The following is a 215,942-nucleotide window of genomic DNA, read 5'->3' as shown; positions in this document are numbered from 1 at the left end:
GCCCAAATCATTGCATCCATGGGTAATTTACGCCGTCTTAGCGTCGCAACGCCCTGAGAGTCTAAACAGGATTGAATTAACTCGGGTTCTAACACATCAGCTAAGCAGGTGAATTCGGTTAGGCGGGTAATATGAGTGCGCGCGAGAGCTTCTGAGAGTTGCATAAAAAAATCCGATGACATGAGGTCATCGGATTTTGATCTTTTCAGCGAGATCGTCAAGCAATCTGTCTTAACTGATCGGCATTAGGCCCTTAGGCCGCTTAATGTTCATTCAAACTGAATCAGAACTACTTAGTGTCAGGCTTAGGTGGATAATTTGCCATTACACTGCCCACTGCTTGATTGATGATCTGTACTCTTTCTTCTGGGGTATTTTTGTCGCGAATGGTATCGGCAACAGAACCACGCCAGATCAGTTTAGTGGTTTTATTATCAACCAAATCAATAATCAGGGTGCCAACTTCATATTCTCTTACTGTGGTTTGGGTCTGCATATTGCCGCCCCAACCCCATCCTGGACCATAGTATGGGTTGTAGCCAAAATTACTATTGAAGGTATCAACATTAATCTTCTTATCAACTTTGGTCAGATAATTAACAAGTACATCAGCATCTTTTGCATCAACTAATGTCATCCCCTTACTCGCTAACTGGCTATTCACCGCTTCTCTGACCCGTTGGTCCATCAAGCCATCCAAATGATATCCAGCAGAATCCGTTTTCTGAGCAACCCAAGCATAGGTTTTATATTGAGTAAAATTGGCGCTAGGATCAAAATCCCAACCTGACTTCATCGAACTACAGGCACTGAGTGCCAACACAGCTAATGCTACAAAAATATTTTTCATCTTAATTTCCTCAGATGTTCAAACTGAACAAAGACAAGTATCAGAGATATGAATTTAGCTTACAGAGCAATCATCTGATCTACAACTCAATTGATTAAAAAGCAGCAACTCATTCAGCTTGACTTCAGCAAAACCAAAGATGATAATGATTATCAATTGAGATTTTAAAGGGTGATGAAATGTACTGGTTTATTAGCGCGTTTTTGGTAGCAACAGCTATTTTTTTCCTTGCGCCAGAAAAAATCTCACTCGAGGCCAATAACGCCAAGATAAAACGTCACTTGCCTACCAGTTTACTGATATTACCCCTCCTAGTGCTTGGCTGGTTGGTTATTGATACCATTGCTAATGGCACTAACTATGCCACAGTCGCCGCATTCGGCTTTGTGACCACCGCTTGCTTGATTGCGTTACCTAAACTGCATAAATTTATTATGCCAAGCGCCTTAGTGACCGCAGTAGCACTGGTCGTCATGGTCTTGATGCGTATAAATTAAAACGGCTGATAACGCTCCCTTTTTCAAAAATATGCTTACTTCCCTGCAAAGAGTTAGCATTTTGTATTGGCCACTTAAGGAGAATCCTCAAGTGGTCTTTTTTTACCTCCCAGAACCTCTGCAAATTTGATAAACTGAGTCGGTATAAGTCACCTTCTAATATCAATGAATGAAACCGATGAAAGCAGATCCTAATGTATCCTTAGTGTACAGTACCGACAAAGGTCGTATAAATGCAGAGCCCGTCACTAAAGCGATTCCTGAATCCGACGGTATAGTCAGGATCCATAGAGACAGTAAGGGCCGCAAAGGCAAAGGCGTTTCGATTATCTCAGGCCTAGGTCTCGATGAAACCGCGTTAAAAGCAATGGCTCAAACCCTTAAAAAACAATGTGGTTGTGGTGGCACGGTTAAAGATTTCACTATTGAGGTCCAAACCGATAACCGCGAGCAATTAAAGCTATTGCTTGAGAAGCAGAACTACAAAGTTAAATTAGCTGGCGGTTAATCTCGCCCGACTTAGCAATATAGCAGCAAGCTAGATCAACTTAGCCACATCAAACGGAGTAGTTTAATGGAGAGTTTGCAGAACCATTTCTTAATTGCGATGCCCTCACTACACGGTACGTTTTTTGAACGCTCAGTCATTTATATCTGTGAACATGATGCCAAAGGCGCCATGGGGCTGGTGATCAATAAACCGCTCGATATCGAAGTTAATTCGCTATTAGAACAAATGGATTTGCCGGCAGAGCAAGTCTCCGCGGATTTAGTACTCAATGACAATGTCATGATGGGCGGTCCCGTCTCCCAAGATCGCGGCTTTGTGCTGCATACCTCTCAGCCCTATTGGGCCAATAGCACAGATCTGGGTTGTGGTTTAATGCTAACCACTTCACGTGATGTGTTAACCGCGATTGGAAGCAACAGATCGCCCGAGAAGTTTCTCGTCGCATTAGGTTATGCAGGGTGGAGTAAAGATCAGCTCGAACAAGAGCTTGCCGATAATTCTTGGCTCACTATTCCAGCAACGAATGCGCTCTTGTTTGACATTAAACACGAAGACCGTTGGCCACAGGCCAGCCGTGCTCTCGGATTTGATGCTTGGCAAGTTTCAGCTCAAGCGGGTCACGCTTAAGCCTATTTATTAATATAAGTCAGCACACTATGAATTCGAAAACCGTATTAGGCTTTGATTTTGGCACTAAGAGCATTGGTGTCGCTATAGGCCAAGAAATCACCGCTAGCGCCACGCCATTGTTGTCAATTAAAGCCGTCGATGGGATCCCAAATTGGGATCAGATAGGCGACTTAATCAAAGAGTGGCAACCTGACTTAGTCGTCGTTGGTCTGCCTTTAAATATGGATGGCACAGAGCAAGATATGACCCACAGGGCGCGTAAATTTGCTAATCGCATCAATGCTAAGTTCAAAGTCAAAATAGCCACTCAAGATGAGCGATTAACTACCACTGATGCTAAGGCCAGATTATTTGAATTGGGCGGGTTTAAGGCACTGACCAAAGGTCAAGTCGATGCGGTGTCTGCAGTCCTTATCATCGAAAGCTACTTCGAAAATAACTTCAGCAAGTAATGCCACAATAAATAAAACCACAACAAAAATAAAAGGATAAGTTACCTTATCCTTTTAGTTGATGTTTAACCCGATAAATTACCGGATCAAAAATGTGGCTTCACTAAGTTGGCCATCATAGTAATGTGTGCATCATCATCGTTTAGTGCAGCAATGTAGCGGAACTTCTCACCACCCGCCTCGGCAAAGAGATGACCATTCTCACCAACAATTTCTTCCAGCGTTTCTAAACAATCGGCGCTAAAAGCAGGACAAACGATAGCAATATCACGCACGCCTTGTTGCGGCAACGCTTTCAAAGTCGCATCGGTATAAGGTTGTAGCCATTTGGCTTTACCGAAACGCGATTGAAATGTCATCACAAACTCATCTTTACCTAACCCAAGCTTTTCGGTAACCAGTCGAGTCGTTTTCATGCAGAAGCAGTAATACGGATCGCCTAAATGCAAATTACGCTCAGGCATACCATGGTAAGACAACACCAATTTTTGCGGTTTACCATGGGCTTCAAAATCAGCCGTGATCGAATTAGCTAACGCGTTAATAAAGTCAGCATTGTCATGATAAGTATTAATAAAATGCAGTGCTGGAATATAGCGCCACTTGGACAACTCAGCAGCAATCGCATCAAATGCAGAACCTGTGGTTGGGGCCGCATATTGGGGATATAAAGGTAACACGACGATTTTATCTATGCCATTTTGATGCATATTCTGCAAGGTGCTAGCAACCGACGGACAGCCATAACGCATTGCTAAATGGACAGAGACATCGTAGTTATCAGCTTTAAGCTTATCCGCTAACTTTGCGGTTTGACGCAAACTAATGTCCATCAACGGAGAACCTGCCGCAGTCCATACCTTTTGGTATAACGCTGCCGATTTTGCAGGCCGTACCCTCAAAATAATCCCGTGTAAAATCAACATCCATACTAGCTTAGGGATCTCGACGACTCGGGGATCCGCTAAAAACTCTGCAAGATAACGTCTAACAGCAGATGCTGTGGGTTCATCTGGAGTGCCTAAATTCAACAACAACACGCCTACTTTGCCGCGCTGCCCGTGTCCAACTTCTTTGGATAAGCCTGAAAATTTAGCCAAAACAGCCTCTTAATTAATAAATATTCGTAATATTAAAGTACAGATTCTATCGCTTGCTTAAGCTCTTCACTATCTGGCTTCACTTTAGAATTGAACTGTTGCACAACCGCACCATCACCGCTGACGACATACTTATAAAAATTCCACTTAGGCGCACCGGTTTTTTCGGCTAAGTATTTGAAGACACTATTAGCGTCACTACCACGTACTGGCGATGTCGACAGCATAGTAAAGGTGACACCGTAATTGATGTAACACACCTTAGCCGTATCTTTCTCATCATTTTCTTCTTGGAAAAAATCATCCGATGGGAAACCAATGACCACTAAGCCTTTATCTTTGTAGTTTTCATGCAATGTTTCGAGCGCTTTAAACTGCGGGGTGTAACCACAGTTACTGGCCGTGTTAACAATCAACACTGGTTTTCCCTGAGTCAATTCGCACAGATTAACCGTCTCTTCAGAATGTAATTTTCGTACTTCGAGGTTCAGATACTCCGGACAAGTGACCGCCATAGCGCCAACACTCATCAAGCTCGCTGTCATAGCGAATATCATGGGTAATTTTTTCATTGCTTTCTCCTTTACCAGTACATTACGCAAACGCACTAGGTAAAGATCATATTGAATTAAAAAATAAAAGCTATGGATAATGGCAACATAGCGATGAAGTAGAACCGATTGAGCTGAACGAAAATCTAATACACAAACAAAAAGCAGCCCATAAAGAGCTGCTTAATCCAGAATCTGACTATCGCGTTAGTCCATGTCTAAGGTGACACCTTCCATAAAACCTGAGCCCGTGGATTCTTTATTCTGCAATTTAATCATCAAACGTAAATCGTTTGGTGAATCAGCATGGTGCAGCGCATCGGCGTAACTAATCTCGCCATCGACATAAAGTTTCAGCAAGGCCTGATCAAACGTCTGCATGCCCTGCTCGTTGGATTTTGCCATGGTTTCTTTTAGCAAATGCAGCTCGTTCTTAGCAATTAAACTCGCCACCCTTGGGGTGTTAATCAAGACTTCAATCGCGGCGCGACGCCCTGTGCCATCGACTTTCGGTATCAATTGTTGAGCTACAATACCGCGTAAATTCAATGATAAATCGAACAATAACTGTTGATGCTTACTCTCAGGCACGAGATGCATAATCCGGTCTAACGCTTGGTTGGCGTTGTTGGCATGCAAGGTTGCCATACAAAGGTGACCCGTTTCAGCAAATGACAGCGCAAACTCCATCGTCTCTTGGGTACGTATTTCACCAATCAAGATCACATCGGGAGCTTGGCGAAGGGAGCTTTTTAGCGCCGCATCGAAAGATTCAGTATCTATGCCCACTTCACGCTGGGTGATAATGCTTTTTCTGTGGTCATGAACGAATTCAACCGGGTCTTCAATAGTCAAAATATGCCCACGGGCATGACCATTGCGATAACCCACCAAGGCCGCCAAGGACGTTGACTTACCCGTTCCCGTTCCGCCTACCATAATGATGAGGCCACGTTTGCTCATCACCAGATCTTTTAGAATAGGCGGCAATTTTAAATCATCGACATCAGGGATTTTAGTCTCAATACGGCGCATCACACAGCCAGGCGATTCACGCTGCCAAAAAGCGCTCACCCGAAAACGACCTAAATCCTTTGCCGCAAAAGCGAAATTACACTCACGAGTGGAATGAAACTCTTGCTTCTGAGCCTCAGTCATTAACGACTCAACAAAATCCAGTGATTGTGCTGGTGTAAACGCACTTTCTGCCAATGGACGCAATTCACCGTCAATCTTGGCACTCGGCGGAAAACCCGCTGTGATGAACAAGTCGGAGGCTTTACGCTCAACGATCACTTTTAAAAACGGAAGAACATCCATCATAAATCCTTAAAATGTCGCTTGTTTATTCGAACTTTTCGCCATTGCATCTTCACGAGTGATAAGACCGCGATTGACTAAGTTCTGTAAACATTGCTCTAAGGTCTGCATTCCATGGGCCATACCTGTTTGAATTGCCGAATACATTTGCGCCACTTTGTCTTCACGAATTAAGTTGCGGATAGCGGGCGTGCCCATCATGATTTCATGGGCGGCGACACGGCCTCCTCCCACCTTTTTAATCAGGGTTTGCGAAATAACCGCTTGCAGCGATTCAGACAACATAGTGCGCACCATGTCTTTTTCACCAGCGGGGAATACGTCGACCACACGGTCAATCGTTTTCGCGGCAGAGGTGGTATGCAAGGTACCAAACACTAAGTGGCCTGTTTCAGCGGCGGTCATCGCCAAACGAATGGTCTCAAGGTCACGCATCTCACCGACTAAAATCACGTCTGGGTCTTCACGCAGTGCGCTTCTAAGCGCCGCATTAAAGCTGTGGGTATGGCGATGAACTTCACGTTGGTTAATCAAACATTGCTTATTTTGGTGAACGAATTCGATAGGATCTTCAATGGTTAAGATATGATCATGTCGATTTTCATTCACGTAATCCACCATGGCGGCAAGTGTGGTACTCTTACCCGACCCCGTAGGTCCAGTCACTAGGACTAATCCGCGAGGGAAACTGGCAATTTTTTTAAAAATTTCCGGCGCACCTAATTGCTCAAGTGACAAAATGTCACTTGGAATGGTACGAAACACAGCCGCTGCACCACGGGATTGATTGAATGCGTTAACACGAAAGCGTGCAAGATTAGGGACTTCGAACGAGAAATCGATTTCTAAATGTTCTTCGTAGTCCTTGCGCTGCTTATCATTCATTATGTCGTACACTAAGCTGTGTACACCTTGATGATCGAGCGCGGGCAGGTTAATTTTTCTCACTTCACCGTCAACACGGATCATGGGAGATATCCCTGCAGAAAGGTGTAGATCCGAGGCTTTGTGTTTTACACTAAATGCCAATAACTCAGTGATTTCCATCGTTTGGGATATCCTTGCAACTAGATAATTACATCATGACAACAATAGCAGACAGACTCGCAATCGCCCAGCGCAGGATCACACAAGCAGCGCAAAAATGTGCCCGCCACCCCAGCAGTATTCGCTTACTTGCCGTCAGCAAGACTAAACCTATTGAAGACATTATAGCAGCCTACCAAGCGGGTCAGCGTTGCTTTGGCGAAAACTATGTCCAAGAAGGCGCTGAAAAAATTACTGCGCTCAAGGGGGATTTCCCGGACATAGAATGGCATTTTATCGGCCCACTCCAATCCAATAAAACCAGCATAGTCGCCCAGCATTTCGATTGGATGCATACCCTCTCACGCGACAAAATTGCCCTACGTCTCAATGAGCAACGTCCGGCCGAATTGGCGCCATTAAACGTCTGTATTCAAATTAATATCAGTGCTGAAGACACAAAATCTGGCATAGATGCGGCTCAAATGCTGCCACAGGCCGAACTGATAGCTCAGCTACCTAACTTAGCACTGAGGGGCCTAATGGCAATTCCAACGGCTACCGCAGATACAGAGTTACAGCTTAAAGAGTTTTCCATATTAAACATTCTATTTCAAGAACTTAAATCGCATTATCCCGCTGTAGATACGCTTTCAATGGGGATGAGTAATGACCTAGATACAGCGATTAGCAGCGGTTCAACTATGGTGCGTATTGGCAGTGCCATTTTTGGTGAGCGCAATTACACTGCGTAAAATCCACTTTAGGCATTTAGTTAGAGGTCAGTTTAACCTTGTTTTTAGCACTTTATGCCCAAATACTGTATTTAAGAACACCGAACATTAACGATTTAAGAGCAATTAGCGAGAGTCGATAATCAGGCTCTGTCATTCAAATGACTAACCGTTTTATCATCTTAATTTAAGGTGAATATGTTACAAGTCAACGGTTAACACACTGAAGAGAATCAAATGGATCAACAGAAAATCTGCTTTATCGGTGCCGGCAATATGACGCGCAGCATCATCAGTGGCTTAGTCAATAGCGGCTATCCAGCTCAACTCATCCAAGCGACTAATCCCAGCCAAGGTAAACTCGATGCACTAAAAGACGATTTTGGGATTTTGGTTTCTCAGGATAATTTAGCCGCGGCGCAAGCTGCCGATGTCATAGTACTTTCGGTAAAGCCACAATTGATGCAACAAGTTTGTGAAGCATTACAGACAGTCGAGCTGTCGAATAAGTTAGTCATCACTATCGCTGCGGGCATTAAAGCAAAGCGATATATCGACTATCTGGCACAAGACATCAAGCTTATCCGCGCTATGCCAAATACGCCGATGCAAATTAGTGTTGGTATGACTGGCCTCTATGCGCCTCAAAGCATTACCACCGAGCAGAAAGCCATTTGCGATCGTTTGATGTCAAGCGGCGGCGAAATTGTGTGGGTAAATGAAGAGTCAGATTTAGATCAAGTGATTGCATTATCGGGCAGTTCACCGGCTTATTTCTTTTTGCTAATGGAGTCTATGATAGATGCAGGCAAAGAAATGGGAATGGATGAAACAAAAGCCAGAAGTTTAGTGCAGCAAGCTGCGCTTGGCGCTGCTATGATGGCAAAGCAAAACCCACAACTGACCTTAGGTAATTTAAGGGAGAATGTTACTTCAAAGGGCGGCACCACCGCACAGGCGCTGGCGACATTTGAAGCTGCGGATATGCGCGGCTTAGTAAAAAAAGCCATGGAAAACTGTATTAATCGTGCGGAAGAAATGGCTAAAACATTTTGATCCACTAACACGTTTTTATATCGAACTTTAATAGGTAGAAATCTCGATGAATGCATTTACCTTTTTAATCACCACTCTATTCGATCTCTATTTGATGGTGGTGATTTTGCGGATTTGGTTACAACTGGCAAGGGCTGATTTTTACAATCCTTTTAGCCAATTTATTGTTAAAGCAACTCACCCGCTCATCGCACCAATGCGCCGTATTTTGCCTTCCTTAGGGCGATTTGATACCGCATCTTTCGTCCTCGCATTATTGGTTGTGATAGCCAAGCTGCTACTAATTAGCCTCATTGCGGGCGGTGGCATAGACATACTGTTATTTTTGCTGTTTGCCGTTGTATCTGTGGTCAAAAAAGCAGGGGTACTTCTATTTTGGATGCTATTAATACGCGCAATCTTAAGCTGGTTTAACCAAGGCTATAATCCAATTGTAATGATTATGGGTCAGTTAACTGAACCCGTATTAGCACCAATACGTCGTATCATACCGCCAATTGGTGGTTTAGATTTATCCGTAATGCTGGTCATTATTGGTATGAATTTCCTCAATATGTTACTTGCTCAATATATCCCTTATTGGGCAGTGATCTAATGAGTGCAGTGACTTTGCAGCAAGGTGACTTGCTGCTCAATCTCTACATTCAGCCTAAGGCCAGCCGAGATCAAATTGTAGGATTGCACGGTGATGAGCTAAAAGTAGCCATCACTGCGCCCCCGATAGATGGCAAAGCGAATGCCCATTTAAGCAAGTACTTAGCAAAAGCTTTTAAAGTGCCAAAGAGCGACATTCACATAATAAAAGGTGAACTTGGCCGACATAAACAAATCCGCATTATTGACCCTAAGATCATCCCAAGTGTCATTACTGAACCGATGGGGCAAGATAGTGAAAAGTAATTCAGTTGAAAGATCAATCAGTTAAAGAATCGTACAACTGAAAACGAATTAATCCTTTGAATGCTATTAATTTATTAGAAAAAATAGTCACAGCGGCCCTATAATCCAACATTCCCTAATATGAGGTATCCCATCATGTTCCGTAATCTTCTCGCTGTATTAGCCCTCACGGCCAGCCTTTGCGGTGTTGCAAATGCCGAGCAAAAAGAAACTGTCGGCAATTTTGATATTCATTACATGGCACTTGGCAGTACATTTTTAACGCCTAGCATAGCCAAATCCTATGGCATTAAGCGCAGTAACTACACTGGCATCATCAATATTGCCGTATTAGATATTAGCGAAGCGAATAAGCCCGCAGTACCCGTTGAAATTACTGGAGTTGCTAATAATTTGTTAGATGCGCGAATCAATCTAACGTTTAAAGAGATCCGCGAAGGTGATGCGATTTATTACATTGCCGAAGTGCCCTACCGCGATGATCAGGAAATCAACTTCAATATCGCAATTAAATATGGTAATCAACTGAACACGAACTTACAGTTCAAGCAAAAATTCTACGTTGAATAAACCTATTTTATACCTTTGTTGGCGTTGCTTTCCTGTAGCGCCAACCCCTTTCCCTGTCCTTTACTATTGAGCTTGGGTATCATAGTGCCAACGCACGTCGCCCCATTTATGATAGGTATTCCATGCAACAAATCGTCCTCGCCAGCGGTAATAAAGGCAAACTCGCCGAATTCGATCAAATGCTCGCAAGCTACGGTGTCACTGTACTGCCGCAGAGCCAGTTTAATGTCAGCGAAGTAGCAGAAACGGGTACCACTTTTGTAGAGAATGCCATTATCAAAGCAAGGCATGCCGCCGAAATCACCGGACTTGCGGCCATTGCCGATGATTCGGGTTTAGAAGTGGATTTACTCCAAGGCGCTCCAGGCATTTATTCAGCACGTTACGCGGGCGAAAATGCCAAAGATCAAGACAACGTATTGAAACTACTTGAGACATTAAAAGACCAGCCTGCACCTCGCAGTGCGCGATTCCAATGCGTACTGGTGTATATGCGCCACGCGAAAGATCCAACCCCAATTATTTGCCAAGCCGCATGGGAAGGCCAAATCGACTTTAACCAACGTGGCACCAATGGCCATGGTTACGATCCGATTTTTATCCCTGAAAATTATCAATGTAGCGCGGCACAGCTGAGCAGCAACGAGAAAAATGCCTTAAGCCATCGTGGTAAAGCCCTAGTGCAACTCATCGCCGCCATGCAAGCCCAAGGCGTGTTAACTGGCGGGAATGCACAATAATGTCGTCAACTGCCGTGACTACTGCAATGAAGCTCGAACTGCCACCACTCAGTCTGTATATCCATATTCCCTGGTGCGTACAAAAGTGTCCCTATTGTGACTTTAATTCCCATGGCCAAAATGGCGAACTGCCACAAGAGGCTTATGTTGATGCGCTATTGGAAGACTTGCGCCAAGATTTACATCTCGTCCAAGGGCGGCAGATCCATACCATCTTTATCGGTGGCGGCACGCCATCCTTATTCGATGCTTTGCAAATCAAACGCATACTCGATGGTGCCAATGCGCTAATCCCCTTTAGTGACAATATCGAAATCACTATGGAAGCCAATCCTGGTACTTTAGAGCACGATGACTTTAGTGCCTATCGTGCAGCGGGCGTCACTCGTTTATCTATTGGTGTGCAGAGCTTTTCTAAGGATAAACTCAACTTACTCGGACGTATTCACGATCAAAACGAGGCACAAGTCGCCGCTCAAAAAGCCAGCCAAGCGGGATACTTGAGTTTTAACCTCGATTTAATGCATGGATTACCCAACCAAAGTTTTGCTGAAGCTATGGCCGATATCGACACGGCAGCGGCGCTTAACCCGCCACACCTATCTTGGTATCAGTTAACAATTGAGCCCAACACCCTATTCCACTCAAAACCGCCGCAGCTGCCCGATGACGAAGCGCTCTGGCATATCTATGAGCAAGGTCAACAAAAGCTGGCCGCATTAGGGTATGAGCAATACGAAATATCTGCCTACGCAAAACCTGGTTACCAATGTAGGCACAATCTCAACTACTGGCAGTTTGGTGATTATCTAGGCATAGGCTGTGGCGCCCACGGCAAAGTGACGCTGCCAGAAGAAAACCGCATCATACGCACGGTAAAAATTAAACATCCTAAGGGATATCTGAGTGCCCACAACTACACCTTCGAATCGATTGAAGTTGCAGAGGAAGACCGCGCGCTCGAATATTTAATGAATCGCCTGCGTCTGATGATACCTATTCCTAAGCAAGAATTTGAACTGCGCACAGGACAACACAGAGACACATTGACCGAAGGAATGGAAAAGGCCAAACAACGCGGTTTACTCACAGAATCCGCTGAACATTGGCAATTAACCAGTAAAGGTCATATGTTTGTTAATGATTTACTGACACAATTTTGCTGAGTTAGCCGTTAAAATATCTATATAAATAATGTGTTAGTAACTAACAGTACAGTTTAACACTATTACTGCTAACACATTTTCTAACACTAATATCCATACATTCTTGTTCCGCTTCTTTAGTATTGATGCAAATCAATCTAGGAAGCCTGATCATGCCAATAAAAACTAAAATCAGCTTAGTCGCACTGACCCTTTCAGCTCTACTGACCATTCCCGCGTATGCAGCATCAACTGCGCCAGCCTTACACAGTGCAAGCGAACCTGTGAATGCAATAGCACAAACCGAGTCAGAAAAAGCCAATGCTCTGTTCGAAACCATCTTCATGGAAAACATCATGGCGAGCCCCATTTCGCAGACCTATATGGGGATCAAGCAAGACTATGATAAATGGGATGAACTGGGTGATGCCGCTGATGATAAAACCCTAGTTCGCACAAAAAAACAACTGGAGCGGGTCAATCAGATTGATGCGGCCAAACTCGATCCACAAACAAACCTTAGCCTTACGTTACTGCAGCAAAATCTGCAAAATGACATCGAAGATGACCAATGGCGCTATCATAATTATCCTGTAAATCAAATGTATGGCGGCCACTCTATGATCGCCTCCTTCTTGATTAACCAACATCAAATCACAGATGTCAGCGATGCCAAGGCCTATATCAGCCGCTTGAATGGCGTGCCAAAACGCTTAAATCAACTACAGACAGTATTAGCCGTTCGCGCAGACAAAGGCATTATCGCGCCTAAGTTTGTATTCGCTTATGTGATTTCAGACAGCCAAAACATCATCAAAGGTGCGCCTTTTGATAAGGGCGACGACAGCGCGCTACTCGCAGATTTTCGCCGTAAAGTGAACGCACTAGCGATTCAAGAAACGGAAAAGCAAGCACTGATTCAACAGGCTGAGCAAGCACTAGTGACCCAAGTCGAGCCCGCCTATAACAAGCTCATCAGTTACATCAAAACCTTAGCAACCAGAGCTGACGACCGCGATGGTGCGTGGAAACTCCCTAATGGCGCGGCCTTTTACAATAATGCTTTGGCCCGCACTACCACCACAAATATGACCGCCGATCAAATCCATGACTTAGGCCTTTCTGAGGTGGAACGTATCCATAATGAAATGCGCGCCATTATGAAGAAGGTCAATTTTAAAGGCGATTTACAGCAATTCTTTAGCTTCATGCGTGACGATCCCCAGTTCTACTACCCCAATACCGCCGAAGGTAAAGCCGCCTATTTAGCTGAGGCGACTAAGTTCATCGACAATATGAAGTCGCGCTTGGATGAAGTGTTCAAAGTAAAACCTAAGGCCACCATGATAGTGAAACAGGTTGAAGCCTTTAGGGAAAAATCCGCGGGTAAAGCCTTCTATGAACAACCGGCACCGGATGGTTCGCGTCCAGGTAGCTACTATGCAAACCTATATGACATGAAAGCCATGCCAAAATACCAAATGGAGGCGCTGGCCTACCACGAAGGTATTCCGGGTCACCATATGCAGATAGCCATTTCCCAAGAACTGCAAAATATTCCTAAGTTCCGTAAGTTTGGGGGCTATACCGCGTATATTGAGGGCTGGGGTTTATATAGCGAATCTTTCCCAAAAGAAATGGGACTCTACGCCGATCCTTACTCTGACTTTGGTCGCCTAGCAATGGAGTTGTGGCGTGCCTGTCGCTTAGTCGTTGATACTGGTATCCACGCTAAAAAGTGGACCCGCGAGCAAGGCATTGCCTATTACGTGGACAATACGCCAAATGCTAAATCAGATGCGGTGAAAATGGTTGAACGCCATATCGTTATGCCATCGCAAGCGACAGCTTATAAAGTAGGTATGATTAAACTACTAGAGCTAAGACATAAAGCAGAGCAACAGCTTGGCAGTCAATTTGATATCCGCGACTTCCATACGCTAGTACTTGCTAACGGCGCATTGCCACTGGATGTGTTAGAACAACAAGTCGATCTCTGGATCGCCAGTAAGAAGAAGGCCTAATACCCTAATGTTTTAATGCCTTAATGCTGAGTCGTGAAGCATTGTTAACCTGCTTCACGTATAGCTACGCCCAATAAAAAAGCCACTCGAAAGTGGCTTTTTTATTGGTACCATTATCCCGTTAGATAACAGAACCCTTCTCACTGTGGGTCACTATATTTGTTGTATTAATTTATGCTTTAGCACTCGCCTTCACACACTTAACACACAGTTGCGACTTTAGGGTACAGAGAAACAAAACGCTTGCCCAAGGCTGCACAAACCATCAATAAAAAATTACCTCAGCGATAAGGCTGAGGTAAACCAAAAACTAGGATGATGGTTTAAAGAGCCAACATTGTTTTAGTTCTCAAACTTCTGTTGGCTGTGATCCAAAACTGCATTAATGCCGACCTGTACACAAAAATTGAAAGGGGTCATTTCCAATAAACGTATAGGACTCAGATCATTCCGAATCAACTGTCACCATTGTATTCAATTAAGAACAGAGTTCAAGGATGTTATAAAAAAGTGCTTTAGTAACCCCTAAAAAACCATCAACAAATGTACTCATTAACTCAACCTAAAGCATTGATTTTAAATGACCAGAAAAGTACCTGCCCAATTTAAAACCACATAAGACTGCTTTTGAGAACAATGTTTCCTATTTTACTGACGTTTACTGAATAATTCGACATAGGGAGCATCCCAATACGGTGGCGTCCCTATGTGATCTTTGATGAATTCGATAAAAGAACTAACCTTAGGTGCTAAGTGCTTACGACGGGGATAAACCGCCTGCAATGGCAGATGGTGGGTCAATTGCCAATCCTTCAGTAAAGGCACTAATGTCCCTTTGGCAATTTCATCTTCCATCAGATAACTCGCAAGATACACAACTCCAAGACCACTTATTGCAGCAGATTTTAATGCAGGCGCATTATCCACCCTGAAATTACCCGATACGCCAATTTCACAGTAGTCATCACCCTTCTTAAATTGCCACATGCTGTGCTCGTGCCACTCTCCTTGATAGACCAAACAGTTGTGGTCAACTAGCTGCTCAGGTCGAGTTGGCTCGCCATGTTGAGCAATATAGCCAGGCGAAGCAACTAACAGGAATTGGCACTTCATCAGCGGTCTAGCAACCATGCCAAGCGGTAATTGCTCAGACATAGTTAACAGTAAGTCTAAGCCTTCGCTCACGACATCCACTTTATGGTCCAGTAAGCTCACTTGTAGCTCAAGCTCAGGATGTTTTGCCATAAAAGATGGCAACGCAGGAATGATATGCATCACTCCAAAGGATTGGGAAATCCCCACCTTAAGCACGCCGCGGGTCGCATCATTTAAGTTATGCACGCTGGCTATCGCTTGTTCAGCGTCACGCAGCAGTTCTTCACCTTGCAGATACAGCAAATGCCCTGCTTCAGTCAGACTTAAGCTGCGGGTGGTACGTTGAATTAATTGAACACCAAGTCTATGTTCAAGATCGGCGACTTGTGTACTGACCTTAGACTTAGAGATCCCAAGCCTTCTTGCGGCGGCACTAAAACTACCTGCTCTGGCCACATGAGTAAAAATCGCAATAGGTTCTAACAGTTCTAACATGGAAGTCGCCTTAAGCTGTTTACGACAATGATATTAACTTTCGGTGAGCAGCTATGGTTAGCGTAATCATCGCTTAAAAATAACCATAGCATTGATATCTCGCATCAAAATGATATAACGCAGAGATTTAGACCGAAAAAGTCCACTAAAGTAGGGGGTTATATCTGACTGATATGCCAGCTTTTAATTATATTTTAAGAGTATACCAAATATTCGTCTCTAGACTGTAACATTCCGAACTAAATCGCTGCAAGCCTAGCCTATAAGCCACATCAACTTAGCCATAAGGGTTGTCACCACGATTAAACCGTAGCCAATAAAAAAGCCCCTAGTCGATAAATTGACTAGGGGCGTAGCATTCAAGTTTGACTCATGCACAAGGAGATAGAAGTTATTGCAGTTAAAACTAAGGGCGATTCGCAAGAACTATTTACAAGTACTATTCACGCAGTTCCTTGGTTGAGTTTTGTGTCAACACATAAGGTGCTAGTTCTGGCACTTCTTGGCGCAATTGATTTTCAAGCACTAACAAATTTTCAAATCGGTCGCACAAACGGTCAGCCTTAGCTTCTAATCCCTTAGATTGGCTCTCAATTTGTTGCTCAATATCTTGGCCTAACTTGTCCATTTTTTGGGAGAAGGTATCCATCTTAGCTTCAAAATTTTCACCGCCACCAGACATGATTTGGCCACCTAAGTTCATCATAATTGCGCCAATTGAATTCTGGACAATTTGTTCCATTTCCTGCTCGAATTCATCGTTAAATGTACTTTGCATCGAGTCTTCAGTCGCCCCTAAATAGAAGCTATCACCATTCTTGTAAGCCACTGAATCAACCCGTTTTTGAACGCCAGCCATCATTTCATTAAATTTTGCACCAGCGGCATCACCCATTAAAGGTGTTAAGGCCATACCAACCGCTTTGGAAGCAAGAGATACTGCCTCATTCACCAGTTCAATCACTTCTGGCACTTGAGTCGAAACTTCATCGGCATATTGAGTAACCAATTTTTTCTGCTTGTCGGTTAAGTTAACTTGCTTACCTTCCACAAATAACTTGTCAACTTCGATACGATACTTTTCTGTGCCCTTCTCGCTCATGACTAATTTTTTAGGCTCGACCATAACGTCATAATTTAAGGAGACCTCACAGCGCTCATCTATTTTTGGTTCTATTTGTGCTTGCGCCAGCTGTACGCTAGATGCCCCTAAAATCACGCCAGATAATGCAAATCCAGTTAATAACTTATTTAATTTCATTTTTGTTCGTCCTTTAATCTGAATAATTCGATAAACCTAAACTACTGAATAGCTTATACCATGTGAATAGCTTATAGCAGGAGACGTGCCAACTTTATAACAATTTGATTATGTTGAATTTTGAAAGTTAGCACTAAAAGGTCATTAGCGAAATTCGCTAACATTTAGTCTGATAGTGCTAATAAAAAACGAGAGATAAGACTAGAAAATAGAACGACCGAGACGCTGACTTAGATGCTCAAGCATCGCTGTGCCCGCAAGTGAGTTGCCATTATTATCGAGTTCTGGCGACCATACACAAATCGACAGTTCTCCAGGGATCACGGCAATAATACCGCCGCCGACGCCACTTTTACCTGGCATACCAACACGATAAGCAAACTCACCCGCACCATCGTATAAGCCCGAGGTTGCCAACAGAGCGTTAAGTTGCCGAGTTTGCACTTGAGAAATAAGCTCAGTCCCTGTGATACTTTTGCCGCGATTAGCTAAATACAACATGGCCTTAGACAAGTCAGCACAATTCATCTTCAAGGCGCAATAATGAAAATAGGTGCGCAGCACAGTATCAACATCACCTTGAAAATTACCAAAGGACTTCATCAAATAAGCGATAGCCGCATTGCGCGCACTATGCTGATATTCTGAATCTGCTACTTGTTTATCGAAACACACTTTATCGTTTTGGCTAAGTTGCCTGACTAACTCAAGCATTCTGTGTTTAGGTGCACCTAAACGACTCTGCAATAAGTCAGCAATCACTAACGCGCCAGCATTGATAAATGGGTTGCGTGGCTTGCCACGTTCTAACTCGACTTGTACTAAAGAGTTGAATGAATGGCCCGAAGGTTCTTTGCCAACACGGCTCCAGATTTCGGCTTCTTCATATAAAGTTAACGCTAAGGTTAAGCTGAAAACTTTGGAGATACTTTGAATCGAAAACGGCTCAAGGTAATCGCCCGCACCTAAAGTTTCACCGTCAACAGTCGTGACGGCAATACCTAATTTGCCAGCATCAACGCTGGCCAGTGCGGGGATATAATTTGCAACCTTTCCTTGGCCGAGCAAGGGTCGAACTTTCTCGACCACTTCCTCAAGTAATGCCAACTCGGGCATTAACCCCACCAAATGTCGTACAGTTCGCTAACTTCAACCTGAGATACTTTTTGGGTCGCCCAGAATGCCTTAACTGCAGCAATATCTTCTTCGGTACATTTACCAATCGTTTGGGTGGCGATAATGCCTTCCCATTCGATGTGGCCGCCGCCATGGAAACCTAATTTACGGGTTTCGATCACTTCATCGATGAATTTATCTACAGTTGCATCGATATCGGCTTCAGATACTGATGCATCAAAAGTCCAAGCCATATCGAAACCTAACTCTTGGAATTCATCAACGCGCATTTTCTTACGTAAACGACGGCTACGATTAGTTGCCATAGTGATTTTCCCTTTTGTGTTTAAAATTAGCTAAAATTGAGTTCGTGATTAAGCGATACGCTCAAACATCAGATCCCATACACCGTGACCCAGTCTATGGCCGCGGGCTTCAAACTTTGTCAATGGACGATGATCAGGACGCGGCACCACACTGCCGTCGGCCGACTGGTTTTGATAACCCGGTGCGGCTTGCATCACCTCTAACATATGCTCGCTGTACTCTTCCCAGTCAGTTGCCATATGGAAAACACCGCCAATTTTTAGCTTGCGACGAATAAGTTCGGCAAATTCAGCTTGTACGATGCGGCGTTTATGGTGACGTTTTTTATGCCAAGGATCTGGGAAGAACAATTGCACTCGGGCTAATGAACCGTCAGCAATCGCATGTTCTAATACTTCCATGGCATCGTGATGATACACACGTAAATTAGTCACACCAGCAATGGCTGCATCACTGAGGCAAGAGCCTACACCCGGTTTATGTACTTCAATACCAATGAAATTTTGCTCTGGTGCATCTTTAGCCATTTGTACTAAAGAGGCGCCCATGCCAAAGCCAATTTCCAGCACAGTATCGGCTTCACGACCAAAAACGTCGCTCAGTACTAATGGCACTGGGCTGTAATCTAAACCCATTGTTGGCCACTGGCTTTCAATAGCGTGTGCTTGGCCTTTGGTTAGGCGACCTTCTCTCAGGACAAAGCTTCTGATCTTGCGCAGATACTTGCCTTCTTCATTAAATTCAGCGGTAGTGACTTCGCTCATTTTTGCCTCGTCTAGTGGACAACACCATCATAAAAGAAGGGCATTATCCAAAGTTCAACATACAGTGCAAGCACTAATGGGGCGAAAGTATACCAAGATTATTTAAGAGTGCGAATTTAGCAGCGATTTTTAGCTTTAGATCCCTTGCCAACTTATCTTTGACGCTTGTCTAAGAAGATAACTGCCGCTACACTGCGCCGATGAAATCTACAGCCTCCTTCGCTACACGTATCGTCTCTTGGTACGACAATCACGGTCGTAAAACCCTCCCTTGGCAGCAAGATAAAACCCCATATCGCGTATGGGTTTCTGAAATTATGCTGCAACAAACTCAGGTTGCGACTGTTATTCCCTATTATCTTAAATTTATGGCGCGTTTCCCCGATGTGTTAGCACTTGCTAACGCGCCAGACGATGAGGTATTACATCATTGGACCGGTCTTGGCTATTACGCTAGGGCGCGTAATCTGCATAAAGCAGCCAAAATAATCCGCGATGATTATCAGGGATTATTTCCAACACATTTTGAACAAGTGCTCGCCCTACCCGGCATCGGCCGCTCGACGGCAGGCGCAGTATTGTCATTGTCACTTGGGCAACATCACCCCATTCTCGATGGCAACGTAAAACGTGTATTAGCAAGACATGGGGCAATCGCAGGTTGGCCAGGGCAAAAGACGGTTGAAGAGCAACTTTGGCAACTGACGGATGCCTTCACACCGCAGCAAGATATTCAGAAATATAATCAAGCCATGATGGATATCGGCGCCAGTATTTGCACTCGTAGCAAACCTAACTGTGCCGCTTGCCCTGTAGCGATTGATTGCAAAGCTCAACTGATTGGCAGACAAACCGATTTCCCAGGCAAAAAGCCTAAAAAAACCATACCAACCAAAGCGGCGTGGATGTTAGTGATGATGCAAGACAACCAAGTCTTTCTAGCTAAACGTCCGCCAGCGGGAATTTGGGGCGGGCTCTGGTGTTTCCCTGAATTCGCTACCCAAGCCACCCTTGAAACTCATCTTGAAGAGCAAGGGTTTGATGCGCAGCAACTCGAATGGTTAACTGGCTTTAGGCACACATTTAGCCACTTTCATTTAGATATTCAGCCCATGATGCTTAACTTAGATAAAACTCACGGCGATAAAACCCTCGGCAATAAACAGAGCGTGGGCGCTGTCATGGAACAAAACCAGTCTCTCTGGTATAACATAAGTCATCCTTCCAAAGTGGGACTCGCCGCAGCCACCGAGCGCGTGCTAGCCAATTTGGGATCACTCGTTCAATCCGCAGTCAGTAAGGAATAATCATGGCGCGTACAGTCAATTGCGTATATTTAAATAAAGAAGCCGACGGCCTAGACTTTCAACTGTATCCAGGTGATTTAGGTAAGCGCATTTTTGATAACATCAGCAAAGAAGCATGGGGCCTATGGCAAAAAAAGCAAACCATGCTGATCAACGAGAAAAAACTCAACATGATGAATGTTGATGATCGTAAATTTCTTGAAGAACAAATGACCTCTTTCCTATTTGAAGGTAAAGATGTTGAAATTGAAGGTTTTGTACCAGAAAAAGACCAAGATTAATTCTGGTCGTTAGTCGGCTCTAAGTATAAAGCTTACAAAAAAGCGCCTTTCGGCGCTTTTTGTTTATCTAAATGGCAGAATAAAGAGTTACTTACGCACGCCTTCAACCACTAGATCTAACTCAACATGGCTAGATGCTGGACCTAAATCCATCTTGATACCGAAATCTTTCATCGCAAAGGTAGTTGTGCCCGTAAAACCGGCACGGTAGCCACCCCAAGGATCCTGACCTTCACCCACAGCATGGGCCTTGATCGCTAAGGGTTTAGTCACACCATTTAAAGTTAAGTTACCGTTAATCACTAAATCGCCATTTCCTTTATCTTCCACCGAAGTAGATGCAAAGGTCGCTTTAGCGAATTTGCCAGTATTAAGGAAATCTTCACCGCGAATATGTTTGTCACGCTCAGCATGGTTTGAATCGACACTTAATGTATTCACAGTGACATTCACTTTCATCGCAGTAGGTTTAGCCGCATCGTAGCTAAAATCGCCGCTAAAATCATTAAAACGCCCCACCACATAGCTATAACCTAAGTGATTCACTTTAAATGTAATAGAAGCGTGAGCGCCTTCATGATCAATCACATAGTCAGCAGCTGAAGCCGCCACAGGAGCCAATAGAGATACACCGATCAGTGCGCTTAACAGTTGCTTTTTCATTGTATTATCCTCGTTTAAATTTAATCATTCTAAGTAGGGTGGCGTCTTTATCGATAAAGTGATGTTTTAATGCGCCCACGGCGTGAATAACGACCAGCGCGATCAAGCTGTAAGCCGCATATTGGTGAATATCACCCGCGATATCAGCTTGGTTTTCAAACAAAAGTCCCAATCCTGGTAGTTCAAACCAATCAAACACCCAGATACCACGGCCATCTGCGGTTGAGATCAAAATGCCAGCAGTCATGATGACAAAGAGCAAGATATAAATAATAAAATGCGCCAAATGTGCGGCCGTCTTTTCCCACGGTTTATGACTCGCCTCAGGTACTGGCTTGGGATTAACTAAGCGCCATACCAAACGAAATATTGTCGCAGCCAATAACAGAATCCCAATACTTTTATGTAGATGCGGCGCAGTCTTGTACCAAGTACTGTAGTAGGTTAACTCCACCATCCACACACCGACTGCAAATAACCCAATCACGACGAACGCACTCAACCAATGGGTCACAATGGCGGTAATTCCATAAGCAAACTGACTATTTCGAAACATACTGCGACTCCGTACTCGCGTTTTCTTCATGCTATCCATGAAATAATATTCATTATCATAAATCTAAATTTAAAAACTAAAATCAGTAAAAATCGCTTATATCTTTCTAAATTTTAGAAAGTAAGCCAAAAATCATGATCTGTGAGCACAAAGCTATAGTAAACATCAGTATCCCTCTGACTTGAAAAATACAGCCAACGAATGAAATTGAGCTGAATTCGCAAAATAAGAGATAAAAAACACTCAAGATGTGCATTAAACAGCCGAACGAGTGATTTATCGGGAAAAAGCACTTGCAGAGGTCAAACACCCTAGCTAATATAGCCGCACTTTGAACGATACGGCTTAGCCAACGAGTTCAAAGTAGTTAACTAACGCTTAGTTTAGTTGCCCGAATAGCTCAGTCGGTAGAGCAGAGGATTGAAAATCCTCGTGTCCCTGGTTCGATTCCGGGTTCGGGCACCATTATTCTGTACTAAAAATTGCAGTAAAGATTTAAGCCGGCATAGCTCAGTTGGTAGAGCAACTGACTTGTAATCAGTAGGTCCCGAGTTCGACTCTTGGTGCCGGCACCATATAAAACAATGAAACCACTCAATGAGTGGTTTTTTTGTATCTGAAATTTGAATAATAACTCACAAAGTCTGTGGTCAATCGCAACTGACTTACTCTTGATAATACCAGTAGGTTCCGAGTTCGACTCTTGGTGCTGGCACCATATAAAACAATGAAGCCACTCAATGAGTGGCTTTTTTGTATCTGAAATTTGAATAATAACTCACAAAGTCTGTGGTCAATCGCAACTGACTTACTCTTGATAATACCAGTAGGTTCCGAGTTCGACTCTTGGTGCTGGCACCATATAAAACAATGAAGCCACTCAATGAGTGGCTTTTTTGTATCTGAAATTTGAATAATAACCAACAAAGTCTGTGGTCAATCACAACTGACTTACTCTTAATAATACCAATAAGTCCCGAGTTCGACTCTTGGTGCCGCCGGCACTATATAAAACAATGAAGCCACTCGCTTACTCTTAGTTGCTCCGCTTAGTTACATCCCATAAATATCAGCCATCAATCAAAGCTCGACAATACCCAAAGTGTGCCACTGCCCTTTGCTTGCAATAGATGAGCTTAAACCTTAATTTTTATCTCCCCAATAGCAGATAAATGAATGAGGAAGTTAGGATAAACAGCCATAAGGAACACCCATAGGCGTTAAAGTGCTGAAACTTTCAGCGACTCAATATGAGAAAAGTGGAAGAATCAAATAAATGTTCGATTTTTGTTTAATAGTTAATCAGTCATTTAAAAAGGGCTTGCACAGCCAAAGCGAGCACTATATTATACGCGCACTTCGAACGAACAAGGTCTTTACGACTTAGTTTGAAGTAGTTAACTAACGCTTAGTTAGTTGCCCGAATAGCTCAGTCGGTAGAGCAGAGGATTGAAAATCCTCGTGTCCCTGGTTCGATTCCGGGTTCGGGCACCACAATTTAGCCGGCATAGCTCAGTTGGTAGAGCAACTGACTTGTAATCAGTAGGTCCCGAGTTCGACTCTTGGTGCCGGCACCATATAAACAATGAAGCCACTCAATGAGTGGCTTTTTTGTATCTGTTTTTTGTATATGAAATTTGAATCGTTTCAAAGCAAAACACAACTGACTTTCCTCAATAATAACGATAGCGCCCTCAATACTGGCACAATAAGCGCTCAAATTGAGCGTATAAGATAATTTATTGACTTCACGCAACAGACAATCACTTAATCCTTTCCCCCTATAAATGATAGTTTTATATTCGCCACATAAAAAAGCCACTCATTATTGAGTGGCTTTGCGTTCTTATACAAACTATCTAGTTCCAAATGACTCAATCGTGCTTATTTGATGAGCTCGAGTGGCATAGGCCTATCACCTGCTTGAACTTGATGTTGAACATGGCGCCACCCTTGAGTGAGCTCACTTAGATGTGCTTTTCTCTCGGGGAAATGTGTAGCGAGTTTTTCGATAACATCGATTTGCTTCTTACACAATAATGACCAACGATCTGCATTTGATAAGTACATGGCGTTTTCCTTAACTGAGGGGTTACTTTTCCTTAGCCAGTTAAGTCTAGGCTGGAATGATTTTATTGCCAATTCAAAATTGCGTGTTAGCGCACTGTTAAAACAAGTCGCTCAGGAGTATCTTTGTCCTATAAACATAAGATAGGGGGCGTTATGACAGCCGATATTTTCAAACTCATTTTTGTCGCTATTGGTATATTTCTCGTTTACAAACTCATATTTGGTGGCAAGAAAGGTCTAACTATTTTTGAAATGCATTTTAAAGATGGCCGAATGACTCAGCATAAAGGCAAAATCCCAGAGCGCTTCGAGCGGGAATGCCGCCACATTGCTAAAGCTGAAAAACTGACCTGTACTGTTAGGGCTGAAAAATCAGGAGATGTACGCTTACATATTTCTGCCAACGTGAGTGACAATGTGAAGCAAAGGATCCGTAATGTGTTTCCGTTTGAATATTATGACAAAAAATCGATAGATAACAGTCGTCAAGCAGGCTAGCTCTTCGCCCTTTTCCCTAGCAACCTCAATACTTAACCCACAATACTTTTTGAAGGTTAAGTATTGAGGTTGCAGCGAGTCCCTAACCCACTCTTCTTATTTAAACTTAACCGGGTACCTAGGTTTTAAAAAATCGGATTCTAAACGACCATCTGCCCTCGCATCTCGAATACGGCGTTCATTATCTTGCACCATAGGATCGCTGGCAGGTTGATGAGGGTCAGCTTTTGTCTCAGCTTGTTCCTCAAACACAACGTCAAAGGATGAACAAGCAGTTAACGACAAACTCAACAAAGCACACCATAGAACTAAGTGTTTTTTAATCATTTATCTACACCAACTTAAACTTGGAATAATTAAAATAATAAACAATGAGTTACATATAATTAACTATCATATTTATTACTTTATGCCGCTAGCAAAAATGCCTAGCTGCCACTTTGGTTTGAGTTAGATACTTTAGTGCAGACAAAAGGTGATTATTAGCCAAGCTATACTGTTTAAGCCAACTTAAGCCTTAATCAACAGAGTGAATCCATGACAAGCAAGCACAAACATAGTTAAGCTAACTTAACTAAAAATTGCTGAGACTATTTTTGAATAACTAAAGTGACTTTAGCAACTGTGATGCCAAACTTAATAATATCGCTCTGATTTATAATGGTATTATCATTCACTAAGAACATCCAATCGTCGAAATGAACTTGATATTCCTCACCATCCACAGGCAATAACATATCGTATTTCCAACGTAGCGCACTGCCGCTAGATTGGCTATCGGCAGTCCCGATAATGTCACCTGCAGTTCCTGAGTATCGCCCTTCCCCTAGTGCCTTAATGCGCCATACACGCGTTTGAGTTTCGCCATCATCATAAACAAACCATTCATGAATGACGCCCTCGTTTCCCTGCCAACTGGCTTCCATAATGACATTGAATTTGCGGATTACTTTGCCACTAAAATCTTGTACGACCCCAGAGGCTTTTAATGGTCCATTAAAAAATGACTCCAAAACCAATGTCGGATGAGTGTCTTTATAATCAGTCACTTCCACCGATGAACAACTCGACAACAGCCCTATCATTATTAAACCTAAAAATAACTTTCGGCCGACAAGCCGTTTCAACAATCGCATGGTTTTTCTCCAAGTAATTGCGCCCGCAAACTCGGACGGCTAGTGGCTTTCGATAACCAAATCGCTAAAAATGCCTCAGCAAAATTAGCATCATGGATAATGTCGAGTGGTTGATGATTAAAGAAAAACTGACTCGTTTGTCCATCTATCACCTTAAAACTTAAATGATCGCCCTGCTTCACATCGGGCCAAGTCGCATTTAATAAACCCAACCAACGTTGGATATCATTTTCGGCAAACGCTAGATGCTTCCATTGATCTTTTGTCGCTTCGAGCAAATCCTCTGACTCAATATCTCGATAATATTCAATATCTAACAGCAGAGGATATTGCCCCTGTTGATAACGGCCATTTACCGTCATCAGTCTCGCCTTATACAAACTAAACCACAGCCAATCCATTTCTCCGCGGCCCACTTCCTGAAAAGTCTGCGTCACATCGGCGGCATCATTCAGTTCGATAGTAATGTTTTCAAAATCAGGCGTTTTCGCCTCTAACGCTTTTAAAGGTGCGGCCAATAAACCGAGGGCCAATAGACTTAAGCAGCTTGAATTCAAAAATGAAAAACCAAGATTTGGGCTACGATTACGAACTGACGACATGGGATCCCCCTTTTACTGCATGATGTCTTACAACAGGTACTTAACTAAAAACGGCATAATGACTTAACCGCGATCAATTCCTACAACTCAATAATTAACGCCCAAACACAGTAAAAGAACGCGCTTTAGTGCTTCGATTAAATCCATAGGGATTAGCAAGTTGGATTAAAAATGGCAGCAAGACTAGCCAAACCAAAAATAACACCACAGCAGAAATAACATTGCAATAGGGCAAACTCACGGCATTAAATTGTGCGCCAGCCAAATAGCTTAACCCACCAAATACGCCCCCGAGTAACGCCTGAAATATCAGCGGTAAAGGTCGTATAAAGGCCAAACTATGATTCAGAGTCAAAGCAAAATGCAGCCACAGGCAACCAAGCCACCAAGGGAAAAGAGCAAACTCAAACACCTCTAAAACAGAGAGTACTGTATCTACGCCTATTCCTAAGACTGCAACCTTTAGCATCAATAGCAAATCCACTTTGCGATACTCGGGCTTACCTAAGGAAGCTAGCAGGATAAAGTGAAATAATAACAAAGGGATAGTTAACAACAGTGAGGTGTTAAGCCAAAGTACGCTAGACCACCACACAGCCTGAAAACTCAAGGCGTTATAGAGAATAAAGCCCTGATGTTTAAAAGGAACCCGAGAGTTAGCTAACATGAACTTCATCTTTGCCTCACTTTTATCTTGCTGCAAACAAAGCGGCTCATTCCAACGAAAATGGTTATTTCCACTAAAGTGACTGCTTAATCAAAACAAATTACATCGCATTAGGACTATGGCTTGGGAGATTATGGCTAGCAATGCGATAGTCCGGACGCACAGCCACTAAATGCACAGTGCTTGTGGTACGTTCTAAAAATCCACCTTCACAATAACTTAGGTAAAATTTCCACATCCGAATAAAATCATCGCCATAACCTAAAGCTTGAATTTCGCCTATCGCATGATCAAAATTCTCATGCCAATGTTTTAAGGTTTTAGCGTAATCGAGCCCCATATCATTGAGCGACCAGACCACCATGTCCGTCTGTTTGGCAATGTGACCGACCATTTGGCTCACTGAGGGTAAGCAGCCACCGGGGAAAATATAACGCTGAATAAAATCCACACTTTTGCGATAGCTGTCATAACGTTGATCGGCAATCGTTATCGCCTGTAGCAGCATGCGCCCATTGGGTTTTAACAATGTTTCCAGCTTTTTAAAGAAGCCTGGCAAATACTCATGCCCTACCGCTTCAATCATCTCGATAGAAACAACCCTGTCGTATTCCCCAGTGAGATTGCGATAGTCCTCAGTCAGCAGCGTCACTTTATCGCTTAGCCCTTCGCGTTCGACACGGGCTTTGGTATAGGCGTATTGCGCATCTGAAATCGTTGTTGTTGTCACGTGTACGCCATAATGCTTAGCCGCATAAATAGCCAGTGCGCCCCAGCCTGTACCAATCTCAAGCAAGGTTTGACCTGGCTGTAAATCGAGTCGTTCACAAATAGTCATCAGCTTAAACAACTGCGCTTCCTGCAAACTGGCTTCCTCATGGGGATAAAGCGCGCTCGAATACAACATTTCACGGTCGAGGAATTGCTCATACATAGCATTACCCAAATCATAGTGGGCAAGAATATTCCGCTTTGAGCCCTCTTGAGAATTGCGATTCAGCACATGCTTCATACGGTTTATCGTGCCAGTTAACCAAGAGAATTTGGCTTCAATCTTATCGAGTAAGGCTAAATTACGGGCAAACAGTTGTACGACTTTAGTGAGATCAGGACTCGTCCAATGGCCTTGAATATAACCTTCACCCGCACCAATGGAGCCTGAAAGCATTATTTGACGATAAAAACTCGGGTGTTTAACCACAAGCGTGGCGTGCAAGTCGGTATGACTCTCACCAAAACGATAACTCTTGTCGCCCTCAACCAAGGTCAAGCAGCCATGTGGGAGGCTTTCCAGCGCCTTAAGCAAGACTTTACGCGCAATACTGTCGGGCAGTTTCCCTGTGGTGACTGAGGTTTGCGAAGCCGTATTTTCCATGTTATTTCTCCATCTGAGCTGGATGCGGCACAAAGGGCACACGTTTAAAAAAGAGTTTTAGCGCTTGCCAATAAATCCCGAAGAAGATCTTGAGAGTCATAAAAGGGAAGCGAAACAAAAGCGTCCGTAAATTGGCCGCCGTTATCGGTTGGCGTTTCATCACTAAATTGGCATTAAACAGTTTTTTGCCATTCTCTTGCATCGACTTGTTTTCAATACCGATGTTTAAGTCTTCACTCGGCGCAGACACATGCCAGAGATAACGCATATCGAGAGTCATAAAGGGAGACACGTGAAACACTTTGTCAGAAGGTTTGGGCGCGGCTAAATCGACTAAATAGCAATGGCGCTGATCCCAAGGCGTGTTACTCACCTCGGCCAACATGTATAAAGGCGTTTGATCTTGATAACAAAAGTAGAAATTTACTGGGCTAAAATACACGCCAAAATGGCGGATCTGACCCACAAACAAAACTCGATCGCACAGTTTATCTGCGCCTAACGCTGCCACTTGAGTCAATACGCGACTCTTAAGTGCAGCTGCGCTCGGATCGACAACAGCCACTTCGCTGTTATCATTGGATTTAGTCGTAAAAGACGTTAAATAGTCTTTAGGATTAAATCTCAGTAAAGCGCGGCGCTGACTGGCAAAAATTCGCCCCATGGCACTGATCCTATCGACTTCATCTAAGTCAATCGCCAGCAGCGCCATGGCATAACTAAAGCTGTGTTTAATCGGCGTAAAACGGCTGTGGGATACAGTGCCGTAATAAATGCCGCTATTGAGTTCTGCCATATTTAAGCTTGTCACATTTAAATCGGTCATAAGCTGACACCAAAATGGGCACACACATCAAGTGCACTGCGAACACCATCTTCATGGAAACCATTGTGCCAATAGGCTCCAGCAAAATGAGTATGATTTTGCCCGGATATTTCCTCACGGCGGCCCTGAGCCTTAAGACTGGCTTCGTTAAACACTGGGTGGGCATAATTGAAGCGGCGTATCACTTTCGACTCATCAATCAACTCTGACTGATTCAAGGTGACACAAAAGGTCGGCGCATTGGCTGGCAACTGTTGCAGTATGTTCATGTTGTAGGTCACTGACGCTGGACGTTTTAGGTTACCATCTAATCGATAGTTCCAACTCGCCCAAGCGGCTTTTCGCTTCGGTAAAATACGCGTATCCATGTGCAGCACCACATCGTTATTCTGGTAGCTGAGGTCGCCTAAAATGGCGCGTTCTGTTGGCGTGGGATCGTTTAACATCCGCAGTGCTTGGTCGCTATGACAGGCTAAAATCACCTCATCAAATTCCAACCATTCACCGTGAACTTGTAACTTCACCCCATTGCCATGGCGTTCAATACCTGTCACAGGTGAGTTAAGGCGGATATTGTCTTTAAAGGGCGCAATAAGATCAGGAATATAGCTACGCGAGCCACCCTTTAGCACATACCACTGGGGTCTATCACTGACATTTAATAAACCATGGTGCTGGAAGAAACGAATAAAAAACTTCAACGAAAACGCGCGCATATCTTCTATGCTCGAAGACCAAATCGCCGCACCCATGGGCAAAATGTAATGTTCAGCGAAAAATGGTGAGAAGTGTTCATTGTCTAAATAATCACCTAAGTTACCTTCGGGATAAATATCCTGTTGATAGAGTGCCTTACAGCCTTTATTGAAGCGCAATATTTCTTTTAAAAAGGCCCAAAAGCGTGGATTCAGGAGGTTACGCTTTTGGGCAAACAAACTGCCTAAATTGTGGCCGTTGTATTCAAGCCCAGTCAGAGCATTGTGCACGCTAAAACTCATCTCAGTCGGTAATATGGTGACATTAAGGCGAGCCAATAAACGTTCAAATCGTGGATATGTTCTGTCATTAAACACGATGAAACCTGTGTCTATAGCGTAGGTTTGCCCTTGATGCTCCACATCGACTGTCGCCGTGTGGCCGCCGATATAGTCATTGGCCTCAAACACTGTAACCCTGTGCGACTCACTTAATAGATGGCCACAGGTTAATCCAGAAATGCCAGTGCCGATGATGGCGATATTTTTCATAAACTCTTGTCCTTTAGCGGCTTGGCTTGAGTATCGTTTGCAATCATTTTTTGCCACACAAAGGCAGGTAAAAACGACATCAACTTCAATAGATAAGTAAAGCGTCGCGGAAAATGGATCTCGCGCTTGCCACCTTTCAGCCCATTACGTATCGCCTTAGAAGCGGTTTGTACACCCACTTGCATTGGCATAGAAAAATCATTTTTTGCGGTCAGTGGTGTCGCCACAAAACCCGGGCAAATCAAGCTCACGCCTATGTCGTTCTTGGCAAGATCGAGCGCGAGACTCGAGGCTAAATACTGCACGCCAGCTTTAGAGGCACCGTAAGCTTCAGCGCGAGGGAAAGGTAAATAAATAGCGCTAGAACTCATTAAGCCAATACGTGACCCCCTAGGCATTAAAGGTAAAAATGCCCCGAGGCAATATCCCATTGCAATTAGATTGGTATGGATAACACGCTCGAACAACACATCATCGAAGGCCTTAGCATCATCAATATATTCACAACTGCCCGCATTCAAAATGACCAAATCGAGCTGATAATCGGTTTTCACCAATAGCTCAGCTACATTTTGGCCAGCTTGTTGAACTTGGTCGCGCTGGGATATATCAAAAATTAACAGCGTGACACCTAAGAGTTCATTCAAGGCTAACGCCTCTAACCTTTCTTGGGAGCGGCCACAGGCAATGACATGCCAACCTAAGGACAAATAATCCTGCGCCAGTTGCAACCCAATGCCTGAGCTTGCGCCTGTGATCAGCACTGTATTTACTTTCATCGGCTTAACAGCGTCCATTACTTTGCCGCCCTGTCTTTGAGCAAGCGGATAAGGCCGCCCATGCAAGGCAAATGCTCATACAACATTTGCCCTAAGTCGAAGTAATCCCTGTGAAAATAAATCTTGTCGTTGAATTTAAGTTGGCTCATGCCATCAACACGGATAAGTCCGCCTTTATTCAACTTAGGGTGGCTATATTCCATCTGCCAAAACAGCGCGGCTTGGTTCGCATCCTGCTGCACTTCTTTAATCTCAAACTGAATATGCTTAACATTCTTATATAACTTCGCGAAGTACTGAGTTAACGCCTCTAGCCCTGTGATTTGATGCATAGGATCGGTAAAACTAATATTGTCGTCGTAAACCTGAGCTAACAGATGCAAGTTATCTTTATTTAAAGCTTGATAAAGCTGAATAAAATGCTCAACAAGCGTATTAGTCTCTGTCGTCGCTTGGTTTGTCATCTTGCTATTGCTCCTGATCCTATTTATTGGGCCGTGGCCTTTTTCAATACGCCTAATACGGTTAATGCCCTTGCTCTTGCTGCACTGTGCTCGACAATCGCACTTGGATAAGCCGTTTTAGTGTTGAATAACGGCTGTTCAAACAAAGACGGTGTCTGCGCTGTACTGGGTTGATGTAATTGCTTAATTCCCCAAGATGCGAGCTCTGGTAAATACTTACGGATAAAGCTGCCATCTGGATCAAATTTTTCACTCTGGCTTATAGGATTAAAAATACGGAAATAAGGCTGAGCATCGCAGCCACAACCCGCAGACCACTGCCAACCGCCATTATTCGCGGCTAAGTCACCATCAATCAGTTTTTGGCGGAAATAGCGCTCGCCCCAGCGCCAGTCAATCAGCAGATGTTTAGTCAGGAAACTCGCCACCACCATACGCAGCCGATTGTGCATCCAACCCGTTTGATTGAGCTGGCGCATAGCCGCATCGACAATCGGATAGCCAGTACGACCTTCACACCAAGCAGCAAACTCTTGGGGGTTATTGCGCCACTGCACATGGTCGGCTTGACGATTGAAATTGTGATTCTTAGATAAATCGGGAAATGCCACCAGCAAATGACGGTAAAACTCACGCCAAGTAAGCTCATTTAACCAAGTACGAGCAGGGCTAGTGTCGTCGACAATCACCTCAGGGAATTGATGCAGCAGCGCGGCAACGCATTGTCTTGGGCTAACCACACCAATGGCCAGATAGGGTGAAATTGAACTAGTGCCATCAATGGCGGGGAAATCCCTATCTTGCTTATAATCCTGCACTTTCTGCTGAATAAATGCCGAGAGCAAACGCTTTGCCTGCCCTTCTCCCGCAGCCCAAAGTTCACTCGACACTTTAGTGACATTGTTAAACAAAAGCGGCTTTGGCTCGGCCAACACAGGTCCAAGTGGCGCCGGAACAGGAAGCGGCAAAATGGCATGGCGGGCGGCAATTTCTCGCCACTTACGGCTAAAAGGAGTGAAAACCTTGTACATGTCGCCGGACAAATTCAGCACAGTACCCGGCTTAAGCAAACAGTGTTCTTCGGTTAATACTAGAGGAATACCCGCCTGAATACAGGCCTGGTCGCGCAGTTGCTCGTTAATCTCAGGCTCGCGACCAGCAAACACTCTACCAATCCCCTGTTGCTGACAATAGTGACCGATAAACTCAGGTACATCAGCAAAGGTATCTAACTGAATTAACTCGAATCCAATACCAAGACTCGCCAGTCCTTGGGCAAGTAAATTGATATGACGTTCGATAAAATCCAACTGAATTGGCGCAACGTCATGGCGCTGCCACTGGGTTGGTGTAGCGATATAAATCGCCTTAAGTGCCACGCCATTCTCCCGCGCCCAATCACAGGCTGCGGTTAACGCCTGATTATCGGCAAGGCGTAAATCTTGGCGAAACCACATCAGTGCATTATTGCCCTGCACTTTTATTGGGATTGAATCTATTTGCATTGAATCGTTAGCTAATGTCATTGTTTTTCTCGCTATTTATCTGCTCGCTTTGATTCACGGTATTCATCTTTCCACTGTGCTTACGACTTCTATTCACCTTCCCCGCTAAACGAGATGGCATTTTTCCAATCAAGTCTGTCATCGAAGACGCCAAAAAAGCAGATAAAGGGCTTAACGTTGGCGCAAAAGGACCCATAAACCAGCATGGGAAAGTCATTTGCTCCAATACAGTCAGCATTTCAGTCTGTTCAGAACCAGAATGATTTGAGTCGGGAATAAGCAAAAGTGCATCGACGTTAAGCCTGCCTCGCAGCAAAGGTAAACTGCCCATGGCTTGCTCGCCAAGATCAATAACCGATACCCGCAGCGACGCTAACTCGAGCGATAGAAGTAGAGAAAACAGAATGTTAGTGCGGGTGGAATTAAGCGAGGTATGTACCCCACGGGATAGACTCACCACAGCGATTCTCGCCGTCACGGCCTGCCCAGTAAAGGCATGACGTCCACCCACTCGGTTAAGTAGCTCGCTCTTTAACCAAGCAATAATCAACTCGGCATCAAGTCGCTCATTCACTAAGTCCTCGAGTTGATTAAGCCAAGGTTGTAGCAACTTTTCTTTCACCAATTGGAAAGGATATAAGCCAAATGCATCATCTAATATCTGCTGTAATTTGTGCTGATTGAAATCGAATAATGCCGTATTGAGCGCAGTGACTTGCTCGCACCATAAATCAATGGCTTGGGTTTGAACTATTTCTGTAAACGAAGATTTAGCAGCACTCATCAGCAAAGGTTTAACCTTACTGATCGCAACACCTTTAGCTAGCCATGCATTAATCTCATGGATTTCTTGGATATTTTCGCTCGTATATAATCTGTGTCCCTTGGGTGTACGTGCAGGGATCACTAAGCCAAAACGGCGCTGCCATGCCCTTAAGGTCACGGCATTCACGCCCGTTAAGGCCGACACTTCACCGATGGGGAGTAATATCTCACCATTGGGTTCTATGTGGGCCTTGTTCTCTATAGTTTGTTTCATATTTCAGTAATAACTCACTAAATCAAAAGCTAAAATCAACTGAATGCGATTAGATAAACGTTAATAGGCATAGCGCAGCTTTAACGCCTCAGGATGAGGGTTTAAGTACACTTGCTCTTCAATATAAGGTGTTGGAAATTCGCGTAAATAATGGTTAATGAGCGTGATAGGTACTAATAACGGCAATAGACCTTGGCGATATTTCATAATCGTTTCAGACAGTTCTATCTTTTGCTCTTTGCTCAAATGCTTTTTAAAGTAACCCTGAATATGCTGCAGCGTACTGGTATGATTTTTACGGGTCGCATTAATTTTCAGCGCCGTCATAAAGCCTTCAAAGTAGCGGGTCGCGCTTTGCTCAAGATCCTCAATATTGGCCACTATCGGCCCAAGCTCGCGATACCATGTCGGGCTGTGTGCCATTAATAGGTATTTATAGCGGGAATGAAACTTCCCTAACTTATGTTTAGTCAGCCCTTCATGTTTCATCAGGTGCCAATCGTGATAGGCATAAACGCGGGTGAAAAAGTTCTCCCGCAGCACCATGTCATGCAAGCGGCCTTCTTCTTCCACGGGCAATAGTGGATATCGTTCCATCAACTTGCGAGCAAATACACCAATGCCAGACTTAGAACCATTGTTAGTGCCAATTTTATACTCTGTTACCCGCTCCATGCCGCAGGTTGGCGACTTAGCGCAAAGTAAGTATCCTCCGAGGAAATCGAGCTCTTCAACCTTGTTTTCGCTGTATTCATTAAGCTTATCGGTCACATCTAAGCTACCGTCACCGCTCTGAACTAAGATGGTTTCCCCATCACGGACTAGTCGGATACTTTTCCGGGGGGCACCTAAGCCAATCGCCATTTCAGGACAGATGGGCACATAATCGAAAAATTGCTTAATTTCTCGATTACAATAGGTCGAATTTTTATGTCCGCCATCAAAACGAACCTTCTCCCCTAATAAGCAAGCGCTGATCCCAATCTGAATTCGCTGCGGGTTAAACTTGTACATAAGTCGACTCCTTGTATCACTATGTCTTTAATTACGTACCATAGTTGTACAAGGATCAAGTTTTTGTATAAATATTTTTTAAAAGTATCGTTTAACAGTGACTCCTGATAAATCAACCACAAATAAACCTAACTTGGCCTATAACTTGCTAATTCAAATTGCAAAGTTGTCATCAGATAATATTGAAACGTCCAGCAACACCCATTAGTTAACCGCTCAACATTTTAAACCGCAGGTGGCCAAGGGACAGATTCATACATAAAGGAGTCGAATATGAGCACAATTAACCCCAATAGTTATACCAATACCTTTGCGAAAAGTTATGCCAATGTGCCACTCAAGCAAGTCGAGCCGAGCACAAATTGCCTAGGAAATCGTGCAAATTCAATGACGGCGGCGAATCTAACTTCATCAATAAGCCAAGATACTGTAACGCTCTCCTCTGCAGCATCGGTAACGACTGCCGATACCTATAGCCATCTGGCCCCTAACGCCAAACAAGGCTACACGGGTAATGTGCAAGCCATTGCAGGCACGCCTGAAACAGACAAAAGCATCAACAGGTTGGACAAAGCCATGCAGGCTATTTTAGATAACCGTACAGGAGTCGATAGGGATAAAATTAATAAGATAGATGAAGAAATGGCGAAGGTTGCAGCCGATGAAAATCTATCTGAAGAACAAAAAGCCAAGCAACTAGAATTACTGCAAGCGCAAAAATTGGATCTGATTAAGGAATCATCGGAGAAAAATGAAGAGCGGCAACGTCGTATTGAGCCCGAGGTGTATTACAGCTAACGAAGAAATGACCCGCAAAGGAAAAAATAGGCAGTGAAGGAAGTAACAGGTGGGATACAGAGTGTATTTTCTCGGTGAAATATCAGTCTAATCATTTAAAACTTGACTGATATTTTATAATGTTGCTCAATCCGTTACTAAAGACACCAACGCTTAGGATTGTTTTTCTACCTTATTAATACTGCCCTTATACCCAGTTTCGTCGACGGCCTTAAGCAAACTATCTAGATTAAAATCCTCTGGCACTGTCACTAAGGCTTGCTCAGTTTTTAACGAAGCCTTGGCCTTAATCACCCCATCGGTTTTACGCAGCGCTTTATTCACGACAGTGACACACAGCGGACAAGTCATGCCCTTAACATCTAAGGTGACCAGCACGTTTGCCGCCCAGCTCGACGCTGAACACAGACTTAAGGCGAGAAATAACACTAACTTCATTCAAGCACCTCTAATAACCAAGGTAATACAAAAGGATATGACTGAAATGCCAGCACAACAGGTACAGTTAACCAGTACAGCCACAGCATATGAGTACGACTCAACGTCGCGGTACACAGTGGTTTTTTAGCAAAATAGAGCCGCCAAAATCCCATCAGAATCAGCCCAGTCGACAGTATCAACATGGGCACTTGCAGCCAGCTCAGTTGCTCAATCCCCGACAGACTTGCGGCCGACACCCCGAACACCAGATAAATAAGCGGTGCAATACAGCATAGGCTTGAAGCAACCGCAGCAACCACTGCGGCGGCCATAGTCGCTAAGAGGCCCTTAGCGTTGTTCGGTTGACTGGTAGTCATAGGCAAACACTTTAGGCTCATAATAGTTCACGGGATCGCCATCAACTTCGGCATACGGGTAACCAAAGTTATTCAGTGGTGTCTGTTCGGCTGTAGGGAATAAATCAAAGTCGCGGCCATAGTTAAAGCCAACCCAGTTCATTTCCCAATTGCCAAAGAGGTAATCATTCACGGCCTGAACTGCGGGATCGCTGTGTTCTTTTTTCTCCGTCAAACGCATTTTTGTCACATCGGCGGGATCGGCTGGCAACCAACCATAACCCGCTAAATAGAACATAGCGCGACAATGTTGACCACCACTGACATCGGCAACCCCTTTGTCATCGGCACTACCAAAGGCCTTTTTAGAGTATTCGCCCATCTTGATCGCCTGACCTAAGCGAATCCCAAACATCTCACGGGCAGGGATCCCCACTGCGCGCATTAGCGCCACAAATACTGAGTTAATATCAGTACACTTACCGCCTAACTTGCCACTTTCGAGGATACTTGCTACATCACCCGTACCACAGCCAATCACGCTATTATCGCGAAACATATTAGCGCTAACCCAAAGATAAATCAGTCGTGCTTGCTTCAGTGGTTCAGTCTCGCTGCCAACGATCTTATCTGCTGTTTGCTTCACAATACCATTAATCGGCATGTGTTTAGTCGGCAGCAAATAACGTTCAACATCTGCAGGATAATGTATCTGCTCTGGGGTGCGGTAATGGGTTAAGGCGCCGCTTTTAACGGGTTCCCAATCTATCGTTTCAATATCAAGATCAACCGTTATTGTCATGTTCGCTTTGGCATCGGGCCAAGTCGCAAACAGGGTTTTGGCGCCATAACTGTTGTTTGAGCTGATATAGGCGTCTTTAAAACTACCCGTAAAATTCAGCTGACTCACCAATTGGAATTGCGTGTCTTCGGGCAAAGGGATCCACAACTTAACCACACCCTCAGACCCTTCTGGGGCAATAAGATGGTAAGTATTGATTAAGGTAAAACGGCGGCGTCCATCGCTTGAGCCATGTTCAACGACACTCGATTTAGAGGAAGATGCTAGTACTGGCGTGATAAAACCCGCAGTCGACAAAATAGCCGCACTTTTTAAAAAATTGCGTCTTTGCATTATGACATTCCTTTTATTGGATCATATTTAGGAAGAAGAGAAACTCAACATAAGAGAGCAAGATTATAGGTGCTACAGCACTGTGCAGCAATCAAGCCGCTAACCATACAGTATAAAACCACGACATCGGAGAAAAAGACTCAGTAAAATATGCTACAGCGCTGGCATACACATGAAAATGGAATAAATATCGACGTTGACTTAACAAGCATAATCAATGATAGATTTAGAGCATTTTTATGTAAAAAAAATTTTAGTTTAATAAAAAAGTATCAATTACGTTATTTTTATAATCTAAAGGCTAAATAACAACCATATTTAGCTTTGGCTAATATTGTTAATAAAGATAATTATCTCACCACTTTTCACTCAAGCTTTGAGTCTCTCATTTAGCAAAATCAGTAATATTCTTTGGCAAATTTTCGAAACAGTTTTCAGGGAGATCACAGTCTCACCTGAACAGTTTAATGGTATGGCTGAGTAATCATTCCAAATTTAGAATATTGAACTTACAGTTTTGACTTAAGTTAGCTCGAATTACCTAACGCTTTTTACTCATAAAATATCAAACTTATCTTTCAAAATGGGAGCCAGACCACCATGTTGCAAAAATGTTTAATAAAAGTTTGCGTATGTTTGTGCCTGTTCTAGGCTTAAAAACGAATATACTCACTTAAAGGGCTTTTTTATGAGACATAAGCTTTCATTAGGTCTTTGCTCACTTTTGCTCAGTTCTACCGCTTATGCAGAAGTCAACATTTCAGGTTTTGCCTCAGTTGTTGCTGGTCAAGTTCTCGAAGGTTCGGGCGTTGCAGAGTTTGATTTAGGCCCCACCTTTCTCGCCGATTATCCACTCGTTGGCGCCTATGATGAAGATATTAGTTTCAAACCCGATACCTTATTTGGTATTCAATTCTCAGCGGATTTACTCGAAGGTTTATCTGCCACTGCACAGGTTGTTTCCCGCGGGGCTGACGACTTTTCGGCAAGTTTTGAATGGGCTTATCTGTCCTATGAGATCAATGATCATTGGACAGTACAAGGAGGTAAAAAACGCTTACCGCTCTACTATTACAGTGACTTTTTTGATGTTGGATATGCTTATCCTTGGATACGTCCACCCGCAGATAATTACACATGGCAAATATTTAACTACACAGGTGTCAGCGCCTTATATAACTATTTAATTGGCGACTGGACTATGTCTGGACAAGTTTATTACGGTAGCGAAGATAGCGAACCTAATAAGCTTTTATCTGATTTTTTCTTCCTCGAAAATACCCGAGAAGTATGGAAGGATATAGGCGGTATTGTTGTTCAATTCAATAAAGATTGGTTAGATATTCGCCTCACGCATATGCAATACACTAACGAACGTTACATTGGTGGTATTCAGCAGGAATGGAATGGTAGCAACCAACGTACGGGTAAGTTTTATGGCCTATCCGTTAATATAGATTATGAGAATTTCCTTTTTTTATCTGAGCTTAACCGCTTAGATCTCGATGGGAGTAATCTAGATACTTATCTTCTCTCGTTCGGCTATCGTATCGATTCAGTGATGCCTTACATTTCCTATTCAGACTTCAATGATGGTGAAGGCGGTGAAGTTCACCATACAAGTTCTGCAGGTATACGTTGGGATTTCCATCCTTCGGCGGCCTTTAAAATTCAGTATGATGACGTTAAAGATGACGGTGGCCCAGGCATGAAAGTCGCAGGGAATTCGAAATCCATCAGTCTTGGCATTGACTTAGTATTTTAGGAGAGAGAAATGAATAAGTTACTTTGCTTAATCCTACTCAGCTTAGTCTCAATGCCACTATTTGCTGGTGTGGTTGTCATCGTTCATCCCAGTAATGCAGACACTGTCGACCAAAAGGTTATTGAAAATATTTTTCTAGGGAAAACAAAGACCTTTCCTGGTGGAGCGCAGGCCGTGCCAGTCAATCTTGACAGTGCTATGCCCTTAAGGGAAACCTTTGATACTAAAGTGCTGGGCAAGTCATCCAGCCAACTTAAGTCATATTGGTCACAAAAAGTATTTACAGGTAAAGGAACGCCACCCAAGGAAGTCACTAGTGGGGCGGAGATGATAAAATTAGTTGCATCGAACCCCAATATTATTGGCTATATTGATAGTAGTGAGGCCAATGATTCGGTAAAAATTATTGCCGAGTTTTAGATTGGAGTGCCGAGCTCAAGCTCGGCACAACTTGGGGGCAAGGGATGAATTTCTTTAATGATATTTCTATTTTTAAAAAAGTTATCGCGATATTTATTTTAGCTGTCATCATTTTCGCTTTAAACTTAAGCATTAGTGTCATCTCCATAAATAAAAATCGCACCACACTTAATTATATGGAGCAGCAAGTTTACCAAAGAGTTGAACTCGCCAATCAAAACGTGTTTTTTATCCAACGACTCGATGAACTTTACACTCAATCGGTTTCTTTTGCCGACGAAGACCTGTTAACAAATGCAGGTACTATGTATGAATCTCTACGTAAAAACCTACAACAATTAGATAATGTCGATCCCTCGCAAGCCAATAAACTCAGTAATCTATCCGCTAAATTAACCCGCTATAACGACATGACGATTAAGCTGGCTAAAGGCATGTTGGCGGGTACGATTGATATGGCAAACATTGGCCAGATCAGCCAAGAAAAATCCCAAGCCTATGAAGCTGTACTTAATGAAATACAAGATTACAAACAAAGCAAAGTACTCGAATTTAAACAATCGATAAAAGAAGCTAGCGACAGATCTGCGCAAAGTTTGTGGCTCACCCTCTCCATCGGCATCGCTTTGCTGATCGTGATGTTGATTGTCACTATTGCCATTGCACGTGCTATCAGCTCATCTGCGCGTAATGTCGCCCAGTCACTGAGTGAGCTGGCCGATGGCAAAGGCGATCTTAGTCATCAGCTCAAAGTGTCTGGTAGCGATGAACTCGGCCAAGTATCAAGTAACTTCAATCGATTTCTTCGCTTGCTCGGAGATTCTATTCGAAGGGTGGTGAATGTTACCGATCCCTTACTTGATAGCTCGCGCTCACTCAAACAGCGCATGGAAGATGCGACGCATGCCACCCAGCGGCAAAGCCATGATGCCAGCGCAGTACAAGTCTCAATGGAAGACATGCGTCACTCTGTCATCGAAATCTCGCAAAATGCCCGCCAAGCCGCCAGTGCAGCACAGGTCGCGGAGAAAGAAGCGATGCAAGGTATGACAGTCGTTCAGCGTACCATCGATATTTCACAGCAATTAAATACAGGAATTCAGGCGGCTTCTAACTCGATCAACGAGCTCGCTAGAGATACTGAAAATGTCACTTCTATCTTAAATGTGATTACCTCTATTGCCGAGCAAACCAACCTGTTGGCACTTAATGCCGCCATCGAAGCCGCCCGCGCGGGTGAGCAAGGACGAGGCTTTGCCGTAGTCGCTGATGAGGTCCGCGCCCTCGCCTCTAAAACAGCCGATGCAACCACTGAAATTCGCCATGTGTTACAAAACCTTAAAACGGCGGCCATTTCCTCGGTCAATACCATGAATGTGGCGATGTCGAAGTCATCGGAAAATGAAACCAATGCTCAAAATACAGGGAGTGCACTGAAATCAATTCAACAGCAGATTGTCAGTATCAATAGTATGAATACTCACATCGCCTCGGCAACGGAGGAGCAAGCCTCGGTCGCTTCTCAAGTGGTCGATAACGTCGTCAATATGAACGCTTCATTTGAACAAACATTGCAAATTCTGTCGCAGGTTCGTAATGTTTCTGAGGGATTAGTCGATTTTGCCGATGAACTAAAAAACGCCACATCTCAATTCAAACTTTGACCATAGAGCATTATCGAGATAATTGCTCAAGATAGAGAACCGGTATTGAGTTTACACTTAATACCGGTTTTTTAATTCCTTAAAGCTTATCTTTTTGTACCACTTTATCCCTGTTAACTAAACGCTAAGAAGGGGGATACGCACAGCAATAAGCCTGTGATAATAATGATATACAGCGACACGCCCTTGTACTTATGTAATGCAGGTACTTGGTACACTAAATAAGCGGGTATCAAACAACCCACTAAACCAAAAATTGGACTACAAATCGACGTAAAGCTCAGCACTGGCGCATTCAACACAATCGCGCCCCAAGATAATAGAATGGTAAAAATCATGATGCCGTAACCAACAAGCTTTTTGTTGATACGATCTTCAGGCATATAACGGCGCAGCATGTTCATGGTCAATCCTTGGCAAGCTTCCCTAAAACCAAGATATACGCCAAAGTAAGCCGTCATCACCGCAAAAATATTCAAGGTTAAACTCAGCAATTTCAGTGTTTGTCCCTGCATACCTTGGGCAACCATAGCAAGAGCCGAGATATTTTCTTCCGATGCACGCACGGCCTGATCATGTCCCATTGCTAGGGTGAATGACACGGCATAAAAGAACACCACGACAAACAAGACGCCAAAGGCAATGTTCATGGCGCGCATCGCTTTAAAGCGCGCTACCGCAAGGGATTTTTCCCGCGAACGGTATGAAATCACCATAGGGCTTAAACTTTGAATAAACAGAATCGATGTTAGCGTAAAGGGCAGCATAACGACCGCATCTTTTAACCAATCTCCCGTTGCTGGGATAGCGCCGATATTATTGATATCCCATTTATCCACCATCAATAACCCTAGCACGGCGACAACGCCCAACTTGGTCAGTACCATAAAAGTAGAGATCTTAAACAAAAGATTCTCACCGCGGGAGGCTAAAGCAACAAGACCGCAGATCAAGGCTAAACCATAGAAAGGATTTTCTGACAATAACGCTTTAGTGACCCCAAAACTTTGCAAAAATGAAGCACTGTCGTTTGTAATGGCCGTTGAATAAACGAACACCCAAATGACCAGCATGATGAAATACAAACCACCCAACAACATACCCCAGTTTTTACCTAAGTAACCCGAAATCACACTCGGGTAATCCTTACATTCTGGAGATTCTGCTAAGGTATTGATAAACAACCGTTGGAACATATACATGGCAGGATAGCCAATAATGCCAGACAGTAAGAAAACCCATAACCCCATCAAACCGACCTGCACAGGCAAGAATACGATCCCCGCGCCAATCGCCATTCCTATACTCATGATAATCCAGCCCCAATCCGTACTATCGAAGCGGGTATCTGCTTTCCACTGTGCAGCAGTAATTGTTGCATCCATCATTTCACCTTTACCTAGTTGGTATTATTTTGTGCAAATATATTTGAACAAAACAAACTCAGCAATCAAAATACTCAACTTTTGTTGAACAAAGAGTTAAAGCTCACAACTTGACTGAAAACGAGATAAATAGCGCACAAACCGCAGTGACAAATGAAATTCATTAAAAAATAATTGCAATAAAGCATAAAAATACAAATAATGTTGCACATACGCCGACCTAGGCATTCAATTTTATTTGCAAGTTGGAGAGACTATGAAAACTATTATTCACGCAGAAAGCGCACCCGCGGCCATTGGCCCTTATTCCCATGGCACAGTCTATGGCAACCTCATTTTTACCTCTGGCCAACTCCCTGTTTGTAAAAAGAAAGGCAGCGTAGTTGACGGTGGGATTACTGAGCAATCGATTCAATCATTAGAGAATCTCAAATACGTGCTCGAAGCGGGTGGTGGCAGCTTAGAAACGATTCTTAAAACCACTTGTTATCTTGCAGAGATCAGTGACTTTGCCGCCTTTAACGAAGTGTATAAAACCTATTTTAAAACCGACTGCCCAGCTCGTAGCTGTTTTGCAGTGAAGGACCTTCCACTGGGCGTTAAAGTAGAAGTTGAAGCGATAGCACACGTTAAAATTTAAGCATTAACATAAGGTTGTAAGCTCATGAAACCCCAATGGCAGCAGTATATTCAAATCATTAAACAAGTGGTTAAGCCCGCATTAGGCTGCACAGAGCCCATCGCCGCCGCTTACGCCGCCGCCGTCGCCCGCGCCTTGCTGGGTGTTGAACCCGATTCAATTGCAGTACAAGTGTCTGACAATCTTTATAAAAACTCTATGGGCGTGTTTGTGCCTGGCACAGGCAAAATCGGTCTGGCAATTGCCGCTGCAGCAGGCGCCATTGCGGGTAATCCGGATGCGGGCTTAGAAGTATTGGCCGTGATCACGCCAGAACAAGTCGCTAGAGCACAGGCCCTTATCGATGCGGGCAAAGTGACGGTCGAGCGCACCGAAACAGCAGAATTTATCTATTGTTGTGTCATCGCGAAAAAAGGCGACCGCGAAGCCTTAGTGAAAATCTGCGGCGGCCATACACTGATCGCCGAGAAGCGCCTCAACGGCGAATCCGTCTTCAGTGTCGATAGTGCGAAAGCCACCGCAACAGGTTCTATTTGTGAAGGGGTAGATATCACTATCGAGTCCATTTATCGCTTCGCCGAAGACGTCCCCTTTGAAGAAATCAAATTCATTCTCGAAGCCTCTGAGTTAAATGGCAAATTATCCGATGAAGGCATGGCGAATCCCTATGGGCTTGAAGTCGGCCGCACCATGAAAAGCGGCATAGCCGCCGGCATTATCGGTGAAGACTTACTGAACAAAATCGTCATGTTAACTGCTGCAGCATCCGATGCTCGCATGGGCGGGGCAAACTTGCCCGCCATGAGCAATCTTGGTAGTGGTAATCAAGGCATAGCGGCAACTATCCCTGTGGTATTGACGGCACAATGCTATAAGGTTTCGGAAGAAAAACTCGCCCGCGCCTTGATTATGAGTCATCTAGGGGCGATTTATATCAAGTCCCATTATCCACCACTGTCAGCATTTTGTGGTAATACCGTCACCAGCGCAGCCGCTTCTATGGCCATGGTGTATTTAGCCGGTGGCTCGTTCGAACAATCCTGTTTCGCGATTCAAAACGTGATCAGTGACAGCTCTGGCATGGTGTGTGACGGCGCTAAAGCGTCCTGCGCCATGAAGGTTAGTACTTCATCCAGTGCGGCCGTGCGCTCATTTTTGATGGCGCTCAGTAGTCACAATGTCTCAGGCCAAGGTATTATTGCTACCGATGTAGAGAAAACCATTAAAAACATTGGCAAAATGATCCTCAATGGCATGTCATCCACAGATGTCACTATTATCGATATTATGTCGGCATGATGATTTTAACCCGCTGAATATTTGCGGGTTAATAACTAAAGGTTGAAATTGTGAAACTGCAAGATTTAACGCAAAGTGATCTGGATATTCTGAAATCCATCGAAAATATCGTCGATGGCATCGCTGCCATGTATGGCCAACACACAGAAGTGGTATTGCACAGCCTAGATGCGAAACATCCGTCTGTGGTCAAAATTGCCAATGGCCATGTCACAGGCCGTGAAGTGGGTGCTCCAATAACCAACCTTGCCTTGCTCAAGCTCAAAACCGGTCAGGATATTTCCAACTCTTACCTGACTAAATGTGCCAATGGTAAGACGCTAAGATCAATTACGACGGTGATCCGTAACAGTAAAAATCAACCCATAGGGTTACTGTGTATTAACAGCGACATGGATGCACCACTGCAATCAGTTCTGCGCACTATGATGCCAGAGCAACTCCTTGGCAGCGAACTGACCAGCTCGCCCGAAGTGTTTGCCCGCAATATCGATGAAGCGCTCCATAGCACTATCGACAGTGTGAACCATGAGGTTCGCGCGAATCCCGCGATTTCACCTTCACAAAAGAGTCGCGAAATCGTCAATCAACTCCACGAGTTAGGGATTTTCGAACTCAAGGACAGTGCCCAAGTCGCGGCCACTCGATTGGGGATTTCAGTGCATTCGATTTATCGCTATCTGCGGGAAATCAAAGCCAATCAAGCTTAAAGCGAGAAAAAACTCGCCTAAATAGAAAGGGCTAAGGTGTAAATAACCTTAGCCCTTTCGTTTTATTATTTTTGCACTTGTGATTGCGCTTGTTATTGCGCAGCTTGTCCGCTAAAGCCCATCATATTCCATGCCTGCACTGTGCCATCGGCCATTAAGGCAATGGCATCGAGCAAATTGCTGCGAATGTCGCGCATTTGGCTCAAATCAACGGCTTGTTTATCTAATGTTAACGCAGCCTCACCTCCCATCCACACCGCAATCGAACCATCTTGGCGTTTAACCGTAAACCCTAAGCCTGTCGGGAAAATATCCGTTGCTTGGGTAATTTCAGTTTTGGGTCCAGAGTGGCCATCAACCACAGTGCCATCCTGTTTTAAAAAGGCAAACTCCCGCTCATAGGTCACCACTTTACTCACCTGAGTGACTTCTTGATAACGTGGTTGCTTGTCTACCAAGTCCCAACCTTCCCAAGCAATGGCCGTATTATCCCTGCGTAACGCGACAAAACCCTCCTCAAAGGGATAAACCTTGTGCACTTTTTGCAACTTATCCTGTAGGACTGATGTATCGGCACCATTGAATTTACTGCCCCATACGTGCAGTTGACGACTGATGGTTAGGGCGGCAAATGCGCCACGATTTGCATAAATATCAATCACTTTATTGGCGCGTTTTGTAGTAGATAAACGCGCTGGAAACGCGACGTGATACTCAGTCAATTCGCCCTCACCCCAGGTATATACGCTGCCATCCGCCAGCAGCGCCGCAAACCCATGATCCGTGTTGACAACTTTCACGGCAGGCGCTAATTGGCTGAGTTTTGCCAGTTGTTCGCGGCCTTTTTGATCATCGTTGACCCCGCCCCAAGACACTAATTTCCCTGTCGCAGTCCTCGCGGTAAAAGCATTATTGTTGGCATAGAGCAGATCGACATGGTTAAGCTCAGAGGCCACGTGGCGACTATCGCCACCATAAGCGGCATCGCCCCAAGTCACTACTGCTCCCCCCAGCTTTAAGGCAGCAAAGGCACCTTTATTAATCAACACAAAATCAATATTGGTCATCGCAGGCGCAGCATATTGACCCGAGAGCAGTTCGGCTGGTGTTGAATCCAGATTAGACCAACTGACTACACTACCATCTTGTTTGATGGCCGCATAAAGCCCTTCTGCCAACACAAAAGAACGAACGCCTGTCAGCACTTGCTTCATCCCCATCCCCCAAGGAATAAGTTTGTCATCACGGGTTAAGGCCGCAAAACCACAGGTATTCTCCGCCGCGTATAACTCTTTTACATTGACCAGAGGCTCTGCGGCATTATTGATATCGCCACCACATTCAGCATCGCCCCATGCCACCACAGTACCGTCTTGCTTGAGTGCCGCAAATGCACTGAGATTACTGTAGATTTGACTCACTTGGGCTAACTGGGCAGGCATAGGGATTTTGGTAGAATCGTCGGCCACCTCAAGATTGCTCGGAATGGACGTTAATGAATTATTCGCGGCGGATGGTGATCTGTGAGCCAATATCGTGTCAGAAATTTGCTGTTTTAATTCGGGCGATATATCAGAATCCTGTTTATCTATGAGTAAGTTAACCACATGACCCAAAGCAAAAATCGCCAGCGCTACACCGCCCCACGAGACCTGTTTTTTATCCACAAGTATATCCTTATCGTAACTGCAAACTCTCACTGAGTTTAAACTGGAACATAACGTCGACTGAGTACGCTAAATGTGAACTGTGATTGTAACCAAAACAGGGCTAAAATGACATTGCCCTAAAGTCGAAAGCTGGCCTGATTCAAGTAAGATGAGCATATGAGCAAAAAAATAAAAGCAGCGTATCTCGCTGCTTTTATTGAATATGATGTTGAGGTAACAAAGGGTTAATCTCTTTTGCCCACTTTCTCTAACCCCCAAACCAGTGCAATCGCCGCTAACATACACACAATGGCGAACAGCAGTTGTGAAGGCTGACCCGTTACTTGCTCAAAATTAAGCGGGGAAATATTTTGCTCCAGTAAAGGTACTTGTTCGCCGTGGGAGTTGGTCCGCCAAGTTAAGATTTCTTTCCATGGCCAAATTTTACCTAAGGTACCTAACATTAATCCGGTTAGAAACACGATAGTGGCATCATGGTATTTACGCAGCAGCGCCGACAATAAATGGCTGAACGTCAGTAATCCCATCACGGCACCAGCAGCAAAACAGGCCAAAATATCCAGCTGAATATTTTTAGCAGCAGCGAGGACCACAGGATATAACCCTAACAATAATAAGATGAAACTGCCTGAAATTCCCGGCAATACCATAGCGCAAATCGCAATCGCGCCGCCGAAAAAGATATTCATGTAACTGGCTTCTACCGCGACCGAATTCAGCACTGTAATCGCCCATGCAGCCAGCACACCAAGCGCAAATAACCCTAAACGTGCCACAGTGAAACCACTCACTTGCTTAAGCATATGCACGACAGAGATAAGAATAAGCCCAAAAAAGAACGACCAGATCGGGATGGGATGTACCGCCAACAACCAAGAAATCAGCTTAGCAAAGGTAAAAATACTGGTCAGGATCCCCGCCAGCAGACTCACTAAAAAGCCACCATTAATATGGGCAAATGCCCCTTTTATGCCCTGCGACTTGATTACGCCCCAAAGGGAAGGATTAATGCGTTTTACACTATCGAGCAAAGTATCGAGAATACCCGTAATAAACGCGATGGTGCCGCCCGAAACGCCAGGCACAACATCAGCAGCGCCCATGGCCATTCCCTTAAAATACGTCAGCAAATATTTCACTGTGAGTCCTTGTAGTTAAATCAACATGCCATTGCCGCTACACGACAAATTGGCCGCAATTATACGGTGTTACACTTAAAACCGCGAAATGAAGTTTACTTAATTAAGCCGACTGGTATTTGTTGTTATCCTAATGTTACACTCATCCGACCAGAGCAACCCAAGCTCAACTTGGAACAGGCTCAAGATAACAACACCCCTTTGCACCATTATTAAGGATGACCATGAGCCAGACAGACTCTTCTAGCACTGCAGAACAAAAACCTAATAAAGTGCTCGCGCTCTACCACAAAACTCGCCGTTATCCCTTCGGCCAAAAACTGTTTTCAATCATGGTTTCACGCATGGCGCCCTATTTCGGCACCATCAAACCACTGATCACTGAATTACGCCTTAATCATTGCGCCTGTTTAATTAAAAAACGCCATGCCGTTCATAATCATATAAAAACTGTGCATGTGATTGCGATTTGTAATGGTCTAGAAATGGCCATGGGCGTGATGGCCGAAGCCTCTATTCCAAAACATTTACGTTGGATACCTAAGGGCATGAGTTTGGATTATACGGCTAAAGCAGGCAGCGATATTTTATGTGTCGCCGAAGTGACCCCAGAGCAATGGACTCCCGGCGATATGCTGGTCCCCGTCACCGCCTACGACACCCAAGGAGTGGTTGTGGTGAAAGGACATATCAAATTGTGGATTTCAGAAAAACCGCAAAAATAAACGCTTTGAATCAAGACTTACACTTAATGTCAGCATTTAAAAAGGGAGCTTTGCTCCCTTTACTTTTTAACCTTCAGCCGTATTTCGCAAAAACATTCGGTGAACTGAATTGCGCGGCGCCTTGCTCGCTCACGTTTAAGTACGAACTGTTAGATACGAGCTTTTAAAATCCCAGCCCTATCGCAATATAGCTGCACCGTTATGCAAAATATTAAGCAAAATGGCTTGCAGTAAAACGCTCAATTAAACGGATAAAGTCGGCTTCAGCAAGCTTGGCACACTTTAAGGTTTGTTCATGGGATAACTGCACGTCCCCCAATCCTTCTGCCATATTGGTAATAGCGCACACAGCCAACACGGGCAAACCACAATGCGCCGCCGAAATCACCTCTGGCACCACGGACATTCCCACTACATCGCCACCGATGATTTGCATCATGCGGATTTCAGCCGCGGTTTCAAAACACGGGCCAGAGTAAGACACAAAGACCCCTTGATTCACTTCAATGCCTGCGGTTTTTGCGACACTTAAGGCTTCTGATCTCAGGTTTTTATCATAAGCATTGGCTAGGCTAAAAAAGCGTGGACCGTAGTTATCATCATTTGCGCCCGTCATGGGCGTACCCGGCATAGTATTAATGTGATCGCTGAAAATCACTAATGATCCCACGCCGATCCGCTCTGGCCGTAATGACCCCGCAGCGTTAGTCACGAGTAACAATTCACACCCTAAACGTTTGAAAGTACGCACAGGCGTCGTCATCACCTTCATGCTTTGGTGCTCGTAAAAATGCCCGCGGCCTTTCATGCACACTATATCGATGCCATGTAAGCTGCCGAGCACGAGCTCTCCCGAATGACCGACGACGGTACTCACAGGAAAGCCGTCTAACTCTTCATAGGGGATCACTACTTTGTTATCTAAATTATCGGCAAACGCGCCAAGCCCTGAGCCCAAAATCATAGCAGCACGGGGAGAGAAATTCGGTTTACGGGCTCGAATCGTCGCAAGGGCATTAATAACGGGATCATGGCTCATACAAGGTACCTCATAGCAAAGGAATGAAAGAGTAAACGACCCTCAGTATAAGCGGGCTTAGGGTTGCAAATAATCGCGATTAATCGCACTATTGTGCTGATAAAAATGACAATAACTGAAAATAATGAGCCTAAGATGAGCAAGATAAACGCACCTGAACTCGTCACCTTGAAGATGCTACGGTATTTCCATCGAGTGGCTGAAGTGAAAAACTTTACCGCTGCCGCCGAGCAACTGCATTTATCGAAATCTCCGCTGAGCGCACAAATCAAAGAGTTAGAATCGCTCCTTGGCGTTGACCTGTTAACCCGCAGCACTCGTCAGGTCGAACTCACGCCCTATGGCCAATTGTTAAGAGAGAAGTGCGAGCAAATATTCGAGCTGGTGAATACCTCATTGGAACAAGTGGCTCAGCTTGGGCGACTCGATAGAAACCATATTCGGATTGGCATCATGAGCTCGCTGTTTTGGATGGGATTTGGTGACATACTGAAAAGCTTTCGTAAGCAATGCCCTAATAATGAGCTGATATTTCAAGAGTTATCACCCGAAACTCAAAAAGTCGCCTTAGCACATCAAGAAATCGATTTTGGCCTAGTGCGCTACGCCGATACCTTAAATTTGCCGCACCTTCTCGCCGAAACCATCACCAGCGAACCTATGGTGTTAGCACTGGCAAGTAAGCATCCCTTAGCCAGACGCAAAAGCATCGACTTGAGTGAACTCAAAGATGAGCCTTTTACCTTACTCAGCCGTGCCAATTCTGCCTCTAGCGATTTAATTATCGCCAGCTGTCAGGCCGCAGAATTTATGCCGCAAGTAGTACAGGAAATGGTCGAGCCCAATAGCTTGATGGCCATCATCGCTGCCGATAACAGGGTATCCATAGTGCCGCAAAGCTATGCTTCACAACCTTGGCCTAGGGTAAAGTTTATTAAGTTAAAACAAACCATCTCCGCCGATATCTGCCTGATTTATCGGCCAGAAATGGCTTCGCTGCCAATTCTCGATAGCCTGAGGGACTTATTGAAGCAACAAATCAAAACCATTTAGATTGTCTCCCAAACGAGTGCTATGCTGAGTTCAATACTCAGGGTTCATATTTTAAGGATATCAAGATGGATGAATTTTTAGCTGCAGCCATTGAAGAAGCTAAGCAAGGACTCGCCGAGGGCGGCATCCCCATTGGTTCGGTATTAGTGATCGATGGCAAAATCGTCGGGCGCGGCCACAATAAACGGGTACAAAAAGGCAGTTCAGTACTGCATGCCGAAATGGATTGTCTCGAAAATGCCGGCCGATTTAGCGCCGCCGAGTACCAAAGGGCGACCTTGTATTCCACCCTATCGCCCTGCGATATGTGCAGCGGCGCAGTATTACTTTATGGCATACCAAAAGTCATCGTCGGTGAAAACGCTACCTTCCAAGGGCCAGAAGCCTATGTAAAATCCCGCGGCGTGGATGTTACTGTGGTCGATAATGCCGAGTGCAAACAATTGATGCAGGACTTTATCGCCAGTAATCCCACACTCTGGAACGAAGATATCGGCGAGTAATGGTTCGACAGTCTTCTCAATCCGTTTTTGCTTTTTTGTATTTCACTTTTTACGTTGGCGCTATTTCACTTTCTACCTTTCCTGTATTTTACTTTTTGTGTTGGCTGTATTTCATTGGGGGCTAGCGCCTGCTAGGCTAGCCCTCCCAAATTCCAGTGAAAAGTGAAACATGTCTACTAGCGAAAGGAACTCAGCTAACGTGTCAGCAAACTTACCTAAAGACCCTTGGTCAAGATCAGACTCCACGCAGCCTGTTGTAATGACGATACCCGCACAGCGTAATGCCAACCTAGATGCTATTCGCGGCTTAGCCGTGTTGGGGATATTTTTTATGAATATCTATTTTATGGGCATTACTTTTTTTGGCTATGCGCCCCATGAAACACAGCCGCTGTCGGATCACATTATCAAAGTGTTCAGTAACTTTTTCATCGAGGCACGCTTTATCAGTCTGTTTTCCATCTTGTTTGGTGTTGGGCTTTTTATTCAATATCAGCGATTTAGCGCCAAAGGCCTAGAAGCTTACCCACTACTGCGATCACGTTTAAAATGGTTAATTGTATTTGGCCTACTCCACGGCATTTTTATTTGGTCAGGTGATATTTTATTCACCTATGGCATCAGCGGATTTTTAGCTTTGTGTTACAAAGATTTAAGTGTTGAAGCCCTTAAGCGCAAAGCGAATATTTTTATTTTAAGCGCCTTAGTTATCATCACGCTGGTTAGCCTTACTGGAAGCGATGAACCTTTCACTCGAGAATCGAGTCTATTTGCAGAGCAATACAGTGCATGGACCTCTGGCTATGCCGACCAACTATTACTGCAATTGATGCAAGTTGGCTATATGGCACTGGTGATCCCTTTTACCATAATGTGGTTTACAGCTGGCTTGATGTTGCTCGGCATGGCCTTGTATCAACAGGGGACTTTTGAGCGGGGTTTTAGCAAATCGGTACTGGTAAAGTTAGTGCTGGCAAGCGTAACGCTATCACTGCTTGATACCATCTTAGGTTTAACGAAAAATACTATTCTCGTTGCGTTTTCAGATGTGTTAATCATGCTAAGTGCTATTCCTATAGCGCTGATTTACATCCACATTATAGTTAAGGTTTGCCAGAATAATCCTAATATACTGACTCCGCTGCAAAATGTTGGCAAACTCGCGTTTAGTCTCTATATTCTGCAATCCATCGTTGGCGTGTTAGTGTTTAGACACTTAGCTCCCGAATTGCTATTGAGCTTAGATAGATGGGGATACATGGCCATGGCGCTGGTTTATTCAGTAGTACAATTACTGTTAGCCAGCCTGTACTTACGCTATTTCAAGCAAGGGCCGCTGGAGAAACTGTGGCGCCACCTCACATTTAAAAAATACACGGCATCACAAGAACACAAGCAAGCTTAAAAACACTGACACGAGATTGATACCAGATAATGACGAACAAAAAAACTACCAAAACGGGCAACAGCGTTTCACCTCAAACCAATCGTTCTCAAAAGAGTCGAGCACAAAGCGGCCGCGCTCAAAAATCCAATACAGCCGCTTCAGGCTCAAGCCTTATGCCGCTGTTATTGGTGGTGATTTTTCTTGCTGGCTTAATCGGCGCAGCGCAGCAACATATGCTGCCAGTCGGGATTGCGGGCATGTACCTCACACTAAGCCTGCTCACCTTTATCGCCTATGCCATCGATAAATCCGCCGCTAAACGTAATAAATGGCGCACTAAAGAAAGCACATTACATCTGCTCGCCCTCATGGGCGGTTGGCCCGGCGCTCTATTTGCCCAAAACCTGTTAAGACACAAGTCCGTTAAAGCCTCATTTAGAAACGTCTTTTGGATCACCGTTGTCGCTAACTTAGCCGTGCTGGGTTATGGCATAAAAACCAGCGCCGTAGATATGTTTATCTAATGCTCTTATGTAAGGGCTTTTATATGAGGCGCCTTATCTAAGAATCGCTATCTAAGGGTGGTACTCTAAGCAGCATGAGTCGCGGCATCGATCAACTGCTCAACCACAGACAACGCCAACAGTGCTGACTGAGTGTCACCTTTTAATTGTGCCGACACTATCGCACCCTCTTTGAGTAAACCTATTGCTGCAACGAGAAATTGGGTCTTGGCTTCTGGCAAGCCCAATGCCGATACTTGCTGTTCAATTAAACTCGCCACTCGCAGTTTATGCAGGGCGCAGAGTTGGTGCACTGGATGACTCGGCTCAGTAAATTCGGCGCTGACATTGATAAAAAAACAGCCGCGAAACTCACACAGTTGCGGCACTCTTTGATTAAACCAATCATCGAGCGCGATAAATAACCCACCAATGCCCTCCCGTCCCGCTGGCAATGCGTTCACTCGCTCGCTAAGCCATTGATAAAATACCTCATCACGATAGCGAACCACGGCTTCAACTAACTCATCTTTACTGGCAAAGTGGTGGTACAGGGTCTTTTTGGCGATCGCCGATTCCTGCAAAATCTGGTTAATCCCCACCCCATGCACACTTTGAAAATAAAACAGTTTAAATGCGGTAGTGACCAATTGCTGCCGTTTATCCGATGGCGTACCTGTCTGAATCTCAGTGCCCTGCATCAACTCATTCCTCTTCTTTGGTAAACATTCGTTAGCAAATTTTAGCTAACAAATATGAGTACTATCTTCTCACGAGTAGACAAGTCAGTCTACCCGTGAGAACATTCACATAGGCAGACAAATCTGTCTACTTAGGTAACTAAATTAAGTTAATAGTGAAATCAAGAATGAACACGGAACACCACAGCATGTTAGCAGCGATGGTTTTCTGAGCATTCAAGTCCACAATTCATTATCAAAATAAGGGCTTAACACAAGCCATTAATAGGAGAGAAGATGCAAAGAATCAATCCACAGAATCTAAAGATGGCCTTGCTCGCAGGGTGTGGAGCCACGTTGTGTATCAGTAGTTTAGCGACGCTTGAACAGCTAACACCGCAAACCATTTGGTTGATGGCCCCCTTTGGTGCCACTATGGTGTTGTTGTTTGCCTTGCCAGAAAGTCCACTCGCTCAACCGAGAAACATTCTCTGCGGCCACTTACTCACGAGTTTGGTTGGACTGATCATTCTAAATACTTTAGGAGTCTCCCCGCTAGCCTTAGGGCTTGCGGTCGGATTAGGCATAGCGGTGATGATGCTAACCCATACTGTGCATCCACCAGCGGGAGCGAATCCTCTGGTCGTTATGCTCACGGCGCAGCACTGGGATTTTCTGTATATGCCCGTCGCCAGTGGTGTTGCGCTCATTCTGGCTTTTGGTTGGCTGTATCACAACTTAGTTTGTCGCCGGCAATACCCACAAAAGTGGTTTTAATCATTCATCGCCAATAAAAAAGGGCAATTTTAAATTGCCCTACACTTTCTCTAAAATACAAAATTGGCTGTCACTTTGCCTTTAGAACCAACTCAACGCGATACTGATAATCACGCCTGTGATCATCAATTGCATTAAACAAAAGCCCATAATATCCCGCGCTTTTAAGCCTGCAATCGCCAGCACGGGCAGTGCCCAGAAAGGTTGAATCAAGTTAGTCCACGCATCTCCCCAAGCAACGGCCATTGCGACCCGAGCGACATCAGCACCTAAAGCTTGTGCGGCGGGTAACATAATCGGCGCCTGCACGGCCCATTGGCCACCTCCCGATGGTACAAAAATATTCACAATTCCTGCACTGATAAAGCTCCAAAATGGCAGGCTCTCGGCGCTAGCGATGGCCACAAAACCTTCCGAAATACTTTGGGCTAAACCCGACTGCACCATCACAGCCATAATGCCCGCATAAAAGGGAAATTGGATAACAATACCTGCGCCGCCCTTAATGGCCTCATTCAAGCTGGTTAATAAACTGCGTGGTGTTTGATGTAAAAGGATGGCGAGGAACAGGAATAAGAAGTTCACTAAATTGAGGTTTAAGCTGCCGCCCTGCACCCAAAAGTAATAACCTAAGTATACAAGCCCAGCGCCACCGACGCTCCAGCCGAGTAAACAGCTATTTTCTAACTTATCCGCAGGACGGCTTTCAGGCTGACGCTCGCTCATATTTGCAGAGTTAAGCTCTAACGCCGAAGAATCAAGTTCAGCGTCTTTGTCATCAAGGGCGCTTGGGTCAACATAAACACTGTCCTTATCTTCAGGCAACATAAAGCGATTCACTAAGGGCATGACCACAAACAGAATTGCCACTAACAATAAATTATAACTCGCGAAAATGGTGTCACTGGTGGGGATGATACCGATTTGCGATTCAGAGAAATGCCCCGCCGTCGCTATGGTTAATGGGATCGAACCCGCAAGCCCACCATGCCAAACCACAAAGCCGGAATAGGCGCTGGCTACCAACAATCGATAATCCACTTTCACTTTACGAGCTAAGGCTTTGGCAAATAACGCGCCCACCACTAGCCCAAAACCCCAGTTAATCCAACTGGCGGCCAGTGACACCAAAGTCACTAAAATAATGGCTTGTGGTGCCGACTTAGCCAATCCAGCAATGGCATCGAGCAGCTTTTTAATCGGCGGCGAGCTTGCCAACATAAATCCTGCCACCAGCACTAACAGCATCTGCATCGAAAAACTTAACAGAGTCCAAAAGCCATCACCCCAATAATTGATGACTTCCAGCGGGGTTTTATGTTCGGCAACCACAGCAGCAATTAATACAACTAAGGTAAGTAAAAGCACGAAAATATAAGGATCGGGTAAATATCGGTCAACGAGTTTGACCAGAGGTTTTGCCGCTTTGTTTAACATAGACTTTCCTTGTTTATTATCTGAACTAAAACGTCAACACGCCCTAGTTCTTATTTGTTTTTATTGAATTTTTATTGAGCCTTAAGCCCACAGATTAAGCGATCTCTAAAACAGGATAAAGTCTTGAGGGAGTTTTTAACGGTTTGAACTGGTAGCACCAGATATCCCGCTCAACGCACACGCGAGTGCCGATAGCATCTGATGCTAAAAAACTGATAATATGGCAAAAATTAACTAAGGTGCTCTTTATATGAAAATGTTACTTGCCGTTGTGGTGATTGCTGGGGTGATTTTTTACTTCTTTACCTCGATGAACGGCCAAAAAGCCGCCCAAGAAAATATCCGTTTAGGCAATGAGTTTTTAACACAAAACAAAACCAAAGAAGGTGTGATCACCACAGCTTCAGGTTTGCAATATCAAGTATTAACTCAGGGCGATGGCACTGTTCATCCTAAAGCCAGCGATACAGTGACAGTCCATTACCATGGCACGAAAATTGACGGAATTGTGTTCGATAGTTCAATAGAGCGCGGCGAACCCATAGCGTTTCCACTTAATCGCGTAATTAAGGGGTGGACTGAAGGCTTACAGCTAATGACTGTAGGTGACAAATTCCGTTTTTATATTCCGAGTGAGCTTGCCTACGGGAACCGCAGCGCAGGTAAAATTAGTGGCGGGTCATTGCTAATATTTGATGTGGAACTGCTTAAGATAAACTAAATGTTTGTTCTATAGATGAAAGCCTCCAATCTCCACGGAGGCTTTTCCATTTTACTTAATAAGTTAATCCGAACGGATAATTTATCAATTTACCCTGTGCTATAAGTCACTTAGCTCTTATTCACTTCAAACAATTGTTGACACCTCTCGCCAATAGTTTAAACATAACCCTAATCCCCTCGATATTTTTAGACTTCAGCGGTAAAGGATTGCACATTGGCCATTCCCAGAGTATTCATCAGCTCCACCTGTTACGACTTAAAACACATCAGAGAAAATCTGAAATACTTTGTTAAAACTATAGGTTATGAGCCTGTTCTATCTGACGATGGCGATGTTTACTACAGTGTAGATGCGCATACACATGATGCTTGTCTTAGTGAAGTAGCCACTTGCCAATTGTTTATCTTGATCATTGGCGGCCGCTACGGTGGTGAACATAAAGACAAAGAAGGCTCTATCACCAACAATGAATATCGAGAAGCAGTCAAAAATAAGATCCCAATTTTCGCTTTAGTCGAGAGTGCAGTCTACTCAGACCATCACACCTATCTTTCAAACAAAAAAAGTAACCCTGATTTTTACGAAAAAATCGCATACACAAGTATCGATAACATCAAAATTTTTGGTTTCATCGATGAAGTAAGAAAAAACAGTCTTAACAATGCCTTAGTTGCATTCAATAATTTTTCTGATATGGAAAGTTACCTAAAAAAACAATGGGCTGGAATGATGTATGACTTGCTTGCAGAAAGAACAAGAAATGACCATGCCAAAACAACTAATAAGTTAATAGATGACCTTACTATTGCATCAAAAAAATCTGAAGAGTTAATCAAGATACTGCTTCGTTCAACCGATGCAGAGCATGCTGAGGAAATAATTAGTGAAGTTGAATTAAAAGCTTTAGCAGAAAGCTTTTTAGGGTGGATGTATGAGTATTTTGAGTCATGTCAGTTCATCATTACAAATGTTACTGAACTTCCAAATATCCAAGATTACGATAAATGGTATGAATATTTAGCGGCCACTGATGAATTTCACATTGAGGTCTTCAAAAAAGAAAATGGGATCTCTGCTTACCTACACTCTCACTCGTCGGCAAAAGCTAGGCGTATATACGAAGTTGTTGATGACACGCGCACACGCGTGATTGATCACAATATTCAAGAAGCATTCGAAGCTCTGAAAAAAGTGGATGAAACTACTAGGAAAAGCATTCTTGAACAACTTTTTATAATACTGTGAAAGCCAATTAATTAGTCGAAAAAGTATCATTCACCAAACTGTAGTTGCATTACAAACAGCACTTTGATTGACGGTACTGTGTTTGACAGTTCGGTTGATCGCGGCGAACCCATCGCATTTCCGCTTAATCGGGTGATTAAAGGTTGGACCGAGGGCGTACAACTTATGGTTGTTGGCGATAAAATGCGGTTTTTTATTCCCAGTGAACTCGCCTACGGTAACCGTAGCACGGGCAAGATTGGTGGTGGTTCTGTGTTAATTTTTGATGTGGAACTGCTTAAGATTGATTAAATCAGTCTTCAATGAGTCTGTCTTAACGCATTCGGCTGTATTCATAAAAAACCTAACGCTTAATAAAGAAAAAAGCCCTGAATCTTCGCAGGGCTTTATTTTTTAACCAATAATATCAAAATGTTGGATGATTACTGGCAGGTTGCCGCGCCAATATCAACCCATACTGCTGCAACACCCGGTACATCACCTTTAGTCCAGTAACTCGCCTTCCAAACACGACCGTTATAGCGAGTAGTTTGACCGCCGTTATACACCACACCCGCATCCCAACCGAGATCAACTTGGCTGAGTAGCTGCCATTGGTCTGCGGTGCGAGATGGCGTATTGCCCTGAGTCCAATACTTTGCTTTCCATACCAACTGACTATGACTCACAGTATTACCCGTGTTGTATACCACACTGGTTTGCCAAGCAGGATAGTTACCGGCATTGGGATCGGTTGCATCGCAACCACCACCGACCACTTTTGGCGTCACAGTCAGATTCGTCGATGCACTTGCATCTAAGGCACCATCGGAAACCAGCACGCTCAAACCATAGCGAGTCGCTTCGGTAACATTGGGGCCAGTAACGACTAACGTGGCACTATTTTGCCCGGTTGCCGACACGCCTGCGGGCACAGTCCAAGCGTAGGTTAAGGCATCACCATCTGCATCGGAGGCACTCGCTACTATACTGACGGTTTTACCCGCTTCCACTGTTGCAGTGGCAGCCACACTCACCACAGGTGCTTGATTAGGCGTATCAGCCTTGTTCCTCACCAGCACAGTATCGCTGGCAAATAGCCCTTCAGGATCGGTGACTTTAAGGCTAAAACCATAGGCGACATCGGTTTGGGTTGCTCCCAGTTGAATAGTCGCATTCGCCATATCTGCATTCGCGATGGCAACACTTGGCCCAGAGACTTGAGTCCAGAGATAGCTTAAGGCAGCGTTTTCAGGATCGCGCGAACCGCTACCATTGAGCGTCACATCGGCGGGACCTGTGACATTCACATCCACGCCAGCATTGGCAATGGGCGCTTTATTCACTGGCGGAGTGGTGCCTTCACCATGACCTAAACCTTCGTGCATGGCATTCAGAATGTCACCATTATCGGCATCAAGTTCCCACGCAAAAAGCCCACCAAGTTGATTAGAAAGCACATATTGCCCCTTGGCTTTAACTGAACGAGCATCATCGAAAGTGATTAAATCGCCAGTAGATGCCTTGAACAAAGATGGCGCCTCGGCCGTTTCGTCATAGCTGTAAGTCCAACCACTTCCCATGTAATCGTTCGCTATCTGACGATAATCCACCACACCAGCTTCCCAAGTACCTTTTACTTTGCCCGTTGCCGTCCCCGTGAAAGGATTATTACCACTGTAGCCATTCACACCTGTCCAGCCGCGGCCATACATAGCGGCACCGACCACAATTTTCCCTGGGGTCACACCTTGGCCTAACAGCGCATTAACGCCATTAGCTGTGGTGTAACGAGTATTAGGATCCCAACTCGCTTCATACAGATTGGTTTGATGGCCGAGTTCAGTATTAGTCCAACCACCATTAAAGTCGTAACTCATCAAGAAGATGTAATCCATGTACTGCTGAGCAGCCTGATAATCGACTTTTTGAATTTTATCGTCACCTGCGCTAATAGCAGAGGTCAGCTCATAGGTACGACCCGTTTCGGCGCTTAGTTCATCAAGCATTGCCCGCAGTTCACGCATCAGAGTCACATAGGTTTCACCGTCATTGGCATTACCTAAATTTGGGTTAGCGCCATTCCCCCCTGGAAATTCCCAGTCGATATCTACGCCATCGAAGAATTTCCATGTCTGTAGAAACTCTTTCACCGAAGCGACAAAGATATCGCGCTTGGTTTTATCACCGAAGAAAAAGAAGGGGTCCGAGAGGGTCCAACCACCGACCGAAGGTAAAATCTTCAAATCTGGATGTGCTTGCTTAAGTGCCATCAATTGACCGAAGTTACCTTTGTAAGGATCTGAATGCTCACTCACTCCCGCCTGCGGTATTTGAATCGCTGCCCAAGGATCGTGAATCGCAACTTTAAAATCACCACGACCACTACAGGCACGTTGCAACGCTTCGAAACTGCCTTCGATTTCTTTCAAGCTATCATTGATTCCATCACCACCACAAATTGGGGTAAAGCCATATAAAATATGGGTTAAGTTTTGCGCAGGTATCTTATCGACCGGGAATTTACGACCGTATACGCCCCATTCGACAAAGTAACCGCCCACCACTTTGCCTGATTTATTAGCATAGGGACGGTTGTTTTCTTTTAGGGGAGCATTGAGTGGCACTAAATGGCTGCCGTCGGTATCAGCCACGAGGATTTGTTTAGCATCACTCGCCGTACAGCCATCGCTGTTACACAGTTGTACTTGCATCTGATAACGGCCGCCCTTGTTCACCTTAAAGTTAGCGGTTCCCGACGCGCCAGATGGGCCTTCCCAAACTACATTGCCGTTGAGTAACACTTGGGCTCTATTGCCCACATCGCCACTCCAAAGGTTCCAACTAACGGAGACATCGGCGGCATCTTTCACCGTAACTAATTGATTGTAAGCGGTAGCCGCTTGATTCACTTCAATAATAGCGAACTTAGTTTCGCCCCAACCTAAAGTCGGTTTACCGGGCGTCGCTGCAAAAACGCTGGCACTGATGGTAGATGCCAGCGCTGATGCCACTAGCAAGGCTGATGTTGAAATTTGAGTCTTGAACATGAGATATCCCTATTGAATTTTTATATGAATCAATAAGGCAAACAAAGCGTAGACAGGAAACAGCACTCTCTTAAAACCATGCAAAACGACTGACAACTGCACGAAGAAAAACCTGTGGTATCCCCGCTATCATAGGTACAGACGAACCCTTAGACCGGTGGCTTTGCGTCCCAGTTTTTCAACTGGTTTGCCTTTTACACACAATGACAACGTTGTCATTGCAAATATCAGCATAAGCGTAAGCGCAATAAAATTGCAACAAAATATTATCAACTGTGTTATTGGCTAAAATCGTAAATAGAACTAGGCATCTGATAAGAAAGGAATTATGAAAATTAAACTATCGCTAATATTTACTTTGGGTAATGAGGATCATCTGAATACTTTAAGAATAAAAAAACAGGACTCGATATGCCAAAGGCATCATAAGTCCTGCTTTATATTTCACAATTTACGTCGCTTATGCAGCTAAACCTCAATCACTAAACATTCATGGCGCAAACCATTGTCGAGCAACATGATGATCCTTATGCGCGGGGCATTTATTATTCTTATGCACGGGGATAGTCCCTTGCGAGCATCACAGATAAACCGCGGCAAACCAAGGTTTCCATATCATCGACACGATTGATTTTCATCTCAGCTAAGGGCGCGCTCAATGCCATTTGCTTTAAGCTTTCGAGACAGCCTTTGTAGTAAGGAGCGCTATTCATCATACCGCCAGCGAGCCAAATTCGATTGGGATTAAATAAATTAACCGCCCACGCTAATCCCATGCCGAGATAACTGCCCGCGCGATATAAATCATCCTGAGTGGAGATTCTGCGGCTGCGCACTGAATCGCCACTGGCCAGTTGCTCTAAACTAAACTCGCCAGATTCGGTCATCACGCGACAAGGCCCCAACTCCCCCGCCACGCCCGTCGCTCCCGTAAAGACTTGTCCATTAAAGGCAATAGACATACCGATCCCAGTGCCGCACATGACCAATAACTCACAGGCATATTTAGCATCACAAGTCGCTTGCATACCCGCATCGATATCGTTGCAGATAAACTTAAGCTCACCTTGGGTTTTGACTGTATCGAAGCTCAATCCATTGAGTCCAGGTAAAGATTTACAAGAAACCAAACGATTATTTTGTACCAGTCCAGGTACGGCAATCGCTAGTTGGTAATGCTGTAAATCATAATCACGTTCAAACGCCGCAATTTGATTATTTAACTCTTCAATTTTAAAACCTTCACCTGTGGGGATTTTATATTGTTCTGTATGTCCCGCGAGCTGAAGTTCGAACAGGGCTTTGGTACCGCCCACATCTATTGTTAGTATTTGCATCGCTTACTCCACTGATACATGTGCCCCACTCTGACCCCGAGTGGAGATGGCAAATGTTAGCATAGGGTCCAAATGTTAGCGATTGAATAAAACTTAAGTTGCTAATTTGTAAGGAACAAGTCCTAATTAAAACATGACCAACCTTTTATTTAATTCACTTTTCATGCTCAAAATCACATAAATAAATTAACAACAAACCCCATAACCTCAAGCGTCTTACCTGCACAAATTCACGATTGTATACAAAATCCTTTATTCGCTACCCTTGCATCTAGCGCGCTAGACTTGCGATAATCCGAGCCGGTTAAAACTCAAATCAACATAAACCTACTCATCCTTAGTCGATCTTCGCCTACCGACTCGCATAGCATGCCAGTCTCTATTGGAGCCCATATGTCACAATCAATCGCTAACCGTCTCGGTGCTATTCGTAACGAATTAACATCTGCTAATCTCGATGCTTTTATTATTCCCCGTGCCGACGAATATCTGGGCGAATATGTGCCAGCACATAACGAACGTTTGTACTGGGCAACCAACTTTACCGGTTCGGCGGGTATGGCTATCGTATTGAAAGATAAAGCCGCAATATTTACCGATGGCCGCTATACGGTTCAAGTTCGTTTGCAAGTCGATGCCACACTTTTCAGTTATGAAAGCCTAACCGATACACCACAAATTGAGTGGTTATGTGACACGCTACCAGCGGGGTCTCGCGTTGGCTTCGATGCGCGCTTACACACCTTAGCTTGGTATGAAAATGCCAAAGCAACTTTAAATAAATCCCAAATCGAATTAGTTGCAGTTGAGCAAAACCCTATCGATTTGCATTGGCAGAATCGCCCAGCACAGTCGAACGCGCCTATCACTTTGTTTAGCAACGAGAGTGCAGGTAAAACCAGCCTGCAAAAACGCATTGAAATTGGTGCATTAGTAAAAAAAGCCGGTGGTGATGTCGCCTTAATCGCCGCCTTAGATTCTTTCTGCTGGCTACTCAATATTCGCGGCAATGATGTACCGCGCCTGCCCGTTGTACTCGGCAGTGCCCTGCTCCACGCCAATGGTGATATGCAGCTTTTCACCGATTTAAGCAAACTCCCAGAGGGCATTGAGGAGCATGTTGGCGCTGGCGTCAGCTTTAAAAGCGAGGCATCTCTTGCCGATACACTCGCCAGCATGCAGGATGTAAAACTACTGGCCGATCCGAATTCTGCAAACGCTTGGGCACAAAACATTGCCCGTGAGGCAGGAGCAAAATTGATAGCTGGAATCGATCCTGTCGCTTTACCTAAAGCGCAGAAAAACGCCGCAGAACTGGCCGGCATGCGTGCCTGTCATGTCCGCGATGGCGTCGCAGTGAGTCGATTCCTTGCATGGCTCGATGCCGAAGTGGCAGCCAATCGTATGCACAATGAAGGCACCCTTGCGGATAAATTGGAAAGCTTTCGCCTAGAAGATGAGCGTTACCGCGAGCCAAGTTTCGACACGATTTCAGCTGCCGGTCCTAATGCCGCTATGTGCCATTACAATCACAACAATGGCACACCAGCCATAATGACAATGGACAGCATCTACTTAGTGGATTCTGGCGCTCAGTATATTGACGGCACGACAGATGTGACCCGTACTATTGCAATTGGCAAAGTGACCGATGAGCATAAAAAAATGGTTACGCTGGTGCTAAAAGGTCATATCGCGCTAGACCAAGCTCGCTTCCCAAAAGGTACTTCAGGCCAGCAGCTCGATGCATTCGCCCGCCAATATTTATGGCAACATGGTTTTGATTACGATCACGGTACAGGCCATGGTGTGGGTCATTTTTTAAGTGTGCACGAAGGTCCGCAGCGCATAGGCAAGAATGTTAACGCTATTGCCCTGATGCCAGGCATGGTGCTTTCCAACGAACCGGGTTACTACCGCGCCGACGATTTCGGTATTCGCCTAGAAAACCTCGTCGTAGTGCAACACTGTGAAGCACTGAAAGGGGCTGAGCGTGAAATGTATGAATTCGATACGTTGACTATGATCCCTATGGATGCGCGCCTTATTGATAAGAGCCTGTTAACTCAAGGGGAAATAGACTGGTTTAATGCTTATCATCAGCAAGTATTCAATACACTTTCTCCGTTGATGTCAGGGGATGAATTGGCTTGGTTAACTCAAGTGACTAAAGCAATTTAGCACTCCACTGATAAATAACGATTTAAGTCGTTATTTTAGTCACTTACGCGCTATAAAATAGAACGCCCAAGGCAATTAGCATTGGGCGTTTTTTTAGCGCTATCAGAGTGTTTTAAAACCCACGCCTTATTTCAAAACCATGATTTCAAAACACGATTTAAAAACATGAGTCGCTAAACCATAGTAGGTTGTGCCATCGGCTGATAAGCATCATCCAGCGATGCTTTAGACAACACTTCAAAGTCCTGATGAATTGCCATAAAACAATCGACTAATTCAGGGTCGAAATGCTGACCTTTGCCTTCAATAATTAAGTCGATAGCCTCTTGGTGGCTAAAGGGCCGCTTATAACATCGGGGAGACGTCAGCGCGTCATAAACATCAACTAGGGCCACTATCCTCGCCGAAAGCGGAATATCTTCACCTTTCAAACCAAGGGGATAACCACTACCATCCCACTTTTCATGGTGACCCGAAGCAATATCGCGGCCCATCTGAATAAAAGTACATTGGGGCGCATATTCCAACAAACTGCGTAGCACTTGTCCCCCGATCACAGGATGAGCTTTAATTTGCTCAAACTCCTGCGGCGTTAATTTACCCGGTTTAAGCAGAATCGCATCGGCGATACCGACTTTACCTATATCGTGCAAAATGGCCGACAAACTAATGTCTTGAATATAATCTTCGTTCAATTCTGCAGGAGGATTGGCGGCCAGTAGTCGCTGCGACGCGAGCATTTTCGAATACTGCCGCATACGTAGCAAATGCGCGCCCGTTTCGTTATCTCTGTATTCGGCGAGTTTAGCTAAGCCTAATACGGTAGCTTGGCGTGATGCTAAGGTTGAATCGAGTGCGTCAGCCAACTTACCTAATAAATAAGTGATGGTTAACGTCAACATGGCATTGGTCACGATAAAATTGACCACGACAACCGCCCAAATACCGACGCTATAACCTTGGGTTTCAGGCCAATTGAGCCAATTAAAATGATAGACAAAACCAATCAATACCAAACTTAGCCCATTCAAACACTGGGCATATAAGCTGGCTCGATTTCCTAAAAAAATACCGACTAACGGCGGGAAAATAAATAACCAGAAAAAACCAGCTCCCGAAGGGCCAATCGCAATTAAAAAACCGATGCCGATAGCAAAACCCAGCAAGCAGCCACAGCCAAAACGCGTACTATCAGCAAGCTTAGGAAAATACAGTAAAAGCAGTAAAAACAGATAAGCCAGCGTATCAAATACCACCATAAACCAGAGATCGGCGATGACGCATAAATACACACTAGTGATATATACAGGCACGCAGAGAATCGCTAGAAAGCCAAATAAACGTTCAAAGATCAAACGTCGCCAATGTGGCAGTGCCGCCGCTGTTCCCAAGGACGCTGTGGCTAATTTAGTTACACCACGCCTAAGTGATATCGCCATGGGAAGTTCCTCTTATGTAGCATTCCCGCTGTGAGCTAATAAACTAGAAGAGCAAAATCAAGATACACCACTGAAGCAAGGAAAAATAAGCCATCTTTTGTTGCCCATTAAAGAATAGACTAAGGCCAATAAAGCGCTCCATGAATACTGCGATATCAAGCCGAATCAAGGACATTAGCCCAATATCATCGAACATAATTTATATTTAAGATGAAAGACAAATACCCACTCAAGACATAAAAGAATAACCCTATACAAAATACTAGAATTAACGATTTAACAGGATAAACGCTCGTTTAACACCATATTCTCACTACTTAAAAACTTTATATATTGCAATAGCTTATAAATACGACGAACGATTGATTTTCACCTGTCAGCCATGAGAAACCGCTCTCCTATACCCACACAAAAATGATACTCTTATCACATAACAAGCTTACTCCGATGAGAGTCAGCACAATAAAATTCGCGCCTAATACCGCGCCCTGAACCCTAATGAACCACATCGGCCCTGAATGGACACACTAAATGAGCCAGAGTAACGCCTCAGCGAATAAAATAGTTAATACACAGAGATCAGATCAAGAAATCCGCTTAACACCACAGGATGAACTCATTTCCACCACTGATACTCGCGGTATCATCACTTACGTCAATGCCCGCTTTGCCGAAGTATCAGGCTATAGCGATCAAGAATTAATTGGCAGTGCCCATAATATGGTGCGCCATCCGGATATGCCGAGCGCCGCCTTTAAAGAAATGTGGGAAAAACTTAAGTCAGGCCAATCTTGGCGCGGCATAGTCAAGAACCGCTGTAAGAATGGTGGCTTCTATTGGGTTGATGCCTTTGTTTCGCCCTTGTTTGAAAACGGCACTATTATCGGTTACCAATCGGTACGCATTCAGCCTCAAGCCACCTACGTCACGAAAGCTAATGAGATTTACCAAAGACTCAAATTAGACAAATCCATTCCTAAACCCTTAAGTTTAATGCAAAAACGTATCGTATCTGCGGTTGTAGCCTCCACAGGTTTACTGATCGCTGGCTACTTTTGGGGCTGGGGCGTAATTATCGCAGGGGCAATTCTGATGAGTTTAAACCTCGCCATTTTCTACGATGAGGCTTTTCGTATTCCCGCTAAACTGATTGAAATGCAAAACAAATATGACTCTATCAGTCGTTACATTTACTCGGGTGCAGATACCTCTTCTATCCTCGATTTCCAGCTCATCATGCTACAGGCCAAAATGAATGGCGTACTGGGGCGCACCCAAGATCAAGCCAATCAATTACATGCAATTGCCGATCAATTAGTGGTCGCGACCGAGCAAACCTATGTCAGCCTAGATCAAGAGAAAAATCAGCTAGAACAGCTCTCTGGCGCGATGGAAGAAATGAGTTCAACCATCACAGAAGTGGCGCAGAATACACATCTCACGTCCACCAGCATCAATACCGCCTATGATCTCTGCCTTAAAAGCAGTGCCAACATGAAGGCCAACACTCAAAAAATGGAGCAACTGGCAAAGTCTGTTGCCGATGCCACCAACAATGCCCATCAATTAAATAAAGAAGCCGAGCAAGTCGCTAATGCGATGGGCGAAATTGACTCGATTGCCGAGCAAACGAATCTCCTCGCCCTCAATGCCGCGATTGAAGCTGCCCGTGCGGGTGAGCAAGGCCGTGGGTTTGCCGTGGTCGCCGATGAGGTTCGCGCCCTATCGAGCAGAACCCAGCTATCGACCAACAGTATTTCTAAGAGTGTCGATAAGATGTTCACTATGCTCAACGCATGGGCCAAAGAAATGGAACAAAGCCGTCAACATGCGGAGCGTTGTGCCAGCGATATTCAATTGTCCGCCGACAATGTAAACACCATTTACCAAGAAGTGAGTGATATCCACACCTTTGCCCAACAAAATGCAGTGGCAGCCGATCAACAGCGTCAAGTGGTCAATGAGATCGCCAGTAATATTCACTCCATCACCCATGCCAGCGCCGAGAACTTAGCCGCAACCCATCTGATTGGTGATGCAGCCCATCTTCTTAAACACAATGCCGAAAAAGCCCTCGGCCTGAGGCGCACCTTCGGTTAAACATAAGTACAAGATCCAAAATACCGCAGCCTAGGTTGCGGTATTTTCTAATATAGCGAGCTTTAATCCGTATTGTTGAGTCAATATTTTACTCAACCCTTGTATAGATCAATAAGACCTAGCCCACCTGAACCAGTGCCAAGCCTTTTATCCCCTCCTGATGAAATGGTGCAGATAAAATGCCAAAACACTAAAAAGTACAGGTTTTAACCGAAATTTTTGCTATACTCCGCGCCCGCCATTTTTCTTATAAAATCTGTGTGGAAGAATGAGCCAGCCGGTACACCTCTCTCCTTTAGACGAGTGATAAAGAGGCTAGTGGCGCTTGAATGTTTGAATAAGTGAACGATAGGAATCCAAAATGAGATTTGAATCTTTTAGTTTTTCCCCCGAGATTTTGCGCGCTATCTCAGATTGCGGTTATCAACAAATGACGCCTATTCAGCAGCAAGCGATACCTGCTATCCGCCGCGGCCAAGATGTCTTAGCCAGTGCCCAAACCGGTACGGGTAAAACCGCCGCTTTCGCGCTGCCGATCCTGCAAAAGATGGTTGAAAAGCCAAGCGAAACGCTAAAGTCGAATGCCCGCGTATTGATCCTTACGCCGACCCGTGAGCTTGCAGCTCAAGTGGCTGACAACGTTACGGCTTACTGCAAATACTTAAACTTCAGTGTCTTAACCATTTACGGCGGCGTAAAAATTGAGACTCAAGCGCAAAAGCTGAAACGCGGCGCCGATGTGATTGTTGCCACCCCAGGTCGCTTACTTGAGCACCTTACCGCCTGTAACTTAAGCCTGTCGAACGTCGACTTTTTAGTGCTAGACGAAGCCGATCGAATGCTCGACATGGGCTTTAGCGCCGATATCCAAAAAATTCTTCAAGCGGTAAATAAGAAACGTCAAAACTTGTTATTCTCGGCCACTTTCTCAAGTGCAGTGAAAAAACTCGCCAACGACATGATGGTTAAACCGCAAGTGATCAGCGTTGATAAACAAAACACTACAGCCGACACCGTTAGCCAAGTAGTTTATCCGGTTGAACAACGCCGTAAACGCGAACTGCTTTCTGAGCTTATCGGCAAGAAAAACTGGCAACAGGTATTGGTATTTACTGCGACCCGTGAAGCCGCCGATACACTAGTCAAAGAATTAAACTTAGATGGTATCCCATCTGAAGTGGTCCACGGTGAAAAAGGCCAAGGCAGTCGTCGCCGCGCCCTGCGTGAGTTTGTGGCGGGTGATGTTCGGGTGCTGGTTGCCACCGAAGTCGCCGCCCGAGGTCTGGATATCCCAAGCCTTGAATACGTAGTCAACTATGACTTACCTTTCCTCGCAGAAGATTATGTACACCGTATCGGTCGTACAGGCCGTGCAGGAAAAACAGGCGTAGCCATTTCATTTGTGAGCCGCGAAGAAGAGCGCACGTTAGCCGATATCGAAAAATTGATTGGCCAACAGATTCGCCGCGTCACTGTGCCAGGTTATGAAGTTGGCAGCCGCGAATTGCTATTAAAGCAATTACAAACCCGCCGCAGTTTTGCCAAAAAGCAACAAAGAACCGACAACGTCGGCGCTCAAGTTGCTGCTGAGAAAAACATGCAGGGCCGCCGCGTAAAAATGAAAGTTGGTCAAGCACCGAGCAAGGCCAAAAAACTTAAGTAATTATCCGTTGATTGATATTATCAGTGTTTGTCAATATTGATAAAACAGCGATTTTTAAGCGTCCATAACCGGACGCTTTTTTATACTTACTCAATAATAACCTTGGTAACCTTTATCTCACCGTATTATGTTACCCAATAACGCTTGAAGCCTTGTTTCATTTATACTATTTTCGCCTCGCCACCCAGCGAGAGGAAGCATAATATCCGATCGAGTACTTCCAGGGTACTTCACACTACAGATATCGGTAAAATGGGTGAATCCATCATATAAAGGTTTTACATAAGGATTTGGCATAATCCCCAATTCAGCCAATACCATTAATTGTCCGCGAAAACTATATTTCTCATAGTTAGAAATAATTTTAGCTTTCTTGATGCGCTGTTCTAATTTTCCGGGTGTTTCATCTTGAGGAGCTTGACGGATCATATCGATTAACGATGTCAATATACTGATATCCTCTGGTGTAGGAGTACACGGGGGAATGGCAGTAAACTCCTCTAATTCAACAAGATTACCACACCACCTTTCATTCCATACACTCCCGGCATAGCAACTGAATATTTTATGTCCTTTTTCTATCCAAACATTTCTTCTTATAGAGCAAACGGGACAAACATCCCCTTCGCTGACTATTTTATGTTCGGGAACCGCTTGAGCGAACAAATAACTTAATATGGGTTGTCTTCCTCTTGGAAAACTTGAAAAGCCACATATATATGCCGAAATCAAATTCTCAATCGATAAGTGAGGATGCTCAAGCAACATTTTATAAGCATTAATACATTCATCATGACTATATTTGATTATCTGATTGACAGGATAACCACTTTGTTCAAGTGTTAGTATTTCTGCATTAGATAAACCGTCATTAGAATAGTGTGTAGTCCCAGACTCACAATCAAACTGGTCCCCATTATCTATTCTTTGCATATATCCATTTTCGTCTTTGATATAAGACTTTTTAAAATAGATTTTCTTTAATATTTTAAATAATCCCTTATCCATTTTACAGCTCCCGTGATTGAATATTGAAGTGCAATACAATTTATCGATGACCACGTTGAACGCCACCATAGCGCTCCAAATACTTCACCATTTTTTGACTCGTGGCGGTATAACTACCCATATGAAACTCGCCATGCCAATGGGCCAGCTCAACAGGAAGGTGACCTAAGTTATTGGCATGATGGACATCGGCCCCAGCTTCAACCAGTAACATGAGAATATCGAGTAATTGCAGTTGGCAGCAATGCAATAAAGCCGTCATATTTTGTGAGTCGATATATTCGACATCAACACCCTGTTTGATCAACTGTTTTACGGTAATGATATCGTGTTTTACCACTGCATCAATTAAGGCTTGCCCCATCAGCTTGTCGTTCACTCGTTTTAACCACTCCAACACTACGCTGTAATCGCGATAAAATCCAAATGGTTACCGTTATAAATACCTCACCAACCAACCCCATCAGTATCACATTGGTGCAATCATCTGCATTGGCTTGTAAGAATGTTCGGCAATTGCCGCTCTTTTAATGCTCGTACCCGTTTAGTGCTAACTCGAACCACTCTTAAGCAAGTTAGATATAACAAATATAGATTTACGCAATATCTCTTTTTCTAAAACGAGGGAAATATTAACAACAACGACTTAAAAAACGAAGAAAACAAAACCAAATTAAGGACTTTATATGCAAACCGCTTCGATGTTACACAGGTTTTACTGCACAACCATCTTACTACTAACAAGTCTAACGGCTATTGCGCAACCCATTGCTAAGGATGAGTTTTCCATCAGTCCGCTACTTAATGGTCAGCAAATCCCTAAGGTAAACTTGCAAGATATCAATGACAAAACGGTCGATTTAGCAGAATTAACCCAGAAAAAACCAACCATTTTCTTCTTTTACCGTGGTGGCTGGTGCCCATTTTGTAACAATCAAATGGGGCAACTAAAAGCGATTGAGCCTGAGTTATTAAAAATGGGCTTTCAGTTAGTGGGAATTTCACCCGATACGCCAGCTCAACTTAAGGCTTCGGCGGCAAAAAATGAACTTAAATATCTGCTGCTTTCCGATGAAAAAATGCTGGCATCCCAAGCCTTTGGTTTAGCTTTTTACACTAGCGAAAAGGTGACTGAAACCTATACCGCACGCCTTAAGCTCGAGAATCCTTTATGGATCACCCCTGAAGGTGCCAAACGTTTAGTCTTACCTGTACCCGCCATTTATATCAGCGACGACAAGGGATTAATTCATTTTCAATATATCAACCCTAACTACAAAGTGAGGCCCGCGCCAAAGCTGATTTTAACCGCCGCGAGTTTGGTGGGATCGCAAGAATAAATATCGGTTTAACGACCGCTTTGCTAAACTAGCTCCGCCGCAATCAATATCGTCCAAGTTCAAATAGATAACATCACTTCAGCCCGCGGCGGAGTCATAATGAATTCTCAAACCTATAACCAAGCTGTGCTCGAACTCGCCCTTGCGGGTCTTGCCGATTTAACCGCTTCAGCACAGACCAAGAAAGCCCAGCGCACCTCTGCGCAGGAAAGTCATTTTTTGTGTAATTGGATGGTCGAGTCCTTAAAGGAAAAACGCTTTTCTAAACTGGTAGCCGACGATCTCACGGCTTGGATACGTTTGGCTCGCAGCCAAGGTGCGGGCGCCGAACTCAAGCGTTTGCTAGAAAGGATAGTGTATCAATATCAATCAGTTGAGACATCAGAGCCCGCTTTAGGCACGGCATTAAATGCCATGATAGCAACCTTAAAGCAAGCCGAATGGTTAGTCTTTACTGACACTGAAATCAGTGCCAAGCTGAAACTCGATGGTGATGGTCAATCTAGCTTAGTGATTGATGCCAAAGAATTTAATCAACATATTAAAGACAATCAGCTGATCAAGCCAATCAACTTATATGTCCGCGCCGATGAACAGACACTAACGCGTATCGCCCTGTCCCATGGGTTATTACTCAGCCAAGGCAACAAGAAAACCAGTTTGATTAAGCACCATAAAACCTATCAAATTTTCCCTAATAATCAGCAACCAGCTTTGTGTCAGCTATTGGCTTAAGGTAATACCAATCGTATTAAATATCTGTTCATTCAGCGGGAGTTCAACGCGCTTTAGATAAGGCGAAGGCTTGAAGGCATAGTGGTGCTCTGCCGAAAGCCTTAAACGCAGTATAAAGCGCGTTGCCATGTAGTGAACATCAGCCGCCCTTCGGGAGCCACACAGGCATCCCACTCCGGTGTTGCATTGACTTAAAAGGGAATAACCATTTCTGCGTCAATGCGCCTTGGATTGAGATGCCTGTGAGGCTCTGAACTGATTAGATATTTAATGTGATTGGTATAACAGCGAAAAGCAGAAAATAGCTTGAATATGGCGGATGTGACTGATTGTGATCCAATAAACAATTCATTCACACAGTTTAGATAGAATGACCATCGGATAGGTCTTGGCTAAAGCAGAGATAACAAGGATAAAAGCAATATGGTTAAGCGATGTTTGCAGTATAAACACTTAATTCGATTTGCCTTGTTCACCCTTTGCTTGACTCAACAGCACGCCTTTGCGGAACAGCTCAAATACAATATCACTGGCTCCTATTCTTGGTATCCGTATTTTATCGGTGATCAAGCCGAGGCGCCGGGGATGATCACTGAGCTTATTCCGATGATTTTATCTATGGCTAAAATCAAAGGTGAAATCCTCGCCCTGCCGCCCAAGCGCACCAATAATGCGCTAGAAACCGGTCAACTCGACTTTGATATCGTCAGCCCTAGTTGGTTTGAAAAGCAGGATTTAGGGCCGCTGTTTGTCAAATCGGCCCCCATAATGCAAATCACTGAATATGTGGTCACATTGCCAGAGAATGTCAGTAAATATAAAGATATCAGCCAGATAAAAGGCCAAGAAATAGGTACAGTGCGCGGTTATTTATATCACGACGATAAAGATTTTATCCGTGCAGACTTTACCTCAGAGCAGGAGCTGATCAAAGCCTTAGATAAACACAGAGTCAACGCTGTTATTGCTGGTAATTACCCGGCGTTGTATTGGTCGACTCAGTTGCGGATCCCTGTCGCACTGGCGGCAGTGCATTCTGATGGTGACTTAGTGTTTAGGTTGCGAAAAGAACATGCCGATTTGCTTCCTGCCATCAATCAAGCCATAGCGACACTGAAGGCCAATGGTAAAATTGACGAAATCATCAAAAAGTACACTCAAACGCTGGCAAGCTAATCTCACGCTAGCTATATGAGATATTTGCGATAAAAAGCGCCCGAAGGCGCTTAATCAATATCAATGAGGTCGCAGAATCTCAGTTTGACCATTCACAAGGATCATAATTAGCGAGGACGGCCGCATAGCTGTGACTCAATCCCAGAGTAGAGTAGTAATAACCTTTCCCCTGATTGTCCACTGCATAATGGATATCCTCGGCCCCAAGCTGTTGTGGTAATTGCTCACGCACATTGGCTAATGTAGGCTCATCATAAAGATAGGGGGCAAACGTCAGTACACTCTCCAGATAGACCTCAGTATGGCGGCAACTATTGCGACGGATCTGGGCAATAATCGCCTCAAACGCTTCACCCCGCTCCAACGCTAACCATTGCTCAGCGTAACGTTCAACTATGCTTCTGTCGGAATAGAAGAAATACCGCTTATCCGACAAACGCATCTGCACATCCTTGTAAGCCTCATTGAGGATCAGGCGAATATAACTGTTAACCGTTTGCTCACTATCCCACTCGAGCCCTGCCACGGCGGCGATTTGCTCCGCCGTGACTAAGCGTCCGTGTTGGCTAAATACCCTGATATAACCGACAAGTTCAATCATAGTGTCCAACTATAGTGTTCAACTGGGTAACAGGCCTCGCGCCGCCAATCTATCGGCAACAAAACCTAGGCTAAACTTGTCGAGAGTGGCCCGAGTTGGCGCACCGGTTTGAATATCCCAACCAAAGGCTTCATAGAACATGTCCAGCGCCGTTTGCATGTCAGCGCGGTCCATCTTGATGGTGCCCTCTTGACCGAAGTTTTTATCTGGATTCAAATCATAAACCCAGTCACTGAGTACATCATGCTCTTCGCGCATATTGCTTTCATTCATTTGCAATACGGTTAAGGCACGGTGTAAATGCAGCACTCTTTCCGCCTTAAAGTCCAATTCCGTTTCTGTGGTTTCAATCCCTGTCACTAAACTGAACATCTGCGATTCAATGGTGCTATCGCCTTCATAGTTGCGATTTTTATCCGGTGATGCCAGCAGTGGGAACATCCAATTACACAGTGTCAGAGAGTCATGTAATACGTTTTTCACCAGCGACCATTTTGCAAAACGGATCTTAGCCACATTGATTGGGGTATACCAATTCACCTTATCGAATGCACCTTCACCCCATTTTTTCTCGGCAATCGCCACTGTCATATCGTGTGGCAAACCACTGTTAACTATGTTGATGTGGGAATGGCACTGAGCATCACGGTTAAAGACGACGTTGATTAACGTACCCACCTGACCCGCGGTTTCACTAGCATGGTGCACGGCAGCATTAGTTTTCTTGTTGAATACCTTAGTGGCACTTTCTTTGTGAATATCCCAATTACCTAACTTGGGATTGGTTCCATCTAAACCCCAGCGCTTGATCAAATCATATAAGCCGTCGGCCATATGGGAAATTTCACCTTCTTTAAACGCCACTCGGCGATAAAAATCAAGTAAGAAAGCGGGATCTTGGTTATCCCAGAGCGCCCAAGGAATACTATTAAATTCATCTTCAGGTAATAAATGCTTAAACATATCCTTTGTTTTTAGGAATTTAAATAGATGAGAAATGGAGCCATAGTTACACCAAATACCATAGTCATCGAGAATATGAGCCCCTAAAGCGCCCGCCATCGCATGTGCTTCTGTACCATTTTTGGTGCCCATTAAATACTGTGGTACGAGGAATCCCATACAGACGTTAGATATATGTTCGGTTTTACGACCGTATTTGCTTTTCAATTCAGGGACTTTTAGCTCGCAGAAGCAACGTATTGGGCATGAATGACAGCCTCCCGTACGCTTCATCCACTTATTGGCATATTCCACACCTATGTAGCTTTCTGCCATCGAAGTTCGAAACCCAATACGATTGCGTTCATTCCATGGCACTTCGCCTAAATCGATTTCTTGATCGGCAGCGCCCCACTTCAAACCGGGCCGAGATTTCCAGCGGCTGATGGGTGCTGAGTACTCAGCCCAAGATTGCGGCGTTGAAGGAACGACACCATTATTGTTGGCACCGATAATACCTAAAATATGGTCATCTAAGGCACGCATCTTTTCATTATTGGCGGCGATTTTAACGGCACCAGTGCCGATAATGCCGATCCCTTTACAATTTTTGGACCCCATTACCGAGCCATGACCACCTGCTGAATGCCCGCCCTGAGTCATAATGACAGAAAGAGGCACTTGGTTTTCACCCGCTTGGCCAATCGCAGCGACTTGTGCATTGGGTCCCATCATTTGCGCGATCATAGCGTGGGTATCAAATATACCTTTACCCCATAGGGCATCGGCAGGTTCAATCGTGACCTTATCATCCACAATTTTAAGCCACACAGGACTGCTCGCTTTCCCCTCTATTGCTATCGCATCGAAACCCGCAAATTTCATTGCGGGTGAAAAATGCCCACCAAAGTGACCATCGGCAATCAGATGTTTTTCAATTACAGGACTACGGGAAGTAATGGTTGTTCGTCCAGTACAAATAACGCCTGAACCCGTTAATGGCCCGGCAGAAAAGACAATAATATTATCTGGGTCGATTGCTGTAATATTATCCTTATGATCATCCCACAATATTTTATAACCAATACCCATACCACCGATATAGTCATAATATTTATTGATTGGCTCATACCATATATGATTAGTTGTTAAATTAACTCTGAGGACTTTACCCGCCCAACCACCTATTTTATCACTCATATTATTTCTCCTGAATTTAAGAAACTAAGCCGGTATATTTTTCGTATTGTTCTAATGCAGCTTCAGCCTCTTCCCAGTTATAAAATTTAATTGCACCTGTAGGACAAACTTGCGCGCAGGCAGGTTTACCGTTACATAAATCACATTTGACGGCTTTCATTTTACTGCGAACAACTTTAATGACTTGCTGAGGACACTTATCTGCACAATAACCACATCCGACACAACGTTCTTCATCAATCACTTTGGCGCCAGTTTGTTCGTTCGTTGAAATAGCTTGCTGTGGACAAACTTCAGTGCAAACTTCGCAGTGGCGACAAGTGGAAGGAACAACGGTTTTATCGCCGCACTCTCCTCGTTGTATTTCATAGTCAAATTGCACACCATGTGGGCCATAGTTCATATTTCTTTCTACTTTGACGCGGGCAAGTGTCGGACTGCTATCCCCTTCATGGTTCCAACCACAGGCAATTTCACAGCGTCTGCAACTAACACAAACCGTAGGGTTCACCACCATGAGTCCACCAGGCATGACTTCTACTATCTCTTGGCTATTACTGTCACTGCCACAACCGGTCAGAAAACTTATTAATGTTCCGCTATAAACTGTACCGACAGCAACGCCCATACCGCCTTTAAGCATTCCTCTTCTGGTAATCATATTTGATCCTTTATTAGTCAAAGCAATATAATTAAAATATGCATACACTTTGATTCCCGACAATTTATGCTAAAGTAATTATGTCTTTGATTTTTAACCTGCGTCACAATTACCCATATTGGGGCATTATTAGATCAAGTTACACGACATGCATCAGAGTAACGTTTTCAAGAATTAACAATTCAACATCTAGCAAATTTAAATAATGCCTCACTTCAAATTACCTTAATATAATTAACAAATAACTTTTAAATTTGGTTAATTAAGTGCAACTCGACTCATAACTAAGCTAATATCTATACCGCATACATTCCGATTAGAGTCCCGACAGAATCTAATTAAAAAGGAATGGAAAATGATGAAAACGAATACCCGTTCTCAATGGAAAATCTTTACGCCAATGGCAGTCGCAGTCTGTCTGATGACAGCCTGTTCCGATGGTGACGATGGGAAAGAAGGACCACCAGGGATTGTGAGTATCAGCATTGAACAAGCGGATACACTCAAAGCGACAATAGAAAATGTGGTTATCGATGCACAAACTCATGTGCAGGTCGATTTCTTCCTCAGCAATGCCAATGGTATTGCGGTCACAGGACTAGAAAACCTGAAGGAGCTAGATACCTTAGGTGTCGGTATTGCCAAATTAGCACCGCCGCAGAAGCACTATCAAATCACCCAAGCCGCGGCTAATGCTATGGCAACAACTGGCACAGAAGTCATTAACTCTGCAGCAAGCGCGACAGATGCTGCGTTGCAATGGACCAGTTACATCAATAATCAAGTAGAACCTGCCACAAATGCCCAAGCGAATGCACAGACTCAGTGGCAAGCAGGCATTGAAAGCAACTGTAAAACGGCGTGTCTAACCTCCTTAGGCGCGGGCCAATACCGTTACACTTTGAGTAAACCACTCACGGGTTACTCCCAATTTACGGGGATAGATACCCAGTACTCGCCTGAGCTCACCCACAGAATTTACCTAGAGTTAAAACCGTTCGCAAATAGCCCAATCGACACTCAGTTGATCAACAGCGTGTACGATTTTGTGCCCGCCACAGGACAGACAGTCGCGGCGGATATGGGCCGTAAAGTGATCGCGCCGGAACAAGCTTGTTTTCGATGCCACAACCCAGACTTAGCCAATACCGATACTCGCCTTTTGATGCACGGCAATAAACGTTTTGCCTTTGAGGGCTGCGTTGTCTGTCACACGACTTACTCTGGCGATCCTGAAACGGGTAATAGCCTTGATATGGCGACATTGACACACCAGATCCACCAAGCTAAATATCAAATTGTAGGTTACAAGGGACAGCTATATGACTACGCCAATGTGACCTTTCCCGGTGATATGACCCAATGTCAGCAATGCCATATTCCCGGCGCAACGGCGCAAAGTGGCAATAGTAATATCCCCAGTAAAACCGCGTGTCTTGACTGTCACAAAGCGCAAATTCCCGCAGATTGGAATGGCACTGTAGCGGGGTTATTCCACAACAGGGAAATTTTTGCCAACCCATGGGCACTGGGCTGTAGCGGCTGCCACCCTGATAGCACTAATCCTGAAGGTGTTGGGCTTTTCCACAATGCCGCCGTGAAAACAGCCACTAGGCTGGTGAGCGATTACCAAGTTAAGTTACTGAGTTCGCAGCTAAGCGTTGAAACTAAGACCCTTGCGGTGACATTGCAAGTGCAGCAAATGGAGCAACTGCCCGCCAGTCAACCTATGATAAAATCCTTCTGGTTGATTGCCACAGGTGAAACAAATAGCGCGAATATGCCAATCAATAACGGCCAGCGTAAAGTGTGGGATTTATTAGCAAACACGAGCGACGTCGCCTTAAAAATTACCGCACCCAATCAGCTAACAGTCACTATATCTAACCTGTCGGCTGCCGATTTTGGCGATCTGAGTCAGTCAAAACTCTACAGTAAACTGGTGCTCTGTGCCGATAAAAATACCGGCTTTGCCGTTAACTGTAATATCGCAAATCAAGAGGTGAGTCTCAGTGCCATTAATTCGCTAAGCCTGCAAGGTCAAGCTGTTACGGCAAAAGCTAAGGTCGATGAACAGGCCTGCCGCCAATGTCATGATCAAGGATTAGAAGATAGAGTTCTGTCAGCGCATCAAATGAAAGGAATTTTTGAACCCAATAGCAGCTGTGGCACCTGTCATGCACCGCAAACGGCAACCGCACTGACCGATGGGCAATGTCAAAGTTGCCACAGTAATGATGCGATTATGTATCTCAATGCCAATGTGATGCATACTCCTGGGGCCAGCCAAATCAAGCCCTATCGCACCATCAACAATACTTTGAGCTACAGGGAAATGGTGCATTCACTGCATGCGGGAACCCGCACTGTAGTGGGTTTTGACAACCCACGTCCCGAACTCACTTACCCTAATGCAAAAAATAACTGTAGTGTTTGTCATAGCACAGGACAGCTCAGTCTCGAGGGGCTAAATGCACAGCAATCCCTGTTAGTTGCGACACCCGATGCAGCCAACATAGGGCAAATTGCCGAGTACTCACCAACCTTAGCAACCTGCACGGCATGTCACACGCTTATCGATAGTTTAGTCGTCCATGCACGTAGCTTTGGCGGGGTTTACCAAAGCGATGCCAGCGGTGGTCGAATTTACCAATCAGGACAGGAGTCATGCGCAACCTGTCATGCCGAAGGTCGCTCATCGGGGGTCGACAAGGTACACAAATAAGCCGTTAGATTTGATTTAATGCCAAAAAAAAACCGCTCACCATAATGGTGAGCGGTTTTATTTCATTCGTCCTATTTATCAATCTTTTGTCCGCACAAGGCTCAAAAGAGCAACGGCGAGCGCTTTACTTGATTTGACTTAGTTTAATGTCGTTGAGATTAAGGCTTGAGCACACTTTGGCTCTCTACTACCTGCGTTTGGCTATAGTCCTTAGGTCTAGAGTTCGACAAGGTCACACCACTTAAGGCTTCGGCGGTTAAGGTGTTATTGCCGTTCAATAAATCATTCAAAGTTCCAGAGTCGCCATTCACTAACCCTAACTCCCTGAGCATGGCATCGATAACAGGCGCATTGGCGCGATAGTTTAACGCTGCACTGGTCACTTGCTCTGCGATGCCACCTTGATGGTGAGCACCTTCGCCACCCGCAGCAAATTGATGACCTGAACCATAACCTTGAAGAATCTTAATACCTTCGATGTTTTCTAACGGCTTAACGGCTTGGGCCACAATTTCAGGCAAGGCCTTCAAAATGGCGAGGGATTTTTGCAGGGCAATCTGCTCATCACTCAAGACGTTTTCAGCTTCGTAAAGCGCTTGTTTACCTGCTGCTTCAACGGCATACACTTTTTCATCCGCTTCGGCCTGCAGTTTTTTCGCATCGGCACTGGCGCGCGCTTCAATCAGAATCGCACTCGATCTGTCTTCAGCGGCACGTTTCTCAGCTTCGGCCTGCACTGTTACGCCGACTGCATCACGCTCAGCTTCCTTACGAGCATCAATCACTTCAATCTCTTTGCGACGATTAGCTTCTGCCACTTGGCGCGCTGTGATTACCGCTTCTTCTTTTTCAACTTTCAGTTTTTCGGCTTCAGCTGCACGAGCACGGGCAGCTGATTCTTCTTCAGATTTGGCCGCAACCGCAATGCGTTTTTCCTGCTCAGAAACTTCGATATCCCTTTGCTGTTGAATGCGCGATTGCTCAATCGACTTATACTTTTCAATCTCACGGGTTTCGATATCTTTGGTCTTTTCGATTTCAGCGGTTTCAATGGCGCGCTCTTTAGCAATCTCGGCTTCGCGTTCTTCACGGGCCTTGTTTTCTTTCTGCTTAATAATCTCTGCTTTTTGATCGGCGCGTTTAAATTCGAGTGACTGTTGCTGGATCAAGCGCGCTTCTTCTTCCGACTTTTCAATCTCTAGGGATTCCTTTTCAGCTTCGAGGTTACGCTGCTCGATCTTAATGCGGTTTTCCTGCTGAATATCGTTGGTTTCCTTGCGTTTCTCTTCGATAATCTTCGCCAGACGCGCACGACCTTCGGCGTCAAATGCGTTGTTTTCATTAAAAAACTGCAAATCAGTTTGATCGAAACCCGTTAATGAAACCGATTCGAGTTCGAGACCGTTTTTCTCGAGATCGTTGGCGACGTTATTTTGCACCCGCTGCACAAAATCGGCACGCTGCTCATGCATTTCTGTCATGGTCATTTCGGCGGCCACGGCACGCAGCACGTCGACAAACTTGGACTCCATCAGCTTTTTAAGCTCTTCAACACGGTTTGTACGCGTGCCTAAGGTTTGCGCTGCCATTGAAATACCATCGGAATGTGGGGCTACACGCAAGTAGAAATCGGCCTTCACATCGACACGCATTCTGTCCTTAGTGATCAGCGCATCTTTCTGGGTTTTCTCCACTTCGATACGCAGAGTGTTCATGTTTACCGAGATGGTTTCATGTAATACAGGCAATACAATAGCGCCGCCATCTTTAATGATTTTCTCACCACCAAAGCCGGTACGCACAAAGGCCATTTCTTTGGTTGCACGTTTATATAGCTTGGCGAAAATTAACCCGATCACAATGAGGCCGAGTAGCACCATACCCGCAACGAGCAAAATAAAACTACCGGATGAACCTACGTTTGTTAACACATCCATTTGATTTCCTTTCAATTGATTTATGGCTTGGGAAGATTAATTATCAAAACGCGTAGCAGACCAGACTCGGCCTTCTCGCTTAAGCAGCACGACTTGAGTGCCTGAGGCAAACTCGATATCCGAAGTTTCGGGCTCGACTAAAACGTAATGTTTTTGTTGATGTTTATCGCGAACGACAGCTTCAGAGGGCATGCCTTTAATTGCGCAACCTAAGGTGATAGTGCCGACATAGCCGCTAAGATCATCTAGCGAGATCGCACTCGATTCATTTTTAGGTAAATGATCTGCAAGCACTCGACCAAAATAACGGCAAGAAAATGCACTAGCGACAATAGCAATGGGTAAAGTGAACAGTTGCGGCAGTAAAAAACCGGCAACACTAACACTGATAAAATTGACGATATAACCCGCAATCGCAAAACTGGTCAGCGCAAGCACAAACCAAATAAGTAATGGGAGTCTATTTAGACACAGCCAACCGGCAATGCCCGTGAGTCCACCGGGGCTGACATCGGCGTCATAATCCGCATCGATAGGCACCCATTGGTCTAGCGCACTCATCATGCTTAGGCCAATAACTAACGCGAAGGCTTCAAACACACCGAGGGCCAGAACACAGGCAAAAGCTATGGTGTAAGGTAAATTAGGCTGCTCAACTAAAAACGCCCACATAATCATCTCCTTGAACAATACAGCATTCCATTTATTTCACTGTAATTATCGACTTATGCGCCACAGAATAGCAAGCCAAGCCTTATTTCCAAACTAAAAATTTACCCTAAAATGGATTTTCACTGTAACCCTGCTGCGCCAAAATAGCGTGGGCTGTCATCGCCGATAATGCCATATCAACACCAGGTAATAATGAGGTATTGGTTAAATCAAAATAAGCGGCGCTCTGTCCGCAGATATAAAACTTCACGCCGTGATCAACTAGAGCCTTAACCAAAGCGCGATTAGCGTTTACGGCACCTGAATGCTGCTTGGCATAAAAAACATCATCAGCTAAATCGCTGATGCCGCCACCGTGCACCACCATAGCCAGTTCGATATCTGTTTCTTTAACGCCTGCCGCCACATGCATGTTGATAAAACGCGCTAAACTTTCGAGCTGACGATTCGTCTTGCCCACATCGGCCGCCTTACTCATATCAAAAGCCACTTTAAACTTCATGCCCTTAGGAATGGGCATCATGCTATCGACTTTAGCAATCTGACCAAACTCAGGAATAGCAGGCCCAGCCACAAATTTATCGACACCCGCCTGCGCCGTCGAAGCGATAGCGGCGAGGGTCAGGCACAGCGCAGCCTTAAGCGTTTTAGTGCTATATGATTTTGACTTCATTGTATTATCATCCTGTTATTGTTATTTATTCGCGCAGGTTTTATGCGCCAGAAGGGAAATCCCATGGGCACACCTAAGACTAAAGTACCAACGCCAAGTTACGACAAACTGACGGCACATTTCCAGAAAATTTCTCACTTTGAACATTTCAGCGCTTTGGGTGACTGGGATCAAGCGGCCATGATGCCGATGGGCGGTGGTCAAGATCGCGGTGATGCTATGGCAGAACTGGCGCTGCATATCCACGGTCTCAAAACCTCAGCCGCCTTAGCCGAGCACTTACACGGCGCGGCGGACGAATCTCTCTCAACAGAGCAAGAAGCCAATCTGCGGGAAATACTGTACCAGTATCAACAGGCCAACTTAGTGCCCGGCGACCTAGTACAAGCCAAAACCAAGATGGCTTATCAATGCGAGAATGCGTGGCGCGAGCAGCGTAAAAATAATGATTGGCAGGGCTTTAAGCCCAATCTAAAAGCGGTCATCGACCTTGCCAAGGAAGAAGCGCAGATCCGCGGCGAAGCGCAAAATATCACGCCCTATGATGCCCTGCTCAATAAATTTGAACCGGGAATGACCACGGCAAAGCTAGAACAAACCTTTGGCGGCCTGAAAGATTGGCTACCGACACTCATCCAAGAAGTGCTGGCTAAGCAGGCAAACGAGCCTAAGCTTGTGCTCAATGGCCCCTTCGATATCAGCGCGCAGCAAGCCCTTGGCCGTGACGTCATGGCGTTTTTGGGGTTTGACTTTAATCACGGCAGGCTGGATATGAGTAGCCATCCATTTTGTGGCGGCGTGCCAAGCGATGTGCGGATAACAACTCGCTACAATGAGGCCGATTTTAGCAGTGCTATCATGGGCATAGTTCATGAAACAGGCCATGCCAGATACGAGCAAGGTTTACCTCAAGCGTGGCGCGGTCAACCCGCTGGGCTTGCACGTTCTATGGGCATCCACGAAAGCCAAAGTCTATTTTGCGAAATGCAGCTTGGAGCAAATCCGGCATTTTTGCGTCAGTTGCAGCCCAAAATCGCGCAGCATCTTAACTGTCATTTCAGAGCCCAAGAATTAGCACAACATTATACCCGCGTAAATCCCGGACTTATTCGCGTCGACGCCGATGAAGTCACCTATCCTTGCCACATTTTGCTGCGGTTTGAGGCGGAAAAAGCCTTTGTCGACGGCAGCTTAACCGTCGATGATTTACCTGATTTTTGGTCGACGCAGATGCAACAATTACTGGGGATCAATACTGATGGCAATTACCGCGACGGTTGCATGCAGGACATCCATTGGGCTGTCGGTGAGCTAGGGTATTTCCCAAGTTACACCTTAGGTGCCATGTATGCCGCTCAATGTCGTTTTGCGATGGAAAAAGCCTTAGGACCGATTGAAGCCCTAATCGATGCAGGCAAGTTGGACTCGGTATTCCAATGGCTGCGCGAGCACATTTGGTCAAAGGGATCCTTGCTCACGACCGATGAACTGATCCGCCAAGCAACGGGCGAAACCTTAAATGGTCAATATCTTGAGCGTCACCTGCGTCAACGATATCTGGGCATTTAACCGCTGCGAACGCTTATACCCAAGCTACCTGAAGAGTCGAGTTTCAGAGCGCCTAGGGTGCATCAATTCAAGGCGCATCAATGACAGAATGTCGGCCACCTTTTGAATTGATGCAACACGGAAGTGAAGTGCCCTAGGCGCTCCGTCCCGGCGGGTTTTAACGCACTTTATGCTGCGTTGGTTATTTTTAACTTAGCCCGCTAGGTCTGCAAATAACCGCCTTGCCTAAAGTGCGTTAAACTCCCGCTGAATCCTGCATCTTCAGGTTGTTTGGGTATACAAGCGCTGAAAGCTCAGTTTATACGGGTTTTAAAGCGCTTTATATTGCCGCTGAAGCCTGCATTTTGAAGCCGCTTGAGGTTATAATGCCGAGCTTATTTGAATCAGGACTCTTTCAACGGAGTTCCTTCAACAGGACTTTTGAAACAGGATAATTGTCGGCCATGTTACTGCGAGCAATCACCCCACAGGATTGGGACGCCATTTTAGCAATCCAAGATGAGTGTTACTCACAACTGGACCCTGAGCCATTGCACGTGCTGCAAAGTAAATGGCAGGTATCGCCACAGTCCTGTTTTGTGTTCGAAGTGAATGGCTCAGTTGTCGGTTATTGCTTGGCTCACCCTTGGACCACCAATATGCCGCCAGCGCTCTATCAGCCCATTACCCATTTACCTAAGGCTAATACTTTATATCTGCACGATATTGCGCTTTCAGCCAAAGCCCAAGGTTTAGGCGCAGGTGCTAAGGCGCTCACTCGCTTAACACTGCTGGCGGATCGTTATAATCTCAATTCCTTGTCCCTTGTTGCCGTTCAAGGCGCCGACAGTTATTGGCTAAAAATGGGCTTTAAACCTCAGGCCATAGACAAGTGCCTTGGCAGCTATACTAACGATGCTATGTATATGATTTATAAATTTAATCATAGAGATGAAAAATGAATCCAACCCTAACCACTATCGGTTTACTTTGCTTAAGTAATATTTTTATGACCTTTGCTTGGTACGGGCATTTGAAAACGCTAGGCTCAAAACCTTGGATTATTGCGGCCTTAGTGAGCTGGGGTATCGCCCTATTTGAATACTTGCTGCAAGTGCCTGCTAACCGTATCGGCTACACAGTAATGAATGTCGGCCAGTTAAAAATTTTACAAGAAGTCATCACCTTAAGTTTGTTTGTCCCCTTTGCCTATTTCTATATGAAAGAACCATTGAAGCTCGATTATCTGTGGGCAGGACTGTGCATCTTAGGTGCTGTGTATTTTATTTTTAGAAGTGAATTTAATTAATTTCAGACTTATTTCAGGAGAGCTCCCCCATGGCCCGTCAAGTCACTTATACCTTCAAAGGTAAGACGAAAACTATCGCCTTTAGCTACGACAAACACCATGATTTATATGAAGCTGTGGCCGAAGCCGAAGGCATAGATCTGACCAAATTTTTGGCTATGGAACAACAAGTCGCCATGACATCTCGTAAAGGTGCCAAGGCTGAAAAGGAATTCAGGAAAGTAGAGTTTGCCCGCTTTGGTTTTAGCAATATCCACTTTGTCAGAGATGAAGAACCTGAAGCCTAGGCTAATGTATTAATTGTTTTTTTGTATTAGCTTTAAGCAATTCAATAACAGGACACTGTAATGCTCAATACCGAACATGCTAACTTCCCCCGCGCAGGATTCTTCCGCCGCCTAGGCGCTGCAATTTACGATTCGATGTTAGCCGTGGCCGTCTATATGGTTGCGGGCGCAATCGGCTTTGGGATTTTCTACGGCCTCACCGCTTCAGGACTGGCTGGCATGAATGGCTTTGAGCATGTCTCAGATGCACTCAATGGCACGCCGGTTTATCAGGGAATTTATCAACTCTGGCTTGCCTTGTGTGTCGGCACTTTCTACGCATTATTCTGGAGTAAGGGCGGTCAAACCTTAGGGATGCGCGCTTGGCGGCTTAAAATTCAACATCCTAATGGCCAAAACTTAAGCCTGATCACTGCCTACGCTCGCATCATTTGGTCACTGCTCGGCATTGGCAATTTATGGATTTTAATCAATGATGATAAACGCGCACTGCAGGATATGATGACTCGCTCAGAAGTGGTCGTGCTGTCTAAAGAAGCCAATCAAATGCGTAACTGGCATGGGGCATAAGTTTATTCTTAAGTAAATCCGAAATACAAAAAACGACGCAAAAGCGTCGTTTTTTATGGACTATTTTTATGGACTATTCTTAATTGACGGAATCCGGAGTAAGGAGTAATAAGCTGCGTATCATCGCCGGATAAAGTAGAAGGCAACGCCAGTAAACAACAAGCTTGGCGCAACAGCCCCCACATAAGCGGGTAGCTCATACACTATACTCATGGGGCCAAAAATCTCATTACTGATATAAAAGCTAAAACCTGCTACGACCCCAAGTAATACGCGCGCACCCATAGTCACAGTCCGCAGCGGACCAAATACAAACGACAGTGCCACTAACATCATCACTGCGACCGTCACGGGTTGCATCACCTTGCGCCATAAAGCAAGCTCATAACGGCTGGGATCTTGACTGTTAGTTTTAAGGTAATCAAGATAACCGACCAGACCCCGTATAGATAACGCCTCGGGTTTAATCGAAACCACACTGAGCTTATCTGGCGTTAAACTTGATTGCCATTGATCTTCTTCCAGATACTCAAGCACGACTTTCTCATAGCTTAAATCGGTACGTTTAACGTCAAATAAACGCCAGCGGTCTTGGGAAAACACCGCTCGGTCTGCGTGAACTACGTTGGTGAGCTTAAGTTCGCTATTGAATTTATAAAGCGTGATATTGCTGAGTTTATTGATGTTTTCAACTTCACCAATATTAACGAACAAATCACCATCCTTTGCCCAAATTCCACGGTGGGACTTAATTAAACTCCCACCAGAGAGTTTAACAGCTTGTAACTCATTCGCTTTTTGCTCAGCAATCGGTGCGCCCCACTCCCCTAAAACCATCACCAATAACATCAAAGGCACAGCAGTTTTCATCGCCGACATAGTGATCTGCAAACGTGACATGCCAGAAGCTTGCATCACCACAAGTTCGGAATTCGATGCCAACATTCCCATACCAATCAAAGCGCCAAGCAAGACGGCCATAGGGAAAAACATTTCAATATCCCGTGGCACTAAAAATAAAACATAGATGCCAGCATCCATCATGCTGTAGGTGCCACGGCCAACTAAACGCAGCTGATCAACCCATTTGATGATGCCCGACAAACCAGTCAACACCAGCAAACAAAGCGCTGAAGTGCTTAACAATATTCTGGCGATATAAAGGTCTAATATCTTCATGCTGCCACCTTCTTATTGGCAAACAAGGACGATATACGACTGAAAATAGGCCTATCTTTACCGAGCAAGAATAACCCCATCAAGAGCGCAGAAACATGGATCCACCACATACCTAAATACAATGGAATAATCCCATCTTGCAATGCCTTACGTCCCGCGACCATTAGCCCAAAATAGCCAAGGTACAAAAGTACTGCTGGGAACATCTTAGCGAACTTACCTTGGCGCACATTCACCCGCGCCAACGGCACAGCAATCAGGGTCATAATTGGAATCGCGAGCGGGATAGCAAGACGCCAGTGGAATTCAGCAGCGGCTTCAGCACCTTCAATTTTAACGAGTTCATCAACGGGCAGTGCAGATAACTTTCGGCGACGCTCATCAACTTGCTGCTCTTTAATTTGCATTTTATAACCACCAAATTCGATCATTTGGTAGTCCTTCGCCTTCGGGCTGCCTTGATAACGCACACCGTCATTCAAGTTCAATTGTTGAGCACCTGAACTATCTTCCTGTACTCGTCCACCTTTAGCCACCACGACATTGGTCACGCCAGTTTCATCATCAGGATCAGGTAACTGGGCTACAAACACTTTATCTAACTCGTTATCTTTACCAATACGCTCAACAAATAATACCGCGCGACCATTGGGACTCGCCTGAAAACGCCCTTGGATTAAGGCGGCAAGACCCGCTTCGGACTGGGCTTTTTCGAGCACTTGGTTTTGCTGTTCTTCTGCCCAAGGGGCTACATAAAGGGATAAATAGCCAGTAAACAGCATATTGATCACGGCGAGGATCAGCGTTACGCGGGTGACATACCACTCACTGACCCCAACACCGTGGAGAATGACCATTTCATTTTCGGAATACATACGGCCGTGGGCCAGTAAAATACCCAAGAACAAACTTAACGGCAGCACTAAGATCACCAGATAAGGCAAGTTAAGCCCAATCAGAGTCATGATTAAAGAGGCGGGAAAATCGCCGTCGGAGGCATCGGCCAGTATACGCACGAAATGCTGGCTAATAAAAATAGTTAACAGCACTAAAAGTACCGCAATTTGTGCCTTTAAAACTTCTCGAATAAGGTATTTAAATACAATCACAGGCAGGATCCGGTCTCTAAACTTATCTTTTTGCTGGTAACAGACTAACTTTCATGTAAACTGTTTACTTTTGATAGTTTTCTGACCAGCTTCAGGGGTTCTAGGTAAACTTAACGTCACGAAATGCGTGACTCAAGCGCCGAGAATAAATCACCTTTGGAGTAATAACTTAGGCCCTTTTCGGGACAAGCAGACATTATCCAATAAATATAAAAATTTGTCTTTAAGAATCTAGGAGTGCTCATGGAGTTTAGCGTAAAGAGCGGTAGCCCCGAAAAACAACGCTCAGCCTGTATCGTGGTCGGTGTTTATGAACCCCGTCGTCTGTCGGGTATCGCGGAGCAATTAGATAAAATTAGCGAAGGTTATATCAGTAACCTACTGCGTCGCGGCGATCTGGAAGGTAAACCTGGCCAGATGTTATTGCTGCACCATGTTCCTAACGTATTGAGTGAACGTGTATTATTAGTGGGTTGTGGCAAAGAACGAGAATTAGACGAACGCCAATACAAACAAATCATCACTAAAACAATCAACACCCTTAACGAAACGGGTTCAATGGAAGCGGTTTGCTTCTTAACTGAACTGCACGTGAAAGGACGCGATACGTATTGGAAAGTACGTCAAGCGGTTGAAACCACTAATAGCAGTCTTTATAGCTTTGATGCCTTGAAGACCCGCAAAGGTGAAACTCGCCGTCCATTGCGTAAATTAGTGTTCAATGTCCCGACTCGCCGTGAATTAACCTTAGGTGAGCGCGCCATCGAGCATGGTATGGCAGTATCTGCTGGTATGCATTTATGTCGCGATGTAGCCAACATGCCACCGAACATCTGTAATCCAGCCTATTTAGCTTCACAAGCTCGCCAAATGGCTGAAATACACGACACTCTGCATGTCACCACTATTGGTGAAGAGCAAATGGCCAAACTGGGCATGAACTCATACCTTGCAGTCGGTCGCGCCAGTGCCAATGAATCCATCATGACTGTGATGGAATACAAGGGCGCTGTCGATAGCACAGAAAAACCAATCGTATTAGTCGGTAAAGGGTTAACCTTCGACTCGGGTGGTATTTCATTGAAGCCTGGCGAAGCCATGGACGAAATGAAGTATGACATGGGTGGCGCAGCGGGTGTTATCGGCACAATGAAAGCCATCTGTGATATGAAGTTACCTATCAACGTTGTGGGTATTCTGGCTGGCTGTGAAAACATGCCATCGGGTAATGCTTACCGTCCAGGTGACATTCTGACCACTATGTCAGGTCAAACCGTTGAAGTGTTAAATACCGATGCGGAAGGCCGTCTAGTCCTATGTGACGTATTAACCTATGTTGAGCGTTTCGATCCTGAATTAGTTATCGATACTGCAACCCTGACTGGCGCGTGTGTGATTGCCCTTGGTAAACACGCATCGGGTCTGTTCTCATCCCATAACCCTCTGGCACACGAGCTATTAAGTGCCGGTGAGCAAAGTGGTGACCGCGCATGGCGCATGCCATTGTGGGATGAGTATCAAGATATGCTCGACAGCCCGTTTGCTGACATGACCAACTTAGGTGGCCGTCCTGCAGGAGCTATCACAGCAGCATGTTTCCTTTCGCGCTTTGCTAAAAAGTACAACTGGGCTCACTTAGACGTTGCAGGCACAGCTTGGAATAGCGGTGCTAACAAAGGTTCTACGGGTCGTCCAGTGCCACTATTGACTCAGTTCCTGATCAATCGTGCTGGCGTTGAACTCGGCGAATAACCGACTATCCGGCCTTAGTGTGTTAAAGGCTCGATAAATGAAAGGCGAAGATTTTTATCTTCGCCTTTTTTATTTTCTTAATTTAATCAGAAAATCGATTTCCTGAATAAGAACTTGAGTAAAACACTGAACAACTAATGATTTTAGAATAATTTTTCAAAGAGTTATAGCTCTACCCTCTTCATCTCCAACGGTTTGAAAGTATCCCATTAAGTCCCGCCAGACAGTGATAGATAAAACCTCACCGTAAGGTTTGCCCTAAGCATTAACCCATACTGACTTTTAGTGTAAACTGCTGCTTTCGTTCGCCACTAAAACAAGTGAAGCAAGGCATTGAAATCATGACTCAAGTGCTGTTTTATCTTATGCCGCCAGTGGCATCGCCTGCCAAAGCCAAGGCTGATTCACCTGTTGAAACCGCGAATGCGAACCCTGCACTTTGCGAGATGCATCTTCTGGCATGCCAACTGGCGCAACAGGCTTTTGTGAAGCAACAATGGGTCTATATCCATTGCCAAGATAAACAGCAAGCCCATGCAATTGATGAACTTTTATGGCAGTTTGAGCCAAGTGCTTTTGTGCCCCATAACCTCAAAGGTGAGGGCCCGATGACGGGATCGCCGGTAGAAATTGGTTTTGATCGCCTCGGCGCCAACAAAAGTCGCCAAGTTCTGATTAATCTTGCAGACCAAGCGCCCCCATTTGCGGTAAACTTTGGCCACATTATCGATTTTGTTGCCAATGACGATCAGCATAAAGCGGTCGCTCGCGAACGTTATCGACAGTATCGCGGCTTAGGGGTCAATTTACAGACCCAAGACTTAGCAACACATCCACTTAATTAGTTTGAGACAGACACGTTCCCATGGAAAAAACATACGATCCGCAGTCCATCGAGCAAACGCTTTACCAAAACTGGGAAGAGCAAGGTTACTTCAAGCCACACGGCGATGAATCCAAAGGCAATTATTGCATTATGATCCCGCCACCTAACGTGACGGGCAGCTTGCACATGGGCCACGCCTTCCAAGACACCATTATGGATACCTTAACCCGTTACCAACGGATGAAAGGCAAAAATACCCTATGGCAAGTCGGTACTGACCATGCGGGTATCGCCACCCAAATGTTGGTTGAGCGTAAGCTTGAAGCCGAAGAAGGCAAAAATCGCCATGACCTAGGTCGCGATGCCTTTATGGATAAAGTGTGGGAATGGAAAGCGCAATCGGGCGGCACTATCACTAAGCAGCTACGTCGTATGGGCGCTTCTGTTGATTGGGACCGCGAGCGTTTCACTATGGACGAAGGCTTGTCCAAGGCCGTGCAAGAAGTGTTTGTACGTCTGTACGAAGACGAGTTGATTTATCGCGGTAAGCGTTTGGTCAACTGGGATCCAAAGCTGCACACGGCTATCTCTGATTTAGAAGTGGAAAGCAAAGAAAAACAGGGCCACATGTGGCATCTGCGTTATCCACTGGCCGACGGTGAACTGACAGCCGATGGTAAAGACTATTTAGAAGTCGCTACCACGCGCCCAGAAACCATGCTCGGCGACAGTGCGGTTGCAGTGCATCCCGATGATGAACGCTATCAAGCGCTGGTCGGTAAGTTTATTCTGTTGCCGATTGTTAACCGCCGCATTCCTATCGTGGCCGACGATTACGTCGACATGGCCTTTGGTACTGGCTGCGTGAAGATCACCCCAGCCCATGACTTTAACGACTATGAAGTCGGTAAACGTCACAACCTACCCATGTTCAACGTGCTGACCTTAGATGCCGCCATTCGCGTGAGCGCCGAAGTGGTAAACTCTGACGGCACCTTTAACAACACCCTCAATGGCAGCTTACCAGAACGCTTTGCCGGACTTGATCGTTTTAAAGCGCGCGATGCTATCGTCGCTGAATTTGAAACCTTAGGCCTGCTCGAAAAAATCGCGCCACACGCCTTAAAAGTTCCTTATGGCGATCGCTCAGGTGTGGTTATCGAACCGATGCTAACCGACCAATGGTATGTGGCTGTTGCGCCAATGGCGAAAACCGCTATCGAAGCCGTTGAAAATGGCAGCATCAAATTTGTGCCACAGCAGTATGAAAACATGTACTTCTCGTGGATGCGTGACATTCAAGACTGGTGTATTTCGCGTCAATTGTGGTGGGGTCACCGCATCCCTGCATGGTACGACAAAAATGGCAAAGTCTATGTCGGCCGCAACGAAGCCGAAGTGCGTGCTAAGCACAATATCAGCGACTCAATGACATTACGCCAAGACGAAGACGTACTGGACACTTGGTTCAGCTCTGCCCTGTGGACTTTCTCGACTTTAGGTTGGCCTGATAATTTAGAAGATTTAAAAACCTTCCACCCAACCGACGTGTTGGTGACAGGTTTTGACATCATTTTCTTCTGGGTTGCCCGTATGATCATGATGACCATGCACTTCATCAAAGATGAAGACGGCAAGCCACAAGTCCCGTTCAAAACCGTCTACGTAACCGGTCTTATCCGCGATGAAGCGGGTAACAAGATGTCAAAATCTAAGGGCAACGTACTCGATCCATTAGACATGATCGACGGTATCGGCCTTGAAGATTTAGTTGAAAAACGTACCGGTAATATGATGCAGCCACAACTGGCCGCCAAGATTGAAAAGAGCACTCGCAAAGAGTTTGCCGACGGTATCGAAGCCCACGGCACAGATGCACTGCGCTTTACGCTTGCGGCAATGGCATCAACGGGTCGTGACATCAACTGGGATATGAAGCGCTTAGACGGTTACCGTAGCTTCTGTAACAAGTTATGGAACGCCTCACGCTACGTGCTGATGAACACAGAAGATCAAGATTGCGGCCCTGGCTCACCAGAGCACAAAGGTGGCGAGATGGAGCTGTCGTTAGCCGATCGCTGGATTATTGGCTTGTTCAATCAAACCGTTAAGACCTTTGACGATCACATGACGAACTATCGTTTCGACTTAGCGGCCAATACCCTGTATGAGTTCACTTGGAACCAGTTCTGTGACTGGTACTTAGAGTTAACTAAACCGGTATTGCAAAACGGCAGCGAAGCGCAAATGCGCGGCACCCGTCACACCTTAGTGACAGTGCTCGAAGCGATGCAACGCCTGATGCACCCTATGATGCCGTATATCACTGAAACCATTTGGCAGCGCGTTAAACCGTTAGCCGGTGTCACAGGTGATACCATCATGCTGGCACCGTTCCCAACATTTGATGCCGCTAAAGTCGATAGCGCAGCAATGGCCGATTTAGAATGGGTTAAGCAAGTAATCGTCGCGGTGCGTAACATTCGCGCCGAACTGAACATTGCCCCATCTAAGCCGCTAAATGCCCTACTTCGTGGTGTTAGCGCGCAGGATAAAGCCCGTGTAGAAGCAAACCAAACCTTCTTCACTACGCTTGCCCGCTTAGAAAGCATGACCATTTTAGCCGATGGCGAAACTGCGCCTATGTCGACCACAGGTTTGATTGGCGAAATGGAGCTGCTGATCCCTATGGCAGGCTTAATCGATGTCGCCGCCGAAATGGCCCGTATCGACAAACAGCTTGAAAAACTCGGCCAAGAGATCGCTCGTATCGAAGGCAAATTGTCGAACCAAGGTTTTGTGGCAAAAGCTCCAGCCGACGTTATCGACAAAGAGCGCGCTAAGATGACCGATCTCAAGCGTGACATGGACAAGCTCAACGAACAAAAATCAGAATTCGCTAAGTTAGAAGCTTAAGCTTCTCATTTACTCTGATTCACTTGTTATGATTGGTTCTAACTGAATGAAGGGCAGCCACTAGGCGCCCTTCTTGTATCTATGTTAAATACAAAAATTAGTCGCTTACTGTTAAATTCATATATAGCCAAATCTTTCTTAGACAATGACTGGCTTAACACTAAAACCATCTAGATTAGTGTTGTTGTTAAACCGACATCAATTTTCATACAAATAACTTGTTACGTTTAGTCATCTTATCCAGACAAAAACTGACAAAAATGCTTCTAGTACATCAAGTTAATTTGTGTACAATAGAAGCGCAATGTCACACTTCGACGCTAATTTGTGAGAATACGATGAAAAAATTACTACTTACTCTCGTTGCCAGTACTCTATTGGCTTCAGCTGCACAGGCACACAATTTCGAAGATTCTAAAGATGCGATTGAATACCGCCAATCTGCATTTGGTCTTATTGCTTATAACTTCGGCGATATGGCTGCCATGATGAAAGGCAAAAAACCTTTCGAAGCGGAAACCTTCGCAATGCGCGCAACGAATGTTGCTGCATTATCAAAAATTCCTTTCGAAGGTTTTATTGATGGCTCAGACAAAGGCGACACTGAAGCCTTAGCCAAAGTTTGGCAGGACAGAGCTGATTTCGATGCAAAAATGAAAACTTTCCAAGAGAATGCCGCCATTCTTGCTACTGTTGCTCAAAAAGGTGATCAAGCTGAAATCAAGCAAGCCTTTATGAATACAGGAAAAAGCTGTAAAGGTTGTCACGACGTTTATAAGAAAGACTAGTCTATTTAGTTTTTCGTCCATCAAAAAGCCTGCTAATTAGCAGGCTTTTTGTTACTCAAACACTCAACGTAAAACTATAGCACTTGCACTATCGGCCACATTAAATACACAAAGACCACTGCCGCTAATACAGCCAGCAGCACTAAGGCAAGCCACTCTGACTTGAATGTAAGATCACGATTCACGCTTGATGACAGTGTCACCTTAGAGACCTTCTTGTAGCCACTGAGCATAGCACCAACTAACTTATCGCCCTTGATGGCATGGATAACCACTGCCAGTACATGAATGGCACTCAGCGCTAGGATAAGGTTAAAGTTCATCTTATGTAGCCAAGTCAAAAATCCACTGGTATCTGAACTGACATAGCTATAGAGCGGACCTTCGGTAAAAATATCATCGGTCGCAAAAAGGCCTGTGACTAATTGCAAGCTAATGATCCCAATCAGTGCGACAACCATGTAGCCACCAATAGGATTGTGCCCCAGCACAACGGACATTCCCTTAGTTTTGATTGCTTTCAAGTAGTCGAGCACAACCTTAGGGTGATGAACAAAATGGCTAAACCTTGCCGTATCGCTACCAATGATCCCCCAAAGGATCCTAAATCCAATGAGGATCAGCAAACTATAAGCAAAAATTTGATGCCACTGCATTTCGCCAGCGTCAGCACTCCACCATAGAAGCGCCAACAGACACAGCATGCCCCAATGGAAAATTCGCGTGGGTAAATCCCAGACCTTAATCTTAACGTGTTCAGTATTCATAAAATGGGCAAACTCAAAGTGAACGAATGAAATAAGTTGAGGTATTTTATCGGGATTTGAGATGAAACTTAAAGTAAATATAAGTAAATAAGGGCAAAGACTGCGGAGTTATCCCATCGAATATGACCGGATTTAGCAGGCAATACAAGGCTTTTTGGCCAGGAATTATTGATATTTGTCTAAGTGATCAAATATCCAACGAACAGTAACTAACCGGCACAGAAATGTGATCTATATCTCGTTTTATAGTACAGACCTTGGTAATCTGAAATCCAAGGAAACAACAGAAGGTTCGAAATATGCTAAAGATTACTAGCAAGCAACTTGAAGTCACATCTCCTATTCGCGAACGTATTGAAAGCCGTTTCGAAAAACTTTCAAGGCATGATGTGCAAATGATAAATCCCCATGTAATCATTACGGAGGAGAAACCTGGTTTCAAAATTGAAGCATCGGTTGGCATCCCAAATGGAGAACTCTTCGCTCAAGCAAAACATGAAAATTTATATACTGCGATTAACGCTATGGGCCAAAAATTAGAGAAGCAGCTCAATCGCATAACACACAAACCTGAAGCTCAACGCTCCACATCACTAACACCGACTAATAATGTTGTTGAAATTGACGACGAGTACGAGGAGGAAGATGCGGCATAATTTAAATCTAGTGAGTGCGAGAAACGCATCACTTTGAGAGCAATAAAGTAGAAATATTTAATCAGATCACAGTTTTTACAAAAGCTTAGTGCAATCATTTTAATGATGAAAAAAACAGTTCTTTTGACTAAATACCTACTACACTTTACAAAGTGACAGCAAGAATCGAAGTGGTGCGGATTTAAATCGTTTCAAATGTTGATTTACTTTAAATTTTGATTTACAAATATTGATTAACAGATCTTAAGTTCTAAGTAACGTTACTGGATATAACTAAGGAGCACTACTAATCTAAGCTATATAGTTTTAAGTACTAAGGTTTACTGTTAATGATTAATTTTACTTATAATTTCTACGTTTAAAAGTTCAATTTTTATTTTCAGCTAGGTTCCACTTTCAATAGCAAGTTTGGAAAGGAGGCAACACAAGAGCGAACAATTTGATTTTAGAAACAATCAAGTATGTTGGCATTCACTAAAAGCAGTACTCAATTTTGACCCAATATCAGGATGACCACCAGAAACAGGCGGCATTGCTGAATACCAGAGTTAACATAAGGAGCCGAATACAGCGCAACGAGTACATTAGCAAAACCTTTAACTATCAAATTTTTTATATCCACAATGGAGGCCTAGGTAAACATAAACAAAAGTCACATTAACAAAAGCTACATGAATAAAAGCGTTTATTGTAAAACGGGTCAGCACCAATACGTGCTAAACACTGAGATAAATGAGGTAACAACTGTCACGTTTAGTTAGATGTAGATTAGTTTGAAGAGAGTAATATTTACACAGATATGTTAGTTAGCGTTTTTAGCGTGTGATTTAATGTAAGTGCAATACGTTGGTTTGATTAAAAGTCATTAGTTTACTTAGTGTTATTTGTATAGTAAAAACTGTAAATCGTATAAATGTTTATTTATGTAATGTGTTAACGTTTACCATTAGTTGAGTTTTGATATTTATAGACACCTTAAATAATGTTTACTTATCAATTAAAAAGGAGGGAATCTAGACTTGACGAAAATTGTAATAACAGTAAATGAGAGCTTTTTATACGTTCCATGTATTAACATGTTAGGTTTTAAAGTAAAAAGTAATAATGTAAGTAGCAAGACCTAAACGCGTGACAAGGCTAAGCTGTTCTTACAGCAAAATGTACCTAGTACAACCAATGAGCCGTAAATCGTTTATTTTTAAATGTTCGTTTTGTTAGTGTTAGTTTTTAATGTTATAGCTCCATGCAAGTGTTAATTGTTAAAATATAAGTGCAAGACATGTCAACGTAAGTTCGCTGGTACTGCAAACTGCATAGTTTCAAGGTTATACGCTATGCCGCATAAAGTACTTGTTAATGTTCATTGTAAATGCAAGTCGTTATCTAGTGAGTTGTCAACGTTTTACTGTTACACGTAAATGTAAGATAAACGAATGTGTTACCTTGTCCCACACTGACCATAAGGAGGATAAACTCGCTTGACCATATACATACTTGAACCAAACCAGCGCACCCTCGGGTGCGCTTTCTTTTTAGATTACCTTTAAGAAAGTTTTGATTGACAGCTAAGTCCTAGCCCTTTAGTTTTAAGACTATGAAAATGATAACAGCAGCTTTTTTTACTTTCTTTTTTACACCCCCACTCTAGGAGGCGGATTTACTGTGTAAAAACGAAAGTAAAAATCCAAAGCCTCCCAACTGGGAGGCTTTTTTGTCTTAAACGATTGATAAAATACATGGCGGCAATTGAGGTCAGAATGCATACACCACAGCCTTTAAATCAAACCCGAGAGCAGATCACCCATCTGGATAATGAACTGCTGGCATTACTCGCAGAGCGCCGTCGCTTAAGTTTAGAAGTAGCCCGTAGCAAAGAAGTGGATGTCAGACCCATCAGAGATACTCAAAGGGAAAAAGAACTGCTCGCTCGACTTGTGAAAGAAGGCAGAGAGAAAGGATTAGATGCCCACTATGTTATCTCCCTTTACCAGAGCATCATTGAAGATTCAGTATTGAATCAACAAGCTTACCTTCACGGCCGCGCCAATCCAGAGACACAAAAACAACAGTATTGTATCGCTTACCTCGGTGCTAGAGGTTCATACTCTTATCTCGCAGCTACACGCTATTGCCAACGTCGCCAAGTTGAAATGCTGGACTTAGGTTGCCAAAGTTTCGATGAAATAGTGCAAGCCGTTGAGTCTGGACATGCTGATTATGGTTTCCTGCCGATTGAGAACACATCTTCAGGTTCAATCAACGAAGTCTACGACGTGCTACAGCATACCAGTCTGTCGATTGTTGGCGAAACGACGATTGAAGTCAGCCATTGCCTACTAGGAAAAGCTGGCAGTAAATTAGCTGATATCAAAACTGTCTATGCCCACCCTCAGCCTATTAGCCAATGCAGCAGATATTTAACTCAACACAAAGACTTGAGACTGGAATACTGCTCAAGCAGCGCAGAAGCAATGGAAAAGGTAAACCAAAGTCCAGATAACAGTGCAGCAGCGATTGGCAGCGCCGAAGGTGGTGCACTCTATCAACTTGAGTCCATAGAAGCAGGTTTAGCGAATCAGAAGATCAACCAAAGTCGCTTTATCGTTGTTGCGCGCAAAGCCGTTGCCGTACCAGAGCAGTTACCCGCTAAGACTACATTGATCATGGCGACGGGCCAAAAAGCCGGTGCTTTAGTGGAAGCCTTACTTGTTCTAAAAGCGCATCAGTTAAACATGAGTAAATTAGAGTCACGCCCGATTCCAGGAACTCCTTGGGAAGAGATGTTCTATTTGGATATCGACGCGAATATCTCCAGTGAATCTATGCAGGCAGGTTTAAAGCAACTAGAGCGGATCACCCGTTTTATCAAAGTATTAGGCTGTTATCCTTGTGAAACAGTCAAGCCCACACAGCTGAGCAACAGCCAGCTACTGATTGAGCCCAGCACCTCTAAGGATCAAGTCATCAGCGAAAATGGTACTAATGCCAGTCCAGTTCGATATAGCAAAGCCTATAAAGAGCAAGCCAGTGAAATTAACTGCGGCGCAATGACAATCGGTGCAGGGCATGTCTGTGCCATAGCCCAAATCACACTGAATAATGACATTTCACATTTAGCATTATCGGCTTTCGAGCAGCAAGTGAAGCAGCTTAAAGAAGCGGGATTCCAAGCCGTTTTGCTCAGCGCTGTTAATCAACTGACTATGGCAGAAGTTACTCTCGCTAAACTACGCCAAATCCTGCATCAATATGGCCTAGTGTGCATTATTGCCATAGCGCAAGAAGCTGATATGCCATTAGCAGTCCAGCACGCCGATATGTTATTCCTCGCAGGCAAGCAGATGTTTAACCAAACTTTACTGACTCAAGCTGGAACCCTACCGATACCATTAATACTTGAGCGTAACGATATGGCAAGTTTTGAAGAATTACTCACGGCAACAGAAGTCATTTTAAGCCAAGGCAATCAGCAACTGGTTCTGTGTGACTCAGGCATTAGAACCTTAAATAACGCCAATCTACCTTCACTCGATTTAGCGAGTCTGATCCAGATTAAAGCCACGAGCCATTTGCCGATTTTAATCAACCCAAGTTATGCCGTATCAGATGATGCCCTATTGGTTCAAACACAAGGAATTAAACAGCTTAAAGTGGATGGATTGATACTCAATTGTCCACTATCTAGCAGTGATGACCATGAGTCGCTTAACTTAATAAGCGCTGTGGTACGGGAATTATATCGGGCGAACTAAAGCTTTGATCTTGAGTGATTTAATTTAAAGTGAAATGTGGTTAGTTCGAAGTGTGTTAAGGGATAAATAAGACATCTTTTATCCCTAATTGACTCAGACAAGCCTGCTAGCCAGTGTGATGACTAGCAGGCTTAATATTGTTTAGTATTGCAGCGCAGCGAGCTTTTATGCATTTTAAGAAGAGCCAACAGCACTCGATGGTTCAGTAACGGCATTACTCCTACGGATAAGCCCTGTCATAGTAGAGCCCTGCACTAGAATCGAAAATACGACGACGGCATAGGTCATCACTAACAACAACTCCCGCAGCTCCACACCACCAATAGCATCTATGACGATACCCTCTGGCAAACTCATCGCCATAGCGAGGGCTAATCCTCCCCTTAAGCCACCCCAAATCAAAATCGTCTCTGCATAGGGGTTGTATGACTTAAACAATCGAAAGCCTAAATAAGGTAATAACACACTCATTGCACGCGCCAACAAGACTATTGGTATAGCCACAAACATAAACCACCATAATGGCGCTTTGAAAGTGACTAACAAAAGTAATAAACCAAGCAATAGGAAGAGTAAGGCATTAAAGAAGGATTCAATCAGCGACCAAAAAGTAAATAGTTTCACTCGCTCGTTGCGAGCAAAAAACTTAGGCACACTGAAATTTCCTATGATGATCCCCGCACTCACCATAGCTAAAGGACCTGAAACACCAAGCACATCCGCCATGACATATCCCGCGGTTGGGATCAGCAGGGTAACCAGCATTAATTGCGTTTCTTCCTCGCAGTAGTGGAAAAAATGATGCAATAAAAAGCCAAGTACGCCACCGTAAATAACCCCACCTACCGCCTCACGAATAAATAACTCAGAGATATGGATAAACGTCAGAGGCTCGGTGGAGAAAGCCAATTGCGATATTGCCACAAAAATCACTAACCCTATGCCATCGTTAAATAAAGATTCTCCTTCTACTTGAATCGCAATATCTTCCGGCGCCCCCATTTTCTTTAAAATAGCCAAAACAGCGATAGGATCGGTGGGCGAAATCAAGGCGCCGAACAGTAAGCAGTGGCTGAATTCTAGCGGGAGACCTAGCATAGGCGCGAACCAAAATAACAGCTCACCTATAATAAATGTCGACAATAAGGTGCTTATAAAAGCAAGGATTAGGATCTCCCACTTTTGATGCCTCAGTATTTTTAAGCGGATTTGTAATGCGCCGGCAAAGAGTAAAAAACCGAGCATGCCATTGAGCAGTAAAGCTTGAAAATCGAGTTTCTCTAAGCCAGAGACAAAATACACATAAACGTCCCCACCTAAAGCCTTTCCCCCAAGGAGCAACAACAAACTCATTCCTAGGGCAATAGCAGTAATGGCCACAGTTTCCTGCAGTTTATGGACGCGAGAGGAGATAACCGAAGTCACTAGCGCCAATGCGCAGAGGACACACAGAATTTGGTAGCTGGACATAAGAGCCTCTAAAAATCATCAATTTAGAGACTCTAGCACAAGTTTAGATTTCTAAACCATCCAATAGACTTAACCACCCTTTAATGATCCTGTGGCAAAACCAAATGATCCCAAAGAGATAAATCGAAAGACTGAGCCAAGTCAGTGGAACGCAATAGCCGAGCACTAGTAAGCCAAGAAAGGCGAGATTAGAATGCCGTTGCCAACGTAAATGCGACGCCAATAATGGATTACCATGGAATTGGCGTTGGGAAACATTAATGAACAAACTTAGCAGCACAGGAAGTAATAATAAGGGAAAACCCGACATCAAGGCGTACAACAAATGTCCCAGAGTACGGTCTTCAATTTTTGCGGCATAAGTGGTTGTCATTGTCATTGAGAGACTCCAGCCAGACTAATAGACTGGGCGCAAACATCATACGCCCTTGTCATTAACCTTACGTTCTCACTGAGATAAGCGCAACTAAGGATTAGAAATATTTCCATCCATTTAAAAATAAGTCACAAGTAAATGACGCTAATTAGCAGCACGTTAAAGTTTAAGTGTCACGTCGGATGCTAATTTTGTGGAGCAAGCGAGTACAAAACCGGCTTCAATTTCTGCAGTAGTCAGTGTCATCACGCTTGTCGATACCGTTTCGCCCTCCAAGACTTGACACTTACACGCGCCGCAAACGCCCGAACGACAGGCCGCAATAATCGGCAACCCTTCCGCCTCAATTCCCTCCAGCAGACTTTGTCCTTGATTTAGCGTCGTGCTTCGATCGCCAATAGACAAGGCGAAAGCCACTTCTGGTGGGTTTTCACTCGTTCCATCTGACGAGTTTGCTTGCATAAGCTGACTACGGGCAACTTTCTCGGCCGTGGCAAAACTCTCATGGTATAACCGACTCATATCAAAATTGAGTTCGACCAATAAGGCTTTTACCGCTTGCATATAAGGTTCTGGACCACAAAGGTAGATAGTACGCTCTGCAAAATCAGGTACTAAGGTTTGTAGCATCTGTGCACTTAACCGCCCGAAATCGAATGCTATCTTTGGTGAACACCCCAGTGTTTCAGTGACAGTCTCAAGTACGTAGCTGAGCTTAAATGCATTAAAACGGTTGGCCATAGTCGCCAATGATGACTTAAAAATAATATCATTCTCTGATCGCGCACTGTGCACAAAGGCAATATCGGCATCAATTTGTGTATCAGTCAGATAACGCGACATAGAGTACATGGGGGTAATACCGCAACCAGCACTCAAAAAAAGGTATTTCTGCGCCGTTATAGCTAACAAATTAGCATCTAACTTTTCAGTCTCTGGCTGTTTATGGCTTAGCCGAGCAATATCAAACAGATTAAATTGCCCCGCGGGCGGCAGCACTCGTACACTCTGGCCGAGTAATAGATTGTCGATAAGATATTTAGATACGAGTCCACCCGCAACACGCTTAATCGTCACCATCAAGGAATAGGGCCTAGATGGCGATGATGACAAGGTATAACTGCGGCACACTTGCTCGCCATTAATCTCAAGCACAAAGGTCATAAACTGACCGGGTTTATAGTCAAACTTCATCGGCTCGCCCGCTTGAAAACGAAAACTCACGACATCCGAGGTTTCATTCCAGCGTTCGACGCACACTAATTGATTAACACTTCCGGGTTTATGGGGCGAAACCGATAATGCCCGCGCTCCCGCTATCACACTCATGTTCATAGCATTTACCCACAAAACACTGCGGCCTCAGTAAACAAGCCAAAACCGCAGTTCAGCAACAATTCTTGGTTGATTTAAGCCACGTTTAACATATTTTTTAAATCGGCTTCGACTGTCGTGGTATTACGCAAGCCAAACTTATCTTCCAAAACTTTGGCTAAATTGGCCGTCAGGAATGCAGGTGGCGTCGGGCCTGTTCGAATATTTTTAACGCCAAGTGACAACAGCGTCAGCAGTACTACAATGGCTTTTTGCTCAAACCAAGAAAGCACTAAGCTCAGAGGTAATTCATTGATATCACATTCAAACACTTCAGCTAATGCAATCGCTAACTGAATCGCTGAATAGGCATCGTTACATTGGCCCACATCGAGCAAACGTGGAATACCGTTAATGTCACCAAATTCGAGCTTATTGAATTTGTACTTACCACAGCCTAGCGTCAGGATTATTGAATCCTTAGGTGTGGATTTAGCAAGTTCAGTGAAGTAGCTTCTGTCGGCTTTGTCGCCATCGCAACCGCCAACAAGGAAGAAATGCTTAATCGCACCACTCTTCACATTTTCAACCACGGCGGGCGCTGCGGCCATCAAGGCATTACGGGCAAAACCAATAGTGATAGTGTGTGGGATTTCATCATAGATAAAGCCTTCTAAGGCTAACGCTTTATCAATGACAGCCGAGAAATCATCTCCTTCGATATGCACCACACCAGGCCAGCCCACTATGCTGCGAGTAAAGATACGATCACTATAACTACCCACATTTGGATCGATAATACAGTTAGATGTCATCACCACAGCGCCAGGGAAATTGGCAAATTCTTGCTGTTGATTCTGCCAAGCACTGCCGTAATTTCCGACAAGATGTGCATATTTTTTAAAGGCTGGATACGCCAGTGCAGGAAGCATTTCACCGTGGGTAAACACATTGATACCCTTGCCTACAGTCTGCTCGAGAATAAGCTCTAAATCCTTCATGTCATGGCCAGAGACTAGTATGGCTTTGCCCTTAACTGACTTAGTGTTGACCACAGTTGGCTCAGGATGACCAAAGGCCTGAGTTTCACCCGCATCCAGCATTGCCATTATGCGGTAGTTCAACTGACCTATGTCCATAGCCGTAGTAAACAGCTTATCGCCATCTACACTCGGCTCACCTAAGAAAGACATGATTTCATGGAAGCGCCCTGCCACATCAGCATCAGTCTGCCCCAACACGCGAGCATGCTCCATATAAGCAGCCGCGCCCTTAAGGCCATATAAACACAATAACCTCAATCCCATGATGTCTTCATGAACTTCATGCTTATCTTTATTCAGCAGTGCAATCGGTGCCTGCGCTAGCATTTCAATCTTACTTGTCCCCAGCACTAACTGAGCGACTTGCGGCACTTGCTCAGCAGCAATACCGGCTTGTTCACAAGCCGCTTCGTAAGAAGCTTTTAACTGAGCACGATACTTAGCCGCCTGCTGGGTATAGGCCATAATGCGCTCATCATCGAAGTTGACGTTGGTGAGGGTCGCGAAAAAGGCTTTAGGCACAAAACTATCAATTTCAGCATCGATAATGCCCAGCTCGCGAGCTTTAACCGCATATACAGACACGCCTTGTAGCATGTAAATCAGCAAGTCTTGCAGATCGGACGTTGCCGCCAACTTGCCACACATACCTTGGGAATAACTACAACCATTGCCAGCGGGTGTACGAATGGTTTGCTCACACTGAATACAGAACATGGATAGACTCCTAATTTAAATTCATGCTTTATTTTTGCATGTTTAAAACTAGTCTACCTAAACGTGCCATAAGCGACAGTCATTTCTAAAGTGAGATGCTAAATGTTAGAGAAAGATCACCTTAAGCAATTGCTAATTAATACAATGTGACCTGTTAAAATCCATAAAAAAACGCCCATCAATGATGGGCGTTTTAAAGGGTAACTGTTTATTTATTAATTGGTTTTCATATCATTAACCGATTGCAGCATAATACGACTTTCGCGCTGGAATTGAGGTGCAAAATCCCCAAACCATTTGGCGACACTTTGGAACTGCTTAATAAACTCGTTCCTGTCACCCCGTTTTAGTAGCTCTAACGCTTCACGGTAGTTATCTAAATAATCACCAATAGCATGCTGGCTATCTTGCTGGGCAAAAATAATATCGGCGTAAAGCTCTGGGCTTTGGGCGAATAAGCGCCCTACCATAGCCAATTCTAATCGGTAAATCGGCGAGCTAAATTGCAGTAAAGTATCAATATCGGCCTCTTCCTTACACAGATTCAAACCATACACAAAGGTCGAGAAGTGACGCATTGCCTGCACTAGCTGCATCGCATTGTCGTGACGCTCTGGTTCTGCTTCGACAATCCGCGCGCCCCAAATGGCGATCTGCTCAAGCAACCACTGGTATTTTTCCGGCGAGCGACCATGACACACCACCACGACTTGCTTCGCCAGACTGCCCACATCAGGACCAAACATAGGATGAAAACCAACGACAGGACCAGAATGCGCCTCAAGCATGGCTTTAACCGGCTCAGTCTTGATGGAGGTCAAATCTGCCAGAATGCAATCTGCTGGTAACTGGGTCAGTTTTTCACGAATAAGCTCACAGGTAATCGCAATAGGCACTGTCACTAACACCATCCCCGCATCGGCAAATAAGCTATCCGCTTGCCGCCAATCGTCTTTATCGAGCAAATTCACTTGGTAGCCGGATAAGGTCAGCATTTGTGAAAATAGTCCACCGAGTTGCCCTTTACCGCCGACAATCACCACTGAGCCAAGATCTTTTTTAACTTGCTTAAAACCAACATCTTTTTCATTGAGGTAAGACTCACGCATCAAGCGACGCAAAATATCTTCGATCAACTGCGGCTCGATCCCCATAGTTTTTGCTTCTTCACGGCGTTTAGCCAGCATGGCGGCTTCACGCTGAGGAGCATAAATAGGTAAACCGGCGCCGTGTTTCACCGTGCCCACTTGCGCAACGAGATCCAAGCGCTTACGCAGTAAGTGCAGTAATTGCTGATCAACACCATCAATCAGGCCGCGAAGGTGTTCTAATTCGGCCGTTGTTTTTTCATTCATACCTGAGTCCATTAAGCTGTAACCAATTTAAGCGTTAGCTACTTTAAGCATATCGAAACGCGTTGGAAGTATTGAAGATAACTTCGCTGCGCCTTCCCGTAAAATGGTTTCTGTTTTTTCCCAATTAATACAAGAATCTGTTACAGAAACACCGTAAGCAAGCTCGCTTAATGGCCTATCACAACTTTGATTGCCTTCATTTAAATGACTTTCTAGCATGACGCCAATAATCGACTTATTGCCGTTAAAAATCTGCTCGAACACATCTTCACAGACAGGCTTTTGGCGGCTGTAGTCTTTGGATGAATTACCATGGCTGCAATCGATGATCAAACGTGCATTGAGTTTGGCTTTATGGAGCTGCGTTTCACACTCTGCCACACTCGCCGCATCATAGTTGGGCGTTGCACCACCGCGTAAAATCACATGGCCATCGGGATTACCTGCAGTTTGCAATAATGCGACTTGGCCCTGTTGGTTTATGCCCATAAATCTGTGGCTACTGGCCGCCGATTTTAGCGCATTAATCGCTACATCGAGCTTACCATCGGTGCCATTTTTAAAGCCCACCGGCATAGAAAGACCCGATGCCATTTCCCTATGGGTTTGCGATTCAGTGGTGCGAGCGCCAATGGCAGACCAAGTGACAAGCTCAGAAATGTACTGAGGACTGATAGGATCGAGTGCTTCGGTGGCAACAGGCAGTCCTAACTCGGCCAACCAAATCATTAGCTCACGGGCCATTTTCAGGCCTTTTTCGACATCGAAGGATTCATCCATATCGGGGTCGTTGATCATGCCCTTCCAACCTACCGTGGTACGCGGCTTTTCGAAGTAGACTCGCATTAAGATGTAAAACTCATCACTGAGTTCATCGTGCAACTTTTTAAGCTTTAAGGCATATTCCTTAGCCGCGGTGATATCGTGGATAGAGCAAGGGCCAGTGACGATCAATACTCGATTGTCGCGCTTGTGGACGATATCAGCCACGGTTTTGCGAGCATTAAGAATATAACGATAAGCATGCTCAGAGAGTGGCAAGGCATTTTTAAGCTCTTGCGGCGTGATTAAAACTTTCTCTGAACTAATGTGTACGTTGTTAATCGTATCTTGTTGCATGCTTACCACCTAAGACTTAGTGTTTAACCCAGTTATCGAAGCAGGACTTCAAGTCAGCTTGGGCATTCATTTCGGATATAAAATAGCGTAAATCCATCGCAATGTACTTTTGTAATGCTACACCATTACAATCAGGCGACCACTATGCCTGTTCATTCTCTTTAGATCAAGTATAAATACTCAAAAAACAGCAACAAAAAACCGCCACTAGGGCGGTTTTCTGTGCGAACACTACGTCTTGTTTTCTGTAGCGGTAACTATTACTTAGTTGCCAGCTTCTCACGGATACGTGCAGATTTACCTGAACGATCACGCAGATAGTACAGTTTGGCGCGACGAACGCGACCACGACGCTTAACTTCAATGCTAGCGATCAGTGGGCTGTGCGTTTGGAAAGCACGCTCAACACCTTCGCCATTAGAGATTTTACGTACTGTGAATGCAGAGTGCAGACCACGGTTACGCTTAGCAATTACAACGCCTTCAAAAGCCTGTAAACGCTCTTTATCGCCTTCTTTAACACGAACCTGAACGACTACTGTATCACCAGCACCAAACGCAGGTACGTCTTGTTTCATTTGCTCATCGTTGAGCATTTTAATGATGTTGTTCATAACTTACTCCGTTCTAGAATTAACTGAGCTACGACTAAGCATGCTTGTTCATTGCTTCAACGAACTGCGCTAATAGAGTCGTTTGTTCGTCAGTCAGAGCTAGATTTTGCAATAATTCTGGCCGTCTAAGTAAAGTCCTACCAAGGCTTTGCTGTAAACGCCAGAGTCTAATTTGTTCGTGGTTGCCACTTAGCAGCACTGCCGGTACGTCAAGACCATCCAAGCTTTCAGGGCGAGTGTAATGTGGACAATCCAGTAAACCGTCGGAGAAAGAATCTTGCTCCGCCGAAGCTTGTTTTCCTAGCACGCCAGGAACCAATCTCGATACTGAATCTATCAGAGTCATCGCCGGTAATTCGCCGCCCGAAAGCACGTAATCCCCTATCGACCACTCTTCATCCACTTCCGTTTGAATGATGCGTTCATCAATACCTTCGTATCGACCACAGACCAAAATCAAACGTGATGATTGAGCCAACTCAGTGACGCCTTGCTGATCCAGCTTGCGTCCTTGAGGTGACAAGTAAATCACCTTCGCACCTTCACCCGCTGCGGCTTTCGCTGCACGGATGGCATCGCGCAAGGGTTGCACCATCATCAACATTCCGGGACCACCGCCGTAAGGCCTGTCATCTACCGTATTATGTCTATCATGGGTGAAATCACGGGGATTCCACGTGTGCAACTCGAGCAGGCCGTTTTTCACGGCTCGACCCGTAACTCCAAAGTCTGTCACGGCACCGAACATCTCTGGGAACAGGGTTATTACCCCTAACCACATCTGTTGTACCTCGACTTAGAAGTCAGGATCCCAATCCACTAAAATCTGTTTACCTTGCAGGTCCACCGTTTTGATGAACTGCTCAGGGACAAAGGGGATCATACGTTCCACTTTGCCGAAACTATCTTTAGCGTTGGCTTTAACAAGTAATACGTCGTTCGATCCTGTTTCCACGATCTGATCGACAATCCCCATGTTATAGCCTGTTGTATTGACCACTTCGCAACCGATGAGATCACGCCAGTAGAATTCATCTGCTGGCAAATCGTTCATCTGTTCCGGCAAAATCGCAATCTCACAATTTGTGAGCATTTGCGCTTGCTCCCGTGTTTCTACGCCATCAAGTAAGGCAACAACGGCCTTGCCTTGATAACGCCACTGGGTGACCTTTATTTCGCGCCACTCACCATTTTCTTTAATAAGCCAAGGTGAATAGTCAAAGATACCTTCAACAGAATCGGTATAGGCGGTGATTTTCAGCCAACCTTTAATGCCATGACAGGAGCCTAATTTCCCCAGTACGACTGGCTGTTGGTTACTGCTCATCAATCTATACCTTAACGCTATTAAGCTGTTGCTTTACGAGCGTCTTTGATCAGTTTTGCTACACGTTCTGTAGCAGCTGCACCGTTAGAAACCCAGTGCTCAACGCGAGCTAGGTCTAAACGTAAAGTTTCTTCTTGGCCACGGGCCAATGGGTTGAAGAAACCAACACGCTCGATGAAACGACCGTCACGAGCGTTACGGCTATCAGCAACAACGATGTTGTAAAATGGACGCTTTTTTGCGCCGCCACGAGCTAAACGAATGGTAACCATGCGTTTTCAATCCTCTAATGATTTGCTTGAAGCAAAAATAAAAACTGGAACCCCGTGTTCGCGAAGAGTCCCAGATAGAAAGCCGGAAGATTTTACCTGACTTTCCAACGAATGCAACCAAAGATGGCGATTATTACGCCTGTGCCCTCAGTAAGCGGTTCATTGTTGCCAGAGTCAACCGACTGATAAAGTGCTAAGTTTAACTAAAAATGCCCGATTAACGTCCCGGAAATTTCATTCCTGGCGGCATCATGCCACGCATTCCGCGCATCATTTTTTGCATGCCGCCCTTAGCAGACATTTTTTTCATCATCTTTTGCATTTGCGTAAACTGTTTCAATAAACGGTTTACGTCTTGGATTTGCGTGCCAGAACCCGCAGCAATACGACGCTTGCGTGAACCCTTGATTAAATCAGGGTTCTTACGCTCTTTGGACGTCATAGAATTAATGATGGCTTCCATTTGGCCTGTCATCTTGCCGTCTTGGATTTGCGCTAAGGCTTCTGGGGGCAATTGACCCACACCGGGTAGTTTTTCCAGCATGTTCATCATGCCGCCCATGTTTTTCATTTGCTGTAACTGCTCACGGAAATCTTCTAAATCAAAACTGCCACCCTGCTTCACTTTCGAAGCCAGTTTCATGGCCTTTTCTTTATCGACGCCGCGCTCAACTTCTTCGATAAGCGATAACACATCGCCCATGCCCAAAATACGCGAGGCAATACGATCGGGATGGAACGGTTCTAACGCATCGGTCTTTTCACCGACACCGAGGAATTTAATTGGCTTGCCGGTAATATGGCGAATCGATAACGCGGCACCACCACGTGCATCACCATCGACTTTGGTTAAGATAACCCCTGTCAGTGGCAAAGCTTCGTTAAACGCCTTAGCCGTGTTCGCCGCATCTTGACCTGTCATAGCATCCACAACGAACAAGGTCTCGATAGGCTTGACCGCAGCGTGTAAGCCTTTGATCTCGTCCATCATGGCTTCGTCGACGTGCAGACGACCCGCGGTATCGAGGATCACCACATCGATAAACTTTAATTTAGCGTGGGCAATCGCCGCTTTCGCAATGTCGATTGGCTTTTGGCTAACGTCCGATGGGAAAAACTCCACCGCCACTTCTTGCGCTAACGTCTCAAGCTGTTTAATCGCCGCGGGGCGATAAACGTCAGCACTGACGACTAATACCGATTTTTTATGGCGTTCGCGTAAAAATTTACCCAGTTTGGCCACACTGGTGGTTTTACCCGCACCTTGCAGACCCGCCATCATAATCACAGCTGGCGGCTGAGTGGCTAAATCTAGGGCTTCATTCGCCTCGCCCATGGATTTTTCAAGTTCACTTTGAACTATCTTAATAAAGGCTTGGCCAGGGCTTAAGCTTTTAGAGACTTCTTGGCCTACGGCACGTTCTTTTACGTTATTAACAAATTCGCGCACCACAGGCAGGGCAACATCGGCCTCCAGCAGTGCCATACGCACTTCGCGCAGGGTTTCCTTAACGTTTTCTTCAGTTAAGCGACCACGGCCACTGATATTTTTCAGTGTGCGTGACAGTCTGTCGGTTAGGTTCTCAAACATCGTCCTGTTCTATACCTTTAAGAATCTCGATTGATGGGCTGTATTATAACGATGCATGCGCATTATGCTACTGCTGCACCCATCTTGATTGTGGTTAAGTGTTTTACTTGCGCTGAGTCATGTTTTATTGTCGTCGACACACTATTTAACCCTAACAATAAGAATCTGCTAAATTTTGCAACTCATGTCACTGCCCATTTGCCGACAGCTCATGTTATTCTAGGGAAAATATTGATCTGTATGCCCCGTTTTTAAGGCACCTTTAACTACACAAATAGGTTAATTACCCATGGTCATCTTTTCTGCCTCAGCCATGTTTTTTTATTGCATTGCATTGGTACTAGTGACGAGTAGATTGTTTCACCCAGACGGTCCGAATCGCCGTGCTGTCGCAGGCTTTGCCGCTATTGCGGTAATTTTGCATGCCGCAGCATTATCACAAGTGATTTTCACCACAGATGGCCAAAACTTTAGCCTGACGAATGTGATTTCCTTAGTGAACTGGATTATCGCTTTTACTTTTACGATATTGATGTTCAGGCTGAAGGTCATCGTCGTCGTGCCCGTGGTTTATGCCTGCTCAGTGCTTTCGGTTGCCCTACTCTGGTTATTGCCGCCTAAATTCATCACACATTTTGAGCTTTATCCTGAAGTATTAGCCCACGTCGTATTGTCACTCATGGCCTACAGCGCCCTGATGATTGCCGCCCTGTATGCGATACAACTGGCGATGATCCAAAATAAACTGAAGAAAAAACAATTTATGCTGAGCCCTGGCATTCCGCCGCTGATGACAGTTGAAAAACAGCTTTATCACCTGGTGATTATCGGCGTTATCTTGCTCAGTTTGTCGCTCGCGACTGGTTTTATCTTCCTTGAAGATATGTTCGCCGATGGTAAAGGTCATAAGGCAATTCTGTCGATAATGGCTTGGTTTGTATACATTACTATGCTGTGGCAACAGTATTGGGTCGGTTGTAAAATTCGTACCGCAGTCATTTATACTCTGACTGGCGCATCCTTACTTTCGCTCGCGTATTTTGGCGCGCGCATTGTCAAAGAGTTAATCCTCAACTAAACATTTAAGTCGGCTGGGGCAGTTATTGCTGCGGCCGACTTGACACTTTTTTTAAATGTCGGTATTTACTTAAGTTTACTGGCCACATTGGAGCCTTTTTTGGACGCTATATCGACAAGCGCACTCCTGATCGTTTTACTAGTGCTTATCCTATTCTCTGCCTATTTTTCAGGCTCAGAAACCGCAATGATGACTCTCAACCGTTACCGTTTACGCCACTTAGCCAACAATGGCCATAAAGGGGCGATTAGAGCCTTGAAGTTACTTGAGCGTCCTGACCGTTTGATTGGATTGATCTTAATTGGCAATAACTTAGTCAATATTTCCGCATCGGCTATTGCGACTATCATTGGTATGCGTCTTTGGGGCGACTTAGGGGTCGCTGTTGCAACTGGCGTGCTTACGTTAGTCGTGCTCGTTTTTGCTGAAGTCACGCCAAAAACCATCGCCGCGCTAAATCCTGAGCGTATTGCTTTTCCCTCTAGCATACTGCTACTTATACTTTCCTCTACCTTTGCCTATGTTGTCTCAAGCGTTAATTTAATAACCACAGGTATCTTACGTTTAATGGGGATAAAAACCGTTAATAGTAGCGATGCATTAAGCCAAGAAGAGCTGCGTACTGTGGTGCATGAGGCAGGGGCACTCATCCCCCGACGCCACCAAGAAATGCTGTTATCTATCTTGGATTTAGAGAAAGTCACCGTTGAAGATATTATGGTGCCACGCTCAGATATCTACGGAATTAACGTCAATGACGAATTTAAGGTTATCAATCGTCAGGTGATCCAAAGTCCACATACCCGAGTGTTAGTGTATCGCGACACCATAGACGATGCAGTGGGCTTTATTCATCTACGCGATGCCCTGCGCCTCCAATCTAAAGAGCAATTTAGCAAGTCATCTTTGCTACGTGCAGTGAAAGAACTCTACTTTGTGCCAGAAGGTACGCCACTCAATGTGCAGCTAGCTAACTTCCAACAAAATAAAGAGCGCATCGGCTTAGTCGTTGATGAATATGGTGATATTCAAGGTCTAGTAACACTCGAAGATATTCTCGAAGAAATTGTCGGTGACTTTACCACTTCTATGTTGACCACCCCGAGTGAAGACATTAAGGTCCAGCAAGATGGCAGCTACTTAGTCGATGCGGGCATTACGATCCGCGATTTGAATAAAGAAATGAAGTGGAACTTTCCCACAGATGGCCCTAAAACCCTCAATGGTCTGATTCTGGAGTATCTGGAGGAAATTCCTTCTGCGAATACCAGTTTACGTTTAGCAGGTTATCCATTAGAGATAATTGATGTGTCAGAGAATATGATTAATACAGTGAGAATTATCCCGCTGTATTATCATCCCCCCAGAGTTTAATCCTCAATTTTGAGCATAAAAAATGGCCGAACCACACAAGTTAAGATGTGGTCCGGCGGACGATTACCTCCAAGCGATGATGCTCCCCCAAGCTATAAATCTATCTACTCTAATTCACTATCTAGCCAAGCTATGCAGACTTTTTCGCCTCAAGCATACGACGCTTCTCAAGCGCCATTGGTGTTATCTGGGCATTCAGCGCCTTTTCTAAGCCCAACATAAAATACACTTCCGCCATTAAGAAAAATGGCCCAATTAATAGCTGATTTAAGTCATCCACAAAGGCAGGCTTGGCTTTTTCATATTGATGGCCAATTAGCTGGAACACCCAGCCCACCACAAATACCCCTAGGGCAAGCCAAGTGGCACCGGCGATATGCGCCGCCCACTCAGTCGTGAGCAGCACAGGTACCATAAATAATATGAGCCCCATTGAAAGCCTTAAGTGTAAACGGACATAATAGGCCAACACGAATATACCGACTATCACTGCTAAACTTGTCTCTCCCATACTCCCCAGCGGAATACGCACTGTGGCCAACAACAGGAAAGCAGACCAAATAATCAGTGGGATGCCAATAAAATGGGTCTGAATATTACGCTGATTTAAATGCACACTTTTGTAGGTCGATAACTGCTCTGCGGCGGATTTCATGTCGGGTTCCTCTTCATTTGCCCCTGCTTTTACGTGCGCCAAATTGAGCGACGCGCAATCCATAAACTAACGTAAAATAATTAAGCTGAACAGTAAAAGTAAATAAATTGTTGCATTCAGTAATTTGGTACTGATTTGGATACCCATCCAGAAATGAAAAAAGGAACCCTAAGGTTCCTTTTTTACCGCCAACAGACACAAACTCGGGTTTATTGAGACTCTATGATTACCGTCGCAATCGCGTAGGATTTTTCATCGGCAATAGAGATATGCCCAACCGTCGCTTTAAGCTGCTGTAAGCGAGTCAGCGCCCCCTCGGTAAAGTGAATCGTCGGTGCACCATCCTCATTGTTGCCAATGTGAATATGCTGAAACGACACGCCGCGGCCAATACCCGTACCGAGGGCTTTGGCTGCGGCTTCTTTTGCAGCAAAACGCTTGGCAAGATAACGACTTGGCTGACTATGGGCAGTATAAATGGCTAACTCAGCCTCGGTCAGCACACGTTTCGCCAGCTTGTCACCTGCGCGTGCCACATGGGCCTGAATACGCTCAATCTCGACGATATCTGTGCCTAGACCGATAATCGCCATTACTCGCCCCGACGACCTTCAAGCATTAACACTTTCATGTCTTTCACTGCTGTCGCTAAACCGTCTATCGCGGCACGGGCGACAATCGCATGGCCGATATTGAGCTCATATAACTCAGGAATCGCCGCAATCGGTTTCACGTTGTGATAATGCAGACCATGACCTGCGTTAACCACTAAACCTTTGCTATGGGCGTATTTGGCCATTTCGCTAATACGCGCTAACTCAGTGGCTTCTTCTGCTTCCGTTTTCGCATCGGCATAACAGCCAGTATGAATTTCAATAAGCGGTGCGCCAGCGGCAACAGCGGCATCGATTTGGGTTTTATCGGCATCGATAAATAAGGAGACTTGAATACCCTCAGCAGCTAAACGAGTCACTGCAGCAGTGATTTTATCTAACTGCCCCGCTACATCTAAACCACCTTCAGTGGTGACTTCTTGACGTTTTTCTGGCACTAAACAGACATAGGTCGGCTTAATTTCACAGGCGATGTTAAGCATTTCTTCGGTCACAGCACATTCAAAATTCATGCGGGTTTTCAAGGTTTTTGCCAACAGATACACATCGCGGTCTATGATGTGGCGTCTGTCTTCACGCAAATGGATAGTGATGCCATCGGCGCCAGCATGTTCAGCAACGGCAGCAGCATGCACAGGATCAGGATAACTGGTGCCACGGGCTTGGCGCAGAGTAGCAATATGGTCGATATTCACGCCCAATAAGATACGGCTCATCGGGAACTCCTTAATGTTTAACGCTGATATTGCGGCCTATTGTACTTAGGCTCACGCTAAAAAACAGGAGCTAGGGCGAATTATTCCCATCAATCTTAGTTGGTACGGCAGTGCTGACGAACAATTGTCGACTCAACAAAGGTTTAGTCCCGAGTAATGGCGTTAATAGGGAGCGCATCAACAACTTAGCGCTCAAAAAATGTGCGTCGGTGAGCTGGTTATCGTTAAGCGCCGTCAACATTGCCCCTTGATAAGCATTGCGAGCACGGGAGTTGAGCACAAATTGAAAACCTAGCTCAGGCACGAGCTGATAATAATCGTCAGGTACGAGTGGTTCACCTTGAGTATCGCGACTAAGAGAAGGCATAAAACCTAATTCCCGCAGCAAGGCAAGCTCAATATAACGCAGTTGGGATTGGCAAAACTTCGCGGCAAGGCCGACTAAGGCTTGATGATAAATGAGGAACAACTCTTCAGCATTGTGCTGTACAGACAAAGTGCGAACCAATAACTCATTGATATACATGCCAGCAAACAAGCTTTGACCAGAAAGAGGCACAGCAGGTGCAGCGGCTTCGACTTGAGTTAAGGTTTTTAATTCAGACTTACCGCTAAATTCGAAGATCAGCGGTTGAAAGGGCTGGAGAATACTCTTGATAGAGCGCTTACCGCTGCCGGTTCGGGCAACCACATCAACCCGTCCAATGCCGTCAACTAAGAGGTTAACTAAGACACTGGACTCTCGATATGGGCGATGATGTAAAACGTAACCACGTTTCATCGGTAAGCGCGCTCGCTGAAATTAATGCTTAATCGTCGCCGTAACCTAAGCTACGCAAGGCGCGTTCATCATCGGCCCAACCAGATTTCACTTTCACCCACACTTCAAGGAAGACTTTATTATCAAATAAGGTTTCCATGTCTAAGCGGGCTTGAGTCGCAATAGTGCGAATACGTTCGCCCTTGCTACCGATCACCATACGTTTCTGGCCTTCACGCTCAACGAGGATCAGGGCATTGATTTGATAAACGCCATTTTCCATCATCTTAAACTGTTCGATCTCAACCGTCGCATCATAGGGTAATTCATCACCTAGGAAACGCATCAGTTTTTCGCGCACAATTTCCGACGCCATAAAACGTTGCGAACGGTCGGTAACATAGTCTTCAGGGAAGAAGAAAGGTCCTTCAGGAATAGACGCCGCCGCTAGCTCTAAAATGCGCTTAACGTTGGTACCTTTACTGGCTGAAATCGGCAAAATTTCATCGAAAGGATATTTTTTGGCGACTTCTTCCAAATACGGGAACAGCGATTCTTTGTCTTTGATATTGTCGACTTTGTTAATCGCCAGAATTGTCTGACGCTCTTCACCGCCACGGCGTAATTTACTCAACACCATCTCATCATCGGCGGTCCACGTCATGCCATCGACCACGAAAATTACCATAGCTACATCGGCAAGCGAACTGGCTGCTGCGCGGTTCATAAGGCGGTTAATCGCCCGCTGCTCTTCTATGTGTAAACCTGGTGTATCGATGAACACGATTTGCTTCGGACCATCGGTATGAATACCCATGATACGGTGGCGCGTTGTTTGTGGCTTTTTAGAAGTAATACTTACCTTCTGACCAAGTAAACGGTTAATTAACGTTGATTTACCGACGTTAGGGCGACCAATGATCGCTACCATGCCGCAATAAGTGACATCGTATTGGGCCGACGGCGTTGGCGCGGCCGCATTCATCCTTGCCAGTAATTCATCTAAACTCGGCTCAGTTGCCGCTTTTGCAGCATCGATACCTGACAAGTCTGTTTTTTTGGTCATTTCTTTAGTAACTCCAATACTTGAGCGGCCGCGATTTGCTCGGCTTTACGGCGTGAACTCGCCACACCAATGACGCTTTGACTCAAGTCTTCAATACGACATTCAACGGTAAATGTCTGATCGTGGGCATCGCCTTCTATGTTGATTACTTGGTAATCAGGCAGCGGCTTTTTAAACCCTTGTAAATGTTCTTGCAGTAATGTCTTAGCGTCTTTCTGGCTGATCCCAGGTTGGATTTCGGCCAAACGCTCGGCATACCATTTCAGCAGTAATGCACGGCAAACTTCGAGATCGGAATCAAGGTAAACGGCGCCAATAATGGCTTCAACCGCATCGGCAAGAATCGACTCGCGTCTAAATCCGCCACTTTTCAACTCGCCAGGACCGAGATATAAATAATCGCCGAGCTTAAACTCTTGGGCGATGATAGTTAAGGTATCACCGCGAACTAAGGTGGCACGCATCCGGCTTAAATCGCCTTCGGTTGCCTTCGGAAACTGATGATATAAAGCATCAGAAATCACAATAGATAAAATTGAATCACCTAAAAACTCTAAGCGTTCATTGTGTTTATTTGCCGCACTTCTGTGGGTCAGCGCTTGAGTCAAAAGCTCAATATTCTTGAACTCATAACCTAAAGTACGACACAAACGTGGCAAATTTTTAATCGGTTCCATGCTATTTAATTCCACCTACACGCTCAAAACGTACACCGCTTGGCACCCAAGTTGGGAGGAAGTCGGCTTTTGAACGGTCAAATTCAAAACTAATCCAAATCGCTACCGCTTTACCAACAAGGTTCTCTTCTGGCACAAAGCCCCAGAAACGACTGTCGGTACTGTTATCGCGGTTATCGCCCATGGCAAAGTAATGGCCTTCTGGCACTAAAAACTCACCCGCGGGTAAATTACCTTCGCGCTTAAAATATCCCAGCATGTCGGGACGACTTGGGTTGATCAAAATATCGTGGGCGACCTCGCCCAGTTGCTCCGTGTAACGCAGTAATGGCACGCCATCTTGGCTGTAATCACCACGACTGATTTCAGTACGGGCGATAACTTGTGGTTCTGGGCAAGCTGTTTGCTCAACGCCACAGGCCTTCTGGATCATCAACTGCTTGTTACGGTAAATAATTCTATCACCCGGTAAACCGACAACACGCTTAATGTAGTCAATTTGCGGATTTTCAGGATATTTAAATACCACCACATCACCGCGTTTGGGCTCGCCAGTTTCAACCAGTTTAGTGCGCCATACGGGATCTTTAAGCCCATAACTAAATTTTTCCACCAGAATGAAGTCGCCCACTAAGAGGGTTGGCATCATAGAACCCGATGGGATTTGAAATGGTTCATAAATGAATGAACGTAGGATCAACACAAAGGCAATCACAGGGAAGATAGAATGCGCGGTTTCGACTATGGTCGACTCACGAATGATTTGGTACTCAGCTTCTTCAGTTAAATTCGCTTGTGATGCCTTTGCTAACGCTAAACTCTCACGACGCTTTGGGGCGAAAACGAGCACATCGACTAACCAAATAAGTCCTGAGATCAGGGTGATTAGCACTAGAATAATGGAAAAATACGCTGCCATTGCTTATTGAACTCCTGCCTTAAAAATAATTAAAGGTGCCTAACTCAGCGAATATTATACTTTAGTTAACTTACCGTATTCGACCTTGGTAAACCAAAGTGATAAACCAATGCGATAACCTAACTAAAGCGCCGCAAACAGCGGCGCAATAGTCAACTAAATTGTCACTTCTTATACTAACGATTACTCGTTTAGCTTAAGTACCGCTAAGAATGCTTCTTGTGGCACCTCAACGTTACCTACTTGCTTCATCCGTTTCTTACCCTCTTTTTGTTTATTTAAGAGTTTTTTCTTACGAGAAACGTCGCCGCCATAACACTTAGCCGTTACGTCTTTACGCAGGGCTTTCACGGTTGAACGTGCAATAATTTGACTGCCCACCGCCGCTTGAATCGCAATATCAAACATCTGACGTGGAATAAGTTCTTTCATCTTATCCACTAAGGCTAAACCACGGTGACGAATGTTTGATCTATGGATAACCATAGCCAAGGCGTCGACTCGGTCGCCGTTGATGAGAATATCTAAACGCACCATGTCTGCAGGATCGAAACGAATAAAGTTATATTCGAGGGATGCATAGCCACGGCTAGTGGACTTCAAACGGTCGAAGAAATCCATGACCACTTCCGCCATTGGCAGATGGTAAGTTACAGCCACTTGGTTACCGTGGTAAACCATGTTCACTTGGGTGCCACGTTTTTCAATACACAGGGTAATCACGTTACCTAAGTATTCTTTTGGCACTAAAATGTTGGCCTCAACAATCGGCTCACGCATTTCTTCAATGTTGTTAATCGCAGGCAGATCAGACGGGTTATCAACGTAAATCGTTTCACCGCTGGTCATGACAACTTCGTACACTACGGTTGGCGCAGTGGTGATCAACTCTAGGTTGTATTCACGCTCTAAACGCTCTTGTACGATTTCCATGTGGAGCAGGCCTAAATAGCCAATGCGGAAACCAAAACCGAGTGCCGATGAACTTTCAGGTTCAAAGAATAATGACGCATCGTTCAGGCTGAGTTTGTTCAGCGCATCACGGAAGTTTTCATATTCGTCGGTCGAAATTGGGAATACGCCAGCGTATACCTGTGGCTTCACTTTCTTAAAACCAGGTAACGGCTTTTCAGCACCATTTTTGGCTAAAGTTAACGTATCGCCCACGGGCGCGCCGTGAATTTCCTTCAGACCCGCAATCACAAAGCCGACTTCACCGGTTTTAAGTTCGGTTTTGTCAGTTTGTTTTGGAGTGAAAATACCCACGCGATCAGCCGTGTGGTTTTGCCCTGTAGACATTACCTTAAACTTGTCACCTTTTTTCAGGCTACCGTGTTTAATTCGCACTAACGACACTACGCCTAAGTAATTATCAAACCAAGAATCGATGATCAAGGCTTGCAATGGTGCGTCAGGATCGCCTTCTGGCGGTGGAATTTTGGCAACAATGACTTCTAAAACCTCGTCGACACCGACACCGGTTTTAGCCGAACAACGCACAGCATCCATCGCATCAATACCGACGATATCTTCAATCTCGGCAGCAACACGTTCTGGATCGGCTTGTGGTAAGTCAATCTTGTTTAAAATGGGTACCACATCTAGATTCATATCCAGCGCGGTATAACAGTTTGCCAGTGTCTGAGCTTCAACGCCCTGACCCGCATCAACCACCAGCAAAGCACCTTCACAGGCAGCTAATGAGCGCGAGACCTCGTAGGAGAAGTCAACGTGACCTGGGGTATCAATAAAGTTGAGTTGATAGACAAGGCCATCTTTGGCTTTATAATCCAAAGTGACACTTTGTGCCTTAATCGTAATACCACGCTCACGTTCTAGATCCATAGAATCTAAAACTTGAGAATCCATTTCACGGTCGGTTAAACCGCCACAAACCTGAATAAGACGATCTGATAGCGTCGATTTACCATGGTCGATATGGGCAATAATTGAGAAGTTTCTAATTTGTTTCATTATGCTGCAATGACTAATACTGAAAATGGATACGGTTCAAAGGAGCGAAATTGTACCTGATTGCGGTTTCAATACCAATCACATTCACTCCTACTTAAGACAGGCCGATAAAACAACGCCCCAAACCGCAGTTAGCTGCTATTTGATAAAAAATAACACATTGAAATTATTGGGCTAATTCGTTTAAATTGATACTCCTACCTAAATAGGCCAAAATCACAGGCTGAGCATCAACTTCTAAACGTTTAGCCTGTTGCTTACCAAAAGACCACGCAATCAAGGCACCAACGGCAGCAAAGCCCATGGCACCTAGGTTAGGATTAAACTCAAGCAACTGGCCTAAAAATTGTCCTAACGCTGCGCCGACAAACAGGCCAAACAGCGGCATTAAATAGATTAATGCCGCGGATTTGAGGATCACGCTCTCGGGAAGGCCTAATTTGAGTAATTCACCAGCCTCACAGCGGCAGTCACTCTGAATAGAAAATTGCTGGGTTTTCGAGGAAAAAGCCTGAGCGACAGCAGAGGTCCCGCAAGACTCACTGTTACTGCAGCTCTTGCAAGTACTCTTAAGTTCCACTTCAACCGTCAACCAGCCTTGACTATCACTGGAGACGACTCTGGCAATTTCTTCCATCATAATCGGCGTCCTATTCTAGCGTCAGACTTTTAGCAATGCGCGTTAGGGTTTCTGTCGGCACTTTACCCACAGCAACCACTTCGGCATTACCGACTTTTTCTGAGACTAACGACAAGCCATTACGGGTAATTAATTCTTCAGGCAATGGACTCGTGCCCGCACGCGCCACATAAACAGAAATATTTGCTAGTCCATCGGTCAGTGCTATGTACTCCACCGCTTCGTGACTGCCAATTAATCTATGGTGGTCGCGCACTACCACAGTAAAACCTGCGGGTAACCAAGCAAATTGCCAGTTTTGACCGTCTTGGCGCTCGGCTTGATCGATAACTGCCGGCCACTCTTGCTTATAAGCCTCTTGCAAAATGGCTGGCGGCTCGCTGAATTCAATGAGTTCAATCACCATGATCTGCTCAAGTAATTGCTTATCTTGAGTCAGCATGTCGTATCTCAGCGGCAGATAGGTTTCCATATCAAGCCAAATTTGAAAGCCATAACGGAATTCATCATTGGGCAACAGGCGGATCATCTGCCCTGGACGCCCAGCGATACGGGTACGGCCACCGAGTACAAACTGATAACCCACTTCTAAGTCCGCCATATTGGCAGAGAAAGCAGCGGGCCAGACACCTTGAATATGATTAGAAACGATACTATACGCAGGCTCATCGTGCTCAATAAAGGTGACACGATTACCGACACGCACTGCATTTTTAGGTGGACCGTTAAGGTATTCTAGAAAGGCAACTTCTTGATTATTCACCTTACCATGCAGGTAAACCAAAGGCCGAATATGATCGGCCTGAAGTTGAATAATCGATGCTTTAAACTCTTTCTCTCGTAAAGCCTGACTCATTTTCTCGAGCCAAGCTTTGGCAGGTATGTCTTCCTGCGCGGTTGCAGGAAAGACCAAGGCTAATAAAGCCAACAGGATTAGACGCAAGCTAACTCCTCGTTATTGATTGACCGGAACGGGTACGACCTCGGTATTGTCCTCTACAACCGCACCAGTATTCAATCGTTGTTGCAACATATGATCTTGGATATAAGTATTAATTCGGCGACGTTGCTCATTCACCTGATCATTGGTATAGCCTTGATTCTGTTGTACAGGACCGGTTTGTAGGCTCACAGGTGATGCGCTACCAATAAGCGGTCTGGTAATCAATACGGGCGATGGTGACGCGGCATCATCGGCGCTCTGATTGTAATTCTGCACACCCACAATCGCAAACATAGCAACCGTCGCAGCAATGGCATATTGACCAAATTGCTTAAATAAAGGTACGACGCGGCTTTGCTCCGAATTGGCGGCAATTTGTGGCGTTACAGGTGCAGTAACTTTAGACGCATGATGCTTAGGCGCAACTATCGCTGGCTCAAGTTCAATGGCGGCAGCAATGCTAGCAGAGAGATCTAACACAATAGTCTGCGGCAATTCGCCACGCATGGCATCGCCTATCATATGATAGTTATGCCATTTATCATGTGAATGTGTATCAGCAGATAACTCTGCCATGGTCTGCTCATCAGTCTCTCCATCGACTGCGGCAGATACCCATTCTTGACCTAATTTATCCATTTTTCACCTGTCTAAATATAAGGGTTTCTTAAAATAAGAATTTAGGCTTCCAGCAAAGGCTGGAGCTTTTTATCGATTGCCTCTCGAGCTCGGAAGATACGCGATCTTACGGTCCCGACAGGACAATCCATGACTATGGCAATATCTTCGTAACTCATACCATCGAGTTCACGCAATGAGATGGCCATTCGTAATTCTTCAGGCAAAGTCTCTAATGTATCGAAAATCACTTTTTTGATTTCATCCGATAACATTAGCCGTTCTGGGGAGGCAAACTCCTTCAGCGCGTCACTGCCTTCGTAATATTCGGCATCTTCTGCATCAACATCATTCGCAGGCGTTCTACGCCCCTGTGATACGAGATAATTCTTCGCAGTGTTTACTGCGATGCGGTACAACCAAGTATAAAATGCACTTTCACCGCGAAAGTTTGGCAAAGCTCTGTAAGCTTTGATAAACGCTTCCTGTGCGACATCAGCAACGTCCGCTTGGTTCCGTACATAACGGGATATCAAGCTAATGACTTTACTTTGATATTTAAGCACTAACAGGTTAAAAGCGTTTTTATCACCTTGTTGTACGCGCTCAACTAATTGTTGATCACTTAATTGTCCACTCATCCGAGCCGACTTCTCCTAAATCTAAAATGCTGATTTCTCAGTCGCTCGAATCATATTCACTTATGTAGACTCGCGGGCTTTGAAAAAGTTCTAAAAATTATACAAAAAAAGTAAGGTAAAAAGGAAAGTACCCATAATCGGTGAGTTGGTTTACCATAGTTGGCACTCTTCAGTCACATCATGATACCCGATGAAACAAGTAGTTGAACACCAATCTGACATATTAGTCATAGGTAGCGGTGCCGCAGGTCTGACACTAGCTTTGCATCTTGCTGAAAAAGCAAAAGTAATTCTGCTTTCAAAAGGCCCACTCTCGGAAGGGTCGACTTACTACGCCCAAGGCGGTATCGCCTCCGTCTTCGACGAAAGTGACACTATCGAATCCCATGTTGCAGACACCTTAATCGCAGGGGCGGGTTTATGTGACAAAGACGTTGTCACTTTCACGGCTGAAAATGCCAAGAGTGCGATGCAATGGCTTATCGAATGTGGCGTCGCCTTCGATAAAGAAGAAACCACAGACGGGAACGCAAAAGATGCACCTTACCATTTAACCCGTGAAGGCGGCCATAGCCACAGACGTATTCTGCACGCTGCCGATGCCACAGGCAAAGAAGTGCAAACGACACTGCAAGAACGCGCACTCGCCCACCCCAATATTCAAGTTTTAGAACGCTATAACGCCATCGACCTCATCACCACCCGTAAGTTAAATCGCCCAGGTAATCGTGTGTTAGGCGCTTATGTGTGGAATCGTAATGAAGAACACGTCGAAACCGTTAAGGCTAAGTTTGTCGCGTTAGCAACAGGCGGTAGCTCTAAGGTTTATCAATATACCTCAAACCCCGATGTCGCTAGTGGTGATGGTATTGCCATGGCATGGCGTGCAGGTTGCCGCGTGGCGAATATGGAGTTCAACCAATTCCATCCGACGTGTTTGTACCACGCAGATGCGCGCAACTTCTTACTCACCGAAGCCCTGCGTGGTGAAGGGGCTTATCTGCGTCGTCCTGATGGCAGCCGCTTTATGCCGGACTTTGATGAACGCGCTGAGCTCGCTCCCCGTGACATCGTTGCCCGCGCCATCGATTATGAGATGAAACGTCTGGGTGCCGACTGTGTGTATCTGGATATCAGCCATAAAGATGCTGACTTTGTGATGAAGCATTTTCCGACCATCTATAGCCGTTGCTTAGATCTGGGAATTGATATCACTAAGGATGCAATCCCTGTCGTGCCTGCTGCTCACTATACCTGCGGTGGAGTAATGACAGATATGCACGGTCAAACGGATCTCAATGGTCTCTATGCTATTGGTGAAGTCGCCTATACGGGCTTACATGGCGCCAATCGTCTGGCGAGTAACTCGTTACTCGAATGTTTAGTGTTTGCCCGTGCGGCGTCACAGGACATAGAAAGCCAACTGCATAAAATTCAAATCCCGGGACAAATTCCAGCATGGGATGAAAGTAAAGTGTCGAACTCGGATGAGGAAGTGGTCATCGCCCATAACTGGCACGAACTGCGGTTATTCATGTGGGACTACGTCGGAATTGTACGCTCTGATAAACGTCTGGAGCGAGCACTGCGCCGCTGCCTGATGTTACAGCAAGAAATTCAGGAATATTACAGTAACTTCAGGGTTAGCAATAACTTGCTCGAATTACGTAACTTAGTGCAAGTGGCCGAATTAATTATTCGCTGTGCCATGGAGCGTAAAGAAAGCCGTGGGCTGCATTTTAATATCGATCATCCAGAGAAATTAGACGCGCCTCGCCCAACAATTTTACTACCAGAAAAGTAACCGCATACGCATAGGTGACTTCATCATAAACAGACTAAATCTCAGAATGAGGTTTAGTCTTTTGCATTTTAGCCCGCAGCAACAGCCGACATAAATGTCGATAGTCAGTATCATTTAACATATCAGCCCAAACCAGCAAGAGCCGCAGCTGAGTATCCACTTCGATATAAATCAAGCAAACAAAGGGCGTGACCCAAGTGCGTTTTAGTACCTGAAAGTGCTCCCCCGTTGACAAACGTCCCTCGCCTTTATCACTCAGCACAAAATCTAAACGCCAATGCTGCAGTCGCCACAACTGCAACAGCAAGAAAATACTGACAAGTACGATAAACAAATATTTAAGCAGAGATAAGGCGATAATCTCGCTTTGGGGCCAAAGCAGAAATGAGCTAGAACAGACACCAATAAAAACGACCAACGAGAGTCGTTGGTCGAAAGAGGCTTTTACGCTGAAACTATGGTGCCGGTCTTCCACGGACTTTCACTATCATACGAGCCAGTTCAGTGTCAGGGCACACTTCATGGCCCATAAACCAAGCAAACAATTCTGGATCTTCACATTCCAACAAACGGATAAACACGGTTTTATCTTCATCGGACATTTCTTGATAGAAGTTTTCAACAAAAGGTTGAAGCAAGACGTCTAATTCCAGCATCCCACGGCGACATGCCCAGCGAACCCTTGCGATGTTCATTAATTCCAAGGTATTTCTCCCAACACAGATTTGGCATTAGTCTATCAGTTCACTGACTAAAGTGTCGATTAACCCTTCATATTGGCTCACAAAATTAGCATTGTTGTACTTGCGTATCGAGCCCCTCAAAGAGATCGCTAAAATCTGTATCCAATAATCGCTTTACCGCAGGATGTTGGATCATACGTTCGGCAAACATCACATGGTATTCCTCTTTCACATCGGTGGTTTCACCGAGCAAATTCATACCATGGGAAATCACTTCTTGGCGATAAATCGACGGAGTGACAAAAATACCTCGTTTAAGGTAACCAAAGGCTTTCATCATGGCCGCATCATCGAACTCGCCCAAAATACTGACTTTAAGATTTTGCTCGTCAAACCAGCGATATAGCTGTTGTCCGAGTGAAGTTCTACGGCCGGGGATTAATAGCTGGCCTTGTTCTAAACAGGCAGGAAAATCAGTGCTATAAGTCTCAGCGGAGAAAAAACTCACGCCACACTCGCCTAATTTTTTAGATAAAATTTCAGGGTATTTCAGTGACTCACCTGCACAATCCGAAAGGATCATATCCAGTTTATGCTCACGTAAACGCGCCATTAGGCTCTCGTGAGTCGCCTCATAGCAGGCTAAGTGCATAGAATTGTCATTAGGCACTACGGATAATAAAACTCGGCTGACTAAAGCTTTAGATAAGGCATCGGCAATACCCACCTCGAATAACATGGCATCCGCTTTTTGATAATTAAGTAAATCGAGCATTTCATAGCTAAGGCTAAACATCTTATCGGCGTAGCGAAACACCAATTCACCTAATTCTGTCGCCTCCAATGTCCGCCCGACTCGCTTGAACAGACTGCCGTTTAACCTATCTTCTAAGGCACGAATTTGCCCCGTTATCGTTTGCGGCGTCAAACATAGGGCTTCGGCCGCCTTCGCGACTGAGCCCTTTTTCTTAATCATCCAAAAATAATACAAGTGGTTATAATTCAAGTGCAGCATGCTAACCCGCTGTTAATGCTCCCTCAAACGCCAAAGCGCTGAGGGGTTACTGTGTTATTTTAAACTCGATTAGTTTAAAATCAGATGATTAAAAACCTGATGATTCCCAGTCAAGTTACTTTAAACGCTGGCAGTCGAGTAAGTTAGTAACTATGCCTTGTAACTGCTCCAAATCGGCAGCATTCCCCAGACTTACCGCTTCAGTGACTCCTGAAACTAAAACGTTACGTTCAGGAATACGTTCGGCGCAATAGGTTCGATTCGCTTCTTGGAAACGTTTACCACCGCGATACTTAAGTGCCCTCGATTCATAACCATTAGTTTCTAATCTCGCCCCTAAGGAATCAGATTTAAACATCAAAGCGCCATCCACTATTCCTTCAAGATAGCTTTGGCAAGTCTGCGAGTTTGCATCCTGATTACAGGCCGAAATTTGCGATGCCGTCGCGGTTGTCGATAAACATAAGAGCGTTGCTATTCCCATTAATTTCAACTTTATCATAGTTATACTCCTTTCTTAGGTAACACTTTTGATAACCAGAAATACCCGACTAACGCTGCCATAATCGAACCGATTAAGGTCCCTAGGCGTGCTAAGTCACCGTACATAGGGTCTGCATGTTCAAAGGCTAACGACGCAATAAACATAGACATAGTAAAACCAATACCGCACATGGCCGCGACGGGGGCAATTTGCTTCCAACCTACGCCATCGGGCAATTGAGCTAATTTTAGTTTCACCGCAATAAAGCTAAATAACATTACACCGATTGGCTTACCTAACATCAGGCCCAATGCAATACCAACAGGAACAGGAGAAATTAACGTCTCCAAATTCATATTGCCGACATAAACGCCCGCATTGGCAAAAGCAAACACTGGCAAAATGAGGAAAGTACTCCAAGGATGCAAACTATGCTCTAAGCCTTCTGAGGGTGAACTGCCATCCTTTGCCCGCAATGGAATACAAAAAGCAATGATGACGCCAGCCAGAGTCGCATGCACTCCAGACTTAAGAACGGCAACCCAAAGAATTAACCCTAAGATGCCATAGGGTAAAAGTGAAGTAACCCCTTTGCGGTTTAACCCGACCAGGCCCGCAATCGCTAAACTGGCAATCACTAAACTGATGGTTGATAAGTCAGTACTGTAAAACAGCGCGATAATCACTATGACGCCTAAGTCATCGATGATAGCTAAAGCAAGTAAGAAGACTTTCAGTGAAACAGGAACGCGGCTTCCGAGCAGCGCCATAATACCTAAGGCAAAGGCAATATCGGTCGCGGCAGGAATCGCCCAGCCCGCTTGTGTGACAGGATCACCGTAGTTAAACAGTAAGTACACACCAGCAGGGACTAACATGCCGCCAATGGCTGCAAAGGTAGGCAGGGAAGCTTGAGCGACACTCGATAAGGCGCCTTCAAGTAACTCACGTTTCACTTCTAAACCAATCAGCAAAAAGAATATGGCCATCAAGCCATCGTTTATCCACAGGATGAGTGGCTTGTGTATATTGAGCTCGCCAATTTTGACTTGAACGTCAGTGCCTAAAAAGCCTTGATAAAGTCCAGATAAGGGGGAATTGGCCATCAGCATGGCTAAGGCAACAGCAACCAATAGTAGGATACCGCCAGCCGACTCTTGGCTCAGAAAATTTCTAATTGCTTTTTCCATCTTGCACTCCTAAAAATCATAATGAATTGAGTGTAGACGAATTGTAATAACAAATATAATCGTAAGTTTCTCCCTAACACCTCGGTTATCCCGAAGTGTTAGGCTAAAAAACATGCATCACACAGCAACAGGGGCTTTGATATGAGGGTGTGGAGCGTAGTTTGTTAATTCAAAATCATCGAATTGATAGTCAAAAATCGACTCAGGTCTGCGTACAATAGTCATGGTCGGCAACGGTTTTGGATCACGACTTAACTGCAGTGCCGTCTGTTCCATATGATTAGAATATAAATGGGTATCGCCACCCGTCCACACAAAATCACCTAAGGCCAAGTCACATTGCTGGGCGACCATCATAGTTAACAAAGCATAACTGGCAATATTAAATGGCAAACCAAGAAACACATCACAACTACGCTGATACAGCTGACAAGATAATTTGCCATCGGCTACATAGAACTGAAAAAACGCGTGGCACGGTGCCAAAGCCATTTTATCCAGTTCGCCCACGTTCCAAGCAGAAACGATAAGACGGCGAGAATCTGGTTGAGATTTTATCTGGGCGATAACTTGCGAAATCTGGTCGATAGCATCACCACTCTGGGTTGGCCAACTGCGCCACTGGGCACCATAAACTGGGCCCAAATCGCCATTATCATCGGCCCATTCATCCCAAATACTGACCTTGTTTTCGCGTAAATAGGCAACGTTAGTTTCACCCTTCAGAAACCACAGCAATTCATGAATGATAGAGCGCATATGGCATTTTTTGGTGCTCACCAAAGGAAAACCTTTGCTCAAATCGAAGCGCATTTGATAGCCAAATACCGAGCGAGTCCCAGTACCTGTGCGATCCGATTTATCCACGCCTTCGGCTAATATATGCTTCATTAAGTCTAAATACTGTTTCATTGCTGCTTACCTTGCTTACGAAAAATCAAGTACAAACCGATTAACACCATAGGCACAGAGAGTATCTGCCCCATAGTCATAAATCCCCAGTAGAGTCCCAACTGTGTGTCGGGTTGCCTCACAGTTTCAACCATAATACGGAACATACCGTAACCGACTAAGAACATACCAGAGACGGCACCGACTTTATTGGTACGTTTGCTAAACCAGTAAAGTAATAGGAATAATGCTACGCCTTCAAGGGCGAACTGATACAACTGGGATGGATGACGTGGGTCAGGCCCACCAGTTGGAAACACCATAGCCCAAGGCAGATCAGTGGTTCGTCCCCAAAGCTCGCCGTTGATAAAGTTACCAATACGACCAGCGCCTAAACCAATAGGCACAACAGGTGCCACCATATCGGCGACAGCAAAAAAAGTACGTTTTTGTTTCCACGCGATATAGAGCATCGCCGTAATCACGCCCAGCAAACCGCCGTGGAAGGACATGCCACCTTCAGAGATTTTAAATAAATAGAGGGGACTGGCGAGGAAATAATCGAAATGATAAAAAAGCACGTAACCGATACGGCCACCTAAAATCACCCCAAGAAAACCATAAAAGAGTAAATCTGAAACTTGCTCCCGCGTCCATATCCCCTTTGAACGGTCGGCTTTGCGGTTCAACAACCACATGGCCGCAACAAATCCGACTAAATAGGTAAAACCATACCAACGCAGTGCCGGTTCAAAGGTTTGTCCAAAAAGATTAAACGGTCCAAATGAAACGATCACGGGATCGATATTGGGGAAACTCAACGCCATAACACATCCATTAGCAGCCTAAAACAAAGATAAGCATAAAAACTAGGTCAGAATTAACTTAAGGCCGACACATAGAAGTAACAATGCAAATATCTTTTTAAGTACAGGTGTTGGCCAAGTGCTCGCCGCTTTTACCCCCACAGGCGCCATCAAGACAGAAGTGATCACTAAACCAAACAATGCAGGTAAATAGATATAGCCTAAGGTACCATAGGGCAACTCAGGGGCATTCATTCCTGCAATAATATAGCCGAAACTGCCAGAAAGAGAGATTAAGAAGCCCATCGCCGCAGAAAAGCCCACGGCTTGACGCATCTGTAAACCATAAAAAGTCAAAAATGGCACTATCAGTATACCGCCACCTATCCCGGTCAAACCTGCCAAAACCGCAACAAAAGCCGATACAACAAAAAGCACTACTGAATTAGGTAATTGACGATTTGATTCGGCCTTAACGGGATAAGCCATTTGAATTGTCATTAAAATCACAAAGATGGCAAAACCTTGTTGTAACTTATCAGCGGGAATACGCTCAGCAATAAAACCTGAAGCCAGCGCGCCTATAATCAGGCCCGGTAACATTGATTTGAATAAATCCCAAGGCACATTGCCACGCTTATGGTGGGCACGTGCCGACGAAATAGAGGTGAGAATAATGGCTGCTAGCGAAGTGGCAATTGCAATATGGGGGAGCTGAGTAGAGCTAATACCGACCGATGGCAAAATATAAAGCAGTGCCGGCACTACAATCAAGCCGCCACCGATACCTAATAATCCTGCCATAAAGCCGACAAATGCGCCTAAAGCCAAGCAAATAAAGAACACCAACAACAAACTATCCACACGAGTACCTACAGCGTGATAAATTGAGGGCCTTAGCTTAAAGCAAAAAACAGCATTAGTTAATTAAGAATTGTTGCGAGACCCTGCTGGGTCAAATATTCTTTAACCAGCTCACGCACTTGGAAGCCGTTTGATAGGCTCAGCGCTTTAGCAAGTAATTGATCTAAATCGGCCCGCGCAACACGACGCAATAGATAATTGATCCGCGCTAAACTGCCCTGATTCATACTCAACTGATCGTATCCCATAGCCACCAGCAAAATGGCCCCCATAGGTTCGCCCGCTAACTCTCCACAGATACTAATATCGAGTTTATGGTACCGACAATCGAGGTGCGCCTGATGCAAAGCCCGCAATATTCCAGGATGATAACTATCAAATAACGAGCTCACCCGCGGGTTATTACGGTCAACAGCCAATAAATATTGGGTTAAATCATTACTACCAACAGAGACAAAATCCACTCGTTTTGCCACATCATCCAACTGATATAACATGGCGGGCACTTCGAGCATAATGCCTATGCGTGGCATCACTATGTCGCTGTTAACATCGTTTTTTAATTCAACATAGGCTTGTTGCAAATATTCTAAGGATTGATCGATTTCATCTAAGTTGCTGACCATAGGCAGCAAAATACTTAACTGTTTACCGTCTCCCCCAGCCTGTAGCATGGCCCGTAACTGCACCAAAAACAGCTCAGGATGATCCAGAGACAAGCGAATACCGCGCCATCCAAGGAAAGGATTGTCTTCTTTAATCGGGAAATACGGTAAAGGTTTATCGCCTCCCACATCTAAAGTACGCATCACCACAGGTCGACCGGACGCTGCCGATAAGACCTGTTGATAGACTTTGACTTGCTCAGATTCACTCGGGAAGCGCTGTTGCAACATAAAAGGAATTTCAGTGCGATAAAGCCCAATACCGTCGGCGCCCTCTGCAATTTCAGAGGCCACACCACTGAGTAATCCCGCATTGAGATACAAGCGAATACGTGAACCATCTAAGGTTACAGAAGGCAGCGCTAATTCTTGGGCATACTGGCGTTGCAAGGCTTTTTGTGCCGAAATCAGGCTACGATACTCACCGACAATCGCAGGTGATGGCGACACCAATAACTGACCACGGCTTGCGTTGACGACTAAAAGTTTTTGGTCAATATTGGCAGATAACAGTTGCTCTACACCTGTAATAGCAGGCACACCTAAGGCACGGGCTAAAATGGCGGCATGGGAGTTTACGCCACCAAGCTCAGTGACAATACCCGCAAGCTTTTGCCTTGGGAACTCAGCCAACATAGTCGCATCGGCTTCACGGGTAATGAGGATTACAGGTTTATCGGGCTCAAGCTCTAGACGTTCTGGCTCAATAAGTTGGCGCAATACTTTTTGACCTAAGTCGCGAATATCGCTAGCCCGCTCCTTAAGGTAAGGGTCTTCCATTGCTAAAAACTGTTGAATATAACGTAGAGACACTCGACTCACCGCCGACTCAGCAGCCCAGCCTAATTGCACTTCACGGGTATATTCGCCGCCTAAACTAGCATCATCAAGCAGTAACTGTAATGCATTGAAAATGGAGACAACTTCGTCATCTTGCTCACGATCAAACCGTTGAGATAAGGCACCTATCGCTTCTTTACAACGCACCATAGCCGTGGTTAAGCGACTCGATTCATAGGCAATATCGTCAGAACGCACCTCAGGCTGTTCAAGGGGGATTTCCCCACCAAGTACGAAGGCATACGCAATGGCGATACCGTTTGACGCTGAAGTACCTTGAAACAGAATTTGTTGATGATGGGAGCTGACTTGTGCTTTTTGTTTTAAGCCACGCACCGCCATCGCTAATTGGGCGGCGAGCGTCATCAGGAAGGCTTCTTCACCCTCACTGAATTGGCGAGCACTCGCCTGCTGTACCACTATCACCCCTACCACAGCCTTCTGGTAGATAATAGGTACAGCTAAAAAAGCGCGGTATTCTTCTTCGGCGACTTCAGGAAAAAGCTTAAACCTTGGATGAAGCCGAGCATCTGCTAAATTAACGGCCTCTTCTCGCTGGGCAGCGAGTCCAACTAAACCTTCAGTCAGCGGCATACGTACTCGACCAACGGCGCTTTTTTCAAGGCCATCGGTTGCAGATAACACGAGTTCTTGCTCTTCTAGGATATAGATGGAGCAACATTGGGTTTCCATCGCCGCTTTAGTCGATGAAACTAAGATTTCTAATGCGGTTTCCAAACTGTGGGCAGATGCCACAGCCTGAGTAATATCCCTAAGCGTATTTAACACTGTTTTCAATCCTCTTTTGAAATCAGCCCGTTGTTTTTTGTCTTCCCCGTTTCCTAGGTATTTCTAGGGTTTGGAATGACAATGCCGTTACCGCAAACTCTTTCATCACCTTACGATAAACATCACGCTTAAATGACACAACTTGCCGCACAGGATACCAATAACTTACCCAGCGCCAATCGTCAAATTCAGGATGCCCAGAAGAACTCAAATTAATCGCACTATCTTGGCTTTTCAGTTGTAACAGAAACCACTTTTGTTTTTGCCCGATACACACAGGTTTACTGTCTTGCCTCACTAAACGCTTTGGCAAACGATAGCGCAACCAAGAACGGGTCGAGGTTAATATATGCACGTGTTCAGGTCTTAGGCCCACTTCTTCATACAACTCACGGTACATAGCCTCTTCTGCTGTCTCGCCATCATCGACGCCACCTTGAGGAAATTGCCATGAGTGTTGACCGAAACGTCTAGCCCACATGACTTGGCCATATCTGTTACAAATTATAATGCCCACATTTGCGCGAAAGCCGTCGCTATCAATCACATGGACTCCAAATCACATTAAATTTTAATAAACTGATTGTTTCATAAAGCTAGTCTCTCAGCAAACCTCTATTTTATCCTAAGCTTTGGATAACATCTGACTTAAAAGACATTTATCAACAATACTAGGGGATGGAATCCGGGGATATCCACATTTTCTGTGGATATCTCTGTTTGAAACTCAGGTGAACTTGTTATAACGTTCAAAAAACATCTATTTACCATCGTTTTCAAAATTTAGAGTTAAAACTTAATAGCAAACAAATTCATAAACTTGCACGTTAATCACGATTTATTTTAGACTAAAAAACCAATAAAGCTCATTATTTGACCAGCAAGAAGTATTTATATCATTCTCGCGATATTACTCAACTTTATACACAAATAGTGTCCACAACTGTCCACAAAAGCCAGAATAAATGCACTTTATTCGCATTGACTTAGGATTTTTATTAGGTTAAGAGGCTCACTTTACTGAGTTATCCATAATATCTGTGGATAAGTATGTGGGGAACGCAAGGGAAAGCAGAGAGTAACTTTGAACACTTTTTTGCAAAACGGGGGTTAACACGGATATAAAATTTAAAATCAGTCACTTAGAATAAAAACATTCGGTACAAGTTAATCCACCCTGTAGGGCTCATTTTTTAACCACCATTGCTAAGCGGTTATTTTTAAGTAAAATCCAGTCATGAATCGAATTATCCCCCCTGAAAATCTATCTGAACTACTCGAACGTGCCAACATGATGGCGGGCGTAAGTTTGGCGCAGATAGCCAGCCAAAGAAGCATTCGTGTCCCCAAGGATCTTAAACGCGATAAAGGTTGGGTCGGTCAACTAATCGAAATGGAATTAGGCGCAACGGCGGGTTCTAAACCTGAGCAAGATTTTCTACATTTAGGAGTCGAGCTTAAAACTATCCCCATTGATACACAGGGGCGACCGCTGGAGACCACATATGTCTGCGTGGCGCCGCTATCGAATATCCAAGGATTAACCTGGCAAAACAGCTTAGTCTGCCATAAGTTACAGCGAGTACTTTGGGTACCCGTTGAAGGAGAGAGGCATATTCCTGTGGGTGAGCGCCGTATAGGTACACCAATATTGTGGGAACCAGATCCGCACGAGTTGCAATTACTGCAACAGGATTGGGAAGAGATCATGGAGCTTATCGCCCTCGGAAAAGTAGAGAGGCTTACAGCGCGCCACGGCGAAGTGCTGCAATTGCGCCCTAAGGCCGCTAATAGTAAGGCGTTAACACAAAGCATTGCCGAAGATGGTAGCCTCAAAATGACCAACCCTAGGGGCTTTTATTTAAAGACCAGTTTCACTGCTATGATACTTAATAAGGTATTTGGTTAATTTTTAGTAACGATATGGACTTGGATTGATCCAGATCACAAATTTCACTGGCACTAAGGTGACTCTTTTCTATAAACTACGGCATCCTGAAATCACAGCCGTATTCGGATACCAATCAAGCAGTGAGAGCACGTAGACAAGCGAAAAAACTCCTTTTTGCGATTTTAGCTTGGGCGATTGCCATGGCTGCATTCGTGTTTTTTCGATATGCCCAATCACCAGAGCTGCCCCAATGGGCGGTAAGTTCGGCTGATCTCGCAACACTTGCTATCTACATGGGGATTATTTTCGGCAGCTTACATTGGATGTCGAACGTCATTGCCGATTTCAGTGCAATCAATCGCCTCCCCTATGTGTTTTCAGTCATCTTTAAGGGCTTGTTTTTATTACTGGGTGCTACGACGTTAGCTTACATGACTCAGTTTTTAAATATGTGGGCCATCGAAAATCACATGTCGACCCTCAGACAAATGCTGACGGCGCACATTCTCTATAGTCCTTCATTCCAAGCATTGATCGTATATCTGGTCGTCGTACGAGTCAGCTTAGCTTTTGTCGAACAAATGGCATTATTAGTCGGGCCGCGTATTTTACTCAACATAGGCCTTGGTAAATACCATAAGCCAAGATATGAACAGCGCTTATTCCTCTATTTAGACATGGTCGCCTCAACCACACATGCCGAATCACTTGGCGATTACCGCTTTAGTCGATTGATCCAAGACAGCTTTAGTTTACTTTCAGATACTGTGTCCAATAACGAAGCTGAAATCTACCGCTATATGGGAGATGCAGTGCTGCTTCACTGGCCATTAGAAGAAGGGATAGTTCACGACCGCTGCATGAATATCTATTTTGAATTTAGCCAACAACTGAACTGGCAACGCCGCTACTTTGAAGAGCATTATGGCTTTGTGCCGAAATTTAAAGCGGCGGCCCATTGTGGCCAAGTCGTCGCTGCAGTTGTTGGTGTACAGAAACAAGAAATTAGTTTCTTTAGTGACGTGCTCAATACCTTAGCAAGACTGCAAGACCAATGTAATCCACTAGGACAGCGCATGTTGATTTCGGGTGCACTCGCGGGACGTTTAGATAACCCCAACACTCAGTATCACCTATCAAATCTAGGCCCAGTCAAACTCAAAGGGAAACAACACTCAATTGAAGTGTTTGGCGTTTCCCCGCTTTGATTTGTAATCGACTTTAAGCTTTAGCTTGAATTAATGCTTTGCAGTTACAGTCAGTTTATTCCTCGTCCTTAGCTAATAATTTTTGGATCATTAACCCTAAAGTGCGGAAAGTTAAGATCCGACTGGTGGTTTGACGCCAGACCAGGCCGATATCACGGTAAGGTGCTTCACCCGGTGGCGTCATCACCACTAAATCTGTGTCATTCAAAATACCCGCGTCAATGGCCATTTGCGGAAGAAACGTGGTGCCCAGTTTACTGTTCACCATCTGCACTAAAGTATGCAAACTGGTGGCGGCAAACGGATTGACTTTCGCACTATCACCTAGCTGACATGCAGTAATAGCATGGCCTGTGATGCAATGCTCACTTTGCAGAAGAAAAATACTCTCGTCCGGCAGAGTTTGATAATCAATAGGTTGATGTATGCCACCCGCTAAATCTTTGTGGGCTACCATTTTGAAAGGATCTATGCCCACTTTCATGCTGTGGTAACCGCTAGTATCAACGGGTAGCGCTAGGATCAATAAGTCCAGCTCTCCTTTACCCAAAGCATCTAGCAAACGCTCAGTGGTATCTTCCTTCAATAATAAACTCATCGCTGGATAAGATTGCTGACACTGGCGGATCACACGACTCAATAGGAAAGGCGCTATGGTTGGAATACAGCCTAAGCGAATATCCCCCGTCATCGGCTCACCTTGATTTTTCACTAATTCCACCAAATCATCCACATCAGTGAGAATTTTACGGGCGCGCTGCACCACTTCTTCACCAATGGCGGTAAACATAAATGACTTATGGTCTCGCTCAATCAACTGATGTCCTAACTGCTCTTCTAGGTTTTGGATCCCACTTGAAAGCGTTGATTGACTGACAAAACACACCTTAGCGGCGCGGTTAAAATTCTGCTCTTGATGGAGATTCACCAAATAGAATAAGTTTTTTAAGCTAGGTAAACTTTTCATTTTCTCGATTGCCATGAAGGTTATGAATTAAGAAATTAAATCTACTTTAGCATAAGTGATGAGCAATAACGCGGCATAAGATATCAGGATTGTGACCCGAATCGATATTCAATCGGTTCGCCGTAAAACTTAAGTGGGAGTATCAAAATAAGATGGGAAAAGCGCTAACAAGAAAATGTCGAAAACAACAAACTTAATCGTAAAACCAATGCAAGATTCACTCAATTGAGCGCAACAATAGACATTATTGCTGCGCCTTAACGTACCTTAGCAAGTAATATTTTATGCTTTGGCTTGGAGGAATAACTTTAACTGTTGTAAATCTGCACTCGCGTGTTCAACGATGTCAGCAACCCAAGAGCCATGTTCAGCATCCCATCTTGCTTCTTCGCCATGCTGTAATAACTGGGCGATCTGCTGAATACGTTTTAACCCCACAGAACCTGCAGCACCTTTAAATTTATGTGCTTCTGAACATAAGGTATCTTTGTCTGCTGCGTCGTTAGCCTTCACTAGATTTCCAACATATTCAGGCATTAGCTGCTCAAATAAAACCACACTCTTGAGTAAGGTACCGGCACCAATGGCGCTGCAGTACTGTTCGAGAGTATTGAGATCTAGGATTGCTTCTAATTCAACTGTGGCCATAAGGCCTCCCTTAAGTGGTTCAATGCTTAAAACGAATTTATCACATGATACCCACTAAAATTGTCAGTGCAACTTATAGCGATATTCATGGTCTAATTCAGATTAAAATTAACAAAAAACAAACTAATAGTCGTAAATAAACGCTTACGACATAATAGCGACGACATAACATTTAGGGAGTAAATTTATCCCACTAACTTGCCTCTATCGTTGCGCTAATGCGTGCCCTTGTCCACCATAAAGCTGCAGATTATCCACAATCGCCACCAATCCATCCCAACGATAGGCACACCAATCGGGTGCTAATAGCATAGGTTTTTTCGCATAAGCGGTGACACGGTGAAAAATCACTTCCGCGGGAGTATGGCGGATCATCTCACCGACACTGTGGGCATAATCCTCAATACTCAATAAAGGTAAGCGCCCACTTCGCCACGATTTAGCCATAATGCTACCTTCGACAATATGCAAAGGATGTAGCTTCAAACCATCAACGCCCTGCTGCAATACAGCAGCTAAAGTCGCCATATAATCGCTATGGGTTTCATCTGGTAAGCCAAGAATGAGATGAGTGCACACCTTAAGACCGCGAGCTCTCGCCCTAGACACAGTGTCACAATAACAGGCGAAATCATGGCCACGGTTAATTCTACGCAGTGTTTCATCTTTGGCTGTTTGCAACCCGAGCTCTAACCACACATCGACACCTTTTTCCTGATAGCGCGCCAGTAAATCCAGTACATTATTCGGCACACAATCGGGGCGAGTTCCAACACATAAACCGACTATCTCGCCATCTTTAACCGCTTCATCGTACTTAGCCATTAACACTTGATATTCATCGTAAGTGCTAGTGTAGGCTTGAAAATAAGCAATAAATTTATCGGCTTGTGCCTGAGGCTTCGCCTCACGATAGCGGCTCTTACCCTGTTCAAGTTGCTCAGTAATACTCAATACATCGGCGGTTTGATGGCTAAATGACGCCACATTACAGAAAGTACAACCTCCACGCCCCAAAGTGCCGTCACGGTTAGGGCAAGTAAACTTAGCATCAATAGTGAGTTTTCGCAGTCGGGTGCCATATCGTGCCTTGCAAACGGCACCAAAGGTATTCACATATGCATCAAGCCCCATTAGAGCACCCACCAAATTTCATATCGCTTCATTGAGAATAACCAAGATAAAATCACAAATAGAAAAGAAAATACGTGAACAAATAGAAGAAAAAGCTTAGTGTAAACAAGGTAGCGAGAGGTTTCTTGACGCTACATCAAATTCCTGCCTGACTCATACCGTTATTATCATAAATGTGCGCATCCTCAAATTAGCCAGCTTACCGCTGAGATCTTGCTCACATCAAAAATGAATAACAATTCAACAATTTTAATTTTTTACCTATATACTGTGTTTGCAATAAAAATCACTATTTCTAAATCAAAAACAATCCCATCAGCATGTTACACCTTGGTAAATTTTGAGTTTGATAGTTTTTAAAATTCTTTTTATTCATAATGTTATACAACACATTTTACTGTTGACGTTAACGTAATGCAATTGTGATTTGTGTATGAAACATGAATTAATACCCATGTTTTATGCAAATTTTTGGTTTGACCTTTATTGAATCTCAGGCTAATTTGGGTGGTTCGGGTGCATATCTATAGAAAGTCTTTACATTTTCTCCCCGAGTAGTAATCAGTTGAGGTCTAGGGAGGTTTTTGTATGAGCTTATATCATCCCAGTTTTGAGCGGGACAATTGTGGTTTTGGGTTGATAGCACAGATGGATGGCGAAGCCAGCCACCGTATAGTGCGCACGGCAATCCATGGTCTAGATCGCATGAAGCACCGAGGGGGCATTGCCTCCGACGGTCGCACTGGCGACGGCTGTGGTTTATTAATGCAATTACCCGTGCAATTTTTTGAAGCGATTGCCGCGGAAAATGATTGGCATTTGAGCAGAAAATTTGCCGTAGGTATGCTGTTTTTAAGTCAAGATGATGAACTGGCTGACCAAGCCAAGTTTATTCTTGAGCGCGAACTCGAGCGTGAAACCTTAAGTATTGCAGGCTGGCGCAAGGTGCCTGTCAATCCCGATGTGTTAGGTGAAATTGGCAAGGCTAGCCTGCCACAAATCTATCAAGTGCTGATCAACGCCCCCATTGGCTGGCGTGAAAAAGACTTGGAACGTCGCCTTTATATGGCGCGTCGCCGCCTAGAGCAGCAGATCACCGACGACAAAGACTTCTATGTCGCGAGTTTGTCAGGCCAAGTTATCGTCTATAAAGGTCTGATGATGCCTGTGGACTTGCCCGCGTTTTATCCCGATCTCGCGGACATTCGCTTAAAAAGCTCTATCTGCCTATTCCATCAACGTTTCTCAACGAATACTTCTCCTAAATGGCCATTAGCTCAGCCGTTTAGATATTTAGCCCATAACGGCGAAATCAATACGATTACGGGTAACCGTCAATGGGCCCGCGCCCGTGCCTATAAGTTTAATTCACCGCTACTGCCAGATTTGCAGCAGGCCGCTCCCTTTGTGAATGAAACAGGCTCAGACTCTTCATCTTTAGATAATATGCTGGAAATGCTGTTATCTGGTGGCATGGACTTATACCGTGCCATGCGTCTATTGATCCCGCCTGCTTGGCAAAGTAATCCGGAAATGGATGACGAATTAAAAGCCTTCTACGACTTTAACTCTATGCACATGGAACCTTGGGATGGTCCGGCAGGTATTGTGATGACCAACGGTCGCCATGCCGCCTGCGCTGTTGACCGTAATGGTCTGCGTCCATCACGTTATGTGATCACAAAAGATCGTATTTTGACCTTAGCTTCCGAAGTTGGAATTTGGGATTACGCCGCCGATGAAGTGATTGAAAAAGGCCGTGTTGGGCCTGGCGAATTGCTGGTATTAGATACCTTGAACGGCCGCCTGTACCAATCCTTTGAGATTGATAACGACTTGAAACGTCGCCACCCTTATAAAGAGTGGATGGCGAAGAACAGCCGTACTTTAACGCCAGCGGAAGATTTAGCCTCTGAGCAGCACGGTGCCAGCGAGTTAAGCCCTGAACTATTGTTGCAATACCAAAAACAATTTGGCTATACCCGTGAGGAATTAGAACAAGTCATTTGGGTATTGGCGAAGCAAGGTGAAGAAGCCACAGGTTCTATGGGCGACGACACACCTATGGCGGTATTGTCGAAAAAGTCACGTTCACTGTATGACTATTTTAGGCAGAAATTTGCTCAAGTAACGAATCCACCTATCGACCCCTTACGTGAAAAGCACGTCATGTCATTGACCACTTGTATTGGCCGTGAACAGAACCTCTTCAATGAAACGACTGGGCATGCTTACCGGGTAATGTTCAATTCACCTATTTTATTATTCAGTGATTTTAACCAGTTACTGGGATTAGATAGCACTTACTATCGCGCCAATATTGTCGATTTAAATTACGAACCACAGGAAGGCTTAGAAAGCGCCATTCGCCGCATCACAGCCGAAGCCGAACGTTTAGCCCGCAGCGGCACGACTTTGTTGATCCTTTCGGATAGAGCCATAGGTAAAACGGCGCAAGTGATCCCCGCGGCCATGGCTGTCGGTTCTGTGCAGCAAATGCTAGTGAATAAGAGCCTACGCTGCGATACCAACATTATTGTTGAAACCGCATCGGCGCGAGATCCGCATCACTTTGCCGTATTGCTTGGCTTTGGTGCCACGGCGATTTATCCGTATTTAGTGTATGAGTCAATTTCCGAACTGGCGAAACGCCATGACTTAACCGATACCACGGCATTGATGTTGAACTTCCGCTACGGCATCGAAAAAGGCTTGCGTAAGATCATGTCCAAAATGGGCATCAGCACTGTCGGCTCCTATCGTTGCAGCCAACAATTTGAAGCCATAGGCATTGCCAGCGAAGTGATCGAACTGTGTTTTAAAGGCGTAATTAGCCGCATCGAGGGTGCAGGCTTTGCAGAAATCGCCCAAGACCAAGCGATTCTGCACAAAGCGGCCTACCGTGCCCATGTGCCATTACCGCAAGGTGGCCTACTAAAATACGTTGAGGGCGGCGAGTATCACTGTTTCAACCCTGATGTGGTCAACACCTTGCAAGCATCATTGATTGACAAAGATTTTGCGAGCTATAAAAAATTCGCCGAACTCGTCGACAATCGTCCCGTGGCCACACTGCGTGACTTAATCGGTATTAAGGGCGCGCAAACATCGATTAATGTCGCCGATGTAGAAGCGGCATCAAATCTATATTCACGTTTTGACAGCGCAGCCATGAGTATCGGTGCTTTGAGCCCCGAAGCCCATGAAGCGCTGGCTATTGCAATGAACCGCTTAGGCGGCCGCTCGAACTCAGGTGAAGGTGGTGAGGATGCACGCCGCTTTAATACTGAACGAAACTCTGCAATTAAACAGATTGCCTCGGCACGCTTTGGCGTCACGGCGCATTATTTAGTTAATGCCGATGTGTTGCAAATTAAAGTCGCCCAAGGGGCAAAACCCGGTGAAGGTGGTCAGTTACCCGGCCATAAAGTCAGCGTTGAAATCGCCGGACTGCGTCATGCACGTCCTGGTGTGACCTTGATTTCACCGCCGCCGCACCACGATATTTACTCTATCGAAGATTTAGCCCAGCTGATTTTCGACTTGAAGCAAATCAATACTAAAGCGCTGATTTCAGTGAAACTTGTGTCAGAACCCGGTGTGGGCACGATCGCCACCGGCGTGGCCAAAGCCTATGCGGACATGATCACGATTTCAGGGTATGACGGCGGCACAGGTGCTAGCCCAATTACCTCAGTGAAATATGCGGGCAGTCCATGGGAGCTAGGGTTAGCCGAAGTGCATCAATCGCTAGTGGAAAATGGTCTACGCCATAAAATTCGCCTGCAGGTCGATGGCGGCTTAAAAACCGGTACCGATGTGATTAAAGCCGCGTTATTAGGCGCCGAAAGCTTTGGTTTTGGTACTGTGCCTATGATCGCCCTAGGTTGTAAATACCTGCGTATTTGCCACTTGAACAACTGCGCGACTGGCGTAGCAACGCAAGATAAAAACCTGCGTGACAACCATTACCATGGTCTGCCAGAGCGAGTGATGACTTACTTTGAGTTTGTTGCACAGGAAGTTCGTGAATGGATGGCGACCTTAGGGGTGAGTAAGTTTGAAGACTTAGTCGGCCACAGCGAATGGTTATATGCCCTCGAAGGTCAAACCGCTAAGCAACAAGGGCTCGACTTATCGCCGATTTTGTATCAACCCAAAGTGCCAGCAACCTCGTCACGCACTTGGCAAGAAACCAATCCACCGGCGGATTTAGGGCTGCTTAACCAGCATTTATTAAACGAATGCCAAAGCGCCGTCGATAAGGGCGAGAGTTTCGATGCTGCTTACAGCATCAACAACACCGACCGTTCCGTTGGCGCGACGTTGTCAGGCTATATCGCGAGCACACTCGGCGTCAAAGGCACCAAAGCGCCGGTCAAACTGAGCTTTAACGGCAGTGCTGGCCAAAGCTTTGGCGTGTGGAACAGCCCAGGCCTTGAGTTAAAACTCTGCGGCGATGCCAACGACTATGTGGGTAAAGGCATGTCTGGCGGCCAAATCGTCATCTACCCGCCAATTGGCAGCCCGTTCCAAAGTGAGCGCAGCGCCATTGTCGGTAACACGTGTCTTTACGGCGCGACGGGCGGCAAGTTCTTCGCCGCGGGTCAAGCGGGCGAGCGTTTTGCAGTCCGTAACTCTGGGGCGATGGCTGTGGTCGAAGGGCTTGGCGATAACGGCTGCGAATACATGACCAGCGGCATTGTGGTTGTCCTTGGTAAAACAGGGGTGAACTTCGGCGCTGGGATGACAGGCGGTTTTGCCTATGTGTTCGATCAATTCGGCCGCTTCAATCGCCGTGTGAATACTGAGCTTGTCGATACTCAAAAACTCGAATCACCTATTCATCAACAACATTTAAAAGGTCTGATTGAAGCCCACGTGGCCGAAACGGGCAGTGAACATGCCAAGATGATCTTAAGTGATTTTGGTAACTGGTTAGATTGCTTCGTATTAGTAAAACCTAAAAATATTGCCGTGGCCGATCTGCTCAAATTAGAGAAATCGAGCCCAGAATTAGTTGTAAAAGCGGGGTAATGGCGCATGAGTAACGATTTTCAATTTATTGAAGTGGGTCGTAAAGACCCCGCTAAACACCCTGCGGCTAAACGTGCGACTCAGTTTATTGAGATCTATCAGCCTTTTGCTCAGCCTCAAGTGGCTGAGCAAGCGGACCGCTGTTTAGATTGCGGCAATCCTTATTGTGAGTGGAAGTGCCCGCTACACAATTATATTCCTAACTGGCTCAAGCTAGCGGAACAAGGCCGCATCATGGAAGCGGCAGATTTAGTGCATGAGACCAACACGCTACCCGAAATCTGCGGCCGTGTTTGCCCACAGGACAGACTCTGTGAAGGTGCTTGTACTCTGAACGACGACTTTGGCGCTGTCACTATCGGTAATGTCGAAAAATACATTACCGACACAGCGATCGCCCAAGGCTGGCGCCCCGATATGAGCAAGGTCACGCCTCGCCCTGAACGAGTGGCGATTGTCGGTGCGGGTCCTGCGGGTTTAGGCTGCGCGGATATTCTGTCTCGCAACGGTGTTAAAGCTGTGGTCTTTGATAAATATCCACAAATTGGTGGTCTACTCACCTACGGTATTCCGTCTTTTAAACTCGACAAAGCCGTTATGGCGACCCGTCGCAGTGTATTAGAAGGCATGGGCATTGAGTTCAAACTCGGTGTCACTGTCGGTAAAGACATCCCATTTACTAAACTGCTCGAAGAATACGATGCCGTCTTCCTCGGTATGGGCACCTATACCGCGATGAAAGCAGGCCTTGAGGGTGAAGATGCCCAAGGCGTATACCAAGCCCTGCCCTATTTGATTGGTAACACCCATCATTTAATGGGCACCCAGAATACTGAAACGCCCTACCTGAACCTTGAAGGTAAACGTGTGGTGGTATTAGGCGGTGGTGATACTGCGATGGATTGCGTGCGCACAGCCGTCAGACAAGGTGCAAGCAGCGTAGTCTGTGCTTACCGCCGGGACGAGGCCAACATGCCAGGCTCACGTCGTGAAGTGCAAAATGCGCGGGAGGAAGGCGTTAACTTCCTGTTTAACCGTCAACCTGTGGCAATTAAAACCCAAGATGGCAAAGTGATCGGCATTGAATGCGTTGAAACCGCCATGGGCAAGGCCGATGCAAGCGGTCGTCAACGCGCCGAAGCGATTGCCGGTAGCGAACAGTTGCTCGAAGCCGATGCGATTATTATTGCCTTTGGTTTCCAACCTAGCCCAGCACCTTGGTTTGCCGAGCACGGTATCGAGCTCGATCAATGGGGCCGAGTCAAAGCGAGTAAGTTAGATGAAAACCCATTCCAAACCACAAACCCGAAAGTGTTTGCCGGTGGTGATATGGTGCGTGGTTCTGACTTAGTCGTGACAGCCATTGCCGAAGGTCGCGATGCCGCCCAAGGTATTCTTAATTACTTAGACTAAGCGCTATAGATTAAGCGCCAACGTGTTTGTTTTACAGGTAAAAAACATTTTACCCTTGTCATTTTAACAAGCACTCCAATGGCTGGACTCGTGCAAACGAGTTCAGCCATTTGCTTGTGGCTTATCGCAATCGGTTGATGGATAAAATAGATAGATAAAGCGCGCATCTTAGGAGCGCACTTTTCCGTTAACCCTCCCGCGTTTTACCCCGCGATTATCAAGCAATCCCAATCTCGCCATAACGACTGCATAAAACTGTGTGCTATATTAGCCAGCATTCCCGTGTCCCACTCTTTAAGTGTTGAATCAAAAAGGTCTCCCATGAAAATTGGAATTATTGGCGCAATGGAGCCAGAAGTCGCTCACCTGATCGCCGCAATGACAAACGCAACATCGCAAACCATTGCTGGTATTGAATTTATTGCTGGTACTCTCGCGGGTAAAGATGTAGTCGTGACTCGCTCTGGTATAGGTAAAGTCGCCGCAAGTATTGCGACCACGCTACTCATCGAAAAATATGCGCCGGATGCGGTGATCAACACAGGTTCAGCCGGTGGTTTCGTCGATTCGCTGGCCATTGGCGATATCGTAATTTCTTCCGAAGTGCGTCACCACGATGTGGATGTCACCGCCTTTGGTTATGAAATTGGCCAAATGGCACAGCAACCTGCCGCGTTTATTCCTGCCGCACATTTAGTTGAAGCTGCCAACAAAGCGATTGCTCAACTGGGTGAAGTCAAAGCGATTGAAGGTTTGATTTGTACTGGCGATAGCTTTATTTGCGATCCTGTTCGCACCCAAGCCATGCTCAAAAACTTCCCGACTATGGCTGCCTGTGAGATGGAAGGCGCGGCAATCGCTCAAGTTTGTCATCAGTTTGGAGTGCCATTTGTGGTGATCCGCTCTTTATCGGATAACGCCAACAATGACTCGCCAGTGGATTTCGACTCTTATATTGTCAAAGCGGGTTATCACTCGGCTCTGATGGTGATGTTGCTGCTTGAGCAACTGAATCCTAGCGCAATAAAATAATCACTTAAGTGGAAAGTACCGAATGCACACCTCTTTTTATCAACAACTTGTCGAGATAGATGGCGCTTTGTTTGAAGGCTTTTTGGTACTTTTTTTTGCTTTGTTATTGGCGCGGTTAGCGCCATTACCACGGGAAATGCAGCCGCTTATTTGGTTTAGCCATTTAGCCAAGCAACTCGCAGCCAAAGTGAATCGCCCTGAACGATCTCCAAGCCAACAAGCCACAGCAGGCTTTTTAGCTATGATGCTGTTACTGTTTCCGTTTTGGGCCATTATCACCTTTTTGCTCGAACTGGCCGCCTTTCCATGGTTTTTCGAATTTTTGGTGCTTTATCTATGCTTAACCGATGCAGGGTTTAGCCAAGTCGCCGATGAAATCGCTAAAGCCTTAAAACGTGGAGACAATGCCAGCGCAAAAAAGCTTTTACAGCCTTGGGTAGTGCGCGATACCGATAGTTTGTCGGAAATCGGCCTAGCCAAAGCCACCATAGAAAAACTCGCCACAGCGCCTATTTACGGCACAGCATCGACCATTTTCTTTTTCGCTATTGCTGGAGCACCGCTAGTGCTAGCTGTGCGAATGCTCAAACAACTCGAATTGAGCTGGCCGCCCATTCAACCAAAGTATCAACATTTCTGCAGTACTGTGAATGGTGTATCGATTATCTTGCTGGCGATTCCGGCTTGGTTGTGGAGCCTGTCGCTCGCCATTCAAGGCGGGCCTAAGGCGTTTGCAAAACTTTTTAGAGCCCCTAAAAATCATCACGCTATTCGAGGTTATGTTCTCAGTGTGAATCTCGTGGCCAGTATTTTGAGAATCGAGCTCGGTGGACCACAAAAGTTTGCTGGCGTACGTATCAATGTGGATAAATTGTGCTACGGTCCGCAGCCAACCTGTGATGACATCACGCCTGCAATTAAGCTGACCTCACGTGCCTGTGCTATCTGGTTTAGCTTTATCATTATACTGCCCTTGTTATGGGCAAGTTTACGTTGGTTACAAAGCCTGTGATATGATGCCGCATTATCTCAACGTGAAGTTAAAGGCTGACCATCTTGCTCGAAAACATGCATGTTTCATTAACAACACCTGCGTTGTTATTTCCTGCTATCTCATTGTTATTATTAGCTTATACCAATCGTTTTTTTGCCTTAGCCGCATTAATCCGAAATTTAAGCAATGGTGAAAAACCCGTACATAAAGATCAAATTAAGAACCTGAGCCAGCGTATTACTATCATTCGTCGAATGCAGGAAGCAGGCGTGTCAAGCTTTGCCCTATGCGTACTGTGTATGATTTTTATCTATATCGGCTTTAATAAAACCGGCTCAGTGATTTTTGGCGCTAGCCTACTGCTCTTGCTCTATTCACTGATTTTATCTGTGATTGAAATCCGCATCTCTGTTGACGCATTAAATATCCATATCAAAGAGATGAGTAAATGAGCCAGTGGATCTACTTTTTTGATTTATGGGGTACCGCTGTATTTGCATTATCCGGCGCACTTGCCGCTGGACGCCATAGAATGGACCCCTTTGGCGTTATCGTGCTCGCCTCGGTTACCGCTGTCGGTGGTGGCAGTATTCGTGATGCCTTAATTGGTGCAACGCCAGTGTTCTGGATCCGCGACCCGAATTACATCATAGTGATCCTCGCGACCGTGCTCGTCTGTTTGCTATTAGTCCGTCGCCCTCGTAAGGTACCAGAGTATATTTTACCCGTCGCAGATGCCTTTGGATTGGCCCTCTTTACCGTGATAGGTGCTGAAAAGGCCCTCAATATGGGCTTGAGTGGGATGATTGCCGTGGTAATGGGCTTGATCACTGGCGTGGGAGGAGGCATTATTCGAGACTTACTGTGTAGACAAGTTCCTATGGTCTTACGCACAGAAGTCTATGCCACAGCTTCGATCATAGGTGGTATCGGCTATACCGTGAGCTTAGCCTACGGTATGGGCGAAAAAATGGCGCTGTTTCTGGCGATGGCCAGTGCCCTGTTAATCCGCTTAAGTGCCATCAAGTGGCATCTTTCATTACCGGCCTTTGATCTCAAGACCAAGAGGGAATAGTTTGCGAATATTGTGTTTTATTTTGTGCCTCATTTTTGTTCCAGCCCTCAATCCTGCAGCGGCGCAAGCCAACTCAGGTGAAATGCCACAAGAACAGCAGTTAGCCGTAAAATATATGAATGCGCTGACTGAACACGACTATAAGACACTGCGAAAATTCTATAACCGCGAAAGCGTCTTCTTCGACAAAACCGCCAACCGTAAATACACTGGCGGCCGCTTCATCATCGACTTCCTTGAGCGCGCCCACGAGGGCGTGCTCGAGTACAACTTCAACATAGAACATATGTATAACGCAGGCTCTTTAGTAGTGATGATAGGTAACTATCATTTCAAGGGTCCAGGTGAACAATTTGGCAAACCGGGGAAAATCATCGATGTTGCGATACCTGGTGTAACAAGCCTTAAGATCGACATGCTCAATCGCAGAGTAACGGAACATGTCGACCTAATCGATTACCAGACCATGTCAGACCAATTAGCGATGCAGTAGTCACAAAATTTATCCGTCTTTGAAACTTGATCCCTAAAAACGAGTCGAAACTAACAATGAGTCAATACCACTGCGTATTTCACCTTTGAAAAATTGACTGAGCCGTTTCGTTTCAATGAGGTTTGTATGAAGTTTTTTGGATTGATAGCCCTACTCGCCCTTAATGGCTTAATACTGGCCCCCAAAGCACAGGCCTTACAGCCCATTATCGTTTCCTACGCCGTTCAGCCTGTAAGCCATTTTAATCAACAACTACGTGCCGCTCAGGCGCAACATCAGCCTTGGTCGGAAGATCCCAATAAAATCAGCAGCCAATATGCAGGCAACAAATTTACCTTAGTGCGAACTCAAACCAATAAAGACGGCATTTTAACCTATCAAGTGAGCGAGCTTTCCAAGCAGCATCCACAGATGCTGTTGATTATCTCACTGAAACAAAACGCTAAACTTTGGCAGGTAAGTTCGGCCCAATTGGCATGGAAATGCAGTGGTGGGCAACACTTTGGCACCGACAGATGTAATATCGCCGAGCATGAGGCCAACACAGCGCCTTAATCTTGTTTTATGAAAAGATTCAAAAACAAAGAGCGCCCTAAGGCGCTCTTTTTGTTCGTTTAAACTTACTGTAGCGTAAACCTAACTAAACCAACGTCACTATACCAAAGTCACTTTGGCAAACTTACGTTTACCGACTTGGAATACAGCAACAGTACCCGCGAACAAAGTCATACGGCTATCTTCTAGCTTTTCGCCGTCCATCTTCACCGCGCCTTGCTTGATCATCCGCATCGCTTCTGAAGTCGATGACACTAAGTCCGCGTCTTTCAACAGATTGGCAATCGCAATACCTTCACCGGCAGCTAACTCAATTTCTTCGATATCATCGGGGATCATGCCCTTAGAACGATCGACAAAGGCTTGATGCGCACTTTCGGCAGACGCTGCATCATGGAAACGTGTGATAATTTCCTTAGCTAAGGCGATTTTAGTGTCACGTGGGTTAGACCCATTCGCCACGTCTTGCTTAAACTGTTCAATTTCAGCCAATGGGCGGAATGATAACAGCTCAAAGTAGCGCCACATCAAGTCGTCCGAAATTGACATCAGCTTGCCAAACATTTCATTGGCAGGTTCGCTCACGCCAATATAGTTATGCGCCGATTTAGACATTTTCTTCACGCCGTCTAAACCTTCGAGCAGCGGCATCATGATCACAGCTTGTGGCTTTTGGCCTTCGGCTTTTTGCAGTTCACGGCCCATTAACAGGTTGAACTTTTGATCTGTACCACCCAGCTCAACATCGGCCTGCAGCGCAACTGAGTCATAGCCCTGAAGTAAAGGATACATAAACTCATGAATCGCAATCGACTGACCCGAGGCATAACGCTTCTTAAAGTCATCGCGCTCCATCATACGAGCCACAGTTTGCTTAGACGCGAGACGGATCATACCTGCGGCGCCTAATGGCTCTAACCAGCTTGAGTTGAATTCGATACGAGTCTTAGCAGGATCGAGGATCTTGTAAACCTGTTCTTTATAGGTTTCTGCGTTTGCTAAAACTTGTTCACGGGTGAGCGGCGGACGTGTACTATTTTTACCACTTGGGTCCCCCACCATACCAGTAAAGTCACCAATCAAAAAAATGACTTCATGACCTAACTCTTGGAATAATCTTAATTTATTTAAGATTACTGTGTGTCCAAGATGGATATCCGGAGCGGTAGGGTCAGCGCCTAACTTAATACGGAGTGGACGTCCTTCTTTGAGTTTTTCCAGCAGATCCGCTTCGAGTAAAATCTCATCGGTACCACGTCTAATTTCTGCTAATACTTGGTCTAAATCAGCCATCTCGGCAGGGACTCCTAAGGCCATGATCATAAAATGAAGAGACTTATGTTACTTGTTAGCCACCACAATTGAAAGTGTGTACACTAACGGGATTATTTAAGTCTCTGGTTATTGGTATCGGCGTCAATGGGAAAGGTTATAACGTTATTTAAATTGTTGCCTAAAAAGCATCAAATTCTCCTTAGCATTCTTTCAGTTATCACAATGATAACCATGCTTCTACCTTCTGAAGAAGCGCAAGCTTCAAGACAAACCACTAGCATTGATGACCAAGCTCAAATCAACACCCGTTATGATGTGCCCTTAGCTTTTCGCTCGCCTGAACGCCCTGAGTTACTAGAAGGTCAAACAGATAATGCTCCGACAACGGCTGAACCGTTATCCTCACCCGATGCGCTCGCTGCAGCTGGAGCTAATAATCAAGCCGCAGGATCCCACGAAAGCGCTCTCCACAGAGATGTCGAACATTTTAACGTCAAAAATGGTGATACTTTAGCCGCGGTATTTGACCGCGCTGGCTTAACCAGCAAAGACGTTTATGAAATCACCCAGTTGCCTTTAGCCAAGCAAAACTTACTTAAGATAATGCCGGGCGAAGAAATTGTGATTTCAAAGGATGCAAACGGTAATTTGACTGAAGTACGTTATCGGGTCGATGCTATTTCCACGCTAGTCATCACTAAAAGCCAAGAGCAATACAACGAAAAAATCTCCGAAAAGGATGTGGAAATTCGCAACCATTTCACCAGTGCCAAAATTAAGAGCAATTTCTGGAATGCCGCAGTGGATGCAGGCATGTCTGCCAACCAGATATTACAATTATCGACCGTATTCGGCTGGGATATCGACTTTGCCTTAGACTTACGCGAAGGCGACAGCTTCGCCATTATTTACGAGCAAGAATATGCCGATGGTGAATTTTTGCGTAATGGCAATATCTTAGCTGCAGAATTTGTTAACCAAGATGAGCGCTATACTGCCATTCGCTATACCGACGGTAACTATTATTCCGAAAATGGCACTAGCATGCGTAAAGCCTTCCTGCGCTCACCGGTCGATTTTAAGTATGTCAGCTCCAACTTTAATCCAAGACGTTTGCACCCAGTGACAGGCCAAGTCAAAGCCCATCGCGGTGTAGACTATGTCGCAGCCATTGGCACGCCCATTAAAGCTGCGGGTAGTGGACGCGTTATTGAGTCTGGTTATAATCAATTCAACGGTAACTATGTGTTTATCAAACATAACGATACCTATACCACCAAATATCTACACCTCACAAAACGTAATGTCAGCAAAGGCGCCAACGTTAAGCAAGGACAAATTATTGGTACTTTAGGTAAAACAGGCCGTGTCACAGGGGCTCATTTACATTACGAATTTATCGTCAATGGCGTACACCGCAACCCGAGAACGATTACGCTACCGAAATCCGAATCAATTGCGAGAAAAGAAAAAAATCAATTCGATGCACTTAGCAAGCAATTGATGACTACACTTTCGCAAAACAAGCAAACGCAATTGGCAATGCAATAACGACGGATGGATTCCTCCCAATGAAAAACGCTTATTATATTGGACTGATGTCAGGCACCAGCATGGACGGTGTCGATGCGGTATTGGTCGACTTTTCAGGCGCGCAGCCGCAACTTATCGCCAACCATACCGAAGCTATTCCGAGCCATTTGCTCAAAGGTCTACAGCGCCTGTGCTTACCCAGCTCAGATGAAATTAACCGCCTCGGCCGTTTAGATCGAAATGTGGGTCAGCTGTTTGCCTTAGCAGTCAATAATCTGATGGCTAAATGTGCTATTGCGAAAGAAGATGTCATCGCCATTGGTAGCCATGGTCAAACTGTGCGCCATATGCCAAACCTCGAAGTGGGTTTTACCTTACAAATAGGCGATCCTAATACTATTGCGACCGAAACAGGCATAGATGTCATTGCCGATTTTCGTCGCAAAGATATTGCCCTTGGTGGCCAAGGCGCGCCCTTAGTACCCGCATTCCACCAGCAAACCTTTGCCCAAGTCGGTAAAAAACGTGTCATCCTCAATATTGGTGGTATTGCCAATATCACCTATCTGCCGGGCAATAGCGAAGAAGTCTTAGGCTTTGATACAGGACCAGGCAACACCTTAATTGATGCCTGGATGCAACAGGTTAAAAGTGAGCCCTTCGATAAAAATGGCGAATGGGCTGCATCCGGAAAAACTGATCAAAGCTTATTAACTCAGCTGCTTTCGCATCCGTATTTTTCCCTTGCTTACCCTAAAAGCACTGGTCGCGAACTGTTTAACCAAGCTTGGTTAGAGCAGCAATTATCGCCCTTTAATCATTTAGAGGAAGAAGATATTCAATCAACTTTATTGGATTTAACCTGCCACAGCATAGCCCAAGACATTATTAAACTATCCAATGAAGGGGAATTATTCGTCTGTGGTGGTGGCGCGTTCAACGGCCAACTGATGCAACGTCTTGCAGCCTTATTACCAGGTTATAAGCTGGATACTACCTCGGCCCTTGGCGTAGATCCTAAGTGGGCAGAAGGCATCGCCTTTGCCTGGCTCGCCATGCGCAATCACTTAGGTTTACCCGCTAATCTCCCTGCAGTAACAGGCGCCTCCCGCGAAGCCGTACTCGGCGGACGATTTAGCGCTAAGTAATCACAGAACGCACGTTATTTAAGTAACTTGTGTTTAAGTAAGATGATATCACGCTGTGGGAATCCATCGAGCGTCATCACTAAGCGGTTTGCCTCCGGAATATACGTCATGGAGCCAAAACCGCTTAAGCTCGAACGTGGTACCCTCAGGAGTGGTGTCACCTGTTGACTGTTCGCCTCCCAATAATTCAATAACTGCTCGTTACCATTACTCGATTTAAAATAAACCCCGCTTGCCGTAAGCACCCAGTTATTACCCGCGCGAAACGCTTTGGTTGATATTAACTGCTCAACGTGCTCGGGATGCGCTAAATTAATCTGCCACAGTCCATTCTCACCATCACGGCTAAAGACCAATTCGGTGGCCGATTTTGCAAACCCCACCCCCATACTCAATGAACTAATCACCCTAGGTGCACGATTGTCTAAGTAAAACTCCGTAATACCATCAGAGGTTGAGGCGAACACAGCAGTCCCCTGCCAATTCCAGCTTGGACGACCATGGTTGTGATAACTCGAGGCTAACGCGGTAATGTTTTTATTGGTTAAATCTAAAATAAAAATTCGATTGCCTTCATTTCGATCATCTGGAGCAATAAATGCGATTTTAGAACCATCGGGTGACCAGCGTGGATAGGCAACTCGTGATTTAAGCTGAGTATGTTGCTCAAGTTTTTTACCGTTGATGTCTGACGTCCAAATCTCGTTATAGCCTGTCTCGCTAGAGACAAACACTATCCGTTTCGCCTCGGGAGAGTAATCTGGATTACGGTGGCTGATGCTGGAATACAGCAGTGGAAACAAGCTCCCCGGTACAGTATCGCCGAGGGAAAAATAGGCCATCTGGAATTGGCGACGATATTGGTGATAAACCAGCTCTCCCTCTTCAGACACGCTACTGGGATAACTCATTCCTTCCACATCAAGTGGGCGAATACGCGCAGTGTCAATATCAATGGTAAAGCCATTGCGGCTGCCAGAATCTTCTGTCGCGAAGACTAACACCTGACTGTCGAGTGTCCAGCTTAAACCACGAATATCTTCTAACCCTTGTGTGAGGCGTTTTTCATGGGCACTAGCTAAGTCCCTAATAAAAATATCTTCCGAGATATTGCTAAAGCGCCTTGCTATCGCCAGCCAGCGTCCATCGGGGCTGTACGCTAAATCCCGATCTTCATAGTTACAGGGGGCATCGCAGGATAATCGTTCTGCTGTAGCTTCGTTTGATTTAAGAGATAAACGATAAATTCCGCCAATCTTATCTGACTCATGGGCAGAGATATAAGTAAGATATTGACCGTCGGGTGAAATATCTATCGCTGTCATATCCGAACTACAGGGTGCTAAAGCCAACATCTCATTGGTCGCTAAAATCAGCTGAGTGATGGTGCACTTTCCTGTGGCATGACTGCGGGATGCAAAAAATAATGCCGTATCATCTAGGCTCCAAACTGCGCGCAGCTCAGAGGACGTTGAAGGCGTTAACTGGCGAGCGGGAATATTTTCACGTTTAAAATCTTTAAGATAAAGGCTAGAGGTGGCTCCAGGTCGACTCGCTCCATATATTAGCCAACGTCTATCGTGAGATAGTCGGGGGTAACGTTCAGACCCAGGGTCTCGGGTGAGCACGGTAAGTTGAGTATCCGTCATCCTCTGTTTATCTTGGTACAAATGTACACTAATAAATACGCCTGAGACTAAAATAACGGCTCCCATTAGCATCGCCATCAAGCGCATACGCTGAGTCGTATGCAGCAATTTAGCCTCGGTAGTTTGTCGTTGCTCTTCACCGTCATCAAAGGTGTCGTAAATAGGCGGCAATAACAATCGATATCCGGTTTTACGCACGGTTTCAATCACGCCGCTTTCCTGAGCGAAGGGGGATAATTGCTGCCGTAAATGCCAAATCGCGTTGGTGAGCGCCTTAGTTCCCACGTAGACGTTGCCCTCCCATACTTTATCAATCAGCTCATCGCGGGTAACCACATCAGGATAACGAAGGGCAAGATAGCTAAGAACTTCAATAAACTTGAGTTGAAGCGAGACTTTAGCGAATTCGTTTTGGTGAAGTTCATCGCCCGACGTTTGAAATGAAATTGAGTTATCAGAAGGAGCAATTCGACAACGCCCCAAACAAAAACTCAACTTACTCTTATCCTTCATATTTTCTCACACCCTTGTTATTCATTTTATGGTTACGGCAATGAGTACATCATGTCGCTAAATACTACCTAAGACTTAACAAGGTTGGCAATCTAATGATTTAAAGTAATTATTTAAAATTCAAAATATTAGCTTGTTAAAAATCTAAAAAAGAGATTTAAACAATATAGAATCGAGCCAGGAAAGATTGCGACTAAGCAACAGATTGATTACAACTGCATGACCAATAAAAACATAAGAGTCAAAGCCTTACTCCTGCCGATCATTTATGTAGCAGGGGATATGCCCTTTGTAGGAACCCATATATGCTTCGTTTAGCCTTGATTTGCATCTGGATGATGCTCTGCCCTATTTTTACGCCAAAAACCTTAGCGCAGGACTACCAAAAACCTTCCCCAGCATTGCAGCAAACCATTACCCACAGTACCAGCCTCACGACTCGACTCTCAAACGATAACCAATGGCTGGCATTGCTCAGTCCCATTTCGGCCCCTAGCATTGCTACCCTTGCTATGCCAGAGCACAAACTGGCGGGGCTACGTATCGCAGCAGAGCAATTTTTACCGAGCCGTATTACCCAGCGTTATCATCAGCTCACGCTTATCAATATCAAAGATAACCGGCAACGCGTCATCACCTTGCCAGGTGGATATGATATTACTGAGCTTAAGTTTTCTCCCGATAGCCGCTATCTGTCTTACGTAAGTTTAACGCCAGAGGGCGGCTATTTATGTGTTTATAATATCGCTCAAGATCGCCATCAGCGCCTGTCAGATGAGCGTCTAAACGGCACCATTAGTCTTGATTACCAATGGGCTAATAATAAAACCCTGCTTGCTCGCTTTGTAATCGCACAAAACATCGGCGCAAGTGAGCCCCAAGCCTCCATCAGCCCGAAAACCAAGGAAACCTCAGGCAAAAATAGTCCGCAGCGCACCTATCAAGATTTACTAAAAACCCCAGCGGATAAGCAGCTATTTAGCCAGCTCACCACCAGCCAACTTGCACTAGTGGATTTAAAAGGCAACCTCACAAAAATCGCAGCGCCGGGGATTATTGAAGATTTCTCAGTGTCACCCGATGGGCAGTATATGTTAAGTCGCCAAATCACCCCGCCCTTTTCAACCCGCGTAAAGTATAATGATTTTCCTACCTTAACAGAGGCTTATAACCTTAACGGCCAACTGATTACACGGTTGCACCAGAGCCAAGGAGGGGAATCTCGACCACAGGGTAAAGATTCCGTCTTACCTGGCCCGCGTATGATGCATTGGGTCCAAGGTCAAGCAGCCACGTTAGCGTTTACAGAGGCATTAGATCAGGGAGATAGCCAGCAAGATGTGCCACTACGTGATAGCCTTTGGCTACTCGATGCGCCCTTTACTCAAAAAGCCACGCGCGTTGCACAAACCCAATGGAGGATTACAGATATTGACTGGGCGGAAAACCACTTAGCCCTAATCACTGAGCGTAACAGTAAAGCACAAAAACTTCGGCACAGTAGCCTCAACATTCGCGCTGGAGAGAGCTCGCCGCTCACCTTAAACGAACGCAATCTACGTGATAAATACCAAGAACTGGGGTCATTACCAAGATACTATTCCGAAGGAAAAGGCCAGGTGGTACGCCTACAGCAACAAGCGCAAACCTCTAGGCTACTCCACTACGGCCAAGGCGCATCTCCCCAGGGCGATAAGCCTTTCTTAAAGAGCACGTCACTCGTAACGGGGGAGTCGTCACTGCTTTGGCAATCTGCACCAAGCCATTTAGAATCAGTTCGTTACGTATTAAATACTGAGCCTTTGCAACTCATCATCAACCGTGAAAGCCCAACACAGTCACCTAGCCTTGTGTTACTCAATGGCACCAAAGAAAGCGTACTTTACCAACAAGCCGACGGACTGAATGCTTATCAAGGGATGCAAAAGCAACTTATAACCTTCAAAAGAGCAGATGGTGTACCTCTTTCAGGGACGCTGTACCTACCCGCCAATTACACCAAGGAACAAGGAACCTTACCCGTATTGATGTGGGCTTACCCGCGGGAATTTAATGATCCCGACATTGCCGGCCAAATTAGCTTTAGCGCCAATCAATATCCCACCATCAGTCCAAGGGGCCCAATACCTTTGGTCGCTGAAGGGTTTGCGGTGTTTGATAAAGTCTCAATGCCTATCATTGCTCAAGGGGATAAAGAGCCCAATGACAGTTTTCGGGAGCAATTGACGGCCAACGCACAAGCCGCTATCGATACCTTAGTCGATTTAGGTATTGCTGATCGAAAGCAAATCGCCGTAGGTGGACATTCCTACGGTGCCTTTATGGTCGCCAACTTACTGGCGCATACTGATTTATTCTATGCAGGTATCGCCCGTAGCGGAGCTTATAATCGCAGCCTAACACCATTTGGTTTTCAAAATGAAGAACGCACCTACTGGCAAGCCAATGATATTTACCAACAAATGTCGCCATTTAATTATGCGGATAAGATCAAATCGCCTTTGCTGTTGATTCATGGCGAAATGGATCAAAACTCGGGCACTTTCCCGCTGCAATCTGAGCGTCTGTTTGATGCGATTCAAGGATTGGGGGGCAAAGCAAGGTTAGTTATCTTACCACTTGAAGGACACAGTTATACGGCCAAGGAATCCCTAGAACATCTTTTATGGGAACAAAGCCAATTCTTAAAGACAAATTTACACCCCAACTAATCGTCACTCAGCTCTGCTGATTAAACGATAAGTTGAACATCGCAATCGGCATTAGCACTTAATGCTTAACGCTTGCCAAGATGACTCCCAACGATACCCTTTGCGGCGGCATATATACTCGCCGCTAAGGGGAATATCAGTTCATACCATCGAGCCTGTAAAAACATTAACTTAAAGTGTATTGTTGAACCTACACCATTTTGCCCCCAGCCCCAACTTAACTGACCAGCCGAACTCGCTTAGCTAAAACTTTTGCGTAAACTTCCCGTTAAAACCGCTTAACTATCTGAAGGAACCATAGCCAACAACAGTTCCTTTCTTGCTTAAGCCATTTAATTGCCAATAAAAAAACCGCATGCAGGGAGCCACATGCGGTTTAACCAACTTAAGTTAACTGACCTTTAAAACTTAAGCTCTGCACCTAGGTAGGCATAACGCCCTACACCACCGCCGTAGGCACTGCTGTAGTTACCATTACCAGTTTCAATTAAGTCGCCACCATCAGCTACCCAAGGACCTTGATTGTCGAAAATATTGCGTAAACCGCCGTATAAACGTAATTCAGCCTGACTCACGTCCATCGTATAAGACACTGACAAATCATGGGTGATATACGAGCCATAGAACAGGAAGGCTGGTGTTTCAGGATTCGCAACAGCGCTTAAATCACCGGCATCGAGTTTAGTTTGGTTCAGTGCTTGCAGGGTGTTCCATTCTTCGACTCTGTAGTGACTATCGACCATAGCGCTCTTATACTTCGCGCTCCAACGCACACGCCAATCATCGTTACTCCAAGTTAATGAAAGCGTGCCTCTGTCTTCAAAAATCCCACTGGCAAGCTCACCAACATAATCCTCTTCCACTATACCATCAGCACCGTAGTAACTTGAGCTGTATTCCAACACATGGGTCCAGTTAGTGTTTAAGCTCAGTTCACCGTAATCAGCCAGTTCCCACTCGTAGGCCATTGCGAAGTCGATACCACGAGTAACTATGTCATTCAGGTTCAGTTCCTGCTGAATAATCTGGGTGATTTGGCCCTCGGTATCGCGCGTGATAGCCTGACAGTACTCATTATCGGCTCCATAGGGATTACTCGAGTTATAACACTCAGCCAGAATATCCTCGTTACTTAATGAACCAATAGCATCAGCGACTTTGATATCGTAGTAATCAACCGCCAGATTAAAGCCTTCAAGGAAGGTTGGCGCCATGGTAAAGCCTAAGGTGTAGGTATCCGCCGTTTCTTCGGTCAGGTTTTCATTACCTGCGTTAGGAGAATACTTAGAGCCCGTTTCCGCCTTAAAGGTGCCAGTACTCGCAATGGCAGCAGCAATCCCAGGATCAAGACGACAACTATCATGTCCAGCGCCTGTTGAGGTTGCCGTCACACCATTACAAATATCGCGAATACTGTCGTAATCACCACGGGGTGGAGAGATAAGCTCAGTGATATTCGGCGCACGTTGTGAACGAGAGTAGTTGGCACGTAAAGCATAGTTTGCAATGGGTTCCCACAGTATGCCTGTACGGTAGCTCGACATTAAATCAATGTTTTTCTGACTGTAATCCGCAAGACGCAAGGACACATCCACATCAAGCTTATTGGCGAAATCCATATCCCTTAACAGTGGCAGATTCGCCTCACCAAAGGCTTCCCATACTGTAACATCACCTTCAAAGGGAGGAACATCGTTAAAGGTAATCGCATCGCCACGCATCGCCTTATCGGTATCGACAGCTTGAGTATCACGGCGATACTCCATCCCGAATGCCGATTGCACACCACCTGCGGGTAGCTCAAACAACTCGCCAGAAATATACCCTAACGCATTGAATTGAGTTATATCGGTATTGATATAGGGATTAGAGCGAATATAGTCAGCCCCTTCCTTGCTGATAGAGCCTTCACCAAAAATATTGACGGGCACACAGCCTTCAGCTCTGGCTGCTTCACTGGCACATTGAATAGTGACACCATCAGCGGCATATACAGCATTCAAAGCATTTCTTAAACGACGAATGCTGATCTCATTGCTACGACGTTGACGCTGCTCGAACTGACCGTAACCTACTGACGCATCCCAAGTCCAAGTTTCAAACAAATCCCCCTGTAAACCCGCCCAAGTACGAAGCGTGGTACGCTCGTTATCACTTTCAACAGGCCCAACTTCTTCGAAACGACGATCCCAGGTAATACTCTTACCCCCTCCTGTCGCTGCAATTTCAGCTGGTATATAAGGGTTATTGGCTAAAATACTACCCGCATCAATCATCCCTGGTAACCCAGTGATTGGATCAATATACAGCTCAGCATCGTTATAGTCTTGACCTTCTGCGTCGGTACGGCGAAACGCGGTATTACGGCTGAATTGTACTTGTACATTGGCGCGCACATCTTCACTAAGGTCATAGTTCATTTTGACCGCTGCGGCTAAAGTATCCTCAGGTACCTTTAGCAGACCAGTGGTATAGCCGTTATAACCATCACGCTCCTCTTTAAAGTCAGTTTTAAGTTCTGTACCATCGTACCACCAAGCATTCGACTTAAAGCGGCCGCCGACGATGTCATTGCTGCGCTCACGCCAATCGTCCCGCGTAATATCCCGCATACATTGATAGCCATCAACGGTATTCATGGTGTTACACATTTGCTTTTCATCGTAAGCAAAGCTCGACTCATACAGGGCTCGTTCCCTGTCAGTGGCGAATAATCCATGCTGTTTGTCATAGGTGGCACTTGCGTAAATATAACCCTTATCACTATTGAAATCAGCTCCATAACCCACATCTACTGTGGTTTCACGGCCACCACCTTCAGTCGTTTCACCACCACGGGCATTAATCTCAAACCCAGTCTTGTTTTGCTGGGTGATAATATTGACCACACCTGCAATCGCATCCGAACCATACACAGCTGACGCACCACCGGTGATGATTTCGACCTTATCGACCATGGCCGCAGGAATAGTGCTTAAACTGACATAGTTGCCACTGTAACTGTTAGAAACAACACGACGACCATCAATAAGCGTTAAGGTACGATCTGTGCCTAAGTTCCGTAGATCAATGGTTGATAAGCCGGTATTTTGCACACTCGATTGGCTATTGGTGCTGCTAACCCCTTCAGCCAATGCCGGAATTTGATCAACTAAAATATCCGCCAATGAGCCGATACCACTATCTGCAATATCCTTTGCGTCAAGGCCCTGTAAAGGCGTACTTAAGGAAAAACTATCTCGCTTAATACGCGAACCCGTTACGGTGACTTTTTCTATACCGTCGTTCTTATCCGCGCCTTCAACCTCAACTCGAGCTGCATTTTCGTTAACTGTATTCACTTCTATAGGATCGGCAGCCCAAGCTACCGAAGGAACAATACCAAACATCGATACTTGTATTGCTAAGGTCAATAGTTTCTTCTTCATCCTTCCCACCTTCACTTTTAGACATCGCAAACCATTTTTGTTGTTATGTAGAGCGGTTACTTAAATTAGCCCAATGCCTTAGCCTGCGATTTTCATCTCCTAGGTTTTTGGATTAACCATGGGTTAGCAACACCGCAAACACATGATTAACATTTAAGCAACCTTGTTCTTTTACTTTGCTTAGTGAAGAGCAGCAACGAAATGACCCTCGTTTATTTCCCCGTTTTATATCTATTAAATATCTATTCTTTTATTTTCAAATAATTAAAGAATAAAAAGACAATAAATCGATTATGAAATGCTTAGAAACTGATAGTGCCTAACTCAAAAATAAACGCCTTTTCACAACGAAACCCCAAGCGAGTAAGAGGATAAGCTTGAAGCCTCCCCTAAAAACGGAGCAAATTGTCCCTATAAAGCATTATCAAAAATGCACAATATAAAAAGCCATCTATGCTTGATCACAGTTGTGCCATGTAAACGAACTAAAGTGATTGTTAACTAAGCAGTAAAAACACAACACTCTGATTGTGATGGCCAGCTTTGGCATGAACAATCTGGGCGTGCAAAACTTCAATTAAGGGAATGGTTATTTATCTAGCTAAACTTAACCAGCGAGATAAACAAGGGTTTATGTAATGGCGTCAAAAGCCACACAAACATAAATCGACTAAATAGGAAATCAAACAATGAACATGTCACAAAAAATGGCGGCAGAATTTCTCGGCACCTTGTGGTTAGTCCTTGGAGGGTGTGGTAGTGCTGTACTCGCCGCCGCATTTCCAGAAGTAGGCATAGGCTTACTCGGCGTCGCTTTAGCTTTTGGATTAACCGTATTAACCATGGCCTTTGCGATTGGCCATATTTCAGGTTGTCATCTCAACCCTGCAGTGTCATTCGGCCTTTGGGCTGGGGGACGTTTTCCGGCAGCAGAATTATTGCCCTATATCGTAGCCCAAGTCGCGGGTGGAATTGTTGGCGCTGGCATCTTGTATCTCATCGCTTCAGGACAAGAGGGATTTTCACTCGCGGGCGGATTTGCCTCTAACGGTTTTGGTGAGCACTCACCGGGTGGCTATAGCATGCTGTCGGTGATGATTTGTGAAATCGTTATGACACTGTTCTTCTTGATTATTATTTTAGGTGCCACCGATGAGCGAGCTCCTAAGGGATTTGCCCCAATTGCCATAGGGTTAGGTTTAACCTTAATTCACCTTATTAGTATTCCTGTGTCCAATACTTCGGTGAACCCAGCGCGTAGCACAGGCCCTGCACTGTTTGTCGGTGACTGGGCGGTATCACAGCTCTGGTTGTTCTGGGTAGCACCGATTGTCGGCGCCATTTTGGCGGGCTTTATCTATCGCTACTTCCGCGCGGCAGAATAAAAGCCGAAGATCTAACACAACAGCGCTCTCTTGGCGCTGTTGTTCTTTTTCTAATCCCGCTCTAATGTTACCATTTAGCCAACTGGCGAATTTTGCTGTGCCCTAGGTTTTTACATTAGAGACACAACAGGCTTCGCCCTATCCAAGCAAAAGAGATATTTTTCATGAGCAAGACTGTTAAAAACCTCGCTGAGACAGCAGCAATGACGCCAGAAGCCCGTTACGATTACCTCGTTGAACAAGTTAAAGAACACAAAATACTTTGGACATTACAAGATCAAGACGGTTGCGTGATGTTAACCACTGAAGAAGAAGATTGCATCCCAATGTGGCCAACCGAAGAAGCCGCTGATTCTTGGGCTGTGGATGAATGGAGTGATTGCCAAACGTTAGCGATTCCACTCGACGAATTTCACGAAAGATGGGTGCCAGGCATGGAAGATGACGACCTCTTTGTCGCCGTATTCCCAGTATTAGATGATTTAGGTGTGGTAATCCCGCCTTATGAGTTAGATCAAAGATTAGCGCCTAAGCAAAGCCACTAATCGCTATCGCTAAACGAGAATGCCTATGAGCGAGCAAAAATCGGCGATACCGACACCAGAGGCAAGTACAGCCCTTAGTCAGCACTTTCCGAAACGACTCATTGCACTATTGCTAGTGTATGTTGTTGCGTCAGTGAGTGGCTTAATCGCTAAACAAGGGGTGTTATTTTGTCTGCTAACCCTCCTGATGGTGATTGCCATTATCGGTCGGCAAAAAGCAGGGCTTATCATGCTGCGCGGCTACACAGTCGTGCAGCTTGGATTGATTAGCATGCTGCCAGTGATCATGTACGATCCGGGCAACTTAGTGGTAGGTCCAACGACAGTGTATCTAGGTGAATGGCAGGGAAAACTGCCTGACTATGTGATTTTTATCGCTTTGATCGTCTTGTCATTACTGCAAGTTTGGATAGCCTTTGATAAAAAGGTAAAGGCATGGTTTAAGCCTAAGCTTAACCTGAATATCATGAGCTAAGCTCTTGTAGAAAATAAATTTAGCCCAACAAAAAGCCGTCATTGTGACGGCTTTTTTGATCTCACTCCACGCCTAAAAAGATGCAAAGTTAGTCATCATTAAACAGAAAAACTTTTTTACACAGAGAAACTGGCACCACAGCCACAGGTCGTGGTTGCGTTAGGGTTTTTCACGAAGAAGCGAGAACCTTCCAGTCCTGAAGTGTAATCCACTTCACCACCGACTAAATATTGTAGGCTCATAGGATCGACAACCAAGAGAACGCCTTGTTTTTCTATCGTAAAATCGCCGTCATTGACCTTTTCATCAAAGGTAAAGCCGTACTGAAATCCAGAACAACCACCACCAGTCACATAGACTCGTAGCTTAAGTGCAGGATTTTGCTCTTCTTCCAGCAAACCTTTCACCTTAGCGGCTGCCGCATCGGTAAATTGGATTGGCATTGCTGTATCAGCTTGATCAGTCATTACTACCTCTTACATCAGTTTTCTGGGGCAAATTATCCTTTACCTGACTGTTTTGTTCAAGTATTACCCGTGGTTCTTTTTCACCCTGTAATAACTCAGGGGCACTATAGACATGTTCGGTCTGCGAATTCTTAGTCCAGCGGCTCGAAGGCACCAGCACTTTGACTTTCACTTGTTGTAAATTAAAGCCAGCAGGAACAGTGACCTTGGTATCTATGACTTGAAAATAACGAAAATCAAATTCCAACTTAGAACCCGTGAGTTTGTTCACACTCAAACTAACAGATTTGCCATCTTGCACACCAATGAGCGTCAATTCAGTTCGACCTTGAATAGCTTGCTTACGCTTTTGCAACTGAGTCAACACCAACTTGAGATGATATTCATCGGCCAAAGCGCCCCGCGTCATTTCAAGTCCGTGAATAGCAACACCTTCAGCATTATCATCCGGTGTCATAATGCTGCGGTAAAATGCCAGCTCATGCTCCAATTCTTTTTGCTTTTTCATTTGCTGGCCAAACATTTCTTGCATTTGGGTATTAGCCTCTCGCTCGACGGACAGCTCTAAATTTCGGGTTGCAAGTAGTTGGGTCTGTGCCTCTAACTCAGCGGTCAAGCGTTGAGTCTTGCTGCTGATATGCTTAACAACAGGCTCATCGCTGCTTAATAGCAGAAAACTTATCCAAGCCCCAAAAAGAATAGAAACTAACACTAAAAGCGATAAATATACTGAAGATGGACGATACTTGAGATCCATCACTTGCAGCCGATCTAGCCAACGATGATAATTTGGCATTAGGTAACAGCCCCTTATATAAAATACAATCAACTCAAGAACGAGTTCGATACAATACAACTCAGGCCAATGTAGTGCAATTAACGATAAATAAAGTCGCTATCCAACATGCCATCGTCACAGCCAAAAAGTATTTAACCAATGAGCTACGTGACCATTTATCTCAAGCCCGCATCAGTGCACAGCTGTGCATACTGGCACTGTTATTTGCTGTTTTTGCATCCTGTGTGATCTTACTGTTTCGACTCTTGCTCGTTTGGGCTAATCATTACACCCAAATACAGGCGCTGGATTTTACGGGGAACGTCGCCGACTGGCGAGCCCTGTTACCCCTTTTAGGCGCAATATTAATTTGGATAGTGGCGAAGCTGGGCTCCAAACGCTACAAACGTATGGGAATAGCCTATGTGTTACATAGAGTTAAACTGCATTATGGTAAAATCCCCCTACAATCCGCCGCTGGGCAATTTTTTCAAGCACTCTTTGCCCTTGGCACAAATTTCTCAGTCGGCCGTGAAGGTCCAGCCATTCATCTGGGTGCTGTCAGCGCCAGTTTTCTTGCTGAAAAATTCAATCTTCCCGATAATAGCGTACGCATCATGTGTGCCAGTGGCATTGCAGCAGGGATTGCCGCCACTTTTAACGCGCCCTTGGCGGCGGTGATTTTTGTACTCGAAGTGATAGTACGTGAATACAAAATCCATTACTTTTTCCCGATTATGCTATCAGCAATTTGTGGCGCAGTTTCAAGCCAACTGGTGTTTGGTAATGTGCACGAATTTGACCGTATTCAAGTGATCCATATTCCCTTAGACCATTACCCTATTCTCGCCATCGGCGGCGTGGTATTAGGCTGCGCCGCGGCGCTGTTTAATTACTCACTCTTAAAAGTCACCGCGACGGGGCAAAACTGGCCACTGATTTACCGACTATTATTGGCGGGTAGTGTCACCACCCTAATCGGTCTCGTGTTGCCGCAAGCCCTTGGCACGGGCGATCTCGCCATTAGTGAAGCTATTAGCCAACATCCAAGCCTGTTGCTGTTAATCGCCCTGTTATTTGCCAAAACCATCGCCACTATTGCGGCGATTGGCTTAGGTATTCCCGGCGGTTTAATTGGTCCACTTTATGGTATCGGCGCGCTGCTCGGGGCGATTTTGGCGCTGATCAGCGCTATCTTATTCCCGTCCATCGCCCCTTATGTAGGGCTTTACACTGTGATCGGCATGACAGCCATGATGGGCGTGTGTTTAAGCGCGCCGCTGGCCGCCTTAGTCGCCCTGTTAGAAATGACTAATGACGCCAGCATTATTTTACCGGCAATGTTTGTAACAATTCCGGCTTTTTTAATTGCTTATCAGGGTTTTAAGACTGACTCCATTTTCTTTAAGCAATTAGAAATTATGGGACTAGGTTATAAGGTCGCCCCCGTGAATTTAGCACTGCAGAAAAAAGGCGTACGAGCCTTAATGGATAAACGCTTTGTTATCGTCAATAACAACGATGAATTGTTACTCGAAGTGCTAAAACGCGCCGAAGGTCGCCCTGTGCTAGTCCGCAATGCCGATGGCATTATCGAAATGCTTAGTCTTGAAATGCAATCCTATGATGACAGTACCACGCTATCACGCCATCCCATGCAAGGGCTAAGCGACAGCACCACCCTCAATGAAGTCTATTCACTATTGTCGCCCAAACGCTGCGGTGAGGTGTTTATCTATCAAGATACACCAGACAATGTGGTTGGAGTGATCAGTTGGTCGAACCTACAACAGGAGATTCGTTCAGGCCAAGCCTAATGCCAATTAATAACATCAATTTAAAACCTGATATCAATTTAAAATCTGATAGTGATGCAAAACCTAATATCGATGCCAAACCTTGATGCCAAACCTAAGGCGGCAGATTAAAAGCTTTGGGCTTCATCGCAAAAATCTAACACAGTGGCAATGTGGCTATTTCGTTGCCCCTGTGCTTCTGCTACAATCGCGCCTCAGCCACCCTACATAACATCAGGGCAGATAAGCGCGATACCGCAGCTTAAAATGCCCCCTAGCAAATTGGAAAACAGGCTGATGAATCAGTTCGAAGGATCCCATATCCTCTCCGTAAACCAGTTAGATCTTGACTCAATCCAAACTATTTTTAATGTCGCTAGCCGCATGATGCCCTATGCACTTCGAGAGAAGCGCAATAATGTGCTCGATGGCGCCATTTTAGGTAACCTGTTTTTCGAACCCAGTACCCGTACCCGCGTAAGTTTTGGCTGTGCCTTTAACTTACTTGGCGGCCATGTGCGTGAAACCACAGGTATGGCGTCATCGTCTTTATCTAAGGGTGAATCCCTGTACGATACGGCGCGCGTGTTATCCACTTATTCCGATGTGATTGCAATGCGCCATCCAGACTCTTATTCAGTGAAAGAGTTTGCCGAAGGCAGCCGCGTCCCAGTGATCAACGGTGGCGATGGTTCGAACGAACATCCAACCCAAGCTCTACTCGATTTATACACTATCCAAAAAGAACTCAAATGTGCCGGCCGCGGTATCGATGGCATGCACATAGCAATGGTCGGCGACTTAAAATTTGGCCGCACAGTGCATTCACTATCACGCTTACTCTGCATGTATAAGAACATCAGTTTCACACTGATTTCACCTGCTGAATTAGCGATGCCTGATTATGTGATCTCCGACATTGAAAATGCTGGCCATAGCATCAAAATAACCGACCAGCTTGAAGGCCATTTAGATCAAGCAGATATTTTGTATCTCACTCGCATTCAAGAAGAACGCTTCCCTTCACAGGAAGAAGCAAATAAGTATCGCGGCAAGTTCCGCTTAAATCGCAGTATTTACACTCAGCATTGCAAATCTAACACTGTCATTATGCATCCGCTTCCAAGGGATTCACGTGCGCAAGCCAATGAGTTAGATAATGATTTAAATAGCCATCCCAATCTTGCTATCTTCAGACAGGCGGATAATGGGCTGTTAATTCGCATGGCTTTGTTTGCATTGACACTCGGCGTTGATAATCAACTCGAAAAATATGAGTGTCCGGTTAATTGGTATTCACGTAAAGCCGATCGCTAATTGGCTACAGACTTTAAGGACTAAACATGACCCGTTCCGAAGCGCTATTTGAACAGGCTAAAAAAACCATCCCCGGCGGCGTTAACTCTCCGGTTCGTGCATTTAATGGTGTAGGCGGTTCGCCCCTGTTTATTGAAAAAGCTAACGGCGCTTATATTTACGATGCCGATGGCAAAGCTTATATCGACTATGTCGGTTCTTGGGGCCCGATGATCCTCGGCCACAACCACCCTAAAATCCGTGCTGCAGTATTAGCGGCGGTGGAAAATGGCTTATCTTTTGGTGCGCCAACTGAGCTTGAAGTGCAAATGGCCGAAAAAGTCATCTCTATGGTGCCTTCTATCGAGCAAGTTCGTATGGTGAGCTCAGGTACTGAAGCCACTATGAGCGCCATTCGTTTAGCGCGCGGTTTTACCAGTCGTGACAAGATCTTAAAATTTGAAGGTTGTTACCACGGCCACGCAGATTGCCTGTTAGTGAAAGCCGGTTCTGGCGCGTTAACGTTAGGTCAACCTAGCTCACCCGGTATTCCTGAAGATTTTGCCAAGCATACCTTAACCGCTGTGTATAACGATTTAGATTCAGTTAGAACCCTGTTCGAGCAGTATCCAACTGAGATTTCTTGCATCATCATCGAGCCCGTTGCTGGCAACATGAACTGTATTCCACCTGTCCCAGGTTTCCTTCAAGGCCTGCGTGATATGTGTGATGAGTTTGGCGCGCTGTTGATTATCGATGAAGTGATGACAGGTTTTCGCGTATCACTAAGTGGCGCTCAAGGTTACTACGGCGTCACACCAGACTTAACCACACTCGGTAAAGTGATTGGTGGCGGTATGCCAGTGGGGGCTTTCGGTGGCCGTAAAGATGTGATGCAATTTATCGCCCCTACGGGTCCGGTTTACCAAGCGGGTACGTTATCGGGTAACCCCATTGCGATGTCAGCGGGTCTGGCACAAATGGAAGCCCTGTGTGAAGAAGGTCTATACGAAGCACTGAGCGCGAAAACCAAACGTATTGCAGAAGGCTTTAAAGCTGCTGCGGATAAGCACGGTATTCCAATGGCGATCAACTATGTTGGTGGCATGTTCGGTTTCTTCTTCACGGAACAACCCGAGATCACTCGTTTCGATCAAGTGACCCAATGCAATATCGAACAGTTCCGTATTTTCTACCACGGCATGCTAGATGAAGGTGTTTACTTAGCGCCAAGTGCCTATGAAGCTGGCTTCCTGTCAATGGCCCATGGCGAAGAAGAGATGCGCTTAACCTTAGAAGCGGCAGATCGCGTATTGGCGAGCATGAAAGCGGCAAGCTAAGCCTAAGCTTTAGTATTTAAGCCGTTTAAACATAACAAAGGGACGCCAATGCGTCCCTTTGCTTTTATCCGATTTAATTAGCTTTGTGTCACTTTAATAACGATCAGACTTTTTAGAACCTAAAGCCGATTTAAATATTATCCCAGCCACCATGAATTGTAAGGTCAAATGGATATGCTCAATAACGTGCTAAGGCCAACCCATCACGCCCAGCGCAATAAGTTGCTTACCACAATACGTTAACTAAACGAGTGAGCCTAAAAGCAAAAGACTCCAGATAACAAATGTCATTTTCCTCTACTTCAAAAACACAATATCCAGTATTGATACCCAAACAAGCTCAAGACGCAGAATTCTGCAGGACTGAGTGCTAAGAGCACTCTACTTCCGAATGGCACTCATTCAAAAGGCAAGCATTAAAAATGCCTGCCTACATAGGCATGACAATTCAGGAATATCGACCTGAATAAAAATTAATTAAAGAATATGCAAACTAACTGCTTAGACTTTAATCGTAGATCTCACTTTTAACGCGGTAATCAAATCAAACAATACAGTTAATAACGCTAAAATAATCACAATAACCAATATATAAAACTAATTCGCAACCCAAAAGCATGAGATAGACATCACAAAGAAGCATTAAATTGAGTTACAGCTAACAGTTGCGTTCTCTAGCCCATTATGTTCTGATCCGCACGCGCTAACACGGCTAGCTTAATTTAGCCTTGATATGCCAATCTTTAGGTTGACTCAAGTCGCCCTACGACATCAAAACAGCAGTTGGAATTGCAGTTATGTTAAATACCTTTCTCATCTTACTGGCCGTGCTCGCATTGCTCAGTATTATTTTCGAAGAAGTGACCCACCTTAATAAAGCAAAAACCACCTTATTCTTTGGTTGTATCTCTTGGGTAGCGCTGTTTATGGCTGCAGGGGAACCGGCTAATGAGAAAATCGTTGCCCATCAGCTCAATGAAAATTTGCTCGAGATTGCCACACTTTGGCTCTTTCTGATGTCGACCATGACCTTCGTAGCATATTTGAATGCTAAGGGTATGATCCAAATCATGGTGCAAAAGCTGTTTCCGCAGAAAGTATCAGTGCGTATGTTAATGATCCAAGTCGCCCTATTTGCACTCGTGCTCTCAGCATTTTGTGATAACGTCACCGCGACTTTAGTGTCTTTAGGTTTATTAACCACCTTTAAACTCGACAAGCAAATGCGCCGTAGAATGGCAGTGTTGATTATATTCGCGGTGAACTCAGGCGGTGTAGCCCTGATCACTGGCGATGTGACGACACTGATGATCTTCTTAGCTGGACATGTGCATATGTCTGAACTGCTGATGTTATTTATCCCATCGGCCGTGAGCGTGATTTTACTGGCAACCCTGTTCTCACTCAAAGCCGAAGGTGTTGTGAGCACGACGCCAATCAAACATACTTATCAAACCGTTGATGTATTGATTGCCCTCGTCTTCTTCTGCACCATTTTAATGACCATGCTACTCAACATATTGTTTGGTATCCCGCCAGTGTTAACCTTCTTAACGGGTCTATCAATTATGTTCCTGATTGGCCATACCACGCGCAGTGATAAAGAAGAAATCAAGATCCTAGAGTATATTCGCCAAGTTGAATACGACACCCTGTTGTTCTTCTTAGGTATTTTACTGCTCGTTGGTATGCTTAAAGAAATTGGCACCTTAGACATGTTGACTGAAGCTTATACTCAGTTTAATCCAAACATCTCTAACTTCGTCACGGGTATGGGCTCAGCCTTAATTGATAACGTACCGCTAACGGCGGCATTGTTAAAAGCCAATCCAGTGCTGAGTACTCCTGAATGGCTTGGCTTGACTTACAGCGTCGGAGTCGGTGGTTCACTGCTGATTATCGGTTCAGCATCAGGTATTGTAGCCATGAGTAAAGTGAAAGAACTGACTTTTGTGAGTTACTTGAAATATGTTCCTGCACTTTTCCTCTGCTACAGCGTCGGTTACGCACTGACCCTATTCTTAGCCAACAGACTGTTTGATTAAGTTGAGATTCACTAAGATCAAAAAAGGCGCCTAGTGCGCCTTTTTTATCAACTACTTATTCATTGTTACCACAAATAACCGCTAGCATGACTTATCGTAATACCTGATTAGATTGCGGGCACCTTAAACTGGGTTCCTTGAATATCTAATACTATGTCCCTTGGACGAATAGAGATGATTTTCAGCTTACCAGCAATCATATCCCCTTCTTGTAACTCGGCACCGTCTACATTCAGCCATCTCTGAGCGGGGTCGCTGGAATAAACATGAGCAACGATATTAAATTCAGGCACTTGTAATTGCAGACCTGCAGGTAATTGGCCGTATTTCGGAATTTCATCCGCAGCAGTTTTAGGAATAGGATCTAATTTAGCTTCAGTGACATTCGTCTCTGCAGCATTAACATATTCCACATCCTTTAATGCATTTTGAAAGGAAGCCACTAACTTATCTTCATCGCGACTTTTATTGGTCTCTAAACCGACATCTTCCGCCGCGGCACTGACTTGTTGACGCAGGGCTTCAAGACTCGCTAGACCCGACTCATTGGCATTAGCACCTAACATCATAGGCTGCTGTGCTTGCGTCTCTGCTGGCACAACCGCTTCCTGACTTGCCGCATCGACTTGGGCTGACGTCGACATATAATCTGCGTAGCTTGAATCACTAAAACCCGAATTGCTATCACTTTGAGCTGGCATGCCAACAGAATTGGTCGTTATATTCGCGCTAGCATTCATTTGAGGCGCATTTGATACTACAGTCTCAGCCTGAAATTGCGGCGATACCGTTAGCTCGGGTAAAGTCTGCGTCCGAGGAAGCGCCACTTTCCCAGCAAGCCGAACACCTGAAGCAGCACTGGGCTCAACTTGGAGCTCAGAGGCAGCTCCTACCGTAGACTGAAGCTCATTTTTAATCCCAGTCGAAGCTGGCAATGATGAAGTTGATGGCAGTATGTTAGCCACTGCCACAGTATCACTTTGGGGAGGTCGAGTTTTATCCCAAACGCTTAATCCCCAAGCCACACCAATTCCAGCGGCAACTGCAACGACTAATATAGACAGTTTTCCTATCGGCACACCCGATTTACGTGGCTGTGGATAATTCGCCCTTGGCGTCATCACAGCATCAGGTAACGGTGATTGTTGCTGTTGTTTATTGCGGGTTACGGCATCGAGTAAAATGGACATCAGCTGCGCGCCCCATCATCAGTTAACCGTGGGCCTTGCTGACTTAAATACAAATTTAATCTCACTAATGTTTGATTCCCTGCAATACCATCGGCTTTTAATCCATGCTGACTTTGGAAGGTTTTAAGATCATTTTCCAATTGCACATCAAATTGATTAACCCGACGGGGGCTACGACCATTCACATGGGCTAACGCATTCTCTAACCACTGTAATTGACCAGGACTCGATTTTTGACTGATATCCATCATAGGCAAATTAGGTGCTTGCCATAATATTTCGAAGGTGCCACTGAAATGTTGATTAAACCAAGCTCTATCAACCCAAAGTTGTTGCTCACCCAGTTGCATCAGTAATTGTTCCCCCTCTACCGCAAGCACTGCACCATAAAAATCTTGTTGCTTGTCATCAACCAAATACACGACAGCCGGATAATTAAGCCGAGTCAGTGACATCCAGTTACCCTGCTGCTGATAACAAGACAATCCTTGCTCAACCGCAGATTGGCAGGCGGTTAAACCTTTATACGGTACTTTGCCCCACACGCTAAACAAACCTGCAAAAGCAGTATCAATATTGCGACTCTGATTAATCGCATCATTAAGTAAGCGCTGATTGGGATCTGGAATTGACCCCTTACTGCTTTGCTGATCAACGGGTTGTACTAACTTGCTCATTCCTTCGGTCGCGCTCAAAGCTTGAGTGTTTGATGCAGCAACATTTGCTGACGCAGACTCAAGGACCATACTAGACGCTGACACGGCATTGACAGGCTTGTCGGTAAATAGCCAATAGGAAACACCAAAAGCTACAAATAACGTCGCAGCGGTCGCTGTCGGCCAAAGATACCTATTCTGAGTCGGCTCCTCTTCACCTAATACTTCAGCCGCAGCTTGTCTCACCATATGATGATCGATGGGCACCCGCGATTGCGCATAGCCCGCCATCAGCGAGCGTTCACATAAGAGGTTAATTAATCGAGGGATGCCGCCACTGTACTTTTGCAACACCTTAACGGCTTTGCGGGTAAACAAAGGTTCAAATCGTCCCGCGACTTGCAAGCGATGCAATACATAAAGCGCGATTTCATCTTCATTTAATGGTAGTAAATGGTAACGAGCGGTGATCCGCTGGGCTAACTGGCGCAGCTCTTGGCGCTTCAATAACAGCTGTAATTCTGGCTGACCGATTAAAATGACCTGCAGTAACTTCTTAGTGTCCGTCTCAAGATTGGTCAAAAGGCGCAGTTGCTCCAGCACTTCAGGGCGTAAATGCTGCGCTTCATCAATGATGAGCACGGTATTACGACCTTTGCTGTGATTGTCCAATAAAAAACGACTCAAGTGGTCGGTCAACTGCTTGAGTGTGGGATTGTCGCCGTAGGAAATCTTAAGTTCATCGCAAAGCGTGGCGAGTAACTCGAGCTCTGTTAGCGACGGATTAAGGATAAATGCGGTGTCGGTATTATCGGGCAATTGCCCAAGTAAACATCGAGATACTGTCGTTTTACCCGTGCCAACTTCCCCTGTTAGCAACACAAAGCCGCCCGTTTCCCCTAACCCGTAGGTTAAATGGGCCAACGCCTCTCTGTGCCTATCACTCAAAAACAAATAATGGGGATTGGGTGCAATCGAAAAAGGGTTATCGCTGAGTCCGTAAAAGGCCTTGTACATACCACCAATCATCCTAATTTAAAAATAACGCCCCACGTTAAAGCGTCCCAATGTTATTGTCAAAATATCCGCAACATCAATGTGACACATAAGTGCGCAAATATCTCGCGACGACTTTATCTATCACCTTAATGGGCATGATAAGCTATGTTTATGACACATTAGCCGAATCTTGCCTGTGAAAATATATCTCGTCGGCGGTGCTGTGCGTGACAGCCTGCTCAATCTCCCTATCAAGGACAAAGATTACCTCGTCGTTGGTGCGACTCCAGAACAAATGTTGCAACTGGGATACCGCCAAGTCGGTAAAGATTTCCCAGTATTTCTGCATCCTAAAAACCAACAAGAATATGCGTTAGCCCGAACAGAACGAAAAATTGGACTGGGTTATGGTGGTTTTAGCTGCCATGCCAGTCCCGATGTGACTTTAGAGCAAGACTTGTTGCGCCGAGATCTGACCATCAATGCTATCGCCCAAGATGAAAAGGGCAACTTATACGATCCTTTTAATGGCATTGAGGATATTAACGCGCGCCTATTGCGCCATGTGTCGGATGCTTTCGTTGAAGATCCACTGCGAGTGTTACGCGTCGCCCGCTTTGCCGCAAGGTTTTATCCCTTAGGATTCCAAATTGCCGCAGAAACCCTGGCCCTGATGCGTCAAATTAGCGCAAGCGATGAGCTTAGCGCTTTAACGGCGGAGCGAGTTTGGCAAGAAGTTGATAAAAGTTTAGGCGGACCTCACCCAGAGGTCTTTTTTGAGGTACTGCACCAATGTGGAGCACTCGAAGTCCTGTTCCCTGAAATTCACGCCTTATTTGGCATACCTCAACCTGAAAAATGGCATCCTGAAATAGATACTGGCGTGCATACCTTAATGGTGCTTGCTCAAGCCGCACTGCTGACTGAGGATAAAAGCGTTCGGTTTGCCGCCCTAGTGCATGATTTAGGTAAGGCACTGAGTCCAAAAGAGCATTTACCAAAGCATCACGGCCACGGCCAAAAAGGCTTGCCACTCATAAAAGCCCTCTGTACACGTTTACGAGTACCGAATGAGGCCCGCGATCTGGCGTTGCTCGTCAGCGACCAACATCAGAACGTCCATCAGGCATTCGAGCTCAGAGCCGAAACTATCGTTAAAATATTCGATAAAGCTGACTTTTGGCGTAAACCAGAGCGCTTAACGCAACTTATATTAGCTTGCACCGCAGATATGCGTGGCCGCACAGGATTTGAAAACATCCCATATCCTCAGGGAGAGTATTTAACTCAGTGCTTCACTGTCGCCAATAATGTCGATATTGCCGCCATCATTGCCACTGGTTTCCAAGGCGCAGAGATAAAACAAGCCTTAAATTTACATCGGATTGAAGCGGTCAGTCAGTTTAAACAAAAAATGCAAACAAAACTGCCGATGGATAACCAGTAAATTGTAAAGGATTTGTAAGTCGTGCATCACTGCATGGTGAATAATGCCCCTTTTTACGATTAGAAATGTCGATATCACATAGAAAAAAAGCTTTTAAAAAAAATTTATATGCCTATAGTGGTTAAACACATTAATATTCGTAGCAAATTAAAATAGCTATGTCATAATTAGGCAGTTTCGCTTACAAAGTAACGAAACATTCAAATCCAACCTATTTTAAGGGATTTTTTACAATGAACAAAAAAGTACTGATGATTGCTGGTTTAGCAATGACTGCCCTACTAGGTGGTTGCGCGAACACTACTGCTCTGGAAGAAAGCGTTGCAACTCTGGGCAACAAAGTTGATCAATTGTCAGCTGATGTTGGTTCTCTGAAATCAGAGCAAAGCAAACTGTCTGCAGACGTTAAAGATGCAAAAGCAGCATCTATGGACGCACAAGCAGAAGCTAAACGCGCAAACGACCGTTTAGACAACGTTGCTTCTCGTTACAAGAAGTAATGAAAGGTAATTTAGCTTACTATTTAGTAAGTTAAGACAAAAGGCTTAAGAAAGATGAAAGCGATAAGCACATCAATCTAAGCCTTTTTTTATGCCTGCAATTCAAGATGGCCATGCAAAGAATAGCGAATGTGGCAATACAAATTTTAAACTTCCAAAGGCATGTTAAAGGCGATTCGCCTACCTCCCCCCTAAAAGTTAGCCTTGGCATACTTCTTTATAAACGAGTGCTATCCCTCTTTTAAATAAAGTCGCGTTATTAATCTAAACTTCTCGTTTACGTTTTTAAGCATCCCTAACAATCAGCCTCATTTATCATAAAAAATGTATTTATGGGAAATGAAGGCTATTAATTTAAATCACAGCTATAGATAAAAAATCGAGGCTATATGGGGAAACAAAGGCAATAAGAAGGTTGTATTTGTAACTGAACAAATAGGCCTAAAGTTAAAAACAATAACACCTTCAGCCTATCCAACATAAAAATAACATAAAAACGTCAAACAGAATCATAGACTTGAGTAATATAGCCGTTTAAAACATCAAAAAACCATCTAACTAAGCCTATGAATTGTCTTAAAATTAACCGCATCGACTGCAAGTTTTAACCTATAGCGATTCACTCACGCGTTTATGTGCTAAGACTAATACATAGTCAATTTCTAGCGACTCAAAATGATTAGCTTGAATATCGTGTTTCATCTTGTCAGTTGCACGCCACGCATAGGGTGCCATATCCAATAACGTTAATGCCTGCTCACCGGTAACAGATAAGGTGAAGCGCAGTGACTGAGTTTCTTTTACCAATAATGCTGAAGGTAAATTCACTTGGAAAGGTTTTTCAGCCAAGTCGGAATAAATATATTCTCTGAGTTGCCATAGATGTCGTGGCCCAGGCATAACCAGTAACATGGTCCCATCGTCTTTCAATACCCTGACAGACTCTTTTCCCTTTAACGGCCTATCAATAACAGTAATAAAATCCACACAATTATCGGCAAAGGGTAATTTTTTAGAAGAGCTTAAACACAAGATCCCAGGAGTCTGCGCTTTTGCTGCAGCAAAAATAGCATTTTCTGCGTCCGCTACACCCACGTACTGGACGTTTCGCGGATTTTCGACCTCTGCCAACTTGGAAGCTAAAGCACGCAAATAGAAGCCCTCTGCGCATTCATAATCCAATAAACAAGCGTCAGGCTTGATAAAGCCCGTGATTAACTCAGCCAGTTTATCGATTAAAGGCGAAAAGATGCCTGATTCGAGAAGAAAACGCTTAGCCCTAACTTGCTCGCGCGAATCCCCTGTCGGCTTTTGGCGTTGTGGTTTAGTGAAAACCCAATAACCTTGCTCATTTCGATCAAAATGATGCTTATTTGCACAATAAAAACCTTGGGAGGCTTTGTGTTGTTTTAACGCAAGTCCGCAGGTTGGACACTGATATTCGAGACCCATATAAAGCTCCAAAAATAAGTTAAGCTTCAGAAAAATGAGGAAGCTCCAAAAACAAAAATCGGGTACTTGACCCGATTCTATTATTCATAATTTCACTATGATGACTAAACTGGAATGACTACAAAAAAATAAATCCACACAGCACAGCACCCAGTGCTAAACGGTAAATAACAAACGGGGTCATTCCCATGCGGCTGATGATTTTCAAGAAATAATGAATACATGCATAAGCTGCAACAAAGGAAATCAAAGTGCCTAAGATCAATGCTTGATAATCAATTGGCAGCGCGCTTTCCGCCAAATCTTTACCCACTAAAATTGCCGCGCCTAAGCTCACAGGCACTGACATTAAGAATGAAAAGCGAGCCGCAGCATCTCGACTCAAACCTAGCATTAGCGCCGCGGTCATAGTGGCACCAGAACGTGAAGTTCCAGGGATTAAAGCAAGCGCCTGGGCGAAACCAATTAACAAGGCTTTGCGCCATCCAGTCTGATAGATTGTTAAATCGCGGCGCGACATCTTATCAGCCCACCACAATAATAAACCAAAAACGACTGTCGTGACCGCGATAACCTCTGTATTACGTAGGTGAGTTGCAATAAAATCCTTAGCCATAAAACCAAAAAATACAGCGGGTAACGTCGCCAGAATAATCCACCATGCCAGCTTGCTGTCTTCGGATTGCTGACCTTTAAAAATGCTTGCAACCCAAGCATTAAACATAGTCCATAACTCGTGTCTAAAATAAATCACCACAGCAAATAACGACCCCGTATTCACCGCCACGTCGAATGACAAACCTTGATCTTCCCAGCCTAAAAGCTGAGCAGGCAGAATTAAGTGGGCTGAACTAGAAATAGGCAAAAACTCAGTTAGCCCTTGAATAAGCGCTAAAATAATGACCTGAAACGTATCCATGACAATCCTATCAATAAATTAAAACGTCAGCCCTTGGGGCCATTCAAACATCACAGGCCAAAGTCGCTGTGACTCTTTATCATACTCTTGCCACAAACTGGCATAGCTTTTATCAACCAACGGATGAATCAATTCCGGCGCTAACTCGGCTAATGGCCATAACACAAAGGCATTATTAACTATCTCTGCACGGGGGAGCGTAACGGGCGTTTCACATACCACATGGTCATAAAGCAGCAGGTCTAAATCTAAAGTTCTTGGGCTAAATTTCTTCGCCCCGACAAGCCGGCCGTGATTCTGCTCGATTTGCTTAAACTGCGCAACTACCGCAGCAATATTAAGGTCAGTTTCAGCACTAGCAACCATATTCAAAAAGTTAGTGCCACTAAAACCTACCGCTTCACTTTCATACATAGAAGAGAGGCGCAGCGGCCCAAAACACGCTCGCAGCGATATTAATCCCGCTTGCAGATGCTGTTCAGGCTCTATATTGCTACCTAGACTGATATAAATACGTGCCATGTAATGTCCGATTTATCTGAAGATAAACATGATTTCTTAATCAACAGTAGAGTTGATCAAACTCTTATCTAACGTGAACGCTCTATCTCAACGCCAACCGATGCGGCAGTAGCGACTGCCCCCGGCTTCATCACGACAACTTTCACCCAAGTCACGTTAAATTCTTGAAGTAAGCAATCCGCTACGCGCTCGGCAACCGTTTCGATTAACTCGATTGGATACTCAGTAATAAGTTCTGTTAATCGATTGGAAACTGTCTCATAGCAAAGCGCATATTGATAATCGTCTGTCGCGGCGGCTGGTTTGTTATCCCACGCCATATCTAAATCTAGCAAAAGGCTCTGATGGATTGTCTTTTCCCACTCATAGACACCAATCACAGTATCGACGCGTAATTGCCGTATAAGTACTTTATCCATGCTTTCTCCAACTAACTTACTACTATGAGGTCTGATAAGCTAAAAGCGATCCTAGCTGTATAATCCGCAATCTTCTGACAGATAATTAATTTGCTTTCTACTCGAGCCAATCCACAGTAGGATAACGCCCTAAAAGGATTTGCTCATTCAGAAAATATCTCAACCTCAAATGGGCGAGTTATTCCACAAACCTATAGCGGGATTGACAACTGAGTCAGCTTTTTAAATTGTTGCGCGATAATACCTTAAGACGCGTAAGGAAACCAATGTGAGTCCATTAACACTGACACTTTTGATGATTTTGGCCGCCTATTTGGCAGGTTCAATCTCGAGTGCTGTGCTGGTTTGTAGAATGAGGGGTTTACCCGATCCAAGATTACAGGGTTCAGGTAATCCGGGAGCTACCAATGTACTGCGAATTGGCGGCGCGAGTTCGGCTGCCATGGTGTTGTTTTTCGACATGCTCAAAGGCGCCCTGCCATCTTATTTAGCCTATCTGATGGGCATAGATGCAGTCTCACTCGGACTTATCGCTATCGCCGCCTGCCTTGGGCATATTTATCCCGTATTTTTTGGATTTAAGGGGGGAAAAGGTGTCGCAACAGCTTTTGGTGCTATGGCTCCCATTGGCGATGATTTAGCCATTTGCTTAATGGCATCTTGGATTGTTCTACTCTTAATTAGCCGCTACTCGTCCCTTGCAGCCATTCTGACGGCCTTACTTGCACCACTTTATACTTGGTTGTTAGACGACAGATTTACCATTCCCGTTGCCATGCTATCGACGCTTATCATTATTCGTCATAAAGACAATATCCAACGGTTACTTAAAGGTGAAGAGTCCAAAGTTTCACGTAAAAAAACGCCTAAAAAATCTTAATGTGACAACATTATCCCAATAAAAAACTGCGCTATAAGCGCAGTTTTTTTGTCTCAACATAACCTATCAACATCAAAGGCGTTTTATGCCACAGGTGGCAAGGTATCTAACGGCCATCTTGGCTGACCTTTTACCGCCAAATCTTCGTGCTGCCCCGCCTTTAAACGCTGCAATCCTGCAAAGGCAATCATGGCGCCGTTATCGGTACAAAACTCACCACGGGGATAAAATACTTGTCCACCAAGCGAGCTCATCATTTCAGCCAAGGTTTCTCTTAAGCGCGTATTCGCACTCACGCCACCGGCGATCACTAAGCGGTTATAGCCTGTTTGCTTCAGTGCACGGCGACATTTAATCGCTAGCGTATCAACCACAGCTTCTTCAAAAGCACGAGCAATATTGGCACGAGTCTGTTCATCGTCAGGTTCGGCAGCAATGGTATTAGCGGTAAAAGTTTTTAGACCCGAAAAGCTAAAATCGAGTCCAGGTCTATCGGTCATAGGCCGCGGAAACTTATACCCTGCAGGTAAACCTTTAGCAGCAAGCTTTGCTAAACGCGGACCGCCGGGATAATCCAGCCCCATTAACTTAGCTGTTTTATCAAACGCTTCACCCGCAGCATCATCAACAGACTCGCCTAATACTTCATAGCGGCCAATTCCATCGACTTTAACCAACATAGAATGGCCACCAGAGACCAATAAGGCCACAAATGGGAACTCGGGCGCGTCATCTTCAAGCATAGGCGCGAGAAGGTGCCCTTCCATATGGTGAACACCGATTGCAGGCATGTCCCAAGCAAACGCCAGTGACCGCCCCACACAGGCGCCGACGAGTAAGGCGCCAATCAAACCTGGGCCCTTGGTATAGGCAATCCCATCAAGCTCGGCAATTTCAGTATTTGCATCTTTCAGCGCTTGACGAATAAGCGGCACAATTTTGCGCACATGGTCACGTGACGCCAACTCAGGCACCACACCACCATAGTCAGCATGCAGCTTAACCTGACTGTATAAAGTATGAGATAATAAGCCCAGTTCATCGTCATAGACGGCGATACCTGTCTCGTCACAGGATGTTTCAATACCTAAAACCCGCATGGTGTCTCATCAATTGCTAACTAAAGGACGCCAATTCTACCTGCAAGCGCTCGATTACTCCAGTCGCGCAGGCCATATTGAGTCCACTATAGGACTGAGCTCAGTTTTAGGGCTTTACAAGCCTAGGTGTCTCGGTATAAAATTCCGCACCATTTTAAATAGACTTGGTTCGAGCAATTGAACCAGAACAACCTACACCTAAGGGGTGATGGCGTATGCCAATTATTAAAGTACGTGAAAACGAACCATTCGACGTAGCTCTGCGTCGTTTCAAGCGCTCTTGTGAAAAAGCTGGTATTTTAGCCGACGTGCGTGCTCGTGAATTCTACGAGAAGCCAACTACTGCACGTAAGCGCGCAAAAGCTGCTGCAGTTAAACGTTTAGCTAAGAAGCTTTCTCGCGAAAACGCACGTCGCGTACGTTTATATTAATCTCATATGAGCCTAATTGATCAGCTAAAAGACCATATGAAACAGGCCATGATCGCCAAAGAGAAGGCGCGCTTGAGCACTATTCGTATGGCATTAGCCGCCATCAAGCAGATTGAAGTGGATACCCGCGAATCTCTGACTGATGAACAGGTTATAGCGGTCTTAACCAAAATGGTGAAACAACGTCGTGACTCGATTGCTCAATTTGAAGCAGCGGGTCGTAACGAGTTGGCCGACGTGGAAGCAGCAGAGATTCAAGTTATTGAAGCTTTCCTGCCTACCCCTCTTACAGAGGCGGAAATCGCGGCGCTCATCGATGCAACTATTTTAGAAGTAGGTGCATCCGCCATGGCGGATATGGGCAAAGTAATGGGAGCATTGAAATCTAAAGTGCAAGGACGTGCAGACATGGGCGCTATCGGCGCTATGATCCGTGCTAAATTGCAATAATTAGCGTTTCACTGTATGAACAAGCCGTGCCTATGCGCGGCTTGTTTGTTTAAATTCGCGCAAGGCGGGATTTTAAGCACTCAATGGCAATACCTCGTGATTTTATCAATGAGCTAATCGCTCGCACTGACATAGTCGAACTTATCGATCGTAAAGTGCCCTTGAAAAAGGCGGGTAAGAACTACTCGGCCTGTTGTCCTTTTCATAGCGAAAAATCACCTTCGTTTACCGTCAGCCGTGATAAACAGTTCTATCATTGCTTTGGCTGCGGTGCTCACGGCAACGCCATCGATTTTGTGATGGAGTATGACCGACTCGATTTTATTGATGCCATTGAAGATTTGGCGGGCCAGCTTGGATTAGAGGTTCCCAGAGAACAAGGCACAGGCAAGCGACATGATGACGGTTTAAGTCGTGACTTATATCAACTCATGGAAGAAGCGAGCCTTTACTTTCAAAACCAACTTAGACAACACCAAGATAAACAAAAAGTTATCGATTATCTTGCCTATCGCGGTTTATCCGATGATGTAGTAGAACATTTTGGTATTGGCTTTGCGCCAGACGGTTGGGATGGCTTATTGGGCCGCTATCGTCAGAATCAAGATGCGCAGGATAAGTTACTGACTGCGGGTATGTTAATTAGCAACGACAGTGGGAAACGTTACGACAGATTTCGTGACCGCCTCATGTTTCCTATCCGCGACAGGCGCGGACGAGTCATTGGTTTTGGTGGCAGAGTTTTAGGTGATGGCACACCCAAATACTTGAATTCTCCAGAAACGCCCATATTTCATAAGGGCAATGAGCTTTATGGTCTCTATGAACTAAAGCAGCGCTATCGCGATCCAGACAAAGTACTGATCGTTGAAGGCTATATGGATGTGGTGGCATTGGCGCAATTTGGCGTCGACTATGCTGTCGCATCATTAGGCACCTCGACCACAGCAGAGCAATTTCAGCTTTTGCTGCGCAGCGCTAAAGAAGTGATTTGCTGTTACGACGGCGACAGAGCAGGTACTGAAGCGGCATGGCGCGCCTTAGAAACGGCATTGCCATTATTAAAGCCGGGCGATCAAGTGCGATTTATGTTCCTGCCTCAGGCCGAAGATCCTGATTCTATGGTTCGTAAAATTGGTAAAGATGCATTTGAAACCTTAATGGACTCTGCCATTGCACTACCCGAGTTTCTATTTGACACGTTAGCGACAAAATACGGTACAGATAAAGGCAACTTAGCGAAACAAGCTTTTATCTTAATTGAAAAAATTCAAGACACTGTGCTGCAAAATTTACTGCTTGAGAACTTAGCTCACAAGTTAGGAATGAACAGCTCAGAAGATATGAAAAAGAAGCTAGGCTTTAGCGTGAAACAAGCTAAACCAATGGCAAGTAAAGGATTAAAAGGACGCGGTACACCATTGCGACTCGCCATCGCACTGTTAGTACAACATCCTAAACTGGGTATGGGTTTACCCCCACAACCCGCACTCGCCCACTTGCAGATGCCAGGCATAGAATTGCTGCCACTGTTATTGGAGATGACTCGAGAGCAAACGTTAAACAGCGCACAACTACTTGAACAATTCCGAGAGCACCCCTACAGCGGCACTCTCCATAAATTGGCCCAATGGGACCATCAAGTGGCGGATGAAAACTTGCTCGAAAAGTTTAAACAAACCCTGGTTTGGTTGAACAATCAATATATTGAACAACGATATCAGGAATTGAGTCTAAAGCAGACTCATACAAAAGAAGAGAAGATGCAGCTCTCGAAGCTGATCTCAGTCATGAAAGGGTTAAACTGAGGCAAAAATGTCCTCATTCGCTACCCCAGTGACTAGCACAGATATGTGCACACGGCTATAATTGACGATTTGCGCGGCACTTGGCTTATGCTAAGTGTCCGTCGTTGTAACAGTTTCCCAACTTGGATGATATCTATGGATCATACTCCGCAGTCGCAACTTAAGCTGTTGCTTGCCAAAGGTAAAGAGCAAGGTTACTTAACCTATGCAGAAGTGAACGATCACTTACCTGCAGACATGGTCGATTCTGACCAGATCGAAGATATTATCCAGATGATAAATGACATGGGTATCCGGGTGTTCGAAGAAGCCCCCGATGCCGATGACATGATGATGTCGGAAGACAACACAGACGAAGATGCAGCAGAAGAAGCCGCCGCAGCACTGGCAACAGTAGAAAGCGAACTTGGCCGCACAACCGATCCCGTACGCATGTACATGCGTGAAATGGGTACCGTTGAGCTTCTGACCCGCGAAGGCGAAATTGTTATCGCCAAACGCATCGAAGAAGGCATCAACACAGTTCAAAGTTCAGTCGCCGAATACCCACAAGCGATCGCTATGATCCTTGAGCAATTCGACCAATTTGAAGCTGACGAACTGCGCTTATCTGATATTATCTCTGGATTTGTAAACCCGGACGAAGATGATGTCGCCCCGACCGCCACTCACATCGGCTCAGAATTATCTGAAGAAGAGCTGGACGATGAAGATGACGAAGAGGATGACGATGACAGCGAAGATGAAGAAGAAGGCAACAAAGGGCCTGATCCTGAAGAAGCTCGTGAAAGATTCGGTCAACTCAGAGCCGCTTACGAAAGCGCACTGAAAATTATCGAAGCTAAGGGCCGTGAACACCCTGAATCGGTAAAAGCCCTCTTCGAAATCGGCGAAATTTTCAAAGAATTCCGCTTAGTGCCTAAGCAGTTTGACCGTTTAGTCAAAAGCATGCGCACTATGATGGACCGCGTGCGTGTTCAAGAACGTTTAGTATTAAAACTGTGCGTTGAACAAGCCAAAATGCCGAAGAAAAACTTCGTCAAATTCTTCACTGGCAACGAAACCAACCTTGATTGGTTCAACACTGAGAAAGCCTCAACGAAACCTTATGCCGAAGGCCTAAGAATGGTTGAAGATGACGTCATTCGTTGTCGTACCAAGCTTGCAGCAGTTGAAGAAGAAACCGGCTTAGCGATTTCTGCCATAAAAGACATCAACCGTCGTATGTCAATCGGTGAAGCCAAAGCACGCCGTGCGAAGAAAGAAATGGTTGAAGCGAACTTACGTCTGGTAATTTCTATCGCGAAGAAATACACCAACCGTGGTCTGCAATTCTTGGACTTAATCCAAGAAGGTAACATTGGCTTAATGAAAGCTGTAGATAAATTCGAATACCGTCGTGGTTACAAATTTTCGACCTATGCAACTTGGTGGATCCGTCAGGCGATTACCCGTTCTATCGCCGACCAAGCGCGTACGATTCGAATTCCAGTACACATGATCGAAACGATCAACAAGCTGAACCGTATCTCTCGCCAAATGCTACAGGAAATGGGCCGCGAGCCTTCACCTGAAGAACTGGCTGAGCGTATGATGATGCCGGAAGATAAGATCCGTAAGGTACTGAAAATAGCTAAAGAACCTATCTCCATGGAAACCCCAATCGGTGACGATGAAGATTCGCATTTAGGTGATTTTATCGAGGATACTACCCTCGAATTACCACTGGATTCAGCGACCAGCGAAAGCTTGAAAAACGCCACCCACGAAGTGTTAGCAGGTTTAACCGCCCGTGAAGCGAAAGTGCTGCGTATGCGTTTTGGTATCGATATGAACACTGACCACACTCTTGAAGAAGTGGGTAAACAGTTCGACGTGACCCGTGAACGTATTCGTCAAATTGAAGCTAAGGCACTGCGCAAACTGCGTCACCCTTCACGCTCAGAAATCTTAAAATCGTTCCTAGATGAATAGGCTGTTACAAGCCTAAAGTCATCTAAGATGGATTAAAGCCCTGCCCATGCAGGGCTTTTTATTGTCTTTATCACCTCAATTTATGCACAAGCACAGCATCGAAGCCTTAAATTCAGGCGACGATTGCATTTAAGTTGATTAACAGATAACCAATTGAATCAGTTGCGTGAATTTCCAGCCAAAACACGGGTGACAAGCGTAAGTAAGCTTAGTATACTTCCTCCCGCTTCAGGTAATGACGATTACCTTAAGTCGGCCCCTTAGCTCAGTTGGTTAGAGCACACGACTCATAATCGTTAGGTCCACGGTTCAAGTCCGTGAGGGGCCACCACCCGATTCAACGAAAAAGCCCATTGATCCAATGGGCTTTTTTGTATCTAAAAACTGATCTCCGCTAGTTATCACACAATATCCATGTATTTACACATTCCCCTCGCTGAACTGTTTTAAATTTTTAGCCTATTCGATGCTATTTAAATATCCATAAAAATAGGCTCTTTGATAAGTGTTAAGCAGCAACACAATCAAAGAGCCTATTTAAAATCAATGAACTAATTCAACAAACCTCTGGTGCTAGGTTTTTAACTTGCCTAACTGCTCATGTTGCTGCTTCACTAAGTTTGCTAAAACTACACTGCTTTGCTGTGCTTCACCCGCAAGACGTGCAAGTTCAGAAGCCGAATCAGAAATGCCTGTAATATTGCGATTAACCTCTTCAGTCACCGCGCTCTGCTCTTCTGCCGCTGCCGCGATATGGGTCACTTGGCCCGAAATTTCTTCAATCTGACTCACCATAGAGTTCAATGAGTTCAGCGCTTGCTCAGTTTGAGATACGGCCATTTGTGCCCGTTCAGCGCCTTTATCTATGATGCCAGAAGCACTTTGAACTTCTTTTTGCAGTGCATCGATAAGAGTACTAATATCATTCGTCGAGCTTTGAGTCTTAGATGCCAGCGCACGGACTTCGTCAGCCACCACGGCAAAACCCCGTCCTTGTTCACCCGCTCTCGCCGCCTCAATCGCCGCATTTAATGCCAGCAGGTTTGTTTGTGCGGCAATGGAGCTGATCACCTCAAGAATACGACTAATATTCATACTGCTGTCTGCGACTTTACTCACGGCCAGCTTAGCTTCCATTGACTCTTTAGACATAGTCGCCACAAAGCCCATCGCCTTAGTCAGACTTTCTTCACTGTGACGAATGTTGCGTGACATAGCTTCTGTTTCTGCAGCGGTTTGCTCAGACGCCTTAGCAACCTCAAGTGCGGTGGCACTCATTTGGTTTACGGCCGTTACCACACTCTCAATTTCACCATATTGACGATTGACACTATCACGCGTGAGCTGGGCAATTTTCGCTGAAGCTTGGCTTTCTTCCTGAGAACGACTCGCGAGGGTTTTAAGTTCGGCAATCAAGTTTTTCAGTTTATAAATAAAGGAGTTGAAACCTTTTGCTAACGCAATCAACTCTGCATGGGAGTCCACTTCTATCGATTGCGTTAAATCGCCATCAGCGCTTGCCAAGTGTTCTACACGGCCTTGGATCATCTTTAAGGGTGAAATAATGCTACGGATCACTAGGCTAATCGTAATCACAGCAGCAATCGACACGACAACACCGACCATGAGCAACAAACTTCCCAAGGAAGTTGCCATTTCATCCATGTCATTATTTAACACAATCGAACTCTTGTACGCCTGCGCAGTCGGCACTTGGATCACTAAGGACCACTCGGCATTCGCTAAAGGGATCTTAATTGGGTAGGCAACAATAATTTCATCATCGTTAACCATGTAACCCGAGTTCTTGTGTAACGAGATGATTTGTGAGGCTATAGCTGGATTTATTGACTCAGCTAAAGGACGAGCCTTTTTGCTGTAATGACTTGCTGCAACCACTAAACCTCGGGTACTCAATAAAGTTACTTTCGCTTGCCCATCGTAGAGGCTCTTAGATAACTTATCGATAAGAGTTTGAAAGACTGGTAAGTTTAAATCAACACCGACCACACCGATAAACTGTTTACGCTTAAGCACAGGCACAGTTAGCGAGGTCATTAATGCTTTGTTACCGGGAGTGATTTCGTATAAATACGGCTCCATTAGACAGGGCTTTAGGGTTTCTTTACCGCATAAATACCATTCTGCATCACGGATCCCAAATTCATTTAGGCTAGTAAGGTATTTTTCTGCTGAATCTTCAACCTGTTGATGTGCAACAGTGCCATTGTCATCACGGGTATAGTAAACCTCTAGCACACCCGATGTCGTGACACTGTGGCTGGAATTAATATTCAGAAACTCAGTATCGAGCCCATCATAACCATTAGGTTCAAACTGGGCATACATGGAGGAAACTTGCGCATTTTTCTTAAGCACAGCCGCCACAGTGAGTTCTAAACGATCACGCTTTAAGGGAAGTTCTTCTGCTGTACTCTCCACCATACCGGCAAAAGAGTAAGGAATACGATAGGCTTCGTTAATAAATCCAGCGACCATTTCACCATATTCACCGGCGCGGGCTTCGAGTTTATCCCGCGTTTCAGTTTGTAGGGTATTTTGAACTTGATCCGATAATTGCGCGTTTTGAGCCGACAGTGTCCACCATAAACTGATAGATAAAATAGCCACTATCGATAAAAATAATGCTGATGTAATCCACAACAACTTAGTACTGATGGACAAATGCTTCATCTAGTAAACTCCCAAGAGAACGACAATAGCGTAATTATTTTGATCTACTTTATTTTTATACTTTCTATACAGCATTAAAAATAGCACTTAGGGTAAGAATTACCAGTACTTAAGATAAAGAGTTGTCAATGGAATGTAAAACTTTTGAATGACTAAATAAAAAAAAGGCCAAATTCAAATAAATGAATTCAGCCTTTAATATCAAACACTATTCTTGATTGAGTCTAGGATTAGCGTCCCCACAACCAAGCGGCGCCACGCACCCCCGATGAAGCACCATAATAATTTTTAACAACAGGTGTGTGGCACTCTCGGCCAACCACATAGAGCGGCAAAATTTTTGGTAATTCGGTATAAATAGCATCAATGTTAGACACACCGCCGCCAAGGACGATAACATCAGGATCCATCATATTGATCACATGGGCCAATGAACGGGCTAAACGATCAATAAAGCGGTTAAATGCTTGAGTTGCCAGCGGATCTCCCGCTTGCATCATTTGGGCAATTTCAATACCGCTGTCAGCAACACCGCCTGCAGCGCGAAAGTCGCGAACAAAGCCTGTTCCAGATATAAACGTTTCGATACAGTCTCTATTACCACAAAAACACGTCGTGGTATTAAATTCATCGGCTTTCATCCACGGTAAAGGATTATGGCCCCACTCACCACCAATACCATTGCCACCATCATGTACTTGGCCTTTGATGGCGATACCAGCACCACATCCCGTTCCAATAATGGCACCAAATACAACGGACTTTCCTGCGGCAGCGCCATCTACCGCTTCTGATACGGCAAAACAGTTCGCATCATTAGCAATTTTTACTTTACGATTTAATCGAGTCCCCAGATCTACATCGAGTGGATGACCATTGATCCAAGTTGAATTAGCATTTTTTACTAGGCCAGTAAAAGGAGAAACAACCCCAGGAATACCAATTCCAATAGTGGCGGTTTGCTGCAGGCTGTCTTCAACTTCAGTTACCAATGCAACCAAAGCATTGACTGTCGCAACATATTCTCTCGGTGTCGGGATGCGTTTACGAAAGACTTCGTTACCATCGCTATCTAATGCGACTACCTCGATTTTTGTGCCACCAAGATCGATACCAATTCGTAACATTCATATACTCCGTTTAAATATATTTAACGCAAAGCGGTGCATTAACAACCTGATGCATATCTGCAACTGTAGAGACGCTGCTAAGTAGAACTTTTCGTTTTAAAGTTATCTACATTAGAATTTCCAAGCGCACTATGCCTGCTGGACAAACAGCAATCAACCTCAATGTATTTAAATACACCATAGCGCATACCTGCACATGCCATTATCTGCTTATCCGATAGTACTGCGAATGTTCCTTGATTTATCCGCAGCAGAAAAACTTGGATAGAACTGTCCCCGCTTAAATCCACCTTAAAATTGATAAGGTCATTTGTAACAAAGTCTGTTTTTGCCTATGTCTGCCATTGGTTTGAATTGGTTATCGCCTTATACTTTTGAGCTCAAATATTAAAACAACAATGTTGGAAGCAAGCGATATGACTATTGGGACTGCTCCGGTAAGTAAAACACATTCATTTATGACTGTGTCTCTTATCGAATTATGGGAACGCTTTGGTTATTACGGCATGCAAGCGCTGATTGTGTACTTTATGGTGCAGCGCCTTGGCTTTGATGACTCACGTGCAAACTTAGTATGGAGTGCCTGTGCGGCACTTATTTATGTATCACCGGCAATTGGTGGCTGGGTTGGGGATAAAATCCTCGGCACCAAACGCACTATGCTGCTCGGTGCGGGGATCCTCTCTCTGGGTTATGCGCTAATGGCCGTACCCACTGAAAATACGTGGTTTATGTTTTCAGCGCTCGGCGTGATTGTGGTCGGTAACGGCCTATTCAAGCCGAATGCGGGTAACTTAGTCCGTAAAATTTACGAAGGTGACGACTCTAAAATCGACAGTGCTTTTACCATCTATTACATGGCGGTAAACGTGGGATCGACCTTCTCTATGTTGCTCACGCCTTGGATTAAAGATTACGTTAACGCCCAGTATGGCAACGAATTTGGCTGGCACGCGGCCTTTGCCGTGTGCTGTGTCGGTATATTGGTGGGGTTAGGTAACTATGCACTCATGCGTAAGAGTCTAGTCCATTACGGTTCTGAGCCAGATACTCGCCCTGTGAACAAGAAAAACCTCGCGATTGTATTGGGTCTATCCGCATTGTCAGTTGTCGCTTCAGCCATTATTCTTGAATACGAAGCTGTTGCGCGCGTCTTCGTTTATGCAGCAGGCGTAGCCGTATTGGCAATCTTCTTCCACTTAATCCGCACCAGCGAAACCAGTGAAAGAGCGGGACTGATTGCAGCACTGATCCTTACCGTGCAAACTGTGTTCTTCTTTATTTTCTATCAACAAATGTCAACGTCACTCGCGCTGTTTGCCCTGCGTAACGTGGATTGGGATTTTCAAGTTTTTGGTACCCACTTGTGGACTTGGTCACCTGCCCAGTTCCAAGCATTAAATCCATTATGGATTATGGTATTAAGTCCAGTACTCGCATGGAGCTATTCGTGGGCTGGACGCAATGATAAAGACTTTTCTATCGCGGCGAAATTTGCTCTCGGTTTTGCCGTTGTGGCGATTGGCTTCTTTATCTATGGCTTTGCGGGCCAATTTGCCGTCAATGGTAAAACCTCTTCATGGATCATGATCTGGGGCTATGCCTCTTACTCTTTAGGGGAATTGCTGGTGAGTGGTCTTGGACTTGCCATGATTGCTCGTTACGTACCTGCACGCATGGGCGGCTTTATGATGGGTGCCTATTTCGTCGCATCAGGTATTTCCCAGTATTTAGGCGGTGTGGTTGCTAACTTCGCCAGTGTACCCAAGGATTTAGTCGACCCACTGCAAACCTTACCCGTATACACAAGTCTGTTTAATAAACTAGGTATAGCCGCTGTGGTCTGTACCTTTATCGCACTTGCGGTATTACCTCTGATGCGTCGCCTGACTGAGACTCACCATTCACATAACAATGCGGCTGATCATGATATTAATGAAAGTGCTGCAGCATCGCTACGGGATGTGAAAGCCGAGCAGTAATGCTCGACTGACAATAGCGATTTTTCTATTGCATAACATTAACTGCCGATAGCCCTGCTATCGGCAGTTTTTTATCACTTCATTCAACATCGTTTATACCCTTATATTGCTACTCATAACCAAATGAGCTTTAGCGAAAGTCATGCAATCCTACTGTGACTGGCTTAGCGCTGAGTTGCTGAGAATAAGAACTTCAGTTCCACATTATCGGCCCTCACACGCGGATGACTTCAGCCCCTCAATTTGTTACAAAGCGAGTACACACTCAGTTGCATGGCGATGCTCAAGTGCAGACTCACATTGAAATAATGAAGGGGAAAGTGTTATCCATTAAAGCTTGATAAGCCGTATCGTTAACCCCATATCAATAACACTGAATACCTTTTATTCATCAAGACTGAGCCGTTAACGCTTTTTCTTAGCAATGAGCCTAGCAATGCAACAAACAATACGCCTAACACAGTTAGCGCCTCTTGTTGTTGCTAGCAAAAACGGCAGTCACTTGGAGACACTATGTCACAGCAGACATCAATATTGGCCGATATTCCCTTCTCGCTATTGGAACTCGCGCCCATGCGCCAAGGCTCAACCGTAGGCGAAACGCTACACAACAGTTTGCAGTATGCCAACGAAGCCGACAGACTCGGCTTTAATCGTTTTTGGTTTGCCGAACACCACAATATGCCCGGTATCGCCAGCGCGGCGACCTCGGTATTAATTGGTTATATTGCTGGCAATACGCAGCATATTCGCGTCGGCGCGGGTGGGATTATGCTGCCAAACCATGCGCCTTTAGTGGTCGCCGAACAGTTCGGTACCCTTGAAAGCTTATATCCTGGTCGAATCGATTTAGGACTGGGCCGCGCGCCCGGCAGCGATCAAATTACCAGTCGAGCACTGAACCGTGATACCAGTCGCGCCGAACAATTCCCCGAAGAAGTCAGTGAATTACAAACTCTACTTGGCCCTTACAATGGTCGCCATGCGGTGCGAGCGATTCCTGGAGAAGGCACTAATGTGCCGATTTGGCTATTGGGCTCGAGTCTCTTTAGCGCACAGTTAGCGGCGCAGCGCGGTTTGCCCTATGTGTTTGCGGGCCACTTTGCACCACGTTTTCTCTACGATGCGATTGAAATCTATCGCCGCGACTTTAAACCTTCTCAAGTGCTTGATAAACCCTATGTGATGCTCGGCTTGCCGTTAGTTGCCGCCAACACTGATGAAGAGGCGCAATTTCTGGGCACAACCTCGAAACAGCGCGTGCTGGCACTTATCCGTGGTCACGAGTTATGGCTAAAGCCACCGGTTGATACTATGGATGGCTTATGGAGTGCGCAAGAAGAAACCTATGTCGATAATTTCTTAGGTTTATCTGTCATTGGCGGCCCAGCGACGATTAAGCATCGTTTGGAAATGATAGTAAAAGAACTCGGCGTGAATGAGTTTATCTTTACCAACGACTTGTATGATCTTGATAAACGCAAAAAGGCATTACAGATCCTAATGGAGATTAAAAAGTAGTGATTCATTTAACTGATGAGTGCTGAAAGTCACTGGCAGTAAAAACAGCCAACTCCAAAACAATCGCCCCAATAAAAATCCCGCCGAAGCGGGATTTTTATTATGCAAAACTGTCATCTAAAACCATTTTTATATCAAAGCGATATTAGCTTTTCAGTACGGCATTAAAGCTGGCGCTAAGAATACCAAGGCCTGCATCAATTTGTGCATCCGGCGCCGTTAATGGCACCAAAATGCGCAGCACATTACCGTAGGTACCGCAGGATAATAAAATCAATCCACGGTCACGGGCATCGCTCAACACTTGCGCGCAATAGTGCGGCGCAGGTTTACCTTCTTCCATCAATTCGATGGCGATCATAGCGCCTAAACCACGCACATCGGCGATTTGCGCATGTTCGACCTGCATTACATTCAGGGCAGACTTAATGCGCTCACCAATGGCATTAGCCCTTTCTAGCAACTTTTCTTCTTCAAACACTTCAATGACAGCAAGCGCAGCGGCGCACGCTAACGGATTGCCACCATAAGTACCGCCAAGACCACCGGGACCCACTGCATCCATGACTTGGGCGCGGCCGGTAATACCCGATAGTGGAAAACCACCTGCAATAGATTTAGCAAAGGTCGTGATATCTGCAGCAACACCCATTTGCTCCATAGCGAAGAAAGTGCCAGTACGGCCCGCGCCTGTTTGCACTTCATCGGCGATCAGCATAATGCCTTCACGGTCGCATAGTGCGCGTAAACGTTGCATAAAGGCGGGCGATGCGGCGTAGAAACCGCCCTCGCCCTGCACTGGCTCTAAAATAATGGCGGCGATATCACTCGGCTCGGCATCATTTTTAAAGATACGTTCAATCGAGGCCATAGCATCGTCATCGGACACGCCATGCATTTCGCACGGGAACTCAGCGCGGAACACATTCGCCGACATCAGCCCCATACCTTTACTGTAAGGCGCGACTTTTCCGGTCAATGCCAAAGCCGCAATAGTGCGACCATGGTAGCCCGAGGTAAACGCAATCACACCAGCACGTTTGGTATAGGCACGCGCCACTTTAACTGCGTTTTCAACCGCTTCTGAACCACTAGTGAATAGTGCCGTCTTCTTGGCAAAATCCCCAGGAACCAGTTGATTGAGCTTTTCACATACTTGGATATAGCTCTCGTAGCCGAGCACCATAAAACAGGTATGGGAAAAATTATCCAGCTGAGCCGCAACCGCCGCCTTCACTTTAGGATGAAGGTGACCCGTATTGAGCACGGCAATGCCGCCCGCAAAATCGATAAACTCGCGACCTTCAACATCCCACACAGTCGCATTTTCGGCGCGGGCGGTAAAAATAGGGTGAATTTGCCCGACACCACCCGCAACTGCGGCTTGGCGACGTGCCATCAATGAATCATTGGTTGTTGTCATTTAGTCTTCCTCACTCGCCAAATCGGGCCGTATTAAACGGACATACAGATATATTTAATTTCTAGATATTCTTCGATACCGAACTTAGAGCCTTCACGGCCAAGCCCTGAAGATTTCATCCCACCAAAGGGCGCGACTTCCGTCGAAATCAAGCCAGTGTTGACCCCAACCATGCCGTACTCCAAGGCTTCGGCCACTTTCCACACCAGTGAAATATCGCGGCCATAGAAATAGGCGGCGAGGCCAAATTCAGTATCATTAGCTTGTTTAATCACATCGTCGACATCGCTGAATTTAAACAGCGGCGCGAGTGGACCAAAGGTTTCTTCGCGGGCAACAAGCATGCTTTTATCGACATTGGTGAGCACGGTTGGCTCGAAGAAATTACCGCCAAGATCATGAACTTTGCCGCCCGCGATCACAGAGGCGCCTTTAGCGATAGCATCGATAAGGTGACTCTGCACTTTTTCGACCGCAGCGGCATTGATCAACGGGCCCGTAGTGATGCCCTCGTTGATGCCCTCTCCAACCTTAAGCTTGCCAACAGCAGTGCTAAGTTTTAAGGCAAACTCGTCGTATACACCGTCTTGCACATAAATGCGGTTAGCGCAGACGCAGGTTTGGCCGGCATTACGATATTTAGCTATCATGGCGCCTTCGACAGCGGCATCGATATTGGCATCGTTAAATACGATAAATGGTGCATTGCCGCCAAGCTCTAGCGACAATTTTTTTAAGGTAGGCGCGCATTGCGCCATTAATTTAATACCGATATTGGTTGAGCCCGTGAAGGATAATTTACGCACTATGGGATTAGCACACATTTCATTACCAATCTGCACCGCATCACCCGTTAACACACTAAATACGCCCGCAGGAATACCGGCACGCTTAGCGAGTTCAGCCATCGCTAATGCGGTAAAGGGTGTTTGGTGCGCAGGTTTTACCACCATAGTGCAACCCGCAGCTAACGCTGGAGCGGCTTTGCGGGTGATCATCGCAGCAGGAAAGTTCCACGGCGTAATCGCGGCAGTTACACCGACAGGCTGCTTAATTACCATCAAGCGCTTATCCCCTTGATGCCCAGGAATGGTATCGCCATAAATACGCTTCGCTTCTTCGGCAAACCACTCGATAAACGAAGCGGCATAGGTTACTTCACCTTTCGCTTCTGCCAGCGGTTTACCCTGCTCAGTCGTCATGAGCAATGCTAAGTCATCACTATTTTCATTGAGTAATTCAAACCAACGCCTTAACTTAGCGCCACGCTCTTTGGCTGTGAGCGCTCGCCATGCAGGTAAAGCCGCTTCTGCCGCCTTAATCGCCATTTCAGTTTCAACTTGTCCCATATTAGGAACGTAGCCAATCACGGCATTGGTTGCGGGATTAACCACCTTTAGCGTGTCACCAGAAACGGCATCACACCATTGACCATTAATAAAAGACTGTTGACGTAGCAAACTCGGATCATTTAATTGCACAAGGATTTCCTCGTATTGTGAAGCTACCTAGCTTCTTAAAAGTGATGATGTTAGAGACCCAGTTTGTCTCTTAACGTGTAATACCAAGCTCCGATAGCACTAAAAGGGACGCGAAGTGCGTGACCGCCGGGGAAAGGATAATGTGGCAATCCAGCAAAGGCATCGAAGCGCGTGGCTTGGCCGTTGAGCATTTCGGCCAGTAACTTGCCCGCCAGATGGGTATAAGTGACACCGTGGCCACTGCAACCCTGTGAATAATAAATATTTTTACCGATACGGCCGACCTGTGGCAGACGCGATAACGTCAGGAGGAAGTTACCTGTCCAGGCATAATCGATTTTCACATCCTTTAATTGCGGGAAGGTTTTGAGCATATTCGGAATAATGATGGATTTAATGTCCGCCGGATCGCGGGCGCCATACACCACGCCGCCACCGTAAATCATCCGCTTGTCGCCAGACAGGCGGAAATAATCGAGCAGATAGTTACAGTCTTCGACGCAGTAATCTTGTGGTAATAAGCTCGCCGCCAGATCGGCACTCAATGGCTCAGTGGTAATGACTTGCGTACCGCAGGGCATAGATTTCGCCTGCAGCTCTGGCATTAACTTACCTAAATAGGCGTTACCCGCCACGACCACAAATTTGGCTTTGACGCTGCCCTGCGCCGTATGCACCACTGGGCTATCGCCCTCATCGACACTCAGCACTGCTGAGTCTTCAAAAATTTTACCGCCGAGGGATTCAACCGCGCGCGCTTCGCCTAGGGCTAAATTAAGCGGGTGAATATGGCCACCGCTTTTATCGAGTAGACCACCGACATAACGCTCAGTATTTACCACACCGCGAATACCTTTAGCATCGAGAAGTTCGAGCTGATTAACATGGCCGTGGCTTTCCCACAGTTGTTTTTGATGGCGTAGATGGCCCATTTGCTTTTCGTTCATCGCGGCAAACACGCCGCCATCTTTTAGATCGCATTGAATATTATACTTAGCAATACGATCGCGGATGATTTGCCCGCCCTCAAAGGCCATTTGGCCAAAGAGTTTACCTTGTTCTTTACCAACTGTTTTTTCAATAGTATCAATGTCACGGCTATAACTATTAACGATTTGTCCGCCATTACGGCCCGAGGCGCCCCAGCCTATGCGAGCGGCTTCTAACACCACCACACTCATGCCCGATTCTAATAAATGCAGCGCGGCAGAAAGGCCTGTATAACCTGCGCCAATCACACAAACATCGGCTTCAATCGATTCCTGTAGACGCGGACGTTCAACCTTATCGTTGGCCGATGCCGCATAATATGATCCAGCGTGAGCTATGGCAGACATGTTGTTCCCTTGAATTCTAATGTTCATTATTTTAAACAGCCATCACATCCTACACCTTCATAAAACGAAACACTAGCCAGAAAAGCGCAATAATTTACATTTTGTTTGATATATCAAACACGAGATTATTTTTAGCTCAGTGATTCAATTCTGATGATCTTGAGTAACAGGACTAGCCTGCAAAGCAAAGCGGGTGATGGGAACGGTGACAAATATCAAGGATGGCTTTGGCAATACCAAAGCCATCCCAAAATTAAGCTAACTAGTTCATTGGTGTACGGTCGCGCTTCTCTGCCCGTCTTGCCATATACCAAGAAAGGAAAGCGATGAGTGAAACACACAGTATGATCAGCGTCGCTAAGGCATTGATCTTAGGAGAAACCCCTAAACGTACCGAAGAGAACACCACCATAGGCAAGGTCGTTGCACCAGGGCCTGAGGCAAAGCTTGCGATCACTAAATCGTCTAAGGACAAACTGAATGACAACAACCAACCCGCCACCAGCGCCGGCGAAATCATAGGCACAGTGATCAAGAAGAAAGTCTTGAGCGGTGTTGCCCCTAAGTCCATCGCCGCCTCTTCGATTGACATATCAAGCTCGCGCAATCTTGAAGACACCACCACAGCTACATAGGCAGCACAAAATGTTGAGTGTGCAATCCACACTGTCATCATGCCACGCTCCCTAGGCCAGCCCAACAAATCTGCCATGTGCACAAACAGTAAAAGCAAAGACAGACCAGTGATCACTTCAGGCATTACCAGCGGTGCAGTAATCATGTTCGACAGGGTCAGTTTTGCCCATGAACGCTTAAAGCGTGTCATCACAAAGGCTGCCATAGTGCCGATAATGACCGCCATAGTTGAGCTATAAAACGCTATCCGCAGGCTGGTCCATACTGCATCTAAAATCTGTTGGTCTTGAAATAACTCGCCATACCATTTAGGTGAAAATCCGCCCCATACCGTCACTAATTTAGAGTCGTTAAAGGAATAAATCACCAGCACTAACATAGGTGCATACAAGAAAAACAAGCCAAACCAGAGCATCACTGAAGAAAAGCTTAATTTTTTCATAGGTCTTTCTCCAAACTACGCGCCTGATAGCGATGGAATAAAGTGATCGGAATAATCAATAGACCCAACATCACAATCGCCAGTGACGAAGCCACAGGCCAGTCGCGGTTATTGAAAAATTCTTGCCATAACACTCGACCTATCATCAAGGAATCGGGACCACCGAGTAGCTCTGGGATCACAAACTCACCCACGGCAGGAATAAACACCAACATAGAACCGGCAATCACACCACTTTTTGACAGCGGGAAGGTGATTTTCCAGAAGGTATTCAAACGGCTTGAACCTAAGTCAGACGCAGCTTCAATCAAACTCATATCAAGTTTCACTAAGGTGGCGTACAAGGGCAGAATCATAAAGGGTAAATACGCATAGATAATGCCGATATACACGGCAATATTGGTATTGAGGATCTGTAACGGCTCAGAAATAATCCCCAACCACATCAGTGAATTGTTGATGATCCCTGTGTTACTTAAGATCCCCATCCAAGCGTAAACACGGATTAAAAATGAGGTCCAAGAAGGCAACATAACTAACAGCAGCAGCACGGTTTGCAACCGCGAAGGGGCACGGGCAATGGCATAGGCCATTGGGTAGCCAATAATCAAGCAGCCCAAGGTCGAAATTAACGCCATTTTCAATGAGCTGAGATAAGCCATGTAATATAGCGAATCATCGAGCAACATCAAATAGTTACCAAAATGCAGGAAGATATTTAATACATCGTCAGCATATTGGAATGTTGCTTCATAGGGCGGGATAGCAATCGCCGCCGTCGAAAAACTCAGTTTAAGGACAATCGCAAACGGTAAGGCAAAAAACAGCAGCAGCCAAGCGTAGGGAATACCTATGGTCCAGAAGCGGCCCTTAAGCCACTTTAATTTAATGGGTTTCTTCATGATCTCAACACCACGCCACTGGTGTCCTCCCAACTAATGAACACTTCGTCATCCCATGTGGCATGATCGGCGCGGCGTTCACGGTTAGTCATACTGCACTGTACGATTTGACCATTCTCTAAACGAATGTAATAGACTGAAATACCTCCTAAATAAGCGATATCATGCACGATTCCTTTTGCCCAGTTGTACTGACCTTCAGGCTGTTCACGGCTAATAATGGTCTTTTCGGGACGCACTGCTAGCCAAACATTCTTATCTTCAACGTTAGTCGTGACGCCATAACCGACATAGAAAGATTGAGCCAAATCATTAGATTTAATGATCAGATGGTCAACTTCATCTACTTCAATCGCGCCACCAAACAAATTCACAGTACCGATAAACTCGGCAATCATACGACTGTTCGGGCTTTCGTAAATATCCATTGGCGAGCCAGTTTGAGCAATCCAACCATCACTCATGATCGAAATTCGACCAGCCATTGTCATGGCTTCTTCCTGATCGTGGGTCACCATCACGCAGGTCACGCCGACACGCTCAAGGATTTCAACCACTTCTAGCTGCATTTGGGTACGCAGTTTTTTATCCAATGCGCCCATAGGCTCATCGAGCAGTAATAATTTAGGTCGTTTCGCCAATGAACGGGCCAGTGCAACACGCTGGCGCTGACCACCGGATAACTGATGCGGTTTACGCTTACCGTATTGCTCCATATGCACGAGTTTCAGCATATCTTGCACACGCTGTTCAATTTCGGCTTTAGGCAGCTTGTCTTGCTTCAAACCAAATGCAATGTTTTGTGCCACTGTCATGTGGGGAAACAAAGCATAGGATTGAAACATCATATTGATGGGACGTTCGTATGGCGGTAAATCGGTGATATCTTCCCCATCAAGGAAAATACGGCCAGAGGTGGGCTTTTCAAAACCCGCCAACATGCGCAGTAGTGTTGACTTACCCGAGCCCGAGCCGCCAAGTAAGGCAAAAATTTCGCCTTTATTGATAGTTAATGACACATCGTCGACAGCCCGCACGTCATCGAATAATTTGCTTACCCGCTCAATCTTGAGCAGTACTTTTTCTTGCGTCTTTGTTGTCGGTTTATTGGTGACGCTCGAGGTGATTGCCATAGTACTTCTCCACCCGAAAATGAGGCGTAGATACGCTCAAACTCTAGGTTCAACACGATTAATGAATGAAAAGTGGTTCAACAAACTGTGTCAAATCCTATACGTGGATTAACTATGCATAGGATTGGACATAGAAGTTTGCCAAGCTGGGGGCAAGCTAGGCTTGCCCCCTATCGACTATTGTCCTGACTTCACTTTGGTCCAAACACGGGTTAATACGCGCTGAATTTTCAAAGGACGAATTTCACCGATATAAAGTTTGTCTAACACTTCTTGTGGTGGATAGATCGCAGGATCGGTACGGATAGCCTCATCAACCAGAGGTTGAGCGGGATCGTTCGGGTTAGCATAGGCCACATAGTTAGAGATAGGCGCTATGACTTCTGGACGCAGAAAATAGTTAATCAGCGTGAGTGCATTATCGACGTTCGTTGAATCAGCAGGGATAGCTAACATATCGAACCACAGATTGGCACCTTCTTTTGGAATGGAGTAGCCAATCTTATTGCCATTTTTTGCTTCTTCAGCACGGGCTTTCGCTTGGAATACGTCACCGGAGAAACCGTAAGCAACACAGATGTCACCGTTTGCTAAGTCAGAAATATAACGTGAAGAATGGAAATACGTCACATAAGGACGAATTTTTTCCAGTAACTCACCCGCTTTTTCATAATCTTCAGCCTTAGTGCTGTTAGGATCTAAGCCTAAATAAATCATCGCCTGTGGCACCATATCGTCGGCAGAGTCCAACATAGCAAAGCCACACTTAGAAATTTTTTCAGCGTATTTAGGATTGAAGATCAGTTCCATTGAGTTAAATGGCGCATCTTCCCCCACAGCGGCTTTCACTTTATCTATGTTGTAACCAATGCCATTGGTTCCCCATAAATAAGGCACGGCATATTGGTTAGCCGGATCGGCTTTTTCAAGCAACTTCATCAAGGCTGGATTTAAATTTTTAAAGTTAGGTAGCTTAGCGCGGTCTAAAGGTTTGAAAGCACCCGCTTTGATTTGCTTAGCGAGAAAGTGGTTAGAAGGTACAACGATATCGTAGCCACTACGACCAGACAATAATTTAGCCTCAAGCACTTCGTTACTATCAAATACATCGTAAATTACCCTAATGCTCGTTTCTTTCTTGAAGTTTTCTAAGGTATCTTCCGCGATATAATCTGACCAGTTATACACGCGAACCACTTCTTCCGCTTGGGCCACTGCGCTCGCAAATACGCTCGCAGTCACCAGCGCTAATGTGGTCATCTTATTAAATAGCTTCATGCTTTCTCCTTTCTCGGGTAGCAGAACTGCTTAAGCAAATTCTGACATTGTGTCACCGGGCTGCCCGGATATTGTTGTTATTTTCGACCAATGCTACACCTTAAAAACCGCATCGGCAGTCTCTACGGCATGATAACCATGCCTACTTTATATCTTGCTGCAATTTGTTAAGTATCAGGTTTAGTGCCAAATTTTCGAGGCATCGGTATTGCATTAACACTCAAAAAAATAGACTAGATATGACACTGCTTGTACATTTTGCAACATTAAGGCAAATGCCTCAAGTCCCTAAGCAATCGCAAAAAAACACTTAGATAAACACATTTTAAATATGACTAACAATTAGTTAGTAACGCTAGCAAGCGAACAACCTAAAATTGTTAAGCCTATTTTACTTCCCTTGCAGACAAGCAATGGAATTGAATAATCACTTTAACGGACAAGCCATTAAAAACCATCATATTATTTAACAAGCGAGTTGCACCAGTTAAGTGCAACCTCACTAAAACAGTGCACACATCAGTATCATTATGGCCAACGTTAACCCCTTATTCCTTGGGTTAACGCGGCAACACGGTCAGTGCAATCAATCCAAAACATTACACAGTGAGTAATAGGAATTCACGTTCCCATGAGCTGACAACACGGCGGAAGTTTTCAAGTTCAGCCTGTTTTACCGCCACAAATCCAGTGGTGAAGGATTCGCCTAAATATTGCTTACAGGCATCACTTTCTTCCATCGCCGCTAATGCTTCCTCTAATGTCAGTGGTAAACAATGGGTATTATTGCTACGACTTTCATTGGCTTTACCTTGCACAGGCGTCGAAGGTTTTAGCGACTCAACCATGCCGATATAGCCACACAACAAGCTCGCGGCAATCGCCAAATAACAGTTAGCATCGGCGCCGGGAATGCGGTTTTCAATGCGACGGTTTTGTGGTGAAGATTCTGGAATGCGTAAACCACAGGTACGGTTTTCATCGCCCCATTCTAAGTTTACAGGTGCCGAAGTGCCGGGGAGGAAACGACGAAACGAGTTCGCATTTGGCGCCATCAGTGGCAGCAACTCAGGAATGAATTTTTGTAGGCCTGCAATATATCCCAAGAATAGCTTGCTCTTAGTACCATCTTCATTGGTGAAAATATTCTTGCCCGTCTCTTTATTGATCACGCTTTGATGAATATGCATCGCACTGCCAGGTTCATCCGTCACGGGTTTTGCCATAAAAGTGGCACACACATCGTGCTTCAGCGCGGCTTCCCGTAAAGTGCGTTTAAAGATAAACACTTGATCAGCTAAAGATAATGCATTGCCATGGCTGAAGTTAATCTCCATCTGTGCGGGACCATCTTCATGGATTAAAGTATCGATATCTAAACCTTGAAGCTCACACCAATCGTACATGTCTTCAAACATAGGATCGTATTCGTTGGCAGCATCAATAGAGAATGACTGGCGACCCGCTTCGGGGCGACCTGAACGACCAATTGGAGGCTTTAAGGGTAAATCGTGGTCGTCACTACGACGAGTCAAATAGAACTCCATTTCGGGAGCGATAACAGGTTCCCAGCCCTGTTCGTCATAGAGAGACAACACTTTTTTCAATACGTTACGTGGTGAAAGCTCAATAGGATTACCCATTCTGTCGTAGCAATCGTGGATAACCTGTGCCGTGGCTTCGATGGTCCAAGGCAACATAAAGACGGCATTTTCATCGGGTACACAAACAAAATCGATGTCGGCTGCATCGAGCAAACTGTAGTAAATCTCTTCGTCGACAAAATCACCCGTCACAGTTTGCAACAACACACTTTCGGGCAAACGCATGCCTTTTTCATCGAGAAACTTATCGACTGGAGCAATCTTGCCGCGGGCGATGCCAGTCATGTCACTGATAACACATTCGACTTCTGTGATTTTTCGTTCTTTTAAAAAAGCGATTAGCTTATTCATTATTATTTCACTCGAGTTGTAGCCCTACGTCGGCATGCATCACCGAAGGCATTGAAAATGGAGAGGTAAAACGGATTCTCGCTCACCTTCCACTCTGGATGCCATTGCACACCGAGGGCAAATTCTTTAGTACCAATTACGGAGAAAGCCTCCACTAACCCATCTGGAGCATAAGCTTCTGGCCGCAACCCAACACCCAGGCGCTCCACGCCTTGAGTATGTACAGAGTTAATCTCTGCAGAGTTACGGCCCCAGGCCTCGTAAATAAGCCCCCCGGGCTCAACAGTAATACTGTGAGAAGCCCCATACTGCACATCTAAGGATGCGGTTTTATCTTCTCGATGTTCAATAAAGCCACCCACCTCATGGAGCTTCTGATGCAAACTGCCACCAAAAGCCACATTCATTTCTTGAAAACCGCGACAAATACCTAATACAGGTACCCCAGCAGCAATAGCAGCGTGGATCAGCGGCAAGGTTGTCGCGTCACGTTTAGGATCATGGTGTGTACCAAGCTCACTCGGCTGGCCTGCATAAAGATGGGGTTCTACATTAGAAGGAGAGCCAGTAAACAAAATACCATCAAGACGCTCTAAAATAGCGTCTATCGGTAAATCGCCACCTAAAGATGGGATCACTAACGGCCAGCCTTTAGCGCCATTAACTACGCCTAAAAGGTATTTTTCACCAACAATATTAAAGGGGTGTGATCCCAATTGTTGATTGCATGCAATAACACCTATGAGGGGTAAATCGACTGACATATCACACCTTTAGAATTGATTTTACTAGCATAACGAACACTTTGCCTTTAAATGTTCATTTTTTCACACAGTACACCGAAATTTAGCACTAGGCAAGAGGTTAAACACTTGTTAAAGGTTATTTAATCCACTTATCCTTAATAAGCATAAATAACATGTAGTTAAATATATATTTACCCCATTTCTCGCTAATTCATGTATATAAACCAGCGATTACACCAGCATAAAGCTCACTTTTTACCGAGTAAATTAAACCGTATTCGAACCAAATTTGAACCAATATTATTTACACAAAGAAGAGGATACATAACCAATATGACAGGGTTAAAAAGTAGGTAATACCAATCGTATTAAATATCTGTTCATTCAGCGGGAGTTCAACGCGCTTTAGACAAGGCGAAGGCTTGAAGGCATAGTGGTGCTCTGTCGAAAGCCTTGAACGTAGTATAAAGCGCGTTGCCATGTAGTGAACATCAGCCGCCCTTCGGGAGCCTCACAGGCATACCACTCCCGTGTTGCATTGACTTAAAAGGGAATGACCATTTCTGCGTCAATGCGCCTTGGATTGAAATGCCTGTGAGGCTCTGAACTGATTAGATATTTAATGTGATTGGTATAAATCCGCAGGAATGTTGAATAACAGTATTACGCCACTCACTTTTAGCGAATAAGTGGCCTAATATGTTGAATAATAGGGTAAGTTAATGACTTAATTAGAAGTTTGCAGGCGTAGTCGCACTCACTAGGCGACAAGGTTCATCGAAGGGATTGCGGAATCTATGGGGCAATTCACTGTTAAAATAATAACTGTCACCCGCTTCCAAAATATACACTTCATCCCCAACAGTGAGTTCGAATTTACCTTCTATCACCATAGCGGCCTCTTCACCTTCGTGCTTTAGCATCTCTTCACCCGTATCTGAACCGGGTGGGTAAATCTCATTCATCACTGACATTGCGCGGTTCGGGTAATCACGGCCAATCAGTTTAAATTCAAGTGGCCCAGTACCAATATTCAGTAATTCATTGGATCGATAGACGACCTTTTGCTCACTATCAGTTGAGGCTTCAATGGAGAAAAAGTCCACTAAAGACATCGGGATACCCGACAGCACTTTTTTTAAAGAGCTGACTGACGGGCTAACACTGTTTTTCTCGATCATTGAAATCGTACTGTTAGTCACACCAGCACGTTTGGCTAATTCTCGTTGAGATAAGCCTTTCATTTTTCGAACAGTTTTGAGGCTGGCTCCAATATCCAAATTTCACATCCCCCTAAAGGCTCGGGTCAATCCCGATAGATGACGAACAGGTTGTTCAGGATAAACACCATCCAGAACGCATTTTCGCCCAAAAAGCGCGTGTTTTACTGCTTTCATTGTATTCTACATAAAAAGCGTGTTAAATAAAACGAACACTTTTTTGCGTCATGTTAAAAGTGTGATGAGTATACTGAGACAAGTCCAATTTACAATAAAAACAATTTTTGGGAGCCATAATGGCAAGCAAACCTCCAGTGCACAGTGAACAGTATCCACACTCTTATTATGTTGATACTGCTAAAGAAATTTACGCTCATCCACAACTCGAAGGCAATATCAATGCCGATGTCTGTATCGTGGGCGGCGGCTTTAGCGGTATCAATACCGCCATAGAACTCGCGCAGCGCGGTATGAGTGTTGTGCTGTTAGAAGCGAGGCGAATTGGCTGGGGCGCATCGGGGCGTAATGGCGGCGAACTCATTCGCGGCATAGGCCATGACCCTGCACAATTTCAAAGTGAAATCGGCACTGAAGGTGTTCAAGCAATTCAACAGATGGGCTTTGAAGCCGTCGAGATAGTGCGAAATCGCATACAAGAACACAGTATCGACTGCGATCTGCAAATGGGTTACTGCGACTTAGCGGTTAAACCTCGTCACATGGATGAGCTTGAAGAAGAATTTAGCGCACTCAAAGCCATGGGTTATCAGCAAGAAATCAAGCTGTTAACTAAGCCACAATTAGGTGAAGTCATAGGCTCAGATTTTTATCAAGGTGCGCTGGTTGATATGGGTAGCGGCCATTTACACCCGCTGAATCTTGCTCTGGGTGAAGCTCGCGTCGCCCGTAATCTCGGCGCTAGGTTGTTTGAGTACAGCGCTGCTGAAAAAATCATTCAAGGCGCCAAACCTAAGGTCATTACCGCTAAGGGCGAAGTCACATGCCAATACTTAGTACTGGCGGGCAATGCCTATATCGGCCACAAACTTAATAGCTTTGTAGGGGGAAAAGTATTACCTGCAGGCAGTTATTTATTGGCGACAGAGCCCTTAACTGAGGCCCAATGCGCGAGTATTATCCCGCAAAACATGGCCTTCGCGGATATGCGAATTGCCCTAGATTACTTTCACTTATCGGCAGATCGTCGTTTGCTGTTTGGCGGCCTTTGTACCTATTCGGGTAAAGATCCGAAAGATATTGAAGCGGCACTGAGACCGAATCTTGAGAAAGTTTTCCCGCAATTAAAAGGGGTACGTATCGATTATGAATGGGGCGGCATGATAGGTATCGGTGCTAACCGTATGCCACAAATTGGTCGCCTTCCTGATGCCAATAATATTTTTTACGCCCAAGCCTATGCGGGACATGGTGTGAATGCCACTCACATGGCGGCAAAACTGCTTGCCGAGGCTATTTGCCAACAGGCGGGACATTTCGATGTGTTTGCTAAAATCAAACACATCACCTTCCCCGGCGGCCCGACGTTCCGCTCACCTATGCTCGCGGCAGGCATGCTGTATCACAGATTTAAGGACTTGTTTTAAGTCGCTTGTTACGCCTTGCCCACAGGATAAAAGGGATAGACCCAAGATAATGCACGACTAAAGCCACCAAGACGCCAAAGCCAATACCACTAGAAGTTAAAGGTATCCCTGGCTTAAAGTTACTGATGGTTTTCTCAAGATAATCAAAGCGAACAGGGTTAAACATATAGGCAGTTTTCTCAAACAAATTGCCCGTATTAAAAATCGCCACGCCCTGTGTTAACGCTTTATAAAGCGCCAGTGTCTGTACCTTTTGCTCAGCGTCGGCACGCACACTTGGCTCCTCATTTTGCTGGTGGCGGGCAATCATGGCATCAACATCGACGTAATGATATTCCTTAGCCGTTGCCTCGTAACCTTCTACCTGCCATCGAGTCGATTCATAAAGGCCTGATAAAAATTGCTGATAATGATCAGCCAGTTGTGGTAACTGTAAGGCAATCACTAAAATAAATCCAAATACCAACTTATCGATCAATCTCGCTATCAAAGGTTTCTCCTTGGCATTTAGCCAAACGACGTAGAAGTCACATGATGTTCAACAAAAACCACGCTAACTTAATTAATCTACAGCACTAATTTCAATGGTGATACTCAATTAACACTCTATCGGCAGATCGTTACGGCTGCCCCAATCCGCCCATGAACCGTCATAGAGGATGGGATTTTTATGCCCCGCGGCGACCGAAGCTAAGATCAAAATACACGCCGTAATCCCAGAACCACAGCTGAATATCCTTGCGGATTTATCCGCTGCTAGCCCTTGATAAATAGACTGTAGCTCACTGACCGTTTTGATTTTATTACCATCGAGCACTTGAGCGAAGGGTAAATTAACCGAGCAAGGAATATGCCCAGAGCGCACACCGGGGCGCGGCTCACTCACTTGCCCTAAAAAGCGTGGCGCACCACGGGCATCGACAATCGCCGTTCCGGCATCTTCAATTCGTGATAACACGGCCTCGGCATCCATCACAAGCTCGGGGTGGTATTGCAACACATCTGCCAAAGTATCAATATCCGTCGGGCCATAATCGACGCCTTCGGCTTGATAACGCGATGAGGTAATGCGGTCTTCTTCAATCCATTGAGGCAAGCCACCATCAAGCACATAGACTCGATTAAAGCCCATGACTTTAAAGGTCCACCACGCCCGTGGAGATGAATAAATGCCTTGGTTATCATAGATAACAATAACACTGTCGACCTCAATCCCAAGTTGGGCTATCCCTTGGCTGAATTGCTCAAACGTCGGCAAGGCATGAATTTGGGTTGAAGTCTTATCGCAAAACACATTTTCCAAGTCGAATCGACGTGAGCGCGGAATGCAAATAGGCTCATCGTAAACTAAGGGTTCTTTACCAATAACGGTTTCCATACTGGCATCGAGCAAGACTAAATTGGGATCGGTGAGATGTGCTTCGAGCCACTGCGTACTAACAAGTGGGTATTCCATAGCGGGTCCTTTTACTGTTATCCAAATCTGCCGCTAGTCTCTCACCAAATGCCGTAAAGCCCAAATATCGGCTTAACAAATTGTCTGCTTTGGGATTTTATTTAAAAGCGTGGACTCGATTTCATGTGCTCAATCATTAAATTGCGGCGAAGCCGTATTTTGAAGAAAGTGCTTTCAAACTGCTCATTTTTAATGATGCTGCTTTCAAAACGATCTTTTCGAGATAGCAGTGTTCAAAATAGCCGCTATTTAATGACTTCAATTTTCACGTCAATCAAGCCAGAAGAAGTGTTGCCTATGCTACTAAACGCCGATTTAGACAGATCAATTATGCGGCCACGCACGAAAGGCCCTCTATCATTGATTTTTACAATCACACTTTTGCCATTATCGACATTAGTGACCTTAACACTCGAGCCAAAGGGTAACTTTTTATGCGCTGCTGTCTTTAATTTATGTTTGTAAAGTTCACCACTGGCCGTCTGCTTATTTTGATGTTTATCCCCATAAAATGAAGCCTGACCAGCTTCCGTGAATCCCACCCAGTTTCCATTCTCACCCGTCTGCATTGAAGAACAGCCGGCCAAAAAGCTTAGCAATGCCAGTACAAATAGTTTGACGACATTGAACTGCCTAATTGGGTTTTGAAGTGCATTCACATGACACCCTCTCTAATGAGTGAACGCTTTGCTGACGAGTGATTGGCTCAGCAAAAATCACTGGGAAATAACGAACAACCTTAGATGGCAAAGCTCAAGACCTGCATCCTAAAAGATCAAAATAAGAAACAATAAATTTCCACGAGGCTACAGCAGTTGCACGCTAAAATCACGTATTTACAGGTGAATGCTCTTACGTTGAGATAAAATATGCAGTCATAACGAGGCTTTGTTTCCTAATTTAGATCGGTAAACAAAGCCCTAACGAGTTAACACTTCATGGATAATCTCAAATTTGGGTTCTTTACCACTTGGCCATGTAGGTTTCTTTATGGGGTTTTCAAAGGTGGTCAGCCAAATATCAAGATCACTGGAACCAGACAAACAACCCATAAACGCAAAATACATTCCACTATTTATCATGTGACGGGCAAACTGAATAGCGTCTTCAAGAGTGCCCTCTTCCCAGTTATGTGTGAACGTTTCATCATCCCATACCCATTTAATGGGGACTCCACTTTCATCACAAGCGAAGAACCTTACATTTCGATAACCTTTACTTGCTGTTTTTAGAGAATTTATAAAACTTTCTCTGGTGTTATCGAATCTTTTTTTAAACTCTTCAATATCTAGATCTTTGCTAATAAAGTTCTTCATACTTGCCCTAGAGGTAAATACTACCAACGGTATGACATAACCACACACAAAAAATTCTATCCAATGAGCCCAGTGACTGATGTCGTTTAGCTCTGTTAGAAGCTAATTATACCAAAGATTGGTATTCATTGCTGCCATTATGAAACAACCTAATTTCGATACATTTTATTTCTTTTTTAGAGGAAATTAATTGCTCCACCAACCAAATATAACCGATTTCATATAGCTTATTTTGTAGGGAGAACAAATCATCTTCTGGCATATTGCCTATATCAACATTCAATAATTGATACCAATTAAAGGCTTTAAATTCAGAAACAAACAATAAATCCGGCCACCCAACTTAAAACAATAACATAATGTGCTTTCGGTTTGCCTTCAAGCCGCATTGACTAAAGTTGTATTAATAAGAGTGATAAAATGTGGCTGGATTACTGATGGGAAATAAAATCAAGCTAACTCATTAAAAAATGACAAGTTTAAGCCGTACTAACCCACCCAATTTACTAAGGAGCATCGATTTAATTGATTACACAAGATTGCTGTCAGTTAATGTGAAAGTGCTGACAACTTGTCGCAAAATGCCGTCGTCGCTTTTCTAAGTGTTCGCAGTAATCGGTGAGTTCTTGCAACGTACCCACAGGGCCATGAAATAACTTACCAAACTCCGTGGTCAGTTTGAGCCAGTTGTCATGGGGGATATTTAATCTTGTCAGCAACTTGGCGCTAATTTCACTGATGGCGCCACATTTATCATTGCGAATGATTCGCCCAGTATCCTCCACCAATTGAAGGTAATCCGTTAATGAAAAGGCAATGCCATTGGGTTGGTTATCACACTCATTGCCAATGAAAGGCTGTAAATTTTTAGGTTGTTCACCTTTTAATGCGGCCCGAATCCGCAGCTGGATTCTGGTATGGTCGGATTGTTCTGGCGTATCGGCCATCTTGGCTCGAATGGGGTTTAAATCAACATAAGCCATACAGGCTAACACTGCGGCTTCATCAAGTAGAGCTTGTGACTTAAATCGACCTTCCCAAAATCGACCTGTACAGCTATCTTCTTGATTTGCTTGCCTTGCTATCGGTTCGTTAAGACAGCGCATAAACCATGAAATATCACATAATCGGCTGCGGTAAACTGCAATGGCATGCTTGAGTCTGAGCACTTGATGGGGTTCAACTAACTCACCATTGGTGAATTTTTGTGTGAGTTCATCGCCTTTAAATAGCTTATGCCAATGTTCAAGCACTTCGCGGTCACTCCAACGATTTGCACTGTCGATATCTACCCGCAACACTACATGCAAGTGATTTGACATCACAGCAAAGGCTGCCACATCAATCGCAAAAACCGTTTCAAGTTCAAACAGTAATGATTCTACCCAACCACGACGATGGTCATAGTTTTTCCCCGAGTAGGTATCATCGCCACATAAAAAGGCGCGCCGAACAACACGGCTACAACAATGGTAATAGGGAGTGTCTTCAAGGCTAATTTGAGTTCTGCGAGGGCGCGGCATAAAACCTCCTTGTCTAATGCTTAACAAAAGCATAGCCGGAGGTTAACTGTTATGCCATTTTAGATTGGGTGTCTTAGCAGTTACTTAGCAGTTATCTTAGCAGTTATAGCCTTGTTAGCTGTGGTTTGCTTATACATTAAGTTTGACCATACCTGAGTGATCTCTATCTACAAAATAGTGATGGTTTTTGTTTTTTATGGCATCTATTGCAGCCGCTGCATCATCTGTTGAATCTATATCTTTGAGTAGTGTTTCAAGTTCAGTAATAGCCTCTTCTTTTTGTGCTACTGCTAATAACATACATGCCCTGTACCTTACATTTTTTGACCTGTCTTGAGTTGCTATAATACCGAGTTGAAATGAATCGTTGCTTGTTTTGGCATATTTAATTGAGTGGTAAACGCAGGATGCTCTTTCACCCCATTTTTTTGAAATACGATATTTTCGAAGCAATAATTCAGGGAATTTTTCGCCAAGCTTACTTAATTCCTTTACGGCCTTATATTCTTCATCCGAACCTCGACCGTCAAGTTTCTTCAACTCTGCTTCAATATTCGGTAATTCCAATGAAGCCTCCAATTCAGCTAACGTCTTAGTATTTATGCGCTGCGCTGTTTGCAGGGCATAAATAGCTTGTTGACTCAATCTTAAATATGGCTGCTGCCACATCCATGTAAATGGGTATAAATGATGCTATAGGAATTTGCTTTTTTGCGGTAGCGGTTTTTATACAGTTTGATGGGTAATCACTTGATATCGTTTTAGCTTTCTCATTCTTCGCGCTTATTTTTTGCTGATGAATCGCTATCTAACGACTCAAAACTCCAAGGAATACACCTCCCCTCGGAGTTGCCGCAGGGCGAATAGACAAATTGCGTGAGTTCGGTCATGGATAATGGAATGGACCCATCCACTTTTAATCGGCCTCACAATGGGCCACGATGTAGTCGCTAAAACTCATCAGAAAGAGGACGGGTCCACTTATGAAGATTACTACAATTGGTTTAGATATCGCAAAGTCTGTTTTTCATGCTGTTGGTGTCGATAAAGCAGGCAAGTTAATCAAAAAGAAAATGCTTAGACGCAAGGACTTACTTCCCTTTCTTGCTCAAATTGAGCCGTGTCTGATTGTGATG

At 45.0% G+C, this 215,942-nt stretch carries 197 protein-coding genes, 5 tRNA genes, 2 pseudogenes, 1 riboswitch and 1 other annotated feature; of the genes and pseudogenes, 88 read left to right on the top strand and 116 right to left on the bottom strand.

Annotated elements, in window-relative coordinates; all coding sequences use genetic code 11:
* Both L5M38_RS02060 and L5M38_RS02055 read right to left on the bottom strand, forming a co-directional pair.
* Nucleotides 1–182: transposase domain-containing protein (locus L5M38_RS02060; protein WP_263140309.1), on the bottom strand; the 182-nt coding region annotated here is incomplete at its 3' end.
* A gap of 107 nt (nt 183–289) precedes the next feature.
* A complete protein-coding gene (locus L5M38_RS02055) occupies nt 290–850 on the bottom strand; it encodes a DUF4136 domain-containing protein (protein WP_028761276.1) in 561 nt (186 codons plus the stop codon).
* Nucleotides 851–1,029: 179 nt separating this feature from the next.
* On the opposite strand from L5M38_RS02055, the gene L5M38_RS02050 reads away from it, so the two are divergent.
* From L5M38_RS02050 to ruvX, 4 genes are all read left to right on the top strand, one after another.
* Nucleotides 1,030–1,347, top strand: a complete 318-nt coding sequence (locus L5M38_RS02050; protein WP_263178178.1) for a hypothetical protein — start codon at nt 1,030–1,032, stop codon at nt 1,345–1,347.
* Between the two features lie 178 nt (nt 1,348–1,525).
* Nucleotides 1,526–1,855, top strand: coding sequence for a stress response translation initiation inhibitor YciH (gene yciH / locus L5M38_RS02045; RefSeq protein WP_037392612.1), 330 nt, complete (start codon nt 1,526–1,528; stop codon nt 1,853–1,855).
* Nucleotides 1,856–1,921: 66 nt separating this feature from the next.
* On the top strand, nt 1,922–2,485 hold the full coding sequence (locus tag L5M38_RS02040; RefSeq protein WP_263178177.1) for a YqgE/AlgH family protein: 564 nt from the start codon (nt 1,922–1,924) through the stop codon (nt 2,483–2,485).
* Nucleotides 2,486–2,514: 29 nt separating this feature from the next.
* Nucleotides 2,515–2,940, top strand: a complete 426-nt coding sequence (ruvX, locus tag L5M38_RS02035) for a Holliday junction resolvase RuvX (RefSeq protein WP_006082513.1) — start codon at nt 2,515–2,517, stop codon at nt 2,938–2,940.
* Nucleotides 2,941–3,026: 86 nt separating this feature from the next.
* Here the strand turns inward: ruvX and hemH are convergent, their stop codons facing one another.
* The 4 genes from hemH to L5M38_RS02015 all read right to left on the bottom strand — a co-directional run bounded on the left by hemH (nt 3,027) and on the right by L5M38_RS02015 (nt 6,958).
* Entirely contained in the window at nt 3,027–4,040 is a 1,014-nt protein-coding gene (gene hemH / locus L5M38_RS02030; RefSeq protein ID WP_263178176.1) for a ferrochelatase, read from the bottom strand.
* A 32-nt stretch (nt 4,041–4,072) separates the two neighbouring features.
* Entirely contained in the window at nt 4,073–4,612 is a 540-nt protein-coding gene (locus tag L5M38_RS02025) for a glutathione peroxidase (RefSeq protein WP_263178175.1), read from the bottom strand.
* 186 nt (nt 4,613–4,798) lie between these two features.
* Entirely contained in the window at nt 4,799–5,911 is a 1,113-nt protein-coding gene (locus L5M38_RS02020) for a PilT/PilU family type 4a pilus ATPase (RefSeq protein ID WP_006085705.1), read from the bottom strand.
* A gap of 9 nt (nt 5,912–5,920) precedes the next feature.
* Nucleotides 5,921–6,958, bottom strand: coding sequence for a type IV pilus twitching motility protein PilT (locus L5M38_RS02015; RefSeq protein ID WP_006082517.1), 1,038 nt, complete (start codon nt 6,956–6,958; stop codon nt 5,921–5,923).
* Nucleotides 6,959–6,993: 35 nt separating this feature from the next.
* On the opposite strand from L5M38_RS02015, the gene L5M38_RS02010 reads away from it, so the two are divergent.
* From L5M38_RS02010 to L5M38_RS01975, 8 genes are all read left to right on the top strand, one after another.
* Nucleotides 6,994–7,692 (top strand): YggS family pyridoxal phosphate-dependent enzyme, encoded by a 699-nt coding sequence (locus L5M38_RS02010; RefSeq protein WP_263178174.1) that lies wholly within the window; start codon nt 6,994–6,996, stop codon nt 7,690–7,692.
* Between the two features lie 216 nt (nt 7,693–7,908).
* Nucleotides 7,909–8,727, top strand: coding sequence for a pyrroline-5-carboxylate reductase (proC, locus tag L5M38_RS02005; protein ID WP_263178172.1), 819 nt, complete (start codon nt 7,909–7,911; stop codon nt 8,725–8,727).
* 46 nt (nt 8,728–8,773) lie between these two features.
* Nucleotides 8,774–9,322 (top strand): YggT family protein, encoded by a 549-nt coding sequence (locus tag L5M38_RS02000; protein WP_105251874.1) that lies wholly within the window; start codon nt 8,774–8,776, stop codon nt 9,320–9,322.
* On the top strand, nt 9,322–9,627 hold the full coding sequence (yggU, locus tag L5M38_RS01995; protein WP_263178171.1) for a DUF167 family protein YggU: 306 nt from the start codon (nt 9,322–9,324) through the stop codon (nt 9,625–9,627). The genes L5M38_RS02000 and yggU overlap by 1 nt, the downstream gene beginning before the upstream one ends.
* A 135-nt stretch (nt 9,628–9,762) precedes the next feature.
* Entirely contained in the window at nt 9,763–10,197 is a 435-nt protein-coding gene (locus tag L5M38_RS01990; protein ID WP_105251872.1) for a DUF4426 domain-containing protein, read from the top strand.
* A 122-nt stretch (nt 10,198–10,319) separates the two neighbouring features.
* A complete protein-coding gene (rdgB, locus tag L5M38_RS01985) occupies nt 10,320–10,937 on the top strand; it encodes an RdgB/HAM1 family non-canonical purine NTP pyrophosphatase (RefSeq protein ID WP_263178170.1) in 618 nt (205 codons plus the stop codon).
* Complete coding sequence (hemW, locus tag L5M38_RS01980) at nt 10,937–12,103, top strand: radical SAM family heme chaperone HemW (protein ID WP_219233937.1); 1,167 nt, start codon at nt 10,937–10,939, stop codon at nt 12,101–12,103. The genes rdgB and hemW overlap by 1 nt, the downstream gene beginning before the upstream one ends.
* Before the next feature lie 152 nt (nt 12,104–12,255).
* Nucleotides 12,256–14,106, top strand: coding sequence for a DUF885 domain-containing protein (locus L5M38_RS01975; protein WP_263178168.1), 1,851 nt, complete (start codon nt 12,256–12,258; stop codon nt 14,104–14,106).
* 648 nt (nt 14,107–14,754) lie between these two features.
* Here the strand turns inward: L5M38_RS01975 and L5M38_RS01970 are convergent.
* From L5M38_RS01970 to trmB, 5 genes are all read right to left on the bottom strand, one after another.
* Nucleotides 14,755–15,696: a LysR family transcriptional regulator gene (locus L5M38_RS01970; protein WP_006082526.1), complete on the bottom strand. Its 942-nt coding sequence runs from the start codon at nt 15,694–15,696 to the stop codon at nt 14,755–14,757.
* Nucleotides 15,697–16,135: 439 nt separating this feature from the next.
* Nucleotides 16,136–16,957: a YggN family protein gene (locus L5M38_RS01965; protein ID WP_263178167.1), complete on the bottom strand. Its 822-nt coding sequence runs from the start codon at nt 16,955–16,957 to the stop codon at nt 16,136–16,138.
* Nucleotides 16,958–17,158: 201 nt separating this feature from the next.
* Nucleotides 17,159–18,073 (bottom strand): glutaminase B, encoded by a 915-nt coding sequence (gene glsB, locus L5M38_RS01960; protein WP_113939414.1) that lies wholly within the window; start codon nt 18,071–18,073, stop codon nt 17,159–17,161.
* Nucleotides 18,073–18,399 carry a YggL family protein gene (locus L5M38_RS01955; protein WP_028761293.1) on the bottom strand — a complete coding sequence of 109 codons (327 nt, stop codon included), beginning with the start codon at nt 18,397–18,399 and terminating at the stop codon, nt 18,073–18,075. Before L5M38_RS01955 ends, glsB begins: the two co-directional genes overlap by 1 nt.
* Before the next feature lie 48 nt (nt 18,400–18,447).
* On the bottom strand, nt 18,448–19,164 hold the full coding sequence (gene trmB, locus L5M38_RS01950) for a tRNA (guanosine(46)-N7)-methyltransferase TrmB (RefSeq protein ID WP_105251866.1): 717 nt from the start codon (nt 19,162–19,164) through the stop codon (nt 18,448–18,450).
* A gap of 200 nt (nt 19,165–19,364) precedes the next feature.
* Between trmB and mutY the strand changes: the two genes are divergently transcribed.
* Both mutY and L5M38_RS01940 read left to right on the top strand, forming a co-directional pair.
* Nucleotides 19,365–20,471, top strand: coding sequence for an A/G-specific adenine glycosylase (gene mutY, locus L5M38_RS01945; protein ID WP_198572672.1), 1,107 nt, complete (start codon nt 19,365–19,367; stop codon nt 20,469–20,471).
* Between the two features lie 2 nt (nt 20,472–20,473).
* Nucleotides 20,474–20,752 carry an oxidative damage protection protein gene (locus tag L5M38_RS01940; RefSeq protein ID WP_011788659.1) on the top strand — a complete coding sequence of 93 codons (279 nt, stop codon included), beginning with the start codon at nt 20,474–20,476 and terminating at the stop codon, nt 20,750–20,752.
* A gap of 87 nt (nt 20,753–20,839) precedes the next feature.
* Here the strand turns inward: L5M38_RS01940 and L5M38_RS01935 are convergent, their stop codons facing one another.
* Both L5M38_RS01935 and L5M38_RS01930 read right to left on the bottom strand, forming a co-directional pair.
* Complete coding sequence (locus L5M38_RS01935) at nt 20,840–21,415, bottom strand: YceI family protein (RefSeq protein WP_028761297.1); 576 nt, start codon at nt 21,413–21,415, stop codon at nt 20,840–20,842.
* Between the two features lie 4 nt (nt 21,416–21,419).
* Entirely contained in the window at nt 21,420–21,971 is a 552-nt protein-coding gene (locus L5M38_RS01930; RefSeq protein ID WP_219233931.1) for a cytochrome b, read from the bottom strand.
* A 389-nt stretch (nt 21,972–22,360) separates the two neighbouring features.
* Between L5M38_RS01930 and L5M38_RS01925 the strand changes: the two genes are divergently transcribed.
* From L5M38_RS01925 to L5M38_RS01910, 4 genes are all read left to right on the top strand, one after another.
* Nucleotides 22,361–22,436, top strand: a tRNA-Phe gene (locus tag L5M38_RS01925).
* 34 nt (nt 22,437–22,470) lie between these two features.
* Nucleotides 22,471–22,546 (top strand) — tRNA-Thr (locus L5M38_RS01920).
* A gap of 843 nt (nt 22,547–23,389) precedes the next feature.
* Nucleotides 23,390–23,465, top strand: a tRNA-Phe gene (locus tag L5M38_RS01915).
* A 7-nt stretch (nt 23,466–23,472) separates the two neighbouring features.
* Nucleotides 23,473–23,548: transfer RNA gene (locus L5M38_RS01910), tRNA-Thr, on the top strand.
* A 307-nt stretch (nt 23,549–23,855) separates the two neighbouring features.
* Here the strand turns inward: L5M38_RS01910 and L5M38_RS01905 are convergent.
* On the bottom strand, nt 23,856–24,041 hold the full coding sequence (locus tag L5M38_RS01905) for a hypothetical protein (RefSeq protein WP_105251863.1): 186 nt from the start codon (nt 24,039–24,041) through the stop codon (nt 23,856–23,858).
* A gap of 153 nt (nt 24,042–24,194) precedes the next feature.
* Between L5M38_RS01905 and L5M38_RS01900 the strand changes: the two genes are divergently transcribed.
* Complete coding sequence (locus L5M38_RS01900) at nt 24,195–24,539, top strand: DUF3634 family protein (RefSeq protein ID WP_220777163.1); 345 nt, start codon at nt 24,195–24,197, stop codon at nt 24,537–24,539.
* A gap of 96 nt (nt 24,540–24,635) precedes the next feature.
* Here L5M38_RS01900 and L5M38_RS01895 read toward each other — a convergent pair whose 3' ends face one another.
* The 12 genes from L5M38_RS01895 to L5M38_RS01840 all read right to left on the bottom strand — a co-directional run bounded on the left by L5M38_RS01895 (nt 24,636) and on the right by L5M38_RS01840 (nt 35,193).
* Complete coding sequence (locus L5M38_RS01895) at nt 24,636–24,866, bottom strand: hypothetical protein (protein WP_106649918.1); 231 nt, start codon at nt 24,864–24,866, stop codon at nt 24,636–24,638.
* A 263-nt stretch (nt 24,867–25,129) separates the two neighbouring features.
* Entirely contained in the window at nt 25,130–25,675 is a 546-nt protein-coding gene (locus L5M38_RS01890) for a DUF3833 domain-containing protein (RefSeq protein WP_263178164.1), read from the bottom strand.
* Complete coding sequence (locus L5M38_RS01885) at nt 25,663–26,277, bottom strand: chalcone isomerase family protein (protein WP_263178163.1); 615 nt, start codon at nt 26,275–26,277, stop codon at nt 25,663–25,665. The genes L5M38_RS01890 and L5M38_RS01885 overlap by 13 nt, the downstream gene beginning before the upstream one ends.
* A gap of 94 nt (nt 26,278–26,371) precedes the next feature.
* Nucleotides 26,372–26,953, bottom strand: coding sequence for a DUF2878 domain-containing protein (locus tag L5M38_RS01880; RefSeq protein WP_263178162.1), 582 nt, complete (start codon nt 26,951–26,953; stop codon nt 26,372–26,374).
* A gap of 91 nt (nt 26,954–27,044) precedes the next feature.
* On the bottom strand, nt 27,045–28,319 hold the full coding sequence (locus L5M38_RS01875; RefSeq protein WP_263178161.1) for an SAM-dependent methyltransferase: 1,275 nt from the start codon (nt 28,317–28,319) through the stop codon (nt 27,045–27,047).
* 1 nt (nt 28,320) lies between these two features.
* Nucleotides 28,321–29,145 (bottom strand): DUF1365 domain-containing protein, encoded by an 825-nt coding sequence (locus L5M38_RS01870; RefSeq protein WP_263178160.1) that lies wholly within the window; start codon nt 29,143–29,145, stop codon nt 28,321–28,323.
* Entirely contained in the window at nt 29,142–30,392 is a 1,251-nt protein-coding gene (locus tag L5M38_RS01865; RefSeq protein ID WP_263178159.1) for an NAD(P)/FAD-dependent oxidoreductase, read from the bottom strand. The genes L5M38_RS01870 and L5M38_RS01865 overlap by 4 nt, the downstream gene beginning before the upstream one ends.
* Nucleotides 30,389–31,189, bottom strand: coding sequence for an SDR family NAD(P)-dependent oxidoreductase (locus L5M38_RS01860; RefSeq protein WP_263178158.1), 801 nt, complete (start codon nt 31,187–31,189; stop codon nt 30,389–30,391). The genes L5M38_RS01865 and L5M38_RS01860 overlap by 4 nt, the downstream gene beginning before the upstream one ends.
* Entirely contained in the window at nt 31,189–31,635 is a 447-nt protein-coding gene (locus L5M38_RS01855) for a nuclear transport factor 2 family protein (protein WP_113939404.1), read from the bottom strand. Before L5M38_RS01855 ends, L5M38_RS01860 begins: the two co-directional genes overlap by 1 nt.
* A gap of 23 nt (nt 31,636–31,658) precedes the next feature.
* A complete protein-coding gene (gene phrB / locus L5M38_RS01850; RefSeq protein WP_263178157.1) occupies nt 31,659–33,161 on the bottom strand; it encodes a deoxyribodipyrimidine photo-lyase in 1,503 nt (500 codons plus the stop codon).
* Entirely contained in the window at nt 33,148–34,179 is a 1,032-nt protein-coding gene (locus L5M38_RS01845; RefSeq protein WP_263178156.1) for a MerR family transcriptional regulator, read from the bottom strand. Before L5M38_RS01845 ends, phrB begins: the two co-directional genes overlap by 14 nt.
* Before the next feature lie 60 nt (nt 34,180–34,239).
* Nucleotides 34,240–35,193, bottom strand: coding sequence for a YbgA family protein (locus tag L5M38_RS01840; protein ID WP_263178155.1), 954 nt, complete (start codon nt 35,191–35,193; stop codon nt 34,240–34,242).
* 273 nt (nt 35,194–35,466) lie between these two features.
* On the opposite strand from L5M38_RS01840, the gene L5M38_RS01835 reads away from it, so the two are divergent.
* Nucleotides 35,467–35,991: a hypothetical protein gene (locus tag L5M38_RS01835; protein ID WP_263178154.1), complete on the top strand. Its 525-nt coding sequence runs from the start codon at nt 35,467–35,469 to the stop codon at nt 35,989–35,991.
* Between the two features lie 153 nt (nt 35,992–36,144).
* On the opposite strand, the gene L5M38_RS01830 is transcribed toward L5M38_RS01835, so the two are convergent.
* The 3 genes from L5M38_RS01830 to L5M38_RS01820 are packed head-to-tail and all read right to left on the bottom strand — an operon-like array spanning nt 36,145 to nt 37,902.
* Nucleotides 36,145–36,429, bottom strand: coding sequence for a heavy-metal-associated domain-containing protein (locus L5M38_RS01830; RefSeq protein ID WP_028761311.1), 285 nt, complete (start codon nt 36,427–36,429; stop codon nt 36,145–36,147).
* Complete coding sequence (locus L5M38_RS01825; RefSeq protein WP_317630238.1) at nt 36,426–36,743, bottom strand: hypothetical protein; 318 nt, start codon at nt 36,741–36,743, stop codon at nt 36,426–36,428. Before L5M38_RS01825 ends, L5M38_RS01830 begins: the two co-directional genes overlap by 4 nt.
* Before the next feature lie 16 nt (nt 36,744–36,759).
* A complete protein-coding gene (locus tag L5M38_RS01820) occupies nt 36,760–37,902 on the bottom strand; it encodes a transglutaminase-like domain-containing protein (RefSeq protein WP_263178153.1) in 1,143 nt (380 codons plus the stop codon).
* Between the two features lie 688 nt (nt 37,903–38,590).
* Here L5M38_RS01820 and L5M38_RS01815 point away from each other — a divergent pair.
* Genes L5M38_RS01815 through L5M38_RS01805 form a run of 3 tightly spaced genes read left to right on the top strand, consistent with a single transcriptional unit; the run spans nt 38,591 to nt 41,751 of the window.
* A complete protein-coding gene (locus tag L5M38_RS01815; protein ID WP_263178152.1) occupies nt 38,591–39,667 on the top strand; it encodes a porin in 1,077 nt (358 codons plus the stop codon).
* A gap of 9 nt (nt 39,668–39,676) precedes the next feature.
* Nucleotides 39,677–40,087: a phosphate ABC transporter substrate-binding protein gene (locus tag L5M38_RS01810; protein WP_263178151.1), complete on the top strand. Its 411-nt coding sequence runs from the start codon at nt 39,677–39,679 to the stop codon at nt 40,085–40,087.
* A gap of 44 nt (nt 40,088–40,131) precedes the next feature.
* Entirely contained in the window at nt 40,132–41,751 is a 1,620-nt protein-coding gene (locus L5M38_RS01805) for a methyl-accepting chemotaxis protein (RefSeq protein WP_263178150.1), read from the top strand.
* A gap of 113 nt (nt 41,752–41,864) precedes the next feature.
* On the opposite strand, the gene L5M38_RS01800 is transcribed toward L5M38_RS01805, so the two are convergent.
* The gene (locus L5M38_RS01800; RefSeq protein WP_028761316.1) at nt 41,865–43,136 is read right to left on the bottom strand and encodes an amino acid permease; all 1,272 of its coding nucleotides are present in this window, start codon (nt 43,134–43,136) and stop codon (nt 41,865–41,867) included.
* A 256-nt stretch (nt 43,137–43,392) separates the two neighbouring features.
* Between L5M38_RS01800 and L5M38_RS01795 the strand changes: the two genes are divergently transcribed.
* Genes L5M38_RS01795 through L5M38_RS01785 form a run of 3 tightly spaced genes read left to right on the top strand, consistent with a single transcriptional unit; the run spans nt 43,393 to nt 45,785 of the window.
* Nucleotides 43,393–43,776, top strand: coding sequence for a RidA family protein (locus L5M38_RS01795; protein WP_263178149.1), 384 nt, complete (start codon nt 43,393–43,395; stop codon nt 43,774–43,776).
* 24 nt (nt 43,777–43,800) lie between these two features.
* Nucleotides 43,801–45,075, top strand: a complete 1,275-nt coding sequence (locus L5M38_RS01790; RefSeq protein ID WP_263165690.1) for a serine dehydratase subunit alpha family protein — start codon at nt 43,801–43,803, stop codon at nt 45,073–45,075.
* A gap of 50 nt (nt 45,076–45,125) precedes the next feature.
* A complete protein-coding gene (locus L5M38_RS01785) occupies nt 45,126–45,785 on the top strand; it encodes a transcriptional regulator (protein WP_113939392.1) in 660 nt (219 codons plus the stop codon).
* 92 nt (nt 45,786–45,877) lie between these two features.
* Here L5M38_RS01785 and L5M38_RS01780 read toward each other — a convergent pair whose 3' ends face one another.
* Nucleotides 45,878–47,452 carry a hypothetical protein gene (locus L5M38_RS01780; RefSeq protein WP_263178148.1) on the bottom strand — a complete coding sequence of 525 codons (1,575 nt, stop codon included), beginning with the start codon at nt 47,450–47,452 and terminating at the stop codon, nt 45,878–45,880.
* 227 nt (nt 47,453–47,679) lie between these two features.
* The gene (locus L5M38_RS01775) at nt 47,680–48,594 is read right to left on the bottom strand and encodes a DUF368 domain-containing protein (RefSeq protein WP_263178147.1); all 915 of its coding nucleotides are present in this window, start codon (nt 48,592–48,594) and stop codon (nt 47,680–47,682) included.
* 224 nt (nt 48,595–48,818) lie between these two features.
* On the opposite strand from L5M38_RS01775, the gene L5M38_RS01770 reads away from it, so the two are divergent.
* On the top strand, nt 48,819–49,319 hold the full coding sequence (locus L5M38_RS01770; protein ID WP_198573750.1) for a hotdog fold domain-containing protein: 501 nt from the start codon (nt 48,819–48,821) through the stop codon (nt 49,317–49,319).
* A 211-nt stretch (nt 49,320–49,530) separates the two neighbouring features.
* On the opposite strand, the gene xapA is transcribed toward L5M38_RS01770, so the two are convergent.
* The gene (xapA, locus tag L5M38_RS01765; RefSeq protein ID WP_173497564.1) at nt 49,531–50,358 is read right to left on the bottom strand and encodes a xanthosine phosphorylase; all 828 of its coding nucleotides are present in this window, start codon (nt 50,356–50,358) and stop codon (nt 49,531–49,533) included.
* 135 nt (nt 50,359–50,493) lie between these two features.
* Between xapA and L5M38_RS01760 the strand changes: the two genes are divergently transcribed.
* From L5M38_RS01760 to L5M38_RS01745, 4 genes are all read left to right on the top strand, one after another.
* On the top strand, nt 50,494–51,411 hold the full coding sequence (locus L5M38_RS01760; RefSeq protein WP_263178146.1) for a LysR family transcriptional regulator: 918 nt from the start codon (nt 50,494–50,496) through the stop codon (nt 51,409–51,411).
* Nucleotides 51,412–51,476: 65 nt separating this feature from the next.
* Entirely contained in the window at nt 51,477–51,914 is a 438-nt protein-coding gene (locus L5M38_RS01755; protein WP_028761325.1) for a nucleoside deaminase, read from the top strand.
* Between the two features lie 199 nt (nt 51,915–52,113).
* Nucleotides 52,114–53,319 (top strand): DUF418 domain-containing protein, encoded by a 1,206-nt coding sequence (locus L5M38_RS01750; protein WP_263178145.1) that lies wholly within the window; start codon nt 52,114–52,116, stop codon nt 53,317–53,319.
* Nucleotides 53,320–53,348: 29 nt separating this feature from the next.
* Nucleotides 53,349–53,825 carry a DUF1294 domain-containing protein gene (locus L5M38_RS01745; protein ID WP_263178144.1) on the top strand — a complete coding sequence of 159 codons (477 nt, stop codon included), beginning with the start codon at nt 53,349–53,351 and terminating at the stop codon, nt 53,823–53,825.
* 65 nt (nt 53,826–53,890) lie between these two features.
* Here the strand turns inward: L5M38_RS01745 and L5M38_RS01740 are convergent, their stop codons facing one another.
* Nucleotides 53,891–54,505, bottom strand: a complete 615-nt coding sequence (locus L5M38_RS01740; RefSeq protein ID WP_113939387.1) for a TetR/AcrR family transcriptional regulator — start codon at nt 54,503–54,505, stop codon at nt 53,891–53,893.
* A 276-nt stretch (nt 54,506–54,781) separates the two neighbouring features.
* Here L5M38_RS01740 and L5M38_RS01735 point away from each other — a divergent pair, with 276 nt between their 5' ends.
* Nucleotides 54,782–55,261, top strand: a complete 480-nt coding sequence (locus L5M38_RS01735; RefSeq protein ID WP_263178143.1) for an HPP family protein — start codon at nt 54,782–54,784, stop codon at nt 55,259–55,261.
* 81 nt (nt 55,262–55,342) lie between these two features.
* On the opposite strand, the gene L5M38_RS01730 is transcribed toward L5M38_RS01735, so the two are convergent.
* Complete coding sequence (locus L5M38_RS01730; RefSeq protein ID WP_263178142.1) at nt 55,343–56,698, bottom strand: short-chain fatty acid transporter; 1,356 nt, start codon at nt 56,696–56,698, stop codon at nt 55,343–55,345.
* Nucleotides 56,699–56,948: 250 nt separating this feature from the next.
* On the opposite strand from L5M38_RS01730, the gene L5M38_RS01725 reads away from it, so the two are divergent.
* The 3 genes and pseudogenes from L5M38_RS01725 to L5M38_RS01715 all read left to right on the top strand — a co-directional run.
* Entirely contained in the window at nt 56,949–57,419 is a 471-nt protein-coding gene (locus L5M38_RS01725; protein ID WP_263178141.1) for an FKBP-type peptidyl-prolyl cis-trans isomerase, read from the top strand.
* A gap of 216 nt (nt 57,420–57,635) precedes the next feature.
* Nucleotides 57,636–58,667, top strand: coding sequence for a DUF4062 domain-containing protein (locus L5M38_RS01720; RefSeq protein WP_263178139.1), 1,032 nt, complete (start codon nt 57,636–57,638; stop codon nt 58,665–58,667).
* 54 nt (nt 58,668–58,721) lie between these two features.
* Nucleotides 58,722–58,958: pseudogene (locus L5M38_RS01715) on the top strand (FKBP-type peptidyl-prolyl cis-trans isomerase); the annotation flags it as partial.
* A gap of 131 nt (nt 58,959–59,089) precedes the next feature.
* Here the strand turns inward: L5M38_RS01715 and L5M38_RS01710 are convergent.
* Nucleotides 59,090–61,696: a glycosyl hydrolase family 18 protein gene (locus L5M38_RS01710; protein WP_263178137.1), complete on the bottom strand. Its 2,607-nt coding sequence runs from the start codon at nt 61,694–61,696 to the stop codon at nt 59,090–59,092.
* 113 nt (nt 61,697–61,809) lie between these two features.
* Nucleotides 61,810–61,898: riboswitch (cyclic di-GMP riboswitch) on the bottom strand.
* 349 nt (nt 61,899–62,247) lie between these two features.
* Nucleotides 62,248–63,033: an ROK family protein gene (locus tag L5M38_RS01705; protein ID WP_263178135.1), complete on the bottom strand. Its 786-nt coding sequence runs from the start codon at nt 63,031–63,033 to the stop codon at nt 62,248–62,250.
* Nucleotides 63,034–63,426: 393 nt separating this feature from the next.
* Between L5M38_RS01705 and L5M38_RS01700 the strand changes: the two genes are divergently transcribed.
* A complete protein-coding gene (locus tag L5M38_RS01700; RefSeq protein ID WP_263178134.1) occupies nt 63,427–65,214 on the top strand; it encodes an aminopeptidase P family protein in 1,788 nt (595 codons plus the stop codon).
* A 173-nt stretch (nt 65,215–65,387) separates the two neighbouring features.
* On the opposite strand, the gene L5M38_RS01695 is transcribed toward L5M38_RS01700, so the two are convergent.
* Nucleotides 65,388–66,653 carry an HD-GYP domain-containing protein gene (locus tag L5M38_RS01695; RefSeq protein ID WP_263178132.1) on the bottom strand — a complete coding sequence of 422 codons (1,266 nt, stop codon included), beginning with the start codon at nt 66,651–66,653 and terminating at the stop codon, nt 65,388–65,390.
* 531 nt (nt 66,654–67,184) lie between these two features.
* Here L5M38_RS01695 and L5M38_RS01690 point away from each other — a divergent pair.
* Together L5M38_RS01690 and L5M38_RS01685 are read left to right on the top strand one after the other, a co-directional pair.
* Complete coding sequence (locus L5M38_RS01690) at nt 67,185–68,753, top strand: methyl-accepting chemotaxis protein (RefSeq protein ID WP_263178131.1); 1,569 nt, start codon at nt 67,185–67,187, stop codon at nt 68,751–68,753.
* Nucleotides 68,754–69,114: 361 nt separating this feature from the next.
* Nucleotides 69,115–70,416 (top strand): DEAD/DEAH box helicase, encoded by a 1,302-nt coding sequence (locus L5M38_RS01685; RefSeq protein WP_028761337.1) that lies wholly within the window; start codon nt 69,115–69,117, stop codon nt 70,414–70,416.
* A 117-nt stretch (nt 70,417–70,533) separates the two neighbouring features.
* Here L5M38_RS01685 and L5M38_RS01680 read toward each other — a convergent pair whose 3' ends face one another.
* Both L5M38_RS01680 and L5M38_RS01675 read right to left on the bottom strand, forming a co-directional pair.
* Nucleotides 70,534–71,424 (bottom strand): hypothetical protein, encoded by an 891-nt coding sequence (locus tag L5M38_RS01680; RefSeq protein ID WP_263178130.1) that lies wholly within the window; start codon nt 71,422–71,424, stop codon nt 70,534–70,536.
* Between the two features lie 40 nt (nt 71,425–71,464).
* Entirely contained in the window at nt 71,465–71,803 is a 339-nt protein-coding gene (locus L5M38_RS01675) for an ankyrin repeat domain-containing protein (protein ID WP_263178129.1), read from the bottom strand.
* A gap of 307 nt (nt 71,804–72,110) precedes the next feature.
* Between L5M38_RS01675 and L5M38_RS01670 the strand changes: the two genes are divergently transcribed.
* The 3 genes from L5M38_RS01670 to L5M38_RS01660 all read left to right on the top strand — a co-directional run bounded on the left by L5M38_RS01670 (nt 72,111) and on the right by L5M38_RS01660 (nt 74,675).
* Nucleotides 72,111–72,764, top strand: a complete 654-nt coding sequence (locus L5M38_RS01670; protein WP_263165668.1) for a peroxiredoxin-like family protein — start codon at nt 72,111–72,113, stop codon at nt 72,762–72,764.
* A 99-nt stretch (nt 72,765–72,863) separates the two neighbouring features.
* Nucleotides 72,864–73,499, top strand: coding sequence for a DUF2913 family protein (locus L5M38_RS01665; RefSeq protein ID WP_263178127.1), 636 nt, complete (start codon nt 72,864–72,866; stop codon nt 73,497–73,499).
* A 423-nt stretch (nt 73,500–73,922) separates the two neighbouring features.
* Nucleotides 73,923–74,675 carry a substrate-binding periplasmic protein gene (locus L5M38_RS01660; RefSeq protein WP_263178125.1) on the top strand — a complete coding sequence of 251 codons (753 nt, stop codon included), beginning with the start codon at nt 73,923–73,925 and terminating at the stop codon, nt 74,673–74,675.
* 79 nt (nt 74,676–74,754) lie between these two features.
* On the opposite strand, the gene L5M38_RS01655 is transcribed toward L5M38_RS01660, so the two are convergent.
* From L5M38_RS01655 to L5M38_RS01645, 3 genes are read right to left on the bottom strand one after another with little or no spacing between them, the layout of a single operon-like run.
* Nucleotides 74,755–75,276, bottom strand: a complete 522-nt coding sequence (locus L5M38_RS01655; protein WP_028761343.1) for a hypothetical protein — start codon at nt 75,274–75,276, stop codon at nt 74,755–74,757.
* Nucleotides 75,277–75,294: 18 nt separating this feature from the next.
* Nucleotides 75,295–77,418 carry an aldehyde ferredoxin oxidoreductase gene (locus L5M38_RS01650; RefSeq protein ID WP_263178123.1) on the bottom strand — a complete coding sequence of 708 codons (2,124 nt, stop codon included), beginning with the start codon at nt 77,416–77,418 and terminating at the stop codon, nt 75,295–75,297.
* 16 nt (nt 77,419–77,434) lie between these two features.
* Nucleotides 77,435–78,079, bottom strand: coding sequence for a 4Fe-4S dicluster domain-containing protein (locus L5M38_RS01645; protein ID WP_105251824.1), 645 nt, complete (start codon nt 78,077–78,079; stop codon nt 77,435–77,437).
* A gap of 355 nt (nt 78,080–78,434) precedes the next feature.
* Between L5M38_RS01645 and L5M38_RS01640 the strand changes: the two genes are divergently transcribed.
* Nucleotides 78,435–80,804, top strand: coding sequence for an OmcA/MtrC family decaheme c-type cytochrome (locus L5M38_RS01640; RefSeq protein WP_263178121.1), 2,370 nt, complete (start codon nt 78,435–78,437; stop codon nt 80,802–80,804).
* Between the two features lie 158 nt (nt 80,805–80,962).
* On the opposite strand, the gene L5M38_RS01635 is transcribed toward L5M38_RS01640, so the two are convergent.
* The 3 genes from L5M38_RS01635 to L5M38_RS01625 form a co-directional block, all read right to left on the bottom strand.
* On the bottom strand, nt 80,963–82,741 hold the full coding sequence (locus tag L5M38_RS01635) for a flotillin family protein (protein ID WP_263178120.1): 1,779 nt from the start codon (nt 82,739–82,741) through the stop codon (nt 80,963–80,965).
* Nucleotides 82,742–82,777: 36 nt separating this feature from the next.
* Nucleotides 82,778–83,413, bottom strand: coding sequence for a YqiJ family protein (locus L5M38_RS01630; protein ID WP_263178119.1), 636 nt, complete (start codon nt 83,411–83,413; stop codon nt 82,778–82,780).
* Nucleotides 83,414–83,519: 106 nt separating this feature from the next.
* Complete coding sequence (locus L5M38_RS01625) at nt 83,520–84,086, bottom strand: DsrE family protein (protein ID WP_263165662.1); 567 nt, start codon at nt 84,084–84,086, stop codon at nt 83,520–83,522.
* Between the two features lie 63 nt (nt 84,087–84,149).
* Here L5M38_RS01625 and L5M38_RS01620 point away from each other — a divergent pair, with 63 nt between their 5' ends.
* The 5 genes from L5M38_RS01620 (at nt 84,150) to L5M38_RS01600 (ending at nt 87,800) form a co-directional block, all read left to right on the top strand.
* Entirely contained in the window at nt 84,150–85,655 is a 1,506-nt protein-coding gene (locus L5M38_RS01620) for a carboxypeptidase M32 (RefSeq protein ID WP_263178118.1), read from the top strand.
* Between the two features lie 443 nt (nt 85,656–86,098).
* Nucleotides 86,099–86,596, top strand: a complete 498-nt coding sequence (locus L5M38_RS01615) for a GNAT family N-acetyltransferase (RefSeq protein WP_263178117.1) — start codon at nt 86,099–86,101, stop codon at nt 86,594–86,596.
* Complete coding sequence (locus tag L5M38_RS01610; RefSeq protein WP_006082592.1) at nt 86,593–86,943, top strand: DMT family protein; 351 nt, start codon at nt 86,593–86,595, stop codon at nt 86,941–86,943. Before L5M38_RS01615 ends, L5M38_RS01610 begins: the two co-directional genes overlap by 4 nt.
* Nucleotides 86,944–86,972: 29 nt before the next feature.
* Nucleotides 86,973–87,230 carry a DUF2960 domain-containing protein gene (locus L5M38_RS01605; protein WP_006082593.1) on the top strand — a complete coding sequence of 86 codons (258 nt, stop codon included), beginning with the start codon at nt 86,973–86,975 and terminating at the stop codon, nt 87,228–87,230.
* 60 nt (nt 87,231–87,290) lie between these two features.
* Nucleotides 87,291–87,800 carry an RDD family protein gene (locus L5M38_RS01600; protein WP_263178116.1) on the top strand — a complete coding sequence of 170 codons (510 nt, stop codon included), beginning with the start codon at nt 87,291–87,293 and terminating at the stop codon, nt 87,798–87,800.
* Between the two features lie 120 nt (nt 87,801–87,920).
* Here the strand turns inward: L5M38_RS01600 and lptG are convergent, their stop codons facing one another.
* The gene (lptG, locus tag L5M38_RS01595; RefSeq protein WP_105251819.1) at nt 87,921–88,979 is read right to left on the bottom strand and encodes an LPS export ABC transporter permease LptG; all 1,059 of its coding nucleotides are present in this window, start codon (nt 88,977–88,979) and stop codon (nt 87,921–87,923) included.
* Nucleotides 88,976–90,088, bottom strand: coding sequence for an LPS export ABC transporter permease LptF (gene lptF, locus L5M38_RS01590; RefSeq protein WP_113939369.1), 1,113 nt, complete (start codon nt 90,086–90,088; stop codon nt 88,976–88,978). Before lptF ends, lptG begins: the two co-directional genes overlap by 4 nt.
* A gap of 243 nt (nt 90,089–90,331) precedes the next feature.
* On the opposite strand from lptF, the gene pepA reads away from it, so the two are divergent.
* The 4 genes from pepA (at nt 90,332) to L5M38_RS01570 (ending at nt 96,370) form a co-directional block, all read left to right on the top strand.
* Nucleotides 90,332–91,840: a leucyl aminopeptidase gene (gene pepA, locus L5M38_RS01585; protein ID WP_006082597.1), complete on the top strand. Its 1,509-nt coding sequence runs from the start codon at nt 90,332–90,334 to the stop codon at nt 91,838–91,840.
* A gap of 341 nt (nt 91,841–92,181) precedes the next feature.
* Nucleotides 92,182–92,685 (top strand): DNA polymerase III subunit chi, encoded by a 504-nt coding sequence (locus L5M38_RS01580; RefSeq protein WP_131523599.1) that lies wholly within the window; start codon nt 92,182–92,184, stop codon nt 92,683–92,685.
* Between the two features lie 20 nt (nt 92,686–92,705).
* Nucleotides 92,706–95,582, top strand: a complete 2,877-nt coding sequence (locus L5M38_RS01575) for a valine--tRNA ligase (RefSeq protein ID WP_263178115.1) — start codon at nt 92,706–92,708, stop codon at nt 95,580–95,582.
* Between the two features lie 338 nt (nt 95,583–95,920).
* Nucleotides 95,921–96,370 carry a c-type cytochrome gene (locus L5M38_RS01570; RefSeq protein ID WP_006080801.1) on the top strand — a complete coding sequence of 150 codons (450 nt, stop codon included), beginning with the start codon at nt 95,921–95,923 and terminating at the stop codon, nt 96,368–96,370.
* Nucleotides 96,371–96,444: 74 nt separating this feature from the next.
* Here L5M38_RS01570 and L5M38_RS01565 read toward each other — a convergent pair whose 3' ends face one another.
* Complete coding sequence (locus L5M38_RS01565; protein WP_263165654.1) at nt 96,445–97,137, bottom strand: cytochrome b/b6 domain-containing protein; 693 nt, start codon at nt 97,135–97,137, stop codon at nt 96,445–96,447.
* A 299-nt stretch (nt 97,138–97,436) separates the two neighbouring features.
* Between L5M38_RS01565 and hpf the strand changes: the two genes are divergently transcribed.
* Nucleotides 97,437–97,793 (top strand): ribosome hibernation-promoting factor, HPF/YfiA family, encoded by a 357-nt coding sequence (gene hpf, locus L5M38_RS01560; RefSeq protein WP_105249847.1) that lies wholly within the window; start codon nt 97,437–97,439, stop codon nt 97,791–97,793.
* Nucleotides 97,794–99,392: 1,599 nt separating this feature from the next.
* Nucleotides 99,393–99,509, top strand: a sequence feature (Phe leader region).
* Nucleotides 99,510–99,550: 41 nt separating this feature from the next.
* A complete protein-coding gene (locus L5M38_RS01555; protein WP_113940694.1) occupies nt 99,551–101,545 on the top strand; it encodes a chorismate mutase in 1,995 nt (664 codons plus the stop codon).
* A 174-nt stretch (nt 101,546–101,719) separates the two neighbouring features.
* On the opposite strand, the gene L5M38_RS01550 is transcribed toward L5M38_RS01555, so the two are convergent.
* From L5M38_RS01550 to ffh, 11 genes are all read right to left on the bottom strand, one after another.
* Nucleotides 101,720–103,015 (bottom strand): cation:proton antiporter, encoded by a 1,296-nt coding sequence (locus L5M38_RS01550; protein WP_263165651.1) that lies wholly within the window; start codon nt 103,013–103,015, stop codon nt 101,720–101,722.
* A 43-nt stretch (nt 103,016–103,058) separates the two neighbouring features.
* Entirely contained in the window at nt 103,059–103,394 is a 336-nt protein-coding gene (locus L5M38_RS01545) for a hypothetical protein (RefSeq protein ID WP_105249849.1), read from the bottom strand.
* Between the two features lie 156 nt (nt 103,395–103,550).
* The gene (locus tag L5M38_RS01540; RefSeq protein ID WP_263165648.1) at nt 103,551–104,726 is read right to left on the bottom strand and encodes a hybrid-cluster NAD(P)-dependent oxidoreductase; all 1,176 of its coding nucleotides are present in this window, start codon (nt 104,724–104,726) and stop codon (nt 103,551–103,553) included.
* A gap of 74 nt (nt 104,727–104,800) precedes the next feature.
* Nucleotides 104,801–106,465 carry a hydroxylamine reductase gene (hcp, locus tag L5M38_RS01535; protein WP_263165645.1) on the bottom strand — a complete coding sequence of 555 codons (1,665 nt, stop codon included), beginning with the start codon at nt 106,463–106,465 and terminating at the stop codon, nt 104,801–104,803.
* Nucleotides 106,466–106,680: 215 nt separating this feature from the next.
* Complete coding sequence (gene tyrA, locus L5M38_RS01530) at nt 106,681–107,820, bottom strand: bifunctional chorismate mutase/prephenate dehydrogenase (protein ID WP_263160814.1); 1,140 nt, start codon at nt 107,818–107,820, stop codon at nt 106,681–106,683.
* A 27-nt stretch (nt 107,821–107,847) separates the two neighbouring features.
* Nucleotides 107,848–108,939, bottom strand: a complete 1,092-nt coding sequence (locus tag L5M38_RS01525; RefSeq protein WP_263160815.1) for a 3-deoxy-7-phosphoheptulonate synthase — start codon at nt 108,937–108,939, stop codon at nt 107,848–107,850.
* A 260-nt stretch (nt 108,940–109,199) separates the two neighbouring features.
* Nucleotides 109,200–109,553, bottom strand: coding sequence for a 50S ribosomal protein L19 (rplS, locus tag L5M38_RS01520; protein WP_006080791.1), 354 nt, complete (start codon nt 109,551–109,553; stop codon nt 109,200–109,202).
* Nucleotides 109,554–109,587: 34 nt separating this feature from the next.
* Nucleotides 109,588–110,334 carry a tRNA (guanosine(37)-N1)-methyltransferase TrmD gene (gene trmD, locus L5M38_RS01515; protein WP_263165641.1) on the bottom strand — a complete coding sequence of 249 codons (747 nt, stop codon included), beginning with the start codon at nt 110,332–110,334 and terminating at the stop codon, nt 109,588–109,590.
* A gap of 15 nt (nt 110,335–110,349) precedes the next feature.
* Nucleotides 110,350–110,880, bottom strand: a complete 531-nt coding sequence (gene rimM, locus L5M38_RS01510) for a ribosome maturation factor RimM (protein ID WP_006080789.1) — start codon at nt 110,878–110,880, stop codon at nt 110,350–110,352.
* A 20-nt stretch (nt 110,881–110,900) separates the two neighbouring features.
* Nucleotides 110,901–111,152: a 30S ribosomal protein S16 gene (gene rpsP, locus L5M38_RS01505; protein ID WP_006080788.1), complete on the bottom strand. Its 252-nt coding sequence runs from the start codon at nt 111,150–111,152 to the stop codon at nt 110,901–110,903.
* 217 nt (nt 111,153–111,369) lie between these two features.
* On the bottom strand, nt 111,370–112,743 hold the full coding sequence (gene ffh, locus L5M38_RS01500; RefSeq protein WP_006080787.1) for a signal recognition particle protein: 1,374 nt from the start codon (nt 112,741–112,743) through the stop codon (nt 111,370–111,372).
* 289 nt (nt 112,744–113,032) lie between these two features.
* Between ffh and L5M38_RS01495 the strand changes: the two genes are divergently transcribed.
* Both L5M38_RS01495 and L5M38_RS01490 read left to right on the top strand, forming a co-directional pair.
* Complete coding sequence (locus tag L5M38_RS01495) at nt 113,033–113,821, top strand: inner membrane protein YpjD (protein WP_028760813.1); 789 nt, start codon at nt 113,033–113,035, stop codon at nt 113,819–113,821.
* A gap of 99 nt (nt 113,822–113,920) precedes the next feature.
* The gene (locus tag L5M38_RS01490) at nt 113,921–115,195 is read left to right on the top strand and encodes an HlyC/CorC family transporter (RefSeq protein WP_113940661.1); all 1,275 of its coding nucleotides are present in this window, start codon (nt 113,921–113,923) and stop codon (nt 115,193–115,195) included.
* A gap of 130 nt (nt 115,196–115,325) precedes the next feature.
* Here the strand turns inward: L5M38_RS01490 and L5M38_RS01485 are convergent, their stop codons facing one another.
* The 12 genes from L5M38_RS01485 to rpoE form a co-directional block, all read right to left on the bottom strand.
* A complete protein-coding gene (locus L5M38_RS01485) occupies nt 115,326–115,850 on the bottom strand; it encodes a DUF962 domain-containing protein (protein WP_131523031.1) in 525 nt (174 codons plus the stop codon).
* A gap of 209 nt (nt 115,851–116,059) precedes the next feature.
* A complete protein-coding gene (gene acpS / locus L5M38_RS01480; protein WP_263165638.1) occupies nt 116,060–116,443 on the bottom strand; it encodes a holo-ACP synthase in 384 nt (127 codons plus the stop codon).
* Nucleotides 116,443–117,180, bottom strand: coding sequence for a pyridoxine 5'-phosphate synthase (gene pdxJ / locus L5M38_RS01475; protein WP_263165636.1), 738 nt, complete (start codon nt 117,178–117,180; stop codon nt 116,443–116,445). Before pdxJ ends, acpS begins: the two co-directional genes overlap by 1 nt.
* 70 nt (nt 117,181–117,250) lie before the next feature.
* On the bottom strand, nt 117,251–117,961 hold the full coding sequence (gene recO / locus L5M38_RS01470; RefSeq protein ID WP_028760818.1) for a DNA repair protein RecO: 711 nt from the start codon (nt 117,959–117,961) through the stop codon (nt 117,251–117,253).
* A 28-nt stretch (nt 117,962–117,989) separates the two neighbouring features.
* Nucleotides 117,990–119,006 (bottom strand): GTPase Era, encoded by a 1,017-nt coding sequence (gene era / locus L5M38_RS01465; protein ID WP_028760819.1) that lies wholly within the window; start codon nt 119,004–119,006, stop codon nt 117,990–117,992.
* Nucleotides 119,003–119,683, bottom strand: a complete 681-nt coding sequence (rnc, locus tag L5M38_RS01460) for a ribonuclease III (protein ID WP_012088603.1) — start codon at nt 119,681–119,683, stop codon at nt 119,003–119,005. Before rnc ends, era begins: the two co-directional genes overlap by 4 nt.
* Nucleotide 119,684: 1 nt before the next feature.
* Nucleotides 119,685–120,602, bottom strand: coding sequence for a signal peptidase I (lepB, locus tag L5M38_RS01455; RefSeq protein ID WP_113940664.1), 918 nt, complete (start codon nt 120,600–120,602; stop codon nt 119,685–119,687).
* A gap of 183 nt (nt 120,603–120,785) precedes the next feature.
* Nucleotides 120,786–122,576 carry a translation elongation factor 4 gene (lepA, locus tag L5M38_RS01450; RefSeq protein WP_028760822.1) on the bottom strand — a complete coding sequence of 597 codons (1,791 nt, stop codon included), beginning with the start codon at nt 122,574–122,576 and terminating at the stop codon, nt 120,786–120,788.
* Nucleotides 122,577–122,742: 166 nt separating this feature from the next.
* Nucleotides 122,743–123,216, bottom strand: a complete 474-nt coding sequence (locus tag L5M38_RS01445) for a SoxR reducing system RseC family protein (protein WP_263178112.1) — start codon at nt 123,214–123,216, stop codon at nt 122,743–122,745.
* Nucleotides 123,217–123,226: 10 nt separating this feature from the next.
* Entirely contained in the window at nt 123,227–124,159 is a 933-nt protein-coding gene (locus L5M38_RS01440; protein WP_263165631.1) for a MucB/RseB C-terminal domain-containing protein, read from the bottom strand.
* Nucleotides 124,160–124,171: 12 nt separating this feature from the next.
* Complete coding sequence (locus L5M38_RS01435; RefSeq protein ID WP_263165629.1) at nt 124,172–124,798, bottom strand: sigma-E factor negative regulatory protein; 627 nt, start codon at nt 124,796–124,798, stop codon at nt 124,172–124,174.
* A gap of 41 nt (nt 124,799–124,839) precedes the next feature.
* Nucleotides 124,840–125,418 carry an RNA polymerase sigma factor RpoE gene (gene rpoE / locus L5M38_RS01430; RefSeq protein ID WP_028760826.1) on the bottom strand — a complete coding sequence of 193 codons (579 nt, stop codon included), beginning with the start codon at nt 125,416–125,418 and terminating at the stop codon, nt 124,840–124,842.
* Between the two features lie 190 nt (nt 125,419–125,608).
* On the opposite strand from rpoE, the gene nadB reads away from it, so the two are divergent.
* Nucleotides 125,609–127,222: an L-aspartate oxidase gene (gene nadB, locus L5M38_RS01425; RefSeq protein ID WP_028760827.1), complete on the top strand. Its 1,614-nt coding sequence runs from the start codon at nt 125,609–125,611 to the stop codon at nt 127,220–127,222.
* A 34-nt stretch (nt 127,223–127,256) separates the two neighbouring features.
* Here the strand turns inward: nadB and L5M38_RS01420 are convergent, their stop codons facing one another.
* The 10 genes from L5M38_RS01420 to rppH all read right to left on the bottom strand — a co-directional run bounded on the left by L5M38_RS01420 (nt 127,257) and on the right by rppH (nt 135,996).
* The gene (locus L5M38_RS01420; RefSeq protein ID WP_219250086.1) at nt 127,257–127,697 is read right to left on the bottom strand and encodes a protein YgfX; all 441 of its coding nucleotides are present in this window, start codon (nt 127,695–127,697) and stop codon (nt 127,257–127,259) included.
* Nucleotides 127,678–127,926, bottom strand: coding sequence for a succinate dehydrogenase assembly factor 2 (locus L5M38_RS01415; protein WP_028760829.1), 249 nt, complete (start codon nt 127,924–127,926; stop codon nt 127,678–127,680). Before L5M38_RS01415 ends, L5M38_RS01420 begins: the two co-directional genes overlap by 20 nt.
* An 85-nt stretch (nt 127,927–128,011) precedes the next feature.
* Nucleotides 128,012–128,920, bottom strand: a complete 909-nt coding sequence (gene nhaR, locus L5M38_RS01410) for a transcriptional activator NhaR (RefSeq protein WP_263178111.1) — start codon at nt 128,918–128,920, stop codon at nt 128,012–128,014.
* Between the two features lie 115 nt (nt 128,921–129,035).
* Nucleotides 129,036–129,422 (bottom strand): hypothetical protein, encoded by a 387-nt coding sequence (locus tag L5M38_RS01405; RefSeq protein WP_105249860.1) that lies wholly within the window; start codon nt 129,420–129,422, stop codon nt 129,036–129,038.
* Between the two features lie 2 nt (nt 129,423–129,424).
* Nucleotides 129,425–130,594 (bottom strand): Na+/H+ antiporter NhaA, encoded by a 1,170-nt coding sequence (gene nhaA / locus L5M38_RS01400; protein ID WP_168823431.1) that lies wholly within the window; start codon nt 130,592–130,594, stop codon nt 129,425–129,427.
* 117 nt (nt 130,595–130,711) lie between these two features.
* The gene (gene thyA, locus L5M38_RS01395; RefSeq protein ID WP_105249861.1) at nt 130,712–131,506 is read right to left on the bottom strand and encodes a thymidylate synthase; all 795 of its coding nucleotides are present in this window, start codon (nt 131,504–131,506) and stop codon (nt 130,712–130,714) included.
* Nucleotides 131,503–132,312, bottom strand: coding sequence for a prolipoprotein diacylglyceryl transferase (lgt, locus tag L5M38_RS01390; RefSeq protein ID WP_263165626.1), 810 nt, complete (start codon nt 132,310–132,312; stop codon nt 131,503–131,505). The genes thyA and lgt overlap by 4 nt, the downstream gene beginning before the upstream one ends.
* A 42-nt stretch (nt 132,313–132,354) precedes the next feature.
* A complete protein-coding gene (locus tag L5M38_RS01385; protein ID WP_028760835.1) occupies nt 132,355–133,155 on the bottom strand; it encodes a sulfite exporter TauE/SafE family protein in 801 nt (266 codons plus the stop codon).
* 59 nt (nt 133,156–133,214) lie between these two features.
* Nucleotides 133,215–135,449, bottom strand: coding sequence for a phosphoenolpyruvate--protein phosphotransferase (gene ptsP / locus L5M38_RS01380; protein WP_105249864.1), 2,235 nt, complete (start codon nt 135,447–135,449; stop codon nt 133,215–133,217).
* A gap of 22 nt (nt 135,450–135,471) precedes the next feature.
* Nucleotides 135,472–135,996 (bottom strand): RNA pyrophosphohydrolase, encoded by a 525-nt coding sequence (gene rppH / locus L5M38_RS01375; RefSeq protein WP_006080762.1) that lies wholly within the window; start codon nt 135,994–135,996, stop codon nt 135,472–135,474.
* Nucleotides 135,997–136,686: 690 nt separating this feature from the next.
* On the opposite strand from rppH, the gene mutH reads away from it, so the two are divergent.
* Both mutH and L5M38_RS01365 read left to right on the top strand, forming a co-directional pair.
* Nucleotides 136,687–137,358: a DNA mismatch repair endonuclease MutH gene (gene mutH, locus L5M38_RS01370; protein WP_131523041.1), complete on the top strand. Its 672-nt coding sequence runs from the start codon at nt 136,687–136,689 to the stop codon at nt 137,356–137,358.
* Nucleotides 137,359–137,480: 122 nt separating this feature from the next.
* Nucleotides 137,481–138,548: an adenylate/guanylate cyclase domain-containing protein gene (locus L5M38_RS01365; RefSeq protein WP_105249866.1), complete on the top strand. Its 1,068-nt coding sequence runs from the start codon at nt 137,481–137,483 to the stop codon at nt 138,546–138,548.
* A 55-nt stretch (nt 138,549–138,603) separates the two neighbouring features.
* On the opposite strand, the gene oxyR is transcribed toward L5M38_RS01365, so the two are convergent.
* The 3 genes from oxyR to L5M38_RS01350 form a co-directional block, all read right to left on the bottom strand.
* Nucleotides 138,604–139,515, bottom strand: a complete 912-nt coding sequence (oxyR, locus tag L5M38_RS01360; protein ID WP_028760839.1) for a hydrogen peroxide-inducible genes transcriptional activator OxyR — start codon at nt 139,513–139,515, stop codon at nt 138,604–138,606.
* A 282-nt stretch (nt 139,516–139,797) separates the two neighbouring features.
* A complete protein-coding gene (locus L5M38_RS01355; RefSeq protein ID WP_028760840.1) occupies nt 139,798–140,163 on the bottom strand; it encodes an Hpt domain-containing protein in 366 nt (121 codons plus the stop codon).
* Between the two features lie 204 nt (nt 140,164–140,367).
* Nucleotides 140,368–141,297, bottom strand: coding sequence for a TIGR01212 family radical SAM protein (locus L5M38_RS01350; RefSeq protein WP_263178110.1), 930 nt, complete (start codon nt 141,295–141,297; stop codon nt 140,368–140,370).
* A 588-nt stretch (nt 141,298–141,885) separates the two neighbouring features.
* Between L5M38_RS01350 and gltB the strand changes: the two genes are divergently transcribed.
* The 8 genes from gltB (at nt 141,886) to L5M38_RS01310 (ending at nt 151,896) form a co-directional block, all read left to right on the top strand.
* Nucleotides 141,886–146,334, top strand: coding sequence for a glutamate synthase large subunit (gene gltB, locus L5M38_RS01345; protein WP_263178108.1), 4,449 nt, complete (start codon nt 141,886–141,888; stop codon nt 146,332–146,334).
* 6 nt (nt 146,335–146,340) lie between these two features.
* Nucleotides 146,341–147,747 carry an FAD-dependent oxidoreductase gene (locus L5M38_RS01340; RefSeq protein ID WP_219252993.1) on the top strand — a complete coding sequence of 469 codons (1,407 nt, stop codon included), beginning with the start codon at nt 146,341–146,343 and terminating at the stop codon, nt 147,745–147,747.
* 321 nt (nt 147,748–148,068) lie between these two features.
* On the top strand, nt 148,069–148,779 hold the full coding sequence (locus tag L5M38_RS01335; RefSeq protein WP_173246143.1) for a 5'-methylthioadenosine/adenosylhomocysteine nucleosidase: 711 nt from the start codon (nt 148,069–148,071) through the stop codon (nt 148,777–148,779).
* 22 nt (nt 148,780–148,801) lie between these two features.
* Nucleotides 148,802–149,791, top strand: a complete 990-nt coding sequence (locus tag L5M38_RS01330; protein ID WP_212599976.1) for a cobalamin biosynthesis protein — start codon at nt 148,802–148,804, stop codon at nt 149,789–149,791.
* A gap of 56 nt (nt 149,792–149,847) precedes the next feature.
* The gene (locus tag L5M38_RS01325) at nt 149,848–150,225 is read left to right on the top strand and encodes a DUF2721 domain-containing protein (protein ID WP_012088590.1); all 378 of its coding nucleotides are present in this window, start codon (nt 149,848–149,850) and stop codon (nt 150,223–150,225) included.
* The gene (locus tag L5M38_RS01320) at nt 150,222–150,848 is read left to right on the top strand and encodes a trimeric intracellular cation channel family protein (protein ID WP_105249873.1); all 627 of its coding nucleotides are present in this window, start codon (nt 150,222–150,224) and stop codon (nt 150,846–150,848) included. The genes L5M38_RS01325 and L5M38_RS01320 overlap by 4 nt, the downstream gene beginning before the upstream one ends.
* Before the next feature lies 1 nt (nt 150,849).
* A complete protein-coding gene (locus tag L5M38_RS01315) occupies nt 150,850–151,341 on the top strand; it encodes a nuclear transport factor 2 family protein (protein WP_028760847.1) in 492 nt (163 codons plus the stop codon).
* A 126-nt stretch (nt 151,342–151,467) separates the two neighbouring features.
* Nucleotides 151,468–151,896, top strand: coding sequence for a hypothetical protein (locus L5M38_RS01310; RefSeq protein ID WP_263178105.1), 429 nt, complete (start codon nt 151,468–151,470; stop codon nt 151,894–151,896).
* Nucleotides 151,897–151,995: 99 nt separating this feature from the next.
* Here the strand turns inward: L5M38_RS01310 and tyrS are convergent, their stop codons facing one another.
* Nucleotides 151,996–153,189 carry a tyrosine--tRNA ligase gene (gene tyrS / locus L5M38_RS01305; RefSeq protein WP_028760849.1) on the bottom strand — a complete coding sequence of 398 codons (1,194 nt, stop codon included), beginning with the start codon at nt 153,187–153,189 and terminating at the stop codon, nt 151,996–151,998.
* A 126-nt stretch (nt 153,190–153,315) separates the two neighbouring features.
* Between tyrS and L5M38_RS01300 the strand changes: the two genes are divergently transcribed.
* Both L5M38_RS01300 and L5M38_RS01295 read left to right on the top strand, forming a co-directional pair.
* Nucleotides 153,316–154,722 (top strand): peptidoglycan DD-metalloendopeptidase family protein, encoded by a 1,407-nt coding sequence (locus L5M38_RS01300; protein ID WP_113940678.1) that lies wholly within the window; start codon nt 153,316–153,318, stop codon nt 154,720–154,722.
* Nucleotides 154,723–154,742: 20 nt separating this feature from the next.
* A complete protein-coding gene (locus tag L5M38_RS01295) occupies nt 154,743–155,852 on the top strand; it encodes an anhydro-N-acetylmuramic acid kinase (protein ID WP_263178103.1) in 1,110 nt (369 codons plus the stop codon).
* 14 nt (nt 155,853–155,866) lie between these two features.
* On the opposite strand, the gene L5M38_RS01290 is transcribed toward L5M38_RS01295, so the two are convergent.
* A complete protein-coding gene (locus L5M38_RS01290; RefSeq protein ID WP_263178102.1) occupies nt 155,867–158,014 on the bottom strand; it encodes a winged helix-turn-helix domain-containing protein in 2,148 nt (715 codons plus the stop codon).
* A gap of 305 nt (nt 158,015–158,319) precedes the next feature.
* On the opposite strand from L5M38_RS01290, the gene L5M38_RS01285 reads away from it, so the two are divergent.
* Complete coding sequence (locus L5M38_RS01285) at nt 158,320–160,725, top strand: prolyl oligopeptidase family serine peptidase (RefSeq protein ID WP_263178099.1); 2,406 nt, start codon at nt 158,320–158,322, stop codon at nt 160,723–160,725.
* A 401-nt stretch (nt 160,726–161,126) separates the two neighbouring features.
* Here L5M38_RS01285 and L5M38_RS01280 read toward each other — a convergent pair whose 3' ends face one another.
* The gene (locus tag L5M38_RS01280; protein WP_263178098.1) at nt 161,127–164,153 is read right to left on the bottom strand and encodes a TonB-dependent receptor domain-containing protein; all 3,027 of its coding nucleotides are present in this window, start codon (nt 164,151–164,153) and stop codon (nt 161,127–161,129) included.
* A 689-nt stretch (nt 164,154–164,842) separates the two neighbouring features.
* On the opposite strand from L5M38_RS01280, the gene aqpZ reads away from it, so the two are divergent.
* From aqpZ to L5M38_RS01265, 3 genes are all read left to right on the top strand, one after another.
* Nucleotides 164,843–165,538 (top strand): aquaporin Z, encoded by a 696-nt coding sequence (gene aqpZ, locus L5M38_RS01275; RefSeq protein WP_212599971.1) that lies wholly within the window; start codon nt 164,843–164,845, stop codon nt 165,536–165,538.
* Nucleotides 165,539–165,702: 164 nt separating this feature from the next.
* On the top strand, nt 165,703–166,083 hold the full coding sequence (locus L5M38_RS01270; protein WP_028760853.1) for a DUF2750 domain-containing protein: 381 nt from the start codon (nt 165,703–165,705) through the stop codon (nt 166,081–166,083).
* 25 nt (nt 166,084–166,108) lie between these two features.
* Nucleotides 166,109–166,558 (top strand): hypothetical protein, encoded by a 450-nt coding sequence (locus L5M38_RS01265; RefSeq protein WP_168823456.1) that lies wholly within the window; start codon nt 166,109–166,111, stop codon nt 166,556–166,558.
* Nucleotides 166,559–166,674: 116 nt separating this feature from the next.
* On the opposite strand, the gene erpA is transcribed toward L5M38_RS01265, so the two are convergent.
* Entirely contained in the window at nt 166,675–167,025 is a 351-nt protein-coding gene (gene erpA, locus L5M38_RS01260; protein ID WP_006080742.1) for an iron-sulfur cluster insertion protein ErpA, read from the bottom strand.
* Nucleotides 167,018–167,821: a DUF6776 family protein gene (locus L5M38_RS01255; RefSeq protein WP_168823458.1), complete on the bottom strand. Its 804-nt coding sequence runs from the start codon at nt 167,819–167,821 to the stop codon at nt 167,018–167,020. The genes erpA and L5M38_RS01255 overlap by 8 nt, the downstream gene beginning before the upstream one ends.
* Nucleotides 167,822–167,895: 74 nt before the next feature.
* Here L5M38_RS01255 and L5M38_RS01250 point away from each other — a divergent pair, with 74 nt between their 5' ends.
* The 4 genes from L5M38_RS01250 to nhaD all read left to right on the top strand — a co-directional run bounded on the left by L5M38_RS01250 (nt 167,896) and on the right by nhaD (nt 174,280).
* Nucleotides 167,896–169,620, top strand: a complete 1,725-nt coding sequence (locus L5M38_RS01250) for a chloride channel protein (RefSeq protein WP_263178097.1) — start codon at nt 167,896–167,898, stop codon at nt 169,618–169,620.
* Nucleotides 169,621–169,896: 276 nt separating this feature from the next.
* Nucleotides 169,897–170,916 carry an aspartate carbamoyltransferase gene (locus L5M38_RS01245; protein ID WP_105249881.1) on the top strand — a complete coding sequence of 340 codons (1,020 nt, stop codon included), beginning with the start codon at nt 169,897–169,899 and terminating at the stop codon, nt 170,914–170,916.
* 26 nt (nt 170,917–170,942) lie between these two features.
* Nucleotides 170,943–172,235, top strand: a complete 1,293-nt coding sequence (hemL, locus tag L5M38_RS01240; RefSeq protein WP_263165603.1) for a glutamate-1-semialdehyde 2,1-aminomutase — start codon at nt 170,943–170,945, stop codon at nt 172,233–172,235.
* 797 nt (nt 172,236–173,032) lie between these two features.
* Nucleotides 173,033–174,280, top strand: coding sequence for a sodium:proton antiporter NhaD (nhaD, locus tag L5M38_RS01235; RefSeq protein ID WP_028760859.1), 1,248 nt, complete (start codon nt 173,033–173,035; stop codon nt 174,278–174,280).
* 107 nt (nt 174,281–174,387) lie between these two features.
* Here the strand turns inward: nhaD and L5M38_RS01230 are convergent, their stop codons facing one another.
* Both L5M38_RS01230 and L5M38_RS01225 read right to left on the bottom strand, forming a co-directional pair.
* Complete coding sequence (locus L5M38_RS01230; RefSeq protein ID WP_263165602.1) at nt 174,388–175,470, bottom strand: general secretion pathway protein GspB; 1,083 nt, start codon at nt 175,468–175,470, stop codon at nt 174,388–174,390.
* Nucleotides 175,470–177,143: an ExeA family protein gene (locus L5M38_RS01225; protein WP_263165601.1), complete on the bottom strand. Its 1,674-nt coding sequence runs from the start codon at nt 177,141–177,143 to the stop codon at nt 175,470–175,472. The genes L5M38_RS01230 and L5M38_RS01225 overlap by 1 nt, the downstream gene beginning before the upstream one ends.
* Nucleotides 177,144–177,321: 178 nt before the next feature.
* On the opposite strand from L5M38_RS01225, the gene L5M38_RS01220 reads away from it, so the two are divergent.
* Together L5M38_RS01220 and L5M38_RS01215 are read left to right on the top strand one after the other, a co-directional pair.
* Nucleotides 177,322–178,572, top strand: coding sequence for a multifunctional CCA addition/repair protein (locus tag L5M38_RS01220; RefSeq protein WP_263178095.1), 1,251 nt, complete (start codon nt 177,322–177,324; stop codon nt 178,570–178,572).
* A gap of 233 nt (nt 178,573–178,805) precedes the next feature.
* Nucleotides 178,806–179,072, top strand: coding sequence for an Lpp/OprI family alanine-zipper lipoprotein (locus tag L5M38_RS01215; protein WP_006080732.1), 267 nt, complete (start codon nt 178,806–178,808; stop codon nt 179,070–179,072).
* A 609-nt stretch (nt 179,073–179,681) separates the two neighbouring features.
* On the opposite strand, the gene L5M38_RS01210 is transcribed toward L5M38_RS01215, so the two are convergent.
* From L5M38_RS01210 to folB, 4 genes are all read right to left on the bottom strand, one after another.
* Nucleotides 179,682–180,524, bottom strand: coding sequence for a putative RNA methyltransferase (locus L5M38_RS01210; RefSeq protein ID WP_212599964.1), 843 nt, complete (start codon nt 180,522–180,524; stop codon nt 179,682–179,684).
* A gap of 118 nt (nt 180,525–180,642) precedes the next feature.
* Nucleotides 180,643–181,443: an undecaprenyl-diphosphate phosphatase gene (locus L5M38_RS01205; RefSeq protein ID WP_173246178.1), complete on the bottom strand. Its 801-nt coding sequence runs from the start codon at nt 181,441–181,443 to the stop codon at nt 180,643–180,645.
* An 18-nt stretch (nt 181,444–181,461) separates the two neighbouring features.
* On the bottom strand, nt 181,462–181,965 hold the full coding sequence (gene folK / locus L5M38_RS01200) for a 2-amino-4-hydroxy-6-hydroxymethyldihydropteridine diphosphokinase (protein ID WP_263178094.1): 504 nt from the start codon (nt 181,963–181,965) through the stop codon (nt 181,462–181,464).
* Between the two features lie 68 nt (nt 181,966–182,033).
* A complete protein-coding gene (gene folB, locus L5M38_RS01195; RefSeq protein ID WP_173246184.1) occupies nt 182,034–182,384 on the bottom strand; it encodes a dihydroneopterin aldolase in 351 nt (116 codons plus the stop codon).
* A 268-nt stretch (nt 182,385–182,652) separates the two neighbouring features.
* Here folB and plsY point away from each other — a divergent pair, with 268 nt between their 5' ends.
* Nucleotides 182,653–183,264 carry a glycerol-3-phosphate 1-O-acyltransferase PlsY gene (plsY, locus tag L5M38_RS01190; protein WP_113940690.1) on the top strand — a complete coding sequence of 204 codons (612 nt, stop codon included), beginning with the start codon at nt 182,653–182,655 and terminating at the stop codon, nt 183,262–183,264.
* Nucleotides 183,265–183,347: 83 nt separating this feature from the next.
* Here plsY and tsaD read toward each other — a convergent pair whose 3' ends face one another.
* Nucleotides 183,348–184,364 carry a tRNA (adenosine(37)-N6)-threonylcarbamoyltransferase complex transferase subunit TsaD gene (gene tsaD / locus L5M38_RS01185; RefSeq protein WP_263165596.1) on the bottom strand — a complete coding sequence of 339 codons (1,017 nt, stop codon included), beginning with the start codon at nt 184,362–184,364 and terminating at the stop codon, nt 183,348–183,350.
* A gap of 215 nt (nt 184,365–184,579) precedes the next feature.
* Between tsaD and rpsU the strand changes: the two genes are divergently transcribed.
* The 5 genes from rpsU (at nt 184,580) to L5M38_RS01160 (ending at nt 189,358) form a co-directional block, all read left to right on the top strand.
* A complete protein-coding gene (gene rpsU, locus L5M38_RS01180; RefSeq protein ID WP_006080725.1) occupies nt 184,580–184,795 on the top strand; it encodes a 30S ribosomal protein S21 in 216 nt (71 codons plus the stop codon).
* Nucleotides 184,796–184,801: 6 nt separating this feature from the next.
* Nucleotides 184,802–185,245, top strand: a complete 444-nt coding sequence (locus L5M38_RS01175; protein WP_263165593.1) for a GatB/YqeY domain-containing protein — start codon at nt 184,802–184,804, stop codon at nt 185,243–185,245.
* Between the two features lie 83 nt (nt 185,246–185,328).
* Entirely contained in the window at nt 185,329–187,053 is a 1,725-nt protein-coding gene (gene dnaG, locus L5M38_RS01170; RefSeq protein WP_105249891.1) for a DNA primase, read from the top strand.
* A 135-nt stretch (nt 187,054–187,188) separates the two neighbouring features.
* Nucleotides 187,189–189,027: an RNA polymerase sigma factor RpoD gene (gene rpoD / locus L5M38_RS01165; RefSeq protein WP_105249892.1), complete on the top strand. Its 1,839-nt coding sequence runs from the start codon at nt 187,189–187,191 to the stop codon at nt 189,025–189,027.
* A 254-nt stretch (nt 189,028–189,281) separates the two neighbouring features.
* Nucleotides 189,282–189,358, top strand: a tRNA-Ile gene (locus L5M38_RS01160).
* Nucleotides 189,359–189,600: 242 nt separating this feature from the next.
* Here L5M38_RS01160 and L5M38_RS01155 read toward each other — a convergent pair.
* Nucleotides 189,601–191,721, bottom strand: coding sequence for a methyl-accepting chemotaxis protein (locus tag L5M38_RS01155; RefSeq protein WP_263165591.1), 2,121 nt, complete (start codon nt 191,719–191,721; stop codon nt 189,601–189,603).
* A 230-nt stretch (nt 191,722–191,951) separates the two neighbouring features.
* Nucleotides 191,952–192,848, bottom strand: coding sequence for a fructokinase (gene mak, locus L5M38_RS01150; RefSeq protein ID WP_028760873.1), 897 nt, complete (start codon nt 192,846–192,848; stop codon nt 191,952–191,954).
* 419 nt (nt 192,849–193,267) lie between these two features.
* Between mak and L5M38_RS01145 the strand changes: the two genes are divergently transcribed.
* A complete protein-coding gene (locus L5M38_RS01145; protein ID WP_028760874.1) occupies nt 193,268–194,833 on the top strand; it encodes a peptide MFS transporter in 1,566 nt (521 codons plus the stop codon).
* A 513-nt stretch (nt 194,834–195,346) separates the two neighbouring features.
* Entirely contained in the window at nt 195,347–196,354 is a 1,008-nt protein-coding gene (locus tag L5M38_RS01140) for an LLM class flavin-dependent oxidoreductase (RefSeq protein WP_263165589.1), read from the top strand.
* Nucleotides 196,355–196,499: 145 nt separating this feature from the next.
* Here L5M38_RS01140 and gabT read toward each other — a convergent pair whose 3' ends face one another.
* The 10 genes from gabT to L5M38_RS01090 all read right to left on the bottom strand — a co-directional run bounded on the left by gabT (nt 196,500) and on the right by L5M38_RS01090 (nt 208,967).
* On the bottom strand, nt 196,500–197,777 hold the full coding sequence (gabT, locus tag L5M38_RS01135; protein WP_113941280.1) for a 4-aminobutyrate--2-oxoglutarate transaminase: 1,278 nt from the start codon (nt 197,775–197,777) through the stop codon (nt 196,500–196,502).
* A gap of 32 nt (nt 197,778–197,809) precedes the next feature.
* Nucleotides 197,810–199,258 carry an NADP-dependent succinate-semialdehyde dehydrogenase gene (gene gabD / locus L5M38_RS01130; protein ID WP_263146005.1) on the bottom strand — a complete coding sequence of 483 codons (1,449 nt, stop codon included), beginning with the start codon at nt 199,256–199,258 and terminating at the stop codon, nt 197,810–197,812.
* Nucleotides 199,259–199,308: 50 nt separating this feature from the next.
* On the bottom strand, nt 199,309–200,595 hold the full coding sequence (locus tag L5M38_RS01125; protein ID WP_263146002.1) for an NAD(P)/FAD-dependent oxidoreductase: 1,287 nt from the start codon (nt 200,593–200,595) through the stop codon (nt 199,309–199,311).
* Nucleotides 200,596–200,857: 262 nt separating this feature from the next.
* Entirely contained in the window at nt 200,858–201,673 is an 816-nt protein-coding gene (locus L5M38_RS01120; protein WP_105249905.1) for an ABC transporter permease subunit, read from the bottom strand.
* Nucleotides 201,670–202,575, bottom strand: coding sequence for an ABC transporter permease subunit (locus tag L5M38_RS01115; RefSeq protein ID WP_263178092.1), 906 nt, complete (start codon nt 202,573–202,575; stop codon nt 201,670–201,672). Before L5M38_RS01115 ends, L5M38_RS01120 begins: the two co-directional genes overlap by 4 nt.
* Nucleotides 202,572–203,708 (bottom strand): polyamine ABC transporter ATP-binding protein, encoded by a 1,137-nt coding sequence (gene potA / locus L5M38_RS01110; RefSeq protein WP_263178090.1) that lies wholly within the window; start codon nt 203,706–203,708, stop codon nt 202,572–202,574. Before potA ends, L5M38_RS01115 begins: the two co-directional genes overlap by 4 nt.
* Nucleotides 203,709–203,885: 177 nt before the next feature.
* Nucleotides 203,886–204,986: a polyamine ABC transporter substrate-binding protein gene (locus tag L5M38_RS01105; RefSeq protein WP_263165585.1), complete on the bottom strand. Its 1,101-nt coding sequence runs from the start codon at nt 204,984–204,986 to the stop codon at nt 203,886–203,888.
* 599 nt (nt 204,987–205,585) lie between these two features.
* On the bottom strand, nt 205,586–206,941 hold the full coding sequence (locus L5M38_RS01100; RefSeq protein ID WP_028760883.1) for a glutamine synthetase family protein: 1,356 nt from the start codon (nt 206,939–206,941) through the stop codon (nt 205,586–205,588).
* Between the two features lie 2 nt (nt 206,942–206,943).
* Nucleotides 206,944–207,705, bottom strand: a complete 762-nt coding sequence (locus L5M38_RS01095) for a gamma-glutamyl-gamma-aminobutyrate hydrolase family protein (protein ID WP_263165583.1) — start codon at nt 207,703–207,705, stop codon at nt 206,944–206,946.
* Nucleotides 207,706–208,418: 713 nt separating this feature from the next.
* The gene (locus L5M38_RS01090) at nt 208,419–208,967 is read right to left on the bottom strand and encodes a cupin domain-containing protein (RefSeq protein WP_028760885.1); all 549 of its coding nucleotides are present in this window, start codon (nt 208,965–208,967) and stop codon (nt 208,419–208,421) included.
* 236 nt (nt 208,968–209,203) lie between these two features.
* Here L5M38_RS01090 and L5M38_RS01085 point away from each other — a divergent pair, with 236 nt between their 5' ends.
* Nucleotides 209,204–210,511: an NAD(P)/FAD-dependent oxidoreductase gene (locus L5M38_RS01085; protein ID WP_113941285.1), complete on the top strand. Its 1,308-nt coding sequence runs from the start codon at nt 209,204–209,206 to the stop codon at nt 210,509–210,511.
* Here L5M38_RS01085 and L5M38_RS01080 read toward each other — a convergent pair.
* The 7 genes from L5M38_RS01080 to L5M38_RS01050 all read right to left on the bottom strand — a co-directional run bounded on the left by L5M38_RS01080 (nt 210,495) and on the right by L5M38_RS01050 (nt 215,451).
* A complete protein-coding gene (locus L5M38_RS01080; protein WP_198573926.1) occupies nt 210,495–211,001 on the bottom strand; it encodes a DUF2937 family protein in 507 nt (168 codons plus the stop codon). The two genes, L5M38_RS01085 and L5M38_RS01080, sit on opposite strands and share 17 nt — an antisense overlap.
* Nucleotides 211,002–211,109: 108 nt before the next feature.
* Nucleotides 211,110–211,967 (bottom strand): sulfurtransferase, encoded by an 858-nt coding sequence (locus tag L5M38_RS01075; protein ID WP_198573927.1) that lies wholly within the window; start codon nt 211,965–211,967, stop codon nt 211,110–211,112.
* Nucleotides 211,968–212,212: 245 nt separating this feature from the next.
* Nucleotides 212,213–212,626 carry a septal ring lytic transglycosylase RlpA family protein gene (locus tag L5M38_RS01070; RefSeq protein WP_131525451.1) on the bottom strand — a complete coding sequence of 138 codons (414 nt, stop codon included), beginning with the start codon at nt 212,624–212,626 and terminating at the stop codon, nt 212,213–212,215.
* Between the two features lie 261 nt (nt 212,627–212,887).
* Nucleotides 212,888–213,283, bottom strand: coding sequence for a hypothetical protein (locus L5M38_RS01065; protein ID WP_105249914.1), 396 nt, complete (start codon nt 213,281–213,283; stop codon nt 212,888–212,890).
* A 106-nt stretch (nt 213,284–213,389) separates the two neighbouring features.
* Nucleotides 213,390–213,608, bottom strand: a complete 219-nt coding sequence (locus L5M38_RS01060) for a hypothetical protein (protein WP_263178089.1) — start codon at nt 213,606–213,608, stop codon at nt 213,390–213,392.
* Nucleotides 213,609–213,828: 220 nt separating this feature from the next.
* Nucleotides 213,829–214,806 (bottom strand): transposase, encoded by a 978-nt coding sequence (locus tag L5M38_RS01055; RefSeq protein ID WP_263178088.1) that lies wholly within the window; start codon nt 214,804–214,806, stop codon nt 213,829–213,831.
* Between the two features lie 129 nt (nt 214,807–214,935).
* On the bottom strand, nt 214,936–215,451 hold the full coding sequence (locus L5M38_RS01050) for a hypothetical protein (protein WP_263165575.1): 516 nt from the start codon (nt 215,449–215,451) through the stop codon (nt 214,936–214,938).
* 338 nt (nt 215,452–215,789) lie between these two features.
* On the opposite strand from L5M38_RS01050, the pseudogene L5M38_RS01045 reads away from it, so the two are divergent.
* Nucleotides 215,790–215,942: pseudogene (locus L5M38_RS01045) on the top strand (IS110 family transposase); the annotation flags it as partial.

Source organism: Shewanella sp. SM101 (assembly GCF_025654465.1).
GTDB lineage: Bacteria > Pseudomonadota > Gammaproteobacteria > Enterobacterales > Shewanellaceae > Shewanella > Shewanella oncorhynchi.
The sequence above is the reverse complement of the archived record's forward strand: the minus strand, read 5'-3'. Positions and strand labels throughout refer to the sequence as shown.

What these genes read in the sequence shown, in the direction of transcription:
- L5M38_RS01340 (WP_219252993.1), top strand. Translation starts at nt 146,341, where the DNA reads ATGAGTAACGATTTTCAATTTATTGAAGTGGGTCGTAAAGACCCCGCT.
- L5M38_RS01285 (WP_263178099.1), top strand. Translation starts at nt 158,320, where the DNA reads ATGCTTCGTTTAGCCTTGATTTGCATCTGGATGATGCTCTGCCCTATT.
- L5M38_RS01295 (WP_263178103.1), top strand. Translation starts at nt 154,743, where the DNA reads ATGAAAAACGCTTATTATATTGGACTGATGTCAGGCACCAGCATGGAC.
- L5M38_RS01205 (WP_173246178.1), bottom strand. Translation starts at nt 181,443, where the DNA reads ATGGATACGTTTCAGGTCATTATTTTAGCGCTTATTCAAGGGCTAACT.
- L5M38_RS01790 (WP_263165690.1), top strand. Translation starts at nt 43,801, where the DNA reads ATGAAACCCCAATGGCAGCAGTATATTCAAATCATTAAACAAGTGGTT.
- L5M38_RS01405 (WP_105249860.1), bottom strand. Translation starts at nt 129,422, where the DNA reads ATGATAAAGTTGAAATTAATGGGAATAGCAACGCTCTTATGTTTATCG.
- L5M38_RS01860 (WP_263178158.1), bottom strand. Translation starts at nt 31,189, where the DNA reads ATGGACGCTGTTAAGCCGATGAAAGTAAATACAGTGCTGATCACAGGC.
- L5M38_RS02025 (WP_263178175.1), bottom strand. Translation starts at nt 4,612, where the DNA reads ATGAAAAAATTACCCATGATATTCGCTATGACAGCGAGCTTGATGAGT.
- L5M38_RS01485 (WP_131523031.1), bottom strand. Translation starts at nt 115,850, where the DNA reads ATGAAATCCGCCGCAGAGCAGTTATCGACCTACAAAAGTGTGCATTTA.
- L5M38_RS01215 (WP_006080732.1), top strand. Translation starts at nt 178,806, where the DNA reads ATGAACAAAAAAGTACTGATGATTGCTGGTTTAGCAATGACTGCCCTA.
- L5M38_RS01665 (WP_263178127.1), top strand. Translation starts at nt 72,864, where the DNA reads ATGAATTCTCAAACCTATAACCAAGCTGTGCTCGAACTCGCCCTTGCG.
- trmD (WP_263165641.1), bottom strand. Translation starts at nt 110,334, where the DNA reads ATGTGGTTAGGGGTAATAACCCTGTTCCCAGAGATGTTCGGTGCCGTG.
- tyrS (WP_028760849.1), bottom strand. Translation starts at nt 153,189, where the DNA reads ATGGCTGATTTAGACCAAGTATTAGCAGAAATTAGACGTGGTACCGAT.
- L5M38_RS01820 (WP_263178153.1), bottom strand. Translation starts at nt 37,902, where the DNA reads ATGCAAAGACGCAATTTTTTAAAAAGTGCGGCTATTTTGTCGACTGCG.
- thyA (WP_105249861.1), bottom strand. Translation starts at nt 131,506, where the DNA reads ATGAAACAGTATTTAGACTTAATGAAGCATATATTAGCCGAAGGCGTG.
- nadB (WP_028760827.1), top strand. Translation starts at nt 125,609, where the DNA reads ATGAAACAAGTAGTTGAACACCAATCTGACATATTAGTCATAGGTAGC.
- L5M38_RS01830 (WP_028761311.1), bottom strand. Translation starts at nt 36,429, where the DNA reads ATGAAGTTAGTGTTATTTCTCGCCTTAAGTCTGTGTTCAGCGTCGAGC.
- nhaA (WP_168823431.1), bottom strand. Translation starts at nt 130,594, where the DNA reads ATGGAAAAAGCAATTAGAAATTTTCTGAGCCAAGAGTCGGCTGGCGGT.
- L5M38_RS01155 (WP_263165591.1), bottom strand. Translation starts at nt 191,721, where the DNA reads ATGAAGCATTTGTCCATCAGTACTAAGTTGTTGTGGATTACATCAGCA.
- L5M38_RS01620 (WP_263178118.1), top strand. Translation starts at nt 84,150, where the DNA reads ATGGGCACACCTAAGACTAAAGTACCAACGCCAAGTTACGACAAACTG.
- ruvX (WP_006082513.1), top strand. Translation starts at nt 2,515, where the DNA reads ATGAATTCGAAAACCGTATTAGGCTTTGATTTTGGCACTAAGAGCATT.
- L5M38_RS01975 (WP_263178168.1), top strand. Translation starts at nt 12,256, where the DNA reads ATGCCAATAAAAACTAAAATCAGCTTAGTCGCACTGACCCTTTCAGCT.
- L5M38_RS01550 (WP_263165651.1), bottom strand. Translation starts at nt 103,015, where the DNA reads ATGTCCAGCTACCAAATTCTGTGTGTCCTCTGCGCATTGGCGCTAGTG.
- L5M38_RS01745 (WP_263178144.1), top strand. Translation starts at nt 53,349, where the DNA reads ATGACGAACAAAAAAACTACCAAAACGGGCAACAGCGTTTCACCTCAA.
- L5M38_RS01265 (WP_168823456.1), top strand. Translation starts at nt 166,109, where the DNA reads ATGAGCGAGCAAAAATCGGCGATACCGACACCAGAGGCAAGTACAGCC.
- L5M38_RS01885 (WP_263178163.1), bottom strand. Translation starts at nt 26,277, where the DNA reads ATGTCGTCAGTTCGTAATCGTAGCCCAAATCTTGGTTTTTCATTTTTG.
- L5M38_RS01545 (WP_105249849.1), bottom strand. Translation starts at nt 103,394, where the DNA reads ATGACAATGACAACCACTTATGCCGCAAAAATTGAAGACCGTACTCTG.
- L5M38_RS01700 (WP_263178134.1), top strand. Translation starts at nt 63,427, where the DNA reads ATGTCACAATCAATCGCTAACCGTCTCGGTGCTATTCGTAACGAATTA.
- hcp (WP_263165645.1), bottom strand. Translation starts at nt 106,465, where the DNA reads ATGTTCTGTATTCAGTGTGAGCAAACCATTCGTACACCCGCTGGCAAT.
- L5M38_RS01900 (WP_220777163.1), top strand. Translation starts at nt 24,195, where the DNA reads ATGACAGCCGATATTTTCAAACTCATTTTTGTCGCTATTGGTATATTT.
- L5M38_RS01935 (WP_028761297.1), bottom strand. Translation starts at nt 21,415, where the DNA reads ATGAAAAAGCAACTGTTAAGCGCACTGATCGGTGTATCTCTATTGGCT.
- folB (WP_173246184.1), bottom strand. Translation starts at nt 182,384, where the DNA reads ATGGATAAAGTACTTATACGGCAATTACGCGTCGATACTGTGATTGGT.
- mutY (WP_198572672.1), top strand. Translation starts at nt 19,365, where the DNA reads ATGAAATCTACAGCCTCCTTCGCTACACGTATCGTCTCTTGGTACGAC.
- L5M38_RS01095 (WP_263165583.1), bottom strand. Translation starts at nt 207,705, where the DNA reads ATGTCAGTCGATTTACCCCTCATAGGTGTTATTGCATGCAATCAACAA.
- L5M38_RS02015 (WP_006082517.1), bottom strand. Translation starts at nt 6,958, where the DNA reads ATGGAAATCACTGAGTTATTGGCATTTAGTGTAAAACACAAAGCCTCG.
- L5M38_RS01670 (WP_263165668.1), top strand. Translation starts at nt 72,111, where the DNA reads ATGCAAACCGCTTCGATGTTACACAGGTTTTACTGCACAACCATCTTA.
- L5M38_RS01810 (WP_263178151.1), top strand. Translation starts at nt 39,677, where the DNA reads ATGAATAAGTTACTTTGCTTAATCCTACTCAGCTTAGTCTCAATGCCA.
- pdxJ (WP_263165636.1), bottom strand. Translation starts at nt 117,180, where the DNA reads ATGAGCCGTATCTTATTGGGCGTGAATATCGACCATATTGCTACTCTG.
- folK (WP_263178094.1), bottom strand. Translation starts at nt 181,965, where the DNA reads ATGGCACGTATTTATATCAGTCTAGGTAGCAATATAGAGCCTGAACAG.
- L5M38_RS01120 (WP_105249905.1), bottom strand. Translation starts at nt 201,673, where the DNA reads ATGAAAAAATTAAGCTTTTCTTCAGTGATGCTCTGGTTTGGCTTGTTT.
- L5M38_RS01055 (WP_263178088.1), bottom strand. Translation starts at nt 214,806, where the DNA reads ATGCCGCGCCCTCGCAGAACTCAAATTAGCCTTGAAGACACTCCCTAT.
- glsB (WP_113939414.1), bottom strand. Translation starts at nt 18,073, where the DNA reads ATGCCCGAGTTGGCATTACTTGAGGAAGTGGTCGAGAAAGTTCGACCC.
- L5M38_RS01855 (WP_113939404.1), bottom strand. Translation starts at nt 31,635, where the DNA reads ATGACAAACCAAGCGACGACAGAGACTAATACGCTTGTTGAGCATTTT.
- potA (WP_263178090.1), bottom strand. Translation starts at nt 203,708, where the DNA reads ATGGCAATCACCTCGAGCGTCACCAATAAACCGACAACAAAGACGCAA.
- rdgB (WP_263178170.1), top strand. Translation starts at nt 10,320, where the DNA reads ATGCAACAAATCGTCCTCGCCAGCGGTAATAAAGGCAAACTCGCCGAA.
- L5M38_RS01310 (WP_263178105.1), top strand. Translation starts at nt 151,468, where the DNA reads ATGAAGTTTTTTGGATTGATAGCCCTACTCGCCCTTAATGGCTTAATA.
- L5M38_RS01865 (WP_263178159.1), bottom strand. Translation starts at nt 30,392, where the DNA reads ATGAAAAATATCGCCATCATCGGCACTGGCATTTCTGGATTAACCTGT.
- L5M38_RS01650 (WP_263178123.1), bottom strand. Translation starts at nt 77,418, where the DNA reads ATGAGTGATAAAATAGGTGGTTGGGCGGGTAAAGTCCTCAGAGTTAAT.
- L5M38_RS01270 (WP_028760853.1), top strand. Translation starts at nt 165,703, where the DNA reads ATGAGCAAGACTGTTAAAAACCTCGCTGAGACAGCAGCAATGACGCCA.
- L5M38_RS01645 (WP_105251824.1), bottom strand. Translation starts at nt 78,079, where the DNA reads ATGATTACCAGAAGAGGAATGCTTAAAGGCGGTATGGGCGTTGCTGTC.
- L5M38_RS01105 (WP_263165585.1), bottom strand. Translation starts at nt 204,986, where the DNA reads ATGAAGCTATTTAATAAGATGACCACATTAGCGCTGGTGACTGCGAGC.
- rnc (WP_012088603.1), bottom strand. Translation starts at nt 119,683, where the DNA reads ATGGAACCGATTAAAAATTTGCCACGTTTGTGTCGTACTTTAGGTTAT.
- acpS (WP_263165638.1), bottom strand. Translation starts at nt 116,443, where the DNA reads ATGGCGATTATCGGTCTAGGCACAGATATCGTCGAGATTGAGCGTATT.
- yggU (WP_263178171.1), top strand. Translation starts at nt 9,322, where the DNA reads ATGAGTGCAGTGACTTTGCAGCAAGGTGACTTGCTGCTCAATCTCTAC.
- oxyR (WP_028760839.1), bottom strand. Translation starts at nt 139,515, where the DNA reads ATGAAAAGTTTACCTAGCTTAAAAAACTTATTCTATTTGGTGAATCTC.
- L5M38_RS01540 (WP_263165648.1), bottom strand. Translation starts at nt 104,726, where the DNA reads ATGAACATGAGTGTGATAGCGGGAGCGCGGGCATTATCGGTTTCGCCC.
- L5M38_RS01880 (WP_263178162.1), bottom strand. Translation starts at nt 26,953, where the DNA reads ATGAAGTTCATGTTAGCTAACTCTCGGGTTCCTTTTAAACATCAGGGC.
- L5M38_RS01615 (WP_263178117.1), top strand. Translation starts at nt 86,099, where the DNA reads ATGTTACTGCGAGCAATCACCCCACAGGATTGGGACGCCATTTTAGCA.
- rpsP (WP_006080788.1), bottom strand. Translation starts at nt 111,152, where the DNA reads ATGGTTACCATTCGTTTAGCTCGTGGCGGCGCAAAAAAGCGTCCATTT.
- L5M38_RS01610 (WP_006082592.1), top strand. Translation starts at nt 86,593, where the DNA reads ATGAATCCAACCCTAACCACTATCGGTTTACTTTGCTTAAGTAATATT.
- L5M38_RS01255 (WP_168823458.1), bottom strand. Translation starts at nt 167,821, where the DNA reads ATGCCAAATTATCATCGTTGGCTAGATCGGCTGCAAGTGATGGATCTC.
- tyrA (WP_263160814.1), bottom strand. Translation starts at nt 107,820, where the DNA reads ATGAATGAAAAAACAACGGCCGAATTAGAACACCTTCGCGGCCTGATT.
- L5M38_RS01290 (WP_263178102.1), bottom strand. Translation starts at nt 158,014, where the DNA reads ATGAAGGATAAGAGTAAGTTGAGTTTTTGTTTGGGGCGTTGTCGAATT.
- L5M38_RS01445 (WP_263178112.1), bottom strand. Translation starts at nt 123,216, where the DNA reads ATGATGGAAGAAATTGCCAGAGTCGTCTCCAGTGATAGTCAAGGCTGG.
- L5M38_RS01555 (WP_113940694.1), top strand. Translation starts at nt 99,551, where the DNA reads ATGCATACACCACAGCCTTTAAATCAAACCCGAGAGCAGATCACCCAT.
- lgt (WP_263165626.1), bottom strand. Translation starts at nt 132,312, where the DNA reads ATGGCGTTGAGTTTCCCCAATATCGATCCCGTGATCGTTTCATTTGGA.
- L5M38_RS02050 (WP_263178178.1), top strand. Translation starts at nt 1,030, where the DNA reads ATGTACTGGTTTATTAGCGCGTTTTTGGTAGCAACAGCTATTTTTTTC.
- L5M38_RS01840 (WP_263178155.1), bottom strand. Translation starts at nt 35,193, where the DNA reads ATGTACAAGTTTAACCCGCAGCGAATTCAGATTGGGATCAGCGCTTGC.
- lptG (WP_105251819.1), bottom strand. Translation starts at nt 88,979, where the DNA reads ATGAAGATATTAGACCTTTATATCGCCAGAATATTGTTAAGCACTTCA.
- gltB (WP_263178108.1), top strand. Translation starts at nt 141,886, where the DNA reads ATGAGCTTATATCATCCCAGTTTTGAGCGGGACAATTGTGGTTTTGGG.
- L5M38_RS01730 (WP_263178142.1), bottom strand. Translation starts at nt 56,698, where the DNA reads ATGTTAAACAAAGCGGCAAAACCTCTGGTCAAACTCGTTGACCGATAT.
- rpoE (WP_028760826.1), bottom strand. Translation starts at nt 125,418, where the DNA reads ATGAGTGGACAATTAAGTGATCAACAATTAGTTGAGCGCGTACAACAA.
- L5M38_RS01245 (WP_105249881.1), top strand. Translation starts at nt 169,897, where the DNA reads ATGAATCAGTTCGAAGGATCCCATATCCTCTCCGTAAACCAGTTAGAT.
- L5M38_RS02020 (WP_006085705.1), bottom strand. Translation starts at nt 5,911, where the DNA reads ATGGATGTTCTTCCGTTTTTAAAAGTGATCGTTGAGCGTAAAGCCTCC.
- L5M38_RS01795 (WP_263178149.1), top strand. Translation starts at nt 43,393, where the DNA reads ATGAAAACTATTATTCACGCAGAAAGCGCACCCGCGGCCATTGGCCCT.
- dnaG (WP_105249891.1), top strand. Translation starts at nt 185,329, where the DNA reads ATGGCAATACCTCGTGATTTTATCAATGAGCTAATCGCTCGCACTGAC.
- L5M38_RS01835 (WP_263178154.1), top strand. Translation starts at nt 35,467, where the DNA reads ATGAGCACAATTAACCCCAATAGTTATACCAATACCTTTGCGAAAAGT.
- L5M38_RS01710 (WP_263178137.1), bottom strand. Translation starts at nt 61,696, where the DNA reads ATGTTCAAGACTCAAATTTCAACATCAGCCTTGCTAGTGGCATCAGCG.
- L5M38_RS01635 (WP_263178120.1), bottom strand. Translation starts at nt 82,741, where the DNA reads ATGGATGTGTTAACAAACGTAGGTTCATCCGGTAGTTTTATTTTGCTC.
- L5M38_RS01815 (WP_263178152.1), top strand. Translation starts at nt 38,591, where the DNA reads ATGAGACATAAGCTTTCATTAGGTCTTTGCTCACTTTTGCTCAGTTCT.
- hpf (WP_105249847.1), top strand. Translation starts at nt 97,437, where the DNA reads ATGCTAAAGATTACTAGCAAGCAACTTGAAGTCACATCTCCTATTCGC.
- aqpZ (WP_212599971.1), top strand. Translation starts at nt 164,843, where the DNA reads ATGAACATGTCACAAAAAATGGCGGCAGAATTTCTCGGCACCTTGTGG.
- L5M38_RS01230 (WP_263165602.1), bottom strand. Translation starts at nt 175,470, where the DNA reads ATGTCCATTTTACTCGATGCCGTAACCCGCAATAAACAACAGCAACAA.
- rimM (WP_006080789.1), bottom strand. Translation starts at nt 110,880, where the DNA reads ATGAGCAGTAACCAACAGCCAGTCGTACTGGGGAAATTAGGCTCCTGT.
- L5M38_RS01655 (WP_028761343.1), bottom strand. Translation starts at nt 75,276, where the DNA reads ATGATTGAACTTGTCGGTTATATCAGGGTATTTAGCCAACACGGACGC.
- L5M38_RS01495 (WP_028760813.1), top strand. Translation starts at nt 113,033, where the DNA reads ATGGTCATCTTTTCTGCCTCAGCCATGTTTTTTTATTGCATTGCATTG.
- L5M38_RS01705 (WP_263178135.1), bottom strand. Translation starts at nt 63,033, where the DNA reads ATGCAAATACTAACAATAGATGTGGGCGGTACCAAAGCCCTGTTCGAA.
- xapA (WP_173497564.1), bottom strand. Translation starts at nt 50,358, where the DNA reads ATGAGCCATGATCCCGTTATTAATGCCCTTGCGACGATTCGAGCCCGT.
- L5M38_RS01085 (WP_113941285.1), top strand. Translation starts at nt 209,204, where the DNA reads ATGGCAAGCAAACCTCCAGTGCACAGTGAACAGTATCCACACTCTTAT.
- L5M38_RS01690 (WP_263178131.1), top strand. Translation starts at nt 67,185, where the DNA reads ATGAGCCAGAGTAACGCCTCAGCGAATAAAATAGTTAATACACAGAGA.
- rpsU (WP_006080725.1), top strand. Translation starts at nt 184,580, where the DNA reads ATGCCAATTATTAAAGTACGTGAAAACGAACCATTCGACGTAGCTCTG.
- L5M38_RS01870 (WP_263178160.1), bottom strand. Translation starts at nt 29,145, where the DNA reads ATGACCGATTTAAATGTGACAAGCTTAAATATGGCAGAACTCAATAGC.
- L5M38_RS01115 (WP_263178092.1), bottom strand. Translation starts at nt 202,575, where the DNA reads ATGAAGAAACCCATTAAATTAAAGTGGCTTAAGGGCCGCTTCTGGACC.
- yciH (WP_037392612.1), top strand. Translation starts at nt 1,526, where the DNA reads ATGAAAGCAGATCCTAATGTATCCTTAGTGTACAGTACCGACAAAGGT.
- L5M38_RS01575 (WP_263178115.1), top strand. Translation starts at nt 92,706, where the DNA reads ATGGAAAAAACATACGATCCGCAGTCCATCGAGCAAACGCTTTACCAA.
- pepA (WP_006082597.1), top strand. Translation starts at nt 90,332, where the DNA reads ATGGAGTTTAGCGTAAAGAGCGGTAGCCCCGAAAAACAACGCTCAGCC.
- L5M38_RS01940 (WP_011788659.1), top strand. Translation starts at nt 20,474, where the DNA reads ATGGCGCGTACAGTCAATTGCGTATATTTAAATAAAGAAGCCGACGGC.
- L5M38_RS01125 (WP_263146002.1), bottom strand. Translation starts at nt 200,595, where the DNA reads ATGTCTGCCATAGCTCACGCTGGATCATATTATGCGGCATCGGCCAAC.
- L5M38_RS01905 (WP_105251863.1), bottom strand. Translation starts at nt 24,041, where the DNA reads ATGTACTTATCAAATGCAGATCGTTGGTCATTATTGTGTAAGAAGCAA.
- L5M38_RS02000 (WP_105251874.1), top strand. Translation starts at nt 8,774, where the DNA reads ATGAATGCATTTACCTTTTTAATCACCACTCTATTCGATCTCTATTTG.
- ffh (WP_006080787.1), bottom strand. Translation starts at nt 112,743, where the DNA reads ATGTTTGAGAACCTAACCGACAGACTGTCACGCACACTGAAAAATATC.
- L5M38_RS01685 (WP_028761337.1), top strand. Translation starts at nt 69,115, where the DNA reads ATGAGATTTGAATCTTTTAGTTTTTCCCCCGAGATTTTGCGCGCTATC.
- L5M38_RS01145 (WP_028760874.1), top strand. Translation starts at nt 193,268, where the DNA reads ATGACTATTGGGACTGCTCCGGTAAGTAAAACACATTCATTTATGACT.
- L5M38_RS01580 (WP_131523599.1), top strand. Translation starts at nt 92,182, where the DNA reads ATGACTCAAGTGCTGTTTTATCTTATGCCGCCAGTGGCATCGCCTGCC.
- L5M38_RS01760 (WP_263178146.1), top strand. Translation starts at nt 50,494, where the DNA reads ATGAGCAAGATAAACGCACCTGAACTCGTCACCTTGAAGATGCTACGG.
- L5M38_RS01525 (WP_263160815.1), bottom strand. Translation starts at nt 108,939, where the DNA reads ATGCAACAAGATACGATTAACAACGTACACATTAGTTCAGAGAAAGTT.
- L5M38_RS01605 (WP_006082593.1), top strand. Translation starts at nt 86,973, where the DNA reads ATGGCCCGTCAAGTCACTTATACCTTCAAAGGTAAGACGAAAACTATC.
- L5M38_RS01680 (WP_263178130.1), bottom strand. Translation starts at nt 71,424, where the DNA reads ATGGATAAGGGATTATTTAAAATATTAAAGAAAATCTATTTTAAAAAG.
- L5M38_RS01825 (WP_317630238.1), bottom strand. Translation starts at nt 36,743, where the DNA reads ATGGCCGCCGCAGTGGTTGCTGCGGTTGCTTCAAGCCTATGCTGTATT.
- L5M38_RS01320 (WP_105249873.1), top strand. Translation starts at nt 150,222, where the DNA reads ATGAGCCAGTGGATCTACTTTTTTGATTTATGGGGTACCGCTGTATTT.
- L5M38_RS02010 (WP_263178174.1), top strand. Translation starts at nt 6,994, where the DNA reads ATGACAACAATAGCAGACAGACTCGCAATCGCCCAGCGCAGGATCACA.
- L5M38_RS01225 (WP_263165601.1), bottom strand. Translation starts at nt 177,143, where the DNA reads ATGTACAAGGCCTTTTACGGACTCAGCGATAACCCTTTTTCGATTGCA.
- rpoD (WP_105249892.1), top strand. Translation starts at nt 187,189, where the DNA reads ATGGATCATACTCCGCAGTCGCAACTTAAGCTGTTGCTTGCCAAAGGT.
- rplS (WP_006080791.1), bottom strand. Translation starts at nt 109,553, where the DNA reads ATGAACAACATCATTAAAATGCTCAACGATGAGCAAATGAAACAAGAC.
- mak (WP_028760873.1), bottom strand. Translation starts at nt 192,848, where the DNA reads ATGTTACGAATTGGTATCGATCTTGGTGGCACAAAAATCGAGGTAGTC.
- era (WP_028760819.1), bottom strand. Translation starts at nt 119,006, where the DNA reads ATGACCAAAAAAACAGACTTGTCAGGTATCGATGCTGCAAAAGCGGCA.
- hemL (WP_263165603.1), top strand. Translation starts at nt 170,943, where the DNA reads ATGACCCGTTCCGAAGCGCTATTTGAACAGGCTAAAAAAACCATCCCC.
- L5M38_RS01075 (WP_198573927.1), bottom strand. Translation starts at nt 211,967, where the DNA reads ATGGAATACCCACTTGTTAGTACGCAGTGGCTCGAAGCACATCTCACC.
- L5M38_RS01890 (WP_263178164.1), bottom strand. Translation starts at nt 25,675, where the DNA reads ATGCGATTGTTGAAACGGCTTGTCGGCCGAAAGTTATTTTTAGGTTTA.
- L5M38_RS01280 (WP_263178098.1), bottom strand. Translation starts at nt 164,153, where the DNA reads ATGAAGAAGAAACTATTGACCTTAGCAATACAAGTATCGATGTTTGGT.
- L5M38_RS01930 (WP_219233931.1), bottom strand. Translation starts at nt 21,971, where the DNA reads ATGTTTCGAAATAGTCAGTTTGCTTATGGAATTACCGCCATTGTGACC.
- L5M38_RS01300 (WP_113940678.1), top strand. Translation starts at nt 153,316, where the DNA reads ATGGGAAAGGTTATAACGTTATTTAAATTGTTGCCTAAAAAGCATCAA.
- L5M38_RS01845 (WP_263178156.1), bottom strand. Translation starts at nt 34,179, where the DNA reads ATGAAACAAACTATAGAGAACAAGGCCCACATAGAACCCAATGGTGAG.
- L5M38_RS01350 (WP_263178110.1), bottom strand. Translation starts at nt 141,297, where the DNA reads ATGGGGCTTGATGCATATGTGAATACCTTTGGTGCCGTTTGCAAGGCA.
- mutH (WP_131523041.1), top strand. Translation starts at nt 136,687, where the DNA reads ATGAATCGAATTATCCCCCCTGAAAATCTATCTGAACTACTCGAACGT.
- L5M38_RS01065 (WP_105249914.1), bottom strand. Translation starts at nt 213,283, where the DNA reads ATGAAGAACTTTATTAGCAAAGATCTAGATATTGAAGAGTTTAAAAAA.
- L5M38_RS01625 (WP_263165662.1), bottom strand. Translation starts at nt 84,086, where the DNA reads ATGAAGTCAAAATCATATAGCACTAAAACGCTTAAGGCTGCGCTGTGC.
- L5M38_RS01570 (WP_006080801.1), top strand. Translation starts at nt 95,921, where the DNA reads ATGAAAAAATTACTACTTACTCTCGTTGCCAGTACTCTATTGGCTTCA.
- L5M38_RS01875 (WP_263178161.1), bottom strand. Translation starts at nt 28,319, where the DNA reads ATGGAAAATACGGCTTCGCAAACCTCAGTCACCACAGGGAAACTGCCC.
- gabT (WP_113941280.1), bottom strand. Translation starts at nt 197,777, where the DNA reads ATGACAACAACCAATGATTCATTGATGGCACGTCGCCAAGCCGCAGTT.
- nhaR (WP_263178111.1), bottom strand. Translation starts at nt 128,920, where the DNA reads ATGCTGCACTTGAATTATAACCACTTGTATTATTTTTGGATGATTAAG.
- L5M38_RS01435 (WP_263165629.1), bottom strand. Translation starts at nt 124,798, where the DNA reads ATGGATAAATTAGGTCAAGAATGGGTATCTGCCGCAGTCGATGGAGAG.
- L5M38_RS01755 (WP_028761325.1), top strand. Translation starts at nt 51,477, where the DNA reads ATGGATGAATTTTTAGCTGCAGCCATTGAAGAAGCTAAGCAAGGACTC.
- erpA (WP_006080742.1), bottom strand. Translation starts at nt 167,025, where the DNA reads ATGACTGATCAAGCTGATACAGCAATGCCAATCCAATTTACCGATGCG.
- L5M38_RS01330 (WP_212599976.1), top strand. Translation starts at nt 148,802, where the DNA reads ATGCACACCTCTTTTTATCAACAACTTGTCGAGATAGATGGCGCTTTG.
- L5M38_RS01965 (WP_263178167.1), bottom strand. Translation starts at nt 16,957, where the DNA reads ATGAAATTAAATAAGTTATTAACTGGATTTGCATTATCTGGCGTGATT.
- L5M38_RS01805 (WP_263178150.1), top strand. Translation starts at nt 40,132, where the DNA reads ATGAATTTCTTTAATGATATTTCTATTTTTAAAAAAGTTATCGCGATA.
- L5M38_RS01970 (WP_006082526.1), bottom strand. Translation starts at nt 15,696, where the DNA reads ATGTTAGAACTGTTAGAACCTATTGCGATTTTTACTCATGTGGCCAGA.
- L5M38_RS01600 (WP_263178116.1), top strand. Translation starts at nt 87,291, where the DNA reads ATGCTCAATACCGAACATGCTAACTTCCCCCGCGCAGGATTCTTCCGC.
- L5M38_RS01660 (WP_263178125.1), top strand. Translation starts at nt 73,923, where the DNA reads ATGGTTAAGCGATGTTTGCAGTATAAACACTTAATTCGATTTGCCTTG.
- L5M38_RS01335 (WP_173246143.1), top strand. Translation starts at nt 148,069, where the DNA reads ATGAAAATTGGAATTATTGGCGCAATGGAGCCAGAAGTCGCTCACCTG.
- L5M38_RS01565 (WP_263165654.1), bottom strand. Translation starts at nt 97,137, where the DNA reads ATGAATACTGAACACGTTAAGATTAAGGTCTGGGATTTACCCACGCGA.
- tsaD (WP_263165596.1), bottom strand. Translation starts at nt 184,364, where the DNA reads ATGCGGGTTTTAGGTATTGAAACATCCTGTGACGAGACAGGTATCGCC.
- L5M38_RS01640 (WP_263178121.1), top strand. Translation starts at nt 78,435, where the DNA reads ATGATGAAAACGAATACCCGTTCTCAATGGAAAATCTTTACGCCAATG.
- L5M38_RS01735 (WP_263178143.1), top strand. Translation starts at nt 54,782, where the DNA reads ATGCAAAGAATCAATCCACAGAATCTAAAGATGGCCTTGCTCGCAGGG.
- L5M38_RS01770 (WP_198573750.1), top strand. Translation starts at nt 48,819, where the DNA reads ATGAGCCAGACAGACTCTTCTAGCACTGCAGAACAAAAACCTAATAAA.
- L5M38_RS02055 (WP_028761276.1), bottom strand. Translation starts at nt 850, where the DNA reads ATGAAAAATATTTTTGTAGCATTAGCTGTGTTGGCACTCAGTGCCTGT.
- L5M38_RS01725 (WP_263178141.1), top strand. Translation starts at nt 56,949, where the DNA reads ATGAAAATGTTACTTGCCGTTGTGGTGATTGCTGGGGTGATTTTTTAC.
- L5M38_RS01355 (WP_028760840.1), bottom strand. Translation starts at nt 140,163, where the DNA reads ATGGCCACAGTTGAATTAGAAGCAATCCTAGATCTCAATACTCTCGAA.
- L5M38_RS01630 (WP_263178119.1), bottom strand. Translation starts at nt 83,413, where the DNA reads ATGTGGGCGTTTTTAGTTGAGCAGCCTAATTTACCTTACACCATAGCT.
- phrB (WP_263178157.1), bottom strand. Translation starts at nt 33,161, where the DNA reads ATGACATTAGCTAACGATTCAATGCAAATAGATTCAATCCCAATAAAA.
- L5M38_RS01140 (WP_263165589.1), top strand. Translation starts at nt 195,347, where the DNA reads ATGTCACAGCAGACATCAATATTGGCCGATATTCCCTTCTCGCTATTG.
- hemW (WP_219233937.1), top strand. Translation starts at nt 10,937, where the DNA reads ATGTCGTCAACTGCCGTGACTACTGCAATGAAGCTCGAACTGCCACCA.
- trmB (WP_105251866.1), bottom strand. Translation starts at nt 19,164, where the DNA reads ATGAGCGAAGTCACTACCGCTGAATTTAATGAAGAAGGCAAGTATCTG.
- L5M38_RS01955 (WP_028761293.1), bottom strand. Translation starts at nt 18,399, where the DNA reads ATGGCAACTAATCGTAGCCGTCGTTTACGTAAGAAAATGCGCGTTGAT.
- L5M38_RS01325 (WP_012088590.1), top strand. Translation starts at nt 149,848, where the DNA reads ATGCATGTTTCATTAACAACACCTGCGTTGTTATTTCCTGCTATCTCA.
- L5M38_RS01695 (WP_263178132.1), bottom strand. Translation starts at nt 66,653, where the DNA reads ATGGCGATATCACTTAGGCGTGGTGTAACTAAATTAGCCACAGCGTCC.
- lepB (WP_113940664.1), bottom strand. Translation starts at nt 120,602, where the DNA reads ATGGCAGCGTATTTTTCCATTATTCTAGTGCTAATCACCCTGATCTCA.
- lepA (WP_028760822.1), bottom strand. Translation starts at nt 122,576, where the DNA reads ATGAAACAAATTAGAAACTTCTCAATTATTGCCCATATCGACCATGGT.
- L5M38_RS02040 (WP_263178177.1), top strand. Translation starts at nt 1,922, where the DNA reads ATGGAGAGTTTGCAGAACCATTTCTTAATTGCGATGCCCTCACTACAC.
- L5M38_RS01800 (WP_028761316.1), bottom strand. Translation starts at nt 43,136, where the DNA reads ATGGATGCAACAATTACTGCTGCACAGTGGAAAGCAGATACCCGCTTC.
- proC (WP_263178172.1), top strand. Translation starts at nt 7,909, where the DNA reads ATGGATCAACAGAAAATCTGCTTTATCGGTGCCGGCAATATGACGCGC.
- L5M38_RS01740 (WP_113939387.1), bottom strand. Translation starts at nt 54,505, where the DNA reads ATGCAGGGCACTGAGATTCAGACAGGTACGCCATCGGATAAACGGCAG.
- L5M38_RS01895 (WP_106649918.1), bottom strand. Translation starts at nt 24,866, where the DNA reads ATGATTAAAAAACACTTAGTTCTATGGTGTGCTTTGTTGAGTTTGTCG.
- L5M38_RS01175 (WP_263165593.1), top strand. Translation starts at nt 184,802, where the DNA reads ATGAGCCTAATTGATCAGCTAAAAGACCATATGAAACAGGCCATGATC.
- L5M38_RS01990 (WP_105251872.1), top strand. Translation starts at nt 9,763, where the DNA reads ATGTTCCGTAATCTTCTCGCTGTATTAGCCCTCACGGCCAGCCTTTGC.
- L5M38_RS01210 (WP_212599964.1), bottom strand. Translation starts at nt 180,524, where the DNA reads ATGGGTCTCGAATATCAGTGTCCAACCTGCGGACTTGCGTTAAAACAA.
- L5M38_RS01100 (WP_028760883.1), bottom strand. Translation starts at nt 206,941, where the DNA reads ATGAATAAGCTAATCGCTTTTTTAAAAGAACGAAAAATCACAGAAGTC.
- nhaD (WP_028760859.1), top strand. Translation starts at nt 173,033, where the DNA reads ATGTTAAATACCTTTCTCATCTTACTGGCCGTGCTCGCATTGCTCAGT.
- recO (WP_028760818.1), bottom strand. Translation starts at nt 117,961, where the DNA reads ATGAAACGTGGTTACGTTTTACATCATCGCCCATATCGAGAGTCCAGT.